This window comes from Acinetobacter brisouisimilis (assembly GCF_000368265.1).
Classification (GTDB): Bacteria; Pseudomonadota; Gammaproteobacteria; order Pseudomonadales; family Moraxellaceae; genus Acinetobacter.
Map to the genome: position 1 here is coordinate 288,358 of NZ_KB851218.1, position 200,888 is coordinate 489,245.

Sequence of the window (200,888 nt, forward strand, 5' to 3'; positions counted from 1 at the left end):
TTCATGGACATTTTACGGGGCAACGGGTGCAGCTGTCCGCCAGGGTATCATTTTCCTACCGATTTATCTCGGTCCCCTGTTATTTATTTGGCTAGGTTATGATATTTGGCGCAGGATTGGACGAGTGCGCCAGCATCATGCGATTGCGTCAATTGCCGATTTTATCGCAGCCCGTTATGGTAAAAGTGGGACGTTAGCCTCTTTAGTCACAGTCCTGGCAGTCGTTGCGATTGTACCTTATTTGGCATTGCAACTCCGTGCAATTGCGCTTAGCATTTCAGTAATATTACCAGAAAACAATGATTTACACTTAACAACCAATACCGTATTGGTGCTCACTGCAATTTTAGCCATGCTCTCAATGGTCTTTGGAACACGCCAAATGGCAAATACTGAACAGCATGGTGGTTTAATGCTGGCAGTGGCTTTTGAATCATTTGTAAAACTGTTTGCGTTAGTTTGTGTTGCAATTTTCTTTATCGCCGATCAGCCAAGTAACATTGCACAAATCAGTCGTGATATCCAAGAACAATACCATGAAGTACAAATGGCTGGCGTTCCTGATACTTTTTGGGTACAAACTTTACTGGCTGGACTTGCGATTATTTGCTTGCCGCGACAATTTCATGTCGCTGTTGTTGAACTGCGTGATGAAAAACATATTCGCGGTGCGCGCAAATGGTTTTCACTCTATTTGATTCTGACCACGCTGACCATTTTTCCAATTGCCAGCTGGGCATTGCATGCCAACCCCAATTTACTCAAAATTCCAGATCTGGCGGTACTCAGCCTGCCAATGAGCTATAACCATGAATGGTTAACCATTTTGGCCTTTCTTGGCGGCTTTTCTGCATCAACAGGTATGTTACTGGTTTCATCAGTGGCTTTATCGATTATGCTGAGTAATGACCTGATTATGCCTGCATTATGGCGTTTCAACATGCTATCGCGTCATGATCGCCGTTTACCACTGGTGCTTAAAACCACACGCCGTATTTGTATTGTAGCCGTCATGCTGATGGGCTTTTTATTTTTCCATTTCTTCAATGATATTAATCAGCTTTCTGTTTTTGGCTTATTGGCATTTAGTGCTGTTGCCCAGTTTGCACCTGCGCTCATCGGAGGCTTGTACTGGCGTGGTGGCAGTCAGCAAGGCGTGTATGCAGGCTTGCTGGTTGGCTTTTTAATGTGGGCATACACACTGCTCTTTCCAACTATTTTACGCAGCCTACCACGCGAATATGCCGAGCTCAGTTTTCAGGTTTTACATGGTGGTTTATTTGGTATTAATGGCTTGCGTCCTGAAGCTTTATTTGGTTTTGAATCACTCGCCCCTCTCACGCATGGCGTAATCTGGTCGTTAGGACTGAATACGATTTTATATATCTGGATTTCCAAGGCCTACCGCCCAAGTGTTGCAGAACAGATTCAGGCTGAAAGTTTCTTTTACTATGAAACCAAGCCTTTACCTTCTCAAAACTCCAATCATGAAATGGGCTACTTCCATCCCGATAGCCCGCGCTTAAAAGTCAGTGACCTTATGGCTCTGGCAAAACGAATTACAGGCGAAGGACCAACCACCCATGCTTTTCAACAATTTTGTGATCAGAATTATTTGGTGCTCAATACCAATAGCGTTGCCAACGGCATGTGGTGGCGTTTTACCGAGCAATATCTGGCAGGGACGATCGGCGCAGCCTCGGCACGTACCCTACTCACGACTGCACTTGCCAATAACGGTTTAGGCATAGCACAGGTTGCCAATATTCTCGATCAGGCTTCGCAGTGGCAGCGCTTTAACCAAAACTTACTCATGACCATGATTGACCATATGACCCAAGGGGTGAGTGTGGTCGATGACAACATGTGTCTGGTCGCATGGAACAACCAGTATCTAAAACTTTTTGATTATCCAAAAGATCTGGTTTATGTTGGCTGCCCGATTTCCGACCTGATCCGTTACAATGCCGAACGGGGTGAATGTGGCCCGGGTTCGATTGAAGAACATGTCCGAAAGCGGATTCACTGGATGAAAGTGGGTAGCGCGCATGAATTTGAACGCATTCGTAAAGATGGGCGTGTCATTCAGATGCGTGGTAATCCAATTGAAGGCGGTGGTTTTGTTACAACTTTTGCTGATATTACCGCTTTCCGTGAAAATGAAGCCGCACTTGAAGCGCGGGTCAAAGAACGTACCCAACAATTGGCAAATGCCCTAGAAGAACAACAGCTCGCGCGTGAACAAGCCGATACTGCCAATATGTCAAAAAGCCGCTTTATTGCCGCTGCCAGTCATGACCTGTTGCAACCGATGCATGCAGCGCGCCTGTTTAGTACCGCCCTTGAGCAAAGCATCCAGTCCGACGAAGATCGCCAAACATTGCAGCAACTGGATCGCGCCTTACATGGTGCGGAAAGTATGCTGTCTGCACTTTTGGATATTGCCCGTTTAGAAGGCGGTACTATTCAGCCAAAACGTCAAGCCTATCCATTACATGATTTGTTAAGCGATTTAAAACTACAGTTTAAATCCATCGCAGCGCAGCGTGGAATTGAGTTTCATGTTCATGATGCTCAGTTCTGGATTGATACCGATCCACAATGGATTCGTCGCATTATTCAGAACTTTGTCAGTAACGCGCTACGTTACACCGCCAAAGGGCGCATTGTGGTGGGCGTTTTACGGTCAGCATCACAACCGCAACATATTCGAATTGGCGTTTGGGATACAGGACCTGGGATTGCTGAAGAGCAGCGTATTAAACTGTTTCAGGAATTTGAACGCTGTGGACATACCTCACCGTGGGGCGAGCAAGGCTTGGGGTTAGGGCTTGCGATCGTACAACGTATGACCAGTTTGCTGAATTACCCCGTGCATGTTTATTCGGAGTTGCAGCGTGGTTCATGCTTCATGATTGAAGCCCCTATCGTCGCTGCACCGAAAATTACTGCTGCGCCCATCCAGATGATGCCACTCAGAAACAACACCTACAAAATTTTGTGTTTGGATAATGATGAAAACATTTTGGAAGGGATGAACACCTTACTCAGTAAATGGGGACATCAGGTCTTTAAAGCACGTGAACCTGAGGAAGCAAAACGCCTGATTGAACAGGAAAATATCCAGATCTGGCTAATTGACCAACATTTAAATCAGGAACAACGTGGTTTAGACTTTATTTTGCAGTATCGTCAGGACAATACTCCTGTCGCCCTCATTACCGCAGACTCCGATCCAGAACTGCCAGAACGTTTAAAACAACTGAACATTATGTTGCTGAAAAAACCACTCAAACCTGCATCAATGCGCGCATGGTTATCGGGCTTAAAAATTCCGAGTTAAGCATAAAAAAACACCCTCAATTGAGGGTGTTTTTAATTGGGTGGAATATGCTGTAAAAATTAGATTTTCTTTTCATCAATATTCAATGCACTGATGGCTAACACTGCCTGAGTACGGTTTTGTACCCCCAGTTTTCTAAAAATCGCAGTGACATGCGCCTTAATAGTCGCTTCAGAAACATCAAGCTCATAAGCAATCTGTTTATTCAGCAGTCCTTCAGCAACCATCATCAAGACACGGAACTGTTGTGGGGTTAATGACTGAATTCGCTCTGCCAATGCAGTTTCATCTGCCGCACGCGGGTCAAAACTGATGTTGGCAGGTAGATTGGGTGGTAACCAGATTTCACCTTCAAGCACTTGGCGAATGGCCTCACCAATATGACTTGGGTGAGCCGATTTTGGAATGTAGCCCATTGCTCCATGTGCAATTGCACGCTGAATAATACTGGCTTCTTCATGTGCTGAAACCACAATAATCGGAATGGATGGATATTGAGCACGAACGTGTACCAGTGCAGAAAAACCCGATGCGCCTGGCAAGTTTAAGTCCAATAGGACAAGATCTGGTTCAGTTCCATTTTCAAGGCGTGCGTAAAACTCGTTTACCGCTGCTGTTTCATGAATTTGAGCTTGCGGAAAGCTATAACGCACTGCTTGAATCAGTGCGTGACGAAACAGAGGATGATCATCAACGATTAGTATATTCATAAGCAATTTGGCTATATATTTGGCGTAGCCTAGCCTTCCACTCTATGCTACAACTTTATGTATGTATACAAATATTACCGAATTTTTACCAACTTTGTTGTGTGATTCGATAGGTTTCTGCATTTTTTACTATCTGCTCAAAAAAAATTAACAATATATGATGATCTAAAGATCAGGTTATTTTTCTTAAGCACAATGCTAACATACTGCATTTTTATAGATAAATCAAAAAGATGTTTACATAGTCTGCACATCTTTTATTTATTTTCCATTCATCGTGGCCTGATAAACAAAAGCTCTCAATGCCACATCAAAGTGGCATTTATTTAAGCTATATTCGCTATTTCGCCTCAAAAATTGGCTATTTTTGCGGTTTCTCGATCACAGTTACAATTAATTGCTCGACTACCTGCGGATCTGCAAGCGTAGACGTATCTCCTAGGCTATCGAGTTCGCCCATCACAATTTTACGCAAAATCCGTCGCATAATTTTGCCTGAACGAGTTTTTGGCAAAGCACTCGCCCAATAAATAGCATCAGGCGTTGCAATCGGCCCCAAGACCTTACGTACCCATCGAACCAAGGCTTCCCGTAATTGCTCTGACTCGACATAATCAGCTTGTAAGGTGACAAAAGCACAAATTCCCTGTCCTTTAACCTCATGTGGCATTCCCACCACGGCAGCTTCTGCAACTGCTTCATGTGCAACCAGTGCACTCTCAATTTCAGCAGTTCCCAAACGATGCCCCGATACATTCAAGACATCATCGACCCGCCCCGTAATCCAGTAGTAACCGTCTTCATCACGGCGCGCACCATCTCCTGTAAAATAATAGCCTTTATAGGTCAAGAAATAGGTTTCTACAAAATGCTGCTGATTACCCCAAATACTGCGCATTTGCCCCGGCCATGAATCCTTAATCACCAGATTACCTTCACCTATGCCCTGTATTTCACGACCTTCAGCATCCAGTAATGCCGGCTGAACGCCATAAAATGGACGGGTCGCCGAACCCGGTTTCAATGCGGTTGCACCAGGCAAAGGAGTTATCATCATGCCACCTGTCTCAGTTTGCCACCATGTATCTAAAATTGGGCAGCGCTCCTCACCCACAACATTATAAAACCAGTGCCATGCTTCAGGATTAATCGGTTCGCCTGCGGTTGCCAGCAAGCGTAAGGTGCTACGGTTACTTTCCCGCACATAGGCATCGCCTTCACGCATCATGGCGCGAATCGCGGTAGGGGCTGTATATAAAATGGTGACTTTATGTTTATCAATAATATGCCCGATGCGTGCCCATGTTGGGTATTGTGGAATTCCCTCAAACATCAATGTGGTTGTGCCTGTTGCCAGTGGTGCATAAACAGCGTAAGAATGCCCCGTAATCCAGCCAATATCAGCGGTACACCAGTAAACATCATCTTGTTTTAAATCAAAAACTTCTCGAAACGTGGTCACGGCATAGACCAGATAACCACCTGTTGTATGCAGTACGCCTTTAGGCTTGCCTGTCGAACCAGAGGTATACAAAATAAACAGCGGGTCTTCAGCCTGCATCGGCTCAGGCGGGCAAATTTCATCAACCTCCATTTGCAGCATGTGATACCACAAGTCGCGTTCAGGGTAAAAATTGATGGGATTGCCTGTACGATGTACCACAATCACATGCTCAACTGTTGCTGTACCTGATTGTTCCAAGGCTAGATCGACATTTTGTTTGAGTGGTAACAGCTTGCCTCCTCGCATACCTGCATCGGCAGTAATCACCATTTTGGCTTGACTATCTTCAATTCGGCTCGCTAGTGCATCGGGAGAAAAACCGCCAAATACCACGCAATGCACCGCGCCAATTCTCGCGCAGGCCAACATGGCAATGGTAGCTTCACTGACCATCGGCATATACAAAATCACCCGATCGCCCTTGGAAATACCATATTTTTTCAAGGCATTGGCAAAACGGCAGACTTCGCTATACAACTCTTTATAAGAAATAATTTTATGTCGGGAAGGATGATCTCCCTCCCAGATAATGGCAGGTTTATGTGGGTGTTCTTTTAAATGTCGGTCTAAACAATTGGCACAGACATTGAGCTGACCATCGGCAAACCACTCGATTTTAAAATGCTCAGGGTCATAACTGGTATTTTTGACTTGTGTAAATGGCTTGATCCAGTCGATATGCCGAGCCTGCTCTGCCCAAAAATGATCTGGATCATCAATCGATTGTTGGTAGCGCTGAAAGTATTCGTGCTCCAACGTCCGCGCAGTTTTTTTGAATTCTTCGGGAACGGGATAAATTTCTTGCATAGACTGACTTCCTTGAGTATATGGCGCAGTTTCATCATGAAATGCATGTTGTTTTTGTTTGTTATTTTTCCACCATAGAAATTTATTTAAGTACAATATTTCAACACAAGGCACTCCAGTATCGTATAATTTTTGTACATGACTTTATTCTAGGGAAAGACCATATGCCATCTCAAAATCCAGCGTCTTTTTTTGGTAAGGCCACTCCCCCGCATGCTCACACACTTTTGTCTTGTGAAGGTCGGCTTGGTCGTCTTAGCTATATTGCCCGTTTTGGATTTTTGCATTTCCTGTTTATTGGCATGCTTTCTGTGGCAGCACAAGGAATGCATTTGATCAACTGGAATACGATGATGCTCCGCACATCCCATCTACCACAGCCTTCATTTTTCATGTTGTCTGGTGGATTCATTTTATTCTTGTTATATAGTTATCTCATAATTATCTTTATGATTCGGCGTTTACATGACCTGAATCAAAGCGGTTGGATGAGTCTATTACTCCTCATTCCGATGCTCAATCTCCTGTTTAGCCTGTATCTGGTGTTGGTACGAGGAACACCTCATGCAAACAATTATGGGATAGTTCCTCACACTGCTTTTTGGGAGAAACTCTGTGCATGGCTGATGATCCTGTTATTTCTGATTAGCCTTGCCACAAGCAGTATGCGTATTTCCTATATGATGGGTACAGGTGAACTGGACAGCCCACATCAAATCATGAAACATGGGTATGCAATATTTCTAAGATTGCTCTACGTTTCTTTACTCAACTTTATACTTTTTAAGGCAGAATATAGCGCTTTGAAGTTTGGAACAAATCAACGTGGCAGAGCATCAATCCTCAACCATACAAAATGTGGCGCAAGATACCACTCAACTGCTACAAGAAGCAGGTAAAAAAACCACGCAAACGGTATTAGAACATAGCAGCAAGTACCATGATGCTTATACGACCATCGACAAGATCATGGACAGTTTCTGGGAACGTGTTCCTTATATCTGTATTGCGATTGTGGTGTTTATCATTTTCTGGTTATTGACCAAACTGTTTAAATTCTTTGTTCGTAAAACGCTGGAAAATCGTTCTTATACGCGCCAAAATCTGGTTTTAGTACTCAACCGAGTCGGTACATCTGCGATCTTGTTCTTTGGTTTCCTGATTGCGCTCGTGATTTCAATTCCTGGCTTCACTCCTGGACAACTGATGAGTGCTTTGGGAATTGGTTCGGTCGCCATCGGTTTTGCATTTAAAGATATTTTTCAGAACCTGCTGTCTGGGCTTTTAATTTTGCTCAGCGAACCTTTCCGTATTGGTGATGACATTATCTGTAATGGTCTGGAAGGAACCGTTGAAGATATTCAGATTCGTGCCACTTTTTTACGTTCTTATGATGGTCGCCGCATCGTGATTCCAAATGCCACGGTGTATACTAGCGCGATTACCGTCAATACAGCCTATCAGCGCCGCCGCTGTGAGTTTATGGTCGGCATTGGTTATGAAGATGATGTTAAAAAAGCCAAAGAGATTATTTTAAAAATTCTGGATGAGAACCGTAATGTCTTAAGCCAACCAGCATTTTCGGTGAATGTCACGGCTTTAGCAGATTTCTCGGTGAACCTGACAGTACGCTGGTGGGTAGATACCACAGAAACCACGATTGCTGCATCAGCCAGTGAAATTCAGGAACATGTCATGTTGGCTTTTGAAGAACAGCAAATTTCGATTCCATACCCAATCCGTGAAGTCAAAGTTCATCGTGCCGAGCCACATACCGATGAAATTGCCGTAAAGGCATCAGGCAGTTAAACGCCCCAAAATATACGAGACTGCCGTTTCTGTTCTTAAAATCCGGTTGCCTAAGCTAAAACTTTGGCAACCGTTTTTTTCGAGTAAATCAATCTCATAAGGAATAAAGCCACCTTCTGGCCCAATCAAAAGCTGACAATGCTGTGCCTGTAATCTAGACATACCCTGCTGGGCATAAGGATGTGCCACAAAACTTGGACGCTCTGCCGTTGTCCACTGTGCCAAGACATCTTCCACGAACGGTTTGAAACGGCGATATAGTTCAATTTTAGGCGCCATCGTATCCCCCGCTTGCTCTAGGCCCAGTGTAACGTAATCATCCAGTTGCTGTAAAAATGGCGTTTGCCAGTAACTTTTATCAACACGATAACTATGGATAAGTACCAACTTTTCCACACCCAAAGTCACACAGTCCATCACTAGACGACGCAACACCTTCGGACGGGGCAAAGCCATAATTAACGTTACGGGTAATTTTTCAGGAATTGCCAATTCCTGTACAGGTTTGACCAGTATCTGTTCTGCTGAAACCGATTGTACTTCAGTCAGGTAGCGTTTACCCTGCCGAATCCCGACCTTGAGCGGATCACCTACTTTGAGATCCAGATGTTGCTGCAAATGCTGTAACTGACGAGGTTCACGAATTACCCAAACATCATTTTCAGGCGGCTGAGCCAATAACACCAGATTCATACGCTTGCCAAGAACTGATCAATCAGCTGGATATGACGCAGCACCGAACCTTGGTTACTGTGCAAAATTGTGGTGGCATGTTGCAGCATGTGGTGGCGTTGTTCAGTATTTTCGAGCAGAGCAAGGAGTTGCCGCTGTGCTTGCAGCGCATCCTGTACAATGTTGACCGCATCTTGTTTTACAAACTCATCCACGATCACTTGGAAATTAAAATAATTTTTACCCAATACCGTTGCAACGCCCAGTGCCACAGGTTCCAAGATATTATGCCCGCCCCCAGGTTCATTCAGCGAACCACCAACATAGGCCACCTGACTCAAGGCATACCATAACCATAACTCGCCCATACTATCTGCCAGATAGACTTGTGTATTGGCATCAACACTCTGTTGTAAACTACGACGCTTGGTATTCAGACCCAATTGCTGCGTAATCTGAAAAACTTCATCAAAACGCTCAGGGTGGCGAGGGACAACAATACACAGTAAATTTTGGTCTGCCTGTAATGCTGCTTTCAGTTCAGTTAACAGTTGCAGTTCTTCAGGGGCATGAGTACTGGCAAGTACCATAATTTTGCGGTGACTTAACTGCCAATCTTGTTTGAGCTGTGCTGCTTTTGTCACGACCCAGTCAGGTGCAGTAATGTCAAATTTAACATTACCCACCACACTCATCTCATTCACAGATTTCCCTAAATCGGCGAAACGCTGCAAGGTGGCCTGATCCTGTACTGCAATCCAGTTTAACTGACTGAGCATCGGATACGTCAGGCGTTTAAATTTGGCATAGCCTTTGGCAGATTTTTCAGACAGACGAGCATTCAGCAAAAGCTGTGGAATCCCACGCTGTGTCACACATTGCAGCAGATTTGGCCACAACTCAGTTTCCATGAGTAGTACAATTTTCGGTTGGTAGCAATCAATAAAAGCATCCAATAATGGTTGCTGATCGACTGGTAAAAATACGGCTTGAAACATTTCAGGATAATGCTGTGCAAACAAGGCTTTTGCCCGTGCCTGACCTGTGCGAGTGGTATTGGTGATCAAAACAGCCTGACCTTGCTGTAAATAATGCTCAATCAAAGGTTGTGCAGCATTGGTTTCACCCACAGAAACTGCATGAAACCAGATCACCTGACGGTTTTTCGGGGGTTGAAAAGGGCCAAAACGTTCCGTTAGCTCATCTTGAAAATCGGCAAGATGCCCTGAGCGTTTGTTTAAACGCCAACGATAAATTGGCTTAATACATGCCAAAAGCCAATTGTACCAAAAGGGAGTTTTGAAAAAAGGAACGGGCTGGATCATCCAAATCTGAAGTCACAAAAAATTTGTGCCTATTATGCGTAAATTTTCTCAAAAGAACAGATGCAATCTGCAACAAGAAAAAAGCCAATGTAAATTGCTACATTGGCTTTTTGGACACCCGCAAGAAACAATTACAACCCTTGTTTCAAGCTCGCTTCAATAAATTTGTCCAGATCGCCATCTAGGACAGCGCCTGTGTTCGAGTTTTCAACACCTGTACGCAAATCTTTAATCCGAGAGTCATCAAGGACATAAGAACGAATCTGACTACCCCAGCCAATATCAGATTTTGAATCTTCCAGTGCTTGAGCAGCTTCGTTACGCTTACTCATTTCCAGTTCGTACAATTTGGCACGTAACTGTTTCCATGCGTGGTCACGGTTGGCGTGTTGTGAACGCTGGTTCTGACACGCCACCACAGTCCCAGTTGGAATATGGGTTAAACGTACCGCAGAGTCGGTTTTGTTAATGTGCTGACCACCTGCACCCGAAGCACGATAAGTATCGGTACGGACATCGGATGGATTGATATCGATTTCGATATTGTCATCTACTTCAGGAGAAACAAACACCGCAGAGAACGATGTATGGCGACGGTTACCCGAGTCAAATGGCGACTTACGCACTAAACGGTGTACGCCAGATTCGGTACGCAACCAGCCATAGGCATACTCACCTTCTACACGAATGGTTGCAGATTTAATCCCCGCAACGTCGCCATCCGATTCTTCCATCAGTTCAGCTTTAAAGCCATGACGCTCGATCCAGCGCATATACATACGTAATAGCATCGAAGCCCAGTCTTGTGCTTCTGTACCACCCGAACCTGCCTGAATTTCCACATAACATGGATTTGGATCCATCGGATTGCTAAACATACGGCGGAATTCAAGTTTTGCCAGTTCTTCTTCGGCAGAAGTGAGTTCAGCCTGTACATCTTCTAGCAGACCTTCATCATCGGCTTCCACAGCCAAATCCAGCATGGCTTGAGCATCTTCAAGTTGTGTTGCCAAACCATCAAGGACATTTAAGACGTTTTCCAGTTCACCTTTTTCTTTAGCCATAGCTTGTGCACGGCTTTGATCATTCCAGATCGCAGGGTCTTCAAGTTCACGTAGGACTTCTTCTAAACGTTCTTTTTTCAGATCGTAGTCAAAGATACCCCCGTAGTGTTTGACTACGATCAGTTAAATCTTTTAGTTGGTTTAGATACGGATTGATTTCCACGTGAAATTTCTCTCTACAGCCATAAAATTTTTGGCATTTTAACATAGAGTCTGATCTGACGATATGCTGGTATTTTTGAAAAAGAGCATGATGATTCGAAGCTAAACAGCTCGCTTGCAAAACCAGGTTACATACTCTGTAACAAAAAAATTGCTGTTTATTTAAGCTAAAAACACAAAGTCACAACACTATTAATAAACGGCTACATTTTATTTTTTAAATAATTATCAAATATTTAGTTTTATTTTTTTACATAGACTTACGTTTGTACTGTTCAATTACTTTCAGATGATTGACCCATCAGTATTTTTTAATAGACTTAAAGATGTAACAAAAAATGAAAAATCGGGCTTTCTAAGGAGAAAGTGATATGAAAAAAATACTGATTGCAACGACAGCACTTTTTGCAGGATTAAGTGTAACTAGCGTGGCAAATGCCTACCAAGCTGAAGTTGGCGGTTCTTATAACTACTTAGACCCAGATCATGCCAGCGGTGTCAGTCAGTTTGGCGTCAATGGTACTTATTATTTTAATCCTGTAGAAACCCGTAACGCGCCTTTGGCAGAAGCTGCATTTTTAGACCGTGCCAGTAACGTACATGCCAATGCCAGCTATGGTGACAACAGTGGTACAAAAAATACTACCTACAGCGGTGGTGTGGAATATTACATTCCAAACTCTGACTTTTACTTAGGTGGTAATGTTGGACGGAACGAATACAAAGTCGACAATACAAATATTGATCTCAAAACAACATTGTATAACGCTGAAGTCGGCTACTTACCTGCACCAGGTTTATTGGTTGCAGTAGGTGCACAAGGCTATGACACCCGACATGGTAGCAATGGAGTCGATCCAACCTTACGCGCCAAATATGTAACTCAAGTAGGTCAACATGACATTAACCTCGAAGCCCGTGGTGTATTCGGCGACAAGGAAAATAAACAGTACTATGTTGCAGGCGATTACTACATCGATAAAACGCTAAGTGTTGGCGCAGACTACAGTAGAGATAAATCCATTAATCAGGACCAATGGGGCTTAACTGCGAAAAAATACTTTAACAACAACGTCAGTGTCGATGGCCGTTTAGGCTTCGGTGATAACTACAATACCTATAGCGTAGGTGCATCTTACCGTTTCTAAAATCACACACATAAAAAAACCGCTCATTATAGAGCGGTTTTTTTATTGTTCTAAATGAATGATATGCAACTGCAAGTTGGTTGCGCCATTGAACGTATTTTTTTCTAATCGATAAACCAAACGTAACTGCATTTTCATTGGATCAAACTCAAAACGATCAATTGCATTAAAGGCAATTGCATCAAGGCTTTGCCCATTTTCCATTCCTAGGCGAAGCTTTAAATGCCGCTCTTTAAGCCAACGATAGTCCAAAATGGCAAACGTTCCTTCAAAAGTCGGCAATGGAAACTTTTGTCCCCAAGGCCCAAGCTGCTCCAACACATCTAAGGTTTGTAGCTGCAAAGCATCATCTGGCAATTCACCATCTGTCCACAGTACTTCTTCAAATAACTGTGCATCCATATCTGCAATCAGCGCAGTAAATACTTTCTGAAATTCAGCAAAATATTTTTTTTCAATGGTTAAGCCTGCTGCCGCCGCATGCCCGCCAAAATAACGTACCAAGTGCGGATGACGCTCAGCAACCAATTCAATCGCATCGCGGATATGAATACCATCAATGGAACGTGCTGAACCTTTGAGATGAATCCCATCTTGATCTGCTGCAAAAATAATACTGGGGCGATGAAACTGTTCTTTAAGGCGACCTGCAACAATCCCAATAACACCTTGATGCCAATGTGACTCAAACATTACCAGTGCAGCGGGTAAATGTTCCTGATCTAAACGAATCTGCTCTAAAGTTTGCAGGGCATCTTGTTTGATTTGCGATTCAACCTGACGGCGCTCTTGGTTGAGCTGATGCAGTTGCTGTGCCAATTGGTATGCTTGCTGAGCATATTGTGCCAATAGGCATTCAATGCCTATGTCCATGGTTTCCATACGCCCTGCAGCATTGATTCGGGGGCCAAGTACAAAACCCAAATCTTGTGCCTGTAGCTCTACAGGATCACGTCCCGCAATATCCAGTAGTGCCAATATGCCTAAACGACATTGCTGCTGACGCATACGTTGTACACCAGCATCCACCAAAATACGGTTGTTATAGTCAAGACTCGCCACATCGGCATAGGTGCCCAATGCTACCAAATCCAGATATTGGGTCAGTTGGCTACTACGCTTACCCTGCTGGCGGCGAAAACTGGCAAGATTCGCCAATACATAAAAGGCAACACCTACACCTGCGAGTGACTTACTCTGAAAGTCACAGCCAAGCTGATTCGGGTTGACCACAGCATCAGCATTCGGTGTCGGCTTAGTCGTTAAGTGATGGTCAGTAATAATCACTTGCATACCGTGTTGCTGAGCCTGCTCTACTCCTGCATGACTGGAAATGCCGTTATCAACGGTAATCATCAGTTTTGGCTGATATTTTTCCTGAACCAAATCTGCAATTTTCGAGGTCAGACCATAACCATACTTGAAACGATCAGGCACGACATAATCAACTTTTGCGCCCATGTCACGCAAGGCTAATAACATCAATGCAGTACTGGTTGCACCATCGGCATCATAATCTCCGACAATCACAATTTGCTGCTGTTGATCAATTGCAGTATCGATGAGTTGAATCGCTGTTTGCAATCCTTTGAGCTGTGGCGGCAGTAAATGCTTGAGCTTAAGATCTAACTCTTGCACCGAAGCCACGCCACGACGCGCCAGAATTTGGGCGATAAAAGGCAACATGCCCTGAAAATCTTCAGGGCGTGTTAGCAAAGGTCTTTGTTTAATTTGTATTTTTTTCATTTATGGCATTAAACGTTGCAGAATCCACTGTCCATCTTGCAATTCATAACGCAAACGGTCATGTAGACGATTTGGACGACCTTGCCAAAATTCATAGCTTTCAGGCTGTAAACGATAACCGCCCCAGAACTCAGGTTTTTTCAACTCGGTTTCTTCAGCCACAGCATCATGTAAAGTTTCAAAACGTTGTTGTAACTCTTTACGCCCTACAATGACTCCGCTTTGTGGGGTGCTGATATGCGCGGCAATTTGGCTATCACGCGGACGCTTATGATAATAGTCCGTAGATTCTGCTTCAGAGATTTTACTCACCCGCCCATGAATACGCACTTGACGCTCTAGACTTGGCCAGTAAAACAAAAACTCTGCATAAGGATTGGCAGCCAAGTCTAAACCTTTCTGACTGTCATAATTGGTATAAAAGTCATAGCCTGTTTCAGTTGCACCGCGCAATAACAGGGTACGTACATGTGGTCGCCCTTGAGCATCTGCAGTTGCCACAGACATCGCATATGGCTCATGTAAATTGGCAGCCAGTGAAAAATTAAACCAGTCTAAAAACTGTTGGTGTGGATGAGGCTGCACCTGAGTTTCAAGCAGCTCGCCTTGCTCATAGCTTAAACGTAGTTCACTTAAATCTTTAATTACATCTTTCATCATTGCTTCCCCTAAGCATGTTGACGAATAAGATCTGCCAAGTGATTCGCCAGATCGGTCACTTCTTGTAATTGATCCCCTTCAACCATGACTCGAATCAAAGGTTCAGTGCCTGACTTACGGATTAAAATCCGTCCTCGCCCTTGCAATTGCTGCTCAGCTTTCTCGAATTCAGCCACCAAAGCAGGGATTGAAAACGGATCAATCATCTGTTCCAAACGGACATTGACCAACACTTGCGGGAACAGGTGAAAACCTTCCACTAATTCATGCAGTGCTTTGTTTTGTTCAACCATCACGGTTAACACTTGCAGTGCAGAAATAATCGCATCGCCTGTAGTGCTTTTATCAAGAGTCAAAATATGCCCTGAAGGTTCACCACCAATCACCCATTGATTATCTTCAAGTGCTTGTAAAACATAGCGGTCACCGACTTTGGCACGGACAAATGGTACATTGGCTTTTTGTAATGCCAACTCCAGCGCCATATTACTCATCACCGTGCCCACAATACCTTTGGGCTTCTGCTTGGCTTGAGTCGCCAGAATATACAGGATGTGATCGCCATCAATCAGGTTACCGAACTTATCAACCAAGATGACACGGTCAGCATCACCATCAAAAGCAATCCCGATATCGGCTTCATGCTCAAGAACCGCTTTTTGTAAATTGCCTGGATGGGTTGAGCCACAGTCTTCATTAATATTTAAACCGTTTGGCTCATTATAAATCGCAACGACTTTAGCACCCAATTCTAAAAATACAGCGGGTCCAACGTTATAGCCAGCGCCATTGGCACAGTCCACCACAATCCGTAAATTACGTAAATTGAAATGATAAGGGAACGTTGATTTACAAAATTCGATATAACGTCCATTGGCATCTTTAACACGGACACTTTTTCCAAGCTGTGCGCTGTCAGCAATCACGATATCTTTTTGTAATTCTTGGTTAATCGCATTTTGTAGTTCATCAGGCAGTTTTTTACCTTCGCCTGAGAAAAATTTAATTCCATTGTCATAATATGGATTATGTGAAGCTGAAATGACAATACCTGCATCAGCATGCAAAGCACGTGTCAGATGCGCAATTGCAGGTGTTGGCAGTGGCCCAAGCAAATGCACATAGACACCTGCGGCGTTGAGGCCTGCTTGTAATGCTGACTCTAAAATATAACCGGATAAACGGGTATCTTTCCCCATTACTACCACAGGTTTATGCGTTGGATCTTGTTTTTTAAGAACTTTTCCTGCTGCAAAACCCAGTTTCAATGCAAATTCTGGCGTAATTGGAAGCTGACCAAATTTTCCACGAATTCCGTCTGTGCCAAAATAACTCATGCTGTTCTCACTGGTGTTCTTAGGTTTGTTGAACAAACCCTGTTTCGTCATACATAATTTGTAATACTTTACACCATATCAAAAAAGCCGTCAGTTTATGACGGCTTTTTACATATTTTTTTTACTAAAAACGTCTTAACCTACACGGTAATTTGGCGCTTCTTTGGTAATGGTGACATCATGTACGTGAGACTCTTGCATACCTGCTGAGGTAATTTTTACAAATTTAGCATTTTCACGTAAATCCTGAATACTCGCAGAACCGGTATAACCCATTGAAGAACGTAAACCGCCCATCATTTGATGTACGATCGCACTCATTGGACCTTTATAAGGCACACGACCTTCAATACCTTCTGGAACCAGTTTCTCAGCACCCGCTTTGGCATCTTGGAAATAACGATCCGCAGAACCCGAAGAACCTGCCATTGCTCCCAAAGACCCCATACCACGGTAAGCTTTGTAGTAACGACCTTGGAAGAATTCAACTTCACCAGGTGCTTCTTCAGTACCTGCCATGAGTGAACCGACCATAATCGTACTTGCACCTGCAGCAATCGCTTTCGCCATATCACCAGAGAAACGAATACCACCATCAGCAATCAATGGAATCTGATCTTTCAATGCACTTGCTACATTGTCAATTGCAGAGATTTGTGGAACCCCAATACCTGCAACAATACGTGTCGTACAGATTGAGCCAGGACCAATCCCCACTTTCACGGCATCCGCACCCGCATCAAGCAATGCTAAAGCAGCATCGCCAGTGGCAATGTTACCGCCGATGACTTGAACTTGTGGATAGTTTTGTTTAACCCAACGTACACGTTCAATCACACCTGCTGAATGGCCATGTGCTGTATCTACAACAATCACGTCAGCACCCGCATCAACAAGAGCTTCAACACGTGCAGGCGTTTCAACACCTGTACCGACTGCTGCGCCTACGCGCAAGCGACCCAAATCATCTTTACATGAGTTCGGGAAAGATTCCGCTTTACGGAAATCCGTTACGGTGATTAAGCCTTTTAAAGCATGGCTATCATCAATAACCAAAACTTTTTCAATGCGATGCTTTTGTAGCAAGGCTTGAATTTCTTCTTTAGATGCACCTTCTTTCACTGTTACCAAACGCTCTTGCGGCGTCATAATATTGCTAACAGGTTGTTCAAGATTGGTTTCAAAGCGTACATCACGACCTGTTACGATCCCGACAACTTTGCCATCCTGCACTACAGGCACACCACTGATGTTGTTTGCTTTGGTAATTTCGATCAATTCACGCACGGTTGTAGCTGGTGTAACCGTAATCGGGTCTTTCACCATACCTGCTTCGAATTTTTTCACACGGCGTACTTCAGCGGCTTGTGCTGCAATATCCATGTTTTTATGAAGAATACCAATACCACCATTTTGCGCCATAGCAATTGCCATACGTGACTCAGTCACCGTATCCATAGCAGCAGAAACGAGAGGAATATTGAGCTGAATGCCACGAGTTAGGCGTGACTTAAGAGAAACATCTTTTGGGAGGACAGTAGAATAGGCAGGGACTAATAAGACATCATCGAAGGTTAGCGCTTCTTGAACGATGGTCAGCATAACAAACTCACTGGTAAATTCCGTGAGCTATTATAAACAAATTTCTCTTAAAAATGCATGTTCGGAGAAATGAAAATCTACAAAAAACCCAAATGCCTTGGGTTTTTTGCAATTTAGACACAACTTAAAGCGGTACGCTGAAAACACGCTCATTCATGAGATCCATACCGCATTGCAGATTTTCAATCCAATCCAGAAATTGATTGACCTGCTCTTTACCCACAAATGCTGTTCCATGTTGCGGCACAATCATGTCCAAATCTAACTGACGAACCATCTTGACCCATAAACGGATGATTGAATTGCTTCCCATATAACGCTGGTGGAAACCCTTCATTTTTGGAATATGGTCACTAAAGTTTTCAATTGGTAGATTAGCATCATCCACCATTGATGCACCCATATCACCAGAAAACAAGATCTTAGCGACTGGATCATAAAACTGAAAATTCCCTACAGAATGCAGAAAATGCGCAGGAATCGCGACAAGAACACTATTACCCAATGGAATACGCTGACCTTGGTCAGGAAGCTCAATCAGACGCTCTTCCCAGCTACCTTTCATACGGTCACTCATAAATGACGAATTCAGGTGAGGTAAAAAACGTGCCCAAAGTTTAGAAGCCACAATTTTTGCATCGGTATACACTAACCAGCGTGGCATAGAAGTAATAATGTCAGGATCTTGATGCGATGCCATGACATAGTCTAAGTTCTTCAGTTTGGTATATTTATTGAGTTCCATCGTCAGTGGGACGTAGGTTAAATCTCCACCTGGATCTAGGACTGCTGCGCGTTCATGGTCAATGATTAAAAACTGATTGGCTTGTACCCCTTCGCCTTTAACTAGACTTGTGAAGCTAATGCATTTGTGTGTACCGTTATCAAACAGTACCTGCGATGTTGTACGTTCAAACATCTTCCCTAGGCCCCAAAAAATGACTAAATTATTATCACGTATAAGTTATATGGATTTTGGTTTACATACAATCACAGATGATTAAAAATATTTAACAAATTTTGCTAAATAGTCAAAAGACTCAATTCTTTTGAGTCTTTTTTATCAAATTAAAAAATTGCCGACCAATAGTGCTGTGCCAGTGTGATCACACCAACTGCAAGAAAAATAAATGCACCAATCTTATGAATCAACGCGATTGGTAGTCTGTCCGCCAGTTTATTACCAATAAAGACAGCAGGGCCATCGGCAAGCATCATACCCACCGTAGTGCCCAGCATGACCAGAATGACACTATGGAATTGTGCCGCCAAAGCAACCGTTGCAATTTGGGTTTTATCCCCAATTTCTGCCAAAAAGAATAGAATAAATGTTGCACCAAAGACACCCAGATGTTGCCATTTTGCAATTCCATCATCTTCTTCATCAATAGAATCGGGGATGAGCATCCATACAGCCATCGCAATAAAGCCGAGAGCCAAAATCCAGATCATGACGTCTTGAGGAATAACTTGAGTGAGCCACTGACCTAAAACAGCAGATAAACCATGGTTGAGCATGGTGGCTGCCAAAATTGCAATTAAAATCGGAATGGGTTTACGAAAACGGGCAGCAAGCAGAAGAGCGAGAAGTTGTGTTTTATCACCAATTTCTGAGATAAACACGGCTCCAAGAGAGAACAGGAAAGTTAGCATAAATTTTCTCTGGCTAGCAAAATTTGCCTATGACTTACCCCTCCTGCTAGCCATGATCAGATTATCTGATCGCAGAGTGATAAATCAAAGGTCTTGCCAACAAAAGAAAGCTTGGTGAAAAGCTCATTTGGTTCTTTGCTATGATGACCATGTTCGGTTCAGAACAAGTATGTTGACCATCATCTATTTACAAACGTAAATAGCGGCTACTCCCCAATGAAGTATGCAGTTATTATATAAATCTAAATTTATTTTTCAAAACATTTCTTTTACGACCCAATAAAAAAATAAATTGAATCTCATCTGTTCAATCCAGTAACTTCATCTTTATTTTTCCTTTCCTCCCCCTGCTTCTCTCCCCAAAAAAAAGACATGACATACCATGAGAAACTACTTATAAGGATAAAGCAACTGAACGATGCTAATGCTCTAAAGATCAAATCAGGAAAAAAATTTAAAATAGCCCCAGACCATTAAACGTATGAGTCCCAATAAAAATGCAAAATATAAACTTAATCCCACGAAACCAAAGCTGGTCCAACCCGCAGCACCCTGTACTTTCATCCCGTCATATTCAATGAATAAGACCAAAATTGCAGCAACTGCCTCAATCCCCAACACGCTGTAACTGACCCACGTCCAAGGAAAACTCAAAAGGCTCACCCACAAAAACATCAGCAGCAAGACAAGCAGCACAAATGGCAGCATCATCTTTAAATACCCCCAAAGATCAGGTAGTTTTTCTTTCATATTAATGACCAAATTGCTTTTATTTTCAGCCTTTGAGAAGACACCATTAGATGTATTTTTTAAATAATGTGCATAAAAAAAACCCCGCCGTGGCGAGGTTTTAAATTCTAGTTTAGCTACAAATTAGAGCAATAAACTACGAATATCAGCCAATAGTTTGGTCAACTTGTTGCTAAAGCGCGCAGCATCTGCACCATTAATCACGCGGTGGTCATAAGACAATGACAATGGCAACATCAAGCGTGGCTCAAACTCTTTACTATTCCATACAGGTTGCATGGTTGCAGGAGAAATACCCAAGATCGCAACTTGTGGCCAGTTCACCAACGGAGTAAACGCTGTACCACCGATTGCGCCCAAGCTTGTAATGGTAAAGTTCGCACCTTGTAAGTCTTTTGGTGATAATTTTTTATCACGTGCTTTCTTACTCAGCTCACCTAACTCAACTGCAATTTGCTTAATAGTTTTTTGGTCTGGGTTACGCAGTACAGGAACAGTCAAGCCATCTGGTGTTGCAACTGCAATGCCCATATGGATTTCATTGCGTAACAACACAGATTTACCATCATCCGCCAAGTGACCTGCAAATTCGCGCTCTTCTTTCAATAAGTGCGCAACTGCTTTAATGATGAATGCCATAATAGTCAGGCTAATGCCTTCTTTCTTAAAGTTGCCTTTAAGATCATTACGCCATGTTTCAAGCTCAGTAATATCAGCAAGGTCAAATTGCGTCACTTGTGGAATAAAGTTATTCAATGACAATTGCGGAATTGATACTTGTTGTAAACGAGTCAGAACTTTCTCTTCAACACCACCAAATGCACTGAAGTCTGGTAATGATGGCAAGCCTGACGCAACTGCTGCGGCAACCGCTTTTGGTGCTTCAACAGGCGCTGTCAAACGCTGTTTCACATAGGCATAAACATCATCTTTCATGACACGGCCATGCTCGCCAGATGTTTTCACCTGTGCCAAGACCACACCAAGCTCACGTGCTAGCTTACGAACCGCAGGACCTGCATAGACTTTCGCATTTGCAGCTTGCTGTTCTTTGGTCAGCTTATCGGCACCTTGAGCTTCTGCTACTGGAGCTTCAACAGAGGCTGCTGATACTGCCACTGGTGCTGTTTCTGCTTTTGTTGCAGCAGGTGCAGACGTTGCTGCCGCCACTGGTGCAGCCGCTTGACCTTCTACTGCAATCGTTGCAAGCAAGACACCTTGTGATACGCTTTGACCAGACTGTAGATGAATGGCTTTCACCACACCTGCAACAGTGCTTGGCACTTCAACGGTCGCCTTGTCTGACTCAACTACAACCAAGCTTTGATCCACTTCAACTTTGTCGCCAACCTGAATCAAGATTTCAGCTACAACAGCTTTATCTACACCCAGATCAGGCACTTGAATTTCAACATCACCTGCAGGTTGTGCTTGTTGTACTGGAGCAGCAGCTTGAGCAACTGGCGCAGCAGGTGCAGGTGTTGCTACTGATGGTGCAACAGGTGCTGACGCAGCAGCAGAAGTTGTTTTAACTTTAATTAAAACCACGCCTTCTTTAACGCTGTCACCTTGCTTAACTTCAATGCTTTCAATCATACCAGACACTGTACTTGGCACTTCAACAGAGGCTTTATCGGACTCAAGCAAAACAAGACTGTCATTTTCAGCAATACTTTCGCCGACTTTTACCAAGATTTCAGCAACAAGGGCTTTTTCTACACCAATGTCAGGCACTTGAACTTCAACCACTTGACTGCTGGTTACTGCGGGTTGAGCAACGGCTTGTGGCGCTGCAACAGGGGCTACTGTTTCAGCCACTGCTGCAGGTTTTGCCACTTCTTCTGCTTTGGCAGCAGGCGCTGCACCTGCTGTTTCAAGCTCAAGCAATACTGTACCTTCAGTAACGCTATCGCCTTCTTTGATCAAGATACTTTTTACCACGCCTGCTGAAGTGCTAGGCACTTCAACAGAGGCTTTATCTGATTCAAGTAAAACCAAACTGTCATTTTCAGCAATGCTGTCACCAACTTTAACTAAAATTTCAGCAACTGTTGCTTTATCTACACCAATATCAGGAGTCGTAATTTGCATGATTAGTTCTCCTCTTTATAATCTGCAACAGCATGTAGTTCAGGTGTTGCTTGTGGTGCCCATGCCACTGGACGGTCTGTATCCAACTCAAAGTTAGAAATCGCATCTTTCACTAAACGTGCATCAACTTCGCCTTCATCAGCCAACTTTTTCAAAGTTGCAACTACGATATGCGCAGCATCTACACCGAAGTAACTACGTAAGTTCGCACGTGTATCTGAACGACCAAAACCGTCTGTACCCAATGCTACAAATGGACGACCATCTGGAAGATAGGCACGAATTTGTTCACTATACGCACGCACGTGATCGGTTGCAGAAACCACAATACCTTCTGTGCCACGCAACTGTTGAGATACCCAAGATTCTTTCACTTCTTCAACAACAGGATGTAGGCGATTGTATTCTTCACATGCCATACCATCACGTGCCAATTCGTTGAAGCTTGTTACGCTCCATACGTTTGAATGAATTTGATATTCATCACGTAAGATTTTCGCAGCTTTAATCACTTCACGAAGAATTACACCAGAACCCATCAACTGAACTGTTGCTTTTTCATCTTTTTCGAACAAGTACATACCACGTTTAATACCTTCCTCAGCGCCATCTGGCATTTCAGGATGCTCGTAGTTTTCGTTCATTACAGTTAAATAATAGAACACGCGCTCTTGGTTGACATACATGCGTTTTAAACCATCATGTACGATCACAGCGAGTTCATAACCAAAGCATGGATCATACGAGATACAGTTTGGAATGGTATTTGCCAAGATATGTGAATGACCATCTTGGTGCTGTAAGCCTTCACCGTTCAGTGTGGTACGGCCAGCGGTTGCACCCAACAAGAAACCTTGTGCTTGTGCATCGCCTGCTGCCCATGCAATATCACCAATACGCTGAAAACCAAACATAGAGTAGTACATGTACATTGGAATCATTGGCAAGTTATTGGTTGAATAACTGGTTCCCAACGCAGCCCATGCGCTCATCGCACCTGCTTCGTTAATCCCTTCTTGTAACATGTGACCGTCTTTTGCTTCACGGTAATGCATCAACTGTTCTTGGTCTTCTGGGGTATATTTTTGACCGTGAGCGGCATAAATACCGAGCTGACGGAACATCCCTTCCAAACCAAAAGTACGTGCTTCATCTGGAACGATTGGCACAACGCGGTCTTTAATTGCCTTTTCTTTCAACAATGCAGCAATTAAACGAACCATCACCATGGTAGTTGATTGTTCTTTACCACCAGAACCACTCAACACTGAGTCAAATACAGATAATTCAGGAATCGCTAAAGACTCGCTTTCACGACGACGTGCAGGCAGATAACCACCTAAAGACTCACGACGCGCCTTCATGTATTTCATTTCTGGCGAGTTTTCGCTTGGACGATAGAATGGCAATTCTTCAAGCTGTTCATCAGTAAATGGTAAGTTGAAACGGTTACGTACGTATTTCAGCGATTCAATTTGCATCTTTTTGATTTGGTGCGTTTTATTGACCGCTTCAATTTCTTCAGACAAACCATAACCTTTGACTGTTTTGGCCAAGATTACCGTTGGTTGACCTTTTGCTTTGGTTGCTTCTGCATATGCAGCAAAGACTTTATACGGGTCATGACCACCACGGTTCAGGTTATCAATATCTTCATCACTTAGGTTTTTCACCAAAGCTTCAGCTTCTGGATATTTACCAAAGAAGTGCGCACGTGTATATGCACCGCCTTTCACTTGGTAGCGTTGAAAATCACCATCAACCGCTTCTTCCATGATTGCTTTTAAAGCACCTGATTCATCTTTGTCGAGTAGTGGATCCCAATGACGACCCCAAACTACTTTAATTACGCGCCAACCTGCACCACGGAACAGTGATTCGAGTTCTTGGATAATTTTACCGTTACCACGTACAGGACCATCGAGGCGTTGTAAGTTACAGTTGACTACCCAAATCAGGTTATCCAGTTTTTCACGACCTGCCAGTGAAATTGCACCCAAGCTCTCTGGCTCGTCCATTTCACCATCGCCAAGGTATGCCCAGACTTTACGGTCTTCTTCTTTAATCAAGCCACGGTTCATCAAATATTTTTGAATATGTGCTTGGTAAATCGACATGATTGGACCAAGACCCATTGAAACCGTCGGGAACTGCCAGTAATCAGGCATTAAATATGGGTGTGGATACGATGGTAAACCGATACCTGCAACCTCACGACGGAAGTTACTCAAATGTTCTTCAGTCAAACGACCTTCCAAGAACGAACGCGCATAAATACCAGGAGCACAGTGACCTTGATAATAGATCATGTCACCGCCAAAGTTATCATTGCTTGCACGGAAGAAGTGGTTAAAACCGACATCATACAAGGTTGCTGAAGATGCAAAACTTGCTAAGTGACCACCTAAATCATCGCCTGTTTTGTTGGCACGTAACACCATCGCTAATGCATTCCAACGAATCAAAGCACGGATACGGCGTTCCATGTCTTGGTCACCTGGCATTGCAGGTTGTTCTTCTACAGAAATGGTATTGAGATATGGAGTATTTAGGCGCTGAATAGGAACGTGTTTAGCAATTGCACGTTGATAGAGTTTTTCTAATAAGAATGCTGCTCGCTCTGTTCCCATATGCTGTAACACTGAATCAAAAGCATCTTCCCATTCTAGGGTTTCTTGCGCGTCAGAATCGCCATAATACGCCATGTTTCACCTTTCCTTAATCATTTTAGACAACCCGTTATTTTTAACATGTTTTAGATTAAAAAGTTATGGCTACTTTTAAATACAACTAGATACCAACATTCATAAAATAAATAATCGTTATCTTTAAAATCCTTATTGACAAAAAAATCGCCCATAAGGACGATTTTTATAAAATAATAACAAATCAGCAGGAAGATTTAGAGGTTTTTACTGCCGATCTGTCAAATTACAAATTAAATATTCAAATTTATGGCAGCATCGCAAGATAAGTGCTTGGGTTCTTACGTTGACCATCTTGTACGATTTCATAATGCAAATGTGCACCTGTACAACGACCTGTACAACCGACTTTGGCGATTTCTTCACCCGCTTGTACACTCTCACCTACACTCACAAGCAGACGTGATGCATGTGCATAACGCGTGATATAACCATTACCATGGTTAATTTCAATCATTTGACCATAGCCATTGACCCAGCCTGAACGAGTCACAACACCAGAACCAGAAGCGTAAATTGGAGTGCCATTTGGTGCAGCCAAATCTACGCCTGGATGATATTCAGATTTACCCGCAAAATAACGTGTTCCATACTGTGAACTCACACGTACCATGCCTGGCAAAGGGTTAGCTTTTAACCAAGACAGAACACTTGAACCAGAACTGGTATTTGCAGTAGAAAGATTTGAACTACCGTATTTTTTAGTTACTGACGCATTGTTAAATTCAACTGATTTATGACCACGAAGTCTCACATTAACATGTCGTGTTGCATCTTCATCATCAACATCATTGCTTTCTACTGAATATGAACCTTGTGCAACTGCACGGCTCAATTGTTCAAGACGATCTGTTGAAGATGGAGTTTCAATTAAATCTGCAAACGCCAGTGGCGTCGAGACCAGTAAAGATAACGCTAATAAAATACGTCGCATAAAAACCTCTAAAAACTGCTTAACTTAAGCATCACGAAAAACAACCTTTGTGCTTCTTGTTTAGACTTAAACAACGCTCTAAGATGAATGCAATAGCAAAAATCGGACTCTGCCATGTCACAACCTCGAAATCTATTTCAGTCCAATCACCCCCAAACAAAGGCTGCAAATATTCAGCAACTCACCAAACAAGTACAATATTGGCAGATGCTGACAAAAATTATTCAACCGCTTTTACCCCAGCCTGAACAATGGCAAGTGGTATGCTATCAACATGGTGTCTTAATTATCACAGGGGAAAATCAAGCCATGATTAGCCAACTGGGATATTTACAAAAACATTATGTTGCACAATTATCTCAAAAAGATGAATTCAAAGATTTACAAAAAATTCAAGTTCGTCTGCGTACAAAGAGCATTCAAAAAAGACCTGTAAACAAAGTTCAACCTATCTCTGCAGAAACACAACAAATGTTACAAAGCGCAGCACAGTTTGTGAACGACCCTAAGCTTAGCCAAGCTCTACGCAATTTGGCAAGCGTTATAAAGTAACAAGCTAATTTTGACAGGCTATTTCTCGATATTTCGCTATTTTTCACACAATTTATATTTTTGTATAATCAATGAGCCTGCCTGAAATTTTAAGGGTTTAGCTCACATTTACATACGGAATTGGGCAATCTTTAATGTCATTAAATGTTACAATTTCATAGTTACTCGGATCGCTTTTCACCTGATGTAACAACTGATTGTTCAATGCATGCCCAGACTTGTAAGCATCGAATTTTGCAATAATTTGGTGACCTAGCAAATATAAGTCACCTACCGCATCCAGAATTTTGTGGCGAACAAATTCATCATCATAGCGTAGCCCTTCTTCATTCACTACGCCGGTTTCATCGACACCAATCGCATTTTCCAGGCTTGCACCTAATGCCAGATTATTGGCTTTCAAGAAATCCAGATCTTTCATAAAACCAAAAGTACGCGCATCGCTGACTTCATACACAAAGGTTTCAGTTGAAAAATCAATTGTTGCTGACTGGTATTCTTTAGCAAATGCAGGATGGTCAAAATCAATGGTAAAGTTAAGCTGAAAACCGTTATGTGGGGTAAACGCTGCACGTTTATCGGCAATGGTTGCTTCAACAGGTTTTAAAATTTTAATAAATTTCTTTGGAGCATCTTGTTCAACAAGTCCACCTTGCATCAGCAAGTAAATAAATGGACCTGCGCTGCCATCCATAATCGGGACTTCAGAGGCAGAAACTTCTACGATTAAATTATCAATACCCAGTGCCGCAATCGCACTCATGACATGCTCAATTGTGCCTACTTTAATTTCGTCTTGTACCAAGTTAGAGCACATAAATGCTTCTTGGATCAACATGGCATCTGCAGGTAGGTCTACAGATGGGTTTAAGTCAATACGACGAAACACAATACCCGAGTCAACCGTATGCGGCACAAAGTTAATCATGACTTTTTGCCCACTGTGTAAACCAATACCACTGGCCTTGACCACACGCTTGAGGGTACGCTGTTTCAACATCTGTTATTGTCTTCTACCTTTACAAACTGCTCAAGATTAGCATAATTAACCATTGATAAAAAACAAAAAAGGTAGGCCAATTGCCTACCTTTTCTCATTTTAGTAAATTAATTACTAAAATAATCACTTACCTTGTTGTTTTTTCAAATAATCTTGAATACTCATCGGGTTTGGACGTGAACCGCCTGTTGATGTTGCTGCCGGGCGTGCAGGTGCACTATTTGGCTGATACTGGCGTTGGATCGCTGGAACATCATCATCTTCGACAATTTGCTGAGGTTGCTGCTGAGCAACAGCTGCCGCAACGTGCGATGCTGCCTTAGCACGCGCTTCTGCGTTATTTGAATTACGAGTTAAGCCTGTTGCTATCACAGTAACGCGAATTTCATCACGTGCATCTGGATCAAATACTGTACCAAAGAAGACTTCACCTTCGTCGAGGTCAACAATTTGGTTCACCACATCAGTAATGATCTGGGTTTCACGCAAAGTTACATCGTTACCACCTGTAATGTTAATCAACACGCCCTTCGCGTTCATGATATTTACATTATCAAGTAATGGGCTACGAATAGCTAAACGTGCAGCTTCTTCTGCGCGGTCTGGACCTGAGCTTTTACCTTCACCCATCATGGCATAACCACGAGTACTCATCGCTGTTTTCAAGTCGGCAAAGTCAAGGTTAATGTGACCAGGGCGTACAACCAGATCAAAAATACTACGTACAGCATTCAACAATACGTCGTCTGCTTTACGATAAGCATCTTGCATAGAAATGTCACCATAGACATTTAACAAGCGTTCGTTTGGAATAATAATGAGTGAGTCAACAAACTGCTCAAGTGCCTCAATACCTTTCTCAGCGGATTTTTGACGGCGACGACCTTCAAAATTAAATGGCGTCGTAACAACACCAACCGTTAAAATTCCCATTTCTTTGGCAATTTCTGCAACAACAGGAGCAGCACCTGTACCTGTTCCACCGCCCATTCCTGCGGTGACAAAGACCATGTCTGCGCCTTCAAGATGCTGGCGGATCAATTCACGGCTTTCTTCCGCTGCAATTTGCCCGACTTCTGGATTAGCACCGGCACCCAAACCACGTGTGCTTTGTTCACCAAGCTGGATTTTAAATGGCGCATTCATGCGGTCTAAGGCTTGTTTGTCAGTATTCGCACAAACAAATTTTACGCCTTTAATATCAGACTGCACCATATGCTGCACAGCGTTACCGCCACCACCACCTACACCAAATACAGTAAAACGGGCTTGACCGTTACCATCGGTTTGTTCGTCGTCTAAAAATTCAAATGAGGCCATGACCTTGAGTGTTCCTAATGCTTATTGGCAGCCACTTGAGCCCGTATACTGCCTTGAACGTCTATATAAAATACAATTTTTTTAGGATGCTGTGCTAAAGCCATCTTTGTCAAGTATAGAACTTTTTGCTTACAACTTCCCAACAATATGCGCCATCAAAACGGACTTAGAAAATCGATTTTAGTTTATTGTTTAACGAATTCCATCCATTTTTTAAACGATTCATCATCGTTTTATCTCTATTTTCGTCGGCAACTTCAATTGCATCAGGTATTTCACTTTGACTATACATCAATAAACCCGCAGCAGTAATATATTGCGAACGACGTAAAGCGGCTAAATATGCATCATCTGCACCGACCTGTAAAGGTGGATTACCTAAATGTGCTGAAACCCCAAAGATTCTACGCGCCAAACTTACCATACCTTCAATCTGGCAAGCGTCACCTGTAAGCACAACGCCATGATATAACCCATGGATTGCGCCCGTTTCATCAAGATCATTACGAATAGTATTTAAAATTTGTTCGTAACGCGCAATGATAATTTCACTCAATTCAATACGACTAATAGTCTGTGGACCTTCAATCCCCTGCACATGCAACATATGATCTGGTTTAACCACATTCATATCAACACAGCCATGCAGAATTTTGATTCGCTCGGCTTCTTCAGTTGTGGTTTGCAAGACAGCCGCGATATCACGGGTCACATGTTCACCACCCACTGCATAGGTCTTAGTCAATGCTAAACGGCCATCAAGGTAAACCGCAAGATTGGTTGTACCCGCACCAATATCGAGTAAGCATACGCCATAATCTTTTTCATCCTGCAACAAACTCGCCTCGGCCGTTGCCAAGCATGAAATGACCATGCGCTCAACGCCAATATTGGCACCTTTCATCGCACGATCAAGGTTCTGCATGGTACTAATTGGCAACATCATCAATTGATAATGCCCTGTCATACTATGTGCTGACATGTTAATTGGGTTAATTACCCATTGTTGTGAATCATCAAGCTCAAAACCCAATGGTACAGCACTAGCAAGATAATGATCTGGCGTAATATGACTGGCCTTAGCAAGTTCTAGTGCGCGCACAACTTCATTGGTGGTAATGGTATGATCAGGATTGGCAATCGGGGTACGCCCTGCTGCATAAAAGCTTTTTAAATCAGCACTTGGAATCGAAATCCAGGCGGAATGCACACGGCACTCTGCCATATTTTCAGCTTCTGCAACCGCATTTTTAATCGCAGAAATCACTTTATCCAGACTAACTATTTTACCTTTGTTCATACCGCGATTGCGCGCAGTTGCCATACCAACAACCTGAATATTGTCGGGGGCATGAACTTTACCTATCAAGACTGAAACTTTATGCGTCCCGATGTCTATTGCTACAACTGAGGGAACCGCTTCACTCATTACCTACTACCATTGATTTATGATTAATTATCGGCATAGCGCCCGCCAGTATTCCAATATTAATGCGCTTGCGCCGTATTTGGCTCACTCGCTGGTGTACTGGCAACATTATTGCTCGCTATAAATTGTCCATGCGAAACAGGTGTTTCACCTCTCCACTGGATTGCCAGCCCATTTCTGTAACGCAAATCTACAGTGGCGATTTGAGACCAAATCGGCTTTAAATCTGTTCCTGCAAGTACACTTAAACGTTGTAGTTTACTCATGGTTTGATCCTGATCCACAATAATTCGTAATCCTGAATCAAACTGCATAAACCACGTCATGCGCTCAGTTAAATACAACTCTTTTAAATGAAGATTAAAAGGTTGAAATAGTTGATTTATCTCATTATAACGTCGCATCATCAACTGTGACTGGCTAATCGGCCCATGCAACAATGGCAAATCATTGTGTGGCTGTGGTGCAGCTTCACTATATACATCGCCATTCTCACTCAGTAAACGCCCTGTTCCCCAGCGGGCAATCGGGTGACGAGGAAAAACTCGCACACGAATTGCATTTGGCCATGCACGAGAAATGACAACCCGATCAACCCATGAAATTTCTAAAGTCCGATCACGGATTTTTTCCAAATCCGAAGTAAAATAATTATCTCGTATAATCGGCTTAACATACGCGCCAACTTGCTGAGCTTCTAGAGCAGAATCGTTACCGACCACTTGCAAATCTGCCACACGTGCATCTGTAATAATCTTATATAGCCCATAAGCTCCAGCAACAAAAACTGTTGTTGCAATTATTAACAATATCCATCCACCCCAATTTGCCATTTTCTCGGCACGTGTGGGCGGCTTTTCATGAATAGAGGTGACTGCTGCGCGTGGTTTGCGACGCATTGAAGCTGGTAATTGCGCCATAAATTAGCGAGCCGTTTCCGTCAAGGTTTGTTCTAAAATAGCCACACAAAGACTGTCAAAATCATAACCAACTGCTTTGGCCGCTTTTGGCACCAGCGAATGGCTGGTCATACCTGGAACCGTATTCACTTCCAGCAACCAGAAATTGTTCTGTTCATCCTGCATGGCATCAATACGGCCCCAACCGCTTGCACCAACTGATTGGAAAGCGCGTAAGCATAATGCTTGTAAGCGTTGCTCATCTGACTCACTCAAGCCACAAGGGATGCCATATTGCACGTCATTACGCTGATATTTGGCTTCATAATCATAAAAAGCCACATCTGCAGGTGGTTGCAAACGAATCACTGGCAACGGCTGACCATTTAAAAATGAAATGGTGAACTCACGTCCAGTAATCCATTTTTCTGCCATAACGACAGCATCGTGCTGAGTGGCTTTGGCAATCGCAGCAGCAAGGTCTTCCGCTTTTTCGACCTTACTCATACCAACGCTTGAACCTTCATGCACAGGCTTGATAATTAAAGGTAAGCCAAGGCTTTCAATCACTTCGTTTAAGTCAGTATCTTTACCAATAATACGGTAAGGTGCTGTTGGTAAATCTGAACCTTGCCAAACTTGCTTGGTTTTGACTTTATCCATACCAATCGCCGAGCCTTGTACGCCCGTACCTGTGTATGGAATATTTAACCACTCAAGCACACCTTGAATCTGGCCATCTTCACCACCACGACCATGCAAAACAATAAAAGCACGATCATAGCCAACCAGTTCAGTCACGCTACGTTCTTGTGGATCAAATGCTTCTGCATTGACACCTGAACGCAACAATGCTTCAAGAACCGCTCGACCACTATCTAAGGAAACTTCACGCTCTGCTGAACGTCCACCCAATAACACTGCAACCTTGCCGAATTTTGAAGCATTTGACACGTTTTTTATCCTTAAATCTAAGCAAACCACCCAAGCGGGATTATTTTATAAATAAGCGTTTTTGCGCTAACTCAACCGAAATTGCACCCACGTTACCCGCACCTTGTGTTAATAACAAGTCATTTGGTTGTAACACTTTTTGAATGACATTTTCGAGATTCCCCTCAACTGGATCAATCAAAATTGGTTCAACTTCACCACGTAAGCGAATGCTGCGCGCCAATGAACGGCTATCCGCCCCGACAATTGGTTTTTCACCTGCGGGATAAACCTCAAGTAAAAGTAACTGATCCACCTGTGACAGCACGTCAACAAAGTCATCGAAACAATCGCGGGTACGGCTAAAGCGGTGTGGCTGGAACAACATGACCAAACGGCGGTCAGGATGGCTCTGACGAGCGGCCTTAATGGTCGCTTCAACTTCTTTTGGATGATGACCATAATCATCAACCAATTTGACATTGCCTTCACCCAGTGGATATTCACCTTGTACTTGGAAACGGCGACCTACACCACTAAAACCTTCCAGAGCACGGCAGATTGCAGCATCAGAAACCCCTTCATCGGTTGCGACACCAATCGCTGCCAAGGCATTTAAGATATTGTGCAAACCTGGCTGGTTAATGGTGACACGTAGTGGTTCACGATCTTTACGTAAAACGGTAAAGTGCGAACGCATACCATCTTGTTCAACCTCAACCGCACGAATGTCATTATCTTCATTAAAACCATAAGTGACCGTTGGGCGACCAAAACGCGGCATGATTTCACGCACGTTGGCATCATCACCACAAACTACAGCCAAGCCATAGAAAGGTAAACGGTGAATAAATTCAATAAAGGTATCTTTTAATTTGTCAAAGCTACCACCATAGGTGTCCATGTGATCCGCATCGACATTGGTAATAATGGCAGCCATTGGCTGTAAAAACAAAAATGAAGCGTCAGATTCATCTGCTTCAGCCACAATATAACGACTCGCACCCAGCGCAGCATTGACACCTGTACGATTGAGTAAACCACCAATCACATAAGTTGGATCGAGATTTTCTTCTGCCAGCATGGTCGTCAATAAACTGGTGGTTGTGGTTTTACCGTGCGTACCTGCAACTGCAATCCCGTGGCGATAACGCATTAACTCGCCTAGCATTTCTGCACGGCGCACTACAGGAATACGCTTTTCAAGTGCTGCTTTGACTTCAGGGTTTTCATGATCAATTGCAGTTGAAACCACCAAGACATTGGCATCTTGCACATTTTCAACTGCATGCCCGATGTACACCTGAATGCCTTTTTCTTCCAAATGCGCTGTGGTTTTAGAGGCTTTGATGTCTGAACCAGAAACGCAATACCCCTGGTTTTTTAAAACTTCAGCGATACCACACATCCCTGCACCACCAATTCCCACAAAATGAATGTGTTTAATACGGCGCATTTCAGGCACTTTGATAAGTTTGTTGACTTGATCTACTGGGGTTGTCGATGACATACGATGCTCTAACTATAATGCTTGGATTAAATCCACCACATGTTGTGTGGCTTCTGGTTGTGCGTGTTGACGCGCTTTAGTTGCCATTTCAGAGAGTAACTGGCGATTCATCAGCGGAGTCAATAATTGCTGTAAACTTTCAGGGGTCATACTGGCTTGCGGACAGATTTTTGCTGCACCAATACCCTCAAGAAAACGGGCATTGGCGGTTTGATGATCATCGACCGCACTTGGCAGTGGAATAAAAACGGCGGCAACGCCTGCGGTTGCGACTTCCGTCACTGTCAACGCACCTGCCCGACAAATAATCAGATCGGCATCGCTATAAGCTTTTGCCATATCTTCAATAAAGGGAACCACTTGCACTTGTAACTGCTGCGGCGCATTCGCATAGCGAGTTTGCGTTTCAGCAAGCTGTTTTTGCCCGCACTGATGGATAATATGCAATTCAACATTGAGTTGTTTAAATGCTTCTGGCAATTTTTCATTCAGTGCTTGTGCGCCGAGTGAGCCGCCGACCACCAAAATATTCAGCGGTTGATGGGCTTGTTCACGGGTTTCGTAACGCCATTTCGGTGTTAATGTCTCGGTAATTTCTTTACGTACAGGGTTGCCAGTCGTCACAACCTTGCTCGATGCAGGAAACGTATTTGGAAATGCCTGACAAATTTTACTTGCCACACGTGCCAATTGTACATTGGTAAAGCCCGCAACGGCATTTTGTTCATGAATCAGTACAGGAATTCCAAGCGCGCGTGCAGCCAAACCACCTGGACCTGCAACATAACCACCAAAACCTGCAACCACATCGACTTGTTGCTGTTTCATGAAGCGCATCGCGGCTAAAGTTGCGCCCAAAATTTTAAATGGTGCAACCAGTTTACGTAGTAAACCATTACCACGTACACCCTGAATATCAATCTGATAAATCGGAATGTTTTGGTCTTTTAACAAACGGTTTTCCATGCCTGCTGGAGTTGCCAGCCAAGAGACACGATGACCTTGTTGTTGTAATAATTTTGCCACGGCTAATGCAGGGAAAACGTGTCCACCCGTACCAGCAGCCATCATCATGACATGTTTCGGTTTTTGTAATTGAGAATTGGTCACGGTTAAATACTTCAGCTGTGCAAGTTACGTAAATTTCTTGGCTTATTTTAATCATAAAGTCTTATTGGCGTGAATGATTTTCACGTCATTTAAACAAATATTGATTAATTAAAGTGATACTGATCTTGTTATCTCACATTCTTGCTAAATCATGCTTCATCTGTTTGTTCAAATCACGACAAGTTCGGTATTTTTCTCTCACGGTAAGCACGCAAATCAACTCAGTCGATACACAACCCTTCATCAGGCAGTTTTTTTAGATCATAAGAAATCGATATGATTTATATTCAATATGTTATTGATGCTGGTCTTAAAAATTGATGAGCGTACCTTGATACGCTCATATTATCGGATTTTGAATATTTTTACCGACTAAACAGCTCACAGGAGTGAATTAACGCCCCCGCTCTAGCACATTAAATAATGTATCAGCAATCGAAGTGCCAAACTGAGCATCGATTTCACGGATACAGGTTGGGCTGGTCACATTAATTTCAGTAACGTAATTACCAATCACATCTAATCCAACAAACACCAAACCTTTTTCGCGTAAGAATGGGCCGACTTTTTCAGCAATTCGCTTGTCATTTTCACTCAATGGTCGAGCCTGTCCTAAACCACCCGCTGCCAAGTTACCACGCACTTCACCATTTTGCGGAATCCGTGCCAAGCAGTAAGGAATCGGTTCGCCATTGACCATCAAAATACGTTTATCCCCTTCCACAATTTCAGGAATATAGCGCTGTGCCATGATCGGCTGCTGACCATTTTGGGTTAATAGCTCAAGCGTCGATCCAATATTCACACCGTCTTGGAATAAACGGAAAATTCCCATTCCCCCCATACCATCCAGTGGTTTAACAATCACATCGCCGTGTTCAGTAATAAACTCGCGCATCAAACTTTCTTGTGATGTGACCAGAGTTGGAACTTGAAGCTCAGGGAACTGGGTTGCAAATAGTTTTTCATTGCAGTCACGCAATGACTGTGGTTTGTTGATAATCCATGCACCTTCGCGTTCTGCCTGCTCCAGAATATAGGTGGTATAGACAAAATTCATATCGAACGGTGGGTCTTTACGCATTAAGATCACATCGTAATCCGCCAGTGATTGTTTTTGTTTTTCACCCAGTTCGTAATAATGCTGATAATCTTCAAAAACTTTCAGTGGTGCAATCAAGCCAAAGGCTTTACCCTGATCAATATATAAATCTTGTTGTAAAACATACCCCAAATCATGTCCACGGCGACTCGCAGTCCATAGCATTGCCATGGTCGAGTCTTTCTTCAGATTGACATTTTCAATGGGATCCATCACAACCAGTACACGCATGATTTTTTACTCTAGCTATTTTTTGATGAGAAAAAGTATAGCGGAGATTGTGGCGGTCTTTTTCTGAATTTCAGTAAAGCCTCATATATTATTTGCAAGAAAATAAAGGAGGAACCCATGCAGCAGGCGATTATTGGGTTTCATTTAGATGAAGAACAACACTGGGTTGCTGATCTGGCCTGTGGGCATACCCAACATGTACGGCATACGCCACCGTGGCAGAACCGCCCTTGGGTCATGACTGAGCAAGGACGTCAGGAAAAATTGGGGATGATGCTTGAGTGTAAGAAGTGTAATGAGGAAAATTTCGAATAAGTAATTTTATTGGCAAAAGATAAGAGATTTACTTCATAAAATGCCGACTTGTTGCAGAATTGGCATTTCTCTAGTTTTTGGATTCTTTAAAATGAATCAAGTTGATGATTTTAATTAATTCAACATATAAACCATTATATTAAATATAGGGTTCATAAGGTTTATCCAAGGATGAAGCCCATAGCTTAAATGCTTCATTCATTTTATTGCTTTGCTCTTTAGATACATCTGGATAAGAATAAAATCTATCGTAATCATTTCTAAAGTGACTGCTTTCAACTCTTTTAGCTAGTCCATCAATAAATTCTTTTCCTTGGATTATATAACCTTGAATTGCTTCCTCATCGAGGATAATAGCTTTTTCGAAACTCACTATTCTTACATTGATAATAACATTGAGATACATCCCGTCATTATCTTTATATAGTTCCCAATAATAAGGTTTGATTTCTATTAATTGCATATTTTAATCTTAGCTCCATCTTTCAAACTGATTAGCTACGAATCTATAGGCATCACCTTCTTCTTTTGATGAAAATAAAAGCTCAGGCTTATCTCTTTCGGTATAGTAAACACGCCACTCTTCTTTTTGTTTTAATACACTAATACATTCAGAATTTTTGATTTCATCAAAAGAATAACTACTTTGATGGATTCTCATCTGCTTTAATAATTTAATAAGCTCATCTCTAGTCATTGTTAGACTCTTAATTATTAAATGCTTCTAAAGTTAACATAATAAACCTTATACAAAATTCTTAAAATTTATCATTACTATCAATACCTTAATCAAATCCTATTCAGGGTTCCACACAGTGCAACGGCCTTTTCATGATTTTTCACATTTCACGACTATTATTTAATCAATGTTTTATCGTTTAAATTAAATCCACTCAACAATTTACTTAAATAATAAATAAAAAAGGAAGCCTTAGCCTCCTTTTTTATTTAGGTAAATATAAACTTAGATACCATATTTCTCACGGTATGCCTGCATATTGGCTAGAGCTTCTTTCTCACCTTTGGCATCTAGATAATCCATCAAATCTTTCATGGTAATCAGTGCATGTACAGGAATCTCAAGTTCTTTTTGCACTTCCTGAATTGCAGAGAGTTGACCCTGACCACGTTCCTGACGATCTAACGCAACCAACACACCCGCAATGCTTGCACCTGCATTTTTCAAAATGGTGACCACTTCACGAATCGCTGTACCAGCGGTAATCACATCATCAATAATCCAGACTTTTTTACCTTCAACAGCAGCACCGACCAAAACACCACCTTCGCCATGATCTTTAGCTTCTTTACGGTTAAAGCCCCAAGGCACACTTTTACCATGAATTTGTGATAATGCCACAGCCGTTGCAGCAACAAATGGAATCCCTTTATATGCAGGCCCAAAAATAACTTCAACATTGTCACACTGAATCAGTTGATCCGCATAACCTTGTGCAAGCAATGATAATGCTTCACCATCGTTGAGTAAGCCTGCATTGAAAAAATAAGGGCTAACACGACCCGATTTTAAAGTAAACTCACCAAACTTCAGCACACCTCGTGATAAAGCAAGGTCAATAAAAGCCTGTGGGTTAAATTGAGATGGCGTTGTCATGAGGGCTCCAAATTTAGATATTAAGGTAAGACTTGAGCATGATACCAAAGGATCACTATCCAAGTGAGGCAAAAATTCTACGCGTCGTCTCGATTAACGTAAATGGGCTACGTTCTTCTGTGACCAAAGGTCTGCTGGACTGGCTAGAACAGTCCGATGCTGATGTGGTCTGCATTCAGGAAAGTCGTATTACCCATGCCCAATGGACAGACAAATTTAAACCAGAAGGCTGGCATACGCATCTCTTTCCAGCAGAACGTGCAGGTTATGCGGGCACGGCAATCTATAGCCGACTCCCCTTTCTCTCGGTTCGGGATGGTCTGGGCTTTGAACTGGCAGATTCACAAGGGCGTTTTATTTGTGCCGAATTTGATTTAGGACTAGAGCAACCTGTACATATTGCATCGTTGTATTTACCTTCAGGTTCTTCAGGTGAAGAAGCGCAAATCCGTAAGGATCAATTTTTAGATGAATACAAAAAAATCCTGAAGCAATGGCGTGATGAGAATAAATCCATCATTGTCTGTGGCGACTACAACATCGTACATAAACGGATTGACATTAAAAACTGGTCAGGCAATCAAAAAGCTTCAGGCTGCCTCCCTCATGAACGTGCATGGCTTGACCATATTTATGATGAACTGGGCTATGTCGATACCTTCCGTGTGGTGCGCCCTGAACCAGAACTGTATTCCTGGTGGTCAAATCGCGGACAAGCCCGTGCGAAAAATGTCGGTTGGCGAATTGACTATCAGGCCTGTTCACCTGACTGGAAAACGCGCACAATGAACGCATGGGTCTATAAAGACCAATGGTTTAGTGACCATGCACCTGTTATTATTGACTATCAGCTCAATTAATTTCTGTGAACACATGTTCACAAAACTACTAAAAATAACTTACATCCATTGTCGCCTAAAATGCTTTTTTCTGACATCACTTTGTAGCAATATACACGCACGGCACAAGGACATGTCAGGATGACAGCAAAAGGATAGGACGCCGTAGGATGAAGTAAAAATAAACTAAGTTTCTTAGATTATTTTTCAAGGATGTGACATCGGACGTTGTAAATGAGACCCGCATAATCAGGATGATCTAATGCGGGTTTTCTCTATTTGAAATACCCATTTTTCCCAACAAGATAAACATAGCCGAAAACAGATTTTTTGGTTAAGCTCATTTGTCATATTGATAGATGAGTAATGAATATGCTGAAAATTTACGGTATCAAAAACTGTAATTCCATGAAAAAAGCCTTCGATCTGCTGAATGAATTAGGTTTAAGCTACGAGTTTCATGACTATAAAAAGCAAGGCATTGATACAACAACAGTCAAACAATGGCTAGATACCTGTGGACAAGACCAGATCTTAAACAAAAAAGGCACCACATGGCGTAAACTCAGCGAAGCTGAACAACAGCAAGCGCTTACAAACGAAGACAATCTGATTCAGGCACTCATCACACATACCAGTTTAATTAAACGCCCTGTGCTGCAAACTGCTCAAGGCTTCGTTGTTGGCTTCGATGAGGCTGCTTACCGCAACTTAAAGTAAAAAAATAAAGCCTAGACAACATGTGTCTAGGCTTTATTTTTTAAATATCAGATGTTAGTGAATACGATTCCAAGTCTGGTTACGTCCAAGCGCAGAAAAACCCAAATACCCCCGAATTTTAAGCTGTTTGCCGCCGTTAATTAGCTGACCTTTTAGGCTATAGGTTTTGCCATTTTTCGGATCAAGGATTGAACCATTATCGTACTGATTACCCCCCACATTTTGCAGACCACGTACAATCGTCACACCATGTAATGGTTTGTTTTTGTAGGGACCTTCGCAGTTGGTACAGCTATTTTCTTCCCCAGGGGTCAGTACTTTTTGAATACTTGCAGACAATGTGCCATTTTTTTGCTCGGTAAAGACAACGATTGCTTTAGGCTTTTTGGTTTCATCATCAATAGTTTGCCAAACTGTTCCATTGAGCTGATCTGCTGCATGTGCAGCCATCGCGGCACCAAATAGTCCAAATGCAAGTAACATTTTTTTCATTATTTCTTCCCTAATCATCTATGGTATTGCCAATCTTCAGTATTCAAAATACACCGCCAATTTGCAATTTCTCAGTGTGACCGTTTAGTGTTGCCTTGTAACAATATTTACAAGATCATCCTATATTATGCTGTTCCCTTGCAAGAGGAAATGTCAAGCAAGACCACATCAGATAAAAAGCTGGATAAACATTAGCCGTTTTAAATGAAGCATTTTGAACTCCAATCACTGCGTTTTTTGCGCAAGTTGCTGCAAACGCTGAAGCAGTGCAGCCATTTTAAATTCACCCGTTAAACGCAAACTGCGTAGTTCCTGATGTTGAGTGTCTAAAAACAAATAGGTTGGTGGCCCCAAAATATCCCATTGACTCAATAACGCCTGATGCGAAGCATCATACTGACTCAAATTCAGCTTGATCAGATAAAATGGCGCAAGTGCCTGTTGTACCTGCGGTTGTGGCAATATCTGATGTTCAATAGGCTGACATGCCACACACCAGTCAGCATAGACATCAACCAAAATAGCCTGCCCTTGAGGAGCTTGTGCAAGCAACGTCTGAAATTCGGCAGCAGTCTTGGCAACATGCCATTGCACCTGAGTAGAGGTCCCAACAGTATTTTGACCTTGCCACCACTGGTATTGCTGGTAAGCGTATGCAGGCACCAGACTCAGCAGTAAAGCTGCATACAGCCATTTTAGACCGCGCACATGTTTCACTGTGCCATAAAGCAAATAAGCAATAAAACTCACCAGCAGCAATACATTCAGGAGTTGCCACGCACTGCTATTCAAGATAGGGCGAATAAAATACAGCGCCAGCCCCAACATAATAAATGCAAAGACCACCTTAACTTGCATCATCCATAGCCCCGCTTTGGGCAAGGCTCTGGAGCCGAGTAAACTGACCAGCAGCATTGGGACTCCCATTCCCATGCCTAAGCTAAACAGTAAAACTGCACCATGCCATGGATTTTGGGTCTGAGAAATAAACAGTAAAGCGCCTGCAAGAGGTGCTGTCATACACGGCCCGACCAGCAAAGCAGAAATCACCCCCATGACTGAGGCACCAAGTAAGGACCCCCCTTTTTGCATAGACTGTGCCTGATCTAAGCGATGTGTCCATGTCTGTGGCAATTTGATTTCAAACAGACCAAACAGGTTCAGCGCAAAGACCACAAATAACAAGCTAAATGCCATTAAAATGCTCGGCTGCTGTAACCAGCGCTGAAAGCTCAAGCCAAATGAAGATGCCACCACACCCAAAACTGCGTAAACCGATGCCATACTGCATACAAAGACCAGTGCAATACTCCATGCTTTTAAACCCTTATGCTCCCGAATCAAGAGCGAAGTCAAAATAGGAATCATCGGTAAAGAACATGGGGTAAAAGCCAGCAAAATTCCTAAGCCTAAGAACAACAGTAACCCATACACAAAAGAATGTTGACTGAGGCGCTGTGACCAGACTTCATCATCGGCGGTTAAAACTGTGGTGGTTGGCGGGTGGGTATTCTTCGTCTCTGCGACCGCTGCTGTGGTATTTAAAGTATTGGAATCTAGTGATGTGGATTGCTGCTGTGAAAGTTCAAGCAAACTAGACTGGGTACGCACCTGATCTTGCATACTGATCAGACCATCGGCATCGGTGCGAATGGTGATTTTTTGCGGTGGGTAACACAAACGGTCTTTGGCACAACCCTGCCATGTCACCTGATAACTCTGATTGGGTTGTGTTGGAATACTAAAACTGACCTGATTAAAGTACACCAGACTTTGCCCAAAATTATCATCGTGCTGGGAGACGGCTTGCGGGAATTTAAGTGTGAGTTGCTGTTGCCCCTGCTCTACCGTAAATTTTTGCTGATACAGATAATAATGCGACTGGATTTTCCAGGACAGTTTTGCCTGATGATCAGAGAGAGATTCCGCCGAAAACTGAAATGCCTGTTCAGCAGGCAACAACTCGTCGGCATGGCTGAATACAGGAAAAGATACGATCAATAATAGGCAATATTGTAAGGCTAGCCACAATATTGCCGTTTTTTTGACATGCAACCGCATCGGCAGATCTGCTCATTGAATTTAGAACAGGTAGGATACGCCAAAACCACCACTGTAGTCAGGTACATCACCGCTCAAACCTACGCCAAAACTGGCATCGAATTGTGTGCGATTGTTAAGCTTGTAAATCAAGCCTGTTGCCAACGAAGTCTGCTCAGCCTGACTTTCTTGTTTACGATAAACAAACTGCGAAAAACCTGACCATTTGTTCGCGATCTTATACTTTAAAGTCGGAATAGCTGTCCATGACCAGCGACCATCCTGCATCTCATAAAACATGGTGATACTGGTGTTCAGCAATTCATTTTGCTGATAGGCCACTGTTGAACCCAAAGTATAGGTATCTTGATTTTCTCTAAAACCTCGATTACCTGTCGCAAAGGAGACTTTACCTAAAACCGCCATAGTCATTTGGTCATCTTGTAAATCAATGGCTTTTTTGACCCCGACAGATACATCTCCCAGACCATTATCATTGATTTTTTGACCTGCACGACGGATTTGTGTCCAAGCTGGCCCTTGCCAACCCAACTGTAATTCCATACTGTCGGTCAGACCCGTACGAAAGAGCATATCAGTCTGAATTGTTGTAGTTTTCTCATAACCGTCAGCCGTACCCTGCTTTGTATAAGATACACTTGGCAAGCTTTGTTCCCATGCCAGTTGCCCGACTGGGGTAATACTTGTCCCAAAGCCTGAACCTGGACGGTCAAAAGAAAAATCAGTCGCTAGACTATGCATACTCACTGTTGAAGCCAGTGCGAATGCCGTGGTTTGCCATAGTTTCATAGATATTCTCAAGGATTAAGCGTTAAGTTAATTCTTTTGTCATTTTTGCACCATGCTCACGAAGCAACTGCAAAGTCTGCTTTTGCTCTGGCAAGGTTTGTGACCAATCGATTTCATCATAGTCACATTCAAAAAATAATTGGCTAATTGATGATAACACGGTTAAATCTTCATCATCCAACGTATTTGGGTTGACTTTTTCATCCAGCAACCGCTGCACTGCAGGAACACATGCTGCGCTGGCTGCATCCCAAAGTGGTCCATAAAATTCTTCCGCATCCCACAAATGCACATTGGCTTTCGCCTGAATCAAGGCATCTAAAATTTCAAGATGGGGCTGTAGTAGTTGCTGTTTTTGTTGTTCTGACAAAGGTTGTCCTGCCTCACAAGCATCACACAGCGTTTCCCACCACAGGAACAAGCCATCACAAACCACAGTAATTGGCAAGCCTTTTTGAGGATCCATAAAATTAGGATCAAGCCCTTGAGATAACAGGTCTTGTACTTTGGCTGGGTCAAGTTGTTCAATGGCATCAATCAAGGCATGTTGTGATGTCGTTAGCATGATGGGTTCTCAATGGCAATGTGCTCAAGCCAGTTTAACAAGAAATCCAATATCAAAGACAATAAAAAAGCTCCCGAAGGAGCTTTTTTGGAAAAATCAGTCACTTAAGCTTCGTCTTCTTCTTCTTCAATTTCAAGCGGTTTAGCGCGAGGATTGTCTTTTTTCTCAATCACATGTTCTAGGCTACGTTTTAGGCGTTCGATTGCCCCATGAATTGCAGCATCCACAGTACCTGCTTTATGTGATACAGCAATCGGTTTCAATCCTGCTAGGCGTGCTTCAATCATGCAACGTAGGTCGTCATCTCCGCCCTTATCTCCATTTTCATCACTCAAATGTACTGAAAAGTGAGTAATACGTTCACTGTGACGTTGAAATTCATTCGTAAGTTCTGCACGTATATAACCAATTAGACGTTCACTATTTTGGATATTTTTATCTGTACGGATTTCAATATTCATAATTAATCCTCTCTTATTTCATCGATCTGCGCTGTGCAAAACAAAACAACCATCCATGTAAATGCACCTGAAACCTGATGATGCACGATGGTAAAAACACTTAAATTTATAAGCTTTTACTCTTCCTAAACAGAAGGTGTTGTCACCATTTTTGCATATTGTTTCGGTGTCCTTATGTTTTAAATATCAGGCTATACTCGAAAATATGCAAGCATATTTTGCAAAAAAACGATCAAAAGGAAACCAACCGTGACAACTTCTTACTTGCGTGGTCAGGCACTCATCGATTGTATTCGTTCCACCCCCTACTCTCGTGACTTAATTGGCTATCATGGATCCCCTCCTCAAGCTCACTGGCCACATCAAGCCAAAATTGCGGTGCAATTCGTACTGAATTATGAGGAGGGATCTGAAAACCATATTGAGCATGGCGATGCAGGCTCAGAGCAATTTTTATCAGACATTATTGGCGCAGCCAGTTTTCCTGCCAAACACATGTCGATGGATTCCATGTACGAATATGGTTCGCGTGCAGGTTTCTGGCGTATCCATGAGGAGTTTCAACGGCGTAATTTACCCATGACCATTTTTGGTGTCGGTATGGCACTGATTCGTAATCCTTATGTGGTCGAAGCAATCAAGTCGACGGGCTACGATGTAGCATCGCATGGACAACGCTGGATTCATTATCAAGGCATGTCGATTGAACAAGAACGCCAATATATGGATCAGGCGATCAGTGTACTGGAAACGCTTTTTGGTAAAGCCCCAGTCGGTTGGTACACAGGACGCGATAGCCAGAATACTCGCCAACTTTTAGCTGAATTTCCACAAATTCAATATGATAGTGATTATTATGGTGATGATCTGCCCTTTTGGACCACCCTGACCAACTCAGCAGGTGAAAGCCGACCACATCTGATTATTCCGTATACCCTAGAATCCAATGATATGAAGTTTTGTTCATCTAGCGGTTTCAACAATGGCGAGCAGTTTTATCAGTATTTAAAAGATGCTTTTGATGTGTTGTATGCGGAAGGCGATACTGCGCCAAAAATGCTGTCGATTGGCATGCACTGCCGAATTTTAGGTAAGCCTGGGCGCTTTAAGGCATTACAACGCTTTTTGGATTACATTCAGTCCCATGAACGGGTATGGATTTGTCGCCGTCAGGATATTGCCGAGCATTGGTATCAACATCATTATCCAAAGTAAAAAAATCTGTGTTGGCTCTTGCTTTTTAAGCCATGATTGCACATGTTTAAATAATTAAAAGCAACAATAAACTGGACATAATTATGCAACTCTCAGAATTCAACCAACTCTCCGAGACACAGGCGCAAGAATTTTTAAAACACTGTGTCCATATTTCCTCTTGGGTAAGAACACTTTCTGAACAACGTCCCTATCCAAGCAAGCACACCCTGATCAATGCAGCAGAAATGCAAACAGAAACATGGACGTGGGCAGACATTAAAGCCGCATTAGATGCTCATCCACGCATTGGGGAACAACAGGCAAAACAGACTTTATCAGCACAAGAGCAGGCTCTTTCACAAAAAGAACAGGCCCTCATTTACCAAGGTGTCGAGACGACTGATGCGCTGTATGAAGCCAATCTGGCTTATGAACAAAAATTTGGTTTTATCTTTTTAATTAAAGCCGTTGGGCTGACGCATATGGATATTTTTGAAGCCTTACAGCAACGTTTGCAAAATGACCTAGAGACTGAAAAACAGGTGGTTCATGAGCAGCTTGCGGGGATTGCTCTGCATCGTCTGGAACTGGGAATCGAAAGTGATTAGTACCCATATTTTAGATACGCACTTAGGCAAACCTGCTGCGGCTGTAAACGTGAAGTTATTTGATGCAGCCAGCCATAAATTACTTGGGCAAGGCCAAACTGATGCAGATGGCCGTCTAAAAGATTTTGGCTTAACTGCCATCACTGCAGGCGAATATCAGCTTGAATATGAAATTTTACCTTACTTCGCATCGAAACAACTTGAGACTTTTTTCCCTAAAGTCTGTATCCAGTTTTATGTCGCAGATCCACAAGAGCACTATCATGTGCCTTTACTGATTAGCCCATTTGCTTACTCTACCTATCGGGGGAGTTAAGCAGCAAATTGCTGACGACAAGGTATGATTCTGCCAAGCTGCAGGATTATACCAGTCAGACCAAATGGTCAAAATTAATTCATTTTCTGCACTAATTCCAAGCAGGATACTATGTAAAACCCTACTTTTTGCCGTGAGTTTTTAAATGGTGTTTTTACAGATGAATTATTAAAAAGCGCGTCACTCCTATTGTTCTCTCACACTTTCTCGGCTTTTCTATCGTTTTTCTCAACGATCTGCTGTCGATTTGTCTAATCAATAGCTACATCCCAGCGAAATTTGTTTAAAATTGGTCAGTTTTTTGCATCTTGCTTGCAAACCAGTTTATTTTCGTGGGGAAGTCTACAATGAGCAACATTCGCCTTAAAAAAGCGCTTCTATTATGTGGTATTAGCAGCTTATGTTCTTCAGTTTTTGCATTGCCATTATCTAGCGATGACGCTTGTAAGGCCGCGAATGTCAGAGATTTTTCACAAATGTTTAGCTGTGGTACGGTTGAAGGTAGCTTACGTTTGGCTTCTTACTCAACACACAATGCTTACTTTCTTGATCAGATTGGCATTGGACGTAGCGAAGATACCACTACTGCAGGTGGTTACGTGAATTACAAAACAGCACGTTACAACGGCTTCCAGGCAGTTGTTGGGATTGAAGGTCAAAACCGTCTTTCACACGGTTCTCATAGCGTTTCTGAATTATCAGATGGGACTTTTGGTATTGGCGAAGCTTACCTAAACTGGAAACAAGATAAATTCTCTGTAACCGTAGGTAACCAACGGCTTGATTTACCATTTATGGGTGATTACTCAGACTATCGTGTACAGCCATGGTTATATCAAGGCGTTGACATGAAGTACGGTGATGCCGATAACTTCGTGCGTGTGACCTATATTAATAAATACAAAAGCTATGGTGATGACAACTTTACCCACCGTGACCGTTATAATGACGACTCAACTTTAGATACTCATCTTGATCATGTCACCAGTTTCGGTCTAGGTAAAAAATTCAACTTGAATGATAAATACTTAAAAACTCAGGCATGGGTAGAGAGTTATGAAGACTCATTCAACTTGTATTACGGCGAAGCCAATCTTGGTTTTACCAAAGTTAAATGGAACCCTGAAGTCAGCGTGCAAGCCGCTTATGCCAATGACATTGGTGATGCCCAATTTGGTAAAGTCGACAGCACATCTCTTGGTGCTCAGTTAAAGCTTAAGCCAACGGACAAACTGACTTGGCGTATTGGTTATGACCATGTATTCAAGAAAAATAATGCTTGGGGTCTAGGTAGTTTGCCAACACCTTATGCTCACAATACATCTTCTGATCCGTACTTTGCACAGCCGTTCTTTACCAGTACTCAGGACTTAGGACCTGGCGATTTCTACACTACGGAGCTTTCTTCTCCATTTGGTCAGAACGCTTTTGTCGGTACACGTTTAAGCTATGTTGCAGTGAACGATAGCTACAAAAAACTGAGCAGCCTCAACAATGACATGTATGAAGTGATGTTCTATGGTTTCTATAATTTCACAGGCTCTCTCAAAGGCTTGAGCCTGTCTGAATTTGTTGGCTTCCAGAAACTCCAAGGCGATGCCAACCTGTTCTTGCAAAACCGTTTTGGAATCACTTACAACTTCTAAGTGCCTTGGTATAACTACTGTTTCAACGGTAGTGCTATCTGACCAAGTTGTTAAAAAAGATGCCTCAAGGCATCTTTTTTATTGATTTGCTTTTATTATTTCAAATCAGGTTTAATCCAGTACATTTCCCACGATGTTATTGATAATCCCCTGCATAATGTGTGGTCCCTGCTCCTGACGCAGTTCGCTATACCAAGCTTGTGTAGTTGCTTGATCTTTCATATGCGTTACATCACAGCGCTTGCGGGCACGTAACACCATTTCCTTGGTACGCTCATTACGTTTTTCTTGATAGCGAGACAAGGCATCTTCAATACCCAAAGTATTGATCTGTAAAGCACGCGCCAAATAAATCGCGTCTTCCATCGCCTGACAGCCCCCTTGCCCAATATCAGGAGCGGTACTATGCGCGGCATCACCCACCAACACGACACGACCTTTATAAAACTGTAAAAAGGGTTCAATGTCGTGGATTTCTACCCGATTGGTTTTTTGCGGATCCAGTCGCTCAATCAGGGTTTGCACTTGTGGGCACCAGTTTTGAAAATATTGTTTTAACTGGCTTTGATACTGGCTGCGGTCATTCTCTAGACCTGCTGGTAATGGCACATCCAAAAAGAAATAAAAACGCTGATCCGCCACAGGCATCAGTGATGCTCGCTTCCCCTCACTGACATAAGTCGTCCACCGCTCAGCAGGCGCTAAATCTTCAGAAATATCCACCAGTCCATTCCAGTTGACATAGCCTGCATAACGGCGCTGTATCTGCCCTCCAAGCACGTAAGCACGGGTTAATGAGTGTGTTCCATCTGCACCAATCAAAAGCTCTGCTTCAATCTCATTTCCATCGGCAAACTGAATCTTTACTCGCTGTTCCTGTTGTTCCAAAGCCAGCATGCGTTTGCCCAAATGAATGTCTTCGCGACCAAATTCATCCATCAGCATATTTTGTAAGTCGGCACGCGAGACAGGATAAGGACGCTGCCCAACTTCCTGAATGAGCGGCTGCAAGCTGAACTGGGTCATGGTTTCCCCTGTCAGCCCATCGACATAAGCCAAATCATTCATTTGTCCGCCCAGTTTGGCGATTTTTTCTGATAATCCCAGATAGTTCAGACATTTAACCCCATTTGACCATAACGAAATGGCGGCACCGACGGGAAGAATTTTTTCTGCTTGTTCATAGATGGTTACTTTATGTCCGAATTTTTTTAGTGCAATTCCTGTGGTCAATCCTCCCATACCAGCACCGATAATCACAATGTCCATCTATAGCTCCTTTATATTTATAGCATTTGTTTAATTTTTGATGCCAAAAGCATGCCATACGCGATATTTTGCGCTGAATGTGTTCAATTACCGTAAAAACTGCCACATTTTTGCCAGTCTTCCCTAAATAAACAACAATGCTAGTATAGGCAAAGGACTCATTTCAGTGACTAAAATAACAGCATACAGGAACCTTACATGGCAACATTACTCGCTCCTGCTTTTGAACTTCCTACACATCTGACGCATTTAACCAATCTTGCCGATGCGCGTATTGGTGCCAAAATCATTGACTGCTCCGATGAGTTCTTTGCAGAAGCGAAACGCATGCTCAATGCGGATGCCCCGATTTTTGTCGAAGACAAGTTTGATGATCATGGCAAATGGATGGATGGTTGGGAAACCCGTCGTAAACGCTATGCAGGCTACGACTGGTGTATCGTCAAACTGGGTGTGGCGGGCAAGATTTATGGGCTAGACATCGATACCACTTTCTTTACAGGTAACTATCCTGCTTCGGCTGCACTGGAAGCCTGCTATGCACCTGATGATCAGCTTGATCAAGCCAAGTGGCATAGTCTGTTACCTAACAGTATTCTGGGTTCAAGCCAGCATCACTTTTTTGATATTGCCTCAGATCAGGTCTTTACTCATATTCGCCTGAATATTTTCCCAGATGGTGGTGTAGCGCGTTTACGTATCTATGGCGAAGTGCAAATTCAGCTCCAAGACAACAACCAGACACTGGATTTACTGGCACTGGAAAATGGCGGGCGAGTAATCTCCTATAGTGATGCACACTATGGTCATCCACATAATCTGATTAACCCAGGTCGTGGTGTCAATATGGGGGATGGTTGGGAAACCAAACGTCGTCGTGCCCCGGGTTTTGACTGGTGTGTGCTGGCTTTGGGGCAAGCAGGTCTGATTGAAAAAATCGAGATTGATACTGCACATTTTAAAGGTAACTTCCCTGCCCAAGTATCGATTCAGGCGGTGTATGTACAAGATGCCACCGACCCGCAACTGATTCCACAAAGCATGTTCTGGCCATTTTTACTCGAAGCGCAAGACATGCAAATGGATCATGTGCATAGTTATATTCATGAGGTCTTGGCACACGAAAAAATCTCGCACATTCGCGTCAACATGATTCCAGATGGCGGCATTAGCCGCATCCGTTTATGGGGTAAAGTCACAGGATGAGTCAACTCAATATTCAGCTTGAACCATTAACCATCGAAAACTTCGCCGAATTCGGCGAAGTGATCGGTTGTATAGGGCATGATTTCTTTCATATTAATGATGCGCATACCGAGCGCTATCACGCCTTGGCACACACTGAAACCGATGCGGTGGGCAAGATTGGCATCAGTATTTTTCGCAATATCAAGACCACACATTTGCCATTCAAGATTGATATGTTGGAACGGCATCCAGTTGGTTCTCAAGCATTTATTCCGATGCAAGGACAGAAATTCCTGATCGTGGTTGCGTCCAATTTAAATGCTGATCAACCTGATCTAAAGCGCCTTCGGGCATTTATTTCAGATGGTATACAAGGCGTGAATTATCGTGCAGGGACATGGCATCATCCCCTTCTGACGTTGGAAAGCCCAAGCGATTTTGCTGTGATTGATCGGCTCGGTACAGGACACAACTGTGATGTGTTCGAGTTTGCTGAGCCTGTACTGATTCGAGAATAAAACCCTGAACAGGCTGTTTCGGTAGACTGTCTGCTGGCATACCGATATGCCAATTGAATAACATGTTTCTACATTTTCCCTACTTAGTCTTTGCAAAAGCATAAAACTTCTGCAATCTCGATTGGCTATAGTAGAAAACTTGTTTAGTGTGCCAACTTTTGTCCATACCATGATGAAAAAATTGATTTTACTGAGCCTTGCTACCATAACGGCATTTTTAGCAGCGTGTAGCAGCAACCCTTCGGAAAAACAACTGGCGATGGCAAACCCTGCCAGTAAATACTGCCTAGAACAAGGCGGTAAACTGCGCCATCTAAAAGATGCCTTTGGCAATGAATCTGCCAACTGCAAATTACCCAATGGACAAGAGCAAGATGAATGGGATTTGTACCGACAAACGCACCCATAAAAAAAGAGGGCGATTTCCCTCTTTTTTAATTTTGCTTAAACGACCAGATCTGCCAGATTGCCTTTTTGCTCCAGCCAGTGCTTACGATCTGCAGAGCGTTTTTTGGCAAGCAACTTATCCAGCAAACTTGCCGTGAACTGCACATCATCCAGATCTAACTGTACCAAGCGGCGAGTGTTTGGATCCATCGTGGTTTCACGAAGCTGACTCGCATTCATTTCACCCAAGCCTTTAAAGCGGGTGATTTGCGGATTTTTAGTTTTGATCTTGGCTAAAATACTTTCTAGCTCATCATCATCCAGTGCATAAAACACATCTTTGGCCGCATCGACACGGAACAACGGCGGCATAGCGACGAATAAATGCCCCTCTTCTACCAACGCAGGAAAGTGCTTCACAAACAAGGCACACAACAAAGTCGCAATGTGCAAACCGTCTGAGTCAGCATCGGCAAGAATACAGATTTTGCCATAGCGCAGTTCCGACAAGTCATCACTACCCGGATCAACCCCGATGGCAATCGCGATATCATGCACTTCTTGCGAAGCCAAAACTTCATCGGAAGAGACTTCCCATGTATTCAGGATTTTTCCGCGAATCGGCATAATCGCCTGAAAATTCTTGTCGCGGGCTTGCTTGGCACTACCACCTGCTGAGTCCCCTTCGACAATAAACAATTCACTTTCTTCACGGGTTTGCCCAACACAGTCTGCCAGTTTCCCAGGCAATGCTGGTCCTGCTACGATGCGTTTACGCTCGACTTTTTTGGCTGCTTTGAGGCGTCGACCGGCTTTGGCAATTGCCATTTCCGCCAGTTGGGTTGCGGTTTCAGCATTTTGGTTAAACCACAGGGCAAACGCATCTTTGGCAATATTTTGGACAATGCCCGAAGCTTCACGGCTCGACAGGCGCTCTTTGGTTTGTCCTGAAAATTGTGGTTCTTGGAGCTTGAGTGACAAAATATAGTTCACCCCGTCCCAAACATCTTCTGCTGAGAGTTTCATGTTACGTGGCAACAAATTACGCAGTTCACAAAACTCGCGCAGCGCATCGGTCACGCCTGCACGCAAACCATTCACATGCGTACCGCCTTGCGCAGTCGGAATCAGGTTGACATAGCTTTCCTGAATCTGCTCGCCGCCTTCGACATTCCAGCACACGGCAAACTCACAACTGGCACGTTCAGCATCACCACGCGATACAAAGGCAGGCTGCGGCAAAATCTCGCGATCTTGCAGTTCATCCATCAAATAGTCGACCAGACCATTTTCAAACTGCCATTCGATTTTTTCGTTATTGATCTTGTCGATATAGCAAATTTTTAAGCCTGCTGCTAAAACGGCTTTGGCTTTCAGGTTATGTTTTAAGGCTTTTAAGGCAAATTTTGGATTGTCAAAATATTTGCTGTCTGGCCAGAAGCGTACCAGTGTCCCTGTCGCACGTTTCGGTGCCTTGCCTTCAAGCACTTCAAGTGGCGTAACAGGCTCACCATGCTCAAAAGCCATTTGGTATAAGTTACCCTGACGCTGTACTTCAACCTCAACACGATTCGATAGCGCATTGACCACAGAAATGCCGACCCCGTGCAATCCCCCCGAAAACTGATAGTTGTCGGTACTGAATTTGCCGCCTGCATGCAATTTGGTCAAAATAATTTCAATACCGCTTTGTCCGTATTCAGGGTGAATATCGACAGGCATCCCGCGCCCGTTGTCCTGAACGGATAAAGAGCCATCCTCATAGACCGTGACACTAATCTGGTTGGCATGCCCTGCCAAAGCCTCATCCACCGCATTGTCGATTACTTCTTGCGCAAGATGGTTTGGACGTGTGGTATCGGTATACATTCCCGGACGGCGACGTACAGGATCTAGACCAGATAAAACTTCAAGGGATTGAGCCGTATATTGTGACACGTGATTATTTTTCCTTTGTAATCGATAAGGCTAAAAAGGTCAGTAGCATGGGAATTTTATCAGCAAAATTTTCCATGGCATGGTTTCCCCCCATTTCAGTCATGATCATGCTGGGGATTTGCGCCTGATTATAATAGCGTTGTGCTTCCCGATAATCCAAGACTTCATCACCTTGTTGCAATAACACCAACAATTTGCTGGCATCTTGAACAATAGGCACATCCATCGCTGCCAATTGCTGCAACTGAGACCGATCCAGTGTCCAGTCTGGTGTCACCTGTAGCGGAATCTGTCCCTGACCAAACAGCCGCATAAACAGGGCATAAGGATGAACCGCAGGATTGATCAACACCGCAGGACAAGCATATTGCAATGCCAGATGAGTTGCGTAAAACCCGCCCAGACTGCTCCCCACCAGCACGACATTTTCAAGTGCCTGAATATAACCTGCAACCTGTGCCAGCGCTTCCAGTGGCGGCATGTTTAGATCAGGCAAGTGTACACTATAGCTTGGACAATGGGCTTGGCAGTATCGTTTCAGCTGCTGCCCTTTGACCGAATAAGTATTGCTGCGAAAACCATGTAAATAAATAATATTCATACGAATCAACCATCAATTTTGTATTAAATCTACGTCATTCACTGCATGACTCCCCCGTGATGATTTAAACTGGTCTTGTAGGACAAAAGCAGGCTCAATCTAGGTAAAAATTGCGTATGTTAAGCAAAGCAAAACCATAAATTATTGCCGTAGTACCAGACAATACTTGGTTAGCACAGTTATAGAGAGATCAAAGACTATGCCAAGTTTAACGCCACTACACGAAACTTATTGTCGTTGGGACGATACTCCACCAAGTCAAGCCGACTTGCTGGAGGGTTTTGCGCAATTTCTGACTACACCGAAACAAAACCTGTATGGTTTAATGCATAACATTCAGACAGAACTGTTGTCGAGTGTTTTAGGTTTAAGTGAAGAACATGTTCAACGCTTACAACGGATGCGTCTGATCAATCGGTTTAACCATACTGTTTACGAAGTCATGAGACAGTCTGGTAGTCACGTTATTGCACCTAGTCTACGAAAAATTCTGCAACACAATCCACAGCTTCGACAAAAATCACTCAGCCCGATTGCGCAGGAAGCCTTGAGTATACTCAATGGGATTGCAGGAGATTATTTCTTGCTCCAGCAAAATCCGCTGGCACTGCCCATGGTGCTCTATGATCATTATGGCGCGATACAACGAGGCGATGTTGGTGGGCGAGTGGTGATTTTTGTGCATGGTTTATGTATGAGCCACCGCTACTGGTCAAACCATCGTTATGAAGGCATTGGTGAGCGCTTACTGGCACAGCGTGATTACAATACCATGCTGTATCTCAACTACAATACAGGACGGCGCATTTCAGCGAATGGTCGCAGCCTGTCCAATTTGCTTGAAGATTTAATCGAACGTAACCCACGCATTCATTCCATTGATCTTATTGGGCATAGCATGGGGGGCTTGGTCTGCCGTAGCGCGCTATTTTATGGTAAACAAGAACAAAAACACTGGTTTCACCGCACCCAAAATCTGGTGTGTATTGGCTCACCACATCATGGCGCAGCATTGGAACGCTTTGGCTTTCGTTTACAGGAAAGCCTGGGACGTTTTCCTCTGGTTAAAATTGCCCGTCATGTGGTCAATCTGCGCAGCAATGGCATTTTAGATTTGCGCTATGGCAGCGTGCGGGATGACGACTGGGAACACATGTCTGCCCGTATCGGCTCCATGAATGATAGCCGAAAACCAGCACCACTCCCCTCACATATCAATACCTTTTTCATTGCAGGCACAATGGAATTTAAGAAAATAAAAACCAAAACCATGGCTGTGATTGGCGACTATCTGGTCAGTGTCAAAAGCGCGCTGGGCGAACACCCGAATCCGCGCTTTAACCTGAATCTCCCCGACTCGCACAAAGCTGTATTTTATGGCTTAAACCATTTTAACATTCCGTATCATCCGAGTGTCGCCGAGCAGATTACCCGCTGGTTATATCCGAACCCTGAATTACCAGAACAAAACTTCTTGCATCGTCATGTGGTGGATTTGGGAATTTATGAACTTGATACCTTACTTGAAATGCAAAGTGAAGATTAGACGGAACGCAAGTGACTCGGCGCGTTTTTCTTTTGTGCCAGTGCAATCCCGCACAAAATCATGATACCGCCCAATGTATGATACATCGTCCACTGTTCATGCAACCAGATCAACGCGATAATCGCAGTAAATACAGGCATCAGATTCATAAAAATACTGGTACGATTTGGCCCTAAATGCTGCACGGCCAGCATCCATAAAATTGGCGCGCATAGTGATGGGAAAATTCCTGCATACAGGACGCTCAACGCATTTTGACTGTTCAAGCCATCCAATCCCAAATAAACAATAAACGGCAGATGAAACAGTAAAGCAAAGGCAATCTGGATATACACACTGACCATGAGTGGCAGATTTAAACGCCATTTTTTTAAGAATACGCCATAAAATGCATAGAAAAATACGGCAACCACCATCAGCGCATCACCAAAATGATGCCCCGTAGTCAGCAAGGCTGCAAAATTGCCTTGTCCAATCACATATAACAAGCCAAAAAATGACAATGCACTGCCAATCAAGGCAAAGCGGTTGGGCATATCCCGAAGCAGCAACATCGACACAAAAATAGTGAACACGGGAATAAAGGCATTAATAATGCCCATATTGGTCGCCGAAGTGTAATGGGATGCGGTATAGGCAATGCCCTGATACAGCACCATGCCAAATGCCCCCAAAACCGCAAGTTGACCAATATGCTGACGGAGCTGTTGGCGTGCCTGCCACACCCGATGCAGCATAAATGGTGTGAGCAATACAAAAGCAATCAGCCAGCGATAAAAACTGATACTGACAGGTGAAATGAAGTCAGAAACATAACGAGTCACGACAATATTCAATGACCAGATCAGCACGGCCAATAAAGGCAAAACCAATGCCCACCACGGTGCTTTCTGATGCTGTTGCATAGCATTCTCTTGATCATGAATTAAAGGAATATTCTGACTATCGGCGGATTGAATTGAAATCCTGAAAATCCGACATCAATATAGTAAAGACGACACCTGAACCTAAAACAAATCCCAAACCCGCATGGCATGTTCAATCACTTTGTGCAGCTGTTCCTGTGTTGCCCCATCACGCGCTTGTAAGGTTAACCCTTGAATCACCGTGGTATAAAAATCAGTCATTTCTTCAATTGGTGTGGTTGGTGCCAAATCTCCATCAACAATCCCCTGCTGCAAACGCTGCAACAGTTTTTGTTTCTCTTTTAAGCGTTTTTCCAGAACTTTTTGCTGGACATCATGTGTCTGTTCGGAACAGTTGACCACGGCAACAATCAGCATACAGCCCGCAGGTTTATTGGGCTGGAGTAAGCGCTGAATATGGTTATACAGATAAATTTCAAATGCGACTTTTGCTGTTTTCGCCTGCTCAAAAATCGGAATGATGGGGCAGGCTTCATGCTCCAGATAATAGTCAATACAGCGATAAAACAATGACGCTTTATCCCCAAAACAGCTATACAAACTTGGTGCGGTAATTTGTAAAGCATGGGTTAAATCATTGATGGATGTTGCTTCATAACCATGTTCCCAAAACAACAGCATGGCTTTTTCCAGCGCCTGCTGTTCATCAAAACATTTTGGACGCCCACGTTTCTTTTTCATTGGCATATCTGCCTGTTGTACTGCCAAATCTGTTGTGGGTTTTGTCATACAGGGAACAACCATTTTTATAGCAATCGCTAATAAATTAATTGACGATTGAATTTTCTTCAACTATTTTATTTTATAGTGATCACTACATAATTAATTTTTACTTTGAAAACAGGATGCCTTTATGCCCACTTCCGTGGTCTCGGAACATCAATCTCCTTCAACTCAAGGCAGTTGGCTTGCCATTTTGACAGTTGCAATTGCTGCCTTTGTACTGGTCACCAGTGAATTTTTACCTGTAGGCGTACTCAATAATGTCGCCAGTGATTTACAGATTTCAACGGGTACAGCAGGTTTAGTCATTACCTTGCCTGGTGTCATGGCAGCGCTGGCAGCACCACTATTGCCTGTCTGGTTTAAACGGCTTGATCGACGTTATGTACTCATTGTATTGACTGCGATTATGGTAATTGCCAACAGCATTACTGCATTTGCCAGTAATTTTCATATTTTGCTGCTCAGCCGTCTGGTTTTAGGTATTGCCATTGGCGGATTCTGGGCAACGGCCATTGCCCTGAGTGGCAAACTTGCACCTGCCCAACTCCCAATCGCCAAAGCTACTGCGGTGGTCATGACAGGCGTGACTTTTGCAACAGTGCTAGGCGTGCCAATTGGCACGTGGCTCAGTGGTTTATATGGCTGGCGCAGTGCTTTTGCCATCAATGCAGGGATTGGCTTTTTGGTGCTGATTTTACAAATGCTGTGCTTGCCAAAACTGCTACCCGAATCTGCGATTCGTTTTGCCGACTTGCCTGCGCTGCTACGTGTCAGTAAGGCGCGCCGCGGGATTGTGATTATTCTATTAATGGGTCTGGCACATTTTTGTGCTTATAGCTATCTGGCGCCATTTTTTAAACACATTGCAGGTTTTAACAGCGCGACGATTGGCAGCCTGTTATTACTCTACGGCATTGCAGGGATTTTTGGCAATGCTTTTGCAGGCTATAGTGGTAACCTCAATATTCGCTATACCCTTGCCTTTGTCGGGTTGTGCTTTGCAATCGTATTTTTTAGCTTTCCTGTATTTGCCGTGCATTTGTCTGGCGCGTTGGTCTTGACCGCACTCTGGGGCTTTGCCTTTGGTGCATTTCCGACGACAGCCAACATCTGGATGTTCTTGCATGCAGGCGATGCGGTAGAAAAAGGCATGCCGTTATTTGTCGGGATGTTTCAGGTCATGATTGCCATGGGTTCATTATTTGGCGGAATGGTGGTTGACCACTATAATGAAACTACGCTGATTTACAGTGTCCTGAGTTTCATTGTCTTGGCACTGATTGCCTTATTTACCCTGACTCGAGGGCTGAATAATCCTAAAATGACTTGCGAATCCTAAAATATTACTATGAACAATGCATCAAATCTCATCCAACTCAATGACATGGTTGAAATTCATGAGTTTTTCTTCCAAGCCAATGACCAGATTTCGATGCATTGCTGTTTATGGGGTGACTTTAACTTTAGCCTCGATGGTATTTTGCAACTCCAGATTGGCGATGCGCTGTATTTAGCTCCGCCAAATTATGGTTTGTGGCTTCCTCCTCAAACCGAACATGATTCTATTGCCATCGACAAACAGGTTACTCATTTTATTTGTATCCGCATTCACCCCTATTTAGCCAACAAGCTCAGCCCAGACACTCAAACGTTGGTCACCCGACCTTTCTTTCATGCATTGGTGAAAGAAGCCTTACACATTCGGCATAGCCATCCACAACAGTATCAGCATTTACTGCAAGTCATTTATGACCAGATCTGCATGGCCGACTGTTATGATCATTACTTGCCACAAACCAGTCATCCTGTATTGCAACCTATTCTGGCGCAGCTCAATGATGTCTCAAATTTTCAGTACTCCATTCAGCAGATTCTTGCTGAATTTCGTATAAGTGAACGACATCTCTTACGCCTGAGTCAGCAAGAACTTAAACTGCCCATTTCCGAATGGCGTAACCGTGCCAAAATTGTTCATGCCATTTCTTTACTGAAACAGGGGCTTGCGATTAAACAAATTGCCTACCTGCTGGGGTTTCGGCATAGCTCAAGTTTTATTACATTCTTTAAGCGCTATTTAGGTAAAACACCTGCGGAAATGCGCCTTGAACATTAGTCACGCAAATCTACTTGTCTTTCATAAAAAATCATTTTAAAACATAACTCTACTTTTAAGGATATGATGATGAGCCAGTCAATTTTGGATATTCCTGTAAACACCATTACAGGCGAAGAAACTACGCTTGCAACTTACCAAGGCAAGGTACTTTTAGTAGTCAATGTTGCCTCAAAATGCGGCTTAACCCCACAATATGAAGGTCTGGAAAAACTGTATCAGGCGAAAAAAGCTGAAGGTTTAGAGATTTTAGGTTTCCCTGCCAACAACTTTTTGGCACAAGAGCCAGGCAGCAACGAAGAAATTCAAAAATTCTGTTCCCTGAACTACCATGTAGATTTCCCACTGTTTGCCAAAATTTCAGTTGCAGGTGAAGACAAACATCCATTGTATCAGGCACTAATTTCAGCGCAGCCTGAACGTATTGGCGAAGGTCCTTGGTGGAAAGATTTGGTCGACTACGGCCTAACACCAAACCCAAAACCTGAAATTTTATGGAATTTTGAAAAATTCCTGATTGGCAAAAATGGTGACGTTGTAGCACGTTTTGCTCCAGACATTACTGCGGATGACCCGCGTATTGTTAGTGCGATTGAAGCTGAACTTGCCAAATAAAAGATTCAGATCGAGTAAATCCATGACGGGTTTACTCGATGTTTTATTGATTTATGTTTTCACAAATACTAAGTAATTTATCTAAGTTTACATTTCGCAGGCAAGTTTTCATGGTCTGTTCATGATTTTAAAACTGTTCCAACAAAATCTTCATTCGCACCTACCACAAATCTGTTTAAATAAAATTGTCGAAACAACAGCAATAACAAGTGGAGAATTTTATGAAACGTCTAGCCCAAGGAATTGTTTTATCTTTAGCTGCAACTTTAGCTGCAGGGTCAGTATTTGCTCAACCAAATGACCCACACTATGTCAAACAAACCGTTACAACAACTGAGTGGCGCGTGGGTCATGCTGTACCGCCAGAGCATTTCAGACGTGCACATGCTGTAGATTATCGTCACTATAAAAGATTACATCACCCTGCACGCCATCAACAATGGTATCAAGTCAACCCACATAAATACGTTTTGGTAAACACTGACAACCATCGTGTGATTAAAGTAGTTCATCGTTAATTTCAGGCATAAAAAAGAGGGCATCTGCCCTCTTTTTTATTGCTTCTGATTTATAAAGCTAAATCAATCACAATGCGTCCATCAATCTTGCCATGTTCCATGCGCTCAAAAATATCATTAATATTTTCAAGTGGTTCAACATGAATATGTGCTTTGACTTTGCCACGCGCGGCAATATCTAGTGCTTCTTTTAAATCCAAACGCGTTCCTACAATCGAACCGCGCACGGTAATTCCCTCCAGCACCATATCAAAAATCGACAGATCAAATTTACCTGGTGGCAGACCGTTCAAGACCATTGTGCCTCCACGACGCACAATCGAAACTGCCTGTTCAAAGGCTTTCGGAGAAACTGCAGTCACCAATACTCCATGACAACCCTCCCCTGAAGCTTTTAGAACCTCCTCTTTGACATTCACTTTCAGGGCATTAATTCCCACATCTGCACCCAGCTCTTTTGCCAATGCAAGTTTTGAATCATCTACATCAATCGCAATCACATTAAAACCCATGGTTTTAGCATATTGAATCGCAACATGACCCAAACCACCAATCCCTGAAATAGCAACCCAGTCTCCTGTTTTGGCTTCAGTCATTTTCAAGCCTTTGTACACAGTCACACCTGCACACAAGATTGGCGCAATTTCAAACAGATCGACACCTTCAGGAATCACGCCAACATAATCACCATCGGCAAGGCAATATTCTGCAAAACTGCCATTTACCGAATAACCTGAATTTTGCTGTTTCTTACACAAGGTTTCCCAACCTGCATAACAATGATCACAATGTCCACAAGCCGAATACAACCACGGAATTCCTACTTTATCGCCCACTTTCAAATGAGTAATACCTTCACCAACTTCTACAACCTCTCCCACACCTTCATGCCCAGGAATAAAGGGAACCGTCGGTTTGATCGGCCAGTCACCATGCATAGCATGCAGATCAGTATGGCAAACACCCGTCGCAATGACTTTGACCAAGACTTTACCTGCACTCACTTTCGGAATCGGAACCTCTTGAATTTCTAGGGGTTGATTAAATGCTGTCACTACAGCGGCCTTCATTGTACTTCCCATGTTATGCTCCTTATTATTTCTATTGGTGAAAATGACTATTATGATAGGTGCTAAATTTAAGAATCATTCTCATCCATAAAGTAAAATGACATAGGTAGGTGCTTGGTAGGTTTTATGTAATTCAAAATTATGTTTTGAGAATTAATTTAACCAGCGAAAGCCCTTTTGAAATAGCCAGTTAGAAGATTAACTCCAAAATAGTGACGTTGATCTCCTCATTTTCGATACGTAAATCATATATGCAACTTATTCTTTTTATTGGGATTCAGGCGGCTGGGAAATCTACATTTTATCAACAATATTTTTATCGCACGCATTTGCGTATCAATCTGGACATGCTTAAAACCCGTCATCGGGAAAATATCATTTTTGAAGCTTGTCTTGCCTCAAAAACCAAATGTGTAATTGATAACACCAACGTCAGCATCGAAGATCGTGCTCGTTATATTCAACGTGCACAGCAGGCAGGATTTCAGATTTTAGCTTATTATTTTGAAACGGCATTAAGTCACGCCTTGGAACGTAATGCCGAGCGCCAAGGCAAAGCCAGAATACCCGATCAAGGCGTGCATGCTACACATCGACGTTTACAAATCCCGCAGCTTAGTGAAGGATTTGATGAAATTTACAAGGTAAAAATCAGCACACACGGGCAATTTTCCATTCAATTGATTGCTGATCAATCGCAAGTTTAATCGGGCTTTTGTGCTTCGCGCCATTGTTTAAATGCTGCAAAGATCGCTGCCTTTTCTGTAGTTGTCGCTTCATGCTGTTGCATAAAAGAAAAATCACCACGAAAAACTGCTGCGACAACCTGCTTAGCCAACTCAACAATACTGTCTCGCCCCTGTCGTTGATACGCTTCGATCTGCTGTGCAGTTAAATGCAAATCCCAGTTATAAGTGACTGCGCTATTATCCACGCTCACACTCAAATACAGTTGTTGTTGATCTTGGTACAATTCCCAAAAATGCGGTTCTATTTCAATGAGTTTCATAAAGTTTTACCTGACAGCGCTCATTTCTTTTATAACATAAAAAAGAGCAGAAACAGGCACGACCTTGGCATAGCATCGAGTGATTCAAAACGAGGAAAAACATGACCAACAAAGCATTAGCATGCAATTTAACGAACGAGATATGCATGGCACTACAATCAAACTGCCCGTACTTTTTCGCTCATGCAGAGCAACGTACTGTAGTCTGTTGAAATGGCAAAAGCCTTATGTGACTCGTCCAAGGTGATTTAGCCATTTGAAGCTACATTTTTTAAAAATTATCAATAAATTAAATATCTATGCACAAATTTCCATAAAAAAAGCCACTCTTTCGAGTGGCTTTTTCAATCTCAAACCGTCTCTTATTGAGCGCGGTTTTTGATTTTACGGATAGTTTCAAGCTGAGCAGCAGTTTCTGCAAGAGCAGCCAATGCAGCAGCAGAGTCCAAATCACTTTTTTGGTTGGCAAGCAATTGTTCAGCGTTTTTACGCGCTTCCATAATCGCAGCTTCATCCAAGTTGTCAGCACGGATTGCAGTATCTGCAAGAACCGTAATGACATGTGGTTGAACTTCTAACACACCACCTGATACATAGACAATTTCTTCTGTACCATTTTCCAACTGAACACGAATCGGTCCTGGTTGAAGCAAAGTTACAAGCGGAGCATGACCAGGCATAATACCCAATTCACCACCTGCACCTTTCGCGATAAGCATAGTCACAGCGCCAGAGTAAATAGACTCTTTAACACTTACGACATCACATTGCATAGTCGCCATGAGATGATCTCCTTAAATTAGAGTTTCTCGGCTTTCGCAATCACTTCGTCAATACCACCAACCATATAGAACGCTTGTTCTGGAATGTGGTCGTATTCACCAGCTAGAAGACCTTTAAAGCCACGAATTGTTTCTTTAAGCGGTACAAGTTTACCAGGAGCACCAGTAAACACTTCAGCTACGTGGAATGGTTGAGAGAAGAAACGTTGGATTTTACGCGCACGGTAAACAACCAATTTATCTTCTTCAGCCAATTCGTCCATACCCAAGATCGCGATGATGTCTTTAAGCTCTTTATAACGTTGCAATACGTTCTGTACAGAACGTGCAATTTCATAGTGCTCTTGACCAACAACTAATGGGTCTAACTGACGTGAAGTTGAGTCAAGTGGATCGATCGCTGGATAGATACCAGAAGATGCGATGTCACGGCTCAATACTACTGTTGCATCTAAGTGAGCAAATGTAGTTGCAGGCGATGGGTCAGTTAAGTCATCGGCAGGTACGTATACTGCTTGGATCGAAGTGATCGAACCAGACTTAGTAGACGTAATACGCTCTTGAAGAACACCCATTTCTTCTGCAAGTGTAGGCTGGTAACCTACCGCAGATGGCATACGACCTAGAAGTGCAGAAACTTCGGTACCTGCCAATGTGTAACGGTAAATGTTGTCAACGAACAACAATACGTCACGGCCTTTACCGTTTTCGTCTTTCTCGTCACGGAAGTATTCAGCCATAGTCAAACCAGTTAACGCTACGCGTAAACGGTTACCTGGTGGCTCGTTCATCTGACCGTAGACCATCGCTACTTTGTCAAGAACGTTAGAATCTTTCATTTCGTGATAGAAGTCGTTACCTTCACGAGTACGCTCACCAACACCAGCAAACACAGACAAACCTGAGTGAGCTTTCGCGATGTTGTTGATCAATTCCATCATGTTTACGGTTTTACCAACACCCGCACCACCGAACAGACCAACTTTACCACCTTTAGCAAACGGGCAAAGTAAGTCGATGACTTTAATACCAGTTTCTAAAAGGTCAGTAGAAGCAGCTTGTTCAGCATAAGAAGGTGCTTGACGGTGAATTGGCAAACGCGCTTCAGTAGCTACAGGACCAGCTTCGTCGATCGGGCGACCAAGTACGTCCATGATACGACCCAAACATGCTGTACCAACAGGTACAGAAATTGGTGCACCAGAGTTAGTTACGTTAAGGCCACGTTTAAGACCTTCGGTAGAACCCATTGCGATGGTACGAACTACGCCATCACCAAGTTGTTGCTGAACTTCCAAAGTAGTTTCAGTACCGTCAACTTGGAGAGCGTCATAGATCTTAGGAACGCTATTACGTTCAAACTCGACGTCGATAACCGCGCCGATGATCTGAATGATACGACCGCTACTCATTGCTGTCTCCTCAATTCAAACTAATAATGTTAAACGGCAGCGGCACCACCAACGATCTCAGAAATTTCCTGAGTAATCGCGGCTTGACGCAGCTTGTTATAAATAAGTTGTAGGCTCTTGATAAGGTCACCCGCGTTGTCGGTTGCAGCTTTCATTGCGACCATACGTGCAGATTGCTCACAAGCGATGTTCTCAATCACACCTTGATAAACCATAGACTCGATATAGCGAACCAATAAACCATTTAATAGCTCTTCAGCTTCTGGTTCATAGATATAGTCCCAACCGTATTGACGGTTCAGGCTCTCATCCGTATCAGCCGCAGCTAAAGGAACAAGTTGTTCAACTTTTTGATTTTGAGTCATGGCATTGACAAAGCCGTTGGATACAAGATAAATACGATCTAATTCGCCTTTATCAAACGCATCTAACATCACCTGTACAGAACCAGATAACTGTTCAAGACTTGGCGCATCACCTACGTTCGTAGTAGCACCAAGCACTTTACCGCCGTAGTTTTTAAAAAACGAAACCGCTTTTTGACCAATTAAAGCAAATTGAACTTCAATTGACTGCTCTTGTTGTTGTTGTACGTGTTTAACAACTTTTTTGAACAAGTTAATGTTCAAACCACCTGCCAAACCACGATCTGAAGACACAATGATATAGCCAACGCGTTTTACTGGACGTTCAACCATATAACGGTGTTTATATTCAGGATTCGCTTGTACCAAATGAGCAATTACACGGTGCATATTTTCGGCATACGGACGGCCTTGAGCCATGCGCTCTTGCGCACGACGCATCTTAGAAGCTGCTACCATTTGCATCGCGCGAGTAATCTTTTGCGTGCTCTTGATACTAGCTACTTTGGCGCGAATTTCTTTTAAATTTGCCATACGCTTAACCTAGTATTCGAAAGCTCTTTCGAGCTTCCGAAGGTTGATCCGTGAACCAAACCTGACTAAGACTTAACTTAGTAAGTTTGAGTCGCTTTAAAGCTTTCAATACCTGCTTTGATTGCAGCTTCGATGTCTTTGTTATAATCACCAGTTTCATCGATTTTTTGCATTAACGCAGCATGTTCTGAACGGAAGTAAGCAATAAGCGCAGCATCAAATGCAACGATTTTCTTCACTTCAACGTCAGCCATATAGCCTTCGTTAGATGCATAAATTGAAACAGCTTGGTCAGCAATTGAGTAAGGAGCATATTGTTTTTGCTTCATTAACTCAGTTACACGTTGACCATGTTCAAGTTGCTTACGAGTTGCTTCGTCAAGATCAGAAGCGAACTGAGCAAATGCTGCCAATTCACGGTATTGCGCCAAAGCAGTACGGATACCACCAGACAATTTTTTGATGATTTTAGTTTGAGCAGAACCACCAACACGCGATACAGAAATACCCGCGTTCACCGCAGGACGAATACCCGCGTTGAATAATGAAGTTTCTAAGAAGATCTGACCATCTGTAATAGAAATTACGTTCGTTGGTACGAATGCAGATACGTCACCGGCTTGAGTTTCAATAATCGGCAATGCAGTTAATGAACCAGTTTGGCCTTTAACTTCACCTTTAGTGAATTGCTCAACGTAGTCAGCAGATACACGAGAAGCACGTTCAAGAAGACGTGAGTGTAAATAGAATACGTCACCAGGATATGCTTCACGACCTGGTGGGCGGCGTAAAAGCAATGAAATTTGACGATACGCAACAGCTTGTTTAGACAAGTCATCATAAATGATTAACGCATCTTCACCGCGGTCACGGAAATATTCACCCATTGTACAGCCAGAATATGGAGCCAAATACAACATTGCTGCTGGATCGGCTGCCGCAGCTGCGACAACAGTCGTATACGCCATAGCACCAGTTTCTTCAAGCTTGCGCACAACGTTAGCGATAGTCGATTGTTTTTGACCAATAGCTACGTATACACATTTAATGCCAGAATGTTTCTGAGCGATGATCGCATCGATCGCCATTGCTGTTTTACCAGTTTGACGGTCACCAATGATCAACTCACGTTGACCACGGCCTACAGGGATCATTGTATCTACTGATTTATAACCAGTTTGTACAGGTTGATCCACTGATTGACGCCAAATTACACCTGGTGCTACTTTTTCAACAGCATCAGTTAATTTTGCATCAATTGGGCCTTTACCATCAATTGGGTTACCCAAAGCATCTACGACACGACCTAAAAGTTCTGGACCAACCGGAACTTCTAATACACGGCCTGTACAACGAGCTTTTTGACCTTCTTGAAGGCCTAAGTAGTTACCTAAAACAACGACGCCCACTGAATCCTGTTCTAGGTTCAGTGCCATACCAAATAAGCCGCCGTCGAATTCGATCATTTCACCGTACATTGCATCAGCAAGGCCGTGAATACGCACAATACCGTCGGATACCATAACAATGGTACCTTCGTTTTTAGCGGTCGCGCTGGTGTCCAGATCGCCGATACGCTGTTTAATGAGCGCACTGATCTCGGATGGATTCAGTTGTTGCATTGCGCTATACCTCAATCTTTAATTAGTTCAGTCTTCTATGCAATTAAGCAAGAAGACGTGTCCGCATTTTTTCAAGCTTGTTAAGCGCAGAATCATCTATCACTTGGTCGCCTGCACGAATAACCACACCCGCAATTAATGCAGGATTGACTTCTACAGTTACATCTACTGCTGCTTCAAAGCGTTTTTCTAACGCATGAGCTAGTAATTGTTCTTGTACAGAAGTCAACGGGAATGCTGATTCAATCACAACATCCACAGTATTGTTATTCTGTGATTTGAGTTGTTCGTATTCTGCAGCAATTTCAGGAAGCAAAGCCAAACGGCTGTTTTCAGCCAGCAATGTCAAAAAGTTTGACACTGCCACAGTTTGGTCTTCGCCTAAAATTTTTGCAAAAAGACTAACCTGCTCAGCAGGTGTAAGCTCAGGGCGATTTAAGTAAGCTGAAAATGCTTCATCTTGCACCGCAGCACTGAGCAAATTTAGTGCATTTGACCAATTGTCAGTTGCACTTTGCTCAGAAGCGTAAGCAAATGCTGCTTTAGCGTATGGGCGTGCTAACGTCAAGAATTCAGCCATAATCTGCCTCTCTTAAAGTTTAGCAGCCAGCTGAGTCAGCATGGCATTGTGAGCTTCTGCGTCAACTTGCTGGTTCAGGATTTTTTCTGCACCAGTAACTGCAAGAGCAGCAACTTGTTGACGTAATTCTTCGCGCGCAGAATTGATTTCTGTATCAACAGCTTCTTTCGCTTGTTGACGAATACGCTCACCTTCAGCAGATGCTTGAATACGCGCTTCTTCGACCAATTGTGCTGCACGACGGTTCGCTTGTTCGATCAATTGAGCCGCTTGTGCTTTTGCTGCGTCTAACTCTTGCTTTACTTGTGCTTGCGCATCAGCAAGGTCAGCTTTCGCTTTTTCTGCAGCATTTAAGCCATCAGCGATTTTACGCTGACGCTCACTAATCGCATTGATTAGTGGTGGCCATACAAATTTCATGCAGAATGCGACAAACATCGCAAATGCAATTGCTTGACCAATCAATGTGAGGTTGATATTCATTGCTATTCCTCAATAGTTTAATTTAGGAATTAAGCTGATTAACCTACAAATGGATTAGCGAAGATGAAGAACAAGCCAATACCAACACCGATCATAGGCACAGCATCAAGAAGACCCGCGATTAAGAACATACGAGTTTGAAGTTGTGGAGCCAATTCTGGTTGACGAGCAACAGCTTCCAAGAAGCGACCACCTAAAAGACCAAAACCAATTGCAGTACCCAAAGCACCAAAAGCGATCAAAATAGCAGCAGCAATTGCAACTAAACCTGGAACGATAGACATGAAAAATTCCTCAGAGGTTAGGTTTATACCAATTAAATTAAAAAATTTTATGCCTAACCACCCTGTGATAGTTAGGCGTTACCATTAATGTTTTTCGCTTGCCATGCTCAAGTAAACGATTGTCAGCATCATAAAGATAAATGCTTGCAATGTAATTACAAGAATGTGGAAGATAGCCCAAGGCACAGACAACGCCCATTGGATCCAGAACGGTAATAATGCGATAAGGATAAAGATTAATTCACCCGCATACATGTTACCGAATAGTCGTAGAGCCAATGAAACTGGTCGTGCAAGGAAGGTTACTAATTCCAAGATTAAGTTCACAGGAATTAGACACGCTTTTGCAATTGGATTACTTGGGTTAAATGGGTTAAGCGCTAACTCGCCAACAAAACCACCAATGCCTTTCTCACGAATGCTATAGAATAAGATCAGTACAAATACAGACAATGACATACCGAGGGTAATATTCGGGTCTGTAGAAGGAACAACCTTAAAGTAAACGTGATGAGGATCCATACCAAATACGCTTGCACCAATGTGTTGAGCTAAATATGGAATCCAGTCAACAGGGATCAAGTCCATTAAGTTCATGAGGAAAATCCACACGAAAATGGTCAGTGAAAGTGGTGCGATTAAACGAGATTTACCATGGAAGGTATCGCGAACGCTTGAGTCAACAAACTCGATCACCATTTCAATTGCTGCTTGGAATTTCGTAGGCACACCAGAATTGGCAGCTTTCGCAACAGACCAAAAAAGCAAACAGAAAATCAGACCTAAGCCGATTGACCAACCCATTGAGTCCAAGTGAATAGCAGAAAAACCCATTTCATGAGCTTCTTTCGCATTCTCAGCCAATTTCCATGTACCGTCTGGCATTTTGCCATAGGCCAAATTGGTCAAGTGATGCTTAATATACTCTGTCGAAGTAAGGGCATGTTCTTCAGCAGCCATAAATCACACCTGGTCAATGTCAATTAATAAAAAGAGAGATGAATATCGCACGCTGCTAGATATCTCATCTTGCTCTATATATTCAATTTTTTATGCGCCTATACTCGTTTTTGTTGACGTGATACCCACCAAGGAGCAACCCACGACATGGCTTGAACGAGAATAAAACCACAAAACAATGCCACCGATGACAACGGCTTGACATTGCTTAAAATCAAAATCAGTCCAACGATCACAATAGCAAACTTGCCCATCATGCCTCGATACATATTTGAAAGCACTTGCTTTGAAGCACGCGCTCCCGCAACCCGAAAAGATTGCCAGGCAAAGTAACAATGTGCCAGCCAACAAACCAATCCGCCTAGGGCGACGCTTTTGGCTACCACGATGTCTTTAAGCACCCACGCAATCAAAGTTGCAACAGGTATCGTCAATGCTTGCAAGAAGACCAAAGCTTTCGCCAATCGTCGGTCAATCATGCGACTTGGTCGGCTCATTATTATCCACTCACAGCATAAAAGCTTGACAAGTTAACCTGATGATCGTTTTTAATCGGTGGCATTATAGAGTCCCCCCCCTAAACATGCAATCTTTTCCCGACTTAAGACGTATGATTTTCAAATAATCTATATATTTTTAATTTCCTATTAAGATTCTCTTGATTTGATTATTTTCGTATGTTTCTTGCGCAATTTTGAATATTTTTTGCTAAATCCGTCCAACCCTGAACAAAGTCATTTTCTGCGCTCATACTTTCGTCTACTGCCTGAAAACGCACAGGCTGCAAGATTTGATATTGGCTATTTGCCTGCCCTTCTGCCAACAAGCACATTTGTGGATACGGACGATGATCATTGAGGTACTTAATTTGAGTGACTGTAGCAGGAATGTGCGGGTCGGTACTTAAAGCACCTGCAAGATGTAAATTGAGTGCATGTTCCAGATACTGATAAGCATCATGATATGACCAATAGTCAACCGTGTTTCTATAAGTACCGACTTGCTTACTTCTCAGCAATAGCTGCTGAGCAAAAGTTTTTGCATTTGCCCAATATTGAGCTTTATGTTCAGGGTGCTGCTGCGAACGTAGTGCAGCAATAAAAAAGCCAATTCGAACCGCATTATTCGGGTCTAGCCAAACATGTGTATCGATGGTATTGGCAATCGGTTTTCCCTGCACATCTCGCACTGGAAAAGTTCCTAAAATCTTAGAGTTCAGCAGCGAGATTGCTCGGGGATTATGTCCCAGTAGCTTATCCAGTGGCGCCTCATGTGCTTTACCCAGCCAGATCACCAGCTCTGCATATTGGACTGCTTTTCGGTTGTCTGGTGTCAGCTGTACATCATGCCCAGATTGATTTCCCAGTAATAAAGTTGGCGTCTCAACACCTTTGGTCACTTCTTTAGCGATTAAGTATAAAGGGTGAATGGATATAACCAAGCCCTGTGCCCATAAACTGCTACTCATACACAGCAAGACACACGCTGCAAAAAAACGCGCCATCATGTTCAAACGATCTCTATATATCATCACTTGGGATTTTATGTTACACTATAACACCAAAAATAGTGATATTGTTATAAAAGAGTTAACTTATCTGTTTTGATGCACCATAGGTGAGATATTTATGAGTTCATGTTCGCATTCACATGCCAATACCTTACATGAGGTACATGACCACGGCGATATTCAAGTCCGCCTAGAGCAAGCAGAGGCATTGTGTCTAGCGACTGGTGCACGTCTTACACCGTTGCGTAAGGAAGTTCTGCATTTAATTTTAAATGCTTCTGGACCGATTGGTGCGTATGACATTCTGGCAAAAATAAAAAATACCTCAGATAAACCTGCTGCACCACCAACCGTTTACCGTAGCTTGGACTTTTTACTGGATAAAGGCTTGATTCATCGTCTAAGTTCAATTAATGCCTTTATTCCTTGCTGCCACCCTCGTGAAGGTCATCAGGCAGCATTTTTAATCTGTGTGAGCTGCAAAGCCGTTAAAGAAGCTTCTGCCGATGCCTTAATGGCACATCTCAACGCATTAGCACATTCGGATGAATTTAATATTCATCACACCATTATTGAAATTTCAGGAAAATGCCAACAGTGCACACAACGTCACTAACGCCTGCGCTCATTTCATTACAGAAAATTTATGTCCGGATTGATGACCGTGAGATTCTCAAACAGGTCGACTTTGAGTTACATTCCAATGAAATTGTGACACTGATTGGACCAAATGGTGCAGGAAAATCTACGCTCATTAAAGTCCTTTTAGGTATTGTCAAACCCACATCTGGCAAGATTCTAAAAGATAGCGGTTTAAAATTTGCGTATGTTCCGCAGAAGTTTAATCCATCGCACAGTTTGCCGTTACGTGTTCGGGATTTACTGGCATTAGAAGCATGTGATGCCATAACTAAACAGCAAGTGATTGCGGAAACAGGCATTGAAAAATTGCAAGATGCCAAAGTTCAACAACTGTCTGGCGGCGAACGCCAACGAGTACTTCTGGCACGGGCATTACTGCGCAAACCACAGGTTTTAGTACTGGATGAACCAATGCAAGGTCTGGATATTCAGTCCGAAGCCGAGCTATATGAATATGTCCGCAGTCTGCCTGAACGTTATGGCTGTGCAGTGCTCATGGTTTCACATGACCTGCAATGGGTGATGCAAGGGACGCATCGTGTAGTTTGCCTGAACAAACATATCTGCTGTAGCGGATCTCCAGAAAATGTGCAGCAACATCCTGAGTATCAAGCCATTTTCGGGACACAACGAGCATTCTATCAGCATCATCATGACCACTGCGCACATGGTGATAGTCCGACAGCAAACTGTGAACATGACAGTCACCCCCATATTCACCCCGAACCGGAAGCTTAACGCATGATGGAATGGTTTCAACTTTTGCTCCCTGCATGGGTTATGGGTGCTTTACTGATTATTTTAACTGCGCCACTCGGCTGCCTCATGCTTTGGCGTCGTATGTCTTTTTTTGCAGATACCATGTCTCATGGCACGTTACTCGGCGTCGCAGTCGCTGGGGTTTTACAGTTACCAATGTGGGTTGGTGTCGCAAGCTTAGCGATTTTACTGGTTTGTATTTTATGGATTTTGCATGATCGGCGTTTGCCTAACGATGCACTACTGGCGTTATGTGCGGCCACCTTGCTCTGTTCAGGTTTAATGCTGATTCAAAACCTCCCTGCCCTACGCCCTGAATTACTCAGTTATCTGTTTGGGGATCTACTTACCATTAGTTGGTCAGATCTTCCTATTTTTGCGGTCATTATTGTGGTGTCTGTCAGTATTTTATGGAAATTTTGGTCAGCACAAATTCAGATTGCAATTGACCCAGATATTGCGATCAGTGAAGGAGTCAACGCTAAATTACAGCGTTTTATCTTTATGCTGCTTTTGGCGTTATTTACAGTATTGGCACTACGTGCAGTCGGCTCACTGTTGATGGGCGCGCTCTTGGTCATTCCAGCATTGGCAGCACGCCTCTTGGCAGACTCTCCTAAACAAATGGTGCTGTATGCTTTTATTATTGGTCAAATTGCGTTGGGTATTGGCTTATGGGCCAGCGCTCTACTCAACATTGCCAGTGGTTTAAGTATTGTACTGACCATGTCGAGTATTTTCTTTGCCCTATTTTGCTGGCAAAAAATTCGTAGCACTTTATAAAAACGGATTTTCAACTTCCTGCTCGGGTTGATGTGCAATCTTCTCGGGCAAATTGTCTTGTTGCTCTAATACTTCAACGACCTGATTAATCAAGCTTTGCAGTGCTTTTGCAGCCGCAAGCCCCTGCTGATCTTTGGTAATTTGCAGATTGCCATACAGATTGATGCAATCTAGCTGATTTTCTAAGGTTAAGTCATAAATTGCAGAGGATGACTGGTCTTCAGCAAATGGTTTAAACATATTCAGCTCCCTGAAACGGGGTTAAGATTTAAACAACTTTAATAAAAACTCCAATACACTATCAAGCAATGCTTTGAATAACTTTTTGATAAAGTTATCTTTCTCTTGATTCACAGTTTTTTCAATATCTTGCGTTACTTGTTGCACAGCATTACCAAAAGACTGCTGTAATGAACGAATGTCCGATGATGCTGATGGTGTAGCACATTGGCTATTTTGATCTGTTCCAACCAGCGCAGGAACATGACCTGCCTGAACATCACTGGTGGTGAGTGGCAAATCATAAATTTTGCGTTTAGTTTCTACAGAAAGCTGTGGAAATAAATTTAAGCCTGTTTGCTGTTCAATCTGACAAACACTGACAACCTGCACTTCTTGAGAGTTATTATTTGGAGCATAGTAAGCACTGATCACTCCTGTCTTCGGCATATATACCGCTTTAAACACCACACTCGGGACAATCACTTTGCCCTTTCCAATCGTTTTTAGGCGTTGACCTGCAAAGATCGGCCCTGTCACCACATAGGCATCCTGTTTTTGTTTTTTGACCAAGCTGCGGGTGGCTTCTTCAAGCTTACGCCAAACTTCCTGATTATTTTTTGGCGCTTGTGGCACCATATTGGCTAAAGAAAAACTGTCATGTTGCGAAGCTTTATCTGGCATGTCTGCATTTGGAGACATATGTCCACGGTCATAACCTGAAGCGCGATAATCTGCCAACGTGGAGCGAAACTGCTCTGGAATTTGTTCTTCTTCATGAAACTGATCTTCACGTTTAATTTTTTGACTTAAACGTACTGCGGTCAGATGCTCGGCACTCCATAAAGGTGTTTTAGATACGCCAGAATAGACCAAAGCAAAACCATTGAAACACAAAGGAAAAGTATTTTTATTCAAACTTTGCTTAACCAGTGCAGGCGGGGTCTGCTGATAAAATTGAGATAAGCATGAGTCTTGTGCAAAAACAGTGCCTGTCGCAGCAGCTGCACATAACAAAACGAGTCCTTGAATACTATGGTTAAGTTTTTGAGTCATATTGATTATCCTTGAGCACTAAAAACAGCTTAGCAAGCTCATTTTAGAAAGTATATGTGGTTTCTTTCAAATGACTAATCCTTATACTCATCAGATTGTCAGTTGCTTTTTACGTAACAGTTTGTTGTGGTTATACTACACTTATACCTATAATTTATTGATATTCCGTATACTTAGTTGCGGGTAATCCCAATCTATGGGATTGTTAATTCAGATTAAAAATCACACAATTTTCTAGTATTGGAGTTCGGGTATGCGTAATATTTTCGTTAGCATTGGGTTATTTATGGGAATGTTCACAGCAACTGCTGCGTTTGCAGAGCCTGCTGTACAACCAGGCGAGACTCTAGAAAGCCTGTCTCAAGTTAAAGTCAATACAACTGTAAATGGTCAACCAGGATCATTAGCAGACTTAATGAGCAGTGGCAAATATACACCTGTTCCTACGCCACAACCTGCAGCAGATCATAACAATAGCCCTGCCGCAACTCCAGATACACCTGTATCTACACCAGCCCAATAAGTAATTAAAAAATAAAAAACCAAGGTTTGAACCTTGGTTTTTTTATGGCTAGATTTCGATTTGCCCACCTAACTCAACCACGCGATTGGTTGGAATTTGATAGAAATCACTGACGGGACTGGTATTGCGTTGCATAGAAATAAATAGCTTTTCTCGCCAAGGAGACATGCCATCTCCAACTTTATGTACCACACGATCTCGCGAAATAAAGAAGCTAATCTGCATGAGATCATACTCAAAGCCAAGTTCTTCATAGGCTTGTTTCAAATCACGCGGTACATTCGGCTCATCTTTAAAACCATAGAAAACTTGAATACGGTAAAAATGCTCAGTTAGAGTTTCAACTAAAATGCGTTCTTTCTGTGCAACATATGGGACATCCTGAACCATCACAGTAATCAGAATATTACGTTCATGCAGTACTTTATTGTGCTTAATATTATGCAGCATGGCATGCGGCACAACATTTGGTGTTCCAGTCAGGAATACCGCATCACCCTGTACCCAATGCACAGTATCTGAACCAATACTTTTAACAAATAAATCAATCGGTAAAGTATCATGTTCGAGTTTAGCAAACATTAATTCACGACCACGTTTCCAGGTCATCAAAATGCCAAAGGCAATCCCACCAATCAATAATGGAACCCAACCACCTGATACAATTTTCAGCGAAGTTGCAGCGACCAGCACAATATCCAAAACCAAAAATGGCGTGATTAACAACAGCAGTTTCGGTGCACTCCATTTCCACGCATAAAAGATAAATACGCCAATCAGCAAGGTATCGCACAGCATAGTCAGGGTTACTGCCAAACCGTAAGCGCTTGCCAAGTTCGAACTGGTTTTAAAAATCAGAATCAGAATAATGATGGCTATCAGTAACAACCAGTTCAGAAAAGGTACATAAATCTGCCCCTCTTCTGATTCGGAAGTATGCTTAATACCAAACCGCGGTAAATATCCCAGTTGCACAGCCTGACGCGCCAAAGAAAACACACCTGAAATTACCGCTTGTGAAGCAATGACGGCTGCAATAGCGGCCAAAATAATCATTGGGTACAATGCCCATGAAGGTACAAGCAAGAAAAATGGGTTCTCAATTGCACTTGGATTACGTAGCAATAAGGCCCCTTGACCTGCATAGTTCAACAATAGACAAGGTAAAACTACACCAAACCACGCGAAGCGAATTGGCGTACGACCAAAGTGCCCCATATCTGCATATAAGGCTTCGCCACCTGTCACTGTCAATACCACTGCACCCATAACAAAAAAAGACATCACAGGGTTGGTAAAAATGAATTCAACTGCCCAATGTGGGCTAAACATTCCCAAGACGAGTGGTGTTTTGGCAATACTCATGATCCCAAAAATACCAATAGCCAGAAACCAAATCAGAGTGAGCGGTCCAAAAAGTTTACCAACAAATGCTGTGCCATGTTTTTGGACTAAAAACAGTATCACCACAATCACAATTGCAATGGGCATAATATAAGGGTCAAAAACATCGGTTGCGATGGATAAACCCTCTACTGCCGAAAGCACTGAAATGGCTGGGGTAATAATTCCATCACCAAAAAATAGGGATGCTCCAACAAAACCGATTGCAATAAGATAGATTTTTTTATTATCAGCAATTTTTGCTTTACGCAGGTTCAAAGCAAGCAATGCCATAATGCCGCCTTCACCATTGTTATCGACGCGCATGACGATTGCTACATATTTAATGCTAATAATCAGCGTTAAACACCAAAAAATGATCGACAAAATACCCAAGACATTTGCAGGGCTAATGCCAAGTCCATGTGCCTCATGAAAAGATTCTTTTAGGGCATAGAGTGGGCTGGTACCAATGTCACCAAAAACGACTCCGAGCGCTGCGAGAGCCATCGCGGGCAATCTTGCCTTTTGGGTCATAGTTTGCATTGCATAATTAAACCAAGATGATTTTTGATGCAATCTTAACATTTAAATAAAATTTTTTCTGTAAAGCGGCGATTAAATCTTGGCAGCCTGCTTTTTTTTAGTTACTATCGCACGCCTTGGTGAGGTGTCCGAGTGGCTGAAGGAGCACGCCTGGAAAGTGTGTATACGTTTGCGCGTATCGAGGGTTCGAATCCCTCTCTCACCGCCAAATTTCATTCCTGCAACGCTCCACAGGATATTAAAAGGCTTAAATATAAAGGATTTAAGCCTTTTTTATGTTTCAGAGAATCCTGCCGCATCCAAAACAATCCCCCATAAATTGGGGGGCAATTGGGGGATAAATTAGTTATACTATTTTTCGTCCCCCAATTTGTATGGATTCAGCCCAAAATGCTTACAGATGCTCAGGTAAGAAAAATAAAACCACTTGAAAAGAGAAAGCGTTATTCTGATGAAAAATCACTATACTTAGAGGTTACACCTGCGGGTGGAAGATTCTGGCGCTACAAGTATCGATTTAATGATCGAGAAAGCACTTTAACTATTGGAAGCTATCCTGAAATTTCACTTGCTCAAGCTCGCCGTGCCCGTGATGAAGCACGCATTCAGATTTATAAAAACATTGATCCGAATGCTGTAAAGAATGATCGTCTGCAACAAGCAGACGAAAGTTTACTTTTCAAATCACTCGCAATGGAATGGATGGAAGATCGCAAAGCAGTTATTAAAGAAACAACTTATTTACGAGATTTATCCGTATTTGAAAAAGACCTATTCCCTGCTTTGGGCAAAATGCCTATTGATCAAATCAAAGGTAAAGACATACTTGCCTGTGCCAAAAAAATCGAAGAACGAGGCGCACAGGAAATGGCGAAACGTTCAATTCCTTTAGCAGGTCGAATTTTCCGTTTCGCAATTCGTAAAGGAATTATTGAAAATGACCCAACACCCCATTTACAAGAAGCCTTAAAGCCTCGAAAAGTTAAGCATATGGCTCGTTTGGATATTTCAGAATTTCCTCCATTTCTTGAACGCATGGATCGCTATCATGGCAATCCAATGATCAAGACTGCCATTCAGCTTATGACGTTAACTTTTGTACGGACTGCTGAACTTAGAATGATGGAATGGAACGAAATTGATTTTGAAACTAAATTATGGCGTATTCCTGCTGAAAAAATGAAAATGGCTCAACCCCATATTGTTCCATTATCCAAACAAGCCGTTGAATTAATTGAAGGATTATACCCACTCACAGGCAACAAGCAATACGTTTTCTATAATCACAGCACAGCCAAACCAATGAGCAGCAATGCATTACTCTGTGTCATTCGCACTATGGGCTATAATGGCAAGATGACGGGTCACGGGTTTCGTGGGCTTGCCTCAACCACACTTCATGAAAAAGGCTACATGCATGATGCGATTGAAATTCAATTAGCTCATCGTGTCGGTAATGCAGTATCTCAGGCTTACAACCATGCTCAACATTTAGATTACCGCATTAAGATGATGCAGGAATGGTCTGATTTTATTGATAGTTTGAGAAATAAAATTGTGCCTTTACCAAAACTTATTTCATATCAAGACTAAATTGCGCCCCCCAATAAGCCTTCAACATCAAATGAAATATATCGCACATATTTTATCCTGACGGCTATCGTATATTTTTACATATGACTTAAATCGATTAAATTATCGTATGATAGCGCTTTTAAAATAAGCTATCAGTAAAATAGCCTTGTTTTCATTATGGAGTGATATGACCAGCTCAGAAAATAATCTCGAAGATGCGCTGATTGAAAAGTTGCTCGAGTTAAAATATACCAATAAAAACATTACTGACATAGATTCACTGAATGCTAATTTTCGTGAAAAATTCAATGAATTAAATCAAGTACAACTTACTGACAATGAATTTCAACGACTGTTAGAAGAAAATATTAGTGCTGATGTATTTGCGTGCGCTCAACGTTTGCGTGAACAACATGTTTTTGATCGGGAAGATGGCACTCCCTTGTATTACACATTAGTTAATACCAAAGACTGGTGTAAAAATGACTTTGAGGTTATCCGACAATTTCGCCTAAATACAAGAAATAGCCATCATCGTTACGATGTGATTATTCTAGTTAATGGTTTACCTTTGGTTCAGATCGAGCTAAAAACTCTCGATATTTCTCCACGCCGAGCCATGCAACAAATCATTGATTATAAAAATGATACTGGCAATGGTTACACCAATACTCTCTTTGCATTTATGCAGTTGTTTATCGTTACAAATCAAAAAGAAACAATGTATTTCAGTAACAATCAGCCTCAACATTTTAACTTTAATGCGGATGAACAGTTTTTACCTATCTACCATTGGGCTGATGATGATAATAAAAAAGTAAATAATTTGCATAAATTTGCTGATAAATTTTTAAATAAATGCAAGCTAGGTAAGATGATCAGTCGCTATATGGTTCTCGTTGCGACAGAACAAAAAATACTGATCATGAGACCATATCAGATTTATGCAGTCGAAGCGATTATTGAAAGTATTAAGCAGAACCGTGGGAATGGCTATATTTGGCATACGACAGGTAGTGGAAAGACACTGACTTCCTTTAAAGCATCGACCTTGCTTAAAGATAATCCTGACATTGAAAAATGCTTATTTGTGGTTGATCGCAAAGATTTAGATCGTCAAACCCGCGAAGAATTCAATAAATTCCAAGATGGTTGTGTTGAAGAAAATACCAATACAGCATCTTTAGTACGTCGATTACTCTCTACAAACCATAGTAATAAAGTAATTGTTACTACGATTCAGAAGCTGGCATTAGCTTTAAGTGACTCACCAGCAAGTGACAAATCGAAAACGAACAAAAATACACGTTCAAAATATCCAAGCTTCAAGGAACAACTTAAACCCCTGCAAGATAAACGTATTGCGATTATTTTTGACGAATGCCATCGATCACAATTTGGCGAAAACCATCAGGCAATCAAAAGCTTTTTTCCAAACTCTCAACTCTTTGGTTTTACGGGAACGCCTATCTTCAAGGATAATGCAACTGTACAACGGATAGATGGGCAAGAAGCAAGTTATGCTGAAACAAAAGACATTTTTCAGCAAAGGTTACATGCCTACACCATTACTCATGCGATTGAAGATCAAAATGTCTTAAAGTTTAATATTGAATATTTCCGAGCAACTCAGGTCGATCAAGACAAACCTATTACAGCTCGTGTTGGTGATCCAACTACACAAGCAAAAATTGTTGATGCCATTTTGAATAAACACCATCATGCAACTCATGAGCGTAAATTTAATGCGATTTTCGCTACAAGTTCAATTAATGATGCGATTAGTTACTATCATTTATTCAAAGCAAAGCAAGCTGAGTTATTAGAAAGTAATTCAGACTATCCAATACTCAATATTGCATGTGTATTCTCTCCGCCTGCTGAAGGTGATGCCGATGTCAAACAATTATCGGAAGACCTACCAACTGAGCAAGCAAATAACAAAGAAAAACCCAATGAGAAAAAACAGGCTTTAACAGCGATCATCAGTGACTACAATACGCAGTTTGGCACAAATCATAGTTTGGCTCAATTTGATAATTATTATCAGGATGTTCAACAACGTATTAAAGATCAAAAGTATCCAAATAGTGACGCTACACCTCAATCAAAAAAGATCGATATTACCATTGTCGTCGATATGCTTTTGACTGGATTCGATTCAAAATATTTAAACACGTTATATGTTGATAAAAATCTGAAATATCATGGGTTGATTCAAGCCTTTTCTCGTACTAATCGGGTATTAAATGATTCAAAACCTTATGGGACTGTGATTGATTTTCGTGGTTTAGAGTCCGCAGTGAATGAGGCGGTGAAATTATTTTCAGATTTAAATGAAGAGGATGATGCAAAAGAAATATGGTTAGTTGAATCTGCATCACAAGTGATTGCAAAATTAGCTGTAGCGAAGCAACATTTAGATAACTTTATGCAATCTAAAGGCTTAGCCCCTCTACCAGAAGAAGTTATTAATCTTCAAGGTGATACAGCAAAAGCTGAATTTATCAATAAATTTAAAGAAATACAAAGACTTCAAACTCAACTAAGCCAATACACAGATTTAAGTGAGCAACAAGCAGAGTCTATTCAAGCGATTATGCCTAAAGATGAGTTGCGTAGTTTTCAGTCGGTTTATCTAGAAACCGCTAAGCGCTTTAAAGCTCAGCAAGACAAACCAGATAATCAGCAAAATGATGAAATCCAACAAGTCGATTTTGAGTTCGTCTTATTTAACTCTGCAATGATTGATTATGATTACATCATGAAACTAATCAGTGATTACAGTCATGCAACGCCTGAACAGCAGAATATGACCCGTGAAGAACTAATCAACCTCATTAAAAGTGATGCCAAGTTTGTTGATGATGCAGATGACATTGCTGACTATGTTTATAGTTTAAAAATGGGGGAAGGTTTAAACGAAGCTGACATCAAACAAGGTTATGAGCAATTTAAACGTGAGAAAATTGATCATGAGATTGATGACATTGCTGAGAAATATGGTCTAGAGATTGAGGCATTAAAATTATTTGTGGATGCTACGCTCGCACGCATGATTTTAGACAATGATTTGTTGCATGAGTTACTTTCTCCACTAGAGTTAGGCTGGAAAGAGCGTAGTAAAACTCGTAAAGCTTTAATACAAGATTTAACCGAGCCAATGCAAAAACGTGCCAATGGGCGTGAAATATCTGGATGGGACGCACATGTCAAATAATCAATTAATTGAAAGTGATGAAGTAAAAAATGTGCCGAAATTACGTTTTACTGAATTTGACAATGATGAAGAATGGGAAATAAAACCATTTAACTCGTTGTATGAGTTCAAAACTACCAACACCTTTTCAAGAGATTTTTTAAACTATGAAACAGGTAGTGTCAAAAATATACACTATGGGGATATTCATACTAAATTTTCAACATTATTCAATTTAGAAAAAGAGAACGTCCCTTTTGTTAATCAAAGTGTCAATTTAAAAAGAATTTCTGATGAGAATTACTGTAAAGAAGGAGACTTAGTTTTTGCAGATGCCTCGGAAGATTTAAAAGATGTTGGAAAACATATTGAAATCATTAATCTGAACAATGAAAAAGTTTTATCTGGTACTCATACCTTATTAGCTCGAAAAATTAATCACGAGATAATTACTGGCTTTGCAGGTTTTTTATTTAACTCTACAAGCATTCGAGAACAAATTCAAAAAGAAGCTCAAGGAACTAAAGTACTGGGTATTTCTGGCACTAGATTAGCAAATATCCAAATTTACTTTCCCAAATCAAAAGCCGAACAACAGAAAATCGCAGCTTGCTTATCATCACTAGATGAATTGATACAAAATGAATCAAGTAAACTTGAAGCCTATAAACAACATAAAGATGGTTTACTACAACAACTCTTTCCAAAAAATGGGGAAAGCTTACCATCATTGCGGTTTGATGAGTTTAGTGAAGAATGGGAAAATATAAAACTATCAAAGATAGCCAAACCTGTTAAGAAAAAAAATACAGACCAAAATAAAATATTGGTCTTATCACTATCTAATGAATATGGTTTAGTTTCACAAGTAGATTATTTCCAGAAAAAAATAGCTGGAGATAATACGGATAAATATATTGTTTTACAAAAAAATGATTTTGTATATAACGATAGAATTACCAAGAACTCGACCTACGGGACTATTAAACGACTTTCTCTTTATGAAGAAGGAATTGTCTCACCTATCTACAAATGTTTCCGCTTTGAGAAAAACCAAAATCCTATTTTCTGGGAATACTTTTTCGAATCTAAAAGTCATGAGAGTGAAATTAGACAAATTATAAATGAAGGCGCTAGAGCTGGTCGTTATAACATTTCGACTGATAGTTTCTTATCTATCAATGTGATGCTTCCATCTCACGTAGAGCAAGAAAAAATAGCTTCATGTTTAACATCGTTAGATGAAGTAATTACTAATCAAAGTGAATATATTGACCAACTTAAAACGCATAAAAAAGGCTTAATGCAACAACTATTTCCTGTGCTTGAGGAAACTTCTGCATGAATTCGATTAGAAATATTAAAAAATTTACAACACTAAGCAGACTAGTTACCTGTTTAAGAAATGACTTAGATAGTGGAGCGAATAATTTTTCACTCATTTATGCCTATAATGGTACAGGTAAAACTCGCCTATCCATGGAGTTTAAAGAGAAAGGGAAGATTCGACGCCGAGGGAATAATCCAACCATAAGCCGTGACACTCTGTATTTTAATGCTTTTACTGAAGATTTATTCCGCTGGGATAATGATTTGGCTAGTGATACTAACCGTAAATTAAATCTAAACAGCGATTCAAGATTTTTTTCAGGTTTTCAAGAACTTGCATTAGAAGAAAAAATTTATGTGCATTTAAAAAAATATGCAGATTTTGACTTTCGTATAGATTATCAAAATTGGGCAGTATCGTTTTCAAGAATCGAATCCGTCAAGGATCGAGGACAAACAGAACCAACGACTCAGATAGTAGATGATATTAAAGTATCTCGTGGTGAGGAAAATTTATTCATCTGGTGTGTATTCTTAGCTATCTGTGAGCTAGCTATTGATCAACAGGAAGCATATGACTGGGTAAAATATATTTATATTGATGATCCCATTTCCTCACTCGATGAAAACAATGTGATTGCTTTAGCGAGTGATCTCGCTAAGTTACTCCGCACTTGTGAAGATAAAATTAAAGTCGTGATTTCAACACATCATGGTTTATTTTTTAATATCATGAATAATGAGCTTAAAAAGCATAAGCATAAATGCTATTTTTTATACAAAAATAAGCATACCAATGAGTATCAACTACAGAGTACAGGTGATACACCATTTTTTTATCATGTCGCAATGTTAAAAGAATTAAAAGATGCTTCAGATGCGAATCCTTGCAGACTTTACACTTATCATTTTAATATTCTACGTAGCATTATGGAAAAAACAGCTTCTTTCTTTGGCTTTGAAGATTTTTCAAGCTGTGTCAGTGGTATTGAAAATGAAGCTCTTTTTTCTCGTGCATTAAACCTATTGAGTCATGGTAAGTATTCAGTATATGAACCTCAAGCTATGGGATTAGATAACCAGCAGTTGTTCAAAAATATTTTAGATGCTTTTTTACAACGCTATCCATTTCAGTTACCAAATATTGGGGAAGTGGTTCAGCCAACTACCTCCATATCTCCTCAAACAGATACACCACAGGAAATTCAAACATGACCGAACAGGAACAGCAAAAACTTGGCGCCTTGCTTTGGGATATTGCGAACAAACTTCGTGGCTCAATGAATGCCGACGATTTTCGGGATTACATGTTATCTTTTCTATTTTTACGTTATTTATCATCAAACTATGAAGAATCTGTAGCAAAAGAGCTTGGTTCAGATTATCCAAAACCAGTCAAGAATGATAATGGAACAATTAAGCAAACAGCTTTAAGCATTTGGTATGCTAACAATCCTAATGATGTAGATGACTTTGAAGATACGATGAGAAGTTTAATCCATTATGTTATTAAACCTGAGTTTCTTTGGAGTAATATTGCCGAACTTGCTCGCACACAACATAGTGACTTACTTAAAACGCTAAACTCGGGTTTTAAGTATATTGAAGAACAATCTTTCGCTCGTAATTTTAATGGCTTGTTCTCTGAAATTAATCTCAATTCAGAAAAACTAGGCAAAGAATATAAAAATCGCAATGAAAAACTCTGCTCAGTTATTAGTAGTATCGAAGAAAAACTTGTAGATTTTTCAACTAATAATGATACTTTAGGTGATGCTTATGAATATCTCATTGCACAATTTGCCTCTGGTTCAGGAAAAAAAGCGGGTGAGTTTTATACTCCTCAGCCTATATCAACGATCTTATCTCGTATCGTGACTTTAGATAGCCAAGACCCTAGTACTGGTTATAAGAAGACTTTAGAACGAATTATGGACTTTGCATGTGGTTCTGGTTCACTATTACTCAATGTACGCCAACAAGCAAAAGAGCATGGCGGCAAAATTGGTAAAATTTACGGTCAAGAAAAAAATATCACAACCTATAACTTAGCACGTATGAACATGCTGTTGCATGGTGTAAAAGATACTGAATTTGAAATTTTTCATGGTGACACTTTAACCAATGATTGGGACATTTTAAGCGAGCTAAACCCATCTAAAAAAATTACTTTTAATGCAATTGTGGCAAATCCACCATTCAGCTTAAGGTGGGATACAACAGAAGCTCTTGCAAAAGACTTTCGTTTTAAAGATTATGGTTTAGCTCCAAAATCTGCTGCTGATTTTGCATTTTTGCTTCATGGATTTCACTTTTTAGCAGAAGATGGCGTAATGGCAATTATCTTGCCACATGGCGTGTTATTTCGTAGCGGTGCCGAAAAGCAAATTCGACAAAAATTGCTTAATGATGGATATATTGATACTGTGATTGGACTACCAGCCAATCTATTTTTTTCTACTGGTATTCCTGTATGTATCCTAGTCTTAAAGCGTTGTAAAAAATTTGATGATGTTTTATTCATCAATGCTGCTGATTACTTCGAACCAAGCAAAAAACAAAATCGCTTACGTGATGAGGATATTGAGAAAATTGTAGATACTTATCAATATCGTAAAGAAGAAGAGCGTTATGCTAGACGTGTAAGTCTGGATGAAATTAAGAATAAGAATGATTATAACCTTAATATTTCTCGATATATTAGTACTTCAGAACCAGAAGAGCAAATTGATCTACAAGTAACAAATCAACAGTTACAGTCACTTGCTAAGCAAATCAAACAGTCTAGAGATAAACATAATAAGTTTTTAAAGGAACTGGGATTATCTGAACTTCCTTAAGTCTACTTTCTATAGTGACTTATATATGGCGTCTACATCAATTTTTAGTAGACGCCATATTTGATATTACCTATTCAAATCCCAGAACAAACTGTTAAAACAATATAAATAACAGCTGATCTTTCGCACTTGCTCAGATAGATTCATAGTTAATTTTTTAGAAAAAAATAAGGGAGCCGAAGCTCCCATCTAAGTTAGCGGTTTGCTAACTTAGATTCAATCCATTGATTGATTTCCAATGCAGACCATCCAATCCGTGATTCACTTAAGCGGACTGGTTTTGGAAAGCTTGGATCATAGTACTTTGAATTGACATTAATCATTTCATAGATCTTTGCCCGACTAATGCTTGTAAATTGAATTACGTCTTTAATATTAATAATTTGATTCATCTGAAATGTTTGACCTGTGAACGCATTCATGATGTTTACTCCTGATCATTGATGCGAGCGCGTATTCGCTCAGATCATAAGCCAATCCAATAAAATTTTACGGAGTCTCATACTGTCTAACCCCATCTAATTCACTGCCCTTACACTTTGCTGTAAACTCTGCTGAATATCTTGAACAAAACCATTCCCCTGATTGGATTTAGGTCGTATTTGTTCAGAAATAACAGCACCATCTGGATAAAACTCATCCACAATATCTATTCCTTCCTCTCCCTCATCCCGATCAAACACTGCATTGGCATAACCCTGTCTCGCCACCTGATCAAGTAACTCTTGCTGAAAGCCGCAGGCTTGGGCTTCCTGTTGTAGTTGTTTGGCTTCGATGATGGCTTGCTGCAAACTGATATTGTCCCTCAAGGTCAAATCGACATAGTAGATCGGTGTGCCGTAACTTTGACTGGTACTTTTCCCTCTTAAGGTCAGTTGTAAGGGTAGACAAGAGAGTAAACCATTGACTGCTGCATGGTAGTAACGCAAGCGTGCAGTTAAAGTGCGAATGCTGTTAAAGCCTGTGGTTCGCAGCACAAAGCTACCGAGTTCATCCTGTTCATCGAGGTTGACGTATAAACGGGCATAGGGCTTGCACTGCCCACCTTGTGCTAACGGGCAGAGATCAGGCGATGGACAAGGATGTTGTTCAACCCCGTTACCTGTTCGACGCTGACAACTTTCACCATCACCAATACAGATTGGTCGTCCCGTCTGACGGTCAAACAAGGTATATTCAGCCCGTAGATTAAGTTCAGGATCATCAAACAACATGCGTACTGGAATACTTCTGAGTTTTTGATTGGGGGCTTTGGCACGCAGCTGCTCATCGAGGGGATGTTTGACCCAACCCTCTTTGCTGTGAATCTGACTAGTAATGGTAAATTGATCATCTTTTTCAGGCAGACGTTTACCGTTTTTTTCTACTACCTTGCCGATGCTGATGCGACCCAGCACAGGTGGGGTAATGATTAAACCTTTAATCATGGTTTTATTCCTCTAAAGTTATTTCTGACAACAAGCTGATTAATATGTAGAACTGAATCAAATTTTTTAAAATGCAATTCATCAGCGCAGACATCGTCTATTGAGTCCTCTGTAATTTCTTTACAGGGGGCTGGGGGCGGTTTTTGCGCTTTTTTAGCGATATGCCTTTTTTTGCTAAAATCAGGGTTATTCAGCGTTTGAGTAAATCTGAAAGCGTCGGCTACCTTGCTTGTTTTGTGGAAACTGCTGTAGATATTCAGGATGTTGTTTGAGTAAGGCTTTGCTATCCAGACTGATTGAATCCTTGGAGCGTTTCCATGTCACTGAGCCTGCTTGAAACACCGCCCGTTCCGCATCCTGCATCTTGGCTTGTAGCTGATGCTTGAGTAGATCAAATTGCTCCTGATGTTGTTCAATCAAATTACGTTGTTGAATCAGTTGCTCAAACTGTTGATTGGCATCGCTATCTTCAGACAGATCAGTCGTACTCAATGGCACATGCTCTGGATAGAGCAGTTGCAAGGCTTTCGCTGCTGAGGCACTGGCATCGACTGAAGGTGGAATATCTTGTTCCACGCACTCCCAGAACTGACGCTCAGCTTGAATGATGTGACGAATCACCGATTCACTGCGGGTGACTTTAAAGATCTTGGTCTCATGCCCACATAGCAACACACAGACATGCGCTGCCTGTTTACCTGTCACCGCCAGTTGATGTTGCACTTGGCAGAGTACATATAGCGGCACACCATCCCGCCACAGCTTGGCACCATGTTCACCTGCGGTTTTACATTCCAGAATCTGGACTTCAGGATTGCCGACCACTGCATAATCCAGATTGGCGAGCATAAAATGCTTATCTGGATCAGGATGCTGTAATACCGCATTCACTCGACGAACTTTATGCTGGGTATGTAAGCGGTAATATTCTGCCACCAAAGGTTCGAGCTGCTTGCCCCAGTATAAAGGTGCATGCCCCTGATGATCATCTTCGATGTTTTGTTGGATGCGTCCAGTTTTAATCATCCACAGTTCTAACATCGACATATATGGATTGAGTCCACAGACTGCGGCACAATCACTGCTGCCAATACCCTGCCGACGCACTTCTAGCCATTCGGCTTGACTGAGCTTTCGGGTATCGACAAAGCGTTTGGCGGTAAACAGTTTCGGACGAGTGTTATTTAGGGTTGGTTGAATTGATGTAGATCGGTTTGAAATTGAAAGGGCTGTATTCATAAGAATGTCCTGTATGTGTTAATTTTTGGGCATAAAAAAGCCCCAACCGAACACAATCGATTAGGGCATTTTAAGGGTTAAAATTAATGAAGAAATTGGGGTGCTAAAGTTATGACAACATATTGATTGAATTCAGAATGACTAGAAAAATCTGACTTATGCAATAAGACGTAAAGCTTGCTCTAATCCCCGTTGTTTCAGGGCTGCACCTGCACCGAACCAAGCTGAGTCCAGACGGTGATCCTGACTCATGGCTCGACGTTCATGATCTGCAAATTCGGTCATCGCGCAAAGCAAGCCATAAGCCGTGTCTTTGACTGAACTGAGTTCTGCACCGCGTCCCTGACCATTAAACATGCTCATGACTTTAGACATGGCTCGTCCATTCGGTTCAGTTTTAGTCTCGGCTTTGTCTGTTGGATTGCTTTGTGCCTGTGTCGCCACATTGCGATAAAATTGAATAATGCTGTCGTCCTGATCCGCAATGCTTAGGCTAGTATTGTTAAACACCGCATCGAAATAGGCTGCTGCTTCGGTTTGGGTGACTTTACGTTGGCTGAGCTGTTTCATCTCATACATGTGCTCATCCCATGCTCGTACTGAAATACCCAGTTGCTGTTTAACCTTCTCAGCATCGAACTTGGTGCTATGGGGAACTTTGACTACACCCGCACTGCTTTGTCCTTTCAGGGCAATTGCCAAAGTGTTATTACACACCACACGGATTGAAGTGAATTGTGCGGTAGTGGCGAGTGTGCCATCACAAGCCGTAGCCAGTAGAATATAGCCATTGCTGACGTCCTTGCCTTTGAGCATAGAGCTTTGTCCAGTCTTGGCCAGTGCCCAGAACTTCTTACCACCTTTGAGTACCCCTGCGGTTTCCAATTCAAAGCCAGCCTGTTCAGTCAGATCCCGATAGAATTCCAGAATCTCCAAGGGCTGGACTTCCTGATAACGCTGACTGACCACGGAAAGTGGTGCATGAGTATCGGAACGATATAAGACCCGTTGTTCCTCGAAAGGCAGAATGATGTTCTGTCCTCGTTCATTCTGTGCCATATAGCTGACATTAGAGGATTCAATCCGCCAATCCATACCTGCCTGCTGTGCCCAGACTTCAATCGGTTGGTTTTGTGTGAGTTGATTACCTAGACCATGCCAAGGGGTTTTGCCAACATACGCCATTTGTTCAAGTAGATGTGCCATGATTTTATCCTCGATTAGTGCTGGTGATCGGTAAAAGATTTAGAGAATTGTGGGGGCTGCTGTTGATGATCAATGATGGCTAGGACGACACCTCCAATCGCTGCACCTGCAATAGCACCAATCCATGGGGAATAACCCAAAGAGCGTGAGACATACAACCCGAGCTGAGCAAGGTTATTTGGAGAAAGTAGCATGAGTGGTTGAGGTGGAGTGAAAGTCTGATCTTCGTAGAATGCATCTGCATCCTCATGGTGTTGTTGATATGACATCGTGAGATACTCCCTATAGATGAAATGCGATGTGATTTAAATCGGCATGTTGGAAGACCTGTTGCAATGTGCTCAACAGGTCTTGTTTCATCTCGGTGATATGTATCTCAAAATAATTGGGATGCGATGCTAATCAATTGAATTTGACAACAATTGACCTTTTAAAAAGTGCAGATTATCATGCAAGGGCTGACCTACATTGTCAGTCGGTTTTAGCAGACCGTTTCATACAGCGCATCAGGTTTAGCTCTTTCTGAGCATGACTTATATGTGTAACCTTCTCGTCCCCCTTTGCGGTAGAACGGGAGGGGGACGCGTTCGCGCGTGCTGGTTCTGTATGTCCAGTCTGCTAACCCCTTTTCGTTCTGCCACCATTATTTAGCAGTAATTGGTAGAACTTCTATACATACAGGAGTCGCTATGACTGTTTCTCATTGTTTCTTTTGTTCTTCTATGCCGCTCAGGCATGGCTCATCTTCGCCTTATGTTTCGATCCTGTCTCCGATCTAAGCATTCATCCTTAGTTTTTTATGCATTCAGACACCACCTGTCTGAAGTACATGCCATTTTGAGGCACATGTCATAAGGAGCAGCGGTATGAAGCTTTTTGCACGCCTGATTTTAATCATTGGGCTGGTGATCTGGTTAGGTCCTGCCATTCTTGGCTTTTTTGTCATTCTGATCGTGATCTCCGCATTACTTTCTTTGGCAGGCTGGGACAAACCTGATGATCGCTTCTAATAACACAATAAACCATAAGGAAAAGAGCCATGTCGAAGTACGCAGGCTTATCAGTACTGGTCTTACTCATGTCGGGGCTGTTATCTGGCTGTGAAAGTAAGGCAAAACGTGATTTTAATGCAGGCTGTCAATCGGGTGGACAAGATCGATCCACCTGTTCATGTGTCTATGACCGTCTAGAAAAACACTACTCCCCTGAGTTCATGGAAAAACTGGGGGAAATGAACCCAAGCAATATGCAACTTCCTGCTGATTTTGGTGATGCCATGGTCAATGCAGTTCAACATTGTCAGGCTCGCTAAGGAACACATCATGAAAAACTATCTGATTGGATTTTATATCGTTGTAGCAGTGCTGTTTTCTTTTTACCTGAAAGGATGTAGTGCCACTGCGGATCGTAGCTATATGTACAACCTCGGCAAAGCAATTGTTTGGCCAATTTCCATGTTCAATTAATTTCAACTACAGCAGGAACATTAGGATAATCACAATGAAAAAACTACTTCTCGCTCTGAGCTGTACCTTATGCAGCTTGCCTGCACTGGCAAAAACAGAACAGGTCACAGTCACCGTGAAAAAGATTGAAGGTTATGGCGAATCAGGAGATGCCTATACCTTTAAAGCCACCTCTGGCAAACGCTATATGGTGTATAACGCAGGGGGTGCTCAACCAATTTCGGGTGAAGTGCTGATTATGAAAGCTGAGAAAAATAAACAGCCGATTTGCTTAAAACTCGCTGCCGATCCAGCACAACCCCGTATGGTGGATGCGGTTCGTGCTGGACATTGCAAATAAACCTGATTGAGCTTGCTGCTGACTGAGCTTTTAACAAGCACAATCAAGATTCAGAAAGTAGCAAGTTGCTTCCCACTTAGAATGAGAATAACAACATGCCTATCCATACACGCCTGAGCCTGATGACAGGCTTGATATGTCTGATCATCCTGACAGGCTGCCAAGAGAAGACCTCCTCACCTTCAGCCAGTGCTGAAACATCCGCAAGTGAAGCTGCTGAGGCTTCAGCCATGGTCAATAGCAGTGTCAATGATCTGGATAAATTCACTCACCCAGCTTCTGAAGCTAAAGCAGCACCATGAGGACTAGCGTCTGTATATTCCCTAGTCTAATTAATGGAACATTAACTGTTCAGATTCGTTAGCTCATATACAAAGATGTGTGATTTTCATCAAATTACACATCTCCAATATTAACAATGATTTAACTGGTAACTGCTGTTAGCCCTCTACGTTTAGTATTAGCAAATAATCCACGTCCAAAACTACGCATACCCTGCATAGCAACCCGAAGATACTGTTTATCCTTTTCTGGATTGACCAAATACATGGCTGCCTGAATTGCATTTTGTACTTGTTCAGGCTGATTCCGATGAATCATCCCTATGCCAAGCGTACCTTGATCCTCAAACTTCTTCTTATACTCAGGCGTATTCGAAATAAAAGCATAGCCTTTCTGATCTGTTAATGTAGACCAACAATCCCTAACCTGTAGTCCGATACCAAAGTCATTTTGATGCTTATGCCCGTTGTAGATGAGTAAAACATGACAGTGATAACCTTTCTGCTCACCTTGCTCCAGTGCCCATGCATAGCCTTGCAAATCATTAAAACAGGTATCTTGATTCTGAACTCGATTTAAGAAGTGCTGCAAATATTGATTGAATTGCTGAATGTCTACTTCATGCTGATATTCCAGCTGAATTGCTAAATCGACACGCACAAACAATAGCTTTGCATAATGTTGGATAAGTTGCTGTAAATACAATAAAAGGCTTTTCTGATTTCGTCGTTCCTGAGCCTTAAACTTGATAAATTGAAGTGAAGCATTCGACTTTAAATCGGATAAAGTGTCTACAAGTCTCCAGAAATGTCTATCATCAAAAGATTGGACTAATGAGATATCCTGACCATTCAAGATTTCATCAACAACATTTACTAAAGAATGAAATATCTTAATACATTCAGAGTATTGTCGTGTGGGTTGGTAAATTTTCTTGAACTGAGGAATCAACTGAATCAATTCCTGTTTAAAGCTTTCTTCGCTGTATGCCTGATACATAGAGATGATGAAGTTATCTATATCCGTCAGTACCTTAGACTCATTAAGTGCTGTATTCGAATTTGTCATGAGAATTTCCTTGTTGATGATTAAACTCATATCACTAGGAAATAATTCAAGTTTTACATAGAATACTTATGCTATGTAATAGTATGATTTATATAATTAATTCATTACATTAATAACCCACTAACAAATTCTTAAAACATCCCTGTATCACGTACACAACAAATTCAGCAATTTCGCCTAAACAAAAAGATTCATGTCAAAAACACTCAAGCTAAAGTTACGTTATCTTTAGAAGACCTATGTATCCATTACTTTAGCTAGAATCAAAATCAGCTTTTCCCAGTAAACATACCTAAAAAATTTAGCTCCCCCAAATATTAGAATGCCTACACTGCACTTCCTTTGTCCCCTATTACAGGTACGACATAGTTTTTTGACATATTCTGACTTTGTGGGAATTTAAATAATTTTGAGTGATTTCTCAAATTAACTCGTAACTGATTTCCAGTTATTTCATCCAACTCTATATTGTCTAGTTTTAAGATAATTCTCCAATCATCTATATGTTTATTATTTTTCTCACACTTAACTTTAATATTATATTTTTCAAAACCTTGTACTAAAAAATCAATAAAAGCAGAATAAACCTCCACTGCTTCTTTTTTCGCATTTTTTTTATCCAAATCAATATTCTTATGCTTTAAATGATAATGCTGTTGGAAATTTTTAAACATTAAACTCATCACAATTTTATGGAGCGATTTTCCTTTAATAATAACCCGATAATCTCTAAGTTGACTTTTTGAAGATGGTTCTGTAATGGTCTTAAAAAGCGCCTCCATAACAATGACACACTCTTGTAGCCTTTGTTTATAGATATGTGGATCTTTAAATTTTTCTTCATTTACAGCATGAACGAAGCTATTTTGAAGGAACTTAAATAGAAATTGAAATAGGTTATCAAGTAAAGCAAATGGTTCAAAATTAAGAGGAATTTTTAAAGTTGTCCAATAACTTTTTGTATTTAAAGAAATACTGCCATTAATCAACGTAGACCCATTAAAAGGAGAATGATAAGGTATCTGATCTAACAATTCAGTAAAGAGCTTGATAAAAGTCTCATCATCAATAACTGAAATTTTTTTTGTAAGTATGTAATATAAATAAAAATATGTAAAAAATGCTTCATTCAATCTACTCTTTGACAAGAAAGAAGATAGATCAAATTTATCAGTTAAATCCCAAAAATCATCTGCATCTGGATGATCACGCGCAACGCTCCTAAACTCTGCATATAACTCTTGGAAAAATAATTTCAAATCATTTTTATCAAAACCATATATATTTAAATAAGTTTCATCATAGAGAAATTCTTTTTTTTGAGCATACATCCAGAAAGTTTGTACAAGCTGATAGCTAATAGAACTATCTGATCTTTGATCTATGTACTGATTCAAAAATTCATTTACACGTGGATAAATCAACTCATCCATAGTGTCATTAAACCATAGATATAAAAAACGATAATCCTCCTGTATCTTCACCTTTTCACATGAATACATTACAACTATTTTAAATAAATTATCTAAAACACTATATATAACAGCATCTTGCTGTAATTTAGTTAGCATAAAAAGTCCCCTTAATATTTTGCGTAAAGCTAAACAATATATCAATACCGCAGAAAAAAAGCATAATTCCTTATGTCAAATGACAAAACAAGGAAACTATCTTATGCACCAGTCCGACATCGCTTGCCATACACGTATGCTCAAACTCCCTGATGTTATTCAAAAATGTCAGCTCAGTCGTTCAACCATCTATGAAAAATTGGATCAGAAATCTAAGCGTTATGATCCTACTTTTCCTAAACCTCGTAAGCTCAGTCTCAGCAGCGTAGCTTGGATAGAAAATGAGGTGGAAGAGTGGCTTAAGAATCTCCCTTACCACTAGTTTTCCAGCTAAGTAAGCTCACCGTAACTCAGTACTTTCTCTTTAACCATCAAGGAATAACTCATCAGGTTATCTTTGAGATATGGCTATTTTTAATAAAGTTAGCCTAGATTTTTTTAACAATTAAATTTAAAGGATACATCCATAATGAAAGATCAAATTGACATAGAGCAAAAACACCTCTGCAACCTAGTTGAGCTCACAACTGAACAGACAGGGAATGGATTTTTAAAGCCTACGGAAAGTTCTGGTATAGAAACTTTGTCTTCTATTGTGCTGCTTGCCCATTATATCCAACAAGAGTCTAGCAATCAGGTATATCAGCTCAGTTATGAAGGTAAGTGTCTATATACCTCTGATCCAGTATTAGATTCTTATTTAAGGGGTATTCATTCTATTGAGATACTGAAACAAACACCTTATTGGTGCAAGGAAGCAGAAATTTTTTCAATGGTGTTTAATTCTCATATTTCCCCATACATTCTGGAATATGAGGAACATTTATTTTGGCGAGCTCAGACCAATCTCAAGTTTGAAATTTATGGAAGTAACAATTACATCCCTGAGAGTTCTGTCAGAGCCGCCAAACTCAAGAATATCTTGGTAGATGAACTTAGCAAAACCTTTGATTCTCTTGAATATAGGGCTTTCCAATACACTCGTAATTTAAAGGTAAAGCGCCAATACAAAAAAATGCTCGCACTAATAAAACGGCTACTACAGCTGTTTAATCACATATTAATTATTCGACTTGATCTTGGATGGAATAAATCTATCAATCCTTGTGAAATCTCGGTTAGTCAAATGAGAGCTAACTTTACTAAATTTTTAGGGGAGTTTCGGTACTCAAAGTATCTTCCAAACATTGTGGGATACCTCTGGAAATTACAGTTCAGCAAACAGAAAGGCTACCACTACCATTGCATGTTCTTTATAGATGGTAATACGTTTCAACGCCACACAGATTATGCCGAAATTATTGGTCAATATTGGAAAACCATGACTGAAAATAAAGGCTACTTTTTAAACTGTATTAATGACCTAATTAAACATCGCCGTTTTTCAATTGGTCTAATCCAATATGGTGACCACAATGCCCTAGATATACTTAAGCAAGCTTTGCTCTACATCTGCAAGCAAGACCAGTTTCTGATTCATAAGCAGCTTTTAGATTGCAATTTGCGAGTTTTTCAGACTAGCATACCACCTCTAACACCCATGGTATTAGGTCGCTTTCGTACACTGCCATCAAAACAGAACATTGCAATTTCTCCTGCTATTACAGATTAAGAAACCCAAGGAATTATGATGAGCAAGAATTTTCTTCAAGCCCTACAACAAAAAGAGCTTAGTGAGTTTGTAGGCGGAAGTGCGAATGTGGCTACTCTACTTTATCTGCAATATCTGGCAGATTTAATCCATCAAATGAGTTGTAAAAACTCAAAGCCTTTCAAAACTAAACAAGATATCTATATAGCTCAACCTGAGTTATATCAGTTATCAACAGCTATTCATCAGACAATCGGATTGGGTCTTAATTATCGTTCTTCATTTAGCTATGATCCAAACCAAAAAATTATGCAGCACATATCATTTTTGTTTCAAAAAATAATTCATATATTAAATAATAGTATGCATATCGATCCAGCAGCTCTTAATCTTCATCCCAATAGAATGCAAGTATGTAGCTTTTTTGAGCAATTATGGAACGAAACTCGTGGCTTTGCGACCAGTACACCTGTTATCAATAATCTTGCACAACATGAAAGGCTTATTCAAACTCAATGCACTGAAAACTCACGCATTGTAAGTCGTTTGTTGAGAACACATGAACAGATACAAGTGACGAAGCTATCATATTTATTTGAAATTGGTAGCAGTTCTCAAACTGTTGAGACCCGTATAATTGAGCAAGGATTGGTTCGACTAAAAGCAGATTTGATTAGTGAAATTCAAAAGCTAAATCCTAATTATCTCTTTTGTACTCAATGGCGTATTCAAAGGACTCTATACGGTCAATATTACTTGAACATGTTGATCTATCACGATGCAAATCATTCATCCCTTCATATACCTCAAGGCAATTTGTCACAACAGTTGAATGATACAAATGATCATCTAATACAGTTAGTGCTATCTAATCCTATTACAGGAAATTTACAAGTATCCAAAAATGCTCTTCAAGGATACAGCAGCCTAGCTGATTGGAAGGAACTTTTTAAAATTATGGTATCCCCATTGAAATACTATTACTATCAATCTAGAAAAATATCACCTAGTTTCAATAACATAATTTATTAAATAGATTGAATAAAAGCCCAATCATGCTATTGGGCTTTTTTCTATTATGAGTTTCAACTATTGACTAAAATTTTTAGTCATCAAAATTAGCCCAAACATCATAGATCATATACTTGTTATCAATTTCAAATAAAAGACAGACAAGTAACCTATACTTATCAATTTGCATAGCTTCATTTACGGCATCTTCTACTGTTTTATAGATTTTTGCTAAATCAGGAATCTTGACATAAACTCGGTTGATTGCCATATCTGTTTCTTCAACTTTCCCTAGAAATTCATCCTGATCATAAAGATGAATCACATATCCTAGGAATTTCGCTGCATCTGGTAACTCTAAACGTCGTTTAGCTTCATCAATAGTGATACGCTCGCCATCAAGCCTTTCTTGTTGTGCTTGTGCTATTCGCTCCTCTAAAGAGCCTCTTTTTTTTGCTTGTCCCAATTTAATTCCCCATCAATGAATTGAATTTATAGCACCTTCCACATATTTTGGAAAATGTTCAATCCCATTATAAGCCTTTGCTTTATATTTAAGCTTCTCTACGATGACCAATTCGTCGTACAATAGATTTTAAGTGTAGGCTTATTCATTCCGAAATAATATTACTAAATAAGCCCTCAAAGATAGGTTTGTGCAAACAAGCATATTTCAACTACACCTAAAAAAATCTTGCATTGAATAAACTAAAAAAGAGATGGGGGATAATTGGGGGATAAATTTAAAATATAAAATTTTTTATTTAATATTATTAATAACTTAAATAAAAAATATGATTCCCTCTCTCGCCAAGATTCATTCCAGAATCATCCACTGGAATATAAAAAAAGGCTTAAATTTTTCAATTTAAGCCTTTTTTGTTAATCATCAGTTTAACAATATAATCAGGTTGCTGACTCTAAACGATAATAATGGTATTCCACATCTTTCTCTCTATAAACGGCATAGCTGTTTTGGCGAAAATCCGAGATCCACTCTGAACCTGTATAACCTGCTATATGTCCATAAGTATGGTTACTGGTCGCATCAATAATATAAATATCGCCTTTCTTTGGTTTATTAAATGCAGGTTTAATTTGCTTATAGCCATTTTTCTCTAAAGTACGCCCCCAGTTTGCTGCCGCAATTGGGTGATTCGAGACATTCGCTCCTGCTGTTTCCAAAGCAATACGTACATTACGCGCACATTTCTCTGAACTTCGTCTTGCTGAAATGCTTTCAAGTTTATGAGAAAACTTAGATAGATTAATACGTTGCGCCGCTAAATCTACATTATGATTAATATGTTGCTTTGTCATTTTAACATGATGTACTTTACGCTGCGGCTGCACATGCTGTACTTTTTTGGTCGCCACTCGTCTGTGTGCATGTCGGACGTGAACCTGAACAGAATGCGCATCGGTGTCATGCGCGTGAACTGCATGGTGAGCATGAATCATGACAAAAACCTATTTTTTACATCAAAACTTCAACAGCGTGCCATTGTAGAAGGAAATGTTTTCAGATGTGCTACAGGGTTGTAACAAATTTTAGACAGCTCTGCATTTTACACAGTGCTTATTGTGTAGGTAGGTTAGCTATATTTTTGATTTAAAAACGATATAACATATCAACCAAGATTTTAAACACCCAGTTTTATTTGGTTATTTTTTAATCAAAAATAATCCATCGTAACCACCTTAACCTAGCTTAAAAAATATATTACAAAAAAGTATAATATTCATTTTTTAACCACAAAATATACCGTTTATCACAAATTATGCCTACTTTATTGATAAAAATGTTTTTAACCTAATCAGCAATAACGGCATGCCAATATGCTAAAAACTAAAAAGGATGATGACTGGTTATGAAAATATGGCTTAAAAAATATGATCGGATTTTTTTGAGTGCTGGTGTACTCAAAGTGAGCTTGTTATTGGCGATTATGCTCTCAGGTGGGCACATGCGCCCAGACTTATAAATCAAAAAAGCTGAACCCGTTTCGAGATTCAGCTTTTATTTATTGTTTATGCTTAAGCCGCAACAGGGTTTGAGGTTACGCGTTGTTTAATCACCGCATAACTAATTCCTGTCACAAAACTCCCCACTGCAATTGCCAGTAGGTATTGCAAAGGGTGATTAATCGCATTTGGAATAATCAAGGCAATGATTCCGCCATGTGGTGTCACCAATTGGCATTTAAACATGGCAACCAGTGCGCCTGTCACTGCACCACCCACAATAGCACATGGAATCACACGAATCGGATCTTTGGCCGCAAAAGGGATTGCCCCTTCCGAGATAAAACACAAGCCCAAGACAACCGCAGCTTTACCTGCATCTTGCTCAGCTTTCGCAAATTTATTTTTTGCCAAAAAGGTCGCAATCGCCATACCCAAAGGTGGCACCATACCTGCGGCCATAGTAATCGCCATCGGTTCATAAGTTTGCGAAGTCAATAACCCCACCGTAAAGGCATACGCGGCTTTATTGATCGGCCCACCCAAATCAATACACATCATGCTGCCCAAGACTATACCCATAATCATGGCATTGGTGGTGCCCATAGTAGCGAGAAAGACTTTTAATAATTCAAAGAGATGAGCAACAGGTTGTCCAACGATATAAATCATGATCAGACCCACTGCCAAACTGGCCAGCAAAGGAATAATCAGAATCGGTTTTAAGGCTTCAAGGCTCGATGGTAATTTGACTTTTTTGGCAAGAAACAACGCGATATAACCCGCCAGAAAACCTGCCACAAGCCCACCTAAAAAGCCTGCCTGTAGCTGCGCTGCCAGTAAACCACCGATCAAACCGGGCGTTAAACCAGGGCGATCGGCAATCGAGTAGGCAATATAACCTGCAAGCATCGGAACCATCAGGGTAAATGCAGCCACCCCAATTTGTTTCAGCGATGCGGCAAAGCTGCCATCGACAGGATTTAGACCAAAAATAAACGAAATTGCAATGATCAGACCGCCTGCCACGACCATTGGCAACATGTAGGACACACCTGTCAGCAAGTGTTTATAAATCCCAACTTTTTCTTTTTTCTCGGCAGATTCACTCGCACCTGCCTGTTGTTTTCCTGACTCTAGAACTTTGGCTTCCTGAATCGCACTAGCAAAGGCTTTATCAGTCTGCTTCAACACAAAGCCTGTACCACAACGATACACGCGCTTGCCAACAAAACGGTCAGTATTGACTTCAATATCAGTGGCTAAAATCACGATATCTGCATCAGCAATCGCCTCAGGTGACAAAATATTTTTTGCCCCAACCGAACCTTGAGTTTCGACGTGAATCTCATAGCCCAGTTTATCAGCGCCATGTTGTAAGGCTTCAGCCGCCATAAAAGTATGGGCAACACCTGTTGGACATGCAGTAATCGCCACAAATTTGCGTGCTTCTGTCGAAGTTTGTATAGGTTGCTGTGACCATTGCGCTGGTGTTTTGGCTGAATCTAGCGCTTGTTGTAAGGCTTGTGTAGCATTCTGTTGGGCTTGATCCAAAGACAACAAAGCAACTTTTTGTGCTGCAATATTGTGTAATGCAGGGAGTTTATCACCTAGTACAACCATCAGGTCTGTAGAGGTGCCTAGCGCTGACTCAAGATTTTCTACAACTTGGGCTTGATACCCTGCTTGACCTGCAACCTGTGCGAGTTTTTTTGCCAAAATCAACGCATTGATCGACTGTTCAGGACTATGCGGAACAAATAAAATCTGGTGAATTTCTGACATCATATTAACTCAATGAATTGATGACGATTTGTTGCTTCAAATCTTCAATGACCGATAAATCTGGCACATGAAAACCAATCTGGGTCACGGCATGGCTAGCAATCGCAGTTGCTGTTTTTAGTGTTTCTTCAGGGCTATTGTGACTCAACAAGCCATGAATCATACCCGCAACCAGTGAATCGCCTGCACCTACAGTGCTTTTCACCTGAACATGCGGCGCTTGAGCATGCAGTGGGTGTGTCGGGTGCAGCCAGTTCACACCTTGCTCGCCCATTGACACAATAATATGCTGAATCTGCATATGACCCAGTGACTGGAAAAGCTGCTGTTGTTCAGCAAAACTGTTTGCTGGCAAATGATAGGTTTCTGTTAACTCATCACTGTTGGGCTTGATCAGCCACGGGTTGGCTGCAATTGCAGCGCGCAATGCAGAACCACTGGTATCTACTGCGACTTTTTTACCCTCTCGATTGAGAAACTCAATTAAGGCGCGTAGTTCACTTGGCTCAAAACCTTGTGGCAAACTGCCAGCAATCACCACCATATCCATATCGGCAATCATGGCTTGAATTTTTTCACGCAACTGCTGCTTGGCGTTGGCATCAATATAAAGACCCTGACCATTAATATCGGTCATGCGACCCGACGCTTCCGCAATTTTAATATTTTGGCGAGTTTCGCCTTGAATATAAACAAACTGGTTTTCAAAATGTTCTTTGGCAAAATGCGCATCGAAAATCTGACGATTCGCTTCACCTAAAAAACCTGTCACCACCACATCATGTCCCAAATCTTTGAGGACTTGTGCGACATTTAAGCCTTTACCCGCAGCATGGGTTTCCACAGCATGATGGCGGTTGACTTCACCCACATGCAGCACGTCGAGTTGCAACGTGACATCAATTGCGGGGTTGAGCGTCACTGTTAAAATTTTTGCCATAGAACTTACTCAACTAAATCACGGACTGCGGTTGCACTGTCACACAACAATGCACGTTGTGCCAATTGCTGACAATCGGCAAAATTTAACTGGCGTATTTGTGCTTTGACTAAAGGAATACGCGTGCTCGACATACTGAGCTCATCCACCCCAAGCCCCATTAAGATAGGAACAGCTTTCGGGTCACCTGCCAATTCACCACAAATGCCGACCCATTTACCATGCTGATGTGCGGCGCGTACGGTCTGATCAATCAACAATAAAATACTTGGATGCAAACCATCTGCCTCGGCAGACAACACAGGATGACCACGGTCAATCGCCATGGTGTACTGGGTCAGATCATTGGTTCCGATACTAAAGAAATCAACTTCCTGCGCCAAAATTGGTGAAAGTAATGCTGCTGAAGGGACTTCAACCATGATGCCCACTTCCAAATGTTCACACGGATGCACTGCACGCACTTCATCCAAAATGGCTTTGGCTTCGCGCCACTCTTCTACACGCCCAATCATTGGGAACATAATCCGTAATGGACGGTTATCCGCTGCTTTGAGCAATGCCACCAATTGCTGACGTAGCAATTCGGGCTGACACAAAGTCAGACGAATACCACGTAAACCTAGGAACGGGTTTTCTTCAGGTTCCATCGGCAAATATGGCAATGGCTTGTCGCCACCGACATCAAGGGTACGCACAACCAGTGGGCGACCGGCCAAGGCATCAAACACCACGCGGTAATCCGCTTCTTGAACGGCTTCATTTGGCGCGCTGTTATGCGACATAAACACCAATTCGGTTCGCAATAAGCCAATCGCTTCCGCGCCTTGCTTAACCGCTTGGGCCGTGGCGTGGACTTTACCAATATTCGCCGCAATCTCGACTGCATGTTGATCTAGCGTAATCGCAGGTTCCAGACAATGTTGCTCCGCTTGCTCACGAAGTTGACGCTGACGCTCCCGCTCGGCAATTGCCTGTTCAATGCGCTGTGCTTCGGGTTTCACCACAAATTCACCCGTATCGCCATTGATCAAGACCACACTATGATTTGCAATATTGAGTACTGCCGCTCCCACACCCACCACCGCAGGAATGCCCAGCGCACGTGCCACAATCGCGCTATGTGCGCTGGCACCACCAACAGCAGTTAAAATGCCCGCAACACGGTCTTTATTTAATCGCACCACATCACTTGGCCCAACGTCGTGCATCACCAGAATATAGGGTTCTTGTGGTTCGGTAATTTCTGGTGCGCCACATAACACTGCCAATACACGCTCACCAATATCACGCAAGTCAGCAGCACGTTCTGCCAACAACCGATCATTTAAAGACTCTTGGGCTTTGGCAGCCGCTTCAATATGCTCATGCCATGCAGCTGCGGCAGATAAATTCTGCTTCAACCCTCGTTGTACACTCTGGATCAGATCTGGATCATCCAGAATTTCCAGATGTGCCATAAAAATCTGTTTAATCGCCTCAATCGAACTTTGAGCAATAAACTGGCGAATACTGTTTTTAACCTGATGAATTGCGATATCGAACTTTTCGCTTTCGACTTTAACACTCGAACCAAAGCGTTCATATTGGAACTGGCGTGGCTTGACCACATGTGCAGGGCCAAATGCCAGACCTGATGAAGCAGCAATACCCTGACTTTGATCGGGTACAGTCAGCGTCGATAGCACTGGATTTGTAGGTTCAGACGCGACAACTATGTCAGCCTCGTCTTGAATAGGTTCAACCTCTTCACCCAAACCTTGTTTCACGGCAGCAACCACCGCACTTAAACCAGCAACTGCATCGGTTTCAGGTTCTGCAATAAAGGTCAGGGTTTGCCCACGTTTACAACCCAATGACAATAGCTTGGTTAAGCTTTTGGCAGATACAAATTGCCCACCATCCACAGATACCTGTATCTCACCTTGAAATGCTTTACAGGTATTGACTAACTGCGTGGCAGGTCGCGCATGCAAACCATGTGCATTGGCCAATACCACACGCTGTGATACCCAGTCAGGAATCACATCTGCACCAATCAACTGGGCCAGATGTTGCGCATTTTGCTGTTGGCTCAGCACTTGTAACTGTTCAGGATCAAAGAAAATATCCATGAGTCGGTTAAACTGGGGCATATCAAGCTGCGGATTGCTGGCAATACATAACAATGTACCCAGTTTTTGATCTTGGTACTGGATCGGCTGTTCAGCTTGAATGATACTCACCGCAGGACTAAGCACATGCTGATTGGCGCTGATTGACCAGATATCTTCACCCAGATGAATCATATTTTTAGGTTGTAACTGGCTTAAAAAGCCACATTCCACCATTTTTTGTTGTTTCAACAAATGGCTAGCTTGCCAGAGAAAATCATCAATATCAGCAACAATGGCTTGTGTTGCAATCAGATTTTCATGCAAATTCAAAGAAGGTGGTTGTGCTTGTAATAATTCAATAATTTGCTGAGCAGATTGAGCATGTTGCACACGCTCAGAAACATCATCGAGCAATGCTCGGGTTAGAATTTGTAAAACTTGTAAATGTTCATCTGACTTTGCAGCAATCACCACTGCTAAATAAATCTTGTTTTCACCATCCCAGACTACACCTTCAGGGAAGTGAGCCAAACGCACGCCTGTTTCTAAAATGTACTGGCGTGACTGTGGTGTCCCATGAGGAATCGCAATTCCCTGTCCTAAATAAGTTGCACTTTGCTGTTCACGCCCAATCAGACCTTGAATATATTCAGGTTGAACCAGTTGATCTTCAACCAAAATATCCACTAGACATTGCAACGCCTGAGCCTTATCGACAGCATGCTGATTCATCCGAACATGTTGTGTATCTAGCGCTAACATAAGAATTCCTTGAAAAACATCATAAGTCGAGTTGAGGCGGTGCCTTTCTAGAAAAAAAGAAAGGCGGATTCTACTCGGGTTTGCACTGAAAATCAGTTTTTTGATCATCATAACTTGGGTTTTTTGTGGCGCAAAATCATAGCTTTTAAATATTAATTGGGAATTAAGCTATTACGTCTAAAGATTAGACAAATCAGAGCTTACAAATGGCATAGTCATCGCGCATTTATTCAGCAAACCCACAGATGTTATCGGCTTAACACAGCAGTATCATGCCTAAAAAGCTTTTATAATACCTGTTGTATATTTGCATCAGAGATGGATATGACCCCTGCCTGTAAGTTGCTTCAATCGAAAAAAATTTCATTTAGCCTGCATGAATATGAACATGATGCCAATGCTAAAAGTTTCGGACTAGAAGCTGCAGAAAAACTCAATCTGGCTGTCCATGAAGTCTTTAAAACCTTATTGGTCACAGATGATAAAAACCATTATGTTGCGGTGCTTCCTGTCAACCATCAGTTAAACCTGAAAAAAGTCGCGACTGCGCTGGGCTGTAAAAAGCTACACATGGCAGACCCGAAAGATGCAGAACGTCTGACAGGTTATCTGGTTGGTGGTATTAGCCCATTAGGGCAAAAAAAACGCCTGAAAACCGTGATTGATGCCAGTGCCGAGACTTTAGCCAAACTCTATGTCAGTGGCGGAAAACGCGGACTGGATGTCGGTTTATCACCGCAAGATTTGGCACAACTGCTTGGTGCTCACTTTGCCGATATCATTGATGTATAAAAACGGATGCATCAAATAAAAAAGACCTCACATGGAGGTCTTTTTTATGCCAATCGACAGATTAAACGAACTGCAAGAACAGCCAGTAAAGCGATGCTGAAAGTACCATCGCACAGGGCAAGGTCAACACCCATGCCATCAAAATGCTTTTCACGGTTGCCCACTGCAACCCTGATTTATTCGCGGTCATGGTACCCGCTACCGCACTGTTGAGTACATGTGTGGTACTAACAGGTAAACCAAACTTGTCTGCGGCAATAATTGTTCCCATCGCAACAAGCTCTGCTGACATGCCTTGACCATAAGTCAAATGGGTCTTCCCGATACGCTCACCGACAGTCACGACAATACGCTTCCAACCGACCATGGTTCCCAGCCCCAAAGCCAATGCAACAGCCACTTTAACCCAAGTTGGAATATACTGAGTCGCTTTGTCGAGGTTTTGACGATAATCCTCTACAGTCGCTTTTTGTGCAGGCGACAACTGTGTTAAATGATTGCCTTTATCTAACTCTTTTAAGCTTGCATTGCTGAGATACATGTCATTACGCAAATTAACAGTCGCTTTCTCAGGTACTTTTGCCATGCTGCCATAAGTGGCAACAGCATCTCCCAAATGATTTGACAAACTTGCGACTGCTGGCATGACCTGCGGGTTATATTGATGCGTTTGAATAAATTTCGTTAACACATCACGTGCTTGTAATTCAGGCATCTCTGGCTGATGATCAACCGCCAAGATATGCGCAGTTTTTTCAGACAAGGCTGCAAATGACTGTACCTGCGCAGGATCCATAGTTTTATTTAAAGAATAAGCCAATGGCACAATCCCGATCAAAATCAACATGATCAAGCCCATACCTTTTTGACCATCATTTGAACCATGAGCAAAACTCACCCCAGTACAGGTACAAATCAACAAAGTACGTACCAAAAATGAAGGCGGCTTATTGCCTTCTGGGGCAGCAAACAATTCTTTTTGACGCTTTTTCATCACCAGTTTTAACAACAGGAAGGCAGCAGCAGCCAAACCAAAACCAATCAAGGGTGAAAAGAACAAGGCTTTGGCAACTTTTAAAACCTGCCCCATATCCACACCGCTAACACCATCGGTTGCCGAGTGTAACAACTGGTTCATGATGCCCACACCAATAATTGAACCAATCATGGTATGTGAACTTGAGGCTGGAATACCCAAAAACCATGTTCCCAAATTCCAGAGAATCGCAGCAAGTAACAAGGCAAACACCATCGCAAACCCTGCACCACTGTCAACATGCAAAATCAGCTCAACAGGTAATAATGCAATAATGCCGTAAGCCACCGCACCGCTGGCAGTCAGAACACCCAAAAAGTTAAAAAAGCCCGACCACATTACTGCAACAGGAGCAGGCATGGCATTGGTATAAATCACCGTGGCGACAGCATTGGCAGTGTCATGAAAACCGTTTACGAACTCAAAGCCCAAAGCGATCACCAATGCCATGCCCAGCATGATGAAAGAAAATACGCTCAGCGGTGGAACTTGTGACAAATCAAAAGTCAGTTGCACGCCAATATAGGTTAAGGATGTCAATACCACTAAGGCAAAGACATATTTAAACCACTGCGGCGCAGGAAGATGGATATTTTTAGAAGAAGAATTTGTTGTGTTTTGGGCAATTGCTGATGCGGGATGCTTTTCAGTAACAATTGATACCTGATGATTCATGTGAATGGTGACATATCATAAAATTGTTTAAATTTTGCGACCAATTTATGACAATTAAATGACATTTTTTAATTTCCAGTTCCTCAATTTATAATTGGCTTTTTTACAGCACCCAAAACGACTGAGCTAAAATATAAATCCACCAAACCCAATCAGCATTTGTCAAAAACTGGATACAAGAAATTGTCATCCATCACTGCTTGAGTCGAGACCTCATTACAATCGCCTTTATTATTTTAGTCAGCATCTCATTTTTAAATGCTTTAATTTGGTAAACAATGAGGGTTTCAATACGCTTTTCTAAAGACTGAATGATCGATCGCCAACACATTTCCCTGTAAGCCAACAAAATAAACCAGAAAAAATTTGCTCAATCATCATGTCAAGAGTCATCGGATTTCCATTTCCCTTAAAAAGTAAATAAAATTAAACAAACACCAGCTTACCTAAAAAAAACTCAATCAGGTTTCATTATGCTCGATAGCAAACAATGCCAAGCGTTTCTCGCTGTCGCGGAAACTGGCAGCTTTGAACACGCCAGTTTACAGTTACATTTAACCGCTTCAGCAGTATCACTTCGTGTACAGGCGCTCGAGCGGCAGCTTGGGCAAATGTTATTGATTCGTGGGCGACCTTGCCAAACCACACCCGCAGGTGAGCAATTGTTGCAATATTTGCAGCGGCAGCGCTTTATGGAACAGAATTTTCTGCAAAATCTACAGGGCAAACAGGCAAATTCCGAGTTTATTAAAGTAGTTATCGCCAGTAATGCCGATTCACTCGCAACATGGTTACTTCCCAGCCTACAACAGAGTGTTATTCAACAGCAGATTGCCCTAGAAATTCGCATAGATGATCAGTCTTTGACCCATGCTCTCCTCGAAGCTGGACAAGCCCATGCCTGTATTTCAGTAGAAGCTCAACCTTTACGGGGTTGTTCCGCCAAAGCCTTGGGGTATATGCGTTACAAGATGGTAGCAACACCCACTTTTATTGCCCGCTGGTTTAAGCACGGTGTCTCTCGCCAAAGTCTGATGCAGGCACCTGCGGTTATTTTCAATCAAAAAGATCACATGCATCAAAATGTATTACTGAAACTGCATGGTTTAACTGCAAACAGTTACCCCTATCATTTCATTCCATCGTCCGAAGCCTTTGTAAACGCCATTCATCGTGGCTTAGGTTATGGTCTTGTACCTGATTTACAGCTCGGCGCAGCGTTGGAGCTAGGTGAATTAGTTGAAATTTTACCTGAAGCACAAACCGATATTTTGCTGTACTGGCATCATTGGCAACAACAATCCACACCATTGCAACAGCTCACCCAACAGATTTGCCAGAACAGCCAGCGTTTTTTACATCCAGTTTAATGACCAGTCAAAATGAGCCGTATGCTGCCTTGTACACTGTGCAACAAAATATCTCAATACATTCATTTTTACCGCGTTATCCTATTGTATTGTAGGCGCGGGTTATAAGGAGAGATCTATGAATAAAGTAAAAGTGATCTTGGGAAGTTTAGCGGTTATTTCAATGTTGAGCTTGTCAGGTTGTTGCCTATTTGATCCGTTCTGGTGGGGTGATGGTCATCATCATGAAGGTGGGCACTATGAGCGAGGCGGTTATGGTGAAGGTCACGGTGGTGGTCGTGGCGATCATGGCGGCGGTCGCGGCGGTTGGTAAACCCTACCCATCTGTAGTCGCTATTAGGTTTGTACTTGAGTTAGCCCAATAGCGACTCATTTTCGACAACAGTAGCGACTCGGTATGGTTTTTAATATTTTTTGAAAAAATTTTTAGTATTTTCATAATGAATTATAAAAAAATAACCCTGAAATAAAAAATGATCTGTCAAATTATAAATATAAGATATTGAAATATAAAAATTTAATTAAATCAATAAATTTAATTTTCTACCAATAAAACCCATATTTTCTTTAAGTCTTTAGTGCCAATTTTCACAATAGGTCTGCACATTGGCTCTTTCCCTATATCTAAAAATGGCTCTCGTTTCTTTGCTCTCCAAACGACAAATTAAAGTTACTGGAAGTATGCATACACGACTGTTGCTATTTATGTTGTTGTAACAAAAGCCTATTCGAGTTGAGTTCGACACACGATCTAGCAGCATTTTTGCAGGACATTTGCACGTCAAGCTGCATTTGAAAATGCAAAATCCCAAGTCATGAATTAAGGAAAATCGTATGGCAACACATCAGGCTGTTTATGTGAATACCGCTCAAAGCGGTCGCCATTTTAGTGGTCTCAGTCTTCGTGACCCAAAGATCATTTTTTTCAATAAAAGGGAAAATTGGTATCAGCCATTGATCAGGCTGATCCAATACGGCTGTCAGGGCTACATTTCTTAGCGTATTCAGCACATCTAAAAGTAATCCTTTTCGTCTTACTTGCAGAGTAGCTCGGCTTGTCCTTGCTGCGGAAGGTGCACGCTTTTTTCAGGCATTGCGCGTTCAATTAGATTCATTTTTTCTTTTTTGTGAAGGTTTTTTATGACGCAGACCCATGAGAGCAACTCCTCCTCTCAAGATTTAAAACACGGACTTAAGTCACGTCATCTTACAATGATCTCAATTGCAGGTGTGATTGGAGGGTCATTATTTATAGGTTCAGGAAGTGTCATTTACTCTACTGGTCCAGCCGCAATTTTAGCTTATGGATTGGGTGGATTACTGATTCTGTTTATTATGCGCATGCTGGGTGAGATGGCTGTTCTCAACCCAGATAGTGGTTCATTTTCCACCTATGCTGACCGCGCAATTGGGCGTTGGGCTGGCTTTACCATTGGCTGGTTGTATTGGTGCTCTTGGGCATTACTCATGGGCTGGGAAGCTTATGTTGCGGGTAAAATTTTAAATAGCTGGTTTCCGCTGATTCCAATCTGGATCTATATGCTCGCGGTCATCACTACGTTAGTCCTCGTGAACCTGCAAAACGTGAAAAATTACGGTGAATTTGAGTTCTGGTTTGCTCTAATCAAAGTGATCGCCATTATTATTTTCCTGGTGATTGGTAGTTTAGCCATTTTACATCTCTGGCCGTGGGCTACACCGACGGCTCAGGGCTTTACTAACCTCACGTCTCAAGGCTTTATGCCAAATGGTTTTTCATCCATCATCACGGCTTTACTTGGGGTAATGTTTGCCTATATCGGTGCGGAAATTGTCACGGTTGCTGCGGCTGAATCGGATAACCCTGCACGAGAAATTCGTAAAGCATCCAATTCGATTGTTTGGCGAATCATGCTGTTTTATGTTGGCTCAATGTTCATTACTGTGTGCCTAATTCCACACAACAATCCACTTTTAAAAGATGCAACTTGGGGAACATACAGTGTGACTTTAACGGCGCTGGGCGTACCTGAAGCGCGTCACATTGTGAACTTTGTGGTACTCACTTCGGTATGTAGCTGCTTTAACTCGGCACTCTACACCTGCTCGCGCATGTTGTTCTCTCTGTCAAAACGTGGTGATGCACCAAAAAGTTTTGGTTCAATCAACAGTAAAGGTAGCCCTTGGATGGGTGTCTTAGTCTCTTGTAGCTTTGCCGTATTTGCTGCCATTTTGACTGCAACGGGTAGTATGGATGTCTATGATATTTTCATGCTCGCAACAGGTACAGCAGCACTGTATGTTTATCTCACCATTGCCTGCTCACAACTTCGCTTACGCAAAAAACTTGAAGCAGAAGGTCAAAAAATTGACTTTAAAATGTGGCTTTTCCCTGGCTTAACCTATGCTGTGATTTTCACCATCGTCGGTGCCATTATTATGATGCTGATTGAAGGCACTTACTTCAAAGAAGTCATCTACACCTCAGGTTTAGCGCTGTTTATTGTCATTCTTGGTTTATGTGCTCAGAAATTTAACTGGGGTAAAGAACAACAACCCGAACTCGATCAAGAAAAAATACCAGGTTAAATCCATCACTGATGCTACCGAAAAACCCACCCTGTGTGGGTTTTTTTATTGATCGGTCATGCTGTTCTGGCCAATTTAGCAATCTTGTTTAAAGATTATTTTTCATGATTGTTATATTTACAACTCAGTCGCTCTAGTGTGTTCGGAATTGAAATCAAAAGAGAAATATTTCTCTCAAATATGCTTCACCAATATCAGCCTCAAAGCCACCTCATCAGACAGCTAAATACTCTTGTCATGATCTATATTTTTGCAATTGCTATTTTAATATTTCGCATCTCTTGGCCAAATAGAGAGATTTGAATCGCTTATTTTATATATTCCTAAAAATCCCAAGCCATAATTGCCAAAAAGTGATTTTGGTTGACGGGCAAATGTCATATTTCTGCAAAAAAAATTTCGTATTTTGAAATCTATTTTTATTCGATTTTTACAGATAATTAAATACACAAGATTGTATGATCGGTTCTATATATTCACATGAAAAATATAAGAATAAAAAAAACCATTTGATAAAAATATGCGATAAATATCACATTTTATTTAAGATAAGTTACTCATTTTTCAATTAAATTACACAATTGGCTCTTTCCGCATATCAGGAAATGGCTCTCGTTTATTAGTTGGCGACCCATCAAATTAAAGTTACTGGAAGTATGCATACACAAATGGTGTTGTTTACCAGATTGCTTTTTTCTCCATGCAATCTGGTGACAACTCAAGAAATTTGTAGGGCATTTGTATTTGATTGTGCAATGCCCTAAGTCATGAATTAAGGAAAATCATATGGCAACACATCAAGCTGTTTATGTGCATGCCGCCACAAGTGGTCGCCATCACATCGCTTTTCAAAGTCATTATCAGACAGCTTATTTTTCACAGTATGGGGGCATTGGTTTTGTTACCAATGCAGTTGCGATGCCTGATTTGGGCAAAGCACATTTATGCTCTCCTTTTTCCTTGCAGAGTAGTTAGGTTCGTCCCTGCTGCGTAACCCATAGTGCCTTCGGGCAAATGGGCGTTCGATATAAATCCATTTTTTCTTTTTTGAAGGTTTTTTATGACGCAAGCAAATCAAGCCTCACTCTCTCAAGGCTTAAAAAACCGCCATGTCACCATGCTGTCTATTGCAGGTGCCATCGGTGCAGGTTTATTTGTCGGTTCAGGACATGCCATTGCTTCCGCAGGTCCTGCAGCTATTTTGGCTTATTTCATCGCAGGGACACTGGTGGTTCTGGTCATGCGTATGCTCGGTGAAATGGCTGTTTCACAGCCCGACAGTGGTTCGTTTTCAACCTATGCCGATCGTTCAATTGGTAAATGGGCTGGGTTTACCATTGGCTGGTTGTACTGGTGGTTCTGGGTCTTGGTCATTCCATTTGAAGCCAATGCCGCAGCCGCGATTATTAACTCTTGGATTCCTGGCGCACCGATCTGGTTGCTCGCCTTCCTGATTACCGCCGCACTGACTGTAACTAACCTATTTAGCGTAAAAAATTACGGTGAATTCGAGTTCTGGTTTGCATTAATCAAAGTAGTGTCGATTATCGCGTTCATTATTTTTGGTTGTGCTGCTGTGTTTGGTTTCTCTCCGAACCCAGAAGTCAGCGGGGTTAAACACCTATGGGATCATGGTGGTTTTATGCCAAATGGTTGGGGGCCAGTCTTGGCTGCGTTACTAACCACCATGTTCTCATTTATGGGTTCTGAAATTGTCACGATTGCTGCAAGTGAGTCAAAAGACCCTGAACATCAAATTACCAAAGCAACCAACTCGGTCATTTGGCGTATTGCATTGTTCTATATCGTGTCAATCTTCCTTGTAATTGCACTTGTGCCTTGGAATGATCCTAACTTACCAAGTATGGGATCATATCAAACTGTATTGTCTGTATTGCACGTCCCACATGCAAAACTGATGGTTGATATCGTGGTATTGACCTCTGTAGCTAGCTGTTTGAACTCGGCACTCTATACCGCTTCACGTATGGTGTACTCTTTAGGAGTACGTGGCGATGCGCCTTCGTTTACCAAAAAAGTAAACTCGCAACATACACCTGTATATGCGGTTTTACTGTCAACAGCAGTTGCGTTTATCTGTACTTTTGCCAACTATGCTGCACCAAAAGCCGTCTTTAACTTCCTGCTTGACAGCTCTGGTGCGATTGCGTTGCTAGTTTATCTGGTGATTGCATTCTCGCAATTGGCAATGCGCAAAAAACTGGTGGCTGAAGGTAAACAGCTCACCATGAAAATGTGGTGCTTCCCGTACCTGACTTGGGCAGTGATTGTCTTTATCATCGCGGCACTTGTGACCATGGCATTTGATCCAGCGCATACACATGAAATCACTTCAACGGCGATTCTCAGTGTGTTCGTGGTCATCTCTGGTTTGATTGTGACCAAACGCCGTAGTGAAAAAGCACCTTCTGCCATAGCAGAAAGCAAATAATCAAATTCAATACAGGCATATGCGTATGCCCGTATTCACAGGTTGATGCTGAAGAAAAAGTAAATTGGTCAGGTTATTTAGATTACTGTGTCTGGCATGGACATACTAATACTACTCTCCCAAATCCCTGACTTTGTGAACGCTAACACAATTTACTTTTTCGACAGCATCACGTTGGTCTAGCGACCAAAGGAAACAAGGAGATTTGGCGATCTCCTTGTTTTTTTTATTGGTGAATTTTAATTCAGTGTTGGCACACCCGCTTCACGCAAGCACTGCAACAGCACTCCAAATGCCATCACCATATCTTTTTCATCGACACAGGCAAAACCCATCAACAAACCACGCTGTGCACGCGCATGCGACTGCATATAGTATTGTGACAATGGACGCACCTTCACTCCACGTTCTAGTGCCTTGGCGGCAATCGCCACATCATCACAGTAGGTTGGCAGTTTCATCACTAAATGCAACCCTGAAGCTTCATCGTATTCATGTAAAAAATCTTTGCCCAAATACCGGTAAATCAGATCAATCAGGAAAGAACGGCGCTTGCCGTAGAGTAAGCGCATACGGCGAATATGTGCTTCATAGTGCCCTTCGCGAATAAACTCTGCCAATGCCTTTTGCACCAGTAAATGCCCGCCGCGATACAGCTCGGCTGCAACAATACGTAGCGGTGAGAACAATGGTTTTGGCACCACCAGATAACCAATACGCAGCGCTGGGTAAATGGTTTTACTAAAGGTTCCCATATAAATCACAGGTGCTTCGGGTTCTAACCCTTGCAAAGATGGGTATGGCTGTCCTGAAAAACGGAACTCACTGTCGTAGTCATCTTCAATAATCCAGCTGCCATGCTGACGTGCGATATTTAATAATTGTTTACGACGTGCCAGACTCAAATGTGAACCGAGCGGATATTGATGCGAAGGCGTGACAAAAATCAGTTTAGGCGCTTGTTTTGGGTTATCTTCTGGAATAATGCCTTCAATATCGACAGGCATAGGACGCAAATGCAGCCCGTTAATCCGCAAAGTATTGCGCATGCCCCAATAGGCAGGATCTTCAATCCAGACATGATCACCAATATCACTCAGCGCCCGTGACACCAAATCTATGCCTTGGTGAATGCCTTCAGTAATAATAATCTGATCGACATCACATTGGACTGAACGTGCTACACGCAAATAATCTGCCAAGGCACTGCGCAGCTCGACACAACCACCCGCATTACTATAAATCAGACGATTAATGTCTGGTTCACGGCTTAAACGCGCCTGAATTCGACTAAAAATATGATGAGGAAATTCAGTGACATCAGGTGCACCAGGCACAAAAGCACCCCACTGATGTGGTGATGCGGCGGCATAACCCATCAGGCTTGCCCCACGATTCGACAACGTATAATCACGTCGTAGTGGTTGTTGCAAATGTGGCTGAGCTTTCTTTTTCTGACTATTTAAAAATGCTTCAGGCAATTTCTCGGCAACCCATGTGCCATGCCCTGTACGCGCTTCAACATAACCTTCCGCTTGCAGCTGTTCATAAGCCGTCAGTACAGTATTTCGGGATACATGAATTTCACCTGCCAGATCACGCGATGCAGGTAATCGAGTCTTCGGTTGTAATACGCCTTCCACAATGGCACTACGCAAGCAACGAAATAACCGTTGATGTAGCGTACCCTCGGCGTCTTGTTGTAATCGTTGCAACAAATGATCTCCAAGCAGGCTACGCAATTGGCTCTCTCCTTCTGTATTAAAGTGGCTCTCGTTAGTTGCCGCCTAAAGCGCGAAATTATAGCGATACACAGTGATTGTAAACCATCATAATCCATGATGATGCTATACATACGTACAAGCTGTAACCGATGACAAAAATGAGGGATTAACATGAGCGATAAACATACTGCACTGAACGAGCGCAAACAGCAAGCAACACCACGTGGCGTAGGTGTAATGTGTCAGTGGTATGCAGAAAAAGCTGAAAACTCAACTCTTTGGGATGCTGAAGGCAACCAATTTATCGACTTCGCTGGTGGTATTGCAGTATTGAATACTGGTCACCGTCACCCGAAAGTGATTGCTGCTGTAACTGAACAGTTGACTAAATTCACGCACACTGCTTACCAAGTTGTTCCTTACGAAAGTTATGTGGCTTTGGCTGAACGTATTAACGAACGTGCGCCAATCGCAGGCCCTGCAAAAACAACCTTCTTCTCTACAGGTGCAGAAGCTGTAGAAAATGCAGTAAAAATTGCACGCGCTTACACAGGTCGTCACGGCATCATTACTTTTGGTAACGGTTTCCACGGTCGTTCTTTCATGACTATGGCAATGACAGGTAAAACTGCACCTTACAAACGTGACTTCGGTGTTATGCCTGCTGGCGTATTCCACGCACGTTACCCAGTTCCTGCAAAAGGCGTGTCAATTGAAGACGCGATCGAAAGCATTGAAAACATTTTCAGTGAAGACGTTGCAGCACATGACGTTGCAGCAATCGTGCTTGAACCCGTTCAAGGTGAAGGCGGTTTCAACGTTGTTCCTGCTGAATTCTTAAAACGCCTTCGCGCACTTTGCGACAAACACGGTATCTTGTTAGTTGCTGACGAAGTTCAGTCTGGTTTTGCACGTACTGGTAAATTGTTCGCAATGAACTACTTTGAAACTAAAGCAGACTTGATCACTATGGCGAAAAGCTTAGGTGGCGGCTTCCCGATCTCAGGCGTTGTAGGCCGTGCCGAAGTCATGGACGCTCCAAACCCAGGTGGTTTAGGTGGTACTTATGCAGGTAGCCCAATTGCCGTTGCTGCAGCTCATGCCGTGATCGACGTCATCGAAGGTGAAAACCTGTGCGAACGTGCCAATGAATTGGGTGCTGAGCTTGTTGCAACTTTAGAAAGCATCAAAGCAGCATCTGGCGACGTTGTTACTCATATCCGTGCCTTAGGTTCTATGGTTGCTGTTGAACTTGAAACTGCTGAACAAGCAAAAACTGTACAACAATATGCAATGGACAACGGTCTATTGATCCTGACTTGTGGTAAATATGGTAACGTGATCCGTTTCTTGTATCCATTGACTATTCCTGTTGAACAATTCCGTCAAGGTCTAGACATCTTGAAACAAGGTTTTGCAACTTTAAATACCACAACAAATTCTGCGGAGCAGTCTGCATGATCCAAACTAACTTGCAGTATTTGCTAAAACACCCAGATATTACGTTTGAAGCGCCTGCTTCAGACGACTATATCGAAGTGAATGACGCTGCTACAGGTGAAACGCTGGCGTGGGTGAAAACCTACGACAGCGCAGCTGTTGAAGCAGCCATTTTACGTTCTGAAAAAGCACAGGCAGCTTGGAAAAAACAAACTGTGACTGCGCGTGCCGACGTATTGTGGGCATGGTACAACCTCATGCTGGCTCACAAAGAAGATTTGGCACAAATCTTAACGGCTGAGCAAGGCAAACCACTGGCGGAAGCACGTGGCGAGATTGGTTACGCAGCTTCTTTCATTCGTTGGTTTGCTGAACAGGCACGTCGTATTGATGGTGAAGTTTTACCATCAGTGCAACCACAACAACGCTTACTTGTGATTAAACAAGGCATTGGTGTGACTGCGGCGATTACCCCTTGGAACTTCCCAGCGGCAATGATCACCCGTAAAGCAGCGCCAGCGATTGCAGCAGGTTGTTCTATGTTGGTTAAACCAGCAGAACAAACCCCGCTAACAGCTTACGCACTTGAAGTGCTTGCACTACAAGCAGGCTTACCTGTTGATGTTCTCATTAACATCAGTGGTGATGCTGCAGAAGTCGGCAAAACTTTATGTGACAGCGACATCGTACGCAAACTCAGCTTCACAGGTTCAACCCAAGTGGGTCGTATCCTGATGCAACAATGTGCACCAACCATCAAGAAACTTTCTCTTGAATTGGGCGGTAACGCACCTGTGCTGATTTTTGATGATGCGAATCTGGATCAAGCGGTTCAGGGCATCATGGCAAGCAAATATCGTAACAGCGGTCAAACTTGTGTCTGTGCAAACCGTATTTATGTTCAGGACGGCATCTATGATGCATTGGCTGAACGTCTGGTTGAAACTGTGGCGAAACAGTTGAAAGTTGGTGACGGTCGTCACGAAGGTTCAACTCAAGGCCCGTTGATTGACGAAAAAGCAGTCGCTAAAGTTCAATCACACATTGATGATGCTGTAGCGAAAGGTGCGCAAATCCGCATCGGTGGTAAGCGTTCTGAGCTAGGTGCAACATTCTTTGAACCGACCGTGTTGACTGGCGTGACACAAGACATGAAAGTTGCCAAAGAAGAAACATTTGGTCCGCTTGCTCCACTGTTCCGCTTCAAAACTGAAGACGAAGCTGTGGCAATGGCAAACGACACTGAGTTCGGCTTGGCAGCGTACTTGTTCACTCAAAACACAGCACGTCAATGGCGTGTTGGCGAAGCACTCGAATACGGTATGGTCGGCATCAACACTGGTGCGATCTCCAATGAAATTGCACCATTTGGTGGTGTAAAACAATCAGGTCTTGGACGTGAAGGTTCGAAGTTCGGCATTGAAGAGTATCTCGAAATGAAATACTTGTGTGTTGATCTTTCTGAATAATCATTCAGACAACCCATTAAAAAACCAGTCTCGCCCATTCGATGACTGGTTTTTTAATGCCTGCTGTTTCACTCAGTTTTATGACTGATCTTGGGGTTGTTTACGCGCCGCCACCATTGCCCAATAACTGGCGAGTGCAGGTCCTGAAATGTTATGCCACAAACTAAAAATGGCACTTGGCAATGCAGTTAATGGCGATGCAGCAAAATGCACGGCTGCCAGTGCCACGCCCAGCCCCGAGTTTTGCATCCCCACCTCTATCGCCACCGCTTTACTGTCAAAATAAGACAATCCCAAAATACGGCTGGCCCAAAAACCCAATAAAAAACCCAAACCATTATGTAGTGCTACAATCAGCAAGACCAGCAAACCCGACTGCAATAATGCCGTTTTGCTGGCTGCAATAATCGCCGCCACAATCAGTACAATCGCCACCACAGAAATTAAAGGCATGATTTCAATATAAGTATTAATTTTATTTTTCAGAAATATACGCACCACCAAACCCAAGGCGATTGGGAACAACACCACCTGTAAAATCGACAACAGCATGAAACTGGCATGAATCTCAATCCATTGACTGGCAAGCAGATAGAAAATCGCAGGGGTTAAAATGGGTGCGAGTAAAGTCGATACTGAAGTACACGCGACCGACAACGCCGTATTGCCTTTTGCCATAAAGGTAATCACGTTAGAGGCTGTTCCTCCTGGGCAACAACCTACCAAAATCACGCCAATTGCCAATTCAGGTGGCAACTGAAATAGCTTGCACAGCAAATAGGCCAGACTTGGCATCACCACAAAATGTGCCACTACACCAATCAGTACCGCTTTGGGGTTGTGCAGCACACTTTTAAACTCTCCCACCGTCATGGTCATCCCCATACCGAACATGATCACGCCAAGCATGAGTGGAATATAATGGGTTAGCCAAACAAATCCTTGTGGCAGATACAATGCAATCCCTGCAAACAGTACCACCCACAGCGCAAAACTTTTCTGGACGAACTGAATCATCGATAAAAATAATTTCATGAAATCACACGTCAAATGAGGCTTATAGCAGCATCTTAAAAATGAATAAACCCGAGTCCAATATAAAATGCATAGAAATTATAGGATATATAGAAACGCCAGTTGCATGTTTTAGGTCAAAAATATTTTTTCAAGATATTGTTTTTAAATACATTAAAAAATAACATTTCACTGAGTTTGCAACTGACAATTGGTTTTGCCCTTGTGCAGCGATGCTGCTCATCGCGACAACCTTGCGAAATGATACGAGAAACTGTGTAGCCCGAATACTGAATAACAACTGTCTCTATTTGGAAGTTCACTCACTTTAAATAGCATTCCAAACACAGCTCAGAATTTTGCCGACTTCTTAGTCTCGGAATCTCCTAAGAGCTGACTAGACTGTAAACGAATCACACCCAACGCCTGCATCGTCTCCCACGCCTGTTGTAAAGAGCCATTTAAGTCGATTGGCGCAGTCGCATCTTCAATCACATAAGTATTAAATCCCAATTTCACGGCATCCATTGCAGTCCATGCCACGCAAAAGTCAGTCGCGATTCCAACAATATATACTGTCGTAATTCCAGCTTCTCTTAAATAGCCTGCCAAACCTGTTGTGGTTTTCTGGTCTGCCTCTAAAAATGCCGAATAGCTATCAATGTTGGTATGCCATCCTTTACGGATAATGAGTTGTGCATGTGGAATATTCAGGTTCGGATGTAACTCAGCATCGTGTGTACCTTGCACGCAATGACTTGGCCAAAGTACTTGTGTGCCATAACCGAGCTGAATGGTCTCAAAAGCCTGTTTGCCTGCATGATTTTCAGCAAAAGAAATATGGTCGGCAGGATGCCAATCTTGAGTCAGCACCACATGCTGAAATTTTTGAGCCATTTGATTAATTAATGGAATAATCTGGTCGCTGTCTGCCACCGCCAAGTGACCGCCTGGAGTAAAACCATTTTGAATATCAACCACGATCAGGGCGCTCTGCTCCAGATTCATTTTTATTCTCCTATCAATTTACTGATTGCCGATATCAGCTAAAAATTTATAAAACCAAAGCTGAATGATGCGGTTCAAGCCAATATTTTTTTCAATTTATCCACTCAAAGTATTTATACCCAACCCGTTTAAAAAATGCCTTAAAAGTTTTGACTGCTTTAACGAAAGTATATTGTTCTTCATACCATGTTCAGTCATAATTTGAGTAAGCAACATTCAACGTTACCACTACATTACGTTGACTTTCCCGCTTAAATTCAAAATACAGTAACCATCCTTTTTAAAACTGTACGGATGGTCAAATAGGATATTTTTTCAAAATGACTCAGCAAGCTCAGAATATTCAAGGCTCAATTGTCGCACTAGTCACCCCTATGTTTGAAGATGGCAGCGTAGATTGGAAGAGCCTTGAAAAGCTCGTTGAGTGGCACGTTGAACAAGGTACTAATGCAATTGTTGCAGTTGGCACAACAGGTGAGCCTTCTACGCTGAGCATGTCTGAACACACACAAGTGATTAAAGAAATCATTCGTGTCGTGAACAAACGTATTCCTGTAATTGCTGGTACTGGTGCAAACTCAACTCATGAAGCGATCGAACTCACCCAAGAAGCTCAAACCCTTGGTGCAGATGCCGCACTTCTAGTCACACCTTATTACAACAAGCCGACTCAAGAAGGTTTATACCAGCATTTTAAAGCCATTGCTGAAACTGTTGATTTGCCGATCATTGTATATAACGTCCCAGGACGTACTGGTGTCGACATGCTCAATGAAACCGTACTTCGTCTTGCCGATATTCCAAATATCATTGCGGTAAAAGATGCGACTGGTAACACTGAACGGGGCAAAGAATTGATCGACGCCTTGAAGGGTCGTATGGCGGTTTTCTCAGGTGATGATGCCACTGCTGCTGAACTGATTCGTCTTGGTGCGCAAGGCAATATTTCGGTAACTGCCAATGTTGTTCCAAAATTGATGAGCGAATTATGTGCTGCAGCGTTACAAGGCAACCAAGAAGTTGCTGAGCAAATTAATAATAAGATTGCAAATTTAAACAATATTTTGTTTTGCGAATCCAACCCGATTCCTGTGAAATGGGCATTGCATGAAATGGGGAAAATTGGTTCAGGCATTCGTCTGCCACTCACTCCACTTGCAGAGCAATATCGCACACCATTGCGTGACGCGCTAAAAGACGTAGGTATTATTTAAAGAGCACAACATTATGCAGTTACGTTTAGGTTTAACCCTTGCACTTTCAGTTTTAAGTTTGGCTGGTTGTAGCACCTTGAGTAATAAGCTCAGTATTAACAACGGTTCTTTAAACTATAAAAAGTCGACCACCGACATTGAGCCCTTAAAATATCCTGAAGGTTCAACGGCTCGACCTGCAACGCCACTGTACCCTGCGCCGATTATCGACCCACTTGCATTACAACACGCGCCTGATTTTGAAAATCAAAAAGGTAATCGTTTTGCAATGCCTCGCCCAGATGAAGTCGTTCCAAACCGTACTTTGGCTGAAGCCAATAATAATTATCCGAAACCTGTGGTTTTAGTTGACGGAAACCAAAATCCGTTACTGAAAGTTACTGGTAAATCTGATACAATTTGGCAGTACACGCTTGCAACACTAAGCAGTCTAAATTACAGCGTGATTAGCCAAAGTCAAACACGGTATGAAGCGACAATTAAAGTCGATGATCATACTTATGTCTTAAAGCTCTCCGCTGTTGGTAAAACCAATACCCTCGTTTTATTTAATCCTGATAACAGTTTTGCTGATCAGGCTAAAGCGAAAGCATTGTTAGACCAGATTTCTCAAAATTGGCCAGCCTAGTACCCTAGGTATATTTTTGAAAACAGGTTCATCCCATGTTAAAACAAACCTTGCTCTATACAGGTAAAGCAAAATCTGTTTATGAAACAGATAGTCCAGACCACTTGATTTTAGTTTTTCGTGACGATGCTTCGGCGTTCAACGGCGAAAAAATCGCGCAACTAGATCGTAAAGGCAAGGTGAACAACCGTTTTAACGCCTTTATTATGGAAAAACTGGCTGCTGCTGGTATTGAAACCCATTTTGAGAAATTGCTTACACCAACAGAAGTGTTAGTGAAAAAGCTAAAAATGATTCCTGTAGAGTGCGTTATTCGTAACTATGCAGCAGGTTCTTTATGCCGTCGTTTGGGTATTGAAGAAGGCAAAGAATTGAACCCGCCTACGTTCGAATTGTTCTTCAAAGATGACGCGCTTGGCGATCCAATGGTGAACGAATCTCAAGCGATCGCTTTAGGTTGGGCAACTGCTGAACAACTCGAAAACATGAAAGAACTCACTTACAAAGTAAATGATGTTCTTAAAGCATTGTTCGATCAAGGTGGTATGCTTTTGGTTGACTTCAAACTTGAGTTTGGCGTATTCCATGACCGTATCGTACTCGGTGATGAATTCTCTCCAGACGGTTGCCGTTTGTGGGATAAAGAAACCAAGAAAAAACTCGACAAAGACCGCTTCCGTCAAGGTTTAGGTGGTGTTGTTGAAGCTTATGAAGAAGTTGCAGCACGCTTAGGCATTAACTTAGAAGATATCTAAGTTTTTCCCTTGTAAAAACCGAGTCATTTGGCTCGGTTTTTTTATACAGAAAAACTAAGCTTGATATTTTTCAATAACAAAAGGTTCAGCCAAGTAATCCCCTATCACCTCAACAAGATGATTCCAGTGTGGCGTTTGATTGTGGGCAGCAATAGCAGCTTCATCTACCCAATGCTCAATTAAGAGAAAAGAATTTGCATCTAAAATATCCGTCCCCAGTTGATACAACTGACATCCAGCCTCTTTTCTAGATTCTTGTACCATATTGGTTAAGGTTTGGATAAAATTTTGCTTTTGTTCAGGTTTTACTTTAAAAAATACATTTAGAATAATCATATTATTAACTCTTTTTTACAATACATAAATGACAATCAAAGGCAGAAATACCTTAGTCTTAAATAGTCAAAGCGGCATTTAACCCACGTCCATTTTAACGATAAAAATAAACTTTCGAGTCGATCAAATGACATATTCCATACAAAGAATTTATCAATATACAGGTCAGAAACCCGCCATTTTTATTGATCGTTTATGGCCTAGAGGCATTCGCAAAGAAGTGATGACCGATATTTCATGGATGAAAGACATTGCCCCAAGTACCGAACTCAGAAAGTGGTTTCATGCAGATAAAACTCAACGCTATGCCGAATTTTGCCAACGTTACCAACTTGAACTTTCAACACCTGAACAGCTTAAGCATTTGAATGACATTCGGCAGCTACAGCAGGAAAATGGTACATTAATTTTACTTACAGCCGCAAAAGAGCCTGAGCATAGCCATGTTCCTGTATTAATTCAGGCATTAAACCAGCTCTAAACAATTTCGTGATTGTATCGTGCATAAAAAAACCGCCTGATATTCTCAAGCGGCTCTTTTTATTGCTGTTGCTGCTGTTGTTCTTGCTGCCAGCGGCGCTGCTGTAAACGCTCGCCTTCGACTTCACGTTTATTACGCGCAGATTCGTACAGTTTTGTACCTTTCAACTCAGGCGGCAAATATTCCTGCAATACAAAATTTTCAGGGTAATCATGTGGATAAAGATAATCCACTCCATAACCCTGCTGTTTCATCAACTTGGTTGGAGCGTTACGCAAATGTAATGGTACAGACAGGTTTGCAGTTTTCTCTGCTAGCTCCATCGCGCGGTTAATAGCCAAATAAGTACTGTTACTTTTAGCACTAGTCGCCAAGTACACTGCACATTGTCCCAAAATAATGCGGGCTTCAGGCATACCAATCACCTGTACCGAGCGGAAGCATTCGCCTGCCAGCAACAACGCATTCGGATTGGAATTACCAATATCTTCAGAAGCAGCAATCAGCATGCGACGCGCAATAAATAATGGATCTTCCCCGCCTTTAAGCATGCGTGCCATCCAGTACAGTGCTGCATCTGGGTCACTACCGCGAATGGATTTAATAAATGCCGAAACCAAATCATAATGCTGTTCGCCAGACTTGTCATAACGGGCGATATTCTGCTGGGCAACGCGTACCACCAGCGCATTGTTAACGTGATTGTCCTGTTCAGGCTCAAAAGTACTGGCAATTAAATCCAGTAAATTAAGTGCCTTACGGGCATCGCCTGCTGCAAACTGAATCAGGGCATCAAACTCATCGATATAAATCTGACGTTCCTGTAAAAAGCGATTTTGCTGTAAGGCTTTGTTTAATAAACTTTCAATGGCTTCATTTGACAAAGCATTTAAGCTATAGACCTGACAACGTGAAAGTAAGGCACTGTTGACCTCAAAAGACGGGTTTTCTGTGGTCGCACCAATTAAGGTAATTTTGCCTTTTTCTACTGCACCGAGTAAGGCATCTTGTTGGGACTTGTTAAAACGATGAATTTCATCAATAAAAACCACAGGTGTCAGTAAATCACCGCTTTCAGCAATCACTTCACGCAGTTCTTTGACCCCAGTATTGAGTGCTGACAAACTGATAAAAGGACGATCCACCGCTTGCGCCAACAACAAAGCAATGGTCGTTTTACCCACGCCAGGTGGCCCCCAAAAAATAATTGAGGGTAAATGCCCCTGATCAATCATTTGCCGTAATGGTGCACCTTCTCCCAATAAATGTTCCTGTCCAATAATTTCAGACAGATCACGTGGGCGTAGGCGCTCGGGTAATGGAATTTGGCTCTCTGACATGCGGTTTTAATTCATTGCTTTGGCTTGGCTATAGTCTACAAGATTGAAATGCCCATTCAATAGCGTTGTTCTATGATTACATCTGTTGAATCAACTCATACAAGTCCGCTTTGGCATCTTCATCTCCCTGCTCGGCGGCTTTACCCAGCCACTTCATGGCTTGTTTTTTATCTACGGCTACACCTTTGCCATCGCGATACAAACAACCCAAATTATATTGCGCTGTCGGGTTGTCTAGCTCTGCTGCTTTTTGATAATAATCGAAGGCTTTTTTAAAGTTTTGTGTGACACCACGACCATTAAAATACATGACACCCATATTGTTCAAGGCTTCACGATGATTGAGTCGTGCGGCTTGGCTGTACCAGTTAAAAGCTTTGGCGTAATTTGGCGGATCTTGTTCATATTCATACGTATAGCCAAGATTATACATAGCATCAGCTGAACCATGTGCGGCCGCTTTGGTGTAGTAAGCCAAGGCTTTTTTCGGATCTTGCTCTACACTTTCACCCTGGTCATACATCACACCCAAACTATATTCAGCATCCGCATTGCCTTGCTGAGCAGCTTTTTCATACCAAAAGCGTGCCTGATCAAAATCCTGTTCAGTGTCATTGCTGCCATAGTAGTACACGTCACCGATTTTATACTGCGCTTCGGCCCGTCCTTTTTGAGCAATTGCCAGAACCTGTACATCACTCATATCATCAAAGTTGGCAGCAAATGCAGGTGTGGTAATTGCACCCACCAGTAAGCAACCGACCAATACGTTACGAATTTTTTTCATAAATTATCCAATTTTTAAATAATACTCTGCTTTATTTTTAAGTTGTTTTAAGTCAGTTTTTTTATTCGACAATCAAAAAATCTGCATCGGTTAAGTTTACTGCAATTTCAACAAAGCTGCATTCTCACCATCTTCAATCACCCATAAATCTCCCTGAGGTGTTTGCAATAATCCTCGTATGCGCTGCCCCATCTCAATTCGTTCCAGTTCTTTAATCGGCTGATGCTGAATATCCACCACAATAATTGATTCAGATGATAAACCGCCAATCAACGCCTTACCTGTCCATTGAGGAATACGTTTACCCTGATAAATAATCAGGCTTGAAGGAGAAATTGCAGGTGTCCAACTTAGAGCAGGTGCTTGAAATCCTGGTCGGGTATCATGCTGTGGAATTTTTAAACCTGAATCTGAATAACGATCACTATTGGATACTAAAGGGTAACCATAATTGCGCCCTCTATAAATCTGATTCAATTCATCACCACCTTTAGGACCCTGTTCCACTTCCCAAAGCTGTCCTTTGCTATCAAAAGCAATGCCTAAAGGATTCCGATGTCCCCATGACCAAAGCTGAGCAGCAACGCCACCTTGAGCATAAAGTGGGTTATCGATGGGTGTGGTACCATCGGCATTGAGTCGTATCATTTTACCCAAATGGCTATGCAAGTTTTGTGCGGGATTAACCTGCTGGCGTTCCCCCGAGCTGATCCAGAGTTTGCCATCACGGTCAAATAGCAAGCGATAGGCAAAATGCTTATTACCTTTTACTTTAGGTTGTTGTGTCCAGATTCTTTGACGGTTGAGCAGTCTTGGCTGTCCAGCGTGTGAGAGATCCAGCTTGGCACGGTCAACGGCTGCACCTGTAGTGTTCTGCCCAGAGGCTTCTACATAGCTGAAATACACCCAGTGATTTTGGTTAAAATCAGGATGCAAGACAATATCACCAAGACCACCCTGCCCCGCATAGACTACTGGTGGCACACCTGCTACAGACCATGACTGCTGACTCACAGGGTCAAACAACTTGATTGTCCCTGCTTGCTCAGTAATCAGCAACCGACCATCAGGTAATGCGACCAGCGCCCACGGTGAATTAAAAGTGCCGACTGTTTGAAAGTGTAATAGTGCAAATTTTGAGGTGCGTTGGTTCATAAACTGATCAAAATATTGCTCGATCTGTTTAAAAAAATCTGACGAACTACAAGCAGTTAAACTTAAAACTGACATTAATAAAAAAAGAAGATGCTGAAATCTTCGCATAAACACACCATCCGTAACATTCATGCATCCTGAAAAGACAGGAGTTTATAGTTTTTTACCTTTTATTCAGCATCCAACTGATGTAAGGTTTTTACAATATTACAATCCTGAATACAGGCTTGAGAATTACAGCTCTGGCGTAGCTGCTGTAATTGCTGGCTAAATTTCTGCAATTGCTGAATTTTATCCTGAATATGCCCCAAATGGGTTTCCACCAGTGTATCCACGACAGTACAATTGTCTTGCGGATGCAGCATCAGTGCATTCATCTCTTGAATTTCCTTAAGGGACATTCCCAATTCGCGACAATGCCGAATAAAAATTAACTGTTGCAATGCCTGATCATCATAATAGCGATAATTATTATTCGCACGCTTTGGCGCAGTGATGAGCTGTTTTTTCTCATAAAAACGGATGGTATCCGCAGAAATTTTGGATTTTTTAGCCAATTCACCAATCGAAAAAAACATATGCACCTCACTTGACCTTAGAGCAACTCTAAGCTTTTAAATCCGTGTATGCAAATTAAAACAGGATTTTCAAATGGCAGGCTGTCAATGTGAACACCACACATCAAATCATAGCATTTCAAAAAAATTTCGTAATGCGCTGTGGATTGCCTTATTTCTCAATTTAAGTCTGTTTATTATTGAAGTGATTGCAGGGGCACATGCAGGCTCTGCTGCGCTTTGGGCAGACTCTCTTGACTTTGCTGGTGATGCTTTTAACTATGCCATTTCGATTATGGCTTTGGGACTCAGTTTGTATTGGCGTGCCAGTATCGCCCTGATTAAAGGCTATACCATGCTGTGTTTTGCGATTTTGATCTTGGTCAAAGTGGTTTGGGCGTACTGGACAGGCGTGCAACCCGAAGCCATGACGATGGGCATTATTGGTGTTATTGCCCTGATTGCCAATGTGATCAGTGCCCTCGTACTCTATACCTTCCGTGATGGAGATGCCAACATGACCTCGGTCTGGTTATGTAGCCGCAATGACGCGATTGGTAATATTGCAGTAATTTTGGCGGCGGTTGGCGTCTTCGGCACACACAACGCCATTCCTGACCTGATTGTCGCTACGGTGATGGCAAGCCTAGGCTTTAGCTCAGGTTATCATGTGGTTCAAAAATCACGTGCTGAGCGTCAAGCCAATAAAACAGGACATTTAGCGTAATGCACCAATATAATGATGTGGCACTTCTTCTTTTTGCGCTGGGCTTGGCAGATCATCCATAGCAGGTGTCATGGCGCTTACTGGAGCAACAAACTTCACGCTTGCAATCTGCGTAGGTGCTGTACCATAAGACAGCACTGCATCCAGACGAGACCCTAAACGGTGCAACTCCGCATCGCCTGTGGTCAAGGCAAGCTTGACCACTTCTTGAGCGTACTCCTGATTATGTTCCAGATACACCACATCAATCACCCGCCCTGCCACACGTCTTAAACGAACATATAACTGTGTGGCGAGGTCAAAGATCTCTTTTTCAACTTTTTTATCTTTGCTCAACATCGTCTTCATACTTTTCTCCACAGTTGTGGTTCAAGCTGGGCTTGAACCAATTTTTATACAACACATCAAGGTACATGCTCGCCGTGTTGTGCTAAATCCAAACCAATTTGTTCCTGTTCTGCATCGACTCGCAGACCAATCACTTTATTAATTACAAATAAAATCACGACAGAAATGATCGCGCTGTAGAGGAAGGTCGTCACTGCACCTATCACTTGGACCAGCAGACTGGCATCCAAACCTGAAATATGTTTTTGTGCAAACACGCCTGTCAGAATGGCACCGACAATCCCACCTACACCATGAATCCCAAAAACATCCAATGAGTCGTCAGCTTTGAGTAGAATTTTGAGCTGAGTTGCACCCCAGTAACAACATACCCCAGCAATCAAACCAATCAGCAAAGCGCCTGTCATATCTACAAAACCAGATGCAGGGGTAATCGCAACCAAACCTGCGACTGCACCCGAACATGCACCAAGCAGCGTCACTTTACGACGGCTGATATATTCCACCAGTAACCATGTCAATGCTGCCGCTGCTGTTGCAAGCTGGGTGACCAGCATTGCCATGCCCGCACGTCCATCGGCTGCACCTGCTGAACCCGCGTTAAAACCAAACCAGCCTACCCACAGCAATGCTGCACCAATAAAGGTATAGATCAGGTTATTTGGAAAAAATGGCTCTTTGCCATAACCATTGCGCTGACCTAGCATATAGGCACATGCCAGACCTGCAGCACCTGCATTAATATGCACAACCGTGCCACCAGCAAAGTCCAGAGCACCTTTGGCTGCCAACCAGCCTGTTGGTTCCCAGACCCAGTGTGCAACAGGGACATACACCAGTAAAATCCAGAAAAATATGAACCAGAACATCGCAGAAAAACGCATACGCTCAGCAAATGCACCAGTAATTAAAGCAGGCGTAATAATGGCAAAGGTCATCTGAAACATAATCCAGACGGTTTCAGGAATACTGGAAGCCATATGGCTCACGGAAATTTTGCCATCGATGGCATCGAACACCACACCTTGCAGCATGATGCGATCAAAACCGCCAATAAAGGCATTATTGGGTGTAAACGCCAGACTGTACCCGACGACAACCCACAGCACACTTGCTAGACACACAATCACTAAACTTTGTAAGGCAGTGGCAATTAAGTTTTTTTTACGCACCATTCCTGCATAAAACAAAGCAATTCCGGGAATAGTCATGAGTAAAACCAGCGCAGTGGAGGTCAGCATCCATGCGGTATTTCCCGTATTGATTTGCTCTAGATTGGTGATATAAGGCGCCGTTGCGGCACATGCCATACCCGAATTGGCAAAAAAGCCAAGTAAAATGAGTACAAGATTGTTGATATAGCTATTTTTATACATTCTCCCCCCATAACAGCATTGCTTAAAAGTAATTGAAATTTCACCCATTTTTTATGGGTAAAAATCAAGCAAAATTTAAGCCAAAAATGAAGGGAGTTATCTTTTATTTTTTATATTATTGTTTTTAAAAATTTTTACCTTACCCAACGTACAATATATTCATCAATATCATCTTCGCTCACAGATTCCTCTGAAATACAGCGTCCTGCTACCGATTTTTTGGCTTTAATCACACTCTGCAGCGAGCCTGTATTTAAATAATGCCATGAAGGTAAATTTTTGCCTTCATCAATACGTCGGTAGGCACAGCTTGACGGCAACCATTTAATTTTTTGTAAGCCTTCTAAAGTTAATTGAATACAATCAGGTACATGCTGCTGACGCTGACTGTAATCCGAGCATTGCCCCGTTGTACAATTGAGTAACTTACACGCCACTTTTGTATAAGCCACTTCATGCGTGTCTTCATCTTCAAGTTTGAGTAAACAGCACAAGCCACAACCATCGCACAAAGCTTCCCATTCTTCGCTTGAGAGTTGATCTAATGGATATTTTTTCCAGAATTGTGGACGCAGCGCCATAAATTTCTCAGTCTAAAAACAACAAGGCAGACATTATAACATGCCAAACTCTAGCTTAATTTTTACAAACTGCACTTACATAGCATGATGAAAGAGCTGCATAAAGTGCACATTTTATGCACAAAGCAAAAACAGTCATGCCAATTTACAGTGCTAAACTGAACCTCAAAATAAAAAATTCAGGAGAATCATCATGTTTCGTTGGGCGATTATTTTTGCAGTGATTGCACTAATTGCCAGCTTACTCGGATTCGGTGGTGTCGCTGGTCTATCACAACAATTTGCATTGATCTTGTTGGTTGTTGCCTTGATTTTGGCAGTCATTGGTTTTTTTTCAAGAGGCCATTAACAGATTCTCAAACAAAAAGAGAAGCTTACGCTTCTCTTCTTTAGTATTTCCAGGTTTGCAACCGATTTAACCAAACGCTCAGTTGCTGGTAACCTGCCGGGAAAAAACGCTGTAGCAAATCTAAAACCTTGGCATCAGTACCAATCAGGACTCGCCGCTGGTTTCGGCGAATGGCTTTCAGAATTTTCTGGGCAGCCTTTTCAGGTGGAGTCCTCAGCAGTTTCTCAAAGTCCTGCTGTGTACCATCGGTTTCAATTCCCAAACTTTGTAAACTTTGATTAGAACGCGCAGATTTGGCAATATTGGTTCGCACCCCTCCAGGGTGTACACATAAGGCACTCACCCCACAGCGCTGAATGTCCAGTTCCTGACGCAATGACTCGGTAAAACCACGTACTGCAAACTTGCTGGCATTGTATGCGGACTGGGTCGGCTGGGCTGCAATTCCAAAAATACTGGAAATATTGACAATATGCCCATCTTGGGTTTGCTTAATATAAGGCAAGAACTCTTTGGTTCCATACACCACGCCCCAAAAGTTGATATTGGTAATCCAAGCCAGATCTTCATAACTTGCACCTTCAACTGTCGATGCCAGCGCCACCCCCGCATTATTAAAAATCAGGTTAACCTGACCATGTTCACGTACGGTTTGTTCTGCCCAATATTGCACCTGCTCACGCTCGGCAACATTAACCAAATGTGTCGAGACCTGCACTTTATAGGCCTGAAGTAAGCTTTGCGTCTGTGCTAAACCTTGCAAATCAATATCACTCAAGGATAAATGGCAGCCCTGCCGTGCTAAAAGCAACGCCAACTGTTGCCCAATACCTGAGCCTGCTCCTGAAATTGCTGCTACTTTTCCTTGAAAACTTTTCATTACCATCTCGATCTTGCATCTTGACCATCATATGCGTCATCATTTAGTCATATGACGATCAAGATTTTGTCACAAATATTTTTTAAAATTGCAGATACCTAAATCTACTGCAATGATACTGTCATAATTAGTCTTTGTAATACTGGACTATAAACAAATAAAGCAGTGATAGGATTTGACCTTGTGAAAGAGGATTATATTTTAATCGTCGATGACGAATTACCCATTCGCGAGATGATTCATACTTCGCTCGATATGGCAGGTTTCCAATGTTTGCAAGCCGAAGATGCCAAACAAGCCCACCAAATGATCGTTGATCAACGTCCTTCGCTTATTTTACTCGATTGGATGCTTCCTGGTGGAATTAGTGGCGTTGATTTGTGCCGCCGCCTAAAACGCGATGAGAACCTTTCGGAAATTCCTGTGATTATGCTCACTGCACGTGGCGAAGAAGATCATAAAGTTCAAGGCCTTGATGCAGGTGCCGATGACTATATGACTAAACCATTCTCAACGCGCGAACTGGTATCACGGATTAAAGCCGTTTTACGTCGCTCTAATGCCTTGAGTGGGGAAAAATCCATTGATGCCAATGGCTTAATTCTAGATCCTGTAAGTCAACGCGTCAGCTTTGCCGACAATATTTTAGATATGGGCCCAACTGAATATCGCCTATTGGCATTTTTCATGACCCACCCAGAACGTGCCTATACTCGTGCACAACTGCTTGATCAGGTTTGGGGTGGCAATGTTTATATTGAAGACCGAACAATTGACGTCCATATCCGCCGCCTACGCAAAGTACTTGAACCATTTGGAGTGGATCGTTTCGTACAGACCGTACGAGGTACAGGCTACCGTTTTTCAACGCGCGCCGATGCTTTAAGTTAGTTAGATCACTTTTATGTATGAACCTTACCCAACCCCAGAAATTAGCCTAGAACATAAGCGTTATCGTTATAGCAGTTTATGGGATTACGCCAAACAAGATCTACGGATCTTGTTGTTTTTCATAACAATTTCTAGTTTAATTGGCTTGGGAATAGGTCATTTTTGGATTTGTCTTGCAATTGCGTTTGCTGTGTTTATTGTCATGCAACTGCGCGCACTGTATTTGGTCAACGACTGGATCGCCAATCGACCTTATGATGTACCGCCAAACCTGAATGGGATTTGGGGTGCACTACTGTTCAATATTTATAGGTCACAACGTCAGGAACGTGTAGTTCAAGCCGAAATGGTCGGACTCATTGACCGTGCCCAGTCTTCACTGGTGGCACTTGCTGAAGCGGTGATTCTGACCGATGAACTACATCAAATTGAATGGTGGAACCCTGCGGCAGAGAAACTGTTGGGCGTTCAGGAACTGGATCGTGGACGCAATATTTTGGGTATTTTGCGCCAGCCTGCTTTTGTTGAATATTTTAATAATATGGAACAACAGCCTGACGGCATTAAACTACAATCTTCGATTCATGAAGATCGCTATGTGCAAATCAAGCTCACACGCTTTGGTCTAGAAAGCCGCCTTATCGTGGCATACGATGTAACTCGGGTTCATAATCTAGAACAGATGCGTAAAGACTTTGTCGATAATATCTCGCATGAATTACGTACTCCCCTCACAGTGCTCAGCGGCTATCTGGAAACTTTTACTGATCAGGAAGATTTCAATCCACGCTGGAAACGCCCTTTTGAACAAATGCAGGCACAAACTCGGCGCATGAATGCTCTCGTCAATGACTTGCTGCTATTATCGCGCTTGGAAAATGACAAACAACTGGCAAAAAACCAGATTGTCGACATGCCTAGTCTGATGAACCAGTTATTTGATGATGCGCAGGCCTATAACTCCGAATACGGACATATTTTAAATCTCGACATTGACAGTCACTGTGACCTGCTTGGCTCGGATATGGAACTTGCCAGTGCTTTTGGCAACCTAATTACCAATGCCATTAAATACACGCCTAAAGGTGGAGTGATTACCATTGGCTGGCATGATGATCAGGAACATGGTTACTTTACCGTGCAGGACAACGGGATTGGGATTGACCCAAAACATTTACCGCGCCTTACCGAACGGTTTTACCGTGTAGATAGCGCACGTAGCCGCCAAACAGGGGGAACAGGTTTAGGGTTAGCGATTGTCAAACATGTGCTCATGCAACATGGGGCACACTTAGAAGTTGAATCACAAATCAATCAAGGTTCATGCTTCAAAGCTGTTTTTCCAAAAGAACGCCTCTGTCAAGCAGAGGCCTAAAGCCCTACACTTAACGTATGAAAAATTTTTATCTCATACTTGGCAGCCTATGCGCTGCCTTTATTGTCTTTCTGATCGTGAAAGCACAGCAAACCGATACCGATGAAATCGCTCGGTATCAAGCCATCTTGTGTTTTGTGATTCGACAACCCGATGCGCCACATAATGTTCAACAGCTTCGTGAAAAAATGCGACAAGTCCAGCAAGGCAGTATTCCTGACTATGCATTCAAACAACCCCATTTTCGCGAAACCTTAGCCAATCAGTGGATTGAAGCCTATTTCAGTTTATCACCCGCCCAGCAAGTACAGGCGCGGCTATCCTACGAACAATGCACTGCGGTATTTAACAAACACCCTAAAGCAAAAAACGCAACCTGAAGGTTGCGTTTTTCATAGGATCGGCCTGCGAATTAAAGCACTTGCCCTAAACGCTCACCCATGACCACAACAGATTCCGCTTTGAATTTTGCATCCCAAGCCATCGTATTCGGTTCAAACAACACAATTGCCGTTGAACCCAAATAAAAACGCCCAAGCTCATCGCCTTTTTGCAGTTCAAGCTGATGTTGCTGCAAGTCTAGACGACCATTCGGTTTGACTTTACCTGTGGCAACCGTTTCGATCCCCGCCACAATCATGGCGCCAACCAGCACCACAGCCATACGACCAATCTCAGTGTCAAACAAACAAACCATACGCTCATTACGCGCAAACAGGTTCGGAACATTTTCTGCCGTGACCTGATTAACCGAAAATAATTCGCCTGGCACATATAGCGTTTCAGTCAATGTGCCTGAAAATGGCATATGTACCCGATGGTAGTCACGTGGTGACAGATAAACGGTTGCAAATTGCCCCTGTTTAAATGGCGCAGCCAGTTTAGGATCACCCACCAACTGTTCAACGGAAAAACTCTGTCCTTTCGCCTGAAATACATCACCATCGGTAATTTGACCAATTTGTGAAATTGCACCATCGGCTGGGCTGACAATACTACGACTGTCGGCGTCAATCTGACGCACGCCCTGCTTTAAAGCGCGAGTAAAGAACTCATTAAATGATTTGTATTGCAACGGATTATTTTGTTCGGCAACCGACAAATCAATCTGATATTTGTTTTTAAATGCCTGAATGACAATATTTTTAACAATCGGGTTTTCACTGGCAGCAACTTTACCCACCACACGACTCAGCTGATGCTGCGGTACAATACGTTGGGCTTGTAAAAAAAGTTGTTTCTTCAGTTGTGATGTGAGGCTCAAAACGGCTTCTCTCCCGTAACAATTGGACTCTCGGGGCGATTTCCCCACTCACTCCATGCACCATCGTATGCGCGAATATTCAAATTGAGCAAACGACCTAAAATATAAGCCAGGCCTGAGCGATGATGCGACTGGCAGTACACTACCACAGGCTGCTTAAAGTCGACCCCTAATTGCTGCAAACTTTGTTGTATGTGTTCTAAAGGGCGTAATTTTAAATGATTTTCGCGATTAAGGGCAGTACTCCATTCGTAATGAATCGCATGGGGAATATGCCCACCCCGTCGCGCTGCCAAACGTAGCCCTGTATATTCATCCTCAGTACGGCAATCCCAAAGTTGGATGGCATTCTTTTTAACCAATTCCAGCAATTCGGCATATTCAATCCGTACTTGAGCAGCTTGTTCCAGATTTACAGGAATCAGTTGGTCTGTGACAGCCACATCTTGCACATCAACCGAAGTGGGTAAGCCTGCCCCCAGCCAAGCGTGAATACCACCGTTGAGTAAACTGGTTTGGGTAAAGCCCAAGCAATGTAGATTCCACAAGAAGCGCCCTGCCCATGCCCCACCTTCATCATCATAAGCCACCACATGATGTTGCGGTGAAAGCTGCAAGTATTCAACCAGTTGTTGTAAACCCTCTACATCGGGCAGCATGCCTGATGCCAGCTCTTGCTGGCGCACCAGCTGCTGGGGTTTAACATGCACTGCATGGGGAATATGCAGCTGTTCGTAGACCGACAGGCGGCTCAAATCGACAATCCTTAAATTTGGATTGCCTAAATGCGGCACAAGATCTTCGGCATCGATTAATAATGGAAAACTTAATTCAGAAGTGGCTGTCATTTTTTATTAGGCTCAAGACGTGCTGAAACTCGATCATGCTTGATCATAACATAGGCTTTTCATGCCGATTTATGATTTTTTACGCAAGCATTGTGCCAAAGATTCACAAGACAAAAACTAAAAACCGACTCTTATGAGTCGGTTTAGATTCAATTTAAACAGCTTCAACCTGAAACACCTGCCGTAAATAGGCAAGGAAAGTATCATTATCAGTCATGGTTTTACCTGGGCTGTCCGAGATTTTTGCCACAGACTGTCCATTACATTCCACCAGTTTCAGCACAATATTGAGAGGTTTCAAGCCCATATCATTGGTCAGATTGGTACCGATTCCGAAACTGACTTTGAAACGGTCTTTAAAGTACTGATGCAAATTCCACGCACGCTCTAAATCCAGCCCATCACTAAAAGTTAACATTTTGGTTTTACTGTCAATTTTGAGCTTTTGGTAATGTGCGTAGGCTTTATCCCCCCAGACATACGGGTCGCCACTATCATGACGCAAACCGTCAAACAGCTTGGCAAAGTACAGATCAAAATCACGCAGGAAAGCATCCATCCCGACCACATCGGTCAGGGCGATGCCTAAATCCCCACGATATTCCTGTACCCAAGCTTCAAGTGCTGCTTTCTGGAAATTGCGCAAACGTACATCCAATGCCTGAAATGCCTGCAAAAATTCATGTGCCATGGTGCCAATTGGCGTAATGCCCAGTTCTTTTGCCAACATGACATTACTGGTACCACGAAATACATCTGGAGCAGCGCGGTAAAATTCTTCCACGATATGTCGATGCCACGTCAAACTATAACGGCGACGCGTACCAAAATCAGATACCAAAAATGGATTTTCATCTGCTTGTTGCTGCTGTTCGTATTGTTTTAATAACTGCAATTTAGCTTGTAAACGGCGTTCACCTTCAGCCAGGACTTTTTCAGAATGAATCCGTCTGAAATATAGCTCATTGACAATCGACAGCACAAAAATTTCAAACATCAGGGCTTGTACCATCGGCCCTTCAATATGAATATCGAGACGTCCCTGATCATCAATGCTTGCCCGAATAAAACGGCGTTTGAGCTGGAATAATTCTAAATAATCAACAAAGTCACTTTTGATAAAACGTAAATTGCGTAAATACTGCAACTCATCGTCCTGAAAACGCAGCTCACACAAGTAATCCAGTTGCTGGTTCAGGTCATCCAGAATATCCGTCAATGGATACACCGTATCTTCAAGATTACGGCAGCGGAATTGATACACACTATGAGTTTGTGGAAACTTGTGTAACACCACTTGCAGCATCGTAAATTTATATAAATCCGTATCAAGCAAGGATCGTATGATTGGTTCCATATCGGTTAGATCTTTTTTAGCTCAAGGCATTAAACCACACTTTTATACGCAACTCAGCGAGTGTTTTAGCAAATAATGATAAAAACCTATCCAAATTAGTAGTTTTTTGCTGAATTTATAATCACCACATCTTCATGAAAAAGATTTTAAAGCTCGTTTGAAATGTTTATAGTCTGTACTTTTATGAGTAGTCTTAAATATGCGTGCCCTATTACAACGCGTAAAATCCGCCAAAGTTGTTGTAGATGAACAAATTACAGGTGAAATTCAACATGGTCTTTTAGTTTTTTTGGGTCTGGCACAGCAAGATGATCTTGCCATAGGCAAAAAATTGATCGACAAAATCCTGAAATACCGCATTTTTGATGATGAACAAGGCAAAATGGGCTGGAATGTCGCTCAGGCTCAAGGTGGAATTTTACTGGTTTCACAATTTACCCTGATGGCACAAACCCAAAAAGGCTTACGCCCGGATTTTGCCCCTGCCATGCCACCTGCTGCGGCAAAAGCATTGTATGAGAAGCTGATCGACTACACCAAAACTCAATATCCCCAAGTAGAAACAGGGATTTTTGCTGCAGATATGCAAGTTCATCTGGTCAATGATGGACCTGTCACGTTTAACCTTGAAGTGGTTTAAATAAAAAAGCTCTCAAATCTGAGAGCTTTTTTATGGTCTAGAATTTATTTGCCTGTTTTTTGACGAATAAACTGACGAACCTGTTTTACTTTGGCTTGTACCGGTTTTGGTAATTGTGGTGGCAACAAACGTGCAACCTTGTTAAACCAGACCAACAAGCTAAAGTCACCTTCCATTTTAATACTGCCGTTTTGCATACCCGTCATAAATGCAGAAGGTTCACCTTTAATCAAGGTTTTTACAGCTTGGTTACTATCAGCAAACTGCAAGGTAAAATCAGCAGGTTGAGGCGCACCAGCAACGGTATCCACTTTGCCATTATTGACCAGAATCTGACGGGCAAAACCTGCATCGGTTGCAATCTGGATGCGAATTTGGCGATCATGCGATAATTCAATAAATTTCGGCGAGGTTTTCGCAAGCTGTTTCATTCGTAAAACCATGCTGACCACCAACAAATCCAGTGGGTCTGTACTTACATTCAGCAAAGGTAACTTTACGACAGGAATAGCAGAAAGATTCATGTGCATTTAGCCTATTGTCATTTTATTCATCTTTAAAGCATCCTATCATAACTTGCCAAATGAATAACTAAGCTTTGTATAACAATTTTTAAGAAAAAAAAGTGCATTTTTCAATGCACCCGAGTTGAGTAACTGATGATTTAAACGGCTTTATTGTTCTTCTTCATAAACTGGGGTGTGTTCAATCAACTGTCGGTTGGCAAGCGCCTTTTGCGCAACATGATCTGCTCTTAATAGCAGCACGGTAATTCCCATCATGACAAGGCTAAGCGCAGTTAAATAACTATAGGTCATTGGCCAATGAAAGGCAGACTGTGCACCCAAACGAATCGCCTCTACAACACCCCAAAACGCCATACCTGCAAACATAAACCCGAGCCAATGCCGAAAAGGTGAAAAGAAAACAGCGATAAGCGCAATGGCAATCAAGCCGATCCCCACCATAGTGGCAACATTTGCTGTTAACATAAAACCTCCGTCTATCACATTTTGTGACTGCAACCCTGATCAATTTGAGCATGTTCTGATTAAGCGCTTACGTATTTTTCAGATGACTGTGTGCATGCTCATAATGGCATTATGCAAAGTTTTTTCAGAAAAAAAAGGGAGTTTTTCCAGCAAAGCGACACACTTTGTCGCCAAATACCAATGTCATTACAAAACGATTTTTTGTGAAAATTCGGCGAGTAAAGGAAATATATAGGATTGCGTGTCATTACAATGCACTTCAGACCTTTTTATGCTTAAAATCATTTTTTTATAAAATTTTTTAACCCTTCCAAAAACGTAAATTCATTGAAACAAATATTTAATTCATATGAAAAAAGCACAATTTTTAAATTGTGCTTTTTTATTTAAAAACAAAAACTTAATTAACAGAATGCATGTCTTTATCGTGTACACCCAGCAAATACAAAACACCATCCAAACCAATGCTTGAAATTGCGTGATTAGCATTTTGGCGTACCAGTGGTTTCGCTCTAAATGCCACGCCTAAACCTGCAATTGAAAGCATTGGCAAGTCATTGGCACCATCGCCCACCGCAATCACTTGTTCAAGTGAAATACCCATTTCATCTGCCAAGCGGCGAAGCAGTTCGGCTTTACGCGCACCATCGACAATCGTACCTTTGACTTCACCTGTCACCAAGCCATCTTGTACATCCAAGATATTGGCATGGACTTCATCAATCCCCAGTTTTTTCTGTAAATATTCAGCAAAATACTGAAAACCGCCCGATAAGATGGCTGTTCTGTATCCCAAAAGCTTAAGCGTTGAGATCAGGCGTTCTGCACCTTCGGTAATGGTCAAACGTTCTGCAATTTTTGGCAATACGGAAGCATCTAAACCTTTGAGCAAGGCAACGCGAGCACGGAAGCTTTGCTGGAAATCCAGTTCGCCCTGCATGGCACGCTCTGTAATTTCTGCAACTTGTGCTCCGATCCCCGCTTCACGCGCCAACTCATCAATCACTTCTTGTTCAATCAGGGTTGAGTCCATATCAAAACAGACTAAACGGCGATTTCGGCGGTAAACATTATCTTCTTGTACCGCAATATCAATATTCAGTTCAGTTGATAAGTGTAGGCATGCTGCACGCATCCCTTGCGCATCGAACATTTTCCCTTTTAAACCGAACTCTACGCAGGCGCGACGACGCTCTGTATTTGGGGTATCGAGTAGCAAACGCTCTGATAAACGGGTCACTGTTTCAATGTTAAATCCCTGACCCGATACAATTTGCGTGACAGCTTGCAAATCGGCTGCCTTCAGTTCAGGTGCGAACGCCGTCACAATATAACGGGTTGCTCCACCTTCACTGACCCATTGATTATATTCTGCGTTAGAGATTGGTTTAAATCGCACAGTTAAGCCAATATCATGTGCTAAAATTAGAATCTCTTTCATTGCCAAAGCAGTTGTGGTCTGATCTTCAGATGCAACCACGATGCCAAGGGTCAGCTGATTATGAATCACGGCCTGACCCACATCTAGAATTTGCAATGAATGAGAGGACAAAACTTGCATCAATCGAGTGAACTGATTGGGTTGGTCGGGTCCTAAAAATGAAATAAGAATGATTTCTTGCATGGATTGACTCAGTTTGAGCTACAACTATGATTAGAATCATAATCGAAAATGAATCGAATTGCCTTGGAAGTTTACCTTGAATGCACCTAGACAAGGGCTATTTGCTAGCCTACTGATTGTAAGTTTTGCATTGCAGACCTTTTTACTGGTCATTGCAACCACGCATCAACTCAAAGAAAACCGTGCCAGCCAAGGTCAATTGCTGACCACACAACTGGTTACGGACAGCTTGCATGAATTAGACCCAGCAAATCGCGTGTCTTTGGCGCTTCTAGTCGATCGTTATAAAACCAATCCAAGTATTGCCTCTATTCGCATTCTCGATGCCTCCAATCAGGTTCTGGCAACAGATGGCTTATATAAAACCCGCGAAGGTGAAGTCTTTAGCCGTGATGCACTACAAAATGAAAAGAAAGTCGGTAGTGTCGAAGTCACGCTGATCAAACCGAGCATTGGCGAAATTTTGCGTAGTGAATGGCTTGCAATTTTAGCTTCCCTGATTTTGCATTTTGTTTTATGGATTGCCTATCGAGCGATTGCTCGCCCAAGCCGTAGCGAATATCTGGCACGCATTAACAAGGAAATGCACCTCAAGCATGAGATTCAGGCGCTCACTCAAGCACTTGAACAGGAAAAGCACAATAGTGCCGTGGTCATTGCGCAGGCACAGCAACAACCTAAAAAACAGGCGATTCCAAACCGACTGTTCAATAGCGATAAAACTGATGTGAATCCAAACCCACATGCTTTGGCACTGAATATTCAGTTTTATGACCCAAAACAGCTTTTGAGCACGGTCAGTCAGTCCGTTTCTGTACCTTACTTTAATTTGTGTCAGTTATTCTTGAAAAAAAGTATTGATTTATGTGTACAGCATTATCATCTTTCTCAAGCAGATATTAACGTACAACAAAGCTTCCAAGCAGATGGAGCGACCATTACCATTGATGCCGAACGCCCGAAAGCGGTCGAATGTCTGCTCATGGTTGGCATGGTCTTTCAGTTACTCTCTGAGGTACTGTATAAACGCTACCGTGAAGAAAAACGCTTTGTACTGCAAACTCGCTGCGCGATTGCCAACGCAGTTGAAGACATGCAACTCAATGCAGCACAAGCGGCAGCTCGCCTGACACACAACTTAACGGCGAAAGAAAGCGCACTGTATTTGCAAGAACAATATCTGAAACTGATCAGTGAACATTTTCAGCTTGTGGCTCTACCTAACCCAAGCAATGTACTGACCCGTCACGCGTTTATGATCAATGGTATGAACAGTGAATGTGCTGAACTGGCACAAAATCTGCGTACCGAGATCTTAAAAAGTAAAAAATCACGTTCTGAAACCACTTAAATTACTGTCTAGTTTTCAACCTCGCCTGAATGGCGAGGTTTTTTTATCATGATTTTGCCTTGACATCATCAGCTTTAGCAGCATTATAGAAATACACATCAGAAAAGCTGCTGTGGATCTTGAGGGAAACATAGGCAATACTGCCTAAAAATTGCTAATATAAACAACTGCGATAATCGATTGCATTGTAAATTCAGGGTTAAGGTAGGACAGGATGGCACTCAATACTGTTGAAGAGCTTGTCGAAGATATTCGTGCTGGCAAAATGGTCATCCTTATGGATGATGAAGATCGTGAAAATGAGGGTGACCTCATCATGGCAGCAACCCATGTGCGTGCCGAAGACATCAATTTCATGATTACCCATGCCCGTGGTCTCGTTTGTCTGACCTTGAGCAAAGATCGCTGTCAACAACTGAACTTACCTCTCATGGTCGATCAGAATGGCGCACAGCATGGCACTAACTTTACCTTATCCATAGAAGCAGCTGACGGGATTACCACAGGCATTTCTGCGGCAGAGCGCGCGCATACCATCCGCACTGCGGTGGCCGCGGCAGCCAAACCGTCCGATATTGTACAACCTGGGCATATTTTCCCGCTCATGGCACAACCTGGTGGCGTTTTACACCGAGCTGGGCATACCGAAGCAGGCTCGGATCTCTCACGTTTGGCAGGTTTAGAACCTGCATCTGTGATCTGTGAGATCATTAAAGAAGACGGCACCATGGCACGCCGTCCAGATTTAGAAATATTTGCTGAAAAACATGGCTTAAAAATTGGTACAATTGCCGACTTAATTCATTACCGTATGACCAATGAACAAACGGTCGAGCGTTTAAGCCAGCAAAACATTGAAACTGAATATGGCACATTGCAACTGTATCGTTATCAGGAGCAAGGTAGCCCAGACATTCATTTGGCTTTGGTGAAAGGTGAACCGAAACAAGGTGTCACCACTGTTCGTGTTCATGGGTTCAACCCAACGCGTGATTTATTAAAATTGAAAAAACAATCGGGCGAATCTGCATGGACAATTGACCATGCATTACAAACGATTGCCAACAGTGAACGTGGTGTTCTGGTTTGGATTGGTCAAAAAAGCTTACCTGACTTAGGCTCAGCTTTAGATGCATTAACTGCACCAACGCCAGTCAAATCCAATTCGGCATTGTCACATCAATATCAGACTATTGGGGTCGGTGCGCAAATTTTACGCGACTTGGGAGTGGAAAAAATGAAACTTCTCAGTTCGCCATTACGCTTCAATGCCCTTTCTGGTTTTAACTTAGAAGTGGTGGAATATATTTCTGCTGATCAATCTTTTGGAAAATAATCGAGGTTGCTATGGCGATTCGCCGTATAGAAGGTTTATTACATCTCGCGAGCGAAGGCCGTTACGCGATTTTGGTTGCTCGTTTCAATAGCTTTGTGGTTGAACATCTGCTTGAAGGCGCGATTGACACATTAAAACGTCATGGCGTTGCAGAAGAAAATATCACCGTTATTCATGCACCAGGTGCATGGGAACTGCCTGTTGTTGCGAAAAAGCTCGCGAATTCTGCACAGTTTGATGCGATTATTGCATTGGGTGCGGTCATTCGTGGTAGCACGCCACACTTTGACTTTGTTGCGGGTGAATGTGCTAAAGGTTTAGGTGTTGTTGGTTTAGAATCAAGTTTGCCTGTCATTAATGGCGTTTTAACGACCGACAGTATTGAACAAGCCATTGAACGCTCAGGCACCAAAGCGGGCAACAAAGGCAGTGAAGCTGCTTTGACGGCTATTGAAATGGTGAATTTGTTAAAGGCAATTTAATTCATGTCACAAACTTTACAAGCAATTTATGCAGCAAAACGCAAAGCACGTCGTTTTGCTGTACAAGGCGTCTATGAATGGCAAATGAGCCATAACCCTGTTCATGAAATTGAAGCGCGTACCCGTGCTGAAAATGCCATGCACAAGGTTGACTTAAACTACTATCACGAATTGTTAACCCAAATCGTGGCAGAGCATGAAACTCTGGATGAATTGCTCATTCCTGTACTTGACCGTGAAATTGATGCGCTTGACGGTGTCGAGCTCGCAACTTTACGTCTGGGTGCATACGAGTTACGCCATCATGCAGAAATTCCTTATCGTGTGGTGCTGGATGAAGCCATTGAACTGGCTAAACACTTCGGTGGGGCAGACAGCCACAAATACATCAACGGTGTATTGGATCGTTTAGCACATGTGCTACGCGAAGCTGAAAAACAACAAGGTTAATTGTTGTCAAACGCTATGGCCGAATTCTCGATTATTGATCGCTATTTCAAAACTGCTGCATCTGCGCAGGTCGACTTAGGTATTGGAGATGATTCGGCTATCGTTTCCCCACCCGTGGGGCAACAACTGGTCATCTGTACCGATACCCTCATCGCAGGGCGGCACTTCCCTCTTTCTACATCTGCACATGCCATCGGCTGGAAAAGCGTTGCGGTTAACCTTTCCGATCTGGCAGCCATGGGTGCAACTCCTCATAGTATTTTACTCGCGCTAAGCCTGCCACAGGTCGATGATGCTTGGTTACAGGATTTTAGCCAAGGCTTGTTTGACTGCTGTGCCCCTTATAATGTGCACCTGATTGGTGGCGATACCACCCAAAGTCCACATCTGACTATCAGTGTCACGGCTCTCGGCTGGATTCCAACCGCTCAGGGCATTACTCGTTCTGGTGCACAAGTGGGTGACTACGTAGTGGTCAGTGGGCAAGTGGGCGATGCGGCATTTGCCCTACAGCATCTTGGACATCCATTACAACAACGCTTGGACTACCCTTCTCCACGCTGTGAACTTGGACAAAGTTTACGTGGTCTGGCATCGAGCATGATTGATGTTTCAGATGGTCTGGCTCAAGATTTGGGGCATATTCTTAAAGCCTCGCATGTGGGTGCGACTTTATGGCTTGACCAACTACCTATTGATCCTGCTTTACACGTATTACCTCATACCGAGCAATGGCAATACGCACTCGCAGGTGGCGATGATTATGAGCTGTGCTTTACCATTTCTAAAGACAACTATCAGCGCCTGTGTCAACTTAACCCAGTAACGCCATTTACGATTATTGGCTGTATTCAGGCGGATTTAAGTTTAAAATTTGAATATCAGGGCGAGCCCCAATTCTTACAGCTAAGCGGATATCAACACTTTGCATAAATCACCTATTAAATTCCAAGAAATGTCTTGGTTTGATCGTTGCGTCGTGTTTTGTGGCGTAGGCTTGGGCTCAGGTCTCGCGCCTAAGGCACCTGGCACATTTGGTTCAGCCTTTGCCTTATTATTTATTCCAATTTGGCTATTTCTGGGCTTTTATACTTCAGTACTTGCCATTATTATTATGTCCTTAGTCGGGATCTGGATTTGTGGGCATACCGCCAAAGTCATTGGCGTACATGATGATGGGCGAATTGTCTGGGATGAGTTTGCAGGACAATCCATTACTTTATTGCCTTTAATCTTTTTTAACGTAATGCATATACAATGGGCACTGATTGGCTTTGGATTATTCCGTCTATTTGATATCTGGAAACCTTGGCCAATTCGTGTTGCTGACCAAAAGGTTGCAGGTGGCTTCGGTATCATGCTCGATGACATTATTGCAGGGCTTTGGGCTGCATTATGTATTACCATATATTTATTACTTTCAGGTGCTTAACGCCATTTAAGTAGGTTATTATGTCAACTACCGTGATTATTCTTGCAGCAGGTAAAGGCACGCGCATGCGCTCCAAATTACCAAAAGTGCTTCAACCACTCGCAGGACAACCTTTACTCGGTCATGTGATTCACACTGCTAAACAACTCCATGCTCAAAATATTATTACAATTTATGGACATGGCGGTGATTTGGTAAAAAATTCATTCCAGCATGAACATATTCAATGGGTCGAGCAAGCTGAGCAACTTGGTACAGGTCATGCTGTTCAAGTCACTTTACCTGTATTAGCACAAGATGGTATTTCCCTTATTTTATATGGTGATGTCCCTCTAGTACGTCAGCAGACTCTTGAGCAACTCGTTGCGGTTTCTAGTGAAACAGGCATTGGCATGATTACCCTCACGGTAGACAATCCAACAGGTTACGGGCGGATTGTACGTGACAATGGTAAAATTCAAGCCATTGTTGAACATAAAGATGCCTCAGATGAACAACGCCAGATTCAAGAAATTAACACAGGTATTTACTGTGTCAGCAATGCCAAACTGCATGAATGGCTACCCAAACTTTCCAACAATAACGCGCAAGGCGAATATTACCTGACCGACATTGTGGCAATGGCAGTAGCTGAAGGTTTAGAAATTGCATCAATTCAGCCTGAACAAGCCTTTGAAGTTGAAGGAGTGAATGACCGCATTCAACTGGCTGCTTTAGAACGTGAATTTCAAGCCCAGCAAGCTTTAGAACTAATGCGTCAGGGCGTAACGCTGACTGATCCGAAGCGTTTCGATTTACGTGGTAACCTCAAAGTTGGACACGATGTTCGTATTGACATCAATGTCATTATTGAAGGTGACTGTGAACTGGGCGATGGCGTTGAAATTGGTACAGGCTGTGTGCTGAAAAATACTAAAATTGCCGCAGGAACTAAAGTTCAGCCTTACAGCATTTTCGATGGCGCAATTGTCGGTGAAGATACGCAAATTGGTCCATTTGCCCGTTTACGTCCAGGTGCAAAACTCGCCAATGAAGTCCACATCGGTAACTTTGTTGAAGTCAAAAATACAAGTATTGGTTTAGGCTCTAAAGCCAACCACTTTACCTATTTAGGCGATGCTGAAGTGGGTGCTGGTTCGAACATCGGCGCAGGAACCATTACCTGTAACTACGATGGCGCAAACAAACACAAAACCCTGATTGGCGATGCCGTATTTATTGGCTCAAACAGCTCACTGGTTGCTCCCGTCAAAGTCGGCAGTGGTGCAACCGTGGGTGCAGGTTCAGTCATTACTCGTGATGTTGCAGAAAATGCGCTGGCATTTGAACGCGCTCAGCAAGTCGAAAAAACAAATTATCAACGTCCTCAAAAGACTAAGAAATAAAAGGTAAATTCTATGTGTGGTATTGTTGGTGGCGTTGCAGAACGAAATATCAGCGAGATTTTGATTGAAGGTCTCAAGCGTCTTGAATACCGTGGTTACGACTCGGCAGGACTGGCACTCATTAGTCATGGACAAGTCCTTCGCGAACGCCGCGTTGGTAAAGTGGTTAACCTTGAAGAAGCGGTGAAAACCCATCAGGTTGCAGGGACTTTGGGAATTGCACATACGCGCTGGGCAACCCACGGTAAACCGACTGAAACCAATGCTCATCCGCATATTTCAGGCAAAGTGGCTGTAGTACATAACGGTATCATTGAAAACTATGCTGAACTCAAAGCCGATTTACAAGCACAGGGTTATGTGTTTAGTTCTCAAACCGATACTGAAGTGGTCGCACACTTGGTGGATGAAGCCCTAAAAACTGCCGATTCATTGTTAGTCGCGGTACAAAGCATTGTGTCAAAATTCAAAGGCGCTTATGCACTCGGGATTGTTCATGCAGACTATCCAGATGAACTGATTACTGTACGTGAAGGTTCTCCACTGGTGATTGGTGTCGGGATTGGTGAAAACTTTATTGGTTCAGACCAGTTGGCATTGTTACCGATTACCAACCGCTTTATTTACCTTGAAGAGGGTGATATTGCTCGTCTAACCCGTAGCAGCATTGAAATTTATGCACATGGTACTCAAGCCATTCAACGTCCTGTTAAAGAGCTTGATGCAACGGTGAGTAATTCATCTAAAGGTGAATACAAACACTACATGCTCAAAGAAATTTATGAGCAACCAGAAGCTTTGCAGCAAACAATTTCTCAGGCACTCAATGGCAATGCCTTACGTGAAGATTTCCTTGCTGATGCAGAAATCAACTTTAGTAATATTGAGCAAATCCAGATTATTGCCTGTGGTACCAGTTACCATGCCGGCATGATTGCCAAATACTGGGCAGAACAACTGATTGATGTGCCTTGTCAGGTCGAAATTGCCAGTGAATTCCGCTATCGCTCTCCTGTGATTATTAACCGTACCTTGTATGTGTGTATCTCACAGTCAGGTGAAACTGCCGATACACTTGCTGCACTACGCGACACGCAAAAACGTGCTGCAGCTAAAGGCTTAAATATTGCCACCATGACCATCTGTAACGTCGCAACTTCATCGATGGTACGCGAAACTGACCATCATTTATTGACGTTGGCAGGTCCTGAAATTGGTGTGGCTTCGACCAAGGCCTTTACGACACAGTTGGCAGCATTAATGCTGTTATTACTGAAAATTGGGCAGGTCAAACAACGGATTTCTGCTGAGCAGATGACTGAAATTACAAATGCGCTTTGGCATTGTCCGAAAGTCATCCTAGATACTTTACAACACAATGCTGAAATTCTGCGCTTGTCTGAATTGTTTGTTGAAAAGCAGCACTGCCTGTTCTTGGGTCGCGGAACGCATTTCCCAATCGCATTGGAAGGCGCGCTAAAACTCAAAGAGATTTCTTATATTCATGCTGAAGGTTATGCTGCAGGCGAATTGAAACATGGCCCATTGGCACTAGTTGACAATGATATGCCTGTGGTCATTCTTGCTCCGAAAGATGACATGCTCGACAAACTCAAGTCCAATATGGAAGAAGTTCAGGCACGTGGTGGCGAGCTGTTTATTTTTGCCGATGAGCAAAGTGGAATTACTGAAAAAGACCGTCAACATGTGGTCAATATTCCAAGTGTGAATACATGGTTAGCGCCAATTGTTTACAGTGTGCCTGTACAATTGCTCTCATACCATGTTGCGGTACTTCGTGGTACAGACGTTGACCAGCCACGTAACCTCGCCAAGAGTGTTACAGTCGAATAAGGTTTCTGTAAAAAGAGTAGAAAAACTCTCTGTAACCATAATACATCCAAACCGCCAGTGATTTTTAAATCACTGGCGGTTTTTCTTTATATTCAAAATAAAATTTTTTTAGCCATCCCAATATTTTTTTAGTTTTGCTGCTTTAAAAGTCTCTAAAAATCATAATGCTGAAAATTTCATTTTTACTGAGTTGATCATGTCGGCATTTTTTTATGGTCTGAGTACTGGGTTTTCTTTGCTGCTCGCGATTGGGGCGCAAAATGCATTTGTTCTCAAGCAAGGGCTGAAACAACAATATCTGTTTTGGGTTGCCCTGATTTGTGCCCTCTCCGATTCTCTTTTGATTTTTCTTGGGGTTAAGGGTTTTTCACACGTGATTGTTCAATTTCCACACATCCCGATGATTGCACAATACGTTGGAGCAGTATTTTTATTTGGCTATGGCTTACGCAGTTTTTATCAAGCCCTTTATAGCACTGTTGCCTTGGATCCCAGTCAGCACGAACCAGAAAGCCAATTGAAAATTATCGGGATATGTCTGGCATTAACATGGCTCAACCCACATGTCTATTTAGATACCATGTTGCTGGTCGGTTCGGTTTCTACGCAATTCCCCCCCGAAACCCATCTGTTTGCCTGTGGTGCAATCCTCGCATCATGGCTGTTTTTCTTTAGTCTGGCTTATGGTGCCAAAATATTGCTGCCTATATTTCAGCGCCCGCAATCATGGAAAATTCTGGATACTGTCATTGGCTGTATCATGTGGGGAATTGCGTTGCACTTAGCCACGGGCTAAAACCCTAAAATTGACTGCATATTCTGGCAATGTGTAGTTTTTTAATGTGCCATTTACACTCAAGTGATGACTTTACAAATCACAGTGTCGCGCCCCTGCACTTTCATCCAAATAAAAAACTGATTTGATCCGATCTTTTAAGTATGATTCATCGCAAATTTTAAACTTTTAGGTATTTATAATTATAACTAAACAATTGAAACCATTTTATTTTATTTATATTTTTCATTAATTTGCATGAAAATATAATTATTTTTGAAAGAAAATGAATATTTTCAAAAATTCAAATAAACACAAGTATTTAAATATCAATATTTTTTAAATAAAAATAAATAGAACAATTATATTTAAAAAAACTTTCTATTAATATATCTACACAATTGTTATACTAAAGTCTTATTTCGTTCAATCTCTGTTCTCGCTTCTTAAATATCCTGTTTTATTTTTTAGCACCTTTTGAACACTTTTTATGTCGATCTTTTTGCCGATTTTTCTGGCAAGTCATTTAATTTTTAAGGTCAATTGAATGCGTAAGTTTTTAAAAGCTTTATTAATACTGCTCTTGGTATTGATAATTCTTGCTGTGATATTTTTGTTTAGACCGATTGCGTCTAAAAAAATTAATACAACCCAAGGTGAACCTGTTGTTGATGTTGTGCTGATTGGTGGTGGCATCATGAGTGCGACACTTGGGACTTATCTGAATGAGTTACAGCCAAACTGGCAAATTCGTATGTATGAGCGCCTCGATAACGTTGCACTCGAAAGCTCAAACGGCTTTAACAATGCAGGTACGGGTCACTCAGGCTTCATGGAAATGAACTATACCGAAGAAAAAGACGGTAAAATGGACATTTCTAAAGCAGAAAAAGTCGCGTCTCAGTTTGAAGTCGCAAAACAATTCTGGGCATACCAAGTCAAACAAGGCGTTTTGGGCATACCAACCAGCTTTATTAATCTTGTACCTCATCATGCTTTTGTAATGGATGACAACGTTCAATTCCTTGAAAAACGTTATGCAGCCATGATCAAAAGCCCATTCTTCCAAGGTATGAAGTTTACTGAAGACCCAAATCAGATTAAGCAATGGGCTCCTTTGGTCATGGAAGGGCGTGACCCGAAACAGAAAGTTGCGGCAACCCGTATGGAAATTGGTTCTGATGTGAACTATGGTTCGATCACGCGCCAATTGGTTGGGCATTTGGAAAAATCGCCAAACTTCAAATTGCAAACATCTACCGAAGTGACGGGTATTAGCCCAAATGATGACAAAACTTGGTCTGTTGCATTTAAAGATTTAAAAACAGGCAAAGTCGACCATGTCAAAACTCGCTTTGTGTTTATTGGTGCAGGCGGTGCAGCAATTAAAATGTTGCAAATGACTGGCTTACCAGAAGCGAAGCAATATGCTGGTTTCCCTGTGGGCGGCGAATTCCTGATTACCGACAATCCAAAAGTTGCAGCGCAACATACAGCGAAATTGTATGGTCGTGCTGACTTTGGCGCGCCACCAATGTCCGTACCACATATCGATACCCGTTATATTGATGGTAAGAAATATGTGCTGTTTGGCCCATTTGCAACTTACTCAAACAAGTTCCTGAAAAATGGTTCACAGCTTGATCTGATTGCCAATACCAACAAAAACAACGTTTTGCCAATGACTGCAATCGGTATGGAAAACATGGACTTGGTGAAATATCTGATTAGCCAAGTGATGATGTCGGACGAAGACCGCTTCCGTGAGTTGAAACGCTACTATCCAAATGCCAACCCGAAAGACTGGCACTTAAGCCAAGGTGGTCAGCGCGTACAGATCATTAAGAAAGAACCTGGCCAACCTGCAAAATTGCAGTTTGGTACTGAAGTTTTTGTGTCCAAAGACCATGCAATTGCAGCATTGATGGGTGCTTCTCCAGGCGCATCCACTTCGCCATACATCATTTTGAATGTTCTGGAAAAAGCCTTCCCGACACAAACCAAAGGTGCATGGAACGGCAAGTTGCATGAAATTATTCGCTCTTATCAACAAGACTTGGGCGAAAACCCAGCGTTGTTAGATCAGGTGCGTCAATACACCAGCTCAACACTGGGCTTACATTACACGCCTGTTGCCGAGCAAGCGCACAAATAATTTAAATCATCAAAAGCAGAAGGGATGAAGCCATTCATCCCTTTTGTCATTTTTAAGCCCGAACCTATTTTTTGATTTTCAATATCCCTAATGTCTGACACGATTTCACCTTTTGCTGCCCTGACTTGTCGCGATTTCTCGTTGCTGACGATCAATCAGTGCTGCCTGACGCTGGCGGTTTTGATTCAGGAAGTAGTGCTAGGTTTTTATTTATATCAACTGACCCACAACCCGATTCTACTTGGTCTAGTCGGATTGGCAGAGTTTGTACCCTTTGCGCTGCTCTCGCTTTGGGGTGGTTATATTGCTGACCGTTTTAACCGACAACGCATTTTACAGCTCAGTTTTAGCAGTTCGATTCCATTGTCAGCATTGCTCTGGTTATGTTTTTCTAGCCATCAACAACAGCTTTTATCCGATACACCATTTTTAGTCGGTGTTTACGGGATCATCTTTTTATTTGGCTGTATTCGCGGGGTTTATAGCCCGTGTTTTAATTCGCTACGCCCGTTTCTGGTTCCTGAAAAACTGTACAGTAATGCCGCAACATGGACGGCATTATGTTGGCAAATCAATGCGGTGCTTGCTCCTGTTTTGGCTGGATTACTGCTGGCGCATGCAGGTTTAAATACAACTTTTTTGCTGATTGTACTGCTATTTATGCTCGGCAGTCTGGCACTTTGGCAGCTCAAAGCACGAGATTTTCCACCGCTTGCCAATGGCTCAGTCTGGTCAAGCCTGAAAGATGCTGCGGCATTTTTACTGCAAAGCCGGGTGCTGTTCTGGGCGATGTTGCTGGATGTCACCTCGGTATTTTTTGGCGGTGTGATCGCACTGCTGCCGATGTTTGCTCAAGATGTGCTGCATCTCGATGCCGATGGTTTTGGGTTGCTACGCGCTGCCCCTGCCTGTGGTTCGTTGCTGATGATGAGCACGTTGGTGAAGTTCCCACCCCAACAGCAACTTTGGTACAAAATGCTGTGTGCCGTTGCAGGGTTTGCCTGCTGTGGTTTTGCCTTTGCCCTGAGTCGGCATCTCTACCTTGCGGTACTGATCTTGCTACTGATGGGTGCATGTGACAGTTATAGCATTGTGATTCGGCAGACTTTATTACAACTGATTCCACCCAAAGCCATGCTAGGGCGGATTGCCGCGATTAATGGGATTTTTGTTACCTCAGGCAATCAGCTCGGCGCATTACAGTCCAGTATTCTAGCACGTTTATTTGGGATTATTCCCGCGATGCTACTCGGTTCAAGTTTATCTTTACTGACGGTGCTGCTGAGTTACCGACAAACCCGTGATCAGGCTTCTGATCGTTCTTTTTCCAATGAAACCTAAGTGTGTTTGTCGTTTATGTCTTGGTCAAAATTGAGTCTCTGTCTTCTATATAGTTTATTTGGCTTGGTCATTTTGCATGCCTGCTATATTGCAATTTTAGGTGGAACGGCGATTTTCTTTTGGCTCGACCTCAGCTTAGTTGTGGTTTATCAATTGCAACTCAAACAAAGTTTGTTACGCAGTTGTAGCTTGCTGATTTTACCGATTTGTCTGTTGTTATCGCTGTATCTGCATTTGTCTTTTATTGGGCTGCTGTTACCGCATTTGAGTCTGTCCGCCTATTATTTCTCTGGTCGCTCTAAACAGCTCACTAAATGTCAGCATTTACTCTTGGCGAGCCTGCTGAGTGTATGTTTGCTGATTTTTTTGAGCGTACAGATCACTTATTTTCATCAGCTACAACAGCACTATGCTGCATTTCATACAGATGAGTCATGGCAACAGTTTGGCGCTTTATAAACAGTTAAGAATAAATGTTTAGCTTCATGATTTTACTGAATATGGTTATCAGAAACTCCATTAACCGACAAATAAGCTTTTGCGCATACTAGAGCGCTTTTCGTAAAACTTTAGAAGAATTGTATGATGAAAATTTTAGATGGTGGTGTAGGACGTGAATTGGCGCGTCGTGGTGCACCATTTCGTCAACCAGAGTGGTCTGCACTTGCCCTTTGGGAAGCTCCCGAAATTGTCAAAGATGTGCATCTCGACTTTATTCAGTCAGGTGCAGAAGTCATTACCACCAATAACTATGCCGTAGTTCCTTTTCATATCGGTCAGGAACGTTTCGATGCTGAAGTTCGCCAACTGGTTCAAGTCGCGGTTAATCAGGCCAAACAGGCGGTTCAGGAAAGTGGTCGAGATGTCCAGATCGCAGGTTGCTTGCCACCATTATTTGGTTCGTACCGCGCTGACTTGTTCCAAGAAGATCATGTGCGTGAACTGGCTTTGCCGATTATTGAAACATTGGCAGATCAGGTCGATTTCTGGTTAGCAGAAACCCAATCCAGCCTGAAAGAAGTGGAAATGGTGCACAACCTGCTTCCAAAAGATGGCAAAGCGTACTGTGTCTCTTTCACCTTGCAAGATGTGTTGCGACAAGACCGTGCTTACTTGCGTTCGGGTGAAAACCTTGCTCAAGTGGTTGAAGTGATTCGTCGTATCGGTGCAAAAGCCGTGCTATTTAACTGCTGTCAGCCTGAAGTGATTTTGCAAGCGATTCAGGAAATCAAACAACTTGCTCCTGAGTTGACCATTGGTGCCTATGCCAATGCTTTTCCACCACAAGATGAATCAGCCACTGCCAACGATGGCTTGGATGAAGTGCGTCAAGATCTTGATCCAACGGCTTACTTAAGCTTTGCCAAACAATGGCAAGATGCAGGAGCATCTTTAATTGGTGGTTGCTGTGGTATTACGCCTGCGCACATTGCCGAGCTTTCTGCTTTTTTTAAAGAAGAATAATCATGTCTTCTACAAAAATTGGTTTACTGTCGCTGACCGCACTGGTGTTTAGCTCCATGGTCGGCTCTGGGGTGTTTAGCTTGCCGCAGAACATGGCAGCCGTTGCCAATGGTTCAGCCCTGCTGCTTGCATGGTTGATTACAGGCGTTGGCATTTTATTTTTGGCATTTTCACTGTTGTATTTATCGCGTCAGTATCCTGAACTGGATGGCGGAATTTATAACTATGCCCGTGCAGGTTTTGGCGAGCTGATTGGCTTCTGCTCGGCATGGGGTTACTGGCTGTGTACCACGATCGGCATTGTCGGCTATGTGGTGATCGTATTTTCAAGTCTCGGCACATTTGTGGATAGCAAAGAACATGTAATCTTTGGTGATGGCAATACCCTTTATGCCCTGATCGGTTCATCGATCTTTGTCTGGCTAGTACACTGGCTGGTCAGTCGCGGGATTAAAGAAGCAGCCGTGGTCAATTTGATCGCCACGATTGCCAAAATCGTACCGATGGTGGTGTTTATTGCCTGTAGTTTGGTCGCATTTAAACTGGATGTATTCCAACTCAACTTGCATGATTTCTCCCTAAAAATGCCACTTTGGGAACAGGTCAAAGACCTGATGCTGATTACCTTATGGGTATTTACAGGCATTGAAGGTGCCGTGGTGCTGTCTTCTCGTGCACGCAATCGTCATGACATTGGTAAAGCCACTGTGTTTGGAGTGTTATTGGCTCTCGCCTTTTATGTAATGGTCACGGTTTTGTCTTACGGCGTAACGAGTCGTGCCGAAATTGCAGGTATGCATAATCCATCTATGGCAACCCTTTTGACCCAGTTGATTGGTTTACTAGGCACGATTGTGATTACCGTAGGTCTAATGATTTCAGTGGCATCATCTTATTTAAGCTGGACATTGTTCGCCACGGAAATCCCTTTCTTGGCTGCGAAGAATGGCGCTTTCCCTGCAACCTTCCTCAAGACCAACGCCAATAACGTACCAATTTCATCGCTGTGGCTGACTTCGATTGTGGTACAAGCTGCATTGATTGGCGTGTATTTTTTCAATAAAAACTACACATGGTTATTAATGATTTCTTCCGTGATGATTCTGTTGCCGTATTTGTTGGTTTCGGCTTTTTATCTAAAAGAATCAGGCAAAAATAAACAGCCAAAACACATCCTGATTGCTCTCGTTGCGACAGTTTATGCAGTGTGGTTATTGTATGCCGCAGATCTGTCTTTACTGTGGGATTCGGTACAACTGTACATGGTCGGGCTAATGATTTTCATCTATAGCTATGTAAAACATAAAAAACGCCTTACCATGGATGACCAATCATTCACATAAATCAATCTGACATAAAAAAACGGCTCTGATGAGCCGTTTTTTTATCTGCCACAAATCATCTTATTTGTAAGATGCTTCATAAGCTTTTGCTTTGTCTTCGTCGAATTGCTTCTGCCATTTACTGATGACTAGTACAGCCAAGGCATTACCAACCACGTTAAGTGCAGTACGTGCCATATCTAAAATACGGTCAACACCTGCAATAAACGCCAGACCTTCCAGTGGAATACCGACTGAACCCAAAGTCGCCAATAACACCACGAAAGATACGCCAGGAACACCTGCGATCCCTTTCGATGTCACCATGAGGGTCAAGACCAGCACGATTTCTTGAGTAATCGACAAGTCAATACCGTAAAGCTGAGCAATAAAGATCGCTGCGATACTTTGATAGAGTGTTGAACCATCAAGGTTGAATGAATAACCTGTTGGTACGACAAAGCTCGCAATGGCTTTTGGTGCACCGTAAGCTTCCATTTTTTCCATGATACGTGGCAAAACGGTTTCAGAGCTTGCAGTTGAGTACGCCAAAATCAATTCGTCTTTAAGAATCTTGATCAGGGTAAAAATGTTTAGACCACAGATTTTTGCCACCAGACCGAGTACACCGATACCGAAGAACAAAATTGCACCATAAACCAAAATCACCAGTTTTGCCAAAGGCACTAAAGATGCAAAACCGAAAGTTGCTACAGTCGCTGTAATCAGTGCAAATACACCCACAGGCGCATAGAGCATGATCATGTGTGTGACTTTAAACATCGATTCAGAAACTGCTTTCAACACATTCAGTAATGGTTGTTTGGTTTCTACAGGAAGAGCAGCTAAACCAATCCCGAACATTACCGAGAAGAAAATAATCGGTAACATCTGCCCACTTGCCATCGCACTGAAGATGTTCGATGGAATAAGGGACAAGATCGTTTGCATCAAACCATGAGATTGCGATTTTACTTCTTCAGTCGTATGTTCATATTGGGAAATATCCACTTTATGAAGCAACGACATGTCAACGCCTGTACCAGGATGGAAGACATTGGCACACAAGATACCGACAACAATCGCAATTGTGGTAATAATTTCAAAGTAAAGAATGGTTTTTACACCCAAGATCCCAAGCTTTTTGGAATCTCCAACCCCGGCAATACCCAAGATTAAAGTTGAAATCACAATCGGTACAACGATCATCTTGATCAAGTTAATAAAAATTTGACCGGCTGGTTTCAAAAAGTTATTCACAACATTTTGCTGAATATCGGGTTGGTTGTGTAAAATTGTTCCCACAACGATACCCAAAATCAATGCAATTAAGATTTGCCAGGCAAGACTAATCTTGAATTTATTCATAGGCTGAGACCTTATACGATCCAGTTAGTTGTCCACAGTAATGTGGCAGACATTAACGACGGAAGATGGAAAAGAATAAAGCATATAAGTCGAAATCCAATTTCGAGGCCGCTCCAAAATGGGACTACTCTACTCATGGGTTATTCTCTCGTCAACATAAAAAAATTACAAACAACGAACAAAAAAAACCTGCAATAAAAAATATTTATTTAATTCAAAATGTTATTTTTACTTTTAAATTTATTTTTTTATTAAGAATTTATTAACAATTCATTAAAACATCTTACTCCATATGAATAAAATATCAAAAACATAACTATAAGTTATTATTTTTCATATATTTAATTTCTATTTTTTTATAAAAACCTCCAATATTAATTGGAAAAATGTCTAATTGCTTAAAATTCCAATTTATGCTTTAAAAGTTCATGGTTTCGAGGTCATCTGTTGTATTCATACGTATAAACACGCCCCTAAAGCCCGCTATAATATGCGGGTCAAATAACCATATTATTCCTCTGTAAATCATGACTAAACTCAGCTGTTTTAAAGCCTACGACATTCGAGGCAAACTCGAAACTGAACTTAACAAAGAAATTGCCTATAAAATTGGTCGTGCTTACGGTCAAATCTATCAACCTAAAACCGTTGCAGTAGGCTGCGATGTGCGTCTTAGTAGTGAAAGCCTCAAACAAGCCACGATTCGCGGTTTAAACGATGCAGGGGTCAATGTGCTTGACTTGGGCATGACAGGAACAGAAGAAGTCTACTTTGCAGCTTTTCATCTCGATGTTCAGGGTGGAATTGAAGTGACCGCAAGTCACAACCCGATGGACTATAATGGCATGAAACTGGTGCGGGAAAATGCCCGCCCGATCAGTGCCGATACAGGCTTAAAAGAGATTCAGGCATTGGCTGAAACGGCTGCATTTACTGAAGTCAGTCAGAAAGGAACCACTCAAAGCTATAATATTCTAGCTGAGTTTGTGCAACATCTTTTGACTTACATTCAACCTGAAAAAATTCGCCCGCTAAAACTGGTGGTCAATGCAGGTAATGGTGCCGCAGGTCATGTAATTGATGCCATTGAAACACAATTTCAAGCCCTCAATGTCCCTATCGAATTTATCAAGGTTCATCATGAAGCCGATGGCACATTCCCAAATGGCATTCCTAACCCATTGCTGATTGAAAACCGTGACAGCACTTCACAAGCCGTGATTGCACATCAAGCCGATATGGGCATCGCATGGGATGGCGACTTTGACCGCTGCTTCCTGTTCGATGAAAAAGGTCAGTTTATTGAAGGCTATTATATTGTCGGTTTACTGGCACAAGCCTTCTTGTTACAACATCCAAATGAAAAGATTGTGCATGATCCTCGTCTGGTCTGGAACACACAAGATCTTGTCGAGAAATACCAAGGGCAAACGATACAGTCCAAATCAGGTCATGCTTTTATTAAGCAAATCATGCGTGAAGAAAATGCGATTTATGGTGGTGAAATGAGTGCCCACCACTATTTCCGTGATTTCGCCTACTGTGATAGCGGCATGATTCCATGGCTATTGGTCGCAAACCTCTTGTCTGAAACCCAACAATCTTTGTCGAGTCTGGTCGAAGACATGATTGCCAAGTTCCCATGCAGCGGTGAAATCAACTTTAAAGTCGCTGACAGCCAAGCAACAATTCAGAAAATTTTTGATCATTATGCCGATCAAAACCCGATCATTGACCGTACCGATGGCGTGAGCCTGGACTTTGGTGCATGGCGTGTCAATGTTCGTTCTTCTAATACTGAACCGCTGTTACGCTTAAACATTGAAAGTCGTCGTGATAAACAACCTCGCCCAATGCAAAGCTATGTGGATGAACTTTCAGCCATGATTCAAAGTTAATCACGGTTGATCATTCAGTAATTAAAAAAGCTCGGTAGTTGACCGAGCTTTTTTAATGCTTAATTGACTATTTGAGGCTTGAGCAACTGATAAGTAAAGTTTTGTCCATTTAAGGTATCATTATTTAAGGCTTTATATTGATCCAGCAATTGTGCCTTATCAAACTGACACGATGCTTTTTCATGAATAAATTTCTGATGGATCACATCATAGCATCGTGAAACACGCTCAATAAACTGATAGTACGGTGGCAACGGCAAATTCGCCAGATGCAAAATTTTCGGTGCTAAAAAACTGGTTGATATATACGGCTGTGCCAGTATTTTGCGCTGTACAGGATAATTACTCCACAATAGCAACGGCGTTTGGTAAGCATTCAGCTCCTCACGATTCGGGTCATTCTCAAAATAATGATATTCATCATAGACATTTTGTAAATTGGGCAAATGATCTCCAAAAGCAACCACAATGGTTGGGCGACCTAGGGTTTTGACAAATTCAGTCAAATCCCGAATATGCTGATCGGCACGCGCCACCCCTGCACTATAGGTTGCCATTTTCTGTTGTGCGCTTTCTGACAGGTTCGGGTTGAGTTTATAGGACTGTGTCCCATAGCGATCATCCGAATACATCGGATGATTTTCGACCGTAATCGCATAAATAAATTTTGGCTGATCGCTCGCTAAATTCAACTCGGTTTTAATCGAATTAAAAATCACATCATCATTCGCCCAACCCGCCTGATTAAACAACGTGGCGTGATTGGATGAATTCATCATATTTTCCAGAGACACAAACTTGTTAAAGCCCATCTGCTGATAAACACGGTTACGGTTGTAGTAATAACGCCAGTTGTTGTGCATGGCAATAGTGTCATAACCCAAGCTATTCAAATACAGTGGTAATGAATAAATCGGTTTACGGATTTTTGCCACATAAACCAGTTCGTTACGAAAGAAAATGGTGTTTAAACTGGTGAGTGCCTCAAATTCAACATTGGCAGTTCCACCACCAAACGATGGAGACAAAAGTGCCGACACCCGATTTTGACTGGTAAATGGGGTGAGATTTTTGGGCAATTTTTTATCGAGTCGTCGTGGATTCCACATCGACTCATCCATGACCACCACAATATTCGGTTGTACTGTGGTCGAAGATGTCGGAGGACTTGTTGCAACTGAAGTCTCCAAAGGTTTAAAAATCTGTTGGATGGTTTCACGTGAAACCGTTTCATGCGGTAAAAAAGCTTCAGTTAAGCTGTCCAAAATTTTCGACATGAAAAATGTGGTAAAGCCAAAATTCTGAATTTTACGAAAATCGCCCATCCAGTCACTGCGGGTATTGGGAAAGCCCGACATATTTAAACAAATGTTGGGATAATCAGGTTTACTGCATGCCCCTATCGGGCTTTTGATATAGTTTAAATAAATTGCTGAACAGAACATCACCACACCCAGTGTAATCTGTAGCAAATAAGTTTTGAGTAATGTCGTTTTTTCTTTTTTAAAACAGAAAATTAGCACTGCGAAAAATATGGCAATAAAGGCAAAAAAAGCAATTTTAAGTGCCAGAGGTGCAGCCTTGAAGGCTTCTGAAAACAATAAAATATCGTCAGGGCTAAAGTTGGTGGAGAGATATTTTTCTTTTTTAAAATTAATAAATTCAATCAAACCGACAAAAATCTGACTGAGTACCAACGCGGTATATTGTCGCCTGAACAGTGCAGCAAACAGCAAAATCAAGCTGTAATTAAATACACAGGACATCAATGTCTTGGCAAGGCGGTCTGCAAAGAAACCATCAAGGAAGAAATTCCAGTTAGAAGCAAGATAGATTGAAAAAAATGTAGAAAAACAAGCCACAAGCAAAAATAGTATTTGCTGGCGTAAGGTGTTCATAAGGCAGGAGCAAGGAGATTAATCAAACAGATGGTAAATTATAGCAAAAGATTGTCAGCCCTACGGGAAAGCGCCAATAAAAATGGCGCTTTCAGCGCCATCTCTATAATTGTATGAATTATCGATAACCTTGTGGATTCTGTTTTTGCCAGTTCCAGCTATGTTTCAGCATATCCTCTAACTGATACTGTGGCTGCCAGCCCAATTCTGCAATCGCGCGAGCATTATCTGCAAAACAGGTGGCAATATCACCTGCACGGCGTGGAGCGAATTCAAAGGCAATCGTCACATCATTAATCTGTTCAAAGCTGTTTTTAATTTCAAGAACCGAAAAACCCCGTCCTGTACCAATATTCCATGCTCGACAACCCTGCTGTTGCAAACGGTTTTTCAGCGCGCAAACATGAGCATTAGCCAAGTCCACCACATGAATATAGTCCCGCACCCCTGTGCCATCAGGCGTGTCATAATCATTACCAAAGATCGATAATTTTTCGCGTTTACCCACAGCAACCTGTGTGATATACGGCATTAAATTGTTGGGAATGCCTTGTGGATCTTCACCGATATGCCCCGTTGGGTGTGCGCCGACAGGGTTAAAATAGCGTAATAAAGCAAATGACCAGCGCTCATCAGACGCTGCCAGTTTTTCCAGCATTTGCTCAACGACTAGCTTGGTATAACCATAGTTATTATTCGGCATTGCAGTTGGCATGTTTTCATTTAAAGGCGATGGATGCGCATCACCATATACTGTCGCAGACGAGCTAAAGACTAGACGAAATACCCCCGCCCGCTGCATTGCCTGTACCAAGTTGATACTGCCAGAAATATTATGATCAAAATAAGTGAGCGGGATCTGCTGGCTTTCACCTACAGCTTTTAACCCTGCAAAATGGATCACTGCATCAATCGCCTGCTCGGCAAAAATCTGATCCAGTACTTGGCTGTCGCGAATATCACCTTCGACAAATTTCAGCGATTTTCCTGCAATTTTTTGTACGCGCTGCAAGGCTTCAGGTGAGCTGTTACTGAGATTATCCAGCACCAGTACTTCATAACCTGCTGCAAGCAAGGCGATACAGGTATGTGAACCAATATACCCAGCTCCACCCGTGACTAAAATTGTTGCCATGTTTATTTTCCTAACAGAATTGTGAGTAAGCCTTGTGTGGAGGCGTCCAGTTGCAACCCATCTTGCGGCTGACCATTTAAAATCGGCAATAGCTGATTGGCAATTTCTTTACCTTTTTCCACACCCCACTGATCAAAGGGATTGATGTTCCAGATCACGGATTGTACAAAAACTTTATGTTCATAGCAGGCGATCAGCATTCCCAAACTATATGGATTGAGCTCATCCACCAATAGAGTTGAACTGCCCTGGTTCCCCGCATACTGTTTATAAATTGGTAAATGATCCAGCTCACTTTTATCCAAAGCCTGATTACCAAATGCCAGTAAACGTGATTGTGCCAAACAGTTCGAAAGTGCCAGATGATGCTGCTCGATCAGGGCACTGGCATTTTCCACATAAGTAAATTGCTTAGCATTGTAACGTTGTACAGGAGCAAGAAAATCACAACTGACTGCATGTGTGCCCTGATGTAGCAACTGGTAAAATGCATGCTGGGCATTTGGACCAACTTCACCCCAAACAATCGGGCAGGTTTTCATGCTCACTTTTTGCCCATTGCGCTGAATCGATTTACCATTCGATTCCATTTCCAGTTGTTGCAAATACGCTGCAAAATACTTTAAGCGACCATCGTAAGGTAAAATCGCATGGGTCTGTACATCGAGAAAATTAGTATTCCAAACCCCAAGTAGTCCCATGAGTACTGGAATATTCTCTGCAAAATCAGCCGAGCGAAAATGCTGATCAATCGCATGCGCCCCTGCTAAAAACTGCTGAAAACCTTTAACGCCAATGGTTAAAGCAATCGGTAGGCCAATACATGACCATAGTGAATAACGACCACCCACCCAGTCCCAGAGCAGGAACTGTTTATCCGCAGCAATTCCCCATGCCGTCATCTTATCCGCTTTGGTCGATACACCAATAAAATGACTTTTCGTCACCTTATCTTGCTGCCCCAAAGCTTTTTCAAGCCACAAACGCGCAGTTTGCGCATTAGACAGTGTATCAATCGTACCAAAAGATTTAGATGAAATAATAAACAGTGTCGTCTCAGGTCGTAGCTGATGCAGTAAATCTGAAAGCTGACTGCCATCCATGGTCGACACAAAATGTACGTGCAACGATTTTGCTGTATTGACTTTAAAATCAGACAAAGCGTGTGTCGCCATCAGTGGCCCTAAGTCAGACCCACCGACTCCGATATTGACCACATCCTGAATCACTTCACCTGTTGCACCGCGATATTGACCTGCATGAATTTTCTCCACCAAAGCATACATACGCTGTAATTGCTGCTGAACTTGATCAGAAAATGCAGGAAACTCAGCTGACTGTGCAGGCAACCGCAGTGCCCAATGCATCGCTGCACGCTGTTCAGTATAGTTAATCCGCTGCTCGGAAAATAAGGTTTGAATCCATTCCTTCAGCTGTTGTTGCTCAGCTAAGCGGACCAGCTGAAGGATAATCCGCTGGTCAATACGTTGTTTACTATAATCCAGAAACAGCTGCTCAAACCGCAATGAAAACCGCTGAAAACGCTCAGCATCCAGCTCGAATAACTCTGTCAGATGTAACTGTGACATCGTGTCAGCCAAACTGCTGAGTTGTTGCTGAGCCAAACTGGTTTGGTGTTTGGGGAAATGGGTAATATTTTCTTCTGTCATTGTCGACCAACCCCTGCGTAGGCAAAACCTTGTGCCTTCACATAATCAGGATCATAAATATTGCGTCCATCCAGAATTAAAGGATGCTGCATCAACTGATGCAAAAGACGATAATCTAAACTTAAATACTGTTTCCATGCCGTAAGCAAACACAGTGCTGCTGCACCTTGCGTGGCTTCATACTGATCTTCACACAACACCAAATCAGCACGGTTTCCATATTGCTCGGCAATCAGTGGCAAGGCCTGTGGATCATGTAATTGCACGATTGCACCTTGTGCCCAAAGCGCTTGCAACATGGTATGAATCGGAGAGTAATCCGTGCGTGGTGTGTCCTCTTTAAACGAAGCACCCCAAATTGCAATGACTTTGCCTTTCAGATCACACTGATAATAATTCCAAAGCTTGCGGAACAGGATTTCTTTTTGTTGTTCATTAATTTCCCAGACCTGCTCCAACAACTGACCTTTCACCCCTGCGTCGGCGATGGTTTTAGACAGCGTTAAAATATCGTGGGAAAAGTTTGCGCCGCCAAAGCCCGCGCCTGCTGCCAAATAACTCGAACCGATTCGATTATCTGCACCAAGACCTAAGCGAACATTGGCAATATCAATATTGAGTTTTTCTGCAACCTGAGCCAGATCATTCATATAACTAATGCGTGTTGCCAACATGCCTGAAATACTGAGTTTAGTGAACTCAGCATCCAGAATTGGCATAAAGACATAATGATGATTTGCGCGATAAAAAGGTCGTAAAATCTCTTTGATTTGTGGCTTCACATCCAGATGATCAATACCAATCACCACATGAGAAACTTGTAAGACGCTATTAATGGCATTACCTTCTTGCACCATATCTGGCAAATAACACCAATAATCTTGAGGCAATTTTTGTTTTAAGGCTGTTGTCCCATTTAAACCAAAGCTAGACCCATTAATCATTAACTTCGGATGAATAATCGGCTGTTGTTGTAAATAATTTAAAATAAAATCAACTTGTTGTTCTTCATTACTATTAAAAGCGAAAAAATAAGCATCTATATGTAAAGGAATCTCTGCTAAATCACATATTGATAATCTTTTTGTCTGTGCCTGAGTAGAGATGAGCTGATTAACCGTTTTATCTTGATATTGGATAGAACTCGTTTGATCGTCACTTGAATATGGACTCCAAAAAACCTGATGTCCATATTCTGCAAATAACCCAGCCATAACGCCCGCATTCAATGTCGCTCCATAAACTGCGATTTTCATGGCATTTCGTCTCTCTTAAAGTTTCAGTTCCTGAATGAGTTCAATAAACTTTTCACCCAATTTAGGATGCTCAACAGCATAATGTAATACAGCCTTGAGGTAACCTAGCTTACTACCACAGTCAAATGTGACACCAGACATACGATAGGCTTCGACCACATCAGTGTGTTGCAGCATGGCAATCGCATCGGTCAGCTGGATTTCATTGCCTGCGCCTTTCGGTGTCTGCTGTAATAACTGCATGATTTTGGCAGGTAAAATATAACGCCCGACCACAGACAAATTGCTTGGTGCAGTGCCTACAGCAGGTTTTTCAATAATGCCCTGCATGACTATACTTTGCCCTTCAACAGGGACTGTATTCACATCAACAATGCCATATTGATCGACCAAATGGTCAGGCACTGCTTCAACCATAATTTGCGCAGCTTGTACCTGTTGGTAACGCGCTGCCATTTGCGCCAAATCATTTTGCTCAGTTTGGCTTTTGACCAAAACATCAGGCAACAATACGGCAAATGGTTCATCACCAATCAATGACTTGGCGCACAATACTGCATGCCCCAAACCCAAAGGCTGCGGCTGGCGCACACTCACAATACTGACGTGCTCAGGGACAATCTGGCGAATCTCTGCCAACAAGTCCCATTTTTGTTTTTGTTCTAATGTGGTTTCAAGTTCAAAATTACGGTCAAAATAGTTTTCAATCGAAGCTTTTGAAGAATGTGTCACCAAAATAATCTGTTCGATACCCGCTTCAACCGCTTCACGTACCACATATTCAATTGCAGGGCGATCAACCACGGTGACCATTTCTTTTGGAATTGACTTGCTGGCAGGTAAAAACCGGGTTCCCAAGCCTGCAACAGGCAAAATCGCTTTTTTAATCATTCATTCATTCACTATTATCAGGTTTTAGTTTGTTTCGATGCGTCAGGATCACTACCTGTAAATAGCGATGGCCCTACATGTCCAGGCGCATTAATGCCTTCTTTTTTCATCATCACTGATACAGTCTTGAACATGATTTTGAAGTCCACCCAGACATTATGATGATCGACATACCAGACATCACATTTAAAACGCTCTTCATAATCGAGTTCGTTACGCCCACTAATCTGTGCCAGTCCTGTCATGCCTGGACGCACTTCCAGACGGCGTGCCTGTTCAGGCGTATAGTGCTCGACAAACTCTTTAAGCATCGGGCGAGGACCGACTACACTCATGTCGCCTTTAATGACGTTGAGCAATTGTGGCATTTCATCCAAACTGGTTGAACGTAGCTTCTGACCAAACGGCGTCATGCGCTGATCGTCTGGGAGTGGGTTGCCATGCTGATCAAGTGCGTCTTTCATAGAGCGAAACTTCATCATTTTAAACAGCTTGCCATCTTTCCCTGGACGTTCTTGGTAAAAGAAAATTGGTGAACCCAGATTCTTTTTGACCTTGAAGGCAACATAAATAAACACAGGCAACAAAATCGTAAATGCAATAGAAGCAATAATGATATCGACAAGTCTTTTGAGCATGATTATTTCATCCACAAACCGGAATCACATCGCATAGCGATAGTAGACATTTAATTGAACCTTGTTGAAACTCTGGTCTGCCGAAATGGTAGATCAACTTTTAAAAACGTATTTTATCAACTCTTGGGCTAAACTGCCATGCATCTGCAAGCTCAACACCATAATCAATCTGTCACAAATTGCATCGCCTGTAACATTTGCTGGTTGACTCGTTTCACATCATAACGCTGCTGTACCAATGCCAAGGACTGAGCCGCCATCTGTTCGATCTGTGCAGGCTGTTCGATCAGACGCTGCATCGCTTGAGCCAGTGCATCCGCATCACGTACAGGGACTTTAAAACCATTTTGCCCTTCAATCACTGTTTCCTTACACCCTGGCGCATCGGTGGTGATAATCGCACGGCGCATCGCCATGGCTTCGAGTACCGAGCGCGGAATGCCTTCACGGTAGGACGGCAACACAAAAATATTGGATTGGCAAATCGCCTGACGGACATCACTGAGTTTGCCCCAATACTGAATCAAACCCGATGCCATCCACGCTTCCAGATCATCCTGAGCAATTGCCGCAGGGTTCTCATCAATCCAGCCGACCAGATGAAAATGTGCCGCAGGATAACGCTGCTTGATTTGCTTGGCTGCGGCAATGTATTCATACACGCCTTTGTCTTTCAACAAACGTGCCACCATCAAGAAGATCGGCCGTGGCTGCCCTTTCTCGTCCAGTAATAACGACTGTGGGGCAAATTTTTCGGTATTCACGCCTGAGCCATTCACAATATAAGTCGGAATCTTCGCAGGTAAATGTTTAAGTTCACGAATCAGCGCCAAGTCATCAGCATTTTGAAAAATCACCGCGCTGGCTTTGCTCAAGGCAAAGCGGAAAATCTGATTAAATAGACGTTTTACATATTTAAAACGACCCGCCGACTGGTCATTCTGAAAGGCAAAGCCCAAACCACTGAGTAAAATATAGCGCTCAGGTACTTTTGCCAGATACGCTGCAATCGTGCCATACAGAATCGGTTTAATGGTATAACTCAGCACTTTATTGGGACGTATGGCTTTAAGCTGCTGGTAAATTGCCAACATGGTTTTCGAGTCTGCGACAGGATTGGTACCCATTTTTTGTAATGGGTAACTATGTAAAGCAAATCCCAACTTCTGAAAATATGCCTGATCTTCAGGATACAGTTCGATATTCGGTGCAAGGATGTGAATGGCATAGCCTTGAGCTGCAATGCTATTGAGCAAGTCACCCCGAAAATTCCGCACGGTATGTAGGTCATTGGAAATAATGCAGAACTTCATAGATTATTTTGCCGAACCGTGTAAATGCTGTACATACCATGGCATGGCTTGTTCAATGCCCTGCGCAATATTGAACTGTGGCTGATAGCCGAGCAAAGTCTGAATTTTGGAAATATCAGCTTGTGAATGGCGCACATCGCCTGCTCGGAAATCCCGATAGACAGCCGCCTGAGTATAATGCACTGCATTTTTAGCCAAGGTTTCGGTCAGCATGACAAATAACTGATTGAGATCAGTTCGTCCGCCAACAGCCACATTATAAATTTGATTGAGTGCAGCCGTGTTTTCAGTAGTGGCTGCCAACAGGTTTGCCTGTACCGCATTGGCAATATAGTTAAAATCACGGCTGGTTGAGCCATCACCATTGATATACACGGTATCGCCCTGAATCATGGCAGCCGTCCATTTTGGAATCACCGCAGCATAAGCACCATCAGGAGTCTGGCGTTTACCAAAAATATTAAAGTAGCGCAGACCAATCGAATTAAAACCATAACAACGCTGGAATACGCTGGCATACAGCTCATTGACGTATTTGGTTACGGCATACGGCGACAACGGATTACCAATAATCTCTTCTTTTTTAGGCAAGGCAGGATGATCACCGTAGGTCGAGCTACTGGCAGCATAGACAAAGTTTTTTACTTGGGCATCTTTGGCAGCCACCAGCATATTGACAAAGCCCGAGATGTTAGAGGCATTGGTCGCAATCGGATTTTCAATCGAACGTGGTACTGAACCAAGCGCCGCCTGGTGCAACACATAATCCACACCTGCACACGCTGTTTGGCAGTCTTCAAGGTTGCAAATATCCCCCTGAATAAACTTGAAATTCTGCCATTGCTCAGCCGACACGGTAGCCTGCACTTCATCTAAATTGTGCTGAAAACCTGTCGAAAAGTTATCTAATCCGACCACACGCTGACCCAGCAACAACAGTTGTTCCAGCAAATTTGAACCAATAAATCCCGCGACGCCTGTGACTAACCAGGTTTTGGGTTGCTGTTGCAGTTGTTCACAACATTGTTGATATTGGCTCATGATGCTGTTCTCTCAGTGCTGAGGTGATAAAGTGCCAACCATTGTTGCAGCATGCTCTGCATGGAGTAATGCTGCTGAATGCGCTGGCGGTGCTGCTGCCCCAATTGGGCTTTTTGTTCTGTCGACAATTGTAACGCTTGGACAAGTTTTTTGCTGAGCATTTCTGAATTTTGTGGTGGAACCAGCCACTCAGTCTTACCCAAAACTTCTTTTACGCCACCGCAGTCAGTTGCCACCACGACCCGCTCACAGCTCATGGCTTCTGCCACCACCAAGCCAAACCCTTCCCAAGCCGAAGACAGGACGAAGACATCTGCTGCTGACAATAGTTCGGCAACATCATGGCGCACACCGAGAAAACGGATGTGATCAGCCAAGCCTAACTGCTGCACTTGCTGTTCCAGTTCAGCCCGTTGCACCCCATCCCCCACAATTAATAACTGAGCTGTCGGCTGAGTTTGTTGTAGTAAGTGAAATGCCTGAATCAGGTTGGGATAATCTTTAGCTTGCATCAAACGCCCGACCGCCATCAATACAGGTATCTCTGCTGAATAGCCCAGTTGTTGACGAAGCTGCTGACGTGCTGATGCGGAAAATTGAAATTTTTGTGTATCAATGCCGTTGCTGATCGCGGTACTTTTGGCTGCGCTAAAGGCTTTTTGTGCAATAAAAAAATCGGTAGCTTCCTGACTAACATTGGTATTCACATCGCTCAAACGATCGGTCAGGCGATACAGCCATTGCCGTGCTTTACCCCCAATCGCTTTGCTGTGCGCCGTGCAAATCAGATAGGGAATCTGTGCCGAACGGCGTAGTAAACGAGCAAATAAAATTGCATGGAACATGTGTGCATGTACCACATCGGGCTGAAATTGCTGCATGATCTGGGCAAAACGCTGGGCACTTTGTGAGAAATTCACCAGTGAATTTAAACCCAGTTGAATCAGTTCAATCTCGGCATGTTGCGGTCGAACCTCAATTTCACCACGTAAATAGGCGATTTTGACCTGATGCCCTGCTTCAAACAGTTGATCGGCAAGACTGGTTACGACTTTTTCCGCACCACCCAAACCCAACCCTGTGATCAGCAACAAAATTTTCATCTTCAACTCACTCAGGCTTGGGCAAATAGTTGCAGCCACTGCGCCACAATCTGCTCACTAGAATACTGTTGCACATGCTGCTGATTTTGCTTGGCAATTGTTTGATAATCCTCAGTATCCAAGTTCATCATCTGCACTAATTGATCACTCAACTGCTGTACATTTTCAGGGGCAACCAATCGGTTTGGCGTGTTGGCTAAAATCTCACGTGGGCCAATCGGACAATCAAAAGCCACAATCGGCAAACCAAAGCTCAGAGCTTCAAGCAGCACCATACCAAAACCTTCAAAACGTGAGCTTAAACAGTAAATCGATGCCTGTGCATAATACTGAGCAATTTCAGGCGTTGCAGCGACCCAATCCACAGAGTGTTCAATACCAAGTTGAATTGCCTGTTGTTTGAGTGCCTGTTCCTGCTCACCACTCCCCACAATCCGCAGCGTCCAGTCAGGATACTTTGAGCTGAGCAATTGCCATGCTTCGAGCAGCAAATCAAAGCCTTTTTCAGAACGTAAGCGCCCCACCGCAAGCACCGTTTTATGGCTTTGACTCAGTAACTGTGTAGCAATCTGAAAAGGTGACGGGTTCGCAATGGCTTGAAGCTTCGCTGAGATTTTAGCAATGCCCTGCTGCCACAACTGTCGGTCATGCTCAGTTAAAGTCACCACCGCATCAGCATGACGCGCTGCCCAGACCCGCCCGACACGGCGCAGGCGTAACCCTAAATCCACTTCAAAATTAAAATGTTCCCAGCAAATATGCTGTACCTTCAAACCGAACAAGGCAGGTACAGTAAAAATGCAGGAAATGCTGTCCACCACCACCAAATGCTGAATCTGTTGCTGCTGCACAAAACGGCGGATTTTCCAAATGGTTCCGAGTAAATGACTTTTCATCGACACAGGCTGTGGATAAAGTGCATGGTTTTCCACACGGGCATCCAAGGCGAAAAATGGGTGCTCTCCCTGTGACAGGTTCAAAATACACACCTGCTGTCCCTGTGCAGCTAAGGCATTGGCGACCAGTGTCGTGACGCGCTCGGTTCCACCTGCAAGGTTGAGATTACCAATCAGAAAGCAAATTTTGCCGATCATTTTTTCAGGCCCAAACGGCGCAAGGTGCGGTCAAACAACAAAAAGGCCACGCCATATTGGAAAAACAGACGATTGCCACGATTGCGAATCATGGTTTCATTGAGTGGATGCTGGCGCATTTGCTGTTTTAAGGTTTTCCAGCGCTGCTGTGCCGCACTGATCCCATCGGCATTGAGTACATCCATAATATGCGACTGGCTAATCGCAATCATGGTTGCCACCAGTTCAGGATGCTGTTCAATACGTTCTAAATAAAACAGCGGCACGCCACCCAAATCATCAATATTTTTACGGGATTTGGTCGCGGTAATACCTTGCGGATTGATGCGGTAATTGATCAATACTTCAGGGCTGAAATAAGCGGTTTTTGCTGCGAAAAATAACAACGGTGTAGTGTAGGCATCTTCATAGTTTTTACCGACAGGAAAGCGAATGTCTTTAAATAACTCGCGCTTATACACTCGCAGCCATGCAAACCAAGCCGAACGGTTGGACAGTTCCAGTAAAATGTCCTGATTCAGGGTTTGCAAACCCTGTTTCGACATACGGTGTAAAAACGGAATGGTATTGCCTTGGTCATCTACGCGTTGCACCGCAAACTGGATGATGTCAGCGCCCGTTTCAATGCCTTTGAACACTTCAGCAAAATACTGCGGATTGAGATAATCATCCGAATCCAGAAATGCCACGTACTCGCCTTGTGCCTCTCCAATCCCCGTATTACGTGCGCCACTCAAACCCTGATTTTTTTGGCGGATAATGCGAAATTGCTGCTGTACCGCTTCAGGCTGCTGTGCCAAAAACTGCTGCGCTTTGGCAACCGACTGGTCTGGGCTGCCATCATCGACCACAATCACCTCAACATCAGGTACAGGCAACTGCTGGCAGATACTGGTCAGGCATTGTTCAATGTACTTTTCGACATTATAAACGGGGATGATCAAGCTCAGCTTCATCGGGTATTCTCAGCGTTTGAAATAGGTGGACGGTTTAAAGATACGAATATGCGTATCTAAAATTAAACCCTGCTTATAAAAGTAATTAAACAACGTTAAAGACAAAATTTCTGTGGCAAGAATCGCAAAAATTGCGCCGTACAGGGCAAAATAATGAATCGCCAAGAAGGTCACGATGACATTAAAGGCTACCAGAGTCATGGTCTTATGATGCAAATAATCATAAGCATTAAACTTGATCAGATACTTTTCTGCCACGGTTGACATACCTGAAAACAGCGTCACGAACACCGCAATAATCAAAATATCATTGACCTGTTGATAAGCTGTGCCATACAACCACTGAATAATCCAGTGCCCAAACAACGCAAAAAATACCGCCGCCGAGGAGGCAATCACGATCACCATCGCATTTAAGCGCGCCACCATAGTTTGACTACGCTCAAAGTCTTTTTCTGCATAAATTTGAGTGAGAAATGAAGAAATAAAGGCATTCAGCACAAAGTAAAAACTGCTGCCCAAAGTCATCGCAACCGAATAAATCCCCAGATCATGCTGCGATTTCATGCCTAAAAACAGTTGCGAGGTCTTGGTAAAAATCGCAATCGACAAGGTGTACAGTACCAGTTTGCGTCCGACTTTCAGCACATAGCCACGATACTGCTGTAAATGATCGGCAATCCGCTGTGGTGTACTGAGTTTTTTACGGGCAAAAATCGCACGACGCATCAGAAACGGAACCAGCGTCACCAACACGATCGGAAGACTTAAATAACTGACGGGTAACTGAAATTCGGCAATCCCATAACGCACGATCAGGCTCACCAAAATCGCGGTGACATTACATATGGTATTAAAACGTGACTGCAAGGTGGCATTAAAGTAAATGCTATAAGCGGTGTCATGCAGGGAAAAATACACCCCTATACAGGCCGCCACCGAAAAAATAAAGGTCAGTGGATCAACAGTTAAATACAGATACAACAGCACCAGACTGGCAAAAACTGCAAAGAACAGATTGCGTAACGTCCGCGTGGCAAAAATAATGTGCTCACCGGTTTTGCGGTTTTGACTGGTTTTTTGGAAAATCAGGTTGTCTGAGCCAAACAATGATACCGTTTGCACAATCGCAAAAATCGAGGTGGCAAAAGTCAGCTTACCGAAATTGGCAGGCCCGATATAACGTGCCACAAACGAGGTCACGAAGATCAATCCAAAAATGGACAACAGCTTTTCAGCCATCATCCACAGTGAATTGAGATAGACTTTTTTACTCATGATGCCGCTTACAGACGAATGTCCACACAGTCTTTATCCAGCACATATTTCAAGTCATACAACACAAAATTGGCTTTACACATTTTGGCAATGTCATCACGAGTCAATGCTTTAAATTGCTGATGGGCAACCGCCAGCACCACCGCATCATAATAATGATTTTTCGGCTGCTCGGTCAGTTCCAAACCATATTCATGCTGTACTTCGGCAGCATCCACCCACGGATCATGCACATCAGCCTGAATGTGGTATTCCTGCAATTCATGAATAATATCAATAATTCGGGTATTACGAATATCAGGACAATTTTCTTTAAAGCTTAAGCCCAGTACCAAGACTTTAGCACCTTCCACCTGAATGCGCTTTTTCACCATGGTCTTGACCAGTTGAGTGACCACATAGGCGCCCATGCTGTCATTTAGACGACGACCCGCCAAAATAATTTCAGGATGATAGCCAATTGCCTGTGCCTTATGGGTCAAATAGTACGGATCTACCCCGATACAATGCCCGCCGACCAGACCCGGACGAAATGGCAAGAAGTTCCACTTGGTGCCTGCGGCTTTAAGGACATCTTCGGTGTCGATGCCCATTTTATTGAAAATCAACGCCAGTTCATTGATGAGCGCAATATTCACATCGCGCTGGGTATTTTCAATGACTTTTGCCGCTTCGGCGACTTTAATGCTTGGCGCTTTATGCGTGCCTGCGGTGATAATCAAGTTATAGACTTCATCGACATAATCGGCGATTTCAGGGGTTGAACCCGAAGTGATTTTTAAAATATTGGTCACGCGGTGTTCTTTGTCACCTGGGTTAATCCGCTCTGGGCTATAGCCTGCGTAAAAATCCTGATTGAAAGTCAGACCTGAAACTTTTTCCAGTACAGGAATACAGACTTCTTCGCTCGCACCCGGATACACGGTCGACTCGTACACCACGATATCGCCTTTTTTCAGCACACGACCAATGCTTTCAGAGGCTTTCACCAACGGGGTTAAGTCAGGCTGTTTATACTGGTCAATCGGGGTCGGGACTGTCACGATAAAGAAGTTACAATCCTGTAAATCATCAATCTGGGTGGTATAGCTTAAATGGCTTGCCTGTTGTAATTCTTCTGGCGAGGTTTCTAAAGTATGATCCTGACCGCTTCGCAGTTCATCAATACGCTTTTGCTGAATATCGAACCCGACTGTTGCGACAGTTTTACCAAATTCAACAGCCAGTGGCAGTCCCACATAGCCTAAACCAACAATCGCGATTTTGAGTTGATCTCGTTGCAACATAGACAGTCCGATCCTAATCAATAAAGTAAAAGAGGATCATAATGGATGATCCTTACAGGCTGACTAATATAACAGAAATCAGACTGATTTTTCGGATAAAAAAGCGAGTTCAGGCTTTAGTACGAGCTGGCTTTATTTACAGATTTAAAACACGTTTTTGGCCAGATTAGGTAGTTACTTCACACAAAAAACATACCGTTTGTTTACAATCCATTATATGCTTAGAGCCACCAATGCCTGCATGATCAGGCAAGCTGTTTTAATCAAATAAAATTGGATTCCTCTTATGAGTAAAGCCTTACCCGTTGCTGTTGCAGTTATTTTAGGCGGCGCTGCACTTGTTCCTGTTTTTTATGCGTCTCAACACCCTGCTCCAGCAAAGACACATCGCGCATCAGCAGGCACGTCATCTGAACCGAAAAAGGTTCTGAGCTATATGCAAGGCTACCAAATGGGTGGTCAGGTTTCTCCTGAAATGGACATTGACGGTTTTGCCCAAGGTCTACGTGACGCTCGCGAACACAAACCACATGCTTATAATGATCAACAAGTTAAAGATGCCATCGTCAACTATCAAAAAGAATTACAAGGCAAACTCAGCAGCTTGCAGGAAAAAAACAAAACTTTCCTGACTGAAAATACCAAGAAAGCGGGTGTAAAAACCACAGCTTCAGGTTTGCAATATGAAATCATCAAACAAGGTACAGGAAAACAAGCAACTGCCAATTCAACTGTAAAAGTGAATTATGAAGGCAAGCTGGTTGACGGTACGGTCTTTGATAGCAGCTATGCACGTGGTGAACCGGCTGAATTCCCACTTGCTGGCACCATTCCAGGCTGGATTGAAGGGATTCCACTACTCAAAGAAGGTGGTAGCATCATGCTTTATGTTCCAGCCAAACTGGCTTATGGTGAACAAGGTAACCAAACCATTCCACCAAACAGCGTATTGATCTTCAAGGTCGATTTACTTGCTGTGAAATAATCAAAACAATGGAGAGTCACAACTCTCCATTTGTATTTTAGGAAGATGATAATGAAAAAAATCCTGAGCTTTGTGTGTGCCTTATCTTGTTTATCCACGCCCGTATGGGCAGCCAGTACCATTGATGCCAATAGCTCGCTTAGCACACAAGCAGGTTATAGTTTTGGCTATCTTTTGGGAAAAAGTAATGCTGAAGCTATACAAGGGCTCGATTTAAATGCCTTTGTTCAGGGCTTGACTGCTGCATCGCACAATCAAAACCCTGCCTTGTCAGAACAGGAAATGGCAAACGCCTTGGCACTTTATAAAAAACAGGCTGAAGCCAAAGACCTTTTACAACATCAGCAGCAAGCTCAAATCAATGCCAAAGCTGGCGCTGACTTTTTAGCCAACAATGCCCACCAAGCTGGCGTGATAACCACGGCTTCAGGTCTGCAATATAAAGTGATCAAAGCTGGTCAAGGCAAAAGTCCGAGCAAAAATAGCACCGTTGAAATTAACTATGAAGGTCGTCTGATTGACGGCACTGTTTTTGATAGCTCAATTGCCCGTGAGCAGGCTGCCACTTTTCGCGTCAGTGAGGTGGTTAGCGGCTTAGCTGAAGGTTTATTGACCATGAAAGAAGGTGGTAAAACCCGCTTCTTTATTCCAGCGAAACTCGGTTACGGTGAAATTGGTGCAGGCGATGCCATTGGCCCCAACAGCACCCTGATTTTTGATGTAGAACTATTAAAAATTAAATAAAAAATGAGTTAAAAAAACCGACACTGTGATGTCGGTTTTTTTATGTTTAATGCTCTGGACGCAGGTGCCCTAGACGAAAGCCTGAAAGAAGCAAACCGATAGCATATGCAGCCGCACCAACCACACACAGTGCTGTCAGCTCTACAATTTTCATCCATGTAGACAAATGTCCATCGTACAGATGCAAACCATACGCCAGTACGCCAGCCATACATAAATTGGCAAAGCCGTATTGGGCAAAAATCTTTTTCCAGTGTGCACCAAAGCGGTAAATATTACGTTTGTGCAAGTAGTAATACAGCATCCCCGCGTTGACAAATGCCGAACCTGAAGATGCAATTCCGAGAGCCATATGCTCAGCATGCCAGTGAATCGATTTAAAGAAGCTAATCAGAATCACGTTTAAAATCGCATTGGCAGCGACTGCCATTAAGCCCACGCGTACTGGTGTTTTGGTATCTTGCTGCGCATAAAAACCAGGAGCAAACACTTTAATCAGCATGAATGCCAACACCCCGCCACTCATACACTGCAATGCCAGTGAGGTCATGTGCGTGTCTTCTGCGGTAAACTCACCGCGCTGGAACAAAGTCTGGATAATCGGCGTTGACAACATAAACAGGGCCACACTAGCAGGCACACCCACCATGATGATGACTCGTGCCGCCCAGTCAATCATGCCACGAAAGCGCTCAAGGTCTTGCTCGGCATGCCGTGCCGACAATGATGGTAAAATCACCGTACCAATCGCCACACCAATTAAACCCAGTGGTAACTCGGTCATACGCTCGGCGCTATACAACCATGACACCGAACCACTTTGCATGAACGATGCCCAAATGGTATTCAGCAGCAAATTGATTTGGGTGACAGATACCCCAAACAGTGCAGGCAGCATCAGCTTGAGAATACGCTCCACCCCTTCATGTTTAAAATCAATGCGCGGTGGAATCAGCAGTTTCTTGCGCCATAACTCAGGAATCTGGATGGTGAGCTGGATAACACCCGCTGCCAGCACCGCCCAGCCCAATGACATGATTGGGGTTTGCAGATACGGCGTCAGCCACCATGCCCCTGCGATCATCACCAGATTCAGCAGCACTGGAGAAAACGCTGGGCTAAAAAATGCGCCGTAACTGTTCAGGATACTGCTGGCAAATGCCGTCAATGACATAAACATCAAGTACGGAATAGTCAAACGGAACATTTCAACCGCTTGTGAAAACTTCTCGGGATCATTATGGAAACCTGGCGCATAGATATACACGATGGCAGGCGCGATGATCATGGCGAGCAAGGTAATCGATGACATCACCACCAACAGGCAGCCAAACACCCGACTAATCAGGATTTGCACTTCTGCATGTAAACGTCCGGTTTTGTACTCAGTCAAAATCGGAATAAAGGCTTGGGAAAATGCACCTTCGGCAAACAGTCGCCTGAAAAAATTGGGAATGCGAAATGCAACTACAAAGACGTCGAATTCTTTGCCTGCACCAAACACGTTCAGCAACACCATGTCACGCACCAGTCCCAACACACGGGACAGCATGGTCATTGCACTCACGATAAAGGTCGACCGCCAAAGCGCCATCGCTTACACCTAAGTCAAATTGGAAGTGGCTATTTTAAAGAAAAGCCTGAACAATTTCGTTATTAATTCTTCAATTTATGTGATTTTCTTTGTGTAACAATTCACGAAAATCTGCCCAGTGGAAATGCATGCCTGGATCGGTTTTACGCTGCGGCGCAATATCGGAGTGCCCCGCAATATGCTGCTGAATCTGTGGATAGGCTCGCTGCAAGGCTGACACGACCTGTGCAAGCACCTGATATTGTACAGATTCAAATGGCAGATCATCACTACCTTCCAGCTCGATACCAATCGAATAATCATTACATTCAGGTACACCCAAATAACTCGAACGTCCAGCATGCCATGCCCGATCATGAAAATTGACAAATTGCAGGACTTCACCTGTTCTTAGAATTAAAAGATGTGCTGAAACCTGCATGCCTTTAATGGTTTGAAAATACGGATGTGCATTCCAGTCCAGTTGATTTTGGAAAAATTGCTGAATGTAGCCTCCTCCAAATTGCGAAGGCGGCAAACTGATATTATGAATCACCACTAGCCGAATCTGCGTTTGAGCAGGACGCTGATTAAAGTTTGGGGAAGGCAACTGCTGCGCACCGCATAACACACCCTCCATCACTTTAAATTTTGTCTGGTTTTGCATCTTGATTTCCGCATTAAATCACATTCAAGCATTTTAACCGAGTCAGACCTGAAGAGCGTAATCTAACAGTCCAAACGCTCTCAGCACGGCGTTATTTTTTACTTTTTACCCGAGGTTGATTAACATACCCCATAGTTTCTTTATTTGTAGACTATCATGGATCCATACTCACCGTTGAAAGGCAAAACGGGCATCAAACGTATTCTGAATGCGACGAGTTACTCAATCGCTGGATTTAAATCTGCCTTTCGCTACGAAGCCGCCTTTCGCCAGATTGTCTTACTGAATATTGCCTTACTTCCGATAAACTTATGGCTCAGTTTGTCAAAATTAGAGCATCTGATTTTGATTTTAGTCGGTTTACTGGCGCTGATTGTTGAATTATTCAATTCTGCAATTGAAGCGGTGGTCGATCGCATTTCTCTAGAGCGTCATCCGTTGGCGAAAAATGCCAAGGATATGGGGAGCGCTGCACAATTTGTGACGCTGAGTATGATTGCAATTGCATGGGCAAGTATTCTTATCTTCAAATAAAAAAGACTCCATACGGAGTCTTTTTTGAGCGATTGACTTACCAGCCTAAAGCTTGTTGCTGTTTTTTGATCAGCTCTTGAATACCTTGCTCAGCCAGTTCTAACATGGCATTACATTGGGTACGGGTAAATGGCTTATCTTCTGCTGTACCCTGAATTTCAATAAACTCACCCGCCTGTGTCATCACCACATTGAGGTCTGTTTGGCAGTTTGAATCTTCTTCATAGCAAAGGTCAAGCAGCACTTCATCTTGGTACATACCCACAGAAATTGCCGCGACCAACCCTTTGAGGGGGTCATGCTTAATTTTCTTTTGCTCAAGCAAAACATTCATGGCATCGACCAGTGCAACCGCAGCACCTGTAATTGCAGCAGTACGTGTACCACCATCGGCCTGAATCACATCACAGTCGATGGTAATGGTATTTTCACCGAGTTTTTTCAGATCAATCATGGCACGCAGACTACGTCCAATCAGACGCTGAATTTCCTGAGTACGACCTGTTTGCTTACCACGTGATGCTTCACGGTCAGAACGGGTATGGGTCGAACGGGGTAACATACCGTATTCTGCTGTCACCCAACCTTGACCTTGACCTTTTAAAAAGCGCGGTACACTGTTATCGATACTTGCGGTACAAAGGACTTTGGTATGACCAAACTCAACGAGAACCGAGCCTTCAGCATAGCGCGTGTAGTTACGTGTAATTTTCACATCACGCAATTGGTTTAATGCCCGTTGGTCAATACGCATAATTTTTCCTTCAGTGTTCAGCCAAAAATTTCACGGGCAAGTATAGCAGAATCCTTGCCAAATTTTAGAAAATGATCTGTTTGACACATCAGGTTCATCTATTGATAAAAATACAACATTTTGAATTTAATTATTTTTTATGCAAAAGAATATTCTTTTTTAATGATGTAAATATTGTTTTCTAAACCAACCTGGCAGAACCCTCAATTTATCATTAAAAACATGAACAACATTGCCCACACATGATCATGATTTGTATCGTGAGACTGATGAAGCGACTTGTGTAGGCACGGCCTACTGTTTTTTTAATCACGTTGATTTCATTCAAACCCAACCTATTACATATAACTATATAACCATATGATTTATATTTAATATTTTTAAAATACATTAAAAACTCACATTTTCTTCACTCGAGAAACGCTATACTTATTGCACAATAGATAGAAAAAAAATTTAAGGATGGACTTGCTATGTCAGTACGTGCAGAACGTAAATTGCAGAGTCAGCAAGCGATTCTGGAACAAGTATTAAAGCTGAACTATGCAGGTCAGTGTTTTAACAGCATTAGTTTACGACAACTGGCACAAGCCGTCGGCATGGTGCCCAGTGCTTTTTATCGTTATTTTCCGAACAAGGAGCAATTGGCAATTGAACTGGTGGATCAAACCTCTTTAATTATCAAAAGCCACCTAACTCAGTTCTCGGAGCATATCCAACATAAAAACAGTGAAATACTCGAAACACATTTATCGTTGTTTTGTAGTCAGATCCAGCAAAAAGCTGCTCATTGGCATTTTTTTATTGTGGAACGTTGGGGAGGTGGAAGCTTTCTTAAAGAAAAAATCCGTCAGGAAGTGATATTTTTAATTGATGATCTGGCACAACTTATCAGTAAAAAATATGCAGGACAATGGCTGGATCACCAGCAACCGCTAGCATTCGCAGAGCTCTGCATTGAACTGCATTTTGCCTGGATCATCAAATGGCTGCATAGTCATGAAACCCAGCAAAAAGATCAGTTATTGCACTGTTTCATACAACAACTTCAGTATATTCACTTTCCTTAAGCCCATAAAAAAGCGTATGTCACCATACGCTTTTAACCAAACACCTAACAGGTTATTTGCTATGGCGCTCTTTGTTAATCAAGTAGCTCACCACTTGAGACACTTTACCATCTTCACCTTGAACTACATATTTACCGTTCACCACAACTGCAGGCACACCTGTTAATTTATATTGAGCAGCGAGTTGATTGGACTGGGCAACTTTGGCAGTGACTGCAAAAGAACTATAGGCTTCGTTAAATTTTGCTGCTGGCACACCATATTTGGTAAAAAATTGGGCTGCTGAAGCCTGATCAAAAATTTGCTGGTTTTTCAAATGAATGGCATCAAACAAAGCCAAATGGGTACGTTTACGCACGCCCAATTGTTCAGATGCATAATAAGTACGCGCACCTGACTCCCAAACTGGGTTCATGGCGGCAGGAGAACGGACAAAATTCACATCTTTAGGTAATTTTTTCAACCATGACTGCATATATGGTTCTAATTTAAAGCAGTGTGGACAACCGTACCAAAAAAATTCACGAACTTCGATTTTCCCCGGAACATCAACCTTACCAGGATTTTGTAAAACCGTATAATCTTTACCCGCAACAAAATCTGCCGCCATCGCGTTGGCTGAAAATGCCATAACTGTTGCAGCTAAGCCATTGATAATGAATTTTTTCATTGATTGATGTTTCCTTATATAAGATTTTGACTAGCTTAGCTGTTAACTATAAAACATCTATGCAAAAAACGTTTTGTTTCTGTCAACTTTTTTACAGCTTTTATCGCTTTTTTCCCAAGACGCGCTACACTAGCAACGAAAACAAATCTTTTAAAAATGAAGCACTGTACTGAGGTGAAGGTCATGTCACAGCTGAATGTTGATCCACAAGAAATTGCAAAATTCGAAGCTCTCGCGGCCAAATGGTGGGACCAGCATTCCGAATTCAAGCCCTTGCATCAGATCAACCCGTTACGCTTAAACTGGATTGATGAATTGTCTGGCGGCTTACGTGGCAAAAAAGTTTTAGATGTCGGTTGCGGTGGCGGTATTTTGGCGGAAAGCATGGCACGTCGTGGCGCAGCAGAAGTACTTGGTATTGACATGGGTGAAGCACCGCTGGCGGTGGCACGTTTACATGCCGAACAAGAACAGGTCACCAATATCCAATATCGTCAAATTCCTGTCGAACAGCTTGCCGAAGAACAGGCAGGTCAATATGATGTCGTGACTTGTATGGAAATGCTGGAGCATGTGCCCGACCCTACTTCGATTATTCAGGCTTGCCAAAAGCTGGTGAAGCCAAACGGTCACGTATTTTTCTCGACCATTAACCGCAATCCAAAATCATATCTGTTTGCCATTATTGGGGCGGAATACCTGCTACGGATGCTGCCAAAAGGTACGCATGATTATCATAAATTTATTCGTCCATCCGAATTAGCCACGGACATTGCAGCAGCAGGTTTGAAACTGAAACAAATGACGGGCTTACATTACAATCCACTCACCAAACATTATTGGCTCGCACCCAATGTTGATGTGAACTATATGGTGTATACACAAAATCTGGTCTAAGCAATGAAAGCAGTCTTATTTGATTTAGATGGTACGCTGATTGACACAGCAGCCGACTTTATCCGCATCATTCAAAGCATGTGTCGTGAACAGCAACGCCCAGTCGTGGACGCCGATTGCATTCGCAGTCAGGTGTCTGAAGGCGCACGTGCCATGGTGAAACTGGTCTATCCAGAGCTGGCTGTTGATGATGCAACCTTCTTGGCACATCGCCAAGACTTTCTGGAGCGTTATGGTCAACAGATTGTGGTGGATACCGATCTGTTTGAAGGCATGTATCCATTGCTTGAAATGCTGGAACAGCACCAGATTCCTTGGGGTATTGTCACCAACAAACCGCGCAATCTGAGCGAGTCTTTATTAGAAGCACTAAATTTACAACAGCGTTGCTCGGTTTTGGTCTGCCCTGATGATGTCACGCATGCCAAACCACACCCAGAACCGATGTTTTTAGCTGCCAAACAGCTTGAGATCGACCCGCAGCAGATTATTTATGTGGGTGATCATCCGCGTGATATCGAAGCAGGTCGCAATGCAGAAATGTATACAATTCTTGCCGCTTATGGTTATCTACCTGTACAGCAGCGTGATAACTTACAGGCATGGCAAGCCGACTGCATTATTGAAAATGTGCCTCAGCTTCAGCAAGTATTGCAGCAACATCTAAAAATTTAATAACCAAATCAATGACAAATGGAGGTTTCATAATGAAATATTCAGAATATCAACCTCGAACTGACTTATTAAAAGACAAAATTATTTTAATTACAGGGGCGGGTGAGGGTATTGGGCGTGCAGCAGCCATTAGTTATGCCTTACATGGTGCAACGGTGGTACTGCATGGACGAACGCTTAAAAAACTTGAAGTGATTTATGATGAAATTGAAAGCTTAGGCGCACCACAACCCGCGATTCTCCCCTTGCAACTCTCCACTGCATCTAGCCGTGAATATGAACACTTGGTCGATACTCTGGAACACCAGTTTGGTCGCCTCGATGGTATTTTGCATAATGCCGGCATTTTAGGCGAACGTGTGGCTCTGGCAGATTATCCAGTCGATGTCTGGGATGAAGTCATGGCGGTTAATTTGCGTGCACCGTTTATTTTGACGCAAACACTGTTACCCCTCTTACAAAAATCAGAAAGTGCTTCTGTGGTATTTGCTTCCTCAGGTGTGGGGCGTGAAGCGCGTGCCATGTGGGGCGCTTATTCGATTTCAAAAGTTGCCATTGAAGCCATGAACAAAATTTTTGCCAGTGAAAATAGCTTCACCAACATTCGCTACAACTGCATTAATCCTGGGGCAACTCGTACTGCAATGCGTGCCAAAGCTTTCCCACAAGAAGACCAGCTCAGCTTACCAACACCAGAAAGCCTGATGCCCGCGTATTTATACCTCATGGGAGAAGATAGCATCGGCATGAATGGTCAAAGTATTAACGCACAAGAATGATTTTATCGAACGATAAAATCATTATTTTGACATTGCACCTCTTATACCCTCGCCTCAAACATCAGCATCTTTAAATTAAGGTGCTGTTTTTTAGATCATAATGATCTTAAAATTTGCATAAAAATCTTGAATATAGCCAATATTCCAATATTTTTAAAAAAATCATGTCATGATCTTCACAGTTTCTCTGCATTTTTTTTATACAGTAGTCAAGCCAGCTAGGCATACGTAATACATTCGAGGAAGCAAAATGAAACAAAGTTTAACAGCGATAGCACTATGCTTGACTGTTTGGCTAAGTATCCCCGTTGCTTTTGCAGGTCCACCGCATGGTGGAAATTCGGGTCATGGTGGCGGAGACTTTTTTGATTCTGCAAATGAGTACCGTGATGCTGTTTCATTGCAAGATTTACAAGAGCGTCGCCGCCAACGTGAAGAGCGTGGTTTTGAGCGCTTAAAACAACTCAAGTGGCAAACAGGCTATACCATGCCACAGCACTACCGTAGCGACCGTTACAAAGTCGATTATAATTATTATCAGCTACCTAGACCTAAGCATGGGCAGCAGTGGTATAAAGTCAATAATGACTACTTGCTCATTGATGATGACAATACCATTATTCAGGTACATTAAAAAAAGCTCCCGAAGGAGCTTTTTTCTTACATGATTTTAATGCCTTGCTGCCCTGCTGGCGTCACCTTAAAAATTTCGACTTCAAAGGTAATATTCTTGCCAGCCAAAGGATGGTTAAAATCGATTTCAGTAATATTATCATTCACCGATTTCACCACACCAAACAAGCTTGATTTGGCTTTGTCTTCAAATTCAATCATGTGTCCAACCACTGGACGCTGTTCAAATTTAACTGTATCGAAACGCTGAATATTTTCAGGGTTCCAAGGACCAAACGCATCTTCAGGTGGTAAATGCACGGTACGGCGATCACCTGCACGTAAACCAAATAGTGCCTTTTCAAAACTAGGTAACAAGTTACCATCACCAATCACCAGACTGACTGGCTCTTCTCGGTTACGGGTATTGTCAATTTCCACACCATTTTCAATCGCAACTGAAAAATGCAAATCAACTTTTGAACCTTCGCTGACGCGGGTCTCTTCATTGGGATTAATAATTTCAACCATCTTAGTTTTTTACATCCGCTTTACGCTGCTTTTCCAAAAATAACGTGTCGATTAACAACAAAATCGTTCCCAAGGTAATCGCACTATCGGCAACATTAAACGCTGGGAAGTTGTGATTTTGATAATAGACATGAATAAAATCAACAACGTAACCCAAAGTTACCCGATCAATCAAATTACCTAGCGCACCACCTAAAATTAAGGCAATTGCTGCAGGTAAAACCTTCATGTATTTCGGCATACGCATCAGCCAAAATACAAAAATCAAAGACACGAGCCCAGCCAGTCCCATAAACAAATAACGCTGCCAGCCGCCTGCATCAGACAAGAAGCTAAAAGCTGCGCCATAGTTATGTAGCAATGTCCAGTTTAAAAAGGGCATCACAGGAACAGGTTGCGCATACATCAAAGCGGTACTGGCAATGTGTTTGGTCCATTGATCCAGCCCGATGGCTAGGGCAGACAGCCCCAACCACAGGATGTTATACGCATCAAATACTAAACCCTTGTTTTGAGGATTAGGCATACTTTCTCTCTTCGCCAGAACCGGCAACATTCACAATACAACGAGAACATAAACCAGGATGCGCTGCATGTGTGTTGACATCTGGTAAGACATGCCAGCAACGCGCACACTTCTCACCTTCAGCAGCAGACACCTGAACACGTAATCCGTCTAGCTCAGTTGCTTCGCCTTGTTCTGCAAAAGCATGAACTGCCACTTGTGAAGTAATCAACACAAAACGGAGTTCATCACCCAGTTTGTTGAGTACCGCAGCAAGTTCAGGTTGCGCCCAAAGCTCAACTTTCGCCGACAAATTACTGCCGATGAGTTTAGCGTTACGCGCCACTTCAATTTGTTTATTTACTGCGGATTTGACTTGAATTAATGTTTGCCAATCCGCTTCTGACAACAGGTTAGCTGTCACGGTTGGAATGCTGTACCACTCAGTCGTAAACACATACTGTTCAGATTGCTCTGGAATCAGTGGCCATGCTTCTTGTGCCGTAAAGCTCAAGATTGGGCTCATCCAACGAACAAAAGCTTGTACCAGATGATACAAGGCAGTTTGTGCAGAATGACGCGCTTGTGAATTTGCATTGGTGGTGTACTGACGATCTTTAATGATGTCGAGGTAGAAACCACCCAAGTCATTGATACAGAAGTTGGTCAAGGCACTGCACACCACGTGGAAGTTCATTTCGTCATAAGCTTGGGTAATGACTTTTTGAACTTCGTTGGCACGTTGCAAGATGTATTGATCCAGTGCGATCAATTGCTCAACAGGCAGTAAATCAGTGCTTGGTTTGAAACCGTTTAAGTTTGCCAACAAGAAACGTAAAGTGTTACGAATACGGCGATAGCTGTCGCTGACACGGCTAAAGATTTCTTTAGATGCTGCAATTTCATAGCGGTAATCGCTTGATGCCACGTATAAACGTAGACCGTCAGCACCCAACTGTTTGATGATTTCTTCCAGTGGAATATAGTTGCCTAAAGATTTAGACAATTTACGCCCTTTCTCATCCACCGTAAAACCATGTGTCAATAACGCTTTGTACGGCGCGCGGTTGTGGATTGCCATAGACGTCAACAATGAAGACTGGAACCAGCCACGATGTTGGTCTGAACCTTCTAGGTACAAGTCAGCAGGGCTTTGTAGCTCATCACGTTGCTCAAGTACCGCATAGTGCGTTGTACCAGAGTCAAACCAGACGTCTAACGTGTCACGTACAGGATTATATTGTTCCGCATCATCACCCAAGAAGTCTTGAGCGCCACGGTTAAACCATGCATCAATGCCTTCTTGTTCAATCAGCTTCGCCACATCTTCAATCAGTTCAGGCGTACGCGGGTGCAATTCATTGGTATCTTTATGCACAAAGAACGGAATTGGCACACCCCATGTACGTTGACGTGAAATACACCAGTCTGGGCGACCATCAATCATCGATTGAATACGGTTTTGCCCCCAGTTTGGTACAAATTGAATGTCTTTTTCAATTGCATTCAATGCACCGTCACGTAGACCTTTGGCATCCATGCTGATAAACCATTGTGGTGTTGCACGGAAAATGATTGGAGTTTTGTGACGCCAGCAGTGTGGGTAGCTGTGCTTAATCGGATTGTGTGCCCAAAGACGACCTGTTTCACCCAATGCAGCAATAATTTTTGGATTGGCTTTATAAATGTGCTCGCCTGCAAAAATTGGGGCAGTTGGCAAATACACACCATTACCACCTACAGGATTGTCCACCTTCAGGTTATAGATCAGACCAACCTTATAGTCGTCGACACCATGCCCTGGGGCAGTATGCACTGCACCTGTACCGCTATCGGCAGTGACGTGTTCACCCAAAATTACAGGCACTTGGCGCTCTGCGATCAGTGGGTGTTGCAGCTGTAGGTTTTCCAGTTTTGCACCAACAAAATCAGCCAAAACTACAGGATTTTCTAATTTATAACGCTCACATGCAGACTCAACCAAGCCTTTTGCCAAGACAAGGTTTTGCGTGCCACGATCAGTCTGTACTTGAACCAATTGATATTCAATTTCAGCATGCAAAGCAACTGCTTGGTTCGCTGGCAATGTCCACGGTGTGGTTGTCCAGATCACAAAATCGGTTGGATCTTTAACTTCAACGCCTAAACGCGCTGACAAATCAGCAAGATCAACCACAGAGAAACCGACGTCAATCGCATCAGATTTTTTGTCTTCGTACTCAACTTCGGCTTCTGCCAATGCTGAACCACAATCCAGACACCAGTTGACTGGTTTTAAACCAGGCTGAATGTGACCATTTTTCTGGATTGCCCCCAAAGCACGCACAATATCGGCTTCTTGCTTGAAGTTCATGGTCAAATAAGGATTGTCCCAATCGCCCAAAATACCCAGACGTTTGAAGTCATTGCGCTGGATATCGATTTGCTCTAAGGCATATTCGCGGCAGTGTTTACGGAAAGTTGCAGCATCAACTTTTTCACCGACTTTACCGACTTTTTCTTCGACTTTGAGTTCGATTGGCAAACCGTGACAGTCCCAACCTGGCACATACGGTGCATCAAAACCATCTAAAGTGCGGCTTTTAACAATAATATCTTTGAGAACTTTGTTGACCACGTGCCCAAGGTGAATCTGACCATTGGCATACGGAGGGCCATCGTGAAGCACATATTTTTTCTTGCCAATACGCGAAGCACGAATCTGCTGATAAATGTTGTCAGCGTACCACTCTTCTAACCATTTTTGTTCACGTACTGCCAAATTTGCTTTCATTGCAAATTCAGTACCTGGCAGATTCAATGTGGCTTTATAATCCACTGCATTTTCAGGTGTTTGCTTATCGCTCATGCAAGTTGCTTCCAGTTCTGTCTGCGCTAACGCCGACACGTTGTACCATCAAGATTAAAACTAAAATTTAAAAAGGAAATTCGTTGTGTTGCTCACGAAACGTGCGTAATTGTACAACATCATCCTGAATTCCGGCTTTGAGTGCTTCTAAAGAAGGATAATTCCGTTCACCATGCAAAAAGTGTAAGAATGTCACTCGCATTAATAAACCATACAGATTAGCAGAAACCTCAGGAAAATGTACTTCTAAACGCCATTGCGGATGTTCCTGACGAATCGCAGGACGCGTCCCGACATGTCCAGCACCAAACAGTGCTGTCGGCTGATAACCTTGTACTCCAAGCTGCTCAGGTGAGTCTTGGCGGACTTTGGCATCGAGTGCTGTCGTTTCACAGACCACATCAACTGCATAAATCCCGTTGATACATGGACGATGACGGTTTAAACGTACATTAATCGTCGGGAAATCAATGGTTCGTCCAATCTGGTCACCATATTGTACCCGCCCCGTAATGCTATAAGGTCGACCCAGCAGGCGTGCAGCCAATGCCAGATCTCCCTTTTGCAAGGTTTCACGAATACGGGTCGAACTAACCCGCTCACCATCAAGTTCTACGGTATGTAGATTGGTGACGCTAAACCCATACTGACGTAAAAACTCGGCATTGCCCTGACGGTTTTTGCCAAAATGAAAATCATCACCCAACACCAAATGCTGGGCATTGAGTTGTTGTTTTAAAAGTTCTGAAAATTGCTCGGCACTCAAGCTACGAAAGTGATTGTCAAATTTGGCAATCACCACATAATCCACGCCCAGTTCGCTTAAATATTCGACTTTTTCACGCAATGAAGTAATACGCGGCGGGGCCTGATAACCTTTAAAGAACTCCAAAGGTTGTGGTTCAAAAATCATCACTGCGGTCTGTAGTTGCTCAGCTTGAGCAATCTCTTTCAACTGAGCAATCATGGACTGATGCCCAAGGTGCACACCGTCAAAGTTGCCGATGGTGACGGCAGTCTTTGGCAAATCTAAATCGGCTGTCATTACATTCAAACGAAGTAGCTTCATGGCACTTTTAAAAATTGATGATTTCAAAGCCAACTATTGTGCCATATTCTGATCAATTCGTCTTGTGGTTGTTTTTATCAAATTTTAATGATTAAAAACATATATTTATCTATAAAAAATTATGTTTATTTCGAACAAACAAACTTACCCTATCTCTTACAGATCAGCACAATTTGGTTATACTAAACACGCAGCCTTAACTCCGAAGAGAAGATCGATTGAACACTTTGCATGACCATGCCCTGATTATGGCACTCCCAAGCGAATCGCAAGGTTATTTTGAACAACATGGCATTCCAGTACACTATAGCGGTATTGGTAAGATCAATGCGGCATTTAAAGCTTATGATGTGATTCAGCGCACAGGTTGTAAAACCTTGATCAACTTTGGTACAGCCGGTAGCTCAAGCTTTCCACGCCATGCACTGGTCGAAGTTCAACAATTTGTTCAACGCGATATGGATGTTTCTCCACTTGGCTTTCCTATTGGCACCACGCCAATGGATGATGATCACCCAGCAGAAATTGAACTCGATCGTTATTTTCTTGAGCTGCCACATGCAGTCTGCGGCACAGGCGATTCCTTTGAAACAGGTTTACCTAAAGTGCACTGTCAGGTGGTCGACATGGAAGGTTATGCACTGGCAAAAGTCTGTAAAAAGTTAGGCGTGCGCCTGATTTCAGTCAAATATATTACCGATGGTGCAGACGATACTGCACATCTCGACTGGCAGGATAATCTAAAAGTGGGCGCAGAAAAACTCTTGCAGCTCTATCAAAAACACTTTTAAATTTGATCCTTCAGCATCATTCTTCATGCGCTGGTGAAGTCAGACTACCGTGTAATAGCATCGCTACGGTATGCTGAATCGCACGCTGGTGAAAGCTGCGATTACGTAAGGTTTTACCTAGAATGGCAGCAAATTGTGCATCAAAATCGGCATAACTTTGGGTAATTGACCATAAATTCAAAACAAATAACTCAGGGTCTATGTGTGCTGCCATTTTACCTTCAGCCTGCCATTGTTGTAGCACTTTCAGTTTACGCTTGACGTGTTTTTTAATTGAACCTTTCAGCACCGTCTGAATATATGGCGCGCCCTGAATAATTTCCAGAGCAAACAGTTTCGATGCTTTTGGATTAGTTTTTGAAAACTCAATTTTCTGGGTAATATATTGCGTTAAAATTTCCTCTGGAGCCAAGCCCGACTCAAACAATTGCAGTGGCTCAATCCATTTTTGAAGAACAGACATCAACACTTCGACGTACAGCGCCTCTTTATTTTCATAATAATAGAAAATATTCGACTTGTGCATATGTGCCAGCTGAGCAATTTCATCCAGACTTGCCCCATTAAAACCGTACACAGAAAATACATCTAAGGCAGCACTTAAAAGTTTATTACGTTTTTGCGTACTTTTCTTTAGTTCCATTGCCAACACAACAATTTCAGAGAAATGATTTTGATTGTAGAGCAATTCTGTGAATTTGTGCACTCATCTTGTCAGGAAAAGTGCTATTCCATAAAAATAAAATGGGATTTAAAAACTGCATCGAAATTTCAGATTATCTTTTTAAATACCAAGGAATTACGCTGATAGTTATATAGTGCTTGTCGAGCATTTGGTAAATCATCGACTGTGGCATGGCTAAAGCCTTGTTCCAAGAACCAATGGGCTGTGCGCGTGGTTAAAACAAAGAGCTGACGAATATTTAACGTACGGGCTTTTTCTTCAAGAAAATGTAAAATCTGACTACCACGATTTGACTTACGATAACTTGGGTGTACCGCCACACAAGCAATTTCTGCTGATGCCATTTCATCTGCTGTCGTTGGAATCGGATATAGAGCAGCACAAGCCAAAATCGTTCCATCACGCTCAATCACCGCAAACTGATTAATCTCGGTTTCTAAACGTTCACGCGAACGGTAGACTAAAATCCCCTGTTCTTCGAGTGGACGAAGTAAGTTAATTAAACCACCAACATCCTGAATATTTGCCATACGCACTTCTTCATAATGAGCATCAGTCACCATTGTTCCTATCCCATCACGGGTAAATAGTTCCTGAATTAATGCACCATCATGTGCATAAGGCAAAACATGCACCCGCTGCACGCCACTCAATGCTGCATCTTTTGCCCCTTGCAAATACAGCGCCATTTGACTTTGAGCTTGCTGATATTGCGTAATATATTGATCGAGTTGATGTGGCACAATTTCGCGCTGTAACTGCCCTTGCGAGTTTAACACCCCATTCTGATTACCCAAGAAAATCAACTTTTCAGCTTTGAGCGCAATCGCTGTTTTGGTTGCCACTTCTTCTGCCAGTAAATTAAATACTTCACCCGTGGTTGAATAGCCCACTGGACCTAACAGAACAATATTATGTCGCTCCAGCAGACGGGTCATCGCATCTACATCGACACTACGCACCTCTCCTGTCAGTTGAAAGTCGATACCATCGCGAATGCCATACGGTTTTGCAGTCACCAAATTGCCCGACACCACATCAATCCGTGCACCAAACATCGGAGAATTTGCTAATCCCATCGATAGCAACGCTTCGATTTGCATACGTGCTGCCCCCACTGCCTGCATCACAAAAGGCAATGCTTCACGAGTAGTAATCCGACGCACATCATGAAATGGCGTTTGCAAATGCTGAATTTGTAGTTGGGCATTAATTTGCGGGCGAGCACCATACACCAGTACCAAACGAATGCCTAACGAATGTAGTAATGCAATATCATGAATAATATATTGAAAATTCTCATGCTGGATGGCTTCACCATCAAACATCACCACAAAGGTTTTATTACGATGCGCATTAATATACGGCGCGGAATGACGAAACCAATGCAAATAATCCTGCGTATTTTGATGAACAATCGCAGTAGAATCTTGTATTTTTTGCATAGTGGTCTCAAAGGTATGGCATATCTCCAATATTCTAAACAAAAAACTGCGAAGAAACAGTGCTTGCAGCAGCTACATTTTGATGTGTTCATTAAATCGAATATTTGATTATTACAACTTTGTCAGCGATTGCTTACATGAGTTAGGGCTGTCAGCGGCTATGGTACATCCCTGTTCTTGATTAAGATAAAACCATACAGAAACAGGACGTTTCTTAATTAAAAGAATAAAAAATCTAGGTATGGAAACCTTATGATACGACAAGGAGTTGTATCCTCGGTGAATAATCAAAAAAAGCCTCAATAGGATGTTGAGGCTTTTTTTGGTTTATACCTGAGCTTTTTGCATTATTTGCACGCGCATATATAAGCGGATCACCCAAAATACACCACCTAAAATACAACCGATTGCAATCGTTTCCAATAAACTTGGCAATCGTCCTGCAAAAATATAAGAATAGCTACACGCAAACAATGTCTCAAAAACCATCAGTTGACCACCCAAACTGATTGGCAAACGTCTGGTTGAAGCACTCCATAAAGCATTCGCTATCCATGAACCTGCTATTGCCAAAAATAAACTCACAGCACCAAATGTCAGCCACTGCTGGGTCGTTTGCTGTAAAAACCAAGCTTTGGGCATAATAACAATTGTTAAAATTGCAGCAGGTAACGCGATTAACCCTGTCATAATCCCCATTAAACTTGACCATTCATGACTATTGAATGCGCTTTCTTTTAAATAACGTGCATTATGAATCGCAAACCATGACCAACTTCCTACTGCCGCAACAACACAAAACATGCCAAAAATTCGCTGCGCAGTACTCGAATGTACCCCTGAAAATACATCAGGAATAAAATTAACCAGAATTAAGCCCAGTGCTACCATACAAAGTGGCAGCTTTAACTGTGAAAATGGCAAACTCGACTGCTCACCTCTCCCTAAAAAAGCAATCGATACAGGCATTAATCCATTAATTAACGACGTCATGGTAATTCCAGCAAACTGTACCGCAGTACCAATACAAGCAAAATACAAAATATTACCTGCAATCGAGAGCTGAATTAACTTATAAATATCTGCTTTACCAAGTTTTTTTATTAGCTTTTTTAAACTAGGCAACGCCAAAGCGAAAGAAATTAGCCCATACAGAACAAAGCGCACACTACTAATCAGTATGGGATTAAATTCAGGAATAAACCATGGGACAACAATTGTTCCACCCCATAAAGCACAGGCTAAAATCGCAAAAATAATGCCTTGTCGCATACTGATTTTTCCTAAAAATAAAACAGCAGCATAAACAGATCTCAGCAAAATGACTAAAGATCATTTAGAATTTACCTATTCCTCAAAGGAATAACAGGGATTTTAAAATGAGTCGCTATATAAAAAAATTACCACCGCTTGAAACCCTGATTGCATTTGAATCAGTAGGAAGACATGGCAGCTTTACCCAAGCAGCAACAGAGCTGTATCTGACACAAAGTGCGGTCAGCAAGCAGATTCGACAACTTGAAGATGCTTTAAAAATTCAGCTATTTGAACGTAAACCACGTGGTGTCATACTAACGCCTGCGGGGGAAGAGTTACATCAGACCACACAACAGATATTTGAAAAATTACAACATAAAATCATAAAGTTACAAAAAACCCATCAACCAAACTGCGTCACTATTCTTGCAACACATGCACTTACTCAATTTTGGTTATTTCCCAAATTGGTTGAATTTCATAAAGCTTATCCAGATATTACGGTACATGTCGATGCAATTAACACGATGGATGAATCCAGTTTCACCCATTACGATCTTGGCATTTTATATGGTGCGGGGCATTGGTCATCACTACATAGCCAATGCTTGATTCCTGAAGTTATCTATCCTGTGGCTCATCCTGATATCGATATTTCTCAGATTCATAGCTTACAGGACTTAGCTAAAGTTCCTTTAGTGCAAATCAATGCCAGCGCATGGGACTGCTTAGATTGGAAAGACTGGTTTCAACACTTTAATATGCCCTACCAAATTGCTCTGGGAAGCCCAACTTTCAACCAACTTACACTGGCTTTTCATGCAGTACAACAAGGTATGGGGATAGGACTAGCATGGAGCTTTATGGCAGATGAACTGGTACATACAGGGAAATTACAGCAAGTCACAGAATTTAAGTGTAATACAGGCAATGGAGAATTTTTAGTGTATGAAAAACATCGCAAATTAGGTGAAGCAGCCCAAATCTTTCACGATTGGCTTATTAAATCAATTTAGATCTATTCACTATCACCATTTAGCAAATTTTAAACTGACTTATGGATTTTAAAATAACCCATAATCCACGCATAAAAAAGCACCCCCAACGGTTAAGTTGAGGGTGCCTGGAATAATGAGCTGGCGATGACTTACTCTCACATGGGTAACCCCACACTACCATCAGCGCTAAGAGGTTTCACTTCTGAGTTCGGGAAGGGATCAGGTGGTTCACTCTTGCTATGGTCGCCAGCACAACTGTTATGGACATTTTCGGGTTTTATGCTCAGATCACGTTGATCTTGTTGCTACCGTACTGTGTACCAAATGAGTTATTAACAAATTGGTTTGTTGAGTCTTACTTTAAGCAGTTCATTTTAGCGTTTTGCTTAACTTAATCAAGCTGTTTTGCTGTTTTATGAATCGATTGAGCTTTATATACAACTGCTTGGGTGTTGTATAGTCAAGCCTCACGAGCAATTAGTATTGGTCAGCTTCACATATCACTATGCTTCCACACCCAACCTATCAACGTCCTAGTCTCGAACGGCTCTTTAGAGGAATAAATTCCTAGGGAAATCTTATCTTGAGGTAGGCTTCCCGCTTAGATGCTTTCAGCGGTTATCCCTTCCGAACATAGCTACCCGGCGATGCGACTGGCGTCACAACCGGTACACCAGAGGTTCGTCCACTCTGGTCCTCTCGTACTAGGAGCAGATCCTCTCAAATTTCCAGCGCCCACGGTAGATAGGGACCGAACTGTCTCACGACGTTCTAAACCCAGCTCGCGTACCTCTTTAAATGGCGAACAGCCATACCCTTGGGACCTGCTTCAGCCCCAGGATGAGATGAGCCGACATCGAGGTGCCAAACACCGCCGTCGATATGAACTCTTGGGCGGTATCAGCCTGTTATCCCCAGAGTACCTTTTATCCGTTGAGCGATGGCCCTTCCATACAGAACCACCGGATCACTAAGACCTACTTTCGTACCTGCTCGACTTGTGGGTCTCGCAGTTAAGCGCGCTTTTGCCTTTATACTCTACGCGTGATTTCCGACCACGCTGAGCGCACCTTCGTACTCCTCCGTTACTCTTTAGGAGGAGACCGCCCCAGTCAAACTACCCACCAGACATGGTCCTCGCTCCAGATTATGGAGCAGAGTTAGAACCTCAATATTACCAGGGTGGTATTTCAAGGATGGCTCCATTGGAACTGGCGTCCCAACTTCAAAGCCTCCCACCTATCCTACACAAGTAAGATCAAAGTTCAATGTCAAGCTGCAGTAAAGGTTCACGGGGTCTTTCCGTCTAGCCGCGGGGACACCGCATCTTCACGGCGAATTCGATTTCACTGAGCCTCTGCTGGAGACAGCGCCGCCATCATTATGCCATTCGTGCAGGTCGGAACTTACCCGACAAGGAATTTCGCTACCTTAGGACCGTTATAGTTACGGCCGCCGTTTACTGGGGCTTCGATCAAGAGCTTCGCTTACGCTAACCCCATCAATTAACCTTCCAGCACCGGGCAGGCATCACACCCTATACGTCCACTTTCGTGTTTGCAGAGTGCTATGTTTTTAATAAACAGTTGCAGCGGCCTGGTTTCTGTGGCTGCCAACAGCTCATCCCGCAAGGAGAATCACCGTCAGCAGCGTACCTTCTCCCGAAGTTACGGTACCATTTTGCCTAGTTCCTTCAGCAGAGTTCTCTCAAGCGCTTTGGTCTACTCGACCTGACCACCTGTGTCGGTTTAGGGTACGATTCCTGTGTAACTGAAGCTTAGAGACTTTTCTTGGAAGCATGGTATCAGCCACTTCACTGTACAAGTACAGCTTGCTATCAACTCTCAGCATAGAGCACCCCGGATTTGCCTAAGATGCATGCCTACTGTCTTCCACCTGGACAACCAACGCCAGGCTGACCTAACCTTCTCCGTCCTCTCATCGCATTACACAGAAGTATTGGAATATTAACCAATTTCCCATCGACTACGCCTTTCGGCCTCGCCTTAGGGGTCGACTCACCCAGCCCCGATTAACGTTGGACTGGAACCCTTGGTCTTTCAGCGAACGGGTTTTTCACCCGTTTTGTCGTTACTCACGTCAGCATTCGCACTTCTGATACCTCCAGCAGACTTCTCAATCCACCTTCATCGGCTTACAGAACGCTCCCCTACCACTTACGCATAAGCGTAAATCCGCAGCTTCGGCACATAGTTTTAGCCCCGTTACATCTTCCGCGCAGGCCGACTCGACTAGTGAGCTATTACGCTTTCTTTAAAGGGTGGCTGCTTCTAAGCCAACCTCCTAGCTGTCTATGCCTTCCCACATCGTTTCCCACTTAACTATGATTTTGGGGCCTTAGCTGGCGGTCTGGATTGTTTTCCTCTTGACTACGGACGTTAGCACCCGCAGTCTGTCTCCCGGATAGTACTCATAGGTATTCGGAGTTTGCATCGGTTTGGTAAGTCGGGATGACCCCCTAGCCGAAACAGTGCTCTACCCCCTATGGTATTCGTCCGAGGCGCTACCTAAATAGCTTTCGGGGAGAACCAGCTATCACCGAGTTTGATTAGCCTTTCACCCCTATCCACAAGTCATCCCCCGGCTTTTCAACGACGGTGGGTTCGGTCCTCCAGTTAGTGTTACCCAACCTTCAACCTGCTCATGGATAGATCACCCGGTTTCGGGTCTATACCCAGCGACTAAAACGCCCTATTAAGACTCGATTTCTCTACGGCTCCCCTATTCGGTTAACCTCGCCACTGAATATAAGTCGCTGACCCATTATACAAAAGGTACGCAGTCACACCACGAAGGTGCTCCCACTGCTTGTATGCATGCGGTTTCAGGATCTATTTCACTCCCCTCACAGGGGTTCTTTTCGCCTTTCCCTCACGGTACTAGTTCACTATCGGTCAGTCAGGAGTATTTAGCCTTGGAGGATGGTCCCCCCATATTCAGACAAGGTTTCACGTGCCTCGCCTTACTCGTCATCATTATATGTGCCCTTTCGTGTACGGGACTATCACCCTCTACGGTTGCACTTCCCAGAGCATTCCGCTAAAACACATATAACTTAATGGGCTGATCCCCGTTCGCTCGCCGCTACTGAGGGAATCTCAATTGATTTCTTTTCCTAAGGGTACTGAGATGTTTCACTTCCCCTCGTTCGCCTTGCAACACTATGTATTCATGTTGCAATACCTACCTTATGGTAAGTGGGTTTCCCCATTCAGACATCTCCGGATCACAGGATATTTGCCGCCTCCCCGAAGCTTTTCGCAGGCTATCACGTCTTTCATCGCCTCTGACTGCCAAGGCATCCACCACATGCACTTAATTACTTGACTATACAACCCCAAACAGTCGTTATTACCTACAAGTAGTAATAAGACATGATCAATGATTTCTCATCAATCTCTTACAGTTTGAAGTACTGTGAACTTAATCACTGTACAGCTTCAATCTAATTCATATACCAAAACGCTTGATTCAGTTAATTTGCTAGTTCTCATTTCAATTCTTAATTAAACCGTAACACTTACGCATTACTGTCAATCTTGAATTAAATGAGTTGAACAATTTATTTCAGACTCAATTTTACCAATCTGTTAATGAGTTAATGTGTCCTCGTCGGATCACACTAATACCGTGATACTTAAATCACAGAAGTTAATAAAATTAAAACCCTTAGGTTTTTCTCTTACTAAATTCTGTAATCTTTAGCTCGAATTCTAATCTTCAGAATTCGTGGTGGAGACTAACGGAGTCGAACCGTTGACCTCCTGCGTGCAAAGCAGGCGCTCTACCAACTAAGCTAAGTCCCCAGCTTATCATTTCGATTTGTATATCTAAGTTTCTGTAACCTTGATCTCTCAATCTCAGTTGTAGACTTGGTGGGTCTGACAAGACTTGAACTTGTGACCCCACGCTTATCAAGCGTGTGCTCTAACCAACTGAGCTACAGACCCATTCGATATACCAGAAGAACAACTTGTTGTGGATTCTTACCAATCAATCCGTCTTTTCGTTAAGGAGGTGATCCAGCCGCAGGTTCCCCTACGGCTACCTTGTTACGACTTCACCCCAGTCATCGGCCACACCGTGGTAACCGCCCTCATTGCTGTTAGGCTAGCTACTTCTGGTGCAACAAACTCCCATGGTGTGACGGGCGGTGTGTACAAGGCCCGGGAACGTATTCACCGCGGCATTCTGATCCGCGATTACTAGCGATTCCGACTTCATGGAGTCGAGTTGCAGACTCCAATCCGGACTACGATCGGCTTTTTGAGATTAGCATCCTATCGCTAGGTAGCAACCCTTTGTACCGACCATTGTAGCACGTGTGTAGCCCTGGCCGTAAGGGCCATGATGACTTGACGTCGTCCCCGCCTTCCTCCAGTTTGTCACTGGCAGTATCCTTAAAGTTCCCGACATTACTCGCTGGCAAATAAGGAAAAGGGTTGCGCTCGTTGCGGGACTTAACCCAACATCTCACGACACGAGCTGACGACAGCCATGCAGCACCTGTATCTAAGTTCCCGAAGGCACCAATCCATCTCTGGAAAGTTCTTAGTATGTCAAGGCCAGGTAAGGTTCTTCGCGTTGCATCGAATTAAACCACATGCTCCACCGCTTGTGCGGGCCCCCGTCAATTCATTTGAGTTTTAGTCTTGCGACCGTACTCCCCAGGCGGTCTACTTATCGCGTTAGCTGCGCCACTAAGGTCTCAAAGACCCCAACGGCTAGTAGACATCGTTTACGGCATGGACTACCAGGGTATCTAATCCTGTTTGCTCCCCATGCTTTCGTACCTCAGCGTCAGTATTAGGCCAGATGGCTGCCTTCGCCATCGGTATTCCTCCAGATCTCTACGCATTTCACCGCTACACCTGGAATTCTACCATCCTCTCCCATACTCTAGCTAACCAGTATCGAATGCAATTCCCAAGTTAAGCTCGGGGATTTCACATTTGACTTAATTAGCCGCCTACGCACGCTTTACGCCCAGTAAATCCGATTAACGCTTGCACCCTCTGTATTACCGCGGCTGCTGGCACAGAGTTAGCCGGTGCTTATTCTGCGAGTAACGTCCACTTACTTTGGGTATTAACCAAAGAAGCCTCCTCCTCGCTTAAAGTGCTTTACAACCAAAAGGCCTTCTTCACACACGCGGCATGGCTGGATCAGGGTTCCCCCCATTGTCCAATATTCCCCACTGCTGCCTCCCGTAGGAGTCTGGGCCGTGTCTCAGTCCCAGTGTGGCGGATCATCCTCTCAGACCCGCTACAGATCGTCGCCTTGGTAGGCCTTTACCCCACCAACTAGCTAATCCGACTTAGGCTCATCTATTAGCGCAAGGTCTAATGATCCCCTGCTTTCTCCCGTAGGACGTATGCGGTATTAGCGTTCCTTTCGAAACGTTGTCCCCCACTAATAGGCAGATTCCTAAGCATTACTCACCCGTCCGCCGCTAAATCCAGGAGCAAGCTCCCTTCATCCGCTCGACTTGCATGTGTTAAGCCTGCCGCCAGCGTTCAATCTGAGCCATGATCAAACTCTTCAGTTTAAAATCATTGCACTTTACTAAAAGTGCTAAATCTGGCTCATTAATCTTACTGACTAAAAATTCGCTCAAATAAACTTCGAGAAATTTCTACCAATTCAATCAATGAAATATATATTCGACTGATCAACCAGTAAAAATCCACACAAGTTGTTCTTCCAATTCTCTTAATGATCTTCTCGATGATTCGTCATCATCAAGCTAGGTCGGCTATGTTACTCTATTTTATGATAAAGTCAACAGGTAATTTCGATATTTTTAAAACTCATTCAATCAACCTAAAATCTAACTTATCAAGCTAAATCCTTGTTAATCAACAAGTTTTTATCTGCATCACCGCCGATGGATACGCATTATAGACCATAACCATTCTAACGCAACCCTTTTTTCAACCCAATAATATCATCTGTCTCTTTTTTATACTCAATTAAATTTAACTTATTGTTATATATAATGTTTTATTTTAAATAAAAATACTCTTTTTTATAAGATAACTATTATCCTTTTTTGTATAGCCTAAAAATTTAACTGGAATTATAAAAACATCATCATGATTTATTTAACATCCTTAAAACTCTCCACCACAAAAACTCAGTGATCGAATTAGCTATTACATATAACTGACTCAATATAACTCCAAAATCTGAAAGTCAGAAAATTCCAAATAGCGAATAGCGAATAGCGAATAGCGAATAGCGAATAGCGAATAGCGAATAG

General features: G+C 42.6%; 186 protein-coding genes, 3 tRNA genes, 3 rRNA genes, 3 pseudogenes and 1 riboswitch (1 of these 196 running past the window's edge). Of the genes and pseudogenes, 82 read left to right on the top strand and 113 right to left on the bottom strand.

Annotation, left to right across the window (positions count from 1 at the left end):
• A protein-coding gene (locus tag F975_RS02700; protein WP_004749971.1) for a hybrid sensor histidine kinase/response regulator crosses the window boundary here: on the top strand, positions 1 to 3,343 show its 3' portion. 146 nt of this gene lie to the left of the window's left edge; 3,343 of the gene's 3,489 nt are visible here — the last part of the coding sequence; the start codon falls outside the window, past its left edge; it ends in the stop codon at positions 3,341 to 3,343.
• 59 nt (positions 3,344 to 3,402) lie between these two features.
• Here F975_RS02700 and F975_RS02705 read toward each other — a convergent pair whose 3' ends face one another.
• Together F975_RS02705 and acs are read right to left on the bottom strand one after the other, a co-directional pair.
• Positions 3,403 to 4,053, bottom strand: a complete 651-nt coding sequence (locus F975_RS02705) for a response regulator (protein WP_004749972.1) — start codon at positions 4,051 to 4,053, stop codon at positions 3,403 to 3,405.
• A gap of 361 nt (positions 4,054 to 4,414) precedes the next feature.
• Positions 4,415 to 6,364, bottom strand: coding sequence for an acetate--CoA ligase (gene acs / locus F975_RS02710; RefSeq protein ID WP_004749973.1), 1,950 nt, complete (start codon positions 6,362 to 6,364; stop codon positions 4,415 to 4,417).
• Between the two features lie 20 nt (positions 6,365 to 6,384).
• Between acs and F975_RS02715 the strand changes: the two genes are divergently transcribed.
• On the top strand, positions 6,385 to 7,263 hold the full coding sequence (locus F975_RS02715) for a DUF805 domain-containing protein (protein WP_228127402.1): 879 nt from the start codon (positions 6,385 to 6,387) through the stop codon (positions 7,261 to 7,263).
• Positions 7,214 to 8,173: a mechanosensitive ion channel family protein gene (locus F975_RS02720; protein WP_416201879.1), complete on the top strand. Its 960-nt coding sequence runs from the start codon at positions 7,214 to 7,216 to the stop codon at positions 8,171 to 8,173. Before F975_RS02715 ends, F975_RS02720 begins: the two co-directional genes overlap by 50 nt.
• Here F975_RS02720 and F975_RS02725 read toward each other — a convergent pair.
• The 3 genes from F975_RS02725 to prfB form a co-directional block, all read right to left on the bottom strand.
• Positions 8,162 to 8,866, bottom strand: a complete 705-nt coding sequence (locus tag F975_RS02725; RefSeq protein WP_004749976.1) for a 16S rRNA (uracil(1498)-N(3))-methyltransferase — start codon at positions 8,864 to 8,866, stop codon at positions 8,162 to 8,164. The two genes, F975_RS02720 and F975_RS02725, sit on opposite strands and share 12 nt — an antisense overlap.
• Positions 8,863 to 10,170 carry a 3-deoxy-D-manno-octulosonic acid transferase gene (locus F975_RS02730; RefSeq protein WP_004749977.1) on the bottom strand — a complete coding sequence of 436 codons (1,308 nt, stop codon included), beginning with the start codon at positions 10,168 to 10,170 and terminating at the stop codon, positions 8,863 to 8,865. Before F975_RS02730 ends, F975_RS02725 begins: the two co-directional genes overlap by 4 nt.
• Positions 10,171 to 10,301: 131 nt before the next feature.
• Positions 10,302 to 11,397 (bottom strand): peptide chain release factor 2 gene (gene prfB, locus F975_RS02735; RefSeq protein ID WP_165493023.1). Its coding sequence is split into 2 segments (ribosomal slippage): positions 10,302 to 11,324 and positions 11,326 to 11,397, totalling 1,095 coding nucleotides; the frame shifts between segments, so codons are not numbered across the junction.
• 370 nt (positions 11,398 to 11,767) lie between these two features.
• Between prfB and F975_RS02740 the strand changes: the two genes are divergently transcribed.
• Positions 11,768 to 12,544: a putative porin gene (locus tag F975_RS02740; protein ID WP_004749979.1), complete on the top strand. Its 777-nt coding sequence runs from the start codon at positions 11,768 to 11,770 to the stop codon at positions 12,542 to 12,544.
• Between the two features lie 42 nt (positions 12,545 to 12,586).
• Here F975_RS02740 and recJ read toward each other — a convergent pair whose 3' ends face one another.
• From recJ to F975_RS02790, 10 genes are all read right to left on the bottom strand, one after another.
• The gene (gene recJ / locus F975_RS02745) at positions 12,587 to 14,290 is read right to left on the bottom strand and encodes a single-stranded-DNA-specific exonuclease RecJ (RefSeq protein ID WP_004749980.1); all 1,704 of its coding nucleotides are present in this window, start codon (positions 14,288 to 14,290) and stop codon (positions 12,587 to 12,589) included.
• Entirely contained in the window at positions 14,291 to 14,947 is a 657-nt protein-coding gene (gene pdxH / locus F975_RS02750) for a pyridoxamine 5'-phosphate oxidase (protein ID WP_034425661.1), read from the bottom strand.
• Positions 14,948 to 14,958: 11 nt separating this feature from the next.
• Complete coding sequence (gene glmM, locus F975_RS02755; RefSeq protein ID WP_004749983.1) at positions 14,959 to 16,287, bottom strand: phosphoglucosamine mutase; 1,329 nt, start codon at positions 16,285 to 16,287, stop codon at positions 14,959 to 14,961.
• Between the two features lie 135 nt (positions 16,288 to 16,422).
• Positions 16,423 to 17,889, bottom strand: a complete 1,467-nt coding sequence (gene guaB, locus F975_RS02760; RefSeq protein WP_004749984.1) for an IMP dehydrogenase — start codon at positions 17,887 to 17,889, stop codon at positions 16,423 to 16,425.
• Between the two features lie 124 nt (positions 17,890 to 18,013).
• Positions 18,014 to 18,808, bottom strand: coding sequence for an oxygen-binding di-iron domain-containing protein (locus F975_RS02765; RefSeq protein WP_004749985.1), 795 nt, complete (start codon positions 18,806 to 18,808; stop codon positions 18,014 to 18,016).
• A gap of 149 nt (positions 18,809 to 18,957) precedes the next feature.
• The gene (locus tag F975_RS02770) at positions 18,958 to 19,542 is read right to left on the bottom strand and encodes a TMEM165/GDT1 family protein (RefSeq protein WP_004749986.1); all 585 of its coding nucleotides are present in this window, start codon (positions 19,540 to 19,542) and stop codon (positions 18,958 to 18,960) included.
• Positions 19,543 to 19,624: 82 nt separating this feature from the next.
• Positions 19,625 to 19,769: riboswitch (yybP-ykoY riboswitch) on the bottom strand.
• 214 nt (positions 19,770 to 19,983) lie between these two features.
• Complete coding sequence (locus F975_RS02775; RefSeq protein WP_004749987.1) at positions 19,984 to 20,292, bottom strand: hypothetical protein; 309 nt, start codon at positions 20,290 to 20,292, stop codon at positions 19,984 to 19,986.
• A gap of 123 nt (positions 20,293 to 20,415) precedes the next feature.
• Positions 20,416 to 22,383, bottom strand: a complete 1,968-nt coding sequence (locus F975_RS02780) for a 2-oxo acid dehydrogenase subunit E2 (RefSeq protein ID WP_004749988.1) — start codon at positions 22,381 to 22,383, stop codon at positions 20,416 to 20,418.
• Between the two features lie 2 nt (positions 22,384 to 22,385).
• Positions 22,386 to 25,088 (bottom strand): pyruvate dehydrogenase (acetyl-transferring), homodimeric type, encoded by a 2,703-nt coding sequence (gene aceE / locus F975_RS02785; protein WP_004749989.1) that lies wholly within the window; start codon positions 25,086 to 25,088, stop codon positions 22,386 to 22,388.
• Between the two features lie 247 nt (positions 25,089 to 25,335).
• On the bottom strand, positions 25,336 to 26,022 hold the full coding sequence (locus tag F975_RS02790; protein ID WP_004749991.1) for a M23 family metallopeptidase: 687 nt from the start codon (positions 26,020 to 26,022) through the stop codon (positions 25,336 to 25,338).
• A 114-nt stretch (positions 26,023 to 26,136) separates the two neighbouring features.
• Between F975_RS02790 and F975_RS02795 the strand changes: the two genes are divergently transcribed.
• A complete protein-coding gene (locus F975_RS02795; protein ID WP_004749992.1) occupies positions 26,137 to 26,574 on the top strand; it encodes a DciA family protein in 438 nt (145 codons plus the stop codon).
• 97 nt (positions 26,575 to 26,671) lie between these two features.
• Here the strand turns inward: F975_RS02795 and lpxC are convergent, their stop codons facing one another.
• The 8 genes from lpxC to gshB form a co-directional block, all read right to left on the bottom strand.
• Positions 26,672 to 27,574 carry a UDP-3-O-acyl-N-acetylglucosamine deacetylase gene (gene lpxC, locus F975_RS02800; protein WP_004749993.1) on the bottom strand — a complete coding sequence of 301 codons (903 nt, stop codon included), beginning with the start codon at positions 27,572 to 27,574 and terminating at the stop codon, positions 26,672 to 26,674.
• Positions 27,575 to 27,697: 123 nt separating this feature from the next.
• Positions 27,698 to 28,894, bottom strand: a complete 1,197-nt coding sequence (ftsZ, locus tag F975_RS02805) for a cell division protein FtsZ (RefSeq protein ID WP_004749994.1) — start codon at positions 28,892 to 28,894, stop codon at positions 27,698 to 27,700.
• 166 nt (positions 28,895 to 29,060) lie between these two features.
• The gene (ftsA, locus tag F975_RS02810) at positions 29,061 to 30,323 is read right to left on the bottom strand and encodes a cell division protein FtsA (RefSeq protein ID WP_004749995.1); all 1,263 of its coding nucleotides are present in this window, start codon (positions 30,321 to 30,323) and stop codon (positions 29,061 to 29,063) included.
• 59 nt (positions 30,324 to 30,382) lie between these two features.
• Complete coding sequence (locus F975_RS02815) at positions 30,383 to 31,243, bottom strand: cell division protein FtsQ/DivIB (protein ID WP_004749996.1); 861 nt, start codon at positions 31,241 to 31,243, stop codon at positions 30,383 to 30,385.
• 3 nt (positions 31,244 to 31,246) lie between these two features.
• Positions 31,247 to 32,176, bottom strand: coding sequence for a D-alanine--D-alanine ligase (locus F975_RS02820; protein WP_004749997.1), 930 nt, complete (start codon positions 32,174 to 32,176; stop codon positions 31,247 to 31,249).
• Between the two features lie 40 nt (positions 32,177 to 32,216).
• A complete protein-coding gene (gene murC, locus F975_RS02825; protein ID WP_004749998.1) occupies positions 32,217 to 33,665 on the bottom strand; it encodes a UDP-N-acetylmuramate--L-alanine ligase in 1,449 nt (482 codons plus the stop codon).
• A 12-nt stretch (positions 33,666 to 33,677) separates the two neighbouring features.
• Positions 33,678 to 34,775: an undecaprenyldiphospho-muramoylpentapeptide beta-N-acetylglucosaminyltransferase gene (gene murG / locus F975_RS02830; RefSeq protein WP_034425615.1), complete on the bottom strand. Its 1,098-nt coding sequence runs from the start codon at positions 34,773 to 34,775 to the stop codon at positions 33,678 to 33,680.
• A 394-nt stretch (positions 34,776 to 35,169) separates the two neighbouring features.
• Positions 35,170 to 36,108 carry a glutathione synthase gene (gene gshB, locus F975_RS02835; protein ID WP_004750000.1) on the bottom strand — a complete coding sequence of 313 codons (939 nt, stop codon included), beginning with the start codon at positions 36,106 to 36,108 and terminating at the stop codon, positions 35,170 to 35,172.
• Positions 36,109 to 36,225: 117 nt separating this feature from the next.
• On the opposite strand from gshB, the gene F975_RS02840 reads away from it, so the two are divergent.
• Positions 36,226 to 36,423 (top strand): DUF3565 domain-containing protein, encoded by a 198-nt coding sequence (locus tag F975_RS02840; protein WP_004750001.1) that lies wholly within the window; start codon positions 36,226 to 36,228, stop codon positions 36,421 to 36,423.
• Between the two features lie 139 nt (positions 36,424 to 36,562).
• On the opposite strand, the gene F975_RS02845 is transcribed toward F975_RS02840, so the two are convergent.
• The 3 genes from F975_RS02845 to pyrE form a co-directional block, all read right to left on the bottom strand.
• Positions 36,563 to 36,886: a hypothetical protein gene (locus tag F975_RS02845; protein WP_004750002.1), complete on the bottom strand. Its 324-nt coding sequence runs from the start codon at positions 36,884 to 36,886 to the stop codon at positions 36,563 to 36,565.
• Positions 36,887 to 36,895: 9 nt separating this feature from the next.
• Entirely contained in the window at positions 36,896 to 37,120 is a 225-nt protein-coding gene (locus F975_RS02850) for a hypothetical protein (protein WP_004750004.1), read from the bottom strand.
• 267 nt (positions 37,121 to 37,387) lie between these two features.
• Positions 37,388 to 38,038 (bottom strand): orotate phosphoribosyltransferase, encoded by a 651-nt coding sequence (gene pyrE, locus F975_RS02855; RefSeq protein WP_004750007.1) that lies wholly within the window; start codon positions 38,036 to 38,038, stop codon positions 37,388 to 37,390.
• A gap of 38 nt (positions 38,039 to 38,076) precedes the next feature.
• Here pyrE and F975_RS02860 point away from each other — a divergent pair, with 38 nt between their 5' ends.
• Both F975_RS02860 and F975_RS02865 read left to right on the top strand, forming a co-directional pair.
• Complete coding sequence (locus F975_RS02860; protein WP_004750008.1) at positions 38,077 to 38,898, top strand: exodeoxyribonuclease III; 822 nt, start codon at positions 38,077 to 38,079, stop codon at positions 38,896 to 38,898.
• Between the two features lie 351 nt (positions 38,899 to 39,249).
• On the top strand, positions 39,250 to 39,597 hold the full coding sequence (locus tag F975_RS02865; protein ID WP_004750010.1) for a Spx/MgsR family RNA polymerase-binding regulatory protein: 348 nt from the start codon (positions 39,250 to 39,252) through the stop codon (positions 39,595 to 39,597).
• 54 nt (positions 39,598 to 39,651) lie between these two features.
• Here F975_RS02865 and F975_RS02870 read toward each other — a convergent pair whose 3' ends face one another.
• The 5 genes from F975_RS02870 to F975_RS02890 all read right to left on the bottom strand — a co-directional run bounded on the left by F975_RS02870 (position 39,652) and on the right by F975_RS02890 (position 43,965).
• Positions 39,652 to 40,089: a DUF2147 domain-containing protein gene (locus F975_RS02870; protein ID WP_004750013.1), complete on the bottom strand. Its 438-nt coding sequence runs from the start codon at positions 40,087 to 40,089 to the stop codon at positions 39,652 to 39,654.
• A 225-nt stretch (positions 40,090 to 40,314) separates the two neighbouring features.
• Positions 40,315 to 42,150: a protein-disulfide reductase DsbD gene (dsbD, locus tag F975_RS02875; protein WP_004750014.1), complete on the bottom strand. Its 1,836-nt coding sequence runs from the start codon at positions 42,148 to 42,150 to the stop codon at positions 40,315 to 40,317.
• Positions 42,151 to 42,171: 21 nt separating this feature from the next.
• Entirely contained in the window at positions 42,172 to 42,939 is a 768-nt protein-coding gene (locus tag F975_RS02880) for a transporter (RefSeq protein WP_004750015.1), read from the bottom strand.
• 22 nt (positions 42,940 to 42,961) lie between these two features.
• Positions 42,962 to 43,504, bottom strand: coding sequence for an ankyrin repeat domain-containing protein (locus F975_RS02885; RefSeq protein WP_004750016.1), 543 nt, complete (start codon positions 43,502 to 43,504; stop codon positions 42,962 to 42,964).
• A 104-nt stretch (positions 43,505 to 43,608) separates the two neighbouring features.
• Positions 43,609 to 43,965, bottom strand: coding sequence for an HPF/RaiA family ribosome-associated protein (locus tag F975_RS02890; protein ID WP_004750017.1), 357 nt, complete (start codon positions 43,963 to 43,965; stop codon positions 43,609 to 43,611).
• 249 nt (positions 43,966 to 44,214) lie between these two features.
• Here F975_RS02890 and puuE point away from each other — a divergent pair, with 249 nt between their 5' ends.
• From puuE to F975_RS02910, 4 genes are all read left to right on the top strand, one after another.
• On the top strand, positions 44,215 to 45,180 hold the full coding sequence (puuE, locus tag F975_RS02895; RefSeq protein WP_004750018.1) for an allantoinase PuuE: 966 nt from the start codon (positions 44,215 to 44,217) through the stop codon (positions 45,178 to 45,180).
• Positions 45,181 to 45,263: 83 nt separating this feature from the next.
• Entirely contained in the window at positions 45,264 to 45,770 is a 507-nt protein-coding gene (uraD, locus tag F975_RS02900; RefSeq protein ID WP_004750019.1) for a 2-oxo-4-hydroxy-4-carboxy-5-ureidoimidazoline decarboxylase, read from the top strand.
• A complete protein-coding gene (uraH, locus tag F975_RS02905) occupies positions 45,763 to 46,086 on the top strand; it encodes a hydroxyisourate hydrolase (protein ID WP_034425623.1) in 324 nt (107 codons plus the stop codon). Before uraD ends, uraH begins: the two co-directional genes overlap by 8 nt.
• 347 nt (positions 46,087 to 46,433) lie before the next feature.
• Complete coding sequence (locus F975_RS02910; protein ID WP_004750021.1) at positions 46,434 to 47,732, top strand: hypothetical protein; 1,299 nt, start codon at positions 46,434 to 46,436, stop codon at positions 47,730 to 47,732.
• A 111-nt stretch (positions 47,733 to 47,843) separates the two neighbouring features.
• Here the strand turns inward: F975_RS02910 and hpxO are convergent, their stop codons facing one another.
• Positions 47,844 to 49,001 carry an FAD-dependent urate hydroxylase HpxO gene (hpxO, locus tag F975_RS02915; RefSeq protein ID WP_004750023.1) on the bottom strand — a complete coding sequence of 386 codons (1,158 nt, stop codon included), beginning with the start codon at positions 48,999 to 49,001 and terminating at the stop codon, positions 47,844 to 47,846.
• Positions 49,002 to 49,199: 198 nt separating this feature from the next.
• Here hpxO and alc point away from each other — a divergent pair, with 198 nt between their 5' ends.
• The 3 genes from alc to F975_RS02930 all read left to right on the top strand — a co-directional run bounded on the left by alc (position 49,200) and on the right by F975_RS02930 (position 51,116).
• Positions 49,200 to 50,207: an allantoicase gene (gene alc / locus F975_RS02920; RefSeq protein WP_004750024.1), complete on the top strand. Its 1,008-nt coding sequence runs from the start codon at positions 49,200 to 49,202 to the stop codon at positions 50,205 to 50,207.
• Positions 50,204 to 50,707 (top strand): ureidoglycolate lyase, encoded by a 504-nt coding sequence (locus tag F975_RS02925; protein ID WP_004750025.1) that lies wholly within the window; start codon positions 50,204 to 50,206, stop codon positions 50,705 to 50,707. Before alc ends, F975_RS02925 begins: the two co-directional genes overlap by 4 nt.
• 121 nt (positions 50,708 to 50,828) lie before the next feature.
• The gene (locus tag F975_RS02930; RefSeq protein WP_228127403.1) at positions 50,829 to 51,116 is read left to right on the top strand and encodes a putative hemolysin; all 288 of its coding nucleotides are present in this window, start codon (positions 50,829 to 50,831) and stop codon (positions 51,114 to 51,116) included.
• A gap of 35 nt (positions 51,117 to 51,151) precedes the next feature.
• Here the strand turns inward: F975_RS02930 and parE are convergent, their stop codons facing one another.
• Positions 51,152 to 53,032, bottom strand: a complete 1,881-nt coding sequence (gene parE / locus F975_RS02935; RefSeq protein ID WP_004750028.1) for a DNA topoisomerase IV subunit B — start codon at positions 53,030 to 53,032, stop codon at positions 51,152 to 51,154.
• 4 nt (positions 53,033 to 53,036) lie between these two features.
• On the bottom strand, positions 53,037 to 53,633 hold the full coding sequence (locus tag F975_RS02940; protein WP_004750029.1) for a YqiA/YcfP family alpha/beta fold hydrolase: 597 nt from the start codon (positions 53,631 to 53,633) through the stop codon (positions 53,037 to 53,039).
• A gap of 199 nt (positions 53,634 to 53,832) precedes the next feature.
• Between F975_RS02940 and F975_RS02945 the strand changes: the two genes are divergently transcribed.
• A complete protein-coding gene (locus F975_RS02945; RefSeq protein ID WP_004750031.1) occupies positions 53,833 to 55,179 on the top strand; it encodes an alpha/beta fold hydrolase in 1,347 nt (448 codons plus the stop codon).
• Here the strand turns inward: F975_RS02945 and F975_RS02950 are convergent.
• Both F975_RS02950 and F975_RS02955 read right to left on the bottom strand, forming a co-directional pair.
• On the bottom strand, positions 55,176 to 56,084 hold the full coding sequence (locus F975_RS02950) for a DMT family transporter (RefSeq protein ID WP_004750032.1): 909 nt from the start codon (positions 56,082 to 56,084) through the stop codon (positions 55,176 to 55,178). The two genes, F975_RS02945 and F975_RS02950, sit on opposite strands and share 4 nt — an antisense overlap.
• 102 nt (positions 56,085 to 56,186) lie before the next feature.
• Positions 56,187 to 56,834, bottom strand: a complete 648-nt coding sequence (locus F975_RS02955; protein WP_004750033.1) for a TetR/AcrR family transcriptional regulator — start codon at positions 56,832 to 56,834, stop codon at positions 56,187 to 56,189.
• A 124-nt stretch (positions 56,835 to 56,958) separates the two neighbouring features.
• Between F975_RS02955 and F975_RS02960 the strand changes: the two genes are divergently transcribed.
• The 4 genes from F975_RS02960 to F975_RS02975 all read left to right on the top strand — a co-directional run bounded on the left by F975_RS02960 (position 56,959) and on the right by F975_RS02975 (position 60,077).
• Positions 56,959 to 58,170 (top strand): MFS transporter, encoded by a 1,212-nt coding sequence (locus tag F975_RS02960; protein WP_004750034.1) that lies wholly within the window; start codon positions 56,959 to 56,961, stop codon positions 58,168 to 58,170.
• 9 nt (positions 58,171 to 58,179) lie between these two features.
• Positions 58,180 to 58,944, top strand: coding sequence for an AraC family transcriptional regulator (locus F975_RS02965; RefSeq protein ID WP_004750035.1), 765 nt, complete (start codon positions 58,180 to 58,182; stop codon positions 58,942 to 58,944).
• Positions 58,945 to 59,013: 69 nt separating this feature from the next.
• Positions 59,014 to 59,559 (top strand): glutathione peroxidase, encoded by a 546-nt coding sequence (locus tag F975_RS02970; RefSeq protein ID WP_004750036.1) that lies wholly within the window; start codon positions 59,014 to 59,016, stop codon positions 59,557 to 59,559.
• Positions 59,560 to 59,780: 221 nt separating this feature from the next.
• Positions 59,781 to 60,077 (top strand): RcnB family protein, encoded by a 297-nt coding sequence (locus F975_RS02975; protein ID WP_004750037.1) that lies wholly within the window; start codon positions 59,781 to 59,783, stop codon positions 60,075 to 60,077.
• A 50-nt stretch (positions 60,078 to 60,127) separates the two neighbouring features.
• Here F975_RS02975 and adhP read toward each other — a convergent pair whose 3' ends face one another.
• Positions 60,128 to 61,159, bottom strand: a complete 1,032-nt coding sequence (gene adhP, locus F975_RS02980; protein WP_004750039.1) for an alcohol dehydrogenase AdhP — start codon at positions 61,157 to 61,159, stop codon at positions 60,128 to 60,130.
• Positions 61,160 to 61,398: 239 nt separating this feature from the next.
• Here adhP and F975_RS02985 point away from each other — a divergent pair, with 239 nt between their 5' ends.
• Positions 61,399 to 61,854, top strand: a complete 456-nt coding sequence (locus F975_RS02985) for an ATP-binding protein (protein ID WP_004750040.1) — start codon at positions 61,399 to 61,401, stop codon at positions 61,852 to 61,854.
• Here F975_RS02985 and F975_RS02990 read toward each other — a convergent pair.
• From F975_RS02990 to F975_RS03040, 11 genes are all read right to left on the bottom strand, one after another.
• Positions 61,851 to 62,156, bottom strand: coding sequence for a hypothetical protein (locus F975_RS02990; RefSeq protein WP_004750041.1), 306 nt, complete (start codon positions 62,154 to 62,156; stop codon positions 61,851 to 61,853). The two genes, F975_RS02985 and F975_RS02990, sit on opposite strands and share 4 nt — an antisense overlap.
• A gap of 362 nt (positions 62,157 to 62,518) precedes the next feature.
• Positions 62,519 to 62,938, bottom strand: coding sequence for a F0F1 ATP synthase subunit epsilon (locus F975_RS02995; protein WP_004750042.1), 420 nt, complete (start codon positions 62,936 to 62,938; stop codon positions 62,519 to 62,521).
• Between the two features lie 17 nt (positions 62,939 to 62,955).
• Complete coding sequence (gene atpD / locus F975_RS03000) at positions 62,956 to 64,350, bottom strand: F0F1 ATP synthase subunit beta (protein ID WP_004750043.1); 1,395 nt, start codon at positions 64,348 to 64,350, stop codon at positions 62,956 to 62,958.
• 29 nt (positions 64,351 to 64,379) lie between these two features.
• A complete protein-coding gene (atpG, locus tag F975_RS03005; protein WP_004750045.1) occupies positions 64,380 to 65,249 on the bottom strand; it encodes a F0F1 ATP synthase subunit gamma in 870 nt (289 codons plus the stop codon).
• 77 nt (positions 65,250 to 65,326) lie between these two features.
• Positions 65,327 to 66,871 (bottom strand): F0F1 ATP synthase subunit alpha, encoded by a 1,545-nt coding sequence (gene atpA, locus F975_RS03010; RefSeq protein ID WP_004750046.1) that lies wholly within the window; start codon positions 66,869 to 66,871, stop codon positions 65,327 to 65,329.
• A gap of 43 nt (positions 66,872 to 66,914) precedes the next feature.
• Positions 66,915 to 67,451 (bottom strand): F0F1 ATP synthase subunit delta, encoded by a 537-nt coding sequence (locus F975_RS03015; RefSeq protein WP_004750048.1) that lies wholly within the window; start codon positions 67,449 to 67,451, stop codon positions 66,915 to 66,917.
• Positions 67,452 to 67,463: 12 nt separating this feature from the next.
• The gene (locus F975_RS03020) at positions 67,464 to 67,934 is read right to left on the bottom strand and encodes a F0F1 ATP synthase subunit B (protein ID WP_004750050.1); all 471 of its coding nucleotides are present in this window, start codon (positions 67,932 to 67,934) and stop codon (positions 67,464 to 67,466) included.
• 38 nt (positions 67,935 to 67,972) lie between these two features.
• Positions 67,973 to 68,218, bottom strand: a complete 246-nt coding sequence (gene atpE, locus F975_RS03025) for a F0F1 ATP synthase subunit C (protein WP_004750052.1) — start codon at positions 68,216 to 68,218, stop codon at positions 67,973 to 67,975.
• Between the two features lie 84 nt (positions 68,219 to 68,302).
• A complete protein-coding gene (atpB, locus tag F975_RS03030) occupies positions 68,303 to 69,178 on the bottom strand; it encodes a F0F1 ATP synthase subunit A (RefSeq protein ID WP_004750054.1) in 876 nt (291 codons plus the stop codon).
• A 98-nt stretch (positions 69,179 to 69,276) separates the two neighbouring features.
• The gene (locus F975_RS03035; RefSeq protein ID WP_004750055.1) at positions 69,277 to 69,675 is read right to left on the bottom strand and encodes an ATP synthase subunit I; all 399 of its coding nucleotides are present in this window, start codon (positions 69,673 to 69,675) and stop codon (positions 69,277 to 69,279) included.
• 170 nt (positions 69,676 to 69,845) lie between these two features.
• Positions 69,846 to 70,682 (bottom strand): metal ABC transporter solute-binding protein, Zn/Mn family, encoded by an 837-nt coding sequence (locus F975_RS03040; protein ID WP_034425632.1) that lies wholly within the window; start codon positions 70,680 to 70,682, stop codon positions 69,846 to 69,848.
• Positions 70,683 to 70,806: 124 nt separating this feature from the next.
• Between F975_RS03040 and F975_RS03045 the strand changes: the two genes are divergently transcribed.
• From F975_RS03045 to znuB, 3 genes are read left to right on the top strand one after another with little or no spacing between them, the layout of a single operon-like run.
• On the top strand, positions 70,807 to 71,304 hold the full coding sequence (locus F975_RS03045; protein WP_004750058.1) for a transcriptional repressor: 498 nt from the start codon (positions 70,807 to 70,809) through the stop codon (positions 71,302 to 71,304).
• Positions 71,277 to 72,068 carry a zinc ABC transporter ATP-binding protein ZnuC gene (znuC, locus tag F975_RS03050; protein ID WP_034425636.1) on the top strand — a complete coding sequence of 264 codons (792 nt, stop codon included), beginning with the start codon at positions 71,277 to 71,279 and terminating at the stop codon, positions 72,066 to 72,068. The genes F975_RS03045 and znuC overlap by 28 nt, the downstream gene beginning before the upstream one ends.
• A gap of 3 nt (positions 72,069 to 72,071) precedes the next feature.
• Positions 72,072 to 72,872, top strand: coding sequence for a zinc ABC transporter permease subunit ZnuB (gene znuB, locus F975_RS03055; RefSeq protein WP_004750060.1), 801 nt, complete (start codon positions 72,072 to 72,074; stop codon positions 72,870 to 72,872).
• Here znuB and F975_RS03060 read toward each other — a convergent pair.
• Together F975_RS03060 and F975_RS03065 are read right to left on the bottom strand one after the other, a co-directional pair.
• On the bottom strand, positions 72,867 to 73,112 hold the full coding sequence (locus F975_RS03060; RefSeq protein WP_004750061.1) for a hypothetical protein: 246 nt from the start codon (positions 73,110 to 73,112) through the stop codon (positions 72,867 to 72,869). The genes znuB and F975_RS03060 overlap by 6 nt on opposite strands.
• A gap of 21 nt (positions 73,113 to 73,133) precedes the next feature.
• Entirely contained in the window at positions 73,134 to 74,147 is a 1,014-nt protein-coding gene (locus F975_RS03065; RefSeq protein WP_004750063.1) for a DNA/RNA non-specific endonuclease, read from the bottom strand.
• Between the two features lie 253 nt (positions 74,148 to 74,400).
• On the opposite strand from F975_RS03065, the gene F975_RS03070 reads away from it, so the two are divergent.
• Positions 74,401 to 74,670: a hypothetical protein gene (locus tag F975_RS03070; protein ID WP_004750066.1), complete on the top strand. Its 270-nt coding sequence runs from the start codon at positions 74,401 to 74,403 to the stop codon at positions 74,668 to 74,670.
• Positions 74,671 to 74,718: 48 nt separating this feature from the next.
• On the opposite strand, the gene F975_RS03075 is transcribed toward F975_RS03070, so the two are convergent.
• Positions 74,719 to 76,599, bottom strand: a complete 1,881-nt coding sequence (locus F975_RS03075) for a potassium transporter Kup (protein WP_004750067.1) — start codon at positions 76,597 to 76,599, stop codon at positions 74,719 to 74,721.
• 118 nt (positions 76,600 to 76,717) lie between these two features.
• On the opposite strand from F975_RS03075, the gene F975_RS03080 reads away from it, so the two are divergent.
• The 6 genes from F975_RS03080 (at position 76,718) to F975_RS03105 (ending at position 85,542) form a co-directional block, all read left to right on the top strand.
• Positions 76,718 to 76,807 (top strand) — tRNA-Ser (locus tag F975_RS03080).
• 182 nt (positions 76,808 to 76,989) lie between these two features.
• A complete protein-coding gene (locus F975_RS03085) occupies positions 76,990 to 78,192 on the top strand; it encodes a tyrosine-type recombinase/integrase (protein ID WP_004750068.1) in 1,203 nt (400 codons plus the stop codon).
• A gap of 169 nt (positions 78,193 to 78,361) precedes the next feature.
• On the top strand, positions 78,362 to 81,394 hold the full coding sequence (locus tag F975_RS03090) for a type I restriction endonuclease subunit R (RefSeq protein ID WP_004750069.1): 3,033 nt from the start codon (positions 78,362 to 78,364) through the stop codon (positions 81,392 to 81,394).
• Positions 81,384 to 82,718: a restriction endonuclease subunit S gene (locus F975_RS03095; protein WP_004750070.1), complete on the top strand. Its 1,335-nt coding sequence runs from the start codon at positions 81,384 to 81,386 to the stop codon at positions 82,716 to 82,718. The genes F975_RS03090 and F975_RS03095 overlap by 11 nt, the downstream gene beginning before the upstream one ends.
• Entirely contained in the window at positions 82,715 to 83,917 is a 1,203-nt protein-coding gene (locus F975_RS03100) for an AAA family ATPase (protein WP_004750071.1), read from the top strand. The genes F975_RS03095 and F975_RS03100 overlap by 4 nt, the downstream gene beginning before the upstream one ends.
• Positions 83,914 to 85,542 carry a type I restriction-modification system subunit M gene (locus F975_RS03105; RefSeq protein ID WP_004750072.1) on the top strand — a complete coding sequence of 543 codons (1,629 nt, stop codon included), beginning with the start codon at positions 83,914 to 83,916 and terminating at the stop codon, positions 85,540 to 85,542. Before F975_RS03100 ends, F975_RS03105 begins: the two co-directional genes overlap by 4 nt.
• A 194-nt stretch (positions 85,543 to 85,736) precedes the next feature.
• Here the strand turns inward: F975_RS03105 and F975_RS03110 are convergent, their stop codons facing one another.
• From F975_RS03110 to F975_RS03130, 5 genes are all read right to left on the bottom strand, one after another.
• Positions 85,737 to 85,964: a helix-turn-helix transcriptional regulator gene (locus F975_RS03110; RefSeq protein WP_004750073.1), complete on the bottom strand. Its 228-nt coding sequence runs from the start codon at positions 85,962 to 85,964 to the stop codon at positions 85,737 to 85,739.
• A gap of 96 nt (positions 85,965 to 86,060) precedes the next feature.
• Entirely contained in the window at positions 86,061 to 86,969 is a 909-nt protein-coding gene (locus F975_RS03115) for a recombination directionality factor (protein WP_004750075.1), read from the bottom strand.
• Positions 86,970 to 87,155: 186 nt separating this feature from the next.
• Positions 87,156 to 88,208, bottom strand: coding sequence for a YqaJ viral recombinase family nuclease (locus F975_RS03120; RefSeq protein ID WP_004750076.1), 1,053 nt, complete (start codon positions 88,206 to 88,208; stop codon positions 87,156 to 87,158).
• A gap of 156 nt (positions 88,209 to 88,364) precedes the next feature.
• Positions 88,365 to 89,414, bottom strand: coding sequence for a DUF932 domain-containing protein (locus tag F975_RS03125; RefSeq protein ID WP_004750077.1), 1,050 nt, complete (start codon positions 89,412 to 89,414; stop codon positions 88,365 to 88,367).
• Positions 89,415 to 89,428: 14 nt separating this feature from the next.
• On the bottom strand, positions 89,429 to 89,683 hold the full coding sequence (locus F975_RS03130) for a hypothetical protein (RefSeq protein ID WP_004750079.1): 255 nt from the start codon (positions 89,681 to 89,683) through the stop codon (positions 89,429 to 89,431).
• 597 nt (positions 89,684 to 90,280) lie between these two features.
• Between F975_RS03130 and F975_RS15795 the strand changes: the two genes are divergently transcribed.
• From F975_RS15795 to F975_RS03145, 5 genes are all read left to right on the top strand, one after another.
• Entirely contained in the window at positions 90,281 to 90,424 is a 144-nt protein-coding gene (locus F975_RS15795; RefSeq protein WP_004750082.1) for a hypothetical protein, read from the top strand.
• Between the two features lie 29 nt (positions 90,425 to 90,453).
• Positions 90,454 to 90,726 carry a hypothetical protein gene (locus F975_RS03135; protein ID WP_004750089.1) on the top strand — a complete coding sequence of 91 codons (273 nt, stop codon included), beginning with the start codon at positions 90,454 to 90,456 and terminating at the stop codon, positions 90,724 to 90,726.
• A 10-nt stretch (positions 90,727 to 90,736) separates the two neighbouring features.
• The gene (locus F975_RS15800) at positions 90,737 to 90,880 is read left to right on the top strand and encodes a hypothetical protein (protein WP_004750090.1); all 144 of its coding nucleotides are present in this window, start codon (positions 90,737 to 90,739) and stop codon (positions 90,878 to 90,880) included.
• A 34-nt stretch (positions 90,881 to 90,914) separates the two neighbouring features.
• Positions 90,915 to 91,220 (top strand): hypothetical protein, encoded by a 306-nt coding sequence (locus tag F975_RS03140; RefSeq protein ID WP_004750091.1) that lies wholly within the window; start codon positions 90,915 to 90,917, stop codon positions 91,218 to 91,220.
• Between the two features lie 95 nt (positions 91,221 to 91,315).
• Positions 91,316 to 91,522 carry a hypothetical protein gene (locus F975_RS03145; RefSeq protein WP_004750093.1) on the top strand — a complete coding sequence of 69 codons (207 nt, stop codon included), beginning with the start codon at positions 91,316 to 91,318 and terminating at the stop codon, positions 91,520 to 91,522.
• 121 nt (positions 91,523 to 91,643) lie between these two features.
• Here F975_RS03145 and F975_RS03150 read toward each other — a convergent pair whose 3' ends face one another.
• A complete protein-coding gene (locus F975_RS03150; protein ID WP_004750097.1) occupies positions 91,644 to 92,570 on the bottom strand; it encodes a YagK/YfjJ domain-containing protein in 927 nt (308 codons plus the stop codon).
• A gap of 326 nt (positions 92,571 to 92,896) precedes the next feature.
• On the bottom strand, positions 92,897 to 94,141 hold the full coding sequence (locus tag F975_RS03155) for a hypothetical protein (RefSeq protein ID WP_004750100.1): 1,245 nt from the start codon (positions 94,139 to 94,141) through the stop codon (positions 92,897 to 92,899).
• A gap of 103 nt (positions 94,142 to 94,244) precedes the next feature.
• Here F975_RS03155 and F975_RS03160 point away from each other — a divergent pair, with 103 nt between their 5' ends.
• The 3 genes from F975_RS03160 (at position 94,245) to F975_RS03170 (ending at position 96,764) form a co-directional block, all read left to right on the top strand.
• Entirely contained in the window at positions 94,245 to 94,463 is a 219-nt protein-coding gene (locus F975_RS03160) for an AlpA family phage regulatory protein (RefSeq protein ID WP_004750102.1), read from the top strand.
• Between the two features lie 147 nt (positions 94,464 to 94,610).
• Positions 94,611 to 95,753: a YagK/YfjJ domain-containing protein gene (locus tag F975_RS03165; RefSeq protein WP_004750105.1), complete on the top strand. Its 1,143-nt coding sequence runs from the start codon at positions 94,611 to 94,613 to the stop codon at positions 95,751 to 95,753.
• A gap of 18 nt (positions 95,754 to 95,771) precedes the next feature.
• A complete protein-coding gene (locus F975_RS03170) occupies positions 95,772 to 96,764 on the top strand; it encodes a hypothetical protein (RefSeq protein WP_004750107.1) in 993 nt (330 codons plus the stop codon).
• Between the two features lie 73 nt (positions 96,765 to 96,837).
• On the opposite strand, the gene F975_RS03175 is transcribed toward F975_RS03170, so the two are convergent.
• The 6 genes and pseudogenes from F975_RS03175 to fruB all read right to left on the bottom strand — a co-directional run.
• Positions 96,838 to 97,209: a hypothetical protein gene (locus F975_RS03175; RefSeq protein ID WP_004750109.1), complete on the bottom strand. Its 372-nt coding sequence runs from the start codon at positions 97,207 to 97,209 to the stop codon at positions 96,838 to 96,840.
• 440 nt (positions 97,210 to 97,649) lie between these two features.
• Positions 97,650 to 98,021, bottom strand: a pseudogene (locus tag F975_RS03180) (peptidoglycan amidohydrolase family protein); the annotation flags it as partial.
• 759 nt (positions 98,022 to 98,780) lie between these two features.
• Positions 98,781 to 100,493, bottom strand: coding sequence for a fructose-specific PTS transporter subunit EIIC (locus F975_RS03185; RefSeq protein WP_034425674.1), 1,713 nt, complete (start codon positions 100,491 to 100,493; stop codon positions 98,781 to 98,783).
• A 4-nt stretch (positions 100,494 to 100,497) separates the two neighbouring features.
• On the bottom strand, positions 100,498 to 101,433 hold the full coding sequence (gene pfkB, locus F975_RS03190) for a 1-phosphofructokinase (RefSeq protein ID WP_004750114.1): 936 nt from the start codon (positions 101,431 to 101,433) through the stop codon (positions 100,498 to 100,500).
• A gap of 5 nt (positions 101,434 to 101,438) precedes the next feature.
• Positions 101,439 to 103,088: pseudogene (gene ptsP, locus F975_RS16160) on the bottom strand (phosphoenolpyruvate--protein phosphotransferase); the annotation flags it as partial.
• 80 nt (positions 103,089 to 103,168) lie between these two features.
• A pseudogene (gene fruB / locus F975_RS16165) lies at positions 103,169 to 104,291 on the bottom strand (fused PTS fructose transporter subunit IIA/HPr protein); the annotation flags it as partial.
• A gap of 324 nt (positions 104,292 to 104,615) precedes the next feature.
• On the opposite strand from fruB, the gene ybaK reads away from it, so the two are divergent.
• Complete coding sequence (gene ybaK, locus F975_RS03200; protein WP_004750116.1) at positions 104,616 to 105,083, top strand: Cys-tRNA(Pro) deacylase; 468 nt, start codon at positions 104,616 to 104,618, stop codon at positions 105,081 to 105,083.
• Positions 105,084 to 105,144: 61 nt separating this feature from the next.
• On the opposite strand, the gene F975_RS03205 is transcribed toward ybaK, so the two are convergent.
• Positions 105,145 to 106,794, bottom strand: coding sequence for an inorganic phosphate transporter (locus tag F975_RS03205; protein ID WP_004750117.1), 1,650 nt, complete (start codon positions 106,792 to 106,794; stop codon positions 105,145 to 105,147).
• 473 nt (positions 106,795 to 107,267) lie between these two features.
• Between F975_RS03205 and F975_RS03210 the strand changes: the two genes are divergently transcribed.
• The 5 genes from F975_RS03210 to gabP all read left to right on the top strand — a co-directional run bounded on the left by F975_RS03210 (position 107,268) and on the right by gabP (position 113,184).
• A complete protein-coding gene (locus tag F975_RS03210) occupies positions 107,268 to 108,164 on the top strand; it encodes a LysR family transcriptional regulator ArgP (protein WP_004750118.1) in 897 nt (298 codons plus the stop codon).
• Positions 108,165 to 108,282: 118 nt separating this feature from the next.
• A complete protein-coding gene (locus F975_RS03215; protein WP_004750120.1) occupies positions 108,283 to 108,477 on the top strand; it encodes a hypothetical protein in 195 nt (64 codons plus the stop codon).
• Positions 108,478 to 109,304: 827 nt separating this feature from the next.
• Positions 109,305 to 110,732: an amino acid permease gene (locus F975_RS03220; RefSeq protein ID WP_004750122.1), complete on the top strand. Its 1,428-nt coding sequence runs from the start codon at positions 109,305 to 109,307 to the stop codon at positions 110,730 to 110,732.
• Positions 110,733 to 111,518: 786 nt separating this feature from the next.
• Positions 111,519 to 111,707 (top strand): hypothetical protein, encoded by a 189-nt coding sequence (locus tag F975_RS03225; RefSeq protein ID WP_004750123.1) that lies wholly within the window; start codon positions 111,519 to 111,521, stop codon positions 111,705 to 111,707.
• Between the two features lie 85 nt (positions 111,708 to 111,792).
• The gene (gene gabP / locus F975_RS03230) at positions 111,793 to 113,184 is read left to right on the top strand and encodes a GABA permease (RefSeq protein ID WP_004750125.1); all 1,392 of its coding nucleotides are present in this window, start codon (positions 111,793 to 111,795) and stop codon (positions 113,182 to 113,184) included.
• A 239-nt stretch (positions 113,185 to 113,423) separates the two neighbouring features.
• Here gabP and pdxR read toward each other — a convergent pair whose 3' ends face one another.
• On the bottom strand, positions 113,424 to 114,926 hold the full coding sequence (gene pdxR, locus F975_RS03235; protein ID WP_004750126.1) for a MocR-like pyridoxine biosynthesis transcription factor PdxR: 1,503 nt from the start codon (positions 114,924 to 114,926) through the stop codon (positions 113,424 to 113,426).
• A 153-nt stretch (positions 114,927 to 115,079) separates the two neighbouring features.
• On the opposite strand from pdxR, the gene gabT reads away from it, so the two are divergent.
• Together gabT and F975_RS03245 are read left to right on the top strand one after the other, a co-directional pair.
• Positions 115,080 to 116,369: a 4-aminobutyrate--2-oxoglutarate transaminase gene (gene gabT, locus F975_RS03240; RefSeq protein ID WP_004750128.1), complete on the top strand. Its 1,290-nt coding sequence runs from the start codon at positions 115,080 to 115,082 to the stop codon at positions 116,367 to 116,369.
• Entirely contained in the window at positions 116,366 to 117,817 is a 1,452-nt protein-coding gene (locus F975_RS03245; protein ID WP_004750129.1) for an NAD-dependent succinate-semialdehyde dehydrogenase, read from the top strand. The genes gabT and F975_RS03245 overlap by 4 nt, the downstream gene beginning before the upstream one ends.
• 78 nt (positions 117,818 to 117,895) lie before the next feature.
• On the opposite strand, the gene F975_RS03250 is transcribed toward F975_RS03245, so the two are convergent.
• Positions 117,896 to 118,852, bottom strand: coding sequence for a bile acid:sodium symporter family protein (locus F975_RS03250; RefSeq protein WP_004750131.1), 957 nt, complete (start codon positions 118,850 to 118,852; stop codon positions 117,896 to 117,898).
• Between the two features lie 330 nt (positions 118,853 to 119,182).
• Positions 119,183 to 119,839, bottom strand: a complete 657-nt coding sequence (gene pncA, locus F975_RS03255) for a bifunctional nicotinamidase/pyrazinamidase (protein WP_004750135.1) — start codon at positions 119,837 to 119,839, stop codon at positions 119,183 to 119,185.
• Between the two features lie 320 nt (positions 119,840 to 120,159).
• Between pncA and dapA the strand changes: the two genes are divergently transcribed.
• Genes dapA through purC form a run of 3 tightly spaced genes read left to right on the top strand, consistent with a single transcriptional unit; the run spans position 120,160 to position 122,436 of the window.
• A complete protein-coding gene (gene dapA, locus F975_RS03260) occupies positions 120,160 to 121,053 on the top strand; it encodes a 4-hydroxy-tetrahydrodipicolinate synthase (protein ID WP_004750136.1) in 894 nt (297 codons plus the stop codon).
• A gap of 13 nt (positions 121,054 to 121,066) precedes the next feature.
• Positions 121,067 to 121,681, top strand: coding sequence for a hypothetical protein (locus F975_RS03265; RefSeq protein ID WP_004750138.1), 615 nt, complete (start codon positions 121,067 to 121,069; stop codon positions 121,679 to 121,681).
• 35 nt (positions 121,682 to 121,716) lie between these two features.
• Entirely contained in the window at positions 121,717 to 122,436 is a 720-nt protein-coding gene (gene purC / locus F975_RS03270) for a phosphoribosylaminoimidazolesuccinocarboxamide synthase (protein ID WP_004750140.1), read from the top strand.
• 54 nt (positions 122,437 to 122,490) lie between these two features.
• On the opposite strand, the gene F975_RS03275 is transcribed toward purC, so the two are convergent.
• The gene (locus F975_RS03275; RefSeq protein ID WP_004750143.1) at positions 122,491 to 122,772 is read right to left on the bottom strand and encodes a putative quinol monooxygenase; all 282 of its coding nucleotides are present in this window, start codon (positions 122,770 to 122,772) and stop codon (positions 122,491 to 122,493) included.
• Between the two features lie 127 nt (positions 122,773 to 122,899).
• Between F975_RS03275 and F975_RS03280 the strand changes: the two genes are divergently transcribed.
• Positions 122,900 to 123,253 (top strand): DUF488 domain-containing protein, encoded by a 354-nt coding sequence (locus tag F975_RS03280; RefSeq protein WP_004750145.1) that lies wholly within the window; start codon positions 122,900 to 122,902, stop codon positions 123,251 to 123,253.
• Between the two features lie 59 nt (positions 123,254 to 123,312).
• On the opposite strand, the gene F975_RS03285 is transcribed toward F975_RS03280, so the two are convergent.
• The 4 genes from F975_RS03285 to F975_RS03300 form a co-directional block, all read right to left on the bottom strand.
• Positions 123,313 to 124,593 carry a replication-associated recombination protein A gene (locus F975_RS03285; RefSeq protein ID WP_004750146.1) on the bottom strand — a complete coding sequence of 427 codons (1,281 nt, stop codon included), beginning with the start codon at positions 124,591 to 124,593 and terminating at the stop codon, positions 123,313 to 123,315.
• A gap of 76 nt (positions 124,594 to 124,669) precedes the next feature.
• A complete protein-coding gene (locus F975_RS03290) occupies positions 124,670 to 125,380 on the bottom strand; it encodes a tetratricopeptide repeat protein (protein ID WP_004750147.1) in 711 nt (236 codons plus the stop codon).
• Positions 125,381 to 125,476: 96 nt separating this feature from the next.
• Positions 125,477 to 126,643 (bottom strand): PQQ-dependent sugar dehydrogenase, encoded by a 1,167-nt coding sequence (locus F975_RS03295; protein ID WP_004750148.1) that lies wholly within the window; start codon positions 126,641 to 126,643, stop codon positions 125,477 to 125,479.
• Between the two features lie 62 nt (positions 126,644 to 126,705).
• The gene (locus F975_RS03300; RefSeq protein ID WP_004750149.1) at positions 126,706 to 127,113 is read right to left on the bottom strand and encodes a MerR family transcriptional regulator; all 408 of its coding nucleotides are present in this window, start codon (positions 127,111 to 127,113) and stop codon (positions 126,706 to 126,708) included.
• A gap of 73 nt (positions 127,114 to 127,186) precedes the next feature.
• Between F975_RS03300 and F975_RS03305 the strand changes: the two genes are divergently transcribed.
• On the top strand, positions 127,187 to 127,819 hold the full coding sequence (locus F975_RS03305) for a cation efflux transmembrane domain-containing protein (protein WP_004750151.1): 633 nt from the start codon (positions 127,187 to 127,189) through the stop codon (positions 127,817 to 127,819).
• On the opposite strand, the gene F975_RS03310 is transcribed toward F975_RS03305, so the two are convergent.
• The 3 genes from F975_RS03310 to F975_RS03320 all read right to left on the bottom strand — a co-directional run bounded on the left by F975_RS03310 (position 127,811) and on the right by F975_RS03320 (position 130,124).
• Positions 127,811 to 128,167: a hypothetical protein gene (locus F975_RS03310; RefSeq protein ID WP_004750152.1), complete on the bottom strand. Its 357-nt coding sequence runs from the start codon at positions 128,165 to 128,167 to the stop codon at positions 127,811 to 127,813. The two genes, F975_RS03305 and F975_RS03310, sit on opposite strands and share 9 nt — an antisense overlap.
• 56 nt (positions 128,168 to 128,223) lie before the next feature.
• Positions 128,224 to 129,477 carry an ammonium transporter gene (locus F975_RS03315; RefSeq protein WP_212749269.1) on the bottom strand — a complete coding sequence of 418 codons (1,254 nt, stop codon included), beginning with the start codon at positions 129,475 to 129,477 and terminating at the stop codon, positions 128,224 to 128,226.
• A gap of 200 nt (positions 129,478 to 129,677) precedes the next feature.
• A complete protein-coding gene (locus F975_RS03320) occupies positions 129,678 to 130,124 on the bottom strand; it encodes a YcgN family cysteine cluster protein (RefSeq protein WP_004750156.1) in 447 nt (148 codons plus the stop codon).
• 193 nt (positions 130,125 to 130,317) lie between these two features.
• Between F975_RS03320 and F975_RS15435 the strand changes: the two genes are divergently transcribed.
• Positions 130,318 to 130,473, top strand: coding sequence for a DUF1328 domain-containing protein (locus F975_RS15435; protein ID WP_004750157.1), 156 nt, complete (start codon positions 130,318 to 130,320; stop codon positions 130,471 to 130,473).
• A 40-nt stretch (positions 130,474 to 130,513) separates the two neighbouring features.
• Here F975_RS15435 and F975_RS03330 read toward each other — a convergent pair whose 3' ends face one another.
• A complete protein-coding gene (locus tag F975_RS03330) occupies positions 130,514 to 131,353 on the bottom strand; it encodes an SDR family NAD(P)-dependent oxidoreductase (RefSeq protein ID WP_004750158.1) in 840 nt (279 codons plus the stop codon).
• Positions 131,354 to 131,536: 183 nt separating this feature from the next.
• On the opposite strand from F975_RS03330, the gene phoB reads away from it, so the two are divergent.
• The 3 genes from phoB to F975_RS03345 are packed head-to-tail and all read left to right on the top strand — an operon-like array spanning position 131,537 to position 133,999.
• Positions 131,537 to 132,244, top strand: coding sequence for a phosphate regulon transcriptional regulator PhoB (phoB, locus tag F975_RS03335; RefSeq protein WP_004750165.1), 708 nt, complete (start codon positions 131,537 to 131,539; stop codon positions 132,242 to 132,244).
• 13 nt (positions 132,245 to 132,257) lie between these two features.
• Positions 132,258 to 133,619 (top strand): phosphate regulon sensor histidine kinase PhoR, encoded by a 1,362-nt coding sequence (gene phoR, locus F975_RS03340; RefSeq protein WP_004750166.1) that lies wholly within the window; start codon positions 132,258 to 132,260, stop codon positions 133,617 to 133,619.
• A 17-nt stretch (positions 133,620 to 133,636) separates the two neighbouring features.
• Positions 133,637 to 133,999, top strand: a complete 363-nt coding sequence (locus F975_RS03345; RefSeq protein ID WP_004750168.1) for a hypothetical protein — start codon at positions 133,637 to 133,639, stop codon at positions 133,997 to 133,999.
• A 32-nt stretch (positions 134,000 to 134,031) separates the two neighbouring features.
• Here F975_RS03345 and asd read toward each other — a convergent pair whose 3' ends face one another.
• From asd to pncB, 3 genes are all read right to left on the bottom strand, one after another.
• On the bottom strand, positions 134,032 to 134,883 hold the full coding sequence (gene asd / locus F975_RS03350; protein WP_004750170.1) for an archaetidylserine decarboxylase: 852 nt from the start codon (positions 134,881 to 134,883) through the stop codon (positions 134,032 to 134,034).
• The gene (locus tag F975_RS03355; RefSeq protein ID WP_004750171.1) at positions 134,880 to 135,731 is read right to left on the bottom strand and encodes a sulfurtransferase; all 852 of its coding nucleotides are present in this window, start codon (positions 135,729 to 135,731) and stop codon (positions 134,880 to 134,882) included. Before F975_RS03355 ends, asd begins: the two co-directional genes overlap by 4 nt.
• A 154-nt stretch (positions 135,732 to 135,885) precedes the next feature.
• Entirely contained in the window at positions 135,886 to 137,088 is a 1,203-nt protein-coding gene (gene pncB, locus F975_RS03360) for a nicotinate phosphoribosyltransferase (protein ID WP_004750173.1), read from the bottom strand.
• A gap of 199 nt (positions 137,089 to 137,287) precedes the next feature.
• On the opposite strand from pncB, the gene dtd reads away from it, so the two are divergent.
• Positions 137,288 to 137,728, top strand: coding sequence for a D-aminoacyl-tRNA deacylase (gene dtd, locus F975_RS03365; RefSeq protein WP_004750175.1), 441 nt, complete (start codon positions 137,288 to 137,290; stop codon positions 137,726 to 137,728).
• A 44-nt stretch (positions 137,729 to 137,772) separates the two neighbouring features.
• Here the strand turns inward: dtd and F975_RS03370 are convergent, their stop codons facing one another.
• The 3 genes from F975_RS03370 to serB all read right to left on the bottom strand — a co-directional run bounded on the left by F975_RS03370 (position 137,773) and on the right by serB (position 140,344).
• Positions 137,773 to 138,252: an SCP2 sterol-binding domain-containing protein gene (locus tag F975_RS03370; RefSeq protein ID WP_004750178.1), complete on the bottom strand. Its 480-nt coding sequence runs from the start codon at positions 138,250 to 138,252 to the stop codon at positions 137,773 to 137,775.
• Between the two features lie 150 nt (positions 138,253 to 138,402).
• On the bottom strand, positions 138,403 to 138,720 hold the full coding sequence (gene aciT / locus F975_RS03375; RefSeq protein ID WP_004750180.1) for an AciT family ciprofloxacin tolerance protein: 318 nt from the start codon (positions 138,718 to 138,720) through the stop codon (positions 138,403 to 138,405).
• Between the two features lie 400 nt (positions 138,721 to 139,120).
• Complete coding sequence (gene serB / locus F975_RS03380) at positions 139,121 to 140,344, bottom strand: phosphoserine phosphatase SerB (protein WP_004750182.1); 1,224 nt, start codon at positions 140,342 to 140,344, stop codon at positions 139,121 to 139,123.
• Positions 140,345 to 140,420: 76 nt separating this feature from the next.
• Here serB and F975_RS03385 point away from each other — a divergent pair, with 76 nt between their 5' ends.
• The 14 genes from F975_RS03385 to F975_RS03450 all read left to right on the top strand — a co-directional run bounded on the left by F975_RS03385 (position 140,421) and on the right by F975_RS03450 (position 155,712).
• On the top strand, positions 140,421 to 141,695 hold the full coding sequence (locus F975_RS03385; protein WP_004750187.1) for a hypothetical protein: 1,275 nt from the start codon (positions 140,421 to 140,423) through the stop codon (positions 141,693 to 141,695).
• 214 nt (positions 141,696 to 141,909) lie between these two features.
• The gene (ribBA, locus tag F975_RS03390) at positions 141,910 to 143,031 is read left to right on the top strand and encodes a bifunctional 3,4-dihydroxy-2-butanone-4-phosphate synthase/GTP cyclohydrolase II (protein WP_004750189.1); all 1,122 of its coding nucleotides are present in this window, start codon (positions 141,910 to 141,912) and stop codon (positions 143,029 to 143,031) included.
• Positions 143,032 to 143,042: 11 nt separating this feature from the next.
• Entirely contained in the window at positions 143,043 to 143,513 is a 471-nt protein-coding gene (gene ribH / locus F975_RS03395; protein ID WP_004750191.1) for a 6,7-dimethyl-8-ribityllumazine synthase, read from the top strand.
• A 3-nt stretch (positions 143,514 to 143,516) separates the two neighbouring features.
• On the top strand, positions 143,517 to 143,963 hold the full coding sequence (gene nusB / locus F975_RS03400) for a transcription antitermination factor NusB (RefSeq protein WP_004750194.1): 447 nt from the start codon (positions 143,517 to 143,519) through the stop codon (positions 143,961 to 143,963).
• A gap of 15 nt (positions 143,964 to 143,978) precedes the next feature.
• Complete coding sequence (gene thiL, locus F975_RS03405; protein ID WP_004750196.1) at positions 143,979 to 144,896, top strand: thiamine-phosphate kinase; 918 nt, start codon at positions 143,979 to 143,981, stop codon at positions 144,894 to 144,896.
• A gap of 22 nt (positions 144,897 to 144,918) precedes the next feature.
• Complete coding sequence (locus F975_RS03410) at positions 144,919 to 145,395, top strand: phosphatidylglycerophosphatase A family protein (RefSeq protein ID WP_004750198.1); 477 nt, start codon at positions 144,919 to 144,921, stop codon at positions 145,393 to 145,395.
• A gap of 20 nt (positions 145,396 to 145,415) precedes the next feature.
• Complete coding sequence (gene glmU, locus F975_RS03415) at positions 145,416 to 146,780, top strand: bifunctional UDP-N-acetylglucosamine diphosphorylase/glucosamine-1-phosphate N-acetyltransferase GlmU (protein WP_004750200.1); 1,365 nt, start codon at positions 145,416 to 145,418, stop codon at positions 146,778 to 146,780.
• A 12-nt stretch (positions 146,781 to 146,792) separates the two neighbouring features.
• Complete coding sequence (gene glmS / locus F975_RS03420) at positions 146,793 to 148,634, top strand: glutamine--fructose-6-phosphate transaminase (isomerizing) (protein ID WP_004750202.1); 1,842 nt, start codon at positions 146,793 to 146,795, stop codon at positions 148,632 to 148,634.
• A gap of 196 nt (positions 148,635 to 148,830) precedes the next feature.
• A complete protein-coding gene (locus F975_RS03425) occupies positions 148,831 to 149,430 on the top strand; it encodes a LysE/ArgO family amino acid transporter (protein ID WP_004750204.1) in 600 nt (199 codons plus the stop codon).
• Positions 149,431 to 149,956: 526 nt separating this feature from the next.
• Positions 149,957 to 151,564 (top strand): malate dehydrogenase (quinone), encoded by a 1,608-nt coding sequence (gene mqo / locus F975_RS03430; RefSeq protein ID WP_004750206.1) that lies wholly within the window; start codon positions 149,957 to 149,959, stop codon positions 151,562 to 151,564.
• A 90-nt stretch (positions 151,565 to 151,654) separates the two neighbouring features.
• Positions 151,655 to 152,905 carry an MFS transporter gene (locus F975_RS03435; RefSeq protein WP_004750208.1) on the top strand — a complete coding sequence of 417 codons (1,251 nt, stop codon included), beginning with the start codon at positions 151,655 to 151,657 and terminating at the stop codon, positions 152,903 to 152,905.
• A 15-nt stretch (positions 152,906 to 152,920) separates the two neighbouring features.
• Positions 152,921 to 153,364 carry a hypothetical protein gene (locus tag F975_RS03440; RefSeq protein WP_004750210.1) on the top strand — a complete coding sequence of 148 codons (444 nt, stop codon included), beginning with the start codon at positions 152,921 to 152,923 and terminating at the stop codon, positions 153,362 to 153,364.
• 126 nt (positions 153,365 to 153,490) lie between these two features.
• Complete coding sequence (locus tag F975_RS03445; protein WP_034425643.1) at positions 153,491 to 154,369, top strand: homocysteine S-methyltransferase family protein; 879 nt, start codon at positions 153,491 to 153,493, stop codon at positions 154,367 to 154,369.
• Between the two features lie 2 nt (positions 154,370 to 154,371).
• Positions 154,372 to 155,712: a basic amino acid/polyamine antiporter gene (locus F975_RS03450; RefSeq protein ID WP_004750215.1), complete on the top strand. Its 1,341-nt coding sequence runs from the start codon at positions 154,372 to 154,374 to the stop codon at positions 155,710 to 155,712.
• Positions 155,713 to 155,772: 60 nt separating this feature from the next.
• Here F975_RS03450 and gltP read toward each other — a convergent pair whose 3' ends face one another.
• Positions 155,773 to 157,059, bottom strand: a complete 1,287-nt coding sequence (gene gltP, locus F975_RS03455) for a glutamate/aspartate:proton symporter GltP (protein WP_004750216.1) — start codon at positions 157,057 to 157,059, stop codon at positions 155,773 to 155,775.
• A 527-nt stretch (positions 157,060 to 157,586) separates the two neighbouring features.
• Between gltP and F975_RS03465 the strand changes: the two genes are divergently transcribed.
• Positions 157,587 to 158,957 carry a phosphohexomutase domain-containing protein gene (locus F975_RS03465; RefSeq protein ID WP_004750218.1) on the top strand — a complete coding sequence of 457 codons (1,371 nt, stop codon included), beginning with the start codon at positions 157,587 to 157,589 and terminating at the stop codon, positions 158,955 to 158,957.
• Positions 158,958 to 159,016: 59 nt separating this feature from the next.
• Here the strand turns inward: F975_RS03465 and F975_RS03470 are convergent, their stop codons facing one another.
• The 13 genes from F975_RS03470 to tviB form a co-directional block, all read right to left on the bottom strand.
• Positions 159,017 to 160,855, bottom strand: a complete 1,839-nt coding sequence (locus F975_RS03470; RefSeq protein WP_004750219.1) for an LTA synthase family protein — start codon at positions 160,853 to 160,855, stop codon at positions 159,017 to 159,019.
• Positions 160,856 to 160,973: 118 nt separating this feature from the next.
• Positions 160,974 to 161,990, bottom strand: coding sequence for a UDP-glucose 4-epimerase GalE (galE, locus tag F975_RS03475; RefSeq protein ID WP_004750221.1), 1,017 nt, complete (start codon positions 161,988 to 161,990; stop codon positions 160,974 to 160,976).
• 2 nt (positions 161,991 to 161,992) lie between these two features.
• Positions 161,993 to 163,660, bottom strand: coding sequence for a glucose-6-phosphate isomerase (gene pgi / locus F975_RS03480; RefSeq protein ID WP_004750223.1), 1,668 nt, complete (start codon positions 163,658 to 163,660; stop codon positions 161,993 to 161,995).
• On the bottom strand, positions 163,657 to 164,916 hold the full coding sequence (locus F975_RS03485) for a UDP binding domain-containing protein (RefSeq protein ID WP_004750225.1): 1,260 nt from the start codon (positions 164,914 to 164,916) through the stop codon (positions 163,657 to 163,659). Before F975_RS03485 ends, pgi begins: the two co-directional genes overlap by 4 nt.
• Before the next feature lie 15 nt (positions 164,917 to 164,931).
• The gene (galU, locus tag F975_RS03490; RefSeq protein WP_004750227.1) at positions 164,932 to 165,807 is read right to left on the bottom strand and encodes a UTP--glucose-1-phosphate uridylyltransferase GalU; all 876 of its coding nucleotides are present in this window, start codon (positions 165,805 to 165,807) and stop codon (positions 164,932 to 164,934) included.
• Positions 165,808 to 165,824: 17 nt separating this feature from the next.
• Complete coding sequence (locus F975_RS03495; protein WP_004750228.1) at positions 165,825 to 166,445, bottom strand: sugar transferase; 621 nt, start codon at positions 166,443 to 166,445, stop codon at positions 165,825 to 165,827.
• Between the two features lie 164 nt (positions 166,446 to 166,609).
• Positions 166,610 to 167,758 carry a glycosyltransferase family 4 protein gene (locus F975_RS03500; RefSeq protein ID WP_004750230.1) on the bottom strand — a complete coding sequence of 383 codons (1,149 nt, stop codon included), beginning with the start codon at positions 167,756 to 167,758 and terminating at the stop codon, positions 166,610 to 166,612.
• A 3-nt stretch (positions 167,759 to 167,761) separates the two neighbouring features.
• Positions 167,762 to 168,799: an NAD-dependent epimerase/dehydratase family protein gene (locus tag F975_RS03505; protein ID WP_004750232.1), complete on the bottom strand. Its 1,038-nt coding sequence runs from the start codon at positions 168,797 to 168,799 to the stop codon at positions 167,762 to 167,764.
• Positions 168,796 to 169,902, bottom strand: coding sequence for a glycosyltransferase (locus F975_RS03510; protein ID WP_004750234.1), 1,107 nt, complete (start codon positions 169,900 to 169,902; stop codon positions 168,796 to 168,798). The genes F975_RS03505 and F975_RS03510 overlap by 4 nt, the downstream gene beginning before the upstream one ends.
• An 11-nt stretch (positions 169,903 to 169,913) precedes the next feature.
• On the bottom strand, positions 169,914 to 170,996 hold the full coding sequence (locus F975_RS03515) for a glycosyltransferase family 4 protein (RefSeq protein WP_004750236.1): 1,083 nt from the start codon (positions 170,994 to 170,996) through the stop codon (positions 169,914 to 169,916).
• A complete protein-coding gene (locus tag F975_RS03520) occupies positions 170,993 to 171,952 on the bottom strand; it encodes a glycosyltransferase family 2 protein (protein WP_004750238.1) in 960 nt (319 codons plus the stop codon). The genes F975_RS03515 and F975_RS03520 overlap by 4 nt, the downstream gene beginning before the upstream one ends.
• Before the next feature lie 9 nt (positions 171,953 to 171,961).
• Positions 171,962 to 173,230, bottom strand: coding sequence for an oligosaccharide flippase family protein (locus tag F975_RS03525; protein WP_004750240.1), 1,269 nt, complete (start codon positions 173,228 to 173,230; stop codon positions 171,962 to 171,964).
• Between the two features lie 8 nt (positions 173,231 to 173,238).
• Complete coding sequence (gene tviB, locus F975_RS03530) at positions 173,239 to 174,516, bottom strand: Vi polysaccharide biosynthesis UDP-N-acetylglucosamine C-6 dehydrogenase TviB (protein ID WP_004750242.1); 1,278 nt, start codon at positions 174,514 to 174,516, stop codon at positions 173,239 to 173,241.
• Positions 174,517 to 174,802: 286 nt separating this feature from the next.
• Between tviB and F975_RS03535 the strand changes: the two genes are divergently transcribed.
• Together F975_RS03535 and F975_RS03540 are read left to right on the top strand one after the other, a co-directional pair.
• Positions 174,803 to 175,501 carry an FKBP-type peptidyl-prolyl cis-trans isomerase gene (locus tag F975_RS03535; RefSeq protein WP_004750243.1) on the top strand — a complete coding sequence of 233 codons (699 nt, stop codon included), beginning with the start codon at positions 174,803 to 174,805 and terminating at the stop codon, positions 175,499 to 175,501.
• Positions 175,502 to 175,552: 51 nt separating this feature from the next.
• A complete protein-coding gene (locus tag F975_RS03540) occupies positions 175,553 to 176,245 on the top strand; it encodes an FKBP-type peptidyl-prolyl cis-trans isomerase (RefSeq protein WP_004750245.1) in 693 nt (230 codons plus the stop codon).
• 46 nt (positions 176,246 to 176,291) lie between these two features.
• On the opposite strand, the gene murJ is transcribed toward F975_RS03540, so the two are convergent.
• Positions 176,292 to 177,839, bottom strand: a complete 1,548-nt coding sequence (gene murJ, locus F975_RS03545) for a murein biosynthesis integral membrane protein MurJ (protein ID WP_004750247.1) — start codon at positions 177,837 to 177,839, stop codon at positions 176,292 to 176,294.
• 70 nt (positions 177,840 to 177,909) lie between these two features.
• Positions 177,910 to 178,485, bottom strand: a complete 576-nt coding sequence (ampD, locus tag F975_RS03550; RefSeq protein ID WP_004750249.1) for a 1,6-anhydro-N-acetylmuramyl-L-alanine amidase AmpD — start codon at positions 178,483 to 178,485, stop codon at positions 177,910 to 177,912.
• 156 nt (positions 178,486 to 178,641) lie between these two features.
• Here ampD and F975_RS03555 point away from each other — a divergent pair, with 156 nt between their 5' ends.
• On the top strand, positions 178,642 to 179,019 hold the full coding sequence (locus tag F975_RS03555; RefSeq protein ID WP_004750252.1) for a diacylglycerol kinase: 378 nt from the start codon (positions 178,642 to 178,644) through the stop codon (positions 179,017 to 179,019).
• A 37-nt stretch (positions 179,020 to 179,056) separates the two neighbouring features.
• Here the strand turns inward: F975_RS03555 and rph are convergent, their stop codons facing one another.
• Entirely contained in the window at positions 179,057 to 179,773 is a 717-nt protein-coding gene (gene rph, locus F975_RS03560; RefSeq protein WP_004750254.1) for a ribonuclease PH, read from the bottom strand.
• 473 nt (positions 179,774 to 180,246) lie between these two features.
• On the opposite strand from rph, the gene F975_RS03565 reads away from it, so the two are divergent.
• Positions 180,247 to 180,843, top strand: coding sequence for a TetR family transcriptional regulator (locus tag F975_RS03565; protein WP_004750255.1), 597 nt, complete (start codon positions 180,247 to 180,249; stop codon positions 180,841 to 180,843).
• A 52-nt stretch (positions 180,844 to 180,895) separates the two neighbouring features.
• On the opposite strand, the gene F975_RS03570 is transcribed toward F975_RS03565, so the two are convergent.
• Positions 180,896 to 181,513: a thiol:disulfide interchange protein DsbA/DsbL gene (locus F975_RS03570; RefSeq protein ID WP_004750257.1), complete on the bottom strand. Its 618-nt coding sequence runs from the start codon at positions 181,511 to 181,513 to the stop codon at positions 180,896 to 180,898.
• A gap of 183 nt (positions 181,514 to 181,696) precedes the next feature.
• Between F975_RS03570 and ubiG the strand changes: the two genes are divergently transcribed.
• From ubiG to F975_RS03590, 4 genes are all read left to right on the top strand, one after another.
• Positions 181,697 to 182,410, top strand: a complete 714-nt coding sequence (gene ubiG / locus F975_RS03575) for a bifunctional 2-polyprenyl-6-hydroxyphenol methylase/3-demethylubiquinol 3-O-methyltransferase UbiG (RefSeq protein ID WP_004750258.1) — start codon at positions 181,697 to 181,699, stop codon at positions 182,408 to 182,410.
• Between the two features lie 3 nt (positions 182,411 to 182,413).
• Positions 182,414 to 183,085: an HAD family hydrolase gene (locus F975_RS03580; protein ID WP_004750260.1), complete on the top strand. Its 672-nt coding sequence runs from the start codon at positions 182,414 to 182,416 to the stop codon at positions 183,083 to 183,085.
• Between the two features lie 32 nt (positions 183,086 to 183,117).
• Positions 183,118 to 183,864 carry a YciK family oxidoreductase gene (locus tag F975_RS03585; protein ID WP_004750262.1) on the top strand — a complete coding sequence of 249 codons (747 nt, stop codon included), beginning with the start codon at positions 183,118 to 183,120 and terminating at the stop codon, positions 183,862 to 183,864.
• Between the two features lie 250 nt (positions 183,865 to 184,114).
• Entirely contained in the window at positions 184,115 to 184,498 is a 384-nt protein-coding gene (locus F975_RS03590) for an RcnB family protein (protein WP_004750264.1), read from the top strand.
• A 26-nt stretch (positions 184,499 to 184,524) separates the two neighbouring features.
• Here F975_RS03590 and F975_RS03595 read toward each other — a convergent pair whose 3' ends face one another.
• The 4 genes from F975_RS03595 to ribF form a co-directional block, all read right to left on the bottom strand.
• Entirely contained in the window at positions 184,525 to 185,007 is a 483-nt protein-coding gene (locus tag F975_RS03595; RefSeq protein ID WP_004750266.1) for an FKBP-type peptidyl-prolyl cis-trans isomerase, read from the bottom strand.
• A gap of 1 nt (position 185,008) precedes the next feature.
• Positions 185,009 to 185,533, bottom strand: a complete 525-nt coding sequence (lspA, locus tag F975_RS03600) for a signal peptidase II (RefSeq protein ID WP_004750267.1) — start codon at positions 185,531 to 185,533, stop codon at positions 185,009 to 185,011.
• The gene (ileS, locus tag F975_RS03605; RefSeq protein ID WP_004750268.1) at positions 185,526 to 188,360 is read right to left on the bottom strand and encodes an isoleucine--tRNA ligase; all 2,835 of its coding nucleotides are present in this window, start codon (positions 188,358 to 188,360) and stop codon (positions 185,526 to 185,528) included. Before ileS ends, lspA begins: the two co-directional genes overlap by 8 nt.
• Positions 188,361 to 188,427: 67 nt before the next feature.
• A complete protein-coding gene (gene ribF / locus F975_RS03610) occupies positions 188,428 to 189,429 on the bottom strand; it encodes a bifunctional riboflavin kinase/FAD synthetase (protein ID WP_004750269.1) in 1,002 nt (333 codons plus the stop codon).
• A 218-nt stretch (positions 189,430 to 189,647) separates the two neighbouring features.
• On the opposite strand from ribF, the gene F975_RS03615 reads away from it, so the two are divergent.
• On the top strand, positions 189,648 to 190,220 hold the full coding sequence (locus F975_RS03615; protein ID WP_131381861.1) for a 5'-methylthioadenosine/S-adenosylhomocysteine nucleosidase family protein: 573 nt from the start codon (positions 189,648 to 189,650) through the stop codon (positions 190,218 to 190,220).
• Positions 190,221 to 190,236: 16 nt separating this feature from the next.
• On the opposite strand, the gene F975_RS03620 is transcribed toward F975_RS03615, so the two are convergent.
• From F975_RS03620 to F975_RS03630, 3 genes are all read right to left on the bottom strand, one after another.
• On the bottom strand, positions 190,237 to 190,863 hold the full coding sequence (locus F975_RS03620) for a TetR/AcrR family transcriptional regulator (protein ID WP_004750271.1): 627 nt from the start codon (positions 190,861 to 190,863) through the stop codon (positions 190,237 to 190,239).
• Positions 190,864 to 190,991: 128 nt separating this feature from the next.
• Entirely contained in the window at positions 190,992 to 192,350 is a 1,359-nt protein-coding gene (argA, locus tag F975_RS03625) for an amino-acid N-acetyltransferase (protein ID WP_004750272.1), read from the bottom strand.
• A gap of 327 nt (positions 192,351 to 192,677) precedes the next feature.
• Complete coding sequence (locus F975_RS03630) at positions 192,678 to 193,622, bottom strand: DMT family transporter (RefSeq protein ID WP_004750273.1); 945 nt, start codon at positions 193,620 to 193,622, stop codon at positions 192,678 to 192,680.
• Between the two features lie 107 nt (positions 193,623 to 193,729).
• Between F975_RS03630 and F975_RS03635 the strand changes: the two genes are divergently transcribed.
• Positions 193,730 to 194,623, top strand: a complete 894-nt coding sequence (locus tag F975_RS03635) for a LysR substrate-binding domain-containing protein (RefSeq protein WP_004750274.1) — start codon at positions 193,730 to 193,732, stop codon at positions 194,621 to 194,623.
• Positions 194,624 to 194,741: 118 nt separating this feature from the next.
• On the opposite strand, the gene rrf is transcribed toward F975_RS03635, so the two are convergent.
• The 5 genes from rrf to F975_RS03660 all read right to left on the bottom strand — a co-directional run bounded on the left by rrf (position 194,742) and on the right by F975_RS03660 (position 200,174).
• Positions 194,742 to 194,856 (bottom strand): 5S ribosomal RNA (gene rrf, locus F975_RS03640).
• 205 nt (positions 194,857 to 195,061) lie between these two features.
• Positions 195,062 to 197,955: ribosomal RNA gene (locus F975_RS03645) — 23S ribosomal RNA — on the bottom strand.
• A 401-nt stretch (positions 197,956 to 198,356) separates the two neighbouring features.
• Positions 198,357 to 198,432 (bottom strand) — tRNA-Ala (locus F975_RS03650).
• Between the two features lie 67 nt (positions 198,433 to 198,499).
• A tRNA-Ile gene (locus tag F975_RS03655) sits at positions 198,500 to 198,576 on the bottom strand.
• A 60-nt stretch (positions 198,577 to 198,636) separates the two neighbouring features.
• A 16S ribosomal RNA gene (locus tag F975_RS03660) occupies positions 198,637 to 200,174 on the bottom strand.
• Together the 16S, 23S and 5S rRNA genes with 2 tRNA genes alongside form the textbook arrangement of a ribosomal RNA operon.
• Positions 200,175 to 200,888 lie beyond the last annotated feature (714 nt).

What these genes read in the sequence shown, in the direction of transcription:
- F975_RS03155 (WP_004750100.1), bottom strand. Translation starts at nt 94,141, where the DNA reads ATGCTAACTAAATTACAGCAAGATGCTGTTATATATAGTGTTTTAGAT.
- F975_RS03355 (WP_004750171.1), bottom strand. Translation starts at nt 135,731, where the DNA reads ATGACAGCCACTTCTGAATTAAGTTTTCCATTATTAATCGATGCCGAA.
- F975_RS03425 (WP_004750204.1), top strand. Translation starts at nt 148,831, where the DNA reads ATGTCGGCATTTTTTTATGGTCTGAGTACTGGGTTTTCTTTGCTGCTC.
- F975_RS02860 (WP_004750008.1), top strand. Translation starts at nt 38,077, where the DNA reads ATGATACCAAAGGATCACTATCCAAGTGAGGCAAAAATTCTACGCGTC.
- F975_RS02780 (WP_004749988.1), bottom strand. Translation starts at nt 22,383, where the DNA reads ATGCAAATTACGACTCCTGATATTGGTGTAGATAAAGCAACAGTTGCT.
- F975_RS03075 (WP_004750067.1), bottom strand. Translation starts at nt 76,599, where the DNA reads ATGCAAACTATGACCCAAAAGGCAAGATTGCCCGCGATGGCTCTCGCA.
- gltP (WP_004750216.1), bottom strand. Translation starts at nt 157,059, where the DNA reads ATGAATAAATTCAAGATTAGTCTTGCCTGGCAAATCTTAATTGCATTG.
- F975_RS03090 (WP_004750069.1), top strand. Translation starts at nt 78,362, where the DNA reads ATGACCAGCTCAGAAAATAATCTCGAAGATGCGCTGATTGAAAAGTTG.
- hpxO (WP_004750023.1), bottom strand. Translation starts at nt 49,001, where the DNA reads ATGGACATTGTGATTATCGGTGCTGGTATGGGAGGATTGACCACAGGA.
- F975_RS15795 (WP_004750082.1), top strand. Translation starts at nt 90,281, where the DNA reads ATGAAGCTTTTTGCACGCCTGATTTTAATCATTGGGCTGGTGATCTGG.
- F975_RS03120 (WP_004750076.1), bottom strand. Translation starts at nt 88,208, where the DNA reads ATGAATACAGCCCTTTCAATTTCAAACCGATCTACATCAATTCAACCA.
- F975_RS03295 (WP_004750148.1), bottom strand. Translation starts at nt 126,643, where the DNA reads ATGCGAAGATTTCAGCATCTTCTTTTTTTATTAATGTCAGTTTTAAGT.
- ftsA (WP_004749995.1), bottom strand. Translation starts at nt 30,323, where the DNA reads ATGAGTGAAGCGGTTCCCTCAGTTGTAGCAATAGACATCGGGACGCAT.
- murC (WP_004749998.1), bottom strand. Translation starts at nt 33,665, where the DNA reads ATGTCATCGACAACCCCAGTAGATCAAGTCAACAAACTTATCAAAGTG.
- galE (WP_004750221.1), bottom strand. Translation starts at nt 161,990, where the DNA reads ATGGCAACAATTTTAGTCACGGGTGGAGCTGGGTATATTGGTTCACAT.
- F975_RS02705 (WP_004749972.1), bottom strand. Translation starts at nt 4,053, where the DNA reads ATGAATATACTAATCGTTGATGATCATCCTCTGTTTCGTCACGCACTG.
- F975_RS03515 (WP_004750236.1), bottom strand. Translation starts at nt 170,996, where the DNA reads ATGATCGGCAAAATTTGCTTTCTGATTGGTAATCTCAACCTTGCAGGT.
- mqo (WP_004750206.1), top strand. Translation starts at nt 149,957, where the DNA reads ATGCGTAAGTTTTTAAAAGCTTTATTAATACTGCTCTTGGTATTGATA.
- guaB (WP_004749984.1), bottom strand. Translation starts at nt 17,889, where the DNA reads ATGCTGACCATCGTTCAAGAAGCGCTAACCTTCGATGATGTCTTATTA.
- F975_RS02955 (WP_004750033.1), bottom strand. Translation starts at nt 56,834, where the DNA reads ATGACAAAACCCACAACAGATTTGGCAGTACAACAGGCAGATATGCCA.
- atpG (WP_004750045.1), bottom strand. Translation starts at nt 65,249, where the DNA reads ATGGCAAATTTAAAAGAAATTCGCGCCAAAGTAGCTAGTATCAAGAGC.
- F975_RS02850 (WP_004750004.1), bottom strand. Translation starts at nt 37,120, where the DNA reads ATGACTAGAGATGAGCTTATTAAATTATTAAAGCAGATGAGAATCCAT.
- F975_RS03065 (WP_004750063.1), bottom strand. Translation starts at nt 74,147, where the DNA reads ATGACTCAAAAACTTAACCATAGTATTCAAGGACTCGTTTTGTTATGT.
- pyrE (WP_004750007.1), bottom strand. Translation starts at nt 38,038, where the DNA reads ATGACAACGCCATCTCAATTTAACCCACAGGCTTTTATTGACCTTGCT.
- F975_RS03110 (WP_004750073.1), bottom strand. Translation starts at nt 85,964, where the DNA reads ATGAATGCGTTCACAGGTCAAACATTTCAGATGAATCAAATTATTAAT.
- F975_RS02725 (WP_004749976.1), bottom strand. Translation starts at nt 8,866, where the DNA reads ATGAATCTGGTGTTATTGGCTCAGCCGCCTGAAAATGATGTTTGGGTA.
- F975_RS03510 (WP_004750234.1), bottom strand. Translation starts at nt 169,902, where the DNA reads ATGAAAATTTTGTTGCTGATCACAGGGTTGGGTTTGGGTGGTGCGGAA.
- F975_RS03095 (WP_004750070.1), top strand. Translation starts at nt 81,384, where the DNA reads ATGTCAAATAATCAATTAATTGAAAGTGATGAAGTAAAAAATGTGCCG.
- F975_RS03445 (WP_034425643.1), top strand. Translation starts at nt 153,491, where the DNA reads ATGAAAATTTTAGATGGTGGTGTAGGACGTGAATTGGCGCGTCGTGGT.
- znuC (WP_034425636.1), top strand. Translation starts at nt 71,277, where the DNA reads ATGCCAACAGTGCACACAACGTCACTAACGCCTGCGCTCATTTCATTA.
- nusB (WP_004750194.1), top strand. Translation starts at nt 143,517, where the DNA reads ATGTCACAAACTTTACAAGCAATTTATGCAGCAAAACGCAAAGCACGT.
- atpE (WP_004750052.1), bottom strand. Translation starts at nt 68,218, where the DNA reads ATGTCTATCGTTCCAGGTTTAGTTGCAATTGCTGCTGCTATTTTGATC.
- F975_RS03150 (WP_004750097.1), bottom strand. Translation starts at nt 92,570, where the DNA reads ATGACAAATTCGAATACAGCACTTAATGAGTCTAAGGTACTGACGGAT.
- dsbD (WP_004750014.1), bottom strand. Translation starts at nt 42,150, where the DNA reads ATGCGGTTGCATGTCAAAAAAACGGCAATATTGTGGCTAGCCTTACAA.
- recJ (WP_004749980.1), bottom strand. Translation starts at nt 14,290, where the DNA reads ATGAAAAAAATACAAATTAAACAAAGACCTTTGCTAACACGCCCTGAA.
- F975_RS03070 (WP_004750066.1), top strand. Translation starts at nt 74,401, where the DNA reads ATGCGTAATATTTTCGTTAGCATTGGGTTATTTATGGGAATGTTCACA.
- F975_RS03570 (WP_004750257.1), bottom strand. Translation starts at nt 181,513, where the DNA reads ATGAAAAAATTCATTATCAATGGCTTAGCTGCAACAGTTATGGCATTT.
- F975_RS03565 (WP_004750255.1), top strand. Translation starts at nt 180,247, where the DNA reads ATGTCAGTACGTGCAGAACGTAAATTGCAGAGTCAGCAAGCGATTCTG.
- F975_RS03035 (WP_004750055.1), bottom strand. Translation starts at nt 69,675, where the DNA reads ATGAGCCGACCAAGTCGCATGATTGACCGACGATTGGCGAAAGCTTTG.
- F975_RS03125 (WP_004750077.1), bottom strand. Translation starts at nt 89,414, where the DNA reads ATGGCACATCTACTTGAACAAATGGCGTATGTTGGCAAAACCCCTTGG.
- F975_RS03580 (WP_004750260.1), top strand. Translation starts at nt 182,414, where the DNA reads ATGAAAGCAGTCTTATTTGATTTAGATGGTACGCTGATTGACACAGCA.
- F975_RS03305 (WP_004750151.1), top strand. Translation starts at nt 127,187, where the DNA reads ATGGCAGGCTGTCAATGTGAACACCACACATCAAATCATAGCATTTCA.
- F975_RS15800 (WP_004750090.1), top strand. Translation starts at nt 90,737, where the DNA reads ATGAAAAACTATCTGATTGGATTTTATATCGTTGTAGCAGTGCTGTTT.
- F975_RS02870 (WP_004750013.1), bottom strand. Translation starts at nt 40,089, where the DNA reads ATGAAAAAAATGTTACTTGCATTTGGACTATTTGGTGCCGCGATGGCT.
- F975_RS03505 (WP_004750232.1), bottom strand. Translation starts at nt 168,799, where the DNA reads ATGAGCCAATATCAACAATGTTGTGAACAACTGCAACAGCAACCCAAA.
- F975_RS03635 (WP_004750274.1), top strand. Translation starts at nt 193,730, where the DNA reads ATGAGTCGCTATATAAAAAAATTACCACCGCTTGAAACCCTGATTGCA.
- glmM (WP_004749983.1), bottom strand. Translation starts at nt 16,287, where the DNA reads ATGAGTTATTTTGGCACAGACGGAATTCGTGGAAAATTTGGTCAGCTT.
- F975_RS03100 (WP_004750071.1), top strand. Translation starts at nt 82,715, where the DNA reads ATGAATTCGATTAGAAATATTAAAAAATTTACAACACTAAGCAGACTA.
- F975_RS03435 (WP_004750208.1), top strand. Translation starts at nt 151,655, where the DNA reads ATGTCTGACACGATTTCACCTTTTGCTGCCCTGACTTGTCGCGATTTC.
- F975_RS02985 (WP_004750040.1), top strand. Translation starts at nt 61,399, where the DNA reads ATGCAACTTATTCTTTTTATTGGGATTCAGGCGGCTGGGAAATCTACA.
- uraD (WP_004750019.1), top strand. Translation starts at nt 45,264, where the DNA reads ATGCAACTCTCAGAATTCAACCAACTCTCCGAGACACAGGCGCAAGAA.
- atpD (WP_004750043.1), bottom strand. Translation starts at nt 64,350, where the DNA reads ATGAGTAGCGGTCGTATCATTCAGATCATCGGCGCGGTTATCGACGTC.
- F975_RS03085 (WP_004750068.1), top strand. Translation starts at nt 76,990, where the DNA reads ATGCTTACAGATGCTCAGGTAAGAAAAATAAAACCACTTGAAAAGAGA.
- ileS (WP_004750268.1), bottom strand. Translation starts at nt 188,360, where the DNA reads ATGAGCGATAAGCAAACACCTGAAAATGCAGTGGATTATAAAGCCACA.
- F975_RS03470 (WP_004750219.1), bottom strand. Translation starts at nt 160,855, where the DNA reads ATGAACACCTTACGCCAGCAAATACTATTTTTGCTTGTGGCTTGTTTT.
- F975_RS02945 (WP_004750031.1), top strand. Translation starts at nt 53,833, where the DNA reads ATGCCAAGTTTAACGCCACTACACGAAACTTATTGTCGTTGGGACGAT.
- F975_RS03585 (WP_004750262.1), top strand. Translation starts at nt 183,118, where the DNA reads ATGAAATATTCAGAATATCAACCTCGAACTGACTTATTAAAAGACAAA.
- F975_RS03060 (WP_004750061.1), bottom strand. Translation starts at nt 73,112, where the DNA reads ATGTTTAAACCATTTGCTGAAGACCAGTCATCCTCTGCAATTTATGAC.
- F975_RS03265 (WP_004750138.1), top strand. Translation starts at nt 121,067, where the DNA reads ATGCAGTTACGTTTAGGTTTAACCCTTGCACTTTCAGTTTTAAGTTTG.
- acs (WP_004749973.1), bottom strand. Translation starts at nt 6,364, where the DNA reads ATGCAAGAAATTTATCCCGTTCCCGAAGAATTCAAAAAAACTGCGCGG.
- F975_RS03215 (WP_004750120.1), top strand. Translation starts at nt 108,283, where the DNA reads ATGAATAAAGTAAAAGTGATCTTGGGAAGTTTAGCGGTTATTTCAATG.
- F975_RS03105 (WP_004750072.1), top strand. Translation starts at nt 83,914, where the DNA reads ATGACCGAACAGGAACAGCAAAAACTTGGCGCCTTGCTTTGGGATATT.
- adhP (WP_004750039.1), bottom strand. Translation starts at nt 61,159, where the DNA reads ATGGGAAGTACAATGAAGGCCGCTGTAGTGACAGCATTTAATCAACCC.
- dapA (WP_004750136.1), top strand. Translation starts at nt 120,160, where the DNA reads ATGACTCAGCAAGCTCAGAATATTCAAGGCTCAATTGTCGCACTAGTC.
- F975_RS03015 (WP_004750048.1), bottom strand. Translation starts at nt 67,451, where the DNA reads ATGGCTGAATTCTTGACGTTAGCACGCCCATACGCTAAAGCAGCATTT.
- F975_RS03540 (WP_004750245.1), top strand. Translation starts at nt 175,553, where the DNA reads ATGAAAAAAATCCTGAGCTTTGTGTGTGCCTTATCTTGTTTATCCACG.
- F975_RS03145 (WP_004750093.1), top strand. Translation starts at nt 91,316, where the DNA reads ATGCCTATCCATACACGCCTGAGCCTGATGACAGGCTTGATATGTCTG.
- pgi (WP_004750223.1), bottom strand. Translation starts at nt 163,660, where the DNA reads ATGACAGAAGAAAATATTACCCATTTCCCCAAACACCAAACCAGTTTG.
- F975_RS03315 (WP_212749269.1), bottom strand. Translation starts at nt 129,477, where the DNA reads ATGGCATGTGCCGCAACGGCGCCTTATATCACCAATCTAGAGCAAATC.
- F975_RS03595 (WP_004750266.1), bottom strand. Translation starts at nt 185,007, where the DNA reads ATGGTTGAAATTATTAATCCCAATGAAGAGACCCGCGTCAGCGAAGGT.
- lspA (WP_004750267.1), bottom strand. Translation starts at nt 185,533, where the DNA reads ATGCCTAATCCTCAAAACAAGGGTTTAGTATTTGATGCGTATAACATC.
- gabP (WP_004750125.1), top strand. Translation starts at nt 111,793, where the DNA reads ATGACGCAAGCAAATCAAGCCTCACTCTCTCAAGGCTTAAAAAACCGC.
- F975_RS03520 (WP_004750238.1), bottom strand. Translation starts at nt 171,952, where the DNA reads ATGAAGCTGAGCTTGATCATCCCCGTTTATAATGTCGAAAAGTACATT.
- F975_RS03330 (WP_004750158.1), bottom strand. Translation starts at nt 131,353, where the DNA reads ATGAAAAGTTTTCAAGGAAAAGTAGCAGCAATTTCAGGAGCAGGCTCA.
- F975_RS03250 (WP_004750131.1), bottom strand. Translation starts at nt 118,852, where the DNA reads ATGAAATTATTTTTATCGATGATTCAGTTCGTCCAGAAAAGTTTTGCG.
- F975_RS03440 (WP_004750210.1), top strand. Translation starts at nt 152,921, where the DNA reads ATGTCTTGGTCAAAATTGAGTCTCTGTCTTCTATATAGTTTATTTGGC.
- lpxC (WP_004749993.1), bottom strand. Translation starts at nt 27,574, where the DNA reads ATGTTGAAACAGCGTACCCTCAAGCGTGTGGTCAAGGCCAGTGGTATT.
- atpA (WP_004750046.1), bottom strand. Translation starts at nt 66,871, where the DNA reads ATGCAACAACTGAATCCATCCGAGATCAGTGCGCTCATTAAACAGCGT.
- F975_RS03045 (WP_004750058.1), top strand. Translation starts at nt 70,807, where the DNA reads ATGAGTTCATGTTCGCATTCACATGCCAATACCTTACATGAGGTACAT.
- aciT (WP_004750180.1), bottom strand. Translation starts at nt 138,720, where the DNA reads ATGTTAACAGCAAATGTTGCCACTATGGTGGGGATCGGCTTGATTGCC.
- F975_RS02865 (WP_004750010.1), top strand. Translation starts at nt 39,250, where the DNA reads ATGCTGAAAATTTACGGTATCAAAAACTGTAATTCCATGAAAAAAGCC.
- F975_RS02840 (WP_004750001.1), top strand. Translation starts at nt 36,226, where the DNA reads ATGCAGCAGGCGATTATTGGGTTTCATTTAGATGAAGAACAACACTGG.
- F975_RS03280 (WP_004750145.1), top strand. Translation starts at nt 122,900, where the DNA reads ATGACATATTCCATACAAAGAATTTATCAATATACAGGTCAGAAACCC.
- F975_RS03115 (WP_004750075.1), bottom strand. Translation starts at nt 86,969, where the DNA reads ATGATTAAAGGTTTAATCATTACCCCACCTGTGCTGGGTCGCATCAGC.
- F975_RS02950 (WP_004750032.1), bottom strand. Translation starts at nt 56,084, where the DNA reads ATGCAACAGCATCAGAAAGCACCGTGGTGGGCATTGGTTTTGCCTTTA.
- argA (WP_004750272.1), bottom strand. Translation starts at nt 192,350, where the DNA reads ATGCAAAAAATACAAGATTCTACTGCGATTGTTCATCAAAATACGCAG.
- pncB (WP_004750173.1), bottom strand. Translation starts at nt 137,088, where the DNA reads ATGGAACCAATCATACGATCCTTGCTTGATACGGATTTATATAAATTT.
- F975_RS03495 (WP_004750228.1), bottom strand. Translation starts at nt 166,445, where the DNA reads ATGCTCAAAAGACTTGTCGATATCATTATTGCTTCTATTGCATTTACG.
- gabT (WP_004750128.1), top strand. Translation starts at nt 115,080, where the DNA reads ATGAGCGATAAACATACTGCACTGAACGAGCGCAAACAGCAAGCAACA.
- pfkB (WP_004750114.1), bottom strand. Translation starts at nt 101,433, where the DNA reads ATGGCAAAAATTTTAACAGTGACGCTCAACCCCGCAATTGATGTCACG.
- F975_RS03020 (WP_004750050.1), bottom strand. Translation starts at nt 67,934, where the DNA reads ATGAATATCAACCTCACATTGATTGGTCAAGCAATTGCATTTGCGATG.
- F975_RS03140 (WP_004750091.1), top strand. Translation starts at nt 90,915, where the DNA reads ATGAAAAAACTACTTCTCGCTCTGAGCTGTACCTTATGCAGCTTGCCT.
- phoR (WP_004750166.1), top strand. Translation starts at nt 132,258, where the DNA reads ATGTATGAACCTTACCCAACCCCAGAAATTAGCCTAGAACATAAGCGT.
- ybaK (WP_004750116.1), top strand. Translation starts at nt 104,616, where the DNA reads ATGACCCCTGCCTGTAAGTTGCTTCAATCGAAAAAAATTTCATTTAGC.
- F975_RS03310 (WP_004750152.1), bottom strand. Translation starts at nt 128,167, where the DNA reads ATGAAGACGATGTTGAGCAAAGATAAAAAAGTTGAAAAAGAGATCTTT.
- F975_RS03590 (WP_004750264.1), top strand. Translation starts at nt 184,115, where the DNA reads ATGAAACAAAGTTTAACAGCGATAGCACTATGCTTGACTGTTTGGCTA.
- F975_RS03170 (WP_004750107.1), top strand. Translation starts at nt 95,772, where the DNA reads ATGAGCAAGAATTTTCTTCAAGCCCTACAACAAAAAGAGCTTAGTGAG.
- ftsZ (WP_004749994.1), bottom strand. Translation starts at nt 28,894, where the DNA reads ATGGCCTCATTTGAATTTTTAGACGACGAACAAACCGATGGTAACGGT.
- ribF (WP_004750269.1), bottom strand. Translation starts at nt 189,429, where the DNA reads ATGAAGCTACTTCGTTTGAATGTAATGACAGCCGATTTAGATTTGCCA.
- ribH (WP_004750191.1), top strand. Translation starts at nt 143,043, where the DNA reads ATGGCGATTCGCCGTATAGAAGGTTTATTACATCTCGCGAGCGAAGGC.
- F975_RS02880 (WP_004750015.1), bottom strand. Translation starts at nt 42,939, where the DNA reads ATGAAACTATGGCAAACCACGGCATTCGCACTGGCTTCAACAGTGAGT.
- F975_RS03500 (WP_004750230.1), bottom strand. Translation starts at nt 167,758, where the DNA reads ATGAAGTTCTGCATTATTTCCAATGACCTACATACCGTGCGGAATTTT.
- F975_RS02730 (WP_004749977.1), bottom strand. Translation starts at nt 10,170, where the DNA reads ATGATCCAGCCCGTTCCTTTTTTCAAAACTCCCTTTTGGTACAATTGG.
- F975_RS02990 (WP_004750041.1), bottom strand. Translation starts at nt 62,156, where the DNA reads ATGAAACTCATTGAAATAGAACCGCATTTTTGGGAATTGTACCAAGAT.
- F975_RS03555 (WP_004750252.1), top strand. Translation starts at nt 178,642, where the DNA reads ATGGATCCATACTCACCGTTGAAAGGCAAAACGGGCATCAAACGTATT.
- F975_RS02910 (WP_004750021.1), top strand. Translation starts at nt 46,434, where the DNA reads ATGAGCAACATTCGCCTTAAAAAAGCGCTTCTATTATGTGGTATTAGC.
- F975_RS02845 (WP_004750002.1), bottom strand. Translation starts at nt 36,886, where the DNA reads ATGCAATTAATAGAAATCAAACCTTATTATTGGGAACTATATAAAGAT.
- F975_RS03225 (WP_004750123.1), top strand. Translation starts at nt 111,519, where the DNA reads ATGGCAACACATCAAGCTGTTTATGTGCATGCCGCCACAAGTGGTCGC.
- pdxH (WP_034425661.1), bottom strand. Translation starts at nt 14,947, where the DNA reads ATGAAAGATGTAATTAAAGATTTAAGTGAACTACGTTTAAGCTATGAG.
- F975_RS02940 (WP_004750029.1), bottom strand. Translation starts at nt 53,633, where the DNA reads ATGAATATTATTTATTTACATGGTTTTCGCAGCAATACTTATTCGGTC.
- gshB (WP_004750000.1), bottom strand. Translation starts at nt 36,108, where the DNA reads ATGCGTGTACTGGTTGTGATGGATCCCATTGAAAATGTCAATCTGAAG.
- F975_RS15435 (WP_004750157.1), top strand. Translation starts at nt 130,318, where the DNA reads ATGTTTCGTTGGGCGATTATTTTTGCAGTGATTGCACTAATTGCCAGC.
- thiL (WP_004750196.1), top strand. Translation starts at nt 143,979, where the DNA reads ATGGCCGAATTCTCGATTATTGATCGCTATTTCAAAACTGCTGCATCT.
- F975_RS02975 (WP_004750037.1), top strand. Translation starts at nt 59,781, where the DNA reads ATGAAACGTCTAGCCCAAGGAATTGTTTTATCTTTAGCTGCAACTTTA.
- F975_RS02815 (WP_004749996.1), bottom strand. Translation starts at nt 31,243, where the DNA reads ATGGCGCAATTACCAGCTTCAATGCGTCGCAAACCACGCGCAGCAGTC.
- F975_RS03465 (WP_004750218.1), top strand. Translation starts at nt 157,587, where the DNA reads ATGACTAAACTCAGCTGTTTTAAAGCCTACGACATTCGAGGCAAACTC.
- F975_RS03275 (WP_004750143.1), bottom strand. Translation starts at nt 122,772, where the DNA reads ATGATTATTCTAAATGTATTTTTTAAAGTAAAACCTGAACAAAAGCAA.
- alc (WP_004750024.1), top strand. Translation starts at nt 49,200, where the DNA reads ATGGCAACATTACTCGCTCCTGCTTTTGAACTTCCTACACATCTGACG.
- F975_RS02960 (WP_004750034.1), top strand. Translation starts at nt 56,959, where the DNA reads ATGCCCACTTCCGTGGTCTCGGAACATCAATCTCCTTCAACTCAAGGC.
- ubiG (WP_004750258.1), top strand. Translation starts at nt 181,697, where the DNA reads ATGTCACAGCTGAATGTTGATCCACAAGAAATTGCAAAATTCGAAGCT.
- purC (WP_004750140.1), top strand. Translation starts at nt 121,717, where the DNA reads ATGTTAAAACAAACCTTGCTCTATACAGGTAAAGCAAAATCTGTTTAT.
- F975_RS03535 (WP_004750243.1), top strand. Translation starts at nt 174,803, where the DNA reads ATGAGTAAAGCCTTACCCGTTGCTGTTGCAGTTATTTTAGGCGGCGCT.
- aceE (WP_004749989.1), bottom strand. Translation starts at nt 25,088, where the DNA reads ATGGCGTATTATGGCGATTCTGACGCGCAAGAAACCCTAGAATGGGAA.
- F975_RS03345 (WP_004750168.1), top strand. Translation starts at nt 133,637, where the DNA reads ATGAAAAATTTTTATCTCATACTTGGCAGCCTATGCGCTGCCTTTATT.
- F975_RS02790 (WP_004749991.1), bottom strand. Translation starts at nt 26,022, where the DNA reads ATGCGACGTATTTTATTAGCGTTATCTTTACTGGTCTCGACGCCACTG.
- ampD (WP_004750249.1), bottom strand. Translation starts at nt 178,485, where the DNA reads ATGCAAAACCAGACAAAATTTAAAGTGATGGAGGGTGTGTTATGCGGT.
- murJ (WP_004750247.1), bottom strand. Translation starts at nt 177,839, where the DNA reads ATGGCGCTTTGGCGGTCGACCTTTATCGTGAGTGCAATGACCATGCTG.
- F975_RS02775 (WP_004749987.1), bottom strand. Translation starts at nt 20,292, where the DNA reads ATGAAAGAAAAACTACCTGATCTTTGGGGGTATTTAAAGATGATGCTG.
- F975_RS03130 (WP_004750079.1), bottom strand. Translation starts at nt 89,683, where the DNA reads ATGTCATATCAACAACACCATGAGGATGCAGATGCATTCTACGAAGAT.
- F975_RS02765 (WP_004749985.1), bottom strand. Translation starts at nt 18,808, where the DNA reads ATGTTTGAACGTACAACATCGCAGGTACTGTTTGATAACGGTACACAC.
- F975_RS02795 (WP_004749992.1), top strand. Translation starts at nt 26,137, where the DNA reads ATGTCACAACCTCGAAATCTATTTCAGTCCAATCACCCCCAAACAAAG.
- tviB (WP_004750242.1), bottom strand. Translation starts at nt 174,516, where the DNA reads ATGTTGCAACGAGATCAACTCAAAATCGCGATTGTTGGTTTAGGCTAT.
- F975_RS03135 (WP_004750089.1), top strand. Translation starts at nt 90,454, where the DNA reads ATGTCGAAGTACGCAGGCTTATCAGTACTGGTCTTACTCATGTCGGGG.
- F975_RS03370 (WP_004750178.1), bottom strand. Translation starts at nt 138,252, where the DNA reads ATGAATCTTTCTGCTATTCCTGTCGTAAAGTTACCTTTGCTGAATGTA.
- glmU (WP_004750200.1), top strand. Translation starts at nt 145,416, where the DNA reads ATGTCAACTACCGTGATTATTCTTGCAGCAGGTAAAGGCACGCGCATG.
- F975_RS03040 (WP_034425632.1), bottom strand. Translation starts at nt 70,682, where the DNA reads ATGGCGCGTTTTTTTGCAGCGTGTGTCTTGCTGTGTATGAGTAGCAGT.
- F975_RS02885 (WP_004750016.1), bottom strand. Translation starts at nt 43,504, where the DNA reads ATGCTAACGACATCACAACATGCCTTGATTGATGCCATTGAACAACTT.
- F975_RS03630 (WP_004750273.1), bottom strand. Translation starts at nt 193,622, where the DNA reads ATGCGACAAGGCATTATTTTTGCGATTTTAGCCTGTGCTTTATGGGGT.
- F975_RS03210 (WP_004750118.1), top strand. Translation starts at nt 107,268, where the DNA reads ATGCTCGATAGCAAACAATGCCAAGCGTTTCTCGCTGTCGCGGAAACT.
- F975_RS02770 (WP_004749986.1), bottom strand. Translation starts at nt 19,542, where the DNA reads ATGCTAACTTTCCTGTTCTCTCTTGGAGCCGTGTTTATCTCAGAAATT.
- F975_RS03525 (WP_004750240.1), bottom strand. Translation starts at nt 173,230, where the DNA reads ATGAGTAAAAAAGTCTATCTCAATTCACTGTGGATGATGGCTGAAAAG.
- galU (WP_004750227.1), bottom strand. Translation starts at nt 165,807, where the DNA reads ATGATTAAAAAAGCGATTTTGCCTGTTGCAGGCTTGGGAACCCGGTTT.
- F975_RS02925 (WP_004750025.1), top strand. Translation starts at nt 50,204, where the DNA reads ATGAGTCAACTCAATATTCAGCTTGAACCATTAACCATCGAAAACTTC.
- ribBA (WP_004750189.1), top strand. Translation starts at nt 141,910, where the DNA reads ATGGCACTCAATACTGTTGAAGAGCTTGTCGAAGATATTCGTGCTGGC.
- F975_RS02995 (WP_004750042.1), bottom strand. Translation starts at nt 62,938, where the DNA reads ATGGCGACTATGCAATGTGATGTCGTAAGTGTTAAAGAGTCTATTTAC.
- znuB (WP_004750060.1), top strand. Translation starts at nt 72,072, where the DNA reads ATGATGGAATGGTTTCAACTTTTGCTCCCTGCATGGGTTATGGGTGCT.
- F975_RS03165 (WP_004750105.1), top strand. Translation starts at nt 94,611, where the DNA reads ATGAAAGATCAAATTGACATAGAGCAAAAACACCTCTGCAACCTAGTT.
- F975_RS03300 (WP_004750149.1), bottom strand. Translation starts at nt 127,113, where the DNA reads ATGTTTTTTTCGATTGGTGAATTGGCTAAAAAATCCAAAATTTCTGCG.
- F975_RS03290 (WP_004750147.1), bottom strand. Translation starts at nt 125,380, where the DNA reads ATGAAAAAAATTCGTAACGTATTGGTCGGTTGCTTACTGGTGGGTGCA.
- F975_RS02715 (WP_228127402.1), top strand. Translation starts at nt 6,385, where the DNA reads ATGGCGCAGTTTCATCATGAAATGCATGTTGTTTTTGTTTGTTATTTT.
- F975_RS02965 (WP_004750035.1), top strand. Translation starts at nt 58,180, where the DNA reads ATGAACAATGCATCAAATCTCATCCAACTCAATGACATGGTTGAAATT.
- F975_RS03485 (WP_004750225.1), bottom strand. Translation starts at nt 164,916, where the DNA reads ATGAAAATCGCAGTTTATGGAGCGACATTGAATGCGGGCGTTATGGCT.
- pncA (WP_004750135.1), bottom strand. Translation starts at nt 119,839, where the DNA reads ATGAATCTGGAGCAGAGCGCCCTGATCGTGGTTGATATTCAAAATGGT.
- F975_RS02890 (WP_004750017.1), bottom strand. Translation starts at nt 43,965, where the DNA reads ATGAATATTGAAATCCGTACAGATAAAAATATCCAAAATAGTGAACGT.
- F975_RS02970 (WP_004750036.1), top strand. Translation starts at nt 59,014, where the DNA reads ATGAGCCAGTCAATTTTGGATATTCCTGTAAACACCATTACAGGCGAA.
- F975_RS03220 (WP_004750122.1), top strand. Translation starts at nt 109,305, where the DNA reads ATGACGCAGACCCATGAGAGCAACTCCTCCTCTCAAGATTTAAAACAC.
- F975_RS03620 (WP_004750271.1), bottom strand. Translation starts at nt 190,863, where the DNA reads ATGGAACTAAAGAAAAGTACGCAAAAACGTAATAAACTTTTAAGTGCT.
- rph (WP_004750254.1), bottom strand. Translation starts at nt 179,773, where the DNA reads ATGCGTATTGACCAACGGGCATTAAACCAATTGCGTGATGTGAAAATT.
- F975_RS03450 (WP_004750215.1), top strand. Translation starts at nt 154,372, where the DNA reads ATGTCTTCTACAAAAATTGGTTTACTGTCGCTGACCGCACTGGTGTTT.
- F975_RS03205 (WP_004750117.1), bottom strand. Translation starts at nt 106,794, where the DNA reads ATGAATCATCAGGTATCAATTGTTACTGAAAAGCATCCCGCATCAGCA.
- F975_RS03410 (WP_004750198.1), top strand. Translation starts at nt 144,919, where the DNA reads ATGTCTTGGTTTGATCGTTGCGTCGTGTTTTGTGGCGTAGGCTTGGGC.
- glmS (WP_004750202.1), top strand. Translation starts at nt 146,793, where the DNA reads ATGTGTGGTATTGTTGGTGGCGTTGCAGAACGAAATATCAGCGAGATT.
- dtd (WP_004750175.1), top strand. Translation starts at nt 137,288, where the DNA reads ATGCGTGCCCTATTACAACGCGTAAAATCCGCCAAAGTTGTTGTAGAT.
- serB (WP_004750182.1), bottom strand. Translation starts at nt 140,344, where the DNA reads ATGCAAGAAATCATTCTTATTTCATTTTTAGGACCCGACCAACCCAAT.
- F975_RS03245 (WP_004750129.1), top strand. Translation starts at nt 116,366, where the DNA reads ATGATCCAAACTAACTTGCAGTATTTGCTAAAACACCCAGATATTACG.
- F975_RS03320 (WP_004750156.1), bottom strand. Translation starts at nt 130,124, where the DNA reads ATGGCGCTGCGTCCACAATTCTGGAAAAAATATCCATTAGATCAACTC.
- F975_RS03185 (WP_034425674.1), bottom strand. Translation starts at nt 100,493, where the DNA reads ATGTCAGAAATTCACCAGATTTTATTTGTTCCGCATAGTCCTGAACAG.
- F975_RS03285 (WP_004750146.1), bottom strand. Translation starts at nt 124,593, where the DNA reads ATGTCAGAGAGCCAAATTCCATTACCCGAGCGCCTACGCCCACGTGAT.
- F975_RS02740 (WP_004749979.1), top strand. Translation starts at nt 11,768, where the DNA reads ATGAAAAAAATACTGATTGCAACGACAGCACTTTTTGCAGGATTAAGT.
- F975_RS03160 (WP_004750102.1), top strand. Translation starts at nt 94,245, where the DNA reads ATGCACCAGTCCGACATCGCTTGCCATACACGTATGCTCAAACTCCCT.
- atpB (WP_004750054.1), bottom strand. Translation starts at nt 69,178, where the DNA reads ATGGCTGCTGAAGAACATGCCCTTACTTCGACAGAGTATATTAAGCAT.